The 225,148-nt window shown below is 58.1% G+C and carries 219 protein-coding genes, 7 pseudogenes and 1 riboswitch (1 of these 227 cut by a window edge); of the genes and pseudogenes, 123 read left to right on the top strand and 103 right to left on the bottom strand.

Annotated elements, in window-relative coordinates; all coding sequences use genetic code 11:
- On the bottom strand, nt 1-583 hold the 5' portion of the coding sequence (locus ABLU73_RS16855) for a sulfite exporter TauE/SafE family protein (RefSeq protein ID WP_002905518.1). Its footprint begins 209 nt before the window's first position; the window shows 583 of its 792 coding nt (coding positions 1-583); it begins with the start codon at nt 581-583; its stop codon lies off the left edge, out of view.
- 109 nt (nt 584-692) lie between these two features.
- Between ABLU73_RS16855 and ABLU73_RS16850 the strand changes: the two genes are divergently transcribed.
- The 4 genes and pseudogenes from ABLU73_RS16850 to ABLU73_RS16835 form a co-directional block, all read left to right on the top strand.
- Entirely contained in the window at nt 693-1,460 is a 768-nt protein-coding gene (locus tag ABLU73_RS16850) for a helix-turn-helix transcriptional regulator (protein ID WP_002905516.1), read from the top strand.
- Nucleotides 1,461-1,653: 193 nt separating this feature from the next.
- A complete protein-coding gene (locus ABLU73_RS16845) occupies nt 1,654-1,878 on the top strand; it encodes a hypothetical protein (RefSeq protein ID WP_002905514.1) in 225 nt (74 codons plus the stop codon).
- A gap of 218 nt (nt 1,879-2,096) precedes the next feature.
- Nucleotides 2,097-2,717: a histidine phosphatase family protein gene (locus ABLU73_RS16840; RefSeq protein WP_264924098.1), complete on the top strand. Its 621-nt coding sequence runs from the start codon at nt 2,097-2,099 to the stop codon at nt 2,715-2,717.
- Nucleotides 2,714-2,994: pseudogene (locus ABLU73_RS16835) on the top strand (LysE family translocator); the annotation flags it as partial. The gene ABLU73_RS16840 and the pseudogene ABLU73_RS16835, both read left to right, overlap by 4 nt.
- Nucleotides 2,995-3,207: 213 nt before the next feature.
- On the opposite strand, the gene ABLU73_RS16830 reads toward ABLU73_RS16835, so the two are convergent.
- Nucleotides 3,208-4,254: a helix-turn-helix domain-containing protein gene (locus ABLU73_RS16830; protein WP_192962851.1), complete on the bottom strand. Its 1,047-nt coding sequence runs from the start codon at nt 4,252-4,254 to the stop codon at nt 3,208-3,210.
- 72 nt (nt 4,255-4,326) lie between these two features.
- Here ABLU73_RS16830 and ABLU73_RS16825 point away from each other — a divergent pair, with 72 nt between their 5' ends.
- The 3 genes from ABLU73_RS16825 to ABLU73_RS16815 are packed head-to-tail and all read left to right on the top strand — an operon-like array spanning nt 4,327 to nt 6,079.
- Nucleotides 4,327-5,106 carry an alpha/beta hydrolase gene (locus ABLU73_RS16825; protein ID WP_264924025.1) on the top strand — a complete coding sequence of 260 codons (780 nt, stop codon included), beginning with the start codon at nt 4,327-4,329 and terminating at the stop codon, nt 5,104-5,106.
- A gap of 25 nt (nt 5,107-5,131) precedes the next feature.
- A complete protein-coding gene (locus tag ABLU73_RS16820; RefSeq protein ID WP_002905507.1) occupies nt 5,132-5,767 on the top strand; it encodes an NAD(P)H-dependent oxidoreductase in 636 nt (211 codons plus the stop codon).
- Between the two features lie 3 nt (nt 5,768-5,770).
- A complete protein-coding gene (locus ABLU73_RS16815) occupies nt 5,771-6,079 on the top strand; it encodes a YciI family protein (protein WP_002905505.1) in 309 nt (102 codons plus the stop codon).
- A 176-nt stretch (nt 6,080-6,255) separates the two neighbouring features.
- Here the strand turns inward: ABLU73_RS16815 and ABLU73_RS16810 are convergent, their stop codons facing one another.
- A complete protein-coding gene (locus tag ABLU73_RS16810) occupies nt 6,256-6,996 on the bottom strand; it encodes a type 1 glutamine amidotransferase (RefSeq protein WP_348850310.1) in 741 nt (246 codons plus the stop codon).
- Between the two features lie 92 nt (nt 6,997-7,088).
- On the opposite strand from ABLU73_RS16810, the gene ABLU73_RS16805 reads away from it, so the two are divergent.
- Nucleotides 7,089-7,889, top strand: coding sequence for a helix-turn-helix transcriptional regulator (locus tag ABLU73_RS16805; protein WP_264924031.1), 801 nt, complete (start codon nt 7,089-7,091; stop codon nt 7,887-7,889).
- 461 nt (nt 7,890-8,350) lie between these two features.
- Here ABLU73_RS16805 and ABLU73_RS16800 read toward each other — a convergent pair whose 3' ends face one another.
- The 3 genes from ABLU73_RS16800 to ABLU73_RS16790 form a co-directional block, all read right to left on the bottom strand.
- On the bottom strand, nt 8,351-9,250 hold the full coding sequence (locus tag ABLU73_RS16800) for a hypothetical protein (RefSeq protein WP_071996706.1): 900 nt from the start codon (nt 9,248-9,250) through the stop codon (nt 8,351-8,353).
- Nucleotides 9,251-9,453: 203 nt separating this feature from the next.
- Nucleotides 9,454-9,810 (bottom strand): ASCH domain-containing protein, encoded by a 357-nt coding sequence (locus tag ABLU73_RS16795; protein WP_264924099.1) that lies wholly within the window; start codon nt 9,808-9,810, stop codon nt 9,454-9,456.
- Nucleotides 9,811-10,061: 251 nt separating this feature from the next.
- The gene (locus ABLU73_RS16790) at nt 10,062-10,997 is read right to left on the bottom strand and encodes a LysR family transcriptional regulator (RefSeq protein ID WP_064189648.1); all 936 of its coding nucleotides are present in this window, start codon (nt 10,995-10,997) and stop codon (nt 10,062-10,064) included.
- Between the two features lie 98 nt (nt 10,998-11,095).
- On the opposite strand from ABLU73_RS16790, the gene ABLU73_RS16785 reads away from it, so the two are divergent.
- Complete coding sequence (locus ABLU73_RS16785; RefSeq protein ID WP_264924100.1) at nt 11,096-11,530, top strand: DMT family transporter; 435 nt, start codon at nt 11,096-11,098, stop codon at nt 11,528-11,530.
- A gap of 9 nt (nt 11,531-11,539) precedes the next feature.
- Complete coding sequence (locus tag ABLU73_RS16780) at nt 11,540-12,031, top strand: DMT family transporter (protein ID WP_002905492.1); 492 nt, start codon at nt 11,540-11,542, stop codon at nt 12,029-12,031.
- Nucleotides 12,032-12,034: 3 nt separating this feature from the next.
- Here the strand turns inward: ABLU73_RS16780 and fabF are convergent, their stop codons facing one another.
- The 5 genes and pseudogenes from fabF to ABLU73_RS16755 all read right to left on the bottom strand — a co-directional run.
- A complete protein-coding gene (fabF, locus tag ABLU73_RS16775) occupies nt 12,035-13,309 on the bottom strand; it encodes a beta-ketoacyl-ACP synthase II (protein WP_135712059.1) in 1,275 nt (424 codons plus the stop codon).
- A 19-nt stretch (nt 13,310-13,328) separates the two neighbouring features.
- The gene (locus tag ABLU73_RS16770) at nt 13,329-14,891 is read right to left on the bottom strand and encodes a DHA2 family efflux MFS transporter permease subunit (protein ID WP_264924037.1); all 1,563 of its coding nucleotides are present in this window, start codon (nt 14,889-14,891) and stop codon (nt 13,329-13,331) included.
- Nucleotides 14,888-15,928, bottom strand: coding sequence for an HlyD family secretion protein (locus ABLU73_RS16765; protein ID WP_004205823.1), 1,041 nt, complete (start codon nt 15,926-15,928; stop codon nt 14,888-14,890). The genes ABLU73_RS16770 and ABLU73_RS16765 overlap by 4 nt, the downstream gene beginning before the upstream one ends.
- Complete coding sequence (locus ABLU73_RS16760; RefSeq protein WP_130947557.1) at nt 15,912-16,469, bottom strand: helix-turn-helix domain-containing protein; 558 nt, start codon at nt 16,467-16,469, stop codon at nt 15,912-15,914. The genes ABLU73_RS16765 and ABLU73_RS16760 overlap by 17 nt, the downstream gene beginning before the upstream one ends.
- Nucleotides 16,466-16,585: pseudogene (locus tag ABLU73_RS16755) on the bottom strand (hypothetical protein); the annotation flags it as partial. The gene ABLU73_RS16760 and the pseudogene ABLU73_RS16755, both read right to left, overlap by 4 nt.
- 190 nt (nt 16,586-16,775) lie before the next feature.
- On the opposite strand from ABLU73_RS16755, the gene asd reads away from it, so the two are divergent.
- Nucleotides 16,776-17,894, top strand: coding sequence for an aspartate-semialdehyde dehydrogenase (asd, locus tag ABLU73_RS16750; protein ID WP_264924041.1), 1,119 nt, complete (start codon nt 16,776-16,778; stop codon nt 17,892-17,894).
- A gap of 37 nt (nt 17,895-17,931) precedes the next feature.
- Here the strand turns inward: asd and ABLU73_RS16745 are convergent.
- From ABLU73_RS16745 to hpxW, 5 genes and pseudogenes are all read right to left on the bottom strand, one after another.
- Nucleotides 17,932-18,355: pseudogene (locus ABLU73_RS16745) on the bottom strand (GNAT family N-acetyltransferase).
- 86 nt (nt 18,356-18,441) lie between these two features.
- Nucleotides 18,442-18,828 (bottom strand): oxalurate catabolism protein HpxZ, encoded by a 387-nt coding sequence (hpxZ, locus tag ABLU73_RS16740; RefSeq protein ID WP_049093212.1) that lies wholly within the window; start codon nt 18,826-18,828, stop codon nt 18,442-18,444.
- Nucleotides 18,825-20,222, bottom strand: coding sequence for an AtzE family amidohydrolase (locus ABLU73_RS16735; RefSeq protein ID WP_099441759.1), 1,398 nt, complete (start codon nt 20,220-20,222; stop codon nt 18,825-18,827). Before ABLU73_RS16735 ends, hpxZ begins: the two co-directional genes overlap by 4 nt.
- The gene (gene hpxX, locus ABLU73_RS16730; protein WP_004205830.1) at nt 20,219-20,404 is read right to left on the bottom strand and encodes an oxalurate catabolism protein HpxX; all 186 of its coding nucleotides are present in this window, start codon (nt 20,402-20,404) and stop codon (nt 20,219-20,221) included. Before hpxX ends, ABLU73_RS16735 begins: the two co-directional genes overlap by 4 nt.
- A 10-nt stretch (nt 20,405-20,414) precedes the next feature.
- Nucleotides 20,415-22,001 (bottom strand): oxamate amidohydrolase, encoded by a 1,587-nt coding sequence (gene hpxW / locus ABLU73_RS16725; RefSeq protein ID WP_348850309.1) that lies wholly within the window; start codon nt 21,999-22,001, stop codon nt 20,415-20,417.
- Nucleotides 22,002-22,180: 179 nt separating this feature from the next.
- On the opposite strand from hpxW, the gene hpxU reads away from it, so the two are divergent.
- From hpxU to hpxK, 7 genes are all read left to right on the top strand, one after another.
- On the top strand, nt 22,181-23,020 hold the full coding sequence (gene hpxU, locus ABLU73_RS16720; protein WP_264924047.1) for a MurR/RpiR family transcriptional regulator HpxU: 840 nt from the start codon (nt 22,181-22,183) through the stop codon (nt 23,018-23,020).
- Nucleotides 23,021-23,234: 214 nt separating this feature from the next.
- Nucleotides 23,235-24,020, top strand: coding sequence for a transporter substrate-binding domain-containing protein (locus tag ABLU73_RS16715; RefSeq protein WP_064187216.1), 786 nt, complete (start codon nt 23,235-23,237; stop codon nt 24,018-24,020).
- Between the two features lie 9 nt (nt 24,021-24,029).
- A complete protein-coding gene (locus ABLU73_RS16710) occupies nt 24,030-24,695 on the top strand; it encodes an amino acid ABC transporter permease (protein WP_109882650.1) in 666 nt (221 codons plus the stop codon).
- Complete coding sequence (locus ABLU73_RS16705; RefSeq protein WP_002905295.1) at nt 24,695-25,351, top strand: amino acid ABC transporter permease; 657 nt, start codon at nt 24,695-24,697, stop codon at nt 25,349-25,351. Before ABLU73_RS16710 ends, ABLU73_RS16705 begins: the two co-directional genes overlap by 1 nt.
- Nucleotides 25,332-26,069, top strand: coding sequence for an amino acid ABC transporter ATP-binding protein (locus ABLU73_RS16700; protein ID WP_002905293.1), 738 nt, complete (start codon nt 25,332-25,334; stop codon nt 26,067-26,069). Before ABLU73_RS16705 ends, ABLU73_RS16700 begins: the two co-directional genes overlap by 20 nt.
- Before the next feature lie 15 nt (nt 26,070-26,084).
- Nucleotides 26,085-27,326 (top strand): alanine--glyoxylate aminotransferase family protein, encoded by a 1,242-nt coding sequence (locus tag ABLU73_RS16695; RefSeq protein ID WP_004205834.1) that lies wholly within the window; start codon nt 26,085-26,087, stop codon nt 27,324-27,326.
- Nucleotides 27,323-28,582, top strand: a complete 1,260-nt coding sequence (gene hpxK / locus ABLU73_RS16690) for an allantoate amidohydrolase (protein ID WP_004205837.1) — start codon at nt 27,323-27,325, stop codon at nt 28,580-28,582. The genes ABLU73_RS16695 and hpxK overlap by 4 nt, the downstream gene beginning before the upstream one ends.
- Nucleotides 28,583-28,614: 32 nt before the next feature.
- Here the strand turns inward: hpxK and ABLU73_RS16685 are convergent, their stop codons facing one another.
- The gene (locus tag ABLU73_RS16685) at nt 28,615-29,592 is read right to left on the bottom strand and encodes a nitronate monooxygenase (protein WP_017900276.1); all 978 of its coding nucleotides are present in this window, start codon (nt 29,590-29,592) and stop codon (nt 28,615-28,617) included.
- A gap of 174 nt (nt 29,593-29,766) precedes the next feature.
- Here ABLU73_RS16685 and ABLU73_RS16680 point away from each other — a divergent pair, with 174 nt between their 5' ends.
- Both ABLU73_RS16680 and ABLU73_RS16675 read left to right on the top strand, forming a co-directional pair.
- Entirely contained in the window at nt 29,767-30,672 is a 906-nt protein-coding gene (locus ABLU73_RS16680) for a LysR family transcriptional regulator (protein ID WP_264924101.1), read from the top strand.
- Nucleotides 30,673-30,760: 88 nt separating this feature from the next.
- Nucleotides 30,761-31,249, top strand: a complete 489-nt coding sequence (locus ABLU73_RS16675) for a hypothetical protein (RefSeq protein WP_004205841.1) — start codon at nt 30,761-30,763, stop codon at nt 31,247-31,249.
- A gap of 229 nt (nt 31,250-31,478) precedes the next feature.
- Here the strand turns inward: ABLU73_RS16675 and ABLU73_RS16670 are convergent, their stop codons facing one another.
- On the bottom strand, nt 31,479-32,579 hold the full coding sequence (locus ABLU73_RS16670; RefSeq protein ID WP_049093199.1) for an NADH:flavin oxidoreductase/NADH oxidase: 1,101 nt from the start codon (nt 32,577-32,579) through the stop codon (nt 31,479-31,481).
- A 107-nt stretch (nt 32,580-32,686) separates the two neighbouring features.
- Nucleotides 32,687-34,294, bottom strand: a complete 1,608-nt coding sequence (locus ABLU73_RS16665; protein WP_100050858.1) for an FAD-NAD(P)-binding protein — start codon at nt 34,292-34,294, stop codon at nt 32,687-32,689.
- A gap of 276 nt (nt 34,295-34,570) precedes the next feature.
- On the opposite strand from ABLU73_RS16665, the gene ABLU73_RS16660 reads away from it, so the two are divergent.
- Complete coding sequence (locus ABLU73_RS16660; RefSeq protein ID WP_348850306.1) at nt 34,571-35,803, top strand: MFS transporter; 1,233 nt, start codon at nt 34,571-34,573, stop codon at nt 35,801-35,803.
- Nucleotides 35,804-35,842: 39 nt separating this feature from the next.
- On the opposite strand, the gene ABLU73_RS16655 is transcribed toward ABLU73_RS16660, so the two are convergent.
- Nucleotides 35,843-36,757, bottom strand: coding sequence for a DMT family transporter (locus tag ABLU73_RS16655; protein WP_049093196.1), 915 nt, complete (start codon nt 36,755-36,757; stop codon nt 35,843-35,845).
- A gap of 204 nt (nt 36,758-36,961) precedes the next feature.
- Here ABLU73_RS16655 and ABLU73_RS16650 point away from each other — a divergent pair, with 204 nt between their 5' ends.
- The gene (locus ABLU73_RS16650; protein ID WP_264924058.1) at nt 36,962-38,062 is read left to right on the top strand and encodes an iron-containing redox enzyme family protein; all 1,101 of its coding nucleotides are present in this window, start codon (nt 36,962-36,964) and stop codon (nt 38,060-38,062) included.
- Here ABLU73_RS16650 and ABLU73_RS16645 read toward each other — a convergent pair.
- Complete coding sequence (locus ABLU73_RS16645) at nt 38,038-38,616, bottom strand: TetR/AcrR family transcriptional regulator (protein WP_004205853.1); 579 nt, start codon at nt 38,614-38,616, stop codon at nt 38,038-38,040. The two genes, ABLU73_RS16650 and ABLU73_RS16645, sit on opposite strands and share 25 nt — an antisense overlap.
- A gap of 153 nt (nt 38,617-38,769) precedes the next feature.
- Between ABLU73_RS16645 and ABLU73_RS16640 the strand changes: the two genes are divergently transcribed.
- Both ABLU73_RS16640 and ABLU73_RS16635 read left to right on the top strand, forming a co-directional pair.
- Nucleotides 38,770-39,372, top strand: coding sequence for an HAD-IB family hydrolase (locus tag ABLU73_RS16640; RefSeq protein WP_023318284.1), 603 nt, complete (start codon nt 38,770-38,772; stop codon nt 39,370-39,372).
- Nucleotides 39,373-39,443: 71 nt separating this feature from the next.
- Nucleotides 39,444-39,980, top strand: a complete 537-nt coding sequence (locus ABLU73_RS16635) for a GNAT family protein (RefSeq protein WP_057215306.1) — start codon at nt 39,444-39,446, stop codon at nt 39,978-39,980.
- 38 nt (nt 39,981-40,018) lie between these two features.
- On the opposite strand, the gene oxlT is transcribed toward ABLU73_RS16635, so the two are convergent.
- Nucleotides 40,019-41,275, bottom strand: a complete 1,257-nt coding sequence (gene oxlT, locus ABLU73_RS16630) for an oxalate/formate MFS antiporter (RefSeq protein WP_049115388.1) — start codon at nt 41,273-41,275, stop codon at nt 40,019-40,021.
- Between the two features lie 702 nt (nt 41,276-41,977).
- Between oxlT and ABLU73_RS16625 the strand changes: the two genes are divergently transcribed.
- Nucleotides 41,978-42,409 carry a DUF4354 family protein gene (locus tag ABLU73_RS16625; RefSeq protein ID WP_017900286.1) on the top strand — a complete coding sequence of 144 codons (432 nt, stop codon included), beginning with the start codon at nt 41,978-41,980 and terminating at the stop codon, nt 42,407-42,409.
- Nucleotides 42,410-42,922: 513 nt separating this feature from the next.
- On the opposite strand, the gene ABLU73_RS16620 is transcribed toward ABLU73_RS16625, so the two are convergent.
- Nucleotides 42,923-43,273: a hypothetical protein gene (locus tag ABLU73_RS16620; protein ID WP_064183385.1), complete on the bottom strand. Its 351-nt coding sequence runs from the start codon at nt 43,271-43,273 to the stop codon at nt 42,923-42,925.
- A gap of 541 nt (nt 43,274-43,814) precedes the next feature.
- Nucleotides 43,815-43,913: riboswitch (guanidine-I (ykkC/yxkD leader) on the top strand.
- A 56-nt stretch (nt 43,914-43,969) separates the two neighbouring features.
- On the opposite strand from ABLU73_RS16620, the gene ABLU73_RS16615 reads away from it, so the two are divergent.
- The 7 genes from ABLU73_RS16615 to atzF all read left to right on the top strand — a co-directional run bounded on the left by ABLU73_RS16615 (nt 43,970) and on the right by atzF (nt 53,585).
- Nucleotides 43,970-45,028: a putative urea ABC transporter substrate-binding protein gene (locus tag ABLU73_RS16615; protein ID WP_064177820.1), complete on the top strand. Its 1,059-nt coding sequence runs from the start codon at nt 43,970-43,972 to the stop codon at nt 45,026-45,028.
- 24 nt (nt 45,029-45,052) lie between these two features.
- Entirely contained in the window at nt 45,053-45,868 is an 816-nt protein-coding gene (locus ABLU73_RS16610) for an ABC transporter permease (RefSeq protein ID WP_043519578.1), read from the top strand.
- Nucleotides 45,865-46,641 carry an ABC transporter ATP-binding protein gene (locus ABLU73_RS16605; RefSeq protein ID WP_004205863.1) on the top strand — a complete coding sequence of 259 codons (777 nt, stop codon included), beginning with the start codon at nt 45,865-45,867 and terminating at the stop codon, nt 46,639-46,641. Before ABLU73_RS16610 ends, ABLU73_RS16605 begins: the two co-directional genes overlap by 4 nt.
- A 4-nt stretch (nt 46,642-46,645) precedes the next feature.
- Complete coding sequence (locus ABLU73_RS16600; protein ID WP_201357241.1) at nt 46,646-47,374, top strand: urea amidolyase associated protein UAAP1; 729 nt, start codon at nt 46,646-46,648, stop codon at nt 47,372-47,374.
- Between the two features lie 10 nt (nt 47,375-47,384).
- Nucleotides 47,385-48,020 carry an urea amidolyase associated protein UAAP2 gene (locus ABLU73_RS16595; protein ID WP_264924068.1) on the top strand — a complete coding sequence of 212 codons (636 nt, stop codon included), beginning with the start codon at nt 47,385-47,387 and terminating at the stop codon, nt 48,018-48,020.
- A gap of 166 nt (nt 48,021-48,186) precedes the next feature.
- Nucleotides 48,187-51,792 carry an urea carboxylase gene (uca, locus tag ABLU73_RS16590; protein ID WP_264924069.1) on the top strand — a complete coding sequence of 1,202 codons (3,606 nt, stop codon included), beginning with the start codon at nt 48,187-48,189 and terminating at the stop codon, nt 51,790-51,792.
- Entirely contained in the window at nt 51,789-53,585 is a 1,797-nt protein-coding gene (gene atzF / locus ABLU73_RS16585) for an allophanate hydrolase (RefSeq protein WP_216555476.1), read from the top strand. Before uca ends, atzF begins: the two co-directional genes overlap by 4 nt.
- A gap of 42 nt (nt 53,586-53,627) precedes the next feature.
- Here the strand turns inward: atzF and ABLU73_RS16580 are convergent, their stop codons facing one another.
- Nucleotides 53,628-54,266 carry a hypothetical protein gene (locus tag ABLU73_RS16580; RefSeq protein ID WP_012968198.1) on the bottom strand — a complete coding sequence of 213 codons (639 nt, stop codon included), beginning with the start codon at nt 54,264-54,266 and terminating at the stop codon, nt 53,628-53,630.
- Between the two features lie 534 nt (nt 54,267-54,800).
- Between ABLU73_RS16580 and ABLU73_RS16575 the strand changes: the two genes are divergently transcribed.
- Together ABLU73_RS16575 and ABLU73_RS16570 are read left to right on the top strand one after the other, a co-directional pair.
- Nucleotides 54,801-55,592 carry an HAD-IIB family hydrolase gene (locus ABLU73_RS16575; protein ID WP_043519573.1) on the top strand — a complete coding sequence of 264 codons (792 nt, stop codon included), beginning with the start codon at nt 54,801-54,803 and terminating at the stop codon, nt 55,590-55,592.
- 184 nt (nt 55,593-55,776) lie between these two features.
- Entirely contained in the window at nt 55,777-56,397 is a 621-nt protein-coding gene (locus tag ABLU73_RS16570) for a LysE family translocator (protein ID WP_023297634.1), read from the top strand.
- 177 nt (nt 56,398-56,574) lie between these two features.
- On the opposite strand, the gene ABLU73_RS16565 is transcribed toward ABLU73_RS16570, so the two are convergent.
- The 3 genes from ABLU73_RS16565 to ABLU73_RS16555 all read right to left on the bottom strand — a co-directional run bounded on the left by ABLU73_RS16565 (nt 56,575) and on the right by ABLU73_RS16555 (nt 63,391).
- Entirely contained in the window at nt 56,575-58,050 is a 1,476-nt protein-coding gene (locus ABLU73_RS16565; RefSeq protein ID WP_133175756.1) for a hypothetical protein, read from the bottom strand.
- 195 nt (nt 58,051-58,245) lie between these two features.
- Entirely contained in the window at nt 58,246-61,746 is a 3,501-nt protein-coding gene (locus ABLU73_RS16560) for a patatin-like phospholipase family protein (RefSeq protein ID WP_348850304.1), read from the bottom strand.
- A 760-nt stretch (nt 61,747-62,506) separates the two neighbouring features.
- Nucleotides 62,507-63,391: a LysR family transcriptional regulator gene (locus ABLU73_RS16555; protein WP_043519572.1), complete on the bottom strand. Its 885-nt coding sequence runs from the start codon at nt 63,389-63,391 to the stop codon at nt 62,507-62,509.
- A 160-nt stretch (nt 63,392-63,551) separates the two neighbouring features.
- Here ABLU73_RS16555 and attM point away from each other — a divergent pair, with 160 nt between their 5' ends.
- Nucleotides 63,552-64,346 (top strand): N-acyl homoserine lactonase AttM, encoded by a 795-nt coding sequence (attM, locus tag ABLU73_RS16550; protein WP_004224867.1) that lies wholly within the window; start codon nt 63,552-63,554, stop codon nt 64,344-64,346.
- Between the two features lie 104 nt (nt 64,347-64,450).
- Here the strand turns inward: attM and tolA are convergent, their stop codons facing one another.
- The 7 genes from tolA to ABLU73_RS16515 form a co-directional block, all read right to left on the bottom strand.
- A complete protein-coding gene (gene tolA / locus ABLU73_RS16545; RefSeq protein ID WP_008804864.1) occupies nt 64,451-64,879 on the bottom strand; it encodes a cell envelope integrity protein TolA in 429 nt (142 codons plus the stop codon).
- 111 nt (nt 64,880-64,990) lie between these two features.
- On the bottom strand, nt 64,991-66,133 hold the full coding sequence (locus tag ABLU73_RS16540) for a M20 family metallopeptidase (RefSeq protein ID WP_264924072.1): 1,143 nt from the start codon (nt 66,131-66,133) through the stop codon (nt 64,991-64,993).
- The gene (locus tag ABLU73_RS16535; protein ID WP_023297626.1) at nt 66,133-66,888 is read right to left on the bottom strand and encodes a glutamine amidotransferase; all 756 of its coding nucleotides are present in this window, start codon (nt 66,886-66,888) and stop codon (nt 66,133-66,135) included. The genes ABLU73_RS16540 and ABLU73_RS16535 overlap by 1 nt, the downstream gene beginning before the upstream one ends.
- A 14-nt stretch (nt 66,889-66,902) precedes the next feature.
- Nucleotides 66,903-67,982: a phosphotriesterase-related protein gene (locus ABLU73_RS16530; RefSeq protein ID WP_263077844.1), complete on the bottom strand. Its 1,080-nt coding sequence runs from the start codon at nt 67,980-67,982 to the stop codon at nt 66,903-66,905.
- Between the two features lie 3 nt (nt 67,983-67,985).
- Entirely contained in the window at nt 67,986-68,987 is a 1,002-nt protein-coding gene (locus tag ABLU73_RS16525) for an ABC transporter permease (protein WP_263077845.1), read from the bottom strand.
- A gap of 18 nt (nt 68,988-69,005) precedes the next feature.
- Complete coding sequence (locus tag ABLU73_RS16520) at nt 69,006-69,752, bottom strand: ATP-binding cassette domain-containing protein (protein ID WP_072199055.1); 747 nt, start codon at nt 69,750-69,752, stop codon at nt 69,006-69,008.
- A gap of 380 nt (nt 69,753-70,132) precedes the next feature.
- Nucleotides 70,133-71,155 (bottom strand): LacI family DNA-binding transcriptional regulator, encoded by a 1,023-nt coding sequence (locus ABLU73_RS16515; protein WP_348850301.1) that lies wholly within the window; start codon nt 71,153-71,155, stop codon nt 70,133-70,135.
- A gap of 344 nt (nt 71,156-71,499) precedes the next feature.
- Between ABLU73_RS16515 and ABLU73_RS16510 the strand changes: the two genes are divergently transcribed.
- A complete protein-coding gene (locus tag ABLU73_RS16510; protein WP_049138059.1) occupies nt 71,500-72,453 on the top strand; it encodes a substrate-binding domain-containing protein in 954 nt (317 codons plus the stop codon).
- 1 nt (nt 72,454) lies between these two features.
- Here ABLU73_RS16510 and ABLU73_RS16505 read toward each other — a convergent pair whose 3' ends face one another.
- Nucleotides 72,455-73,327, bottom strand: a complete 873-nt coding sequence (locus ABLU73_RS16505) for a PfkB family carbohydrate kinase (protein ID WP_032456053.1) — start codon at nt 73,325-73,327, stop codon at nt 72,455-72,457.
- Nucleotides 73,328-73,353: 26 nt separating this feature from the next.
- Here ABLU73_RS16505 and ABLU73_RS16500 point away from each other — a divergent pair, with 26 nt between their 5' ends.
- The 6 genes from ABLU73_RS16500 to ABLU73_RS16475 all read left to right on the top strand — a co-directional run bounded on the left by ABLU73_RS16500 (nt 73,354) and on the right by ABLU73_RS16475 (nt 80,297).
- On the top strand, nt 73,354-74,199 hold the full coding sequence (locus ABLU73_RS16500) for a BtpA/SgcQ family protein (protein WP_032740651.1): 846 nt from the start codon (nt 73,354-73,356) through the stop codon (nt 74,197-74,199).
- Nucleotides 74,199-74,843: a TenA family protein gene (locus ABLU73_RS16495; RefSeq protein ID WP_002904912.1), complete on the top strand. Its 645-nt coding sequence runs from the start codon at nt 74,199-74,201 to the stop codon at nt 74,841-74,843. Before ABLU73_RS16500 ends, ABLU73_RS16495 begins: the two co-directional genes overlap by 1 nt.
- Nucleotides 74,844-75,220: 377 nt before the next feature.
- The gene (locus ABLU73_RS16490; RefSeq protein ID WP_008804870.1) at nt 75,221-76,831 is read left to right on the top strand and encodes an ABC transporter substrate-binding protein; all 1,611 of its coding nucleotides are present in this window, start codon (nt 75,221-75,223) and stop codon (nt 76,829-76,831) included.
- Nucleotides 76,809-77,771 carry an ABC transporter permease gene (locus ABLU73_RS16485; protein ID WP_008804871.1) on the top strand — a complete coding sequence of 321 codons (963 nt, stop codon included), beginning with the start codon at nt 76,809-76,811 and terminating at the stop codon, nt 77,769-77,771. Before ABLU73_RS16490 ends, ABLU73_RS16485 begins: the two co-directional genes overlap by 23 nt.
- Complete coding sequence (locus ABLU73_RS16480) at nt 77,764-78,627, top strand: ABC transporter permease (protein WP_077268175.1); 864 nt, start codon at nt 77,764-77,766, stop codon at nt 78,625-78,627. The genes ABLU73_RS16485 and ABLU73_RS16480 overlap by 8 nt, the downstream gene beginning before the upstream one ends.
- Nucleotides 78,624-80,297 (top strand): ABC transporter ATP-binding protein, encoded by a 1,674-nt coding sequence (locus ABLU73_RS16475; protein ID WP_012968222.1) that lies wholly within the window; start codon nt 78,624-78,626, stop codon nt 80,295-80,297. The genes ABLU73_RS16480 and ABLU73_RS16475 overlap by 4 nt, the downstream gene beginning before the upstream one ends.
- Nucleotides 80,298-80,481: 184 nt before the next feature.
- Here ABLU73_RS16475 and ABLU73_RS16470 read toward each other — a convergent pair whose 3' ends face one another.
- The 5 genes and pseudogenes from ABLU73_RS16470 to ABLU73_RS16450 form a co-directional block, all read right to left on the bottom strand.
- Entirely contained in the window at nt 80,482-82,020 is a 1,539-nt protein-coding gene (locus tag ABLU73_RS16470; RefSeq protein ID WP_012968223.1) for a DHA2 family efflux MFS transporter permease subunit, read from the bottom strand.
- A gap of 10 nt (nt 82,021-82,030) precedes the next feature.
- Nucleotides 82,031-83,198 (bottom strand): annotated as a pseudogene (locus ABLU73_RS16465) (efflux RND transporter periplasmic adaptor subunit).
- Between the two features lie 15 nt (nt 83,199-83,213).
- A complete protein-coding gene (locus tag ABLU73_RS16460; RefSeq protein WP_012541719.1) occupies nt 83,214-83,669 on the bottom strand; it encodes a MarR family transcriptional regulator in 456 nt (151 codons plus the stop codon).
- 120 nt (nt 83,670-83,789) lie between these two features.
- Nucleotides 83,790-84,092: pseudogene (locus ABLU73_RS16455) on the bottom strand (ISNCY family transposase); the annotation flags it as partial.
- 691 nt (nt 84,093-84,783) lie between these two features.
- Entirely contained in the window at nt 84,784-85,569 is a 786-nt protein-coding gene (locus tag ABLU73_RS16450; RefSeq protein ID WP_004205878.1) for a MipA/OmpV family protein, read from the bottom strand.
- 124 nt (nt 85,570-85,693) lie between these two features.
- Here ABLU73_RS16450 and ABLU73_RS16445 point away from each other — a divergent pair, with 124 nt between their 5' ends.
- From ABLU73_RS16445 to ABLU73_RS16425, 5 genes are all read left to right on the top strand, one after another.
- Complete coding sequence (locus ABLU73_RS16445; protein ID WP_048294862.1) at nt 85,694-86,389, top strand: response regulator; 696 nt, start codon at nt 85,694-85,696, stop codon at nt 86,387-86,389.
- Nucleotides 86,386-87,582, top strand: coding sequence for an ATP-binding protein (locus ABLU73_RS16440; protein WP_264924073.1), 1,197 nt, complete (start codon nt 86,386-86,388; stop codon nt 87,580-87,582). The genes ABLU73_RS16445 and ABLU73_RS16440 overlap by 4 nt, the downstream gene beginning before the upstream one ends.
- 78 nt (nt 87,583-87,660) lie before the next feature.
- On the top strand, nt 87,661-88,809 hold the full coding sequence (locus tag ABLU73_RS16435) for an efflux RND transporter periplasmic adaptor subunit (RefSeq protein WP_043519563.1): 1,149 nt from the start codon (nt 87,661-87,663) through the stop codon (nt 88,807-88,809).
- A complete protein-coding gene (locus ABLU73_RS16430; RefSeq protein ID WP_180405887.1) occupies nt 88,806-91,880 on the top strand; it encodes an efflux RND transporter permease subunit in 3,075 nt (1,024 codons plus the stop codon). The genes ABLU73_RS16435 and ABLU73_RS16430 overlap by 4 nt, the downstream gene beginning before the upstream one ends.
- A 177-nt stretch (nt 91,881-92,057) precedes the next feature.
- The gene (locus ABLU73_RS16425; RefSeq protein WP_153668858.1) at nt 92,058-93,527 is read left to right on the top strand and encodes an alpha/beta hydrolase; all 1,470 of its coding nucleotides are present in this window, start codon (nt 92,058-92,060) and stop codon (nt 93,525-93,527) included.
- A gap of 52 nt (nt 93,528-93,579) precedes the next feature.
- On the opposite strand, the gene ABLU73_RS16420 is transcribed toward ABLU73_RS16425, so the two are convergent.
- Both ABLU73_RS16420 and ABLU73_RS16415 read right to left on the bottom strand, forming a co-directional pair.
- Nucleotides 93,580-94,455 (bottom strand): NAD(P)-dependent oxidoreductase, encoded by an 876-nt coding sequence (locus tag ABLU73_RS16420; RefSeq protein ID WP_153668860.1) that lies wholly within the window; start codon nt 94,453-94,455, stop codon nt 93,580-93,582.
- A gap of 130 nt (nt 94,456-94,585) precedes the next feature.
- Nucleotides 94,586-95,470 carry a LysR family transcriptional regulator gene (locus ABLU73_RS16415; RefSeq protein WP_032456043.1) on the bottom strand — a complete coding sequence of 295 codons (885 nt, stop codon included), beginning with the start codon at nt 95,468-95,470 and terminating at the stop codon, nt 94,586-94,588.
- 110 nt (nt 95,471-95,580) lie between these two features.
- Between ABLU73_RS16415 and ABLU73_RS16410 the strand changes: the two genes are divergently transcribed.
- Complete coding sequence (locus tag ABLU73_RS16410; RefSeq protein WP_099441820.1) at nt 95,581-96,333, top strand: sulfite exporter TauE/SafE family protein; 753 nt, start codon at nt 95,581-95,583, stop codon at nt 96,331-96,333.
- On the opposite strand, the gene ABLU73_RS16405 is transcribed toward ABLU73_RS16410, so the two are convergent.
- On the bottom strand, nt 96,330-97,028 hold the full coding sequence (locus tag ABLU73_RS16405) for a UTRA domain-containing protein (RefSeq protein WP_004205898.1): 699 nt from the start codon (nt 97,026-97,028) through the stop codon (nt 96,330-96,332). The two genes, ABLU73_RS16410 and ABLU73_RS16405, sit on opposite strands and share 4 nt — an antisense overlap.
- A 267-nt stretch (nt 97,029-97,295) precedes the next feature.
- On the opposite strand from ABLU73_RS16405, the gene ABLU73_RS16400 reads away from it, so the two are divergent.
- From ABLU73_RS16400 to ABLU73_RS16370, 7 genes are all read left to right on the top strand, one after another.
- Nucleotides 97,296-98,834, top strand: coding sequence for a PTS transporter subunit EIIC (locus tag ABLU73_RS16400; RefSeq protein ID WP_348850296.1), 1,539 nt, complete (start codon nt 97,296-97,298; stop codon nt 98,832-98,834).
- An 11-nt stretch (nt 98,835-98,845) separates the two neighbouring features.
- The gene (locus ABLU73_RS16395; RefSeq protein ID WP_264924076.1) at nt 98,846-100,174 is read left to right on the top strand and encodes a 6-phospho-alpha-glucosidase; all 1,329 of its coding nucleotides are present in this window, start codon (nt 98,846-98,848) and stop codon (nt 100,172-100,174) included.
- Nucleotides 100,175-100,934: 760 nt separating this feature from the next.
- Nucleotides 100,935-102,380: a sugar porter family MFS transporter gene (locus ABLU73_RS16390; RefSeq protein ID WP_017900389.1), complete on the top strand. Its 1,446-nt coding sequence runs from the start codon at nt 100,935-100,937 to the stop codon at nt 102,378-102,380.
- Nucleotides 102,370-102,813, top strand: a complete 444-nt coding sequence (locus ABLU73_RS16385; RefSeq protein WP_004205906.1) for a PTS sugar transporter subunit IIA — start codon at nt 102,370-102,372, stop codon at nt 102,811-102,813. Before ABLU73_RS16390 ends, ABLU73_RS16385 begins: the two co-directional genes overlap by 11 nt.
- 431 nt (nt 102,814-103,244) lie before the next feature.
- Nucleotides 103,245-103,496: a hypothetical protein gene (locus ABLU73_RS16380; protein ID WP_004205908.1), complete on the top strand. Its 252-nt coding sequence runs from the start codon at nt 103,245-103,247 to the stop codon at nt 103,494-103,496.
- A 12-nt stretch (nt 103,497-103,508) separates the two neighbouring features.
- On the top strand, nt 103,509-103,649 hold the full coding sequence (locus ABLU73_RS16375; protein WP_004205909.1) for a hypothetical protein: 141 nt from the start codon (nt 103,509-103,511) through the stop codon (nt 103,647-103,649).
- 187 nt (nt 103,650-103,836) lie between these two features.
- Nucleotides 103,837-104,775: an alpha/beta hydrolase-fold protein gene (locus tag ABLU73_RS16370; protein WP_032426155.1), complete on the top strand. Its 939-nt coding sequence runs from the start codon at nt 103,837-103,839 to the stop codon at nt 104,773-104,775.
- Between the two features lie 33 nt (nt 104,776-104,808).
- Here the strand turns inward: ABLU73_RS16370 and ABLU73_RS16365 are convergent, their stop codons facing one another.
- A complete protein-coding gene (locus ABLU73_RS16365) occupies nt 104,809-106,464 on the bottom strand; it encodes an EAL domain-containing protein (RefSeq protein ID WP_264924078.1) in 1,656 nt (551 codons plus the stop codon).
- Nucleotides 106,465-106,760: 296 nt separating this feature from the next.
- Here ABLU73_RS16365 and ABLU73_RS16360 point away from each other — a divergent pair, with 296 nt between their 5' ends.
- The 8 genes from ABLU73_RS16360 (at nt 106,761) to ABLU73_RS16325 (ending at nt 112,201) form a co-directional block, all read left to right on the top strand.
- On the top strand, nt 106,761-107,009 hold the full coding sequence (locus ABLU73_RS16360) for a hypothetical protein (protein WP_004205912.1): 249 nt from the start codon (nt 106,761-106,763) through the stop codon (nt 107,007-107,009).
- A 290-nt stretch (nt 107,010-107,299) separates the two neighbouring features.
- Nucleotides 107,300-107,518, top strand: coding sequence for a ParD-like family protein (locus ABLU73_RS16355; RefSeq protein WP_002904808.1), 219 nt, complete (start codon nt 107,300-107,302; stop codon nt 107,516-107,518).
- The gene (map, locus tag ABLU73_RS16350) at nt 107,499-108,281 is read left to right on the top strand and encodes a type I methionyl aminopeptidase (protein WP_023289670.1); all 783 of its coding nucleotides are present in this window, start codon (nt 107,499-107,501) and stop codon (nt 108,279-108,281) included. The genes ABLU73_RS16355 and map overlap by 20 nt, the downstream gene beginning before the upstream one ends.
- A gap of 268 nt (nt 108,282-108,549) precedes the next feature.
- Complete coding sequence (locus ABLU73_RS16345) at nt 108,550-109,665, top strand: serine hydrolase domain-containing protein (RefSeq protein ID WP_163619165.1); 1,116 nt, start codon at nt 108,550-108,552, stop codon at nt 109,663-109,665.
- Entirely contained in the window at nt 109,652-109,996 is a 345-nt protein-coding gene (locus tag ABLU73_RS16340) for a hypothetical protein (protein ID WP_004205915.1), read from the top strand. Before ABLU73_RS16345 ends, ABLU73_RS16340 begins: the two co-directional genes overlap by 14 nt.
- 28 nt (nt 109,997-110,024) lie before the next feature.
- Entirely contained in the window at nt 110,025-110,558 is a 534-nt protein-coding gene (locus ABLU73_RS16335; protein ID WP_053810394.1) for a hypothetical protein, read from the top strand.
- Between the two features lie 2 nt (nt 110,559-110,560).
- Nucleotides 110,561-110,767 carry a helix-turn-helix transcriptional regulator gene (locus ABLU73_RS16330; RefSeq protein ID WP_004205917.1) on the top strand — a complete coding sequence of 69 codons (207 nt, stop codon included), beginning with the start codon at nt 110,561-110,563 and terminating at the stop codon, nt 110,765-110,767.
- A 141-nt stretch (nt 110,768-110,908) separates the two neighbouring features.
- On the top strand, nt 110,909-112,201 hold the full coding sequence (locus ABLU73_RS16325) for a glycoside hydrolase family 10 protein (protein ID WP_023318214.1): 1,293 nt from the start codon (nt 110,909-110,911) through the stop codon (nt 112,199-112,201).
- Nucleotides 112,202-112,217: 16 nt separating this feature from the next.
- Here the strand turns inward: ABLU73_RS16325 and ABLU73_RS16320 are convergent, their stop codons facing one another.
- The 5 genes from ABLU73_RS16320 to ABLU73_RS16300 all read right to left on the bottom strand — a co-directional run bounded on the left by ABLU73_RS16320 (nt 112,218) and on the right by ABLU73_RS16300 (nt 116,269).
- Nucleotides 112,218-113,540, bottom strand: coding sequence for a type II toxin-antitoxin system HipA family toxin (locus tag ABLU73_RS16320; protein ID WP_064187239.1), 1,323 nt, complete (start codon nt 113,538-113,540; stop codon nt 112,218-112,220).
- On the bottom strand, nt 113,540-113,806 hold the full coding sequence (hipB, locus tag ABLU73_RS16315) for a type II toxin-antitoxin system antitoxin HipB (RefSeq protein ID WP_004205921.1): 267 nt from the start codon (nt 113,804-113,806) through the stop codon (nt 113,540-113,542). The genes ABLU73_RS16320 and hipB overlap by 1 nt, the downstream gene beginning before the upstream one ends.
- Before the next feature lie 282 nt (nt 113,807-114,088).
- Nucleotides 114,089-114,415 carry a hydroxyisourate hydrolase gene (gene uraH, locus ABLU73_RS16310; protein WP_053810395.1) on the bottom strand — a complete coding sequence of 109 codons (327 nt, stop codon included), beginning with the start codon at nt 114,413-114,415 and terminating at the stop codon, nt 114,089-114,091.
- A complete protein-coding gene (gene uraD / locus ABLU73_RS16305) occupies nt 114,412-114,912 on the bottom strand; it encodes a 2-oxo-4-hydroxy-4-carboxy-5-ureidoimidazoline decarboxylase (protein WP_017900378.1) in 501 nt (166 codons plus the stop codon). Before uraD ends, uraH begins: the two co-directional genes overlap by 4 nt.
- Nucleotides 114,890-116,269, bottom strand: coding sequence for a nucleobase:cation symporter-2 family protein (locus tag ABLU73_RS16300; RefSeq protein ID WP_017900377.1), 1,380 nt, complete (start codon nt 116,267-116,269; stop codon nt 114,890-114,892). Before ABLU73_RS16300 ends, uraD begins: the two co-directional genes overlap by 23 nt.
- A gap of 345 nt (nt 116,270-116,614) precedes the next feature.
- On the opposite strand from ABLU73_RS16300, the gene hpxO reads away from it, so the two are divergent.
- Nucleotides 116,615-117,769, top strand: a complete 1,155-nt coding sequence (hpxO, locus tag ABLU73_RS16295; protein ID WP_043519552.1) for an FAD-dependent urate hydroxylase HpxO — start codon at nt 116,615-116,617, stop codon at nt 117,767-117,769.
- Here hpxO and hpxR read toward each other — a convergent pair.
- Nucleotides 117,750-118,673 carry a LysR family hpxDE operon transcriptional regulator HpxR gene (gene hpxR, locus ABLU73_RS16290; RefSeq protein WP_004205929.1) on the bottom strand — a complete coding sequence of 308 codons (924 nt, stop codon included), beginning with the start codon at nt 118,671-118,673 and terminating at the stop codon, nt 117,750-117,752. The genes hpxO and hpxR overlap by 20 nt on opposite strands.
- A 125-nt stretch (nt 118,674-118,798) precedes the next feature.
- Here hpxR and hpxD point away from each other — a divergent pair, with 125 nt between their 5' ends.
- Complete coding sequence (gene hpxD, locus ABLU73_RS16285; protein WP_004205930.1) at nt 118,799-119,836, top strand: molybdenum cofactor-independent xanthine hydroxylase subunit HpxD; 1,038 nt, start codon at nt 118,799-118,801, stop codon at nt 119,834-119,836.
- 11 nt (nt 119,837-119,847) lie between these two features.
- A complete protein-coding gene (hpxE, locus tag ABLU73_RS16280; protein ID WP_043519551.1) occupies nt 119,848-120,822 on the top strand; it encodes a molybdenum cofactor-independent xanthine hydroxylase subunit HpxE in 975 nt (324 codons plus the stop codon).
- On the opposite strand, the gene ABLU73_RS16275 is transcribed toward hpxE, so the two are convergent.
- Nucleotides 120,799-122,037: an MFS transporter gene (locus tag ABLU73_RS16275; RefSeq protein ID WP_032426164.1), complete on the bottom strand. Its 1,239-nt coding sequence runs from the start codon at nt 122,035-122,037 to the stop codon at nt 120,799-120,801. The two genes, hpxE and ABLU73_RS16275, sit on opposite strands and share 24 nt — an antisense overlap.
- A gap of 105 nt (nt 122,038-122,142) precedes the next feature.
- On the opposite strand from ABLU73_RS16275, the gene ABLU73_RS16270 reads away from it, so the two are divergent.
- Entirely contained in the window at nt 122,143-123,087 is a 945-nt protein-coding gene (locus ABLU73_RS16270; protein WP_004205934.1) for an AraC family transcriptional regulator, read from the top strand.
- A 9-nt stretch (nt 123,088-123,096) separates the two neighbouring features.
- On the opposite strand, the gene ABLU73_RS16265 is transcribed toward ABLU73_RS16270, so the two are convergent.
- From ABLU73_RS16265 to ABLU73_RS16255, 3 genes are all read right to left on the bottom strand, one after another.
- The gene (locus ABLU73_RS16265) at nt 123,097-123,852 is read right to left on the bottom strand and encodes a VOC family protein (protein WP_032456028.1); all 756 of its coding nucleotides are present in this window, start codon (nt 123,850-123,852) and stop codon (nt 123,097-123,099) included.
- A gap of 178 nt (nt 123,853-124,030) precedes the next feature.
- Entirely contained in the window at nt 124,031-124,342 is a 312-nt protein-coding gene (locus ABLU73_RS16260; protein WP_004205936.1) for a cupin domain-containing protein, read from the bottom strand.
- Nucleotides 124,343-124,363: 21 nt separating this feature from the next.
- Nucleotides 124,364-124,627 carry a VF530 family protein gene (locus tag ABLU73_RS16255; RefSeq protein WP_040250364.1) on the bottom strand — a complete coding sequence of 88 codons (264 nt, stop codon included), beginning with the start codon at nt 124,625-124,627 and terminating at the stop codon, nt 124,364-124,366.
- Nucleotides 124,628-124,908: 281 nt separating this feature from the next.
- Here ABLU73_RS16255 and ABLU73_RS16250 point away from each other — a divergent pair, with 281 nt between their 5' ends.
- Genes ABLU73_RS16250 through ABLU73_RS16235 form a run of 4 tightly spaced genes read left to right on the top strand, consistent with a single transcriptional unit; the run spans nt 124,909 to nt 128,211 of the window.
- Nucleotides 124,909-125,937 (top strand): isopenicillin N synthase family oxygenase, encoded by a 1,029-nt coding sequence (locus ABLU73_RS16250; protein WP_043519549.1) that lies wholly within the window; start codon nt 124,909-124,911, stop codon nt 125,935-125,937.
- A gap of 23 nt (nt 125,938-125,960) precedes the next feature.
- Nucleotides 125,961-126,767 carry a MetQ/NlpA family ABC transporter substrate-binding protein gene (locus ABLU73_RS16245; RefSeq protein ID WP_004205939.1) on the top strand — a complete coding sequence of 269 codons (807 nt, stop codon included), beginning with the start codon at nt 125,961-125,963 and terminating at the stop codon, nt 126,765-126,767.
- Nucleotides 126,764-127,555 carry a methionine ABC transporter ATP-binding protein gene (locus tag ABLU73_RS16240; RefSeq protein WP_074194076.1) on the top strand — a complete coding sequence of 264 codons (792 nt, stop codon included), beginning with the start codon at nt 126,764-126,766 and terminating at the stop codon, nt 127,553-127,555. The genes ABLU73_RS16245 and ABLU73_RS16240 overlap by 4 nt, the downstream gene beginning before the upstream one ends.
- Nucleotides 127,552-128,211 (top strand): methionine ABC transporter permease, encoded by a 660-nt coding sequence (locus ABLU73_RS16235; RefSeq protein ID WP_004217626.1) that lies wholly within the window; start codon nt 127,552-127,554, stop codon nt 128,209-128,211. Before ABLU73_RS16240 ends, ABLU73_RS16235 begins: the two co-directional genes overlap by 4 nt.
- Nucleotides 128,212-128,221: 10 nt before the next feature.
- Here ABLU73_RS16235 and ABLU73_RS16230 read toward each other — a convergent pair whose 3' ends face one another.
- On the bottom strand, nt 128,222-129,280 hold the full coding sequence (locus ABLU73_RS16230; protein ID WP_043519548.1) for a nitronate monooxygenase: 1,059 nt from the start codon (nt 129,278-129,280) through the stop codon (nt 128,222-128,224).
- Between the two features lie 89 nt (nt 129,281-129,369).
- Here ABLU73_RS16230 and ABLU73_RS16225 point away from each other — a divergent pair, with 89 nt between their 5' ends.
- The 7 genes from ABLU73_RS16225 (at nt 129,370) to ABLU73_RS16195 (ending at nt 134,520) form a co-directional block, all read left to right on the top strand.
- Nucleotides 129,370-130,215 carry a LysR substrate-binding domain-containing protein gene (locus tag ABLU73_RS16225; RefSeq protein ID WP_017900370.1) on the top strand — a complete coding sequence of 282 codons (846 nt, stop codon included), beginning with the start codon at nt 129,370-129,372 and terminating at the stop codon, nt 130,213-130,215.
- A 202-nt stretch (nt 130,216-130,417) separates the two neighbouring features.
- Nucleotides 130,418-130,840, top strand: coding sequence for a VOC family protein (locus tag ABLU73_RS16220; RefSeq protein ID WP_065877665.1), 423 nt, complete (start codon nt 130,418-130,420; stop codon nt 130,838-130,840).
- Nucleotides 130,841-130,995: 155 nt separating this feature from the next.
- Nucleotides 130,996-132,183, top strand: coding sequence for an MFS transporter (locus ABLU73_RS16215; RefSeq protein ID WP_004205944.1), 1,188 nt, complete (start codon nt 130,996-130,998; stop codon nt 132,181-132,183).
- A 229-nt stretch (nt 132,184-132,412) separates the two neighbouring features.
- A complete protein-coding gene (locus tag ABLU73_RS16210) occupies nt 132,413-132,703 on the top strand; it encodes a hypothetical protein (protein WP_004205945.1) in 291 nt (96 codons plus the stop codon).
- A gap of 202 nt (nt 132,704-132,905) precedes the next feature.
- Nucleotides 132,906-133,667 carry a trans-aconitate 2-methyltransferase gene (tam, locus tag ABLU73_RS16205; RefSeq protein WP_348850294.1) on the top strand — a complete coding sequence of 254 codons (762 nt, stop codon included), beginning with the start codon at nt 132,906-132,908 and terminating at the stop codon, nt 133,665-133,667.
- A gap of 161 nt (nt 133,668-133,828) precedes the next feature.
- Entirely contained in the window at nt 133,829-134,149 is a 321-nt protein-coding gene (locus tag ABLU73_RS16200) for a carboxymuconolactone decarboxylase family protein (RefSeq protein WP_004205948.1), read from the top strand.
- Nucleotides 134,140-134,520 carry a tautomerase family protein gene (locus tag ABLU73_RS16195; RefSeq protein WP_004205951.1) on the top strand — a complete coding sequence of 127 codons (381 nt, stop codon included), beginning with the start codon at nt 134,140-134,142 and terminating at the stop codon, nt 134,518-134,520. Before ABLU73_RS16200 ends, ABLU73_RS16195 begins: the two co-directional genes overlap by 10 nt.
- Before the next feature lie 209 nt (nt 134,521-134,729).
- On the opposite strand, the gene ABLU73_RS16190 is transcribed toward ABLU73_RS16195, so the two are convergent.
- From ABLU73_RS16190 to sad, 7 genes are all read right to left on the bottom strand, one after another.
- Nucleotides 134,730-135,176: a GNAT family N-acetyltransferase gene (locus tag ABLU73_RS16190; protein WP_049115609.1), complete on the bottom strand. Its 447-nt coding sequence runs from the start codon at nt 135,174-135,176 to the stop codon at nt 134,730-134,732.
- A gap of 253 nt (nt 135,177-135,429) precedes the next feature.
- Nucleotides 135,430-136,881 (bottom strand): tagaturonate reductase, encoded by a 1,452-nt coding sequence (locus ABLU73_RS16185; protein WP_264924081.1) that lies wholly within the window; start codon nt 136,879-136,881, stop codon nt 135,430-135,432.
- 113 nt (nt 136,882-136,994) lie between these two features.
- On the bottom strand, nt 136,995-137,525 hold the full coding sequence (locus ABLU73_RS16180; RefSeq protein WP_049003686.1) for a GNAT family N-acetyltransferase: 531 nt from the start codon (nt 137,523-137,525) through the stop codon (nt 136,995-136,997).
- A 77-nt stretch (nt 137,526-137,602) separates the two neighbouring features.
- The gene (locus tag ABLU73_RS16175) at nt 137,603-139,027 is read right to left on the bottom strand and encodes a GGDEF domain-containing protein (RefSeq protein WP_064187247.1); all 1,425 of its coding nucleotides are present in this window, start codon (nt 139,025-139,027) and stop codon (nt 137,603-137,605) included.
- A gap of 114 nt (nt 139,028-139,141) precedes the next feature.
- A complete protein-coding gene (locus tag ABLU73_RS16170; RefSeq protein ID WP_004205959.1) occupies nt 139,142-139,510 on the bottom strand; it encodes a DUF4186 domain-containing protein in 369 nt (122 codons plus the stop codon).
- The gene (gene glsB, locus ABLU73_RS16165) at nt 139,510-140,436 is read right to left on the bottom strand and encodes a glutaminase B (protein WP_004205960.1); all 927 of its coding nucleotides are present in this window, start codon (nt 140,434-140,436) and stop codon (nt 139,510-139,512) included. The genes ABLU73_RS16170 and glsB overlap by 1 nt, the downstream gene beginning before the upstream one ends.
- An 80-nt stretch (nt 140,437-140,516) precedes the next feature.
- Entirely contained in the window at nt 140,517-141,902 is a 1,386-nt protein-coding gene (gene sad / locus ABLU73_RS16160) for a succinate-semialdehyde dehydrogenase (RefSeq protein WP_004205961.1), read from the bottom strand.
- A 106-nt stretch (nt 141,903-142,008) separates the two neighbouring features.
- On the opposite strand from sad, the gene ABLU73_RS16155 reads away from it, so the two are divergent.
- Nucleotides 142,009-142,887: a LysR family transcriptional regulator gene (locus ABLU73_RS16155; RefSeq protein WP_032456014.1), complete on the top strand. Its 879-nt coding sequence runs from the start codon at nt 142,009-142,011 to the stop codon at nt 142,885-142,887.
- On the opposite strand, the gene ABLU73_RS16150 is transcribed toward ABLU73_RS16155, so the two are convergent.
- The gene (locus ABLU73_RS16150; protein WP_017900361.1) at nt 142,841-143,323 is read right to left on the bottom strand and encodes a GNAT family N-acetyltransferase; all 483 of its coding nucleotides are present in this window, start codon (nt 143,321-143,323) and stop codon (nt 142,841-142,843) included. The two genes, ABLU73_RS16155 and ABLU73_RS16150, sit on opposite strands and share 47 nt — an antisense overlap.
- A 145-nt stretch (nt 143,324-143,468) precedes the next feature.
- On the opposite strand from ABLU73_RS16150, the gene ABLU73_RS16145 reads away from it, so the two are divergent.
- The gene (locus ABLU73_RS16145; protein WP_348850290.1) at nt 143,469-144,413 is read left to right on the top strand and encodes an L-lactate dehydrogenase; all 945 of its coding nucleotides are present in this window, start codon (nt 143,469-143,471) and stop codon (nt 144,411-144,413) included.
- Nucleotides 144,414-144,434: 21 nt separating this feature from the next.
- On the opposite strand, the gene ABLU73_RS16140 is transcribed toward ABLU73_RS16145, so the two are convergent.
- From ABLU73_RS16140 to ABLU73_RS16130, 3 genes are read right to left on the bottom strand one after another with little or no spacing between them, the layout of a single operon-like run.
- Nucleotides 144,435-145,196 (bottom strand): DeoR/GlpR family DNA-binding transcription regulator, encoded by a 762-nt coding sequence (locus ABLU73_RS16140; RefSeq protein ID WP_264924082.1) that lies wholly within the window; start codon nt 145,194-145,196, stop codon nt 144,435-144,437.
- 1 nt (nt 145,197) lies between these two features.
- On the bottom strand, nt 145,198-146,184 hold the full coding sequence (locus ABLU73_RS16135; protein ID WP_264924083.1) for a D-threonate 4-phosphate dehydrogenase: 987 nt from the start codon (nt 146,182-146,184) through the stop codon (nt 145,198-145,200).
- Nucleotides 146,177-147,412: a four-carbon acid sugar kinase family protein gene (locus ABLU73_RS16130; protein WP_114506228.1), complete on the bottom strand. Its 1,236-nt coding sequence runs from the start codon at nt 147,410-147,412 to the stop codon at nt 146,177-146,179. The genes ABLU73_RS16135 and ABLU73_RS16130 overlap by 8 nt, the downstream gene beginning before the upstream one ends.
- Before the next feature lie 174 nt (nt 147,413-147,586).
- Here ABLU73_RS16130 and ABLU73_RS16125 point away from each other — a divergent pair, with 174 nt between their 5' ends.
- The 6 genes from ABLU73_RS16125 to ABLU73_RS16100 all read left to right on the top strand — a co-directional run bounded on the left by ABLU73_RS16125 (nt 147,587) and on the right by ABLU73_RS16100 (nt 153,434).
- A complete protein-coding gene (locus ABLU73_RS16125) occupies nt 147,587-148,726 on the top strand; it encodes an iron-containing alcohol dehydrogenase (protein ID WP_211774142.1) in 1,140 nt (379 codons plus the stop codon).
- Nucleotides 148,727-148,749: 23 nt separating this feature from the next.
- A complete protein-coding gene (locus ABLU73_RS16120) occupies nt 148,750-149,634 on the top strand; it encodes a dihydrodipicolinate synthase family protein (protein WP_064150080.1) in 885 nt (294 codons plus the stop codon).
- Nucleotides 149,635-149,710: 76 nt separating this feature from the next.
- Nucleotides 149,711-151,120: a sodium:solute symporter family protein gene (locus tag ABLU73_RS16115; RefSeq protein ID WP_048324146.1), complete on the top strand. Its 1,410-nt coding sequence runs from the start codon at nt 149,711-149,713 to the stop codon at nt 151,118-151,120.
- Between the two features lie 3 nt (nt 151,121-151,123).
- Nucleotides 151,124-152,290, top strand: a complete 1,167-nt coding sequence (locus tag ABLU73_RS16110) for an exo-alpha-sialidase (RefSeq protein ID WP_057215137.1) — start codon at nt 151,124-151,126, stop codon at nt 152,288-152,290.
- Nucleotides 152,287-152,760, top strand: coding sequence for a YhcH/YjgK/YiaL family protein (locus ABLU73_RS16105; RefSeq protein WP_048324142.1), 474 nt, complete (start codon nt 152,287-152,289; stop codon nt 152,758-152,760). Before ABLU73_RS16110 ends, ABLU73_RS16105 begins: the two co-directional genes overlap by 4 nt.
- Complete coding sequence (locus tag ABLU73_RS16100; RefSeq protein ID WP_085846158.1) at nt 152,757-153,434, top strand: SDR family oxidoreductase; 678 nt, start codon at nt 152,757-152,759, stop codon at nt 153,432-153,434. The genes ABLU73_RS16105 and ABLU73_RS16100 overlap by 4 nt, the downstream gene beginning before the upstream one ends.
- 50 nt (nt 153,435-153,484) lie before the next feature.
- Here ABLU73_RS16100 and ABLU73_RS16095 read toward each other — a convergent pair whose 3' ends face one another.
- Nucleotides 153,485-154,276, bottom strand: a complete 792-nt coding sequence (locus ABLU73_RS16095; RefSeq protein ID WP_048324138.1) for a PhzF family phenazine biosynthesis protein — start codon at nt 154,274-154,276, stop codon at nt 153,485-153,487.
- Nucleotides 154,277-154,477: 201 nt separating this feature from the next.
- On the opposite strand from ABLU73_RS16095, the gene ABLU73_RS16090 reads away from it, so the two are divergent.
- Entirely contained in the window at nt 154,478-155,677 is a 1,200-nt protein-coding gene (locus ABLU73_RS16090; protein WP_004205967.1) for a sugar transporter, read from the top strand.
- A gap of 67 nt (nt 155,678-155,744) precedes the next feature.
- Here ABLU73_RS16090 and ABLU73_RS16085 read toward each other — a convergent pair whose 3' ends face one another.
- A complete protein-coding gene (locus ABLU73_RS16085; RefSeq protein ID WP_004205969.1) occupies nt 155,745-156,413 on the bottom strand; it encodes a MarC family NAAT transporter in 669 nt (222 codons plus the stop codon).
- Nucleotides 156,414-156,674: 261 nt separating this feature from the next.
- Here ABLU73_RS16085 and marR point away from each other — a divergent pair, with 261 nt between their 5' ends.
- From marR to marB, 3 genes are read left to right on the top strand one after another with little or no spacing between them, the layout of a single operon-like run.
- Nucleotides 156,675-157,109 (top strand): multiple antibiotic resistance transcriptional regulator MarR, encoded by a 435-nt coding sequence (gene marR / locus ABLU73_RS16080; RefSeq protein WP_017900358.1) that lies wholly within the window; start codon nt 156,675-156,677, stop codon nt 157,107-157,109.
- 20 nt (nt 157,110-157,129) lie between these two features.
- Nucleotides 157,130-157,504, top strand: coding sequence for an MDR efflux pump AcrAB transcriptional activator MarA (marA, locus tag ABLU73_RS16075; protein WP_002904397.1), 375 nt, complete (start codon nt 157,130-157,132; stop codon nt 157,502-157,504).
- Between the two features lie 40 nt (nt 157,505-157,544).
- Nucleotides 157,545-157,763, top strand: a complete 219-nt coding sequence (marB, locus tag ABLU73_RS16070) for a multiple antibiotic resistance protein MarB (RefSeq protein WP_043519537.1) — start codon at nt 157,545-157,547, stop codon at nt 157,761-157,763.
- Between the two features lie 48 nt (nt 157,764-157,811).
- Here the strand turns inward: marB and eamA are convergent, their stop codons facing one another.
- A complete protein-coding gene (eamA, locus tag ABLU73_RS16065; RefSeq protein ID WP_023318194.1) occupies nt 157,812-158,711 on the bottom strand; it encodes an O-acetylserine/cysteine exporter in 900 nt (299 codons plus the stop codon).
- Nucleotides 158,712-158,905: 194 nt separating this feature from the next.
- On the opposite strand from eamA, the gene ydeE reads away from it, so the two are divergent.
- Both ydeE and ABLU73_RS16055 read left to right on the top strand, forming a co-directional pair.
- A complete protein-coding gene (gene ydeE, locus ABLU73_RS16060; RefSeq protein ID WP_182971200.1) occupies nt 158,906-160,102 on the top strand; it encodes an efflux MFS transporter YdeE in 1,197 nt (398 codons plus the stop codon).
- 129 nt (nt 160,103-160,231) lie between these two features.
- Nucleotides 160,232-160,714 (top strand): helix-turn-helix domain-containing protein, encoded by a 483-nt coding sequence (locus tag ABLU73_RS16055; RefSeq protein WP_004205976.1) that lies wholly within the window; start codon nt 160,232-160,234, stop codon nt 160,712-160,714.
- A 35-nt stretch (nt 160,715-160,749) separates the two neighbouring features.
- Here the strand turns inward: ABLU73_RS16055 and urtE are convergent, their stop codons facing one another.
- The 7 genes from urtE to ABLU73_RS16020 form a co-directional block, all read right to left on the bottom strand.
- Nucleotides 160,750-161,448 carry an urea ABC transporter ATP-binding subunit UrtE gene (gene urtE, locus ABLU73_RS16050; RefSeq protein WP_004205977.1) on the bottom strand — a complete coding sequence of 233 codons (699 nt, stop codon included), beginning with the start codon at nt 161,446-161,448 and terminating at the stop codon, nt 160,750-160,752.
- Between the two features lie 9 nt (nt 161,449-161,457).
- Complete coding sequence (gene urtD, locus ABLU73_RS16045) at nt 161,458-162,255, bottom strand: urea ABC transporter ATP-binding protein UrtD (protein ID WP_004205978.1); 798 nt, start codon at nt 162,253-162,255, stop codon at nt 161,458-161,460.
- Nucleotides 162,255-163,328, bottom strand: a complete 1,074-nt coding sequence (urtC, locus tag ABLU73_RS16040; protein ID WP_048294833.1) for an urea ABC transporter permease subunit UrtC — start codon at nt 163,326-163,328, stop codon at nt 162,255-162,257. Before urtC ends, urtD begins: the two co-directional genes overlap by 1 nt.
- Entirely contained in the window at nt 163,328-164,902 is a 1,575-nt protein-coding gene (urtB, locus tag ABLU73_RS16035) for an urea ABC transporter permease subunit UrtB (RefSeq protein ID WP_154041004.1), read from the bottom strand. The genes urtC and urtB overlap by 1 nt, the downstream gene beginning before the upstream one ends.
- A 61-nt stretch (nt 164,903-164,963) precedes the next feature.
- Complete coding sequence (gene urtA / locus ABLU73_RS16030) at nt 164,964-166,235, bottom strand: urea ABC transporter substrate-binding protein (RefSeq protein WP_004205981.1); 1,272 nt, start codon at nt 166,233-166,235, stop codon at nt 164,964-164,966.
- A gap of 170 nt (nt 166,236-166,405) precedes the next feature.
- Nucleotides 166,406-167,509, bottom strand: a complete 1,104-nt coding sequence (locus ABLU73_RS16025) for a cobalamin-independent methionine synthase II family protein (protein WP_053810405.1) — start codon at nt 167,507-167,509, stop codon at nt 166,406-166,408.
- 148 nt (nt 167,510-167,657) lie between these two features.
- The gene (locus tag ABLU73_RS16020; protein WP_017900351.1) at nt 167,658-168,056 is read right to left on the bottom strand and encodes a rhodanese-like domain-containing protein; all 399 of its coding nucleotides are present in this window, start codon (nt 168,054-168,056) and stop codon (nt 167,658-167,660) included.
- 67 nt (nt 168,057-168,123) lie between these two features.
- Between ABLU73_RS16020 and ftrA the strand changes: the two genes are divergently transcribed.
- Nucleotides 168,124-169,221, top strand: a complete 1,098-nt coding sequence (gene ftrA / locus ABLU73_RS16015) for a transcriptional regulator FtrA (protein WP_117246945.1) — start codon at nt 168,124-168,126, stop codon at nt 169,219-169,221.
- Nucleotides 169,190-169,405 (top strand): DUF4177 domain-containing protein, encoded by a 216-nt coding sequence (locus ABLU73_RS16010; RefSeq protein WP_004205985.1) that lies wholly within the window; start codon nt 169,190-169,192, stop codon nt 169,403-169,405. Before ftrA ends, ABLU73_RS16010 begins: the two co-directional genes overlap by 32 nt.
- A 54-nt stretch (nt 169,406-169,459) precedes the next feature.
- On the opposite strand, the gene ABLU73_RS16005 is transcribed toward ABLU73_RS16010, so the two are convergent.
- Together ABLU73_RS16005 and ABLU73_RS16000 are read right to left on the bottom strand one after the other, a co-directional pair.
- Nucleotides 169,460-169,900, bottom strand: coding sequence for a GNAT family N-acetyltransferase (locus ABLU73_RS16005; protein WP_004205986.1), 441 nt, complete (start codon nt 169,898-169,900; stop codon nt 169,460-169,462).
- Nucleotides 169,901-170,164: 264 nt separating this feature from the next.
- The gene (locus ABLU73_RS16000; RefSeq protein ID WP_264924085.1) at nt 170,165-171,229 is read right to left on the bottom strand and encodes a LacI family DNA-binding transcriptional regulator; all 1,065 of its coding nucleotides are present in this window, start codon (nt 171,227-171,229) and stop codon (nt 170,165-170,167) included.
- Between the two features lie 196 nt (nt 171,230-171,425).
- Between ABLU73_RS16000 and ABLU73_RS15995 the strand changes: the two genes are divergently transcribed.
- Both ABLU73_RS15995 and ABLU73_RS15990 read left to right on the top strand, forming a co-directional pair.
- A complete protein-coding gene (locus tag ABLU73_RS15995) occupies nt 171,426-174,533 on the top strand; it encodes a beta-galactosidase (protein WP_062913928.1) in 3,108 nt (1,035 codons plus the stop codon).
- Nucleotides 174,534-174,587: 54 nt separating this feature from the next.
- A complete protein-coding gene (locus ABLU73_RS15990) occupies nt 174,588-175,853 on the top strand; it encodes an MFS transporter (RefSeq protein ID WP_218811082.1) in 1,266 nt (421 codons plus the stop codon).
- A gap of 30 nt (nt 175,854-175,883) precedes the next feature.
- Here the strand turns inward: ABLU73_RS15990 and ABLU73_RS15985 are convergent, their stop codons facing one another.
- The 3 genes from ABLU73_RS15985 to ABLU73_RS15975 form a co-directional block, all read right to left on the bottom strand.
- Nucleotides 175,884-176,972 (bottom strand): AAA family ATPase, encoded by a 1,089-nt coding sequence (locus ABLU73_RS15985; protein ID WP_264924086.1) that lies wholly within the window; start codon nt 176,970-176,972, stop codon nt 175,884-175,886.
- A gap of 86 nt (nt 176,973-177,058) precedes the next feature.
- Nucleotides 177,059-177,319: a hypothetical protein gene (locus tag ABLU73_RS15980; protein ID WP_004205993.1), complete on the bottom strand. Its 261-nt coding sequence runs from the start codon at nt 177,317-177,319 to the stop codon at nt 177,059-177,061.
- Entirely contained in the window at nt 177,303-177,434 is a 132-nt protein-coding gene (locus ABLU73_RS15975) for a hypothetical protein (RefSeq protein ID WP_023318188.1), read from the bottom strand. Before ABLU73_RS15975 ends, ABLU73_RS15980 begins: the two co-directional genes overlap by 17 nt.
- 181 nt (nt 177,435-177,615) lie before the next feature.
- Here ABLU73_RS15975 and blaOKP point away from each other — a divergent pair, with 181 nt between their 5' ends.
- Nucleotides 177,616-178,476, top strand: a complete 861-nt coding sequence (gene blaOKP / locus ABLU73_RS15970) for an OKP family broad-spectrum class A beta-lactamase (RefSeq protein WP_264924087.1) — start codon at nt 177,616-177,618, stop codon at nt 178,474-178,476.
- A gap of 20 nt (nt 178,477-178,496) precedes the next feature.
- Here the strand turns inward: blaOKP and ABLU73_RS15965 are convergent, their stop codons facing one another.
- On the bottom strand, nt 178,497-179,258 hold the full coding sequence (locus tag ABLU73_RS15965) for a DeoR/GlpR family DNA-binding transcription regulator (protein ID WP_348850284.1): 762 nt from the start codon (nt 179,256-179,258) through the stop codon (nt 178,497-178,499).
- Between the two features lie 260 nt (nt 179,259-179,518).
- Between ABLU73_RS15965 and ltnD the strand changes: the two genes are divergently transcribed.
- Genes ltnD through ABLU73_RS15940 form a run of 5 tightly spaced genes read left to right on the top strand, consistent with a single transcriptional unit; the run spans nt 179,519 to nt 184,519 of the window.
- Entirely contained in the window at nt 179,519-180,421 is a 903-nt protein-coding gene (ltnD, locus tag ABLU73_RS15960; RefSeq protein WP_130942339.1) for an L-threonate dehydrogenase, read from the top strand.
- A gap of 11 nt (nt 180,422-180,432) precedes the next feature.
- A complete protein-coding gene (gene otnK / locus ABLU73_RS15955) occupies nt 180,433-181,698 on the top strand; it encodes a 3-oxo-tetronate kinase (RefSeq protein ID WP_048324111.1) in 1,266 nt (421 codons plus the stop codon).
- On the top strand, nt 181,691-182,311 hold the full coding sequence (locus tag ABLU73_RS15950; RefSeq protein ID WP_064190289.1) for an aldolase: 621 nt from the start codon (nt 181,691-181,693) through the stop codon (nt 182,309-182,311). The genes otnK and ABLU73_RS15950 overlap by 8 nt, the downstream gene beginning before the upstream one ends.
- 4 nt (nt 182,312-182,315) lie before the next feature.
- Nucleotides 182,316-183,098, top strand: coding sequence for an HPr family phosphocarrier protein (locus ABLU73_RS15945; protein WP_264924088.1), 783 nt, complete (start codon nt 182,316-182,318; stop codon nt 183,096-183,098).
- Nucleotides 183,099-183,154: 56 nt separating this feature from the next.
- A complete protein-coding gene (locus ABLU73_RS15940) occupies nt 183,155-184,519 on the top strand; it encodes a GntP family transporter (protein ID WP_348850281.1) in 1,365 nt (454 codons plus the stop codon).
- Between the two features lie 26 nt (nt 184,520-184,545).
- Here ABLU73_RS15940 and ABLU73_RS15935 read toward each other — a convergent pair whose 3' ends face one another.
- Nucleotides 184,546-185,454, bottom strand: a complete 909-nt coding sequence (locus tag ABLU73_RS15935) for a helix-turn-helix domain-containing protein (RefSeq protein WP_048294827.1) — start codon at nt 185,452-185,454, stop codon at nt 184,546-184,548.
- Between the two features lie 311 nt (nt 185,455-185,765).
- Here ABLU73_RS15935 and kbvR point away from each other — a divergent pair, with 311 nt between their 5' ends.
- Nucleotides 185,766-186,377, top strand: coding sequence for a LuxR family transcriptional regulator KbvR (gene kbvR, locus ABLU73_RS15930; protein WP_004206009.1), 612 nt, complete (start codon nt 185,766-185,768; stop codon nt 186,375-186,377).
- Nucleotides 186,378-186,406: 29 nt separating this feature from the next.
- On the opposite strand, the gene ABLU73_RS15925 is transcribed toward kbvR, so the two are convergent.
- Entirely contained in the window at nt 186,407-186,526 is a 120-nt protein-coding gene (locus ABLU73_RS15925; protein WP_138100189.1) for a small membrane protein, read from the bottom strand.
- Nucleotides 186,527-186,924: 398 nt separating this feature from the next.
- Between ABLU73_RS15925 and ABLU73_RS15920 the strand changes: the two genes are divergently transcribed.
- Nucleotides 186,925-188,142 (top strand): diguanylate phosphodiesterase, encoded by a 1,218-nt coding sequence (locus ABLU73_RS15920; protein WP_060655777.1) that lies wholly within the window; start codon nt 186,925-186,927, stop codon nt 188,140-188,142.
- Nucleotides 188,143-188,162: 20 nt separating this feature from the next.
- Here the strand turns inward: ABLU73_RS15920 and ABLU73_RS15915 are convergent, their stop codons facing one another.
- From ABLU73_RS15915 to ABLU73_RS15905, 3 genes and pseudogenes are all read right to left on the bottom strand, one after another.
- Nucleotides 188,163-188,675: a 2-oxo-tetronate isomerase gene (locus ABLU73_RS15915; protein ID WP_094334163.1), complete on the bottom strand. Its 513-nt coding sequence runs from the start codon at nt 188,673-188,675 to the stop codon at nt 188,163-188,165.
- 169 nt (nt 188,676-188,844) lie between these two features.
- On the bottom strand, nt 188,845-189,318 hold the full coding sequence (locus ABLU73_RS15910; protein WP_017900339.1) for an Hsp20 family protein: 474 nt from the start codon (nt 189,316-189,318) through the stop codon (nt 188,845-188,847).
- A 450-nt stretch (nt 189,319-189,768) separates the two neighbouring features.
- Nucleotides 189,769-189,861: pseudogene (locus ABLU73_RS15905) on the bottom strand (hypothetical protein); the annotation flags it as partial.
- Nucleotides 189,862-190,254: 393 nt separating this feature from the next.
- On the opposite strand from ABLU73_RS15905, the gene ABLU73_RS15900 reads away from it, so the two are divergent.
- Nucleotides 190,255-190,926, top strand: coding sequence for an SOS response-associated peptidase (locus tag ABLU73_RS15900; protein ID WP_264924089.1), 672 nt, complete (start codon nt 190,255-190,257; stop codon nt 190,924-190,926).
- A 78-nt stretch (nt 190,927-191,004) separates the two neighbouring features.
- Here the strand turns inward: ABLU73_RS15900 and ABLU73_RS15895 are convergent, their stop codons facing one another.
- From ABLU73_RS15895 to dcp, 4 genes are all read right to left on the bottom strand, one after another.
- Nucleotides 191,005-191,541, bottom strand: a complete 537-nt coding sequence (locus ABLU73_RS15895; protein WP_004206018.1) for a GNAT family N-acetyltransferase — start codon at nt 191,539-191,541, stop codon at nt 191,005-191,007.
- Nucleotides 191,542-191,651: 110 nt separating this feature from the next.
- Entirely contained in the window at nt 191,652-192,341 is a 690-nt protein-coding gene (locus tag ABLU73_RS15890; RefSeq protein ID WP_114465343.1) for a VIT family protein, read from the bottom strand.
- Between the two features lie 51 nt (nt 192,342-192,392).
- Nucleotides 192,393-192,974: a cytochrome b/b6 domain-containing protein gene (locus tag ABLU73_RS15885; RefSeq protein ID WP_114465341.1), complete on the bottom strand. Its 582-nt coding sequence runs from the start codon at nt 192,972-192,974 to the stop codon at nt 192,393-192,395.
- A gap of 303 nt (nt 192,975-193,277) precedes the next feature.
- The gene (dcp, locus tag ABLU73_RS15880) at nt 193,278-195,323 is read right to left on the bottom strand and encodes a peptidyl-dipeptidase Dcp (RefSeq protein WP_348850278.1); all 2,046 of its coding nucleotides are present in this window, start codon (nt 195,321-195,323) and stop codon (nt 193,278-193,280) included.
- Nucleotides 195,324-195,453: 130 nt separating this feature from the next.
- Between dcp and ydfG the strand changes: the two genes are divergently transcribed.
- Entirely contained in the window at nt 195,454-196,203 is a 750-nt protein-coding gene (gene ydfG, locus ABLU73_RS15875) for a bifunctional NADP-dependent 3-hydroxy acid dehydrogenase/3-hydroxypropionate dehydrogenase YdfG (RefSeq protein WP_004206024.1), read from the top strand.
- 91 nt (nt 196,204-196,294) lie between these two features.
- Nucleotides 196,295-196,981, top strand: a complete 687-nt coding sequence (locus tag ABLU73_RS15870; protein ID WP_004206025.1) for a GntR family transcriptional regulator — start codon at nt 196,295-196,297, stop codon at nt 196,979-196,981.
- 51 nt (nt 196,982-197,032) lie between these two features.
- On the opposite strand, the gene ABLU73_RS15865 is transcribed toward ABLU73_RS15870, so the two are convergent.
- From ABLU73_RS15865 to ABLU73_RS15850, 4 genes are all read right to left on the bottom strand, one after another.
- On the bottom strand, nt 197,033-197,464 hold the full coding sequence (locus tag ABLU73_RS15865; protein ID WP_004206026.1) for a universal stress protein: 432 nt from the start codon (nt 197,462-197,464) through the stop codon (nt 197,033-197,035).
- 267 nt (nt 197,465-197,731) lie between these two features.
- Entirely contained in the window at nt 197,732-199,195 is a 1,464-nt protein-coding gene (locus ABLU73_RS15860; protein ID WP_169319381.1) for a fructuronate reductase, read from the bottom strand.
- Nucleotides 199,196-199,465: 270 nt separating this feature from the next.
- Nucleotides 199,466-200,749, bottom strand: a complete 1,284-nt coding sequence (locus tag ABLU73_RS15855; RefSeq protein ID WP_017900333.1) for an MFS transporter — start codon at nt 200,747-200,749, stop codon at nt 199,466-199,468.
- 114 nt (nt 200,750-200,863) lie between these two features.
- Nucleotides 200,864-201,226, bottom strand: a complete 363-nt coding sequence (locus ABLU73_RS15850; protein WP_072140454.1) for a YnfA family protein — start codon at nt 201,224-201,226, stop codon at nt 200,864-200,866.
- 108 nt (nt 201,227-201,334) lie between these two features.
- On the opposite strand from ABLU73_RS15850, the gene ABLU73_RS15845 reads away from it, so the two are divergent.
- Nucleotides 201,335-201,676 (top strand): DUF1283 family protein, encoded by a 342-nt coding sequence (locus ABLU73_RS15845; protein ID WP_004206035.1) that lies wholly within the window; start codon nt 201,335-201,337, stop codon nt 201,674-201,676.
- A 66-nt stretch (nt 201,677-201,742) separates the two neighbouring features.
- Nucleotides 201,743-202,303 carry a spermidine N1-acetyltransferase gene (gene speG, locus ABLU73_RS15840; RefSeq protein ID WP_004206037.1) on the top strand — a complete coding sequence of 187 codons (561 nt, stop codon included), beginning with the start codon at nt 201,743-201,745 and terminating at the stop codon, nt 202,301-202,303.
- Here speG and ABLU73_RS15835 read toward each other — a convergent pair.
- Nucleotides 202,297-203,007 carry a YnfC family lipoprotein gene (locus tag ABLU73_RS15835; RefSeq protein WP_017900332.1) on the bottom strand — a complete coding sequence of 237 codons (711 nt, stop codon included), beginning with the start codon at nt 203,005-203,007 and terminating at the stop codon, nt 202,297-202,299. The genes speG and ABLU73_RS15835 overlap by 7 nt on opposite strands.
- A 101-nt stretch (nt 203,008-203,108) precedes the next feature.
- On the opposite strand from ABLU73_RS15835, the gene ABLU73_RS15830 reads away from it, so the two are divergent.
- From ABLU73_RS15830 to clcB, 6 genes and pseudogenes are all read left to right on the top strand, one after another.
- On the top strand, nt 203,109-203,378 hold the full coding sequence (locus ABLU73_RS15830) for a DUF1161 domain-containing protein (protein WP_023318174.1): 270 nt from the start codon (nt 203,109-203,111) through the stop codon (nt 203,376-203,378).
- Nucleotides 203,379-203,528: 150 nt separating this feature from the next.
- A pseudogene (ynfE, locus tag ABLU73_RS15825) lies at nt 203,529-205,964 on the top strand (selenate/tellurate reductase subunit YnfE).
- Between the two features lie 10 nt (nt 205,965-205,974).
- Entirely contained in the window at nt 205,975-206,592 is a 618-nt protein-coding gene (locus ABLU73_RS15820; RefSeq protein WP_017900329.1) for a DMSO/selenate family reductase complex B subunit, read from the top strand.
- A gap of 1 nt (nt 206,593) precedes the next feature.
- Complete coding sequence (locus ABLU73_RS15815; protein ID WP_064177869.1) at nt 206,594-207,451, top strand: DmsC/YnfH family molybdoenzyme membrane anchor subunit; 858 nt, start codon at nt 206,594-206,596, stop codon at nt 207,449-207,451.
- Between the two features lie 41 nt (nt 207,452-207,492).
- Nucleotides 207,493-208,101: a Tat proofreading chaperone DmsD gene (gene dmsD, locus ABLU73_RS15810; RefSeq protein ID WP_064189717.1), complete on the top strand. Its 609-nt coding sequence runs from the start codon at nt 207,493-207,495 to the stop codon at nt 208,099-208,101.
- A 133-nt stretch (nt 208,102-208,234) separates the two neighbouring features.
- Nucleotides 208,235-209,530, top strand: coding sequence for a voltage-gated ClC-type chloride channel ClcB (gene clcB / locus ABLU73_RS15805; protein ID WP_264924091.1), 1,296 nt, complete (start codon nt 208,235-208,237; stop codon nt 209,528-209,530).
- On the opposite strand, the gene bioD is transcribed toward clcB, so the two are convergent.
- The 3 genes from bioD to ABLU73_RS15790 form a co-directional block, all read right to left on the bottom strand.
- The gene (gene bioD, locus ABLU73_RS15800; protein WP_004206045.1) at nt 209,483-210,178 is read right to left on the bottom strand and encodes a dethiobiotin synthase; all 696 of its coding nucleotides are present in this window, start codon (nt 210,176-210,178) and stop codon (nt 209,483-209,485) included. The two genes, clcB and bioD, sit on opposite strands and share 48 nt — an antisense overlap.
- A gap of 127 nt (nt 210,179-210,305) precedes the next feature.
- The gene (gene mlc, locus ABLU73_RS15795) at nt 210,306-211,526 is read right to left on the bottom strand and encodes a sugar metabolism global transcriptional regulator Mlc (RefSeq protein ID WP_043519663.1); all 1,221 of its coding nucleotides are present in this window, start codon (nt 211,524-211,526) and stop codon (nt 210,306-210,308) included.
- A gap of 124 nt (nt 211,527-211,650) precedes the next feature.
- The gene (locus ABLU73_RS15790; RefSeq protein ID WP_004206047.1) at nt 211,651-212,553 is read right to left on the bottom strand and encodes a LysR family transcriptional regulator; all 903 of its coding nucleotides are present in this window, start codon (nt 212,551-212,553) and stop codon (nt 211,651-211,653) included.
- Nucleotides 212,554-212,683: 130 nt separating this feature from the next.
- Here ABLU73_RS15790 and ABLU73_RS15785 point away from each other — a divergent pair, with 130 nt between their 5' ends.
- The gene (locus ABLU73_RS15785) at nt 212,684-213,934 is read left to right on the top strand and encodes an MFS transporter (RefSeq protein WP_004206049.1); all 1,251 of its coding nucleotides are present in this window, start codon (nt 212,684-212,686) and stop codon (nt 213,932-213,934) included.
- Between the two features lie 30 nt (nt 213,935-213,964).
- Here ABLU73_RS15785 and ABLU73_RS15780 read toward each other — a convergent pair whose 3' ends face one another.
- Nucleotides 213,965-214,057: a KPN_01571 family protein gene (locus tag ABLU73_RS15780; RefSeq protein WP_212578774.1), complete on the bottom strand. Its 93-nt coding sequence runs from the start codon at nt 214,055-214,057 to the stop codon at nt 213,965-213,967.
- 227 nt (nt 214,058-214,284) lie between these two features.
- Here ABLU73_RS15780 and ABLU73_RS15775 point away from each other — a divergent pair, with 227 nt between their 5' ends.
- From ABLU73_RS15775 to ABLU73_RS15765, 3 genes are all read left to right on the top strand, one after another.
- A complete protein-coding gene (locus tag ABLU73_RS15775; protein WP_065877696.1) occupies nt 214,285-215,772 on the top strand; it encodes a carboxypeptidase M32 in 1,488 nt (495 codons plus the stop codon).
- A gap of 164 nt (nt 215,773-215,936) precedes the next feature.
- Nucleotides 215,937-216,356: an acid resistance repetitive basic protein Asr gene (asr, locus tag ABLU73_RS15770; protein ID WP_053810423.1), complete on the top strand. Its 420-nt coding sequence runs from the start codon at nt 215,937-215,939 to the stop codon at nt 216,354-216,356.
- A 940-nt stretch (nt 216,357-217,296) separates the two neighbouring features.
- Nucleotides 217,297-218,109, top strand: coding sequence for a serine protease (locus tag ABLU73_RS15765; protein WP_004206054.1), 813 nt, complete (start codon nt 217,297-217,299; stop codon nt 218,107-218,109).
- On the opposite strand, the gene ABLU73_RS15760 is transcribed toward ABLU73_RS15765, so the two are convergent.
- A complete protein-coding gene (locus ABLU73_RS15760; RefSeq protein WP_348850275.1) occupies nt 218,110-220,212 on the bottom strand; it encodes a bifunctional diguanylate cyclase/phosphodiesterase in 2,103 nt (700 codons plus the stop codon).
- Here ABLU73_RS15760 and ABLU73_RS15755 point away from each other — a divergent pair.
- Nucleotides 220,184-220,297, top strand: a complete 114-nt coding sequence (locus ABLU73_RS15755) for an ArsR family transcriptional regulator (RefSeq protein WP_224052065.1) — start codon at nt 220,184-220,186, stop codon at nt 220,295-220,297. The genes ABLU73_RS15760 and ABLU73_RS15755 overlap by 29 nt on opposite strands.
- Before the next feature lie 74 nt (nt 220,298-220,371).
- Here the strand turns inward: ABLU73_RS15755 and kpnF are convergent, their stop codons facing one another.
- Both kpnF and kpnE read right to left on the bottom strand, forming a co-directional pair.
- Nucleotides 220,372-220,701, bottom strand: a complete 330-nt coding sequence (gene kpnF, locus ABLU73_RS15750) for a multidrug efflux SMR transporter subunit KpnF (protein ID WP_004206057.1) — start codon at nt 220,699-220,701, stop codon at nt 220,372-220,374.
- Complete coding sequence (gene kpnE / locus ABLU73_RS15745) at nt 220,688-221,050, bottom strand: multidrug efflux SMR transporter subunit KpnE (protein ID WP_004206058.1); 363 nt, start codon at nt 221,048-221,050, stop codon at nt 220,688-220,690. Before kpnE ends, kpnF begins: the two co-directional genes overlap by 14 nt.
- A 442-nt stretch (nt 221,051-221,492) precedes the next feature.
- Here kpnE and ABLU73_RS15740 point away from each other — a divergent pair, with 442 nt between their 5' ends.
- The 3 genes from ABLU73_RS15740 to ABLU73_RS15730 form a co-directional block, all read left to right on the top strand.
- Nucleotides 221,493-222,527 (top strand): AI-2E family transporter, encoded by a 1,035-nt coding sequence (locus tag ABLU73_RS15740; RefSeq protein ID WP_049092628.1) that lies wholly within the window; start codon nt 221,493-221,495, stop codon nt 222,525-222,527.
- Between the two features lie 221 nt (nt 222,528-222,748).
- Entirely contained in the window at nt 222,749-224,404 is a 1,656-nt protein-coding gene (gene mdcA / locus ABLU73_RS15735) for a malonate decarboxylase subunit alpha (protein WP_017900319.1), read from the top strand.
- A partial coding sequence (locus ABLU73_RS15730; protein WP_348850273.1) for a triphosphoribosyl-dephospho-CoA synthase occupies nt 224,404-225,148 on the top strand: 745 nt, incomplete at its 3' end. The genes mdcA and ABLU73_RS15730, both read left to right, overlap by 1 nt.

Genomic DNA, 225,148 nt, shown 5'->3' with positions numbered 1-225,148 from the left:
CAGCGCCGCATAGCGCCACGGGCAAAGAAAGCGGGTTGGATGCGCTAACGCACTCCTGCATCGCATACCCGTGTCGCCGTAGCAGGGGCACCGTCATGACGCTGCCGCCCACGCCCAGCAATGCGGCAATCGTACCGATAACCACACCGCCGCCGGTGACCATTGGCAGTGACAGCCGACGCCGAGCGCTGCCCGTGAAAAATCCCTTGCGCAACAAACAATCGCTGATGGTTGCCAGCATATAGAGAATAAACAGCGCGCGAACGATATTCTCGCTAAATAACCCCGCCAGACAGGAGCCTACTACTGCCCCAATGGCAATAAACCATATCAACGGAAACAGCGTCTGTGCGGCAAGCTTGCCCGCCCGCCAGTTACGATAGCTGATCCAGCCGGCGTTAAATATCATCACCGCCGTTGAGGTAGCCACCGCGACGTGCATAGCGTTTTCCGTGAGTTCCGGCTGGCGGAGCATCAGTTGATAGACAAAGGGCACCACCACAAAGCCGCCCCCGAAGCCGAACAGCACCGTGGTAATACCGGTAGTAAAGCCTGCCATTGCAATAATAACGATATCATTCAACAGAATATCCCCGCCCTGAAAATGAGCGAGCAGCTTATACCGGTCGCGTACAACTTCCCATTTGCACAGCGCTCAATTACCTTTGTAAATCGGTCAAAGGGAGACAGATGTGCGCAACGTAAAAATTGACGAGGTCGATCGGCTCGATCGCGAAGTGGTGGCGTTAGGTAATGACTATGCGCAAGGGTTTATCCTGCCCCCGCACCAGCATCGCCGCGCACAGCTGCTGTATGGCGCGACCGGACTGATGTATGTCACTACGCAGGACGGAGAATGGGTGGTTCCTCCGCAACACGCTGTCTGGATCCCCCCTGAAACCGTGCACGCCGTCAGATTTGCGGGGGTGACCACGCGCAGCTTGTATATTGAGCCAGATTGTGTGGCCGCTTGCATTAAACACCGGCGTTGCGAAGTGATCAGCGTCTCGCCGCTGTTGCGCCAGCTACTGCTGGAGGCTGTAGATTTACCACCGTTGTACGACAGCCCACGCGATCGCATGCTGATACAGTTGATGTTGCTGGAACTGGCCGCCATGCCGGTCCGCGAATTTGATATTCCGTTGCCGCAGCATCCGGCGCTGCTGGCGCTTTGTCAGGCTTTTTTGCTTAACCCCACTATCCATGATCCTGCGGCGCGCTGGGCCGGGGCGCTGTTTATGAGTCCTAGTACCTTTCGTCGCCATTTCCTGAAGCAGCTGGGCCTGTCATTTTCCGCCTGGCGACAGCGAGCCTGCGTGGTGAGCGCCCTGGCATGGTTGATAGCAGGCAAACCGGTGAACGAAGTGGCCTTATCCCTTGGATACGACAATGCGTCCTCTTTCGCCACCATGTTCCGCCGCGTGACCGGGCAACCGCCGTCGTTTTATCACCCAGCCTGATGCTCAGGGGAAGTGGGCTCCCGGCAGCATGTGTCGGCAATGAATGTCACTTTCATGGCGTTACTATGCGTTAACGTAGCCATAAGACAGACACCTGGCTTGCGTCTTCAGGTACCCCTACATTTAGTGGTGGCTACCTCCAGGCGGTTTATCTATTCTGCCTGTAACCGTGAGAAGACCGGAGTCTCTCTTTGTGAACCATTTAATCTTTGAAAAAGTCATCATCATCTTCATTCTCGTCCTGTGGGTATTCGATACATTCAGAACCAGGAAAAGAAAACGTTTTGATCCTGCCATTGAAGCGGCTGATGCCAGAGAACGTTATCAATGGCGTTATTTCAGATGGGGTTTTCGGATCATACAAGTGGTAGCGGGAGTGTATATCTTCGTACAGCTGATTCAGGTATTAATAAGATAGAGGCCCGGGCAGAGTTGCTTTTGCGTCGACAAAGGGAAGTGTTAGCTGTGTGCAAGAAGCAGACGTTAACGTCGTTAAATGCGTCACTTCTGAAGCTGAACATAACCATTCTCAGCTACACTTGTTCCTGTTTTTTCGTCGCGAGCCGAGCACTTTCCTGCATATTACAGGGGGGGTAAGTGGAGAGCATTTCAAACAACAGCATATGTGGCCCTTCAATGATGCAAGTAATACTGGTTCGACACGCGGAAACAGAGTGGAATGTAAAAGGTATTATTCAGGGACACAGTGATAGCGCCTTGACGCTCCGTGGGGAGCGTCAAGCAGCAGCATTGCTGGCAGCGTTTGTAGCGAGTGATTACCGGGTAGAATGTGTTTACGCTTCTCCGCTTGGCCGGGCCTGGCAAATGGGACAGCGCCTGGCGGAGAGTTTTCATTGTTCACTGATAGCTGAACCAGCTCTGAAAGAACAGGCTTTTGGTCAGTTTGAAGGTATGACAACCATAGAGCTCCTGCAGAATAATCCAGACGCCGCAGAAGCGTTATTCAACCTTGATGCAGAGTATTGTCCGCCAGAGGGTGAGTCTCTCTCACATGCTTCGCAGCGAATTATGCATTTTTTAACCAATCTGGAAAAAAAACGTCATCATCGAACAATATGTATTGTGTCTCACGGACAGGTCATTCAGGGTGTGCTTGCGATGCTAAAAAGTGGTGCTGTGGATGATTTTCACCGGTATGCACAACCCAACGCGAGTTACTCCGTGTTCGAACTGATTAATGGAAGATGTACCGCCCTAAAATGGGGGATCGCGACGCATTTACGTCACCTGGATTAAACAGTCTGACTTACCCCAGATTCCTGCTGTTCATGTTTGCTGTTCTTCCTCAGTTTGTCGTTCCCGTCGCGGGTCCTGTCTGGTTGCAATTGCTTGTTCTGGGGAGTATTCAAAAGCGGGCTGGAATGGTTTCCCTGGGTTCAGTCGCGATGGCATCAGGGACGTTTGGAAACGGTCCTTAACACCCGGGCGTTATCAAATGGCAGGAGCGGTGTACAGGCGTTGTCATCCGCATGATGTTTAGCGGGCCGGCATATTATCGACATCAGCCCGTTAAGGTATACACAACCTGTAAACCCGCTGTCCGCTTTTCGCTCCGACTGGCTCTTAACCTCAGTTGGTTCATCCGCTCTGTGCCAGGAGCGGACAGCCATGGAGTATAGGTATGTTGCTCTGAATACCGGTCAGGAATTAATCCCGTTCAGATCGGCAACTGCGCGGAACACCATCCTCAGGTGAAAGTTCAACGCGTCCATTAGCAACTCGAATCTCAAGGGCGCTTTATTAAAAGACGCTTTCTGAAACTTCCAGGGGACATCCCCATTATGGTGCTAAAGGCACGCCTGAACGCTGTTTCATCGCCGTATCCGCATGCACTTGCGATCTGAGAAATAGTTTTTCCTGGGCTTTCCAGCAGCACGGATGCCGTTTCAATACGAACTCGGGTAATGAAGTCTTTTGGGCTTTCCTGGACGAGTAGTTTCATTTTACGGTTTAGCGTCCGGGTGGTCATATTCAGAGCTGCAGCAAGTTGCTCAACCGTCATTGCAGGATTTTGATAACGAAGCAGGCTCTCTGCTTTAGTCAGCAAAGGATGCCTTGAATTGAGAAAACCTGCGGGCGCATAAATTTGCTGTGACAGAGGCTGGCTGTCAGCAACGGCCATGTCAGCTGTTAACTTTGCCAGCTCATTACCTGCGTATTTGCGAACTAGGTATATGACCAGATCAACCCATGAAAGTGGTCCACCCGCAGTGACAACATTGTCCTGCTCGGCCAGGGTTTTTCCCCATACAGGTTTTGCCAGTGGATAGCGTTCAGCGAAAGTGGGATATAACCACCACGTTGTGGTGCAGACCCGTCCGTTGAGTAAACCCGCTTCTCCCAGTACAAAACTGCCTGCACAGGCTGAGGCAATACAGCTTCCCTCTAAATACTTCACTTTCAGCCACTCGGCTGCATTTGATACAGCGGCTCTGTCAACGGGAAATCTATGCTCATCCAGCTGCATACCGCTGGCAATAATCACCCCAAAGGTATCAGGTCCACTAAATGCGCCATCACTTTCAATACTGCGTCCCTGAACATCCCTGACCGGCTGACCATCAGCGGTAATCGTCCTGACGTCGAATAAAGGAACATCTCTGGATAACTCAGGATTTACCGTAGGGTTCATCCTGACCACCTGATTCGCCAGCCAGAACATATCAGCCAGCCCCGCAAGCGCCGAACGCATGCTGCCCGGAAGAGCAAGTAACGCAACGCGCATGTTTAACCCCGTCATGAAGAATGTCTGATTTCGCATGTTACCTGTCATTAATGACACTTCATACCCTTTGTCATGGTGATTACACTGCCTGAAATTCAACACCGCAGGAAGAATACAAACATGTGGATGAGAAATGTTATGTCACGCGCGCTGATAAAAGGAGCATTTGCCTTGTGTCTTCTATTCATGAATAGCCCGTTGCTTATGGCACAGGAAGAGGGGATAAAAAATATCGTGCTGGTTCACGGTGCCTTTGCTGATGGCTCGTGCTGGTCAGCCGTCATCTTCCTGCTGCAGGAGAGGGGATACCACGTTTCGGCTGTTCAGAATCCTCTGACGTCATTACGAGACGATGTAACTGCAACTGAGCGTGTGCTTGAGCGCCAGAAGGGTAACGTTCTGCTCGTGGGGCATTCATGGGCAGGAGCCGTGATCACTCAGGCTGGCAATGCGAGCAACGTCAGGGGACTGGTCTATTTATCCGCTCTTGTTCCTGACAGCAATCAATCCGTATCTGACGCACTGGCGCGATTTCATGCACCCATGACAGGGATGGAAGCCGATAAGAACGGCCTTATCTGGCTTGATGAGCCAGAGTTTTTTCACCAGGTTATGGCCAATGAGCTAAGCATCAAAAAGAGCCGGCAGCTCGCTGCTGTGCAGCAGCCTGTCGCCGCTACCGCCTTTCAGGAAAAAGTGAAGGAAGCCGCCTGGCGAAAGAAACCGTCCTGGTATCTCATCACAGAAAACGACAACGCGCTGAATCCGTCAGTACAGGCCCGTTTTGCCCATGAGGCTGGGGCGCACATCACGCGAATTCACTCAGACCACCTGTCCATGATTTCTCATCCCGAAGAGGTTGCCGCATTGATTGTTAACGCGGCGCAGAGCATCCACTGATCCGTACATGCCAGGAAAATTTGCAATGAAAATTCTCCATCTTGATTCCAGCATCAACCATGAGTTTTCAGTAACCCGCCAGTTGTCGGCTGAAATAGTAAGGCAACTGGTGGCAACCGGTCAGGAGCATCAGCTGACTTATCGGGATCTTGTTAAAGACGAAATCAGTCATCTGACCGGGGAGATCGCTTCAGGTTTCAGGTCTGTATCGGAACGGCCGATTGCTACACCCCTTCTGGCATCTGAGCAGCAAATATCAGACGCTCTGGTCTCGGAGTTTCTTGAAAGCGAGATGATTGTTGTCGGCGCGCCAATGTACAACTTTTCTGTATCCAGCCAGCTGAAGGCCTGGATGGACAGAATTGCTCAGCCAGGGAAAACCTTCAGCTATACCCCAGCTGGGCCCGTTGGACTTGCGGGGGGCAAAAAAGTCATCATCGCCTCAGCGCGGGGCGGTTTTTATGCCGGTACGGGACTGGAAGATATGGATTTTCAGGAACAGTTCCTGCGCAAGTTTCTGGGCTTCCTGGGCATCTCGTGTGTTGAATTTGTCCGTGCTGAAGGTGTGTCGAAAGGTGAGGACGTAAAACTCAGAGAAATTTCCCGTGCTTTGTCTTTAATTCCACAGGCCATTAATGCGATTTTTGCCGCTAAGGAATGAACCATGCTCTACGCCGTTACACTGACTTACCTGACACAACCCGATGCAATTTCTGCTCATCTTGACGCACATAAGCAATGGCTGGTCAGGGGTTTTAAAGAAGGCAAAATCCTTTTTGCTGGCCCCCTCAGCAATCATGCCGGCGGCTACATACTTTTTAAAGGAGACAATGCAAGTGAAATTCAACACTGTCTTCAGGATGACCCCTTCATCATGCATAACATTGCCGATGCAGAAATAATGGTTATTGAGCCAGCGCTATGTGCGCAGGGATTCCCTGAGAAATGGGCAGAGAAAGCCCGTTTCATTTGACTATTAATCGCTGTAAAGTGCCCTGCATCCTGTGAAATGACTCCGTAACAGTTATTTAGAGGGCACTTTCTCTTATCATTTTTATGTCCGCTCCTCGTTCATAGCGGACCTTCAACTCAGGAAGCTTGTCCGCTCTGTGACAGGAGCGGACATTAAAATCAAAACCGACGGCAAGCTCACCGAGCATGACATTCTGCTTGCGCTGCTTTGTAACGTGCCTCCAGCTTATCCAAAAAGCCAAAAAGTACTTGGTTCATTTCGCTATAATCGTGCGACCGGAGCGCTTCAGGCGTGTCAACGAAACGATATTCTGCTGCACGGCTCAGGTCTTTCTCAGAATGAGCGATCAGCCGCTCTACAACGTCCAATGTGAGCTCCATGTGGCACTGGAAACCAAAGACGCGGTCAGAATAGGCAACGATCTGCCGCGGACAGCCTTCGCTGTAAGCAATAATTTTGGCCTCTGGCGTCAAACCCGGCATATCGTTATGCCAATGACCCACTGCCAGTGTTTTCCCAAAGTGAGAGAACATCTCATCCTTCCTGCCGTCTTCGGTCAATGTGTTCGGGAATTTACCAATCTCTTTTTCCGGGCTATGAGAGAAGGGTGCGCCCAGCGCTTCACCGATTAGCTGTGAACCCAGGCAAATACCGATCACCGCCTTACCGGTTTTAACCGCGGAAGCAATCAGCGTCTGTTCCGCTTTAGCATTAAAGTGCGGGCACGCTTCAAGCGTTGTGTCCGGATCTTGTGGACCGCCCATAACGATAAGAAAATCGATGCCTTCGGCGTCAGCAGGTAGCCGATCGCCTGCATAGACGCGTGAGTAAGTTACATCATGACCCTGGTTTATTGCCCAGGTTGCATATGCGCCCGGGGCTTCAAAACTTTCATGTACGATAAAGTGTACGCGCATGAGGTTAAGCTCCTGTAATATCTTTGATGATCAGAATGATAAGTCACGCACCCATTGCCTAAGGCTATACTCCGGGTGGTTCCAGTTTCGATATGATAATGGCAGGGGCTAAATCTGAAATGCCAGGTAGTATAGATAAAGCGCCAAGACATGATGAGGCCACAGGCTGGTCCAGTACTGCGATAAGCTATCAACGCGGTGAGGCAGATCCTCCCCATCATCATGTTGAGGGGCAGCTACTCTTCGCCACCAGAGGAGTTATGCTGGTGCAAACAGAGAGCGACCGGTGGGTGATCCCTCCTCAGCGGGCATTATGGTTACCGCCTCTGCATATCCATAGTTACCATCTGCTTTCACAAACCGATCTCAGGGCGATCTATTTCAGCAGTAGCCTTATCGCAGAATGTACGAGCTTTACGAAGAGTCAGCAGGTGCATGTGATCACGGCTACGCCGTTAGTCAAAGAGCTTATCGCTGGGCTGTTCAGTGAGGACTACGCCAGACCGATTCAACGGAAGATAGCTTTGTTGCTTCTGGAAATTCTCAGCGAGGCTCCACCTTTAACGATGGCGCTACCCATGCCGAATGATGAGCGATTATACAGCGCGGCCAGATCGCTACTGGTCACTCAGCGCTGGGAAGCATCGCTAAGCGAGCTGGCTTTTATGTCGGCCATGTCCGAACGGACCTTTTCCCGCTTGTTTATGAAGGATACAGGCTTTAGTTTTAGAACATGGAAGCAGCGAGCCAGAATTTGCGCTTCGTTGGATCTTCTCGCGAACGGCGTTCCAATCAAACAGGTCGCTTACCAGCTTGGTTTCTCATGCCCGGCGACCTTTACCGCTGCTTTTCGCTGCATTTTGGGGGCAACGCCGCGCGATTATGTGCCTTAAACCGGGAAACCCTCAAAGCGGTCTTTGAGACTGTCATGGGCATATTACCAGACGCAGAAACCCTGCGAGGGTAGGCGTATCCCGCCTTTGCTGTTGAGAAAGGTAGTTTAATTTGCACCCGACACACTCTCATTGATTAAAGCACGGAGTGGAGATTACTGCGGTCCACAGTTCTGACAAACCGTGAAAGAGAAGGCCTGCGTCAAGAAAAAAGGTGTCGCGATACGTTATGAAATTACCTTATGACAGACCTTGCGGTGATTTACGGCACCGGGTGGATTCCGGACGCTGTGAACCGACTCATTGCTACGAAGCCTGATTCTGCTGTACCTCAGGCCATATGATAGCCTGCACAACAATCACATACCGCCCATTAGTGCGTCCAGGGGAGTACACCCGGGCCCTTGACGTCCCCTGTGTGCCAAAAGCGGAAGTAGGCTGAAGATAAATTAGCATTGCTGTTAGTCGTGGGTTCTGCAGATGGGTAGAAATTGATAACTTAGGATGCAAGTTCGTCCCGCTCTTTCTGCAGTTTTCATCGAGGGGATATTCTCCGGAATAATTGTGCCCATATACAAAGATAGTTCAGAATCGGAATGAGTTAATAATCGGTACAGCAGGCGTTGCGCTCGGGCTGACAATGATCGACCACGAAAAGCAGGAAGTATTACTTTGTCAGTAATACGATATCCTCGCAGAAAAGCGATGTTTCCTTTCTGGCATATTAGCAACCCGGCGCGAACGTCGTTTTCATAGATAATATATACTTCTCTCTCAGAAATATGGTCACACAACTCTTCGTCATCAACTGCTACCAAATTGTTTGCAGAAAGTTCGCGAACTGTCTGCCATGTATGCTTATAGGCATCGCCCAGAGCCTGACAACACCAGTCAAAATCTTCGTATGTCGCCACTTGCAAAGTAAGAGATTTATCATTGAATTCAGGGGGTTCAGAAAAAGAGGTGGCGTATATATACTGGTCGGGAATACCCTGCGGGAAGGACTGGCCGGGTACAAGAATGCGAACATACTGAGCTCTGAGTTGTGACCATTCCTTACTAATGAGTTCTAATGCAGTATGATTTAGGTCAGAATCCATACCTACAATATCAATAAAAGGTTTGTTAATATTTCCGCCCTGATAACGGGGGCCAGTAAGAAATTGCTTTCCATCAATTTTGAGTTTTCGTTGTAAAAAATATTCCTGACATAATCCAGTTTCTCTCCAGGGAAATCGCGCCGAGAAACTTCTGTCTGTACACCTCGATTCCTGCTCTGACAACCATTGTTTTAGCCATGAACGTAGGGTAAATTCAGGCACAGGTAGCCTGGCATATTGAGATAGCATGTAAGATAGCATAAAAAATATTTCGCCCTTGGATGTAAAAATGTTCTTTATAAACAAATCAGAATAGCTCTACTCTCATTTTATTACCAATTATAGCTGGCACGTCCGCTCCTTGCTCAATGCGGACCTTTAGCTCGATAGCTTGTCCGCTCCGCGCCAGAAGCGAACAGTGTTATCAGTGGCGATTGATAAAACGTCAGCCCGTAGACCTTGTCTCACAGCACCTCAACCACTTCAAATTCTTCTGCGATCAACTCCATATCCTCAGAAAAATGACCTTCGGAGCTGAAAAATCTCTGATGCTCTTTCTTCCAGTATTCAAGGTTTAAATCGCCTTCACCTTCTTTGCGGGCGAATGCTTCAGTCACATCACAAAAACGAACCAGCTGCATCGAAATCAGTCTGATCACGCAAACTGGAACATTCTGGCCATCAAGAATAATGTTATAACTCCCTATCCTCGGGGCAGCTTTTTCCTGCTGGTAAGAGGCAAAAGATCCGCAAGAGGCCGTTTTTATCCCTTTTTTGATCAGGTCAGCAAGCTCGTTAGCCAGCTCCGGACTGTCACCCATTTGCCAGGCATCTGCGCCGGGATACTTCTTTTTTATTTCCTCAACCTCAACCATGAAAATCCCTTCGTTATCGTCAATGAAAAGAAATGGCATACCTTTTTAACATGAGCGGTCCCAACATTATCAGCGATATCTTTCTTTAGATAGTGTGGTCCGTTTTTCGCTCAAAACGGACCTTAAGGGCATTGAACGCGTTTGCTCTGCGCCAGAAACGGCAGTTAACTTCAAGACGAACCATAAAGTCGCCTGTCTTATTCAGACTGCCAGTAAAGCGGTGAACCGAACGCGTCGATGTAGTAATCGATAATCGCCCGCACGTTCAGCGGAGGGTGGCGGGCATTCGGATAGATTGCCGCGATATGCTGTGGCTCCGTTTTTATGGACCTATCCAGCTCCGGCAGCAGTTCGATAAGTTCGCCGCTCTTTAGCCGGTCTCCAATCAGCCAGTCAGGAAACAGCACAATCCCCATCCCTCCGAGTGCGGCAATCAGCAGGGTTTCAGCATTATTCGATGACATCAGGGGTGAGACAGGGTAGTGCACCCATTCCTCTCCGTGCCGGCGCAGCAGCCATTGGTTTGGTCCTGACGAACCGCGGTAGACCAGGCATTTATGCCGGGCGAGCTCTTCGGGCGATCCCAGCATGCCGTGCCGGCGGATATAATCCGGTGACGCGGCAAGATGATAGCACTGCTGGCCAAACACGCGCGCATGAAATGCGGAATCCATCAGCACGCCAATCCGGAAAATCACGTCAGCCGGCTCACGGTGCGGATCGATGTAATCATCAGTCAGCGTAAGCTCAATGCTGAGCTTCGGATATTGCTGCGCCAGGCCCGGTAACGCGGGTGCGACATGGCGCTGTCCAAAGAATACGGGTGCGTTTATGCGGACCATTCCGGAAGGCTCAAGCGTTCTCTCGTTGAGTTCCCGCCGTGCCTCCTCCATGCTGCCAGTCATCGCTCGCGCATAGCGGATAAAAAGATGGCCGCTTTCCGTCGGGATTATCGCCCGGGTATTGCGGTAAAAAAGCTGCTGGCCGAGCACATCCTCCATCTGATGGATGACCCGCGATACCTGAGAGGCCGATATCCCTTCCCGCCGGGCCACCACAGAGAAATTCTGCGTCTCATAGACGTCTATAAAAATCAGCAGGGCGCGAATACTGATGTTCCCAAGCTCATTCATTAATGCATATCCTGCACAGGTGTTTATCTCATTATGGCATTTTTCTCATCCATATTAAGCCGTAATCTCCTCCGCCTGGACTACTGGAGATGATTGTTATGCAGCTAATATTGATTTTTATCGTCATTGCCGGAGGCATGGGACTGTCCATAGAGGCAGGATTGCTCGGACCATTGGGTGGGGAGGTCGGTGACCTCTGGGCGACCTTCAGCATATTCGGCGTGGGCGCGGCGCTGACCTTTCTGCTGATGCTTTTTTTCAGCCCGCGCAACAGCCCGTCGTTCTTTGCGCAACCAGCGTGGCAGCTGCTTGGCGGCATGCTTGGGCCGATTTACGTCATCATCCTGACCGTGGTAACGCCGGCAATCGGCATCGCCATGACGATGATCGGCATCCTGGCAGGCCAGGTGTTCAAGAGCCTGATTATTGATCACTTCGGTCTGCTCGGTACGTCACGCAGGAAAATTGACAGTAAACGTATCATTGCGCTGATTTTCATTATTGCAGCGCTGGTTATGGTTGCACAGGGGTAAAGTAACATTATGACTATTATCATGATTCTGCTCGCCGTCGCCGGTGGCGCCATGCTGAGTATCCAGGCGGCTATCAATGGCCAGCTGGGCAGCAAGGTCGGCGTATTCAAAAGCGCGTTCCTGACATTTTCTGTCGGCGCCCTGGTGACGGGGCTGCTGATCTTTTTCTTCGAACCCAAACACACCCTGACGCTGATGGACGTGCCTAAATGGCAACTGCTGGGCGCAATGTTTGGTGTGCCTTATATCGTTATTATGGTACTGGCCGTCCAGCGTATTGGCGCGGCAGTGGCTACGGTCGCTGTCATTTTTGGTCAGTTGACCATGAGCATGCTGATCGATAACTTCGGCTGGCTTGGCAATGCGTCGATTCCATTCTCGCTGAGCCGAATCGGCGCCATTGTCTGCCTGGGTATCGCGCTGTTCTTCATTTACTCCAGCAGCAGGGCAAAAGCTGCCACGGCGAAAATCCCCCGCCAGCCATCGCCGGGGGGGAGCTGACGATTATTCCCAGCGTTTCAGCAGCAGGCTGGCGTTAACGCCGCCAAAGCCAAAACCGTTCGACAGCGCATAGCGCATCTTCTGCGGGCGGGCCTGCAGCGCCACCAGATTCATGCCTGCCGCCTCTTCATCGAGGTGATGCAGGTTCAGCGTCGGCGGCACCACCTGGTCACGCAGCGCCTGAATGGTGAAGATGGCCTCAATCCCGCCGGCCGCGCCTAACAGATGGCCGGTGGCGGATTTCGTCGAGGTAATGGCGACCGGATGCGCGCCAAACAGCGTTTTAATCGCCGCCAGCTCACCTTTATCACCGACCTGCGTCGAGGTAGCGTGGGCGTTGATATGATCAACCTCTTCGATGGTTACCCCGGCCTGGCGAAGGGCAGTTTCCATGGCCCGACGCGCGCCGTTCCCGTCTTCCGGGCCTGCGGTCAGGTGATAAGCATCTGCGCTGGTGCCGTAGCCGACCAGCTCGGCCAGCGGCGTGGCGCCGCGCGCCAGCGCGTGCTCCAGTGACTCGATCACGATAAGCCCCGCGCCTTCTCCCATCACAAATCCATCGCGGTCGCGGTCAAAGGGGCGGGAAGCGGCTTCCGGCTGGTCGTTGGAGGCGCTGGAGAGCGCCCTTGCCGCGGCAAACCCGGCCAGGCTAACGCGATGAATTGCCGCTTCCGCGCCGCCGCAGAGGGCAATATCCGCCTCGCCGCTGCGGATCATCCGCGCCGCATCGCCAATGGCCTGGGCACCCGCTGCGCAGGCGGTGACCGGCGCGCCGATGGGGCCCCGGAAGCCGTGAGCGATAGACACATGCCCGGCGGCCAGGTTGGCCAGAAAAGAGGGGATAGTGAACGGCGAGAGGCGACGCGGCCCGCGTTCATCGGTGGTATGTACCGCATTGGCGATCTCGCTGAAGCCGCCGATCCCGGTGGCGATCACCGTGGCGGTACGTTCCTGTTCGGCCGCAGATGCTGGCGACCAGCCGGCCTGGGTCAGCGCTTCACGGGCGGCGACCAGCGCAAACTCGATAAAGCGATCCATCTTTTTGCGCTCTTTCGCCGGGATGGTCGCCAGCGGGTCGAAGCCGTGCAGCGGATCGCTTTCAATGGACGGCACCTGGCCGGCCACTTTGCAGGGAATATCCGCGACCAGCTGCTCGCTGAGTCTGGTGATCCCTGACTTTCCTGCCAGCAGCGACTGCCAGACGTGCTGTACGCCGCAGCCCAGCGGGCTGACAATCCCCATCCCGGTGACGACAATGCGTTTAACGGAAACGCCCATAGTTTACTCTCCTGTAGTATCAGTGTGCCGGCGGCTTTTTCATCAAGGGAACCAGCAGCGCGGCAAGCAAAAAACCCATCATGATGAGGTAGAAAGCATCGGAAAAGGCCTGGGTTCGCGCCTCCCGCAGCGCCAGCGCGGAAAGATTTTTCAGCGCCGCCGTCTGCGCGGCATCCGGCGAGATCCCCTGGACGGTGAAGTTTGCCGCGCTGCGCTGAACAAAATCGCTCATCGCCAGGTTGGCGTTATTCAGATGGTCCGCCAGGCGGTTGTAGTGCAAATTGGTTCTGTCGTTAAGCACCGTGCCGCACAGGGCGATGCCGATAGCGCCTCCGAGGTTGCGCATGAGATTAAACAGCCCGGAGGCCAGCTTCAGGCGCGCGGGCGGCAGGCTGCCCAGCGTCAGGGTCACCGTTGGCGCGACGGCAAACTGCTGCGCCAGTCCACGAAAGGCCTGCGGGAGCAGCAACTGGTCCGCTCCCCAGTCATGGGTTATCGGGAGGAAGCTGTACATCGACACCGCAAAGCCGATCAGCCCGGCCATCAGCAGCCAGCGCAGGTCAACGCGGTTGGCCAGCCACGAATAAAACGGAATAGACATGACCTGGAACAAGCCGGTGGAAAATACCGCCAGGCCGATCTCCAGCGCGCTGAAACCCCGCACGCTACCCAGATACAGCGGAGTTAAATAGATGGTGGCGAAGATGCCGACGCCGGCCATAAACGAGAAATAGCAGCCGAGGCTGAAAGTTCGGTCCTGCAGGGCCCGCAGATCCATCACCGGCTGCGGATGGCGGAGGGTGCGGATAACAAAAGCCACGCCGCAGAACAGGGCGACCCAGGCGGTGGTCGTCAGGGTCGCGTCATCAAACCAGCCCCAGCGCGGACCTTCTTCGAGGGTATATTCCAGGCAGCCGAGGGACACGGCCAGCAGCAGAATACTGAGATAGTCGGCGCCGCGCAGCAGAGTGGGGTCGGCGCTGTCTACTTTCACCAGCAGCGGCACTGCCACCGCGATGTAAATCCCCGGAACAACGTTGATAAAGAACAGCCAGTGCCAGTTGTAGTTTTCGGTGATCCAGCCGCCCACCGTCGGGCCCAGCGTCGGGGCGAGGGAGGCCAGGCCGCCGATTGTCGCCGCGGCAATGACCCGCTGTTTGCCCTGAAAAAAGGCGAAAGCGGTGGTGAACACCAGGGGGATCATCGACCCGCCCGCCAGCCCCTGCAGGGCGCGGAAGGCGATCATACTCTGGATGTTCCATGCCCAGCCGCACAGCAGGCTCATCAGCGTGAAGCCCGCCGCGGAGGCGGCGAACAGCCAGCGGGTCGACATGACCCGAGACAGCCAGCCGGAAAGCGGGATAATAATGATCTCGGCGATCAGATAGCTGGTTTGTACCCAGACGGTCTCATCGTCGCCCGCCGACAGGCCACCGCCGATATCCCGCAGCGAGGCGGAGACGATCTGGATGTCGATAAGGGCGATAAACATCCCCACACACATGCTGGCGAAGGCAAAGATTTTCTTCGCCGTCGGCATCGACAGACCCTGCGGGGCGGACAGCGCCTGAGCGGTGCTCATCGAGGGCTCTTTTCATTCACGGTAACGATCACCGACAGTCCCGGGCGCAGGACGTCAAGCTTTGCCCCGTCACCTTCCAGCGCAATGCGAACCGGCACCCGCTGCACGATTTTAGTGAAATTCCCGGTCGCGTTCTCCGCCGGCAGAATGCTGAAGCGTGAGCCGGTCGCCGGCGCCAGGCTGGCGACATGGCCCTTAAAGGTATGGTTCGGCAGCACATCGGCGACGATGGTCACCGCCTGGCCGGCGCGCATATGCGCCAGCTGGTTTTCCTTGAAGTTGGCGTCAATCCACAGGCCGTGCGCGGGCACCAGGGAGAGCAGCTGCGTGCCGCTGCTGACGAAGGAGCCGGACCACGCGCGGCGGTTGCCAATCACCCCATCGAACGGCGCGCGAATGTCGGTATAGCTGAGGTTCAGCCTGGCCATCTCGAGGTTAGCCTGGGCCTGCGCCAGGGCAGCCAGGGTTTGCTGCTGGCGAGCATCCAGCACCGTCAGCTGACGTTCGGCCACGGTTTTATCCGCTTTGGCTTTCTCCTGCTCGGCATGCGCCCGGCGATAATCGGCGGAGGCGTTATCGCGGATCTGTGCGGAAATCGCGCTCGACGCGGCCAGGGCGTTATAGCGTCGGTTGTCGTTAGCCAGTTTTTCGGTTGCCGCCGTGGCGGCCAGTAACGAGGCCGTAGAGCCGGCAATGGTCGCCTGCTGTAGCTGGCGGGTAGCCTGAATATCGGCCAGCGCGGCCTGCTGCGCCGCCACTTCTCCGGCGGCTTTCGCGAGGGCGGCGCGGTAATCGCGGTCGTCAATGCGGATCAACAGGTCACCTTTTTTCACCGCCATATTGTCCTGCACCGCCAGCTGCTGGATATAGCCGGAGACTTTGCTGGAGATGGCGCTAATGTCGCCGCCAACATAGGCGTCATCGGTGGTCTGCAGAAAACGTCCGGTTTGCCACCAGTACGCGCCGTAGCTCGCTGCCGCCAGAACGGCGGAAAGGGCCGCCAGGACGAGGACGCTTTTCTTACTGGCCAGCTTCATGGTTGGCATCTCTGTAGGGTTCAGGCTGGAATTTTTGCCCGCTATCGCCTTCGCGTTTGCGCAGCAGATATTCATGACGATATTGCATCAGCGGCGAGGCTGCGGGGCCCGGCACCATGGCGTATTTACCGGGGGTAATCTCTTCCCCGGTCGCTTTATCCACCATGACTGGCTCCACGCGGCGCTGGGTGGCGGTTTCCACCAGCTGCATCTGACGGCCTTCGGGAGCGAAATGGCGGTTACCCCATTCCGCCAGCGCCAGCAATACCATGCGAAAATCGCGGCCGCGTTGCGTAAGGTGGTATTCGTAGCGCGGCGGGGTGCTGCTGTAGCAAACCTTCTCCAGCAGCCCGTCGTCGACCAGCGCCTTCAGGCGGCGCGACAGAATATTGGGCGCGACGTTACTGCTCTTCTGGAACTCGTCAAAGCGGGTAAAGCCCGCGAACGCGTCGCGCAGGATCATGATGCTCCAGCTGTCGCCGATGCGTCCCAGGCTGCGGGCGATGGGGCAGGGAGCGTGGCAAAGCGGTTCATTTTTCATGGGCTGTCCAGTAACAAGGTGGCTTTTGCCAGCAAATTGACATAGTCACTATCAAAATGCAAGTGACTATTTGTGGCAGCCAGGGGAGAAGCCGCTGCCGTTCCGCTACGTCGTTTCTCCCTTTGAACAGTCTCCGCCGCCTATATCTGCTTGACCGTAATAAGAGATAACTATCGCTGATGGCAGATGAAACATTTTAATAATGATAAAAATCGATGTGCTGGGTAATGACCTTTATTGGGGGATACGATATAAGGTATGGCGACACTCAAATTAACATTCTCATAACTTTTTAAGGTTAAATAAATGAAGCAGGTGGGTATTGTTGGCTGGCGGGGCATGGTTGGCTCAGTATTGTTGCAGCGCATGATCGAAGAAAATGATTTCGACGATATTTCAGCGCATTTTTTTAGTACCTCCAGTGCGGGTGCCGCTGGTCCGGTTATTAAAGGTAAAAGCGACAAACTGAAAGATGCGAATTCCCTTAGCGCCCTCGCCGAAATGGATATTATTATAACCTGTCAGGGCGGGGATTATACCAAAGCCATCTATCCTGCGTTAATTAACTCTGGCTGGCAAGGGTACTGGATTGACGCCGCTTCGGCGCTGCGGATGGATGACAACGCCTGCATTATTCTCGACCCGGTCAACCGCGATAATATCGATCGCGCGGTGAAAGCGGGAATGAAACTGTTTGTCGGCGGCAACTGCTCCATCACGCTGAGCCTGATGGGGCTGGCCGGGCTGATCAAGGCTGACCTGATTGAATGGATGAGCGTGATGACCTATCAGTCTGCCTCCGGGGCGGGCGCCAAACAGGTGCGGGAATTCATCGCGCAAAGCGCGTATATCAGTCAGCATTTATCTGCGGATGAACTGACGGCATCAGGTTCCGTGCTGCCTTTAGTCAATAAAGTGAGTGAGTTGATTAATAGCGCCGGCATGCCTGTGGAGAATTTTGGCGTCCCGCTGATGGGCAGCATCATTCCCTGGATCGACAGCGATCTTGGCGATGGAAACAGCCGCGAAGAATGGAAGGGCGAGGCGGAAACCAATAAAATTCTTGGCCTTGCACCCGGCACCATCCCGGTCAATGGCTTATGCATTCGGGTCGGCGTAATCCGCTGCCACAGCGCTGCCATTACCCTTAAACTGAAACGTGAGGTCAGCGAAGCGGAATTTGCTGAGTTAGTCACCCATTCCCATCCGTGGGTAAACTATATCCCCAATAATAAGCAAGAGAGTGTCAGTAAATTGACCCCGGCTGCTATTAGTGGTTCGTTGCAGGTAGGAATTGGCCGCTACAAGAAAATGTCGCTAAATAATGAACCCGTCTACTCGGTGTTAACGGTTGGCGATCAGCTATTGTGGGGCGCGGCGGAACCCCTGCGCCGCATGTTAAATATCCTGCAGGGCAAAATATAGTTAAGATTATTCGGGGAAAGCACTCGTTCGCTGGCGGCTAAGACAAACGTTTAACGAAGCGTTTGCGGACTTCCTTATAGCCGTTATTTTCATAAAATTGATGCGCTCTGATTCTTTTTTCACTGCTTGAAAGCTCAATATGAGCGCATTGTTTATCGCGGGCGAGGCGCTCTGCGGCATGGAGAAGCTGCTGGCCCTATCCCTGAACCCCGTGACGATTCCTCTATCACCAGCGCGGAAATTAATGCCCACAATCGGTTTTCATGTACCGGTAAGATAAAATTGATAACGACCACGCCACACACGGCGTTTTCTGCTTCAGCCACCAGCGTATGCATCATACTTTGGGGTTCAGTGATGCGTTGTTCTAAGATCGCCGTCTCCGTCTGATAGCCCAGCTGCAGAAATAGCGTTTTCAGCGCGGGGATATCTTTTGATTCAGCATCCCTGATTAACACCATGACCATCGTCTCCTCACGTATTGATACCGGGCGGGTGCGGGCCGGTGGATAGCCTCATTCCCCCGGCCCGCGTCAGTGTACGCCACTCAGTCCATCAGACTGACCTGAGCGGCGACAATCCGCCAGCCGTAGGGAAAGCGCACCCACGTTTGCTGCTGACGCCCAAGGCGCGCGCTGCCTTCGCGGGTAAACTCGGTGCTGCATACCGCCATGTCCGCGCCAAAGGTGGTGATGGTGGTATGGCGCAGGTCGCGGGCCAGACCGGCGGCGGGGCGGGTGGCGCGAAAGGCGCGGATCGCCTCAATGCCATACAGATTTTCGCCGGCCCCCAGCCGCACGGTGCGCGGGTCATGCCAGAACAACGCGTCCAGCGCCTCGATGTTATTGCTGACCAGCGCCTCTTCATACTGATAAAACGCCGCCGTCACCTCGGCGAGGATCGCCGGGCGGTCTACATTGTCCAGATTGATCATGCTGCACTCTCCGCCACTCGGGCATCGGTAACGCCCATCGCTTCCAGCGCCCGCGCGGCGCGAAGACAGGCTTGTTCGTTAAACGGCGCGGCTATCAGCTGCAGGCCAATCGGCTTGCCGCTGGCGGTACGCAGGGGCACGGTCACCACCGGCAGCCCGAGGAAGGAGATCGGCTGGGTCAGCATACCCATGCTGGCGCGCACCGGCAGCGGCTGGCCGTTAATCACCATCTCCTCGGCGCCAATCGGCGTAGCGCTGCATGGGGTGGCCGGGGCGATCAGCACGTCGGCCTGACTGAACAGGGATTTCATCGCCTGACGGGCATGACGGCGGAAGCGCTGGGCCTGCAGATACCACGCCGAGGGGATCATCGCCCCGGCCAGCAGCCGCTCGCGGGAGTGGGGTTCAAAGCGCTCGGGCGACTGGCGAAGATCCGGCAGATATTGATTGCCGCCTTCGCTGGCGCTGATGATAAAAGCCGCCGAGCGTGCCAGGGCGGCATCCGCGAACTGCAGCTCGCTGTCGGCGCCCAGCGCGTGGGCGACCCGATCCACGGCCGCCCGGGCGTCATCATCGCACCAGGTGGTGAAATAGCCCCCCAGCCGCGCGCAGCGCAGCCCCTCCAGTCCGCGCTCCAGCAGGTTGCCGGTGCGCTCGCTGGCTTTATCGGCCTGAAAGTCATCGGCCGGGTCGCGCCCCTGCAGGGCGTCATACACCGCGGCGAGGTCGGCCACCCGGCGGGCAAAGGGACCAATATGATCCAGACTGGCGACAAACGGATGGCTGCCGGAGCGGGAGAGGCGGCCGAAAGTGGGTTTCAGGCCAAAGATCCCGCACAGCGACGCGGGGACGCGGATCGAGCCGTTGGTGTCGCTGCCGAGGCTGAAATGGACCAGTCCGGCGGCCACCGCTGCGGCCGAACCGCCGGAGGAACCGCCGGCGATCCGCGTCAGATCGTGCGGGTTACGCGTCGCGCCATAGTGGCTGTTTTCGGTGGTGAAGCCGTAGGCGTAGGCATCCATATTGAGCATCCCGCTGAGCAGGGCGCCGGCGCTGTGCAGCTGGCGCACCGCCCAGCTGTCGCTGGCGGCCGGCGGCCGGTCGCTCAGCAGCTCCGCCCCGGCGAGGGTGGTGTGCCCGGCGACATCAAACAGATTTTTCACCGCATAGGGAATGCCAGCCAGCGGCGGCAAGGGGCGCTTTTCCCGGCGCAGGGCGTCGATGCTGTCGGCCTCCGCCAGCATGCGCTGGGCGGTGACCTCGGTCCAGGCGTTGATCTGCGGATTCACGCGGGCGATATCGTCCAGCGTCTGGCAGGCGATCTCCCGGGCGCTCAGTTCGCCATCGTGCAGCGCACGCTGGATCTCGGCGATGGTGAAATGGTGAAGTGTCATGCTTTATACACCCCCGCAATGTCGTCGCGCGGCCCGAGCGGATAGTCCATCAGCGGCTGCGCCATGGCGGCGATGCGGGCAAACTGGCGCTCCAGCTCCTCGCGGCGCGGCGCATCCAGCTCCATATCAAAAAGGTGAGTCATCTGCGTCAGATACTCGCTCCAGTCAGGCTGTGTGGTCATGGTCTGCTCCTTAGTATCCGGCGGCGGCGCCGTTGCTGCGTGGATCGGTAGCCCCTTCAAGCAGGCCGTTGGGATGGCGGACAATGGCCCCGGCGTGGCCCATCGCTTCGCTGAAATCGGCCAGCACTTCCACCTCGTGCCCCAGATCGCGCAGACGTGCGATGCAGGCGGGGGCAAAGCGTCCCTCCAGCTTCAGTGAATCCGAGGACTGGCCCCAGGTGCGGCCCAGCAGCCAGCGCGGACGGGAGATGCTCTCCTGCAGCGGCGCCCCCTGCAGGATATAGCGGGTAAACAGCGCGGCCTGGGTCTGCGGCTGACCGTCGCCGCCCATCGAGCCATAGACCATCACCCGGCCATCGTTCAGGCGCGCGGCGGCAGGGTTGAGGGTGTGGAATGGCTGTTTGCCAGGGGCCAGCGCCAGGAGATGCTGCGGATCGAGGCTGAAGGCCGCCCCGCGGTTTTGCCAGACGATCCCGGTGTCCGGGATCACCACGCCGCTGCCGAACTCGTGATAGATACTCTGAATAAACGACACTGCCAGTCCGCTGTTATCCACGACGCCCATCCAGACGGTATCGCCCGGGCCTTTACCGCCGCCCCAGGGGGAAGCGCTGGCGTCGTCGATGCTTTCGGCCAGCGGCTGCAGGGCTTCCGGGGTGAGCAACTGCTGTACATCCACATCCAGATGGCGCGGATCGGTGATATGCGCATCGCGCAGGGCAAACGCCCGCTTGGTGGCTTCGACGATACGGTGCACCGTTTGCGCCTCGTCGGCGTCGGCCATCTTCAGACGGTCGGTAATGCCAAGGATCGCCAGCGATACCAGCCCCTGCGTGGGTGGGGCAAGATTCCACAGCGTTCCCTGCTGGTGCTGGAGCGTCAGCGGCGCCGGACGCCGGGCGCGGTGGGCCTGCAGGTCGCCGAGGGTGACAGGCATCCCCAGCGCGGCCATCCCCTGGGCGAGACGTTCAGCCAGCGGACCGCGATAGAAAATGTCGAGACCGTCGCTGGCCAGCATGCGCAGGGTACCGGCGAGGGCGGGCTGGCGGAAGCGGCTGCCGGGCCGCGGGGCCTCGCCCGCGACCAGCCAGGTTTCGCTGAAGCCCGGCTGATGGCGCAGCTCTTCCAGTTTGCTGGCGGTGGCGTGGGCCTGCGAGGCGGTGACCGGAATGCCGTCTTCGGCATAACCGATCGCATCGGCCAGCAGGCGCGCCACCGGCAGCGCGCGGCCGGTTAAGTCCCGAGAAATACGCAGCGCCTCGTCCCAGCCGCTAACGGTGCCGGCGACGGTCAGCGCGGCCTGCGGCCCCCGGTGGGGGATATGCCGCTGACCGGCATAGGCCGCGAGGGTCGCCAGCGACCCGGCGGCCCCGCTGGCGTCAATGGCGATGGGGTCTCCCTCAGGCGGCACGATCAGCCAGAAACCATCCCCACCCAGGCCATTCATATGGGGATAGACGACGGCGATGGCCGCCGCGGCAGCCACCATCGCTTCAATGGCGCTGCCGCCCTCGCGCAGGATGGCCAGCGCGCTCTGGCTGGCGAGGTGGTGGGGAGCGACCGCCATGCCGTGGGTCGAAACGTTGCTACTGTGCATAAATTATCCTTTCTGAACGAATCACCCGCAGAACACTGCAAAAGCTGTTCCAGCTCTGAACGTTTCGTTTCATTGATAAAAACAATGACCGGAATTTTCCCGCTGGCACGCTATGTGTAAGGCATAGCAGATACAGTATGATGAGGGATGGACGATGAAACGAAAGTTACAGGGGCGCTATGCAACAACTCGATGAACGACTGAAAGGGCAATACGCCTCGCTGTCGCCGCAGGAACAGCGGGTGGCGGATTTCATCTTTGACCACTTTGATGACCTGATAAGCTACAACAGCGCCGAGCTGGCGCAGCTGAGCGGCGTATCGAAAGCCACCGTCAGCCGGCTGTTCAAGCGCCTGGGCTATGACAAATATAAGGACATGCGCGATGAACTGCGCACCCTGCGCCAGAGCGGGATGCCGTTGACTGATCAGCGCGACGCGGTGCAGGGTAACACGCTGCTGGCGCGTCATTATAAGCAGGAGATGGCGAACCTCACCCAATGGGTCAACGCCCTTGACGCGCGCCAGTTCGCCGAGGCGCTGACGGCGATGGTGGCCGCGCGCCGCATTGTGGTGATTGGCATGCGCAATGCCTATCCGGCGGCGCTGCACCTGCGCCAGCAGCTGCTGCAGGCTCGCGGTCAGGTGCTGGTGCTGCCCCAGCCGGGGCAGAGCCTCAGCGAAGAGCTGGTCGACCTGACCGCCGATGACCTGGTGGTGATGATGGCGTTTCGCCGGCGGCCGCGGATCGTCCGCCCGCTGCTGCTGCAGCTGCAGCGCGACGGGGTGCCGGTTCTGTTAATGTGCGAGCCGCAGGCCCACAGCCTGTTCCCGCTCTCCCGCTGGCAGCTCTGCGCGCCGCTGGACAGCGTCTCGGCTTACGACAGCTATGCCTCGGTCAACAGTCTGATCAATCTGCTGGCCAATGCCTTTCTGCATGAAACGCTCGACAGCGGTCGTCCGCGGATCCACGATATCGCTACGCTTTATCAGCAGCTGGACGAGCTGGAACAACGCTGATGGGGCGCCAGCGTGGTGCTGTGCATCAATATGGTGCATTTGGTTCCGCGTTCTGGCGCCGTCGATTTTTACTCTTCTGCTCCTTACTGCCTGTCCGTTCTCACTTTTTGCCTTAATTCCTCGCCAACCCGCGCATCGACCGTATCTGGCACATTAGTTGCAAAAACAGATTCAAAGAATCTTTTGTTTCATGCTAACGTAACGGGTAAACATCATGAAGAAACTGTTGATCGCACTGGCCGGGGCCGCTTGTCTCCTTTCGTCTGTTTCTGCTGCGCAGGCTGACCAGCTCCAGGATATTGAAAAACGCGGCGTCATCCGCATTGCCGTGCCCCAGGATTTTCCGCCGTTCGGCTCGGTGGGGACCGACCTGCAGCCGCAGGGGTATGACATCGATATGGCGCGCTATCTGGCGAAGTCGATGAAGCTCAAGCTGCAGCTGGTCCCGGTGACCAGCGCCAACCGCGTGCCGTATCTGCAGACCGATAAGGTGGACCTGGTGATCTCCAGCCTCGGCAAGAACGCCGAGCGCGAGAAAGTGATCGACTTCAGCCGCGCCTACGCCCCGTTCTTCCTCGGGGTGTTTGGCCCGAAAGGGGCGGAACTGAAGGACGCGGCCGCGCTGAGCGGTAAAAGCATCGGCGTGACCCGTGGGGCGGTGGAAGATATGGTGCTGACCAGCGTGGCGCCGCAGGCGGCGCAGATTAAGCGCTACGAGGACAATAACACCACGCTGTCGGCCTATCTGTCGGGCCAGGTGCAGTATGTCGCCACCGGTAACCTGGTGGTGGCGGCCATCTCCCGGCAGAACGCTGACAAAGCGCCGGTGCCGAGCTTTATGCTGAAGGACTCGCCGTGCTTTATCGGGCTGAAAAAGAACGAACCGGCGCTGAAGGAGAAAGTGGATACCCTGATCGAGCAGGGCATTAAGGACGGCACCCTCAACAGTTTGTCTGAGAAGTGGCTGAAAGCGCCGCTGCCTGCCAGCCTCGGCGCGTAAGGTCTGTGGATGACGGAGCAACTTCATTTTTCTGAGCTCTGGCCGCACTGGCCGGAGCTGCTGGCCGGTCTATGGGTGACGGTGCAGCTGACGGTGCTGGCGACGATCGGCGGACTGGCGATTGGGATCCTCGGGGCGGCGATCCGCAGCGGCCGCCCGGGCGTCCTCAGCCGGATCTGGGGCGGATATGTGGAAATCATCCGTAACACGCCGTTCGTGGTGCAGCTCTTTTTTATCGTTTTTGGTTTACCGAACCTGGGACTGAAGATGACCGCCGGCGAAGCGGCGCTGCTGGCGATGATGGTTAACCTTGGGGCTTACAGCACCGAGATCGTGCGCGCCGGCATCCAGGTGACGCCGAAAGGCCAGTGGGAGGCCGGACGCGTGCTCGGGCTCAGCCGGACGCAAACTTTCGTTCGGGTGGTGCTGCCCCCGGCGCTGCAGCGGATTTATCCGGCGCTGGTTAGCCAGTGCATCATCGTGATGCTCGGCTCGTCGGTGGTGTCGCAGGTCTCCTATGAGGAGCTGACCTTCGCCGCCAACCTGATCCAGTCGCGGACGTTTTTGAGCTTTGAGGTCTATCTGGTGACCACCGGGATCTACTTAGCGTTATCGATAGCGATGCGCCAGCTGCTGATGGCGGCGGGGCGTAAATGGCTGGGGGTGCAGGCATGATGACCACCTTTACCGACTGGGACATTATCCGCAACCTGCTGCTGGCCGGTCGCTGGACGGTGCTGCTGTCGCTGGTCGCGTTCACCGGCGGGGCGCTGGTGACCTTACCGCTGCTGCTGCTGCGCCTGACCGGCGGACGGCAGGTGAAACGGCTGATCCGCGGCTACGTCGAACTGTTTCAGGGGACGCCGCTGCTGATGCAGCTGTTTCTGGCATTTTTCGGCGTGGCGCTGTTCGGCATCGACGTCTCGGCATGGACCGCGGCGTCGGTGGCTCTGACGCTTTATACCAGCGCCTTTCTGCTGGATATCTGGTTCGGCAGCATTCGCGCGCTGCCGAAAGGCCAGTGGGAAGCCTCGCGCTGTCTCGGGCTGAGCTTCGGCCAGACCCTGTACCGGGTGGTGGCGCCGCAGGCGCTGCGCATCGCCATCGCGCCGACGGTGGGGTTCGCCGTGCAGGTGATCAAAGGCACGGCGCTGGCATCGATTATTGGCTTTGTGGAGCTGACCAAGGCAGGAACCATGCTGACCAACGTCACTTACCAGCCGTTTAAAGTGTTTGCCCTGGTGGCGCTGGGCTATTTCATTCTGTGCTATCCGCTGTCCCGCTACAGCCGTTATCTGGAGAACAAATTCAATGCCTCTCATCACCATTAATCAGATGCAGAAGTACTACGGCGACAACCATGTGCTGAAGGGCGTCGATCTGGATATCGACATGGGGGAAGTAATCTCGATCATCGGCCGCAGCGGCTCGGGCAAAAGCACCCTGCTGCGCTGCATCAATGGACTGGAGGGGTACCAGGAGGGGAGCATCAAGCTCGGGGGCATGACCATCACCGACCGCGATTCCCAGGCCCGGGAGATCAGCCGCTCCATCGGCATGGTGTTTCAGAACTTTAATCTCTTTCCGCACATGACGGCGCTGGAGAACGTCATGCTGGCCCCGCGGCGGGTGCTGAAGAAGTCTCAGGCCGAATGTCGCGAGCTGGCGCAGCGGATGCTGGAGAAGGTCGGTCTTGGCGATCGTCTGGATTACTATCCGGCCAACCTCTCCGGCGGCCAGCAGCAGCGCGTGGCCATCGCCCGGGCGCTGGCCATGTCGCCAAAAGTTTTACTCTGTGACGAAATCACTTCGGCGCTTGACCCGGAACTGGTGGGCGAAGTGCTGAAGGTACTGGAGCAGCTGGCGGCGGAAGGCATGACGCTGATCCTCGTCACCCATGAAATGAATTTTGCCCGCGAAGTGGGCGACCGCGTGGTGTTTATGCATCAGGGGCGCGTCTGGGAGCAGGGCGACAGCAAAACGCTGTTCGCCAGTCCGCAGACAACCGAACTGAAACAGTTTATCTCCTCGGTGCGCGGTCTTAACTAACGTAAGGAATGGCAGATGGATATCACTCAGTTTTCGCAAATTAACCCGCCGCAGCGCCTGCTGATGGGCCCGGGGCCGATCAACGCCGACCCGCGCGTGCTGCGCGCCATGGCGAGCCAGCTGGTGGGTCAGTACGATCCGGCGATGACCCACTACATGAATGAAGTAATGGCGCTGTACCGCGGCGTATTTCGCACCGAAAACCGCTGGACGATGCTGGTGGACGGCACCTCCCGCGCCGGTATCGAAGCGATTCTGGTGTCGGCGATCCGGCCGGGTGACAAGGTGCTGGTGCCGGTGTTCGGCCGGTTTGGTCATCTGCTGTGCGAGATTGCGCGCCGCTGCCGGGCAGAAGTACACACCATCGAGGTGCCGTGGGGGGAAGTCTTTACCCCGGACCAGGTTGAAGACGCGATCAAGCGCGTGCGACCGCGCCTGCTGCTCACCGTGCAGGGCGATACCTCGACCACCATGCTGCAGCCGCTGGCGGAGCTGGGAGAGATTTGTCGTCGCCACGATGTGCTGTTCTATACCGACGCCACCGCGTCGCTCGGCGGCAACCCGCTGGAAACCGACGCCTGGCAGCTGGACGCGGTGTCCGCCGGGATGCAGAAGTGCCTGGGCGGCCCCTCCGGCACCTCACCCATCACCCTCAGCCCACGGATGGAAGAGGTCATCCGCCGCCGCCGCTGCATTGAGCAGGGGATCCGCACCGATGCCCACCACGATGGCGTCGACGAGATGATCTACTCCAACTATTTCGATCTCGGCATGGTGATGGATTACTGGGGGCCGGAGCGCCTGAACCACCATACCGAAGCGACCTCAGCGCTGTTCGCCGCCCGGGAGTGCGCGCGCCTGATCCTTCAGGAGGGACTCGACAACGGCATCGCCCGCCACAAGCTGCACGGCGATGCGCTGCTGAAAGGGATCCAGGCGATGGGGCTCGAGACCTTTGGCGACCTGCGGCACAAAATGAATAACGTGCTGGGGGTGGTGATCCCCAACGGGATCAACGGCGATCAGGTGCGTAAGCTGATGCTGGAAGATTTCGGCATTGAGATTGGCACCTCGTTCGGCCCGCTGCACGGTAAAGTCTGGCGCATTGGCACCATGGGCTATAACGCGCGTAAAGACTGTGTGATGCAGACCCTCAGCGCGCTGGAGGCGGTCCTGAACTACCTCAAGTTCACCACCACCCAGGGCGCGGCGATGCAGGCGGCCTGGGATCACTACCGCACCGAGGCCACCCTATGAGTGATACCGTCCGCCAGCAGGCGGAGAGAGAGGCGGCCGCCAGCCGGGTGATGGCGCGCGCCGACCAGCTGGCCGCCCTCAGCGAAACCGCCGACGCCCTGACCCGGGTCTATCTGTCGCCGGAGCATCTGCAGGCCAACCAGCTGGTGGGCCAGTGGATGCAGGCCGCCGGCATGATGGTGTGGCAGGACAGCGTCGGTAATATCTGCGGTCGCTATGAAGGCGTGCAGGAGGGCGCGCCGGCGGTGCTGCTGGGCTCTCATCTCGACACCGTGCGCAACGCCGGGCGCTACGACGGCATGCTCGGCGTACTGGCGGCGATTGAGGTGGTTCAGCGTCTGCACCAGCAGGGGCGACGGCTGGCGAAGGCTATCGAGATCGTCGGCTTTGGCGATGAAGAGGGTACCCGCTTCGGCATCACCCTGCTGGGCAGCCGCGGCGTTACCGGCACCTGGCCCGAAAGCTGGCTGTCACAGTGCGATGCCGACGGGGTGAGCGTCGCCCAGGCGCTGGTGAATGCCGGACTCGATCCGGCGCGGATCGCCCATGCCGCCCGCAACCCGCAGGATATCGCCGCCTATCTCGAACTGCATATCGAGCAGGGGCCGTGCCTGGAGCAGGCGGGTCTGGCGCTCGGCGTGGTGGAGGCGATTAACGGCGCCCGCCGCCTGACCTGCCGCTTTACCGGCGAAGCCGGCCATGCCGGCACGGTGCCGATGCTCCATCGTAAGGACGCGCTCGCCGCGGCGGCGGAATGGATGGTGCAGGTGGAAAGCCTGACCCGGCAGCGCGGCGGCAACCTGGTGGCGACGGTCGGCACCCTGCGCTGTGCGCCGGGCGCGGTGAACGTGATTCCGGGCGAGGTGCAGCTGACGCTGGATATTCGCGGCCCGCAGGATGCACCGCTTGCGGCGCTGCTGGAAGAGCTGCTGGCGCAGGCGCAGGCCATTGCCGGGCGCCGCCAGCTGAGCTTCACCGCCGAGGAGTATTACCGTATCGCCGCCACCGCCTGCGACAGTCAACTGCAGGCGGTTCTGAGCGAGGCGGTGACGGCGGTGCAGGGGCGTTCACTGACGCTGCCGAGCGGCGCAGGGCATGACGCCATCGCCATCGCCGAGCGCTGGCCATCGGCCATGCTGTTTGTGCGCTGCCTGGGGGGCGTCAGCCATCACCCGGCGGAGTCGGTCACCGCCGCCGACGTCGGGCTGGCTATCGACGCGTTCTCCCGGGCGGTAGAGAAGGTAGCTGACGCCTGATCGCGCCGGTTACCGTGCCCCGGCTGGCGGTTTCACACCGCCAGCTGGTTGACTACCTCGGCGACGGAGGCGATGGCATGGATGTTGCCGATCCCCGCCCCCAGCGAGATATACCCCTCATCGGTATTCCCCTCCAGCATGCCCAGCCGCATTCCGCGCAGACCGCCCATCGCCTGGGCCAGCTCGGCCTTTGAGGCTCCGGCCCGGTCCATGGCCACCAGCTTGTCGCTCAGTTTGCCAGGCAGGGCGCGGTAGTAGTCCGGCAGCGTGCGAAACAGCCGCAGATCCAGGCCGTTGGCGGCGAGAATTTTCGCTTTCACCGAGTCGGGAACGCGACTTTCGACGGTGCTGATGAATACCGAACCGGCGAAGACGCCTTCCGCGCCGAGGGCGTGAGCAGCGCGCGCTCCCCGGGCGTCGGTGATGCCCCCCGCGGCCATCACCGGAACCCGCTGAACAGCGTCAACGATCAGCGGGACGATAGTGAAGGTCCCCATTGCGGTAGCCGGCAGCGTGCCGCCTTCGTCAAAGCCGGTGGCGACGATGATGTCCGCTCCGGCCTGCTCCGCGCGACGGCTGTTCTCCGGCGTCGGGTTAATATCGCGGTAGATAATGGTGATCCCGGCGGTTTTCAGCTCATCGAACAGCGCCGGTTTTAACGAACCGTCTCCGTAGCCGGTGTAGACCACCACCTTAACGCCTTCCTCTTTGATCACCGGCAGGATCGCCGGCGTCCAGATGTCGTTTTCCGCCGTCGGGATCAGGTTGACGCCAAAGGGTTTCTCGGTCAGCTGTTTGGTTTTGCGGATCTCTTCGCGCATTTTCTCTGCCGTCGCCTCCGGCGTGGAGACGGCGGTTGCCGCCGTCAGGCCGGCGTTCGGGCCCAGCACCCCGAGACCACCGGCGTTGCCGACGGCCGCCACCAGACGAGCATCGGTCAGCCAGGAGAGCGGGCCCTGGACTACCGGTTTTTCAATACCCAAAATGCGGGCCACACGGTTAGTTTGCATGATATTTTTCCTTGTTCGTTAATGAGTTATCAATTTCTTCGCCCCAGCGATGCGGCAATGAGGGCAGTGTAGGCGCCTTTATTGTTTTAAAAAATGAGCAAAAACTTTCATCACTGTTATTAAATTGGTAATAATTGAGACAGGCGAAGAGACGGGGAACGAGCCGTTATGCAGATGAATCTGTTTGAAAATATTAAAATCTTTATTGAAATCGTCGACGCCGGCAGCTTTGCCCAGGCGGCGGAAAATTTGCAGATCCACCGGCCGGCGGTGACCAAAGCGCTGCAGCAGCTGGAGCGGGAGAGCGGTGTCAGGTTGCTGCAGCGCACCACCCGCCGCCTGTATCTCACGCCGGAAGGAGAAGAGTTTTATCGTCGCAGTAAACCGCTGCTCTCCCAGGCCGACGATCTGCTGGAGTCGTTCGCGCCGGACCGGCCGATCCGCGGCCAGCTACGCGTCGATATGCCAATCGCTTTTGCGCGGCTGCTGGTGATCCCGCATCTGGCGGGTTTTTATCAGGCCCATCCGGAGGTGGAAATTGTCCTCAGTAGCTCCGATGTGCGCCGGGATATGCTGCGCGATGGCCTGGATTGTCTGCTGCGGGTGGGGGATCTGGAGGATGGCGACTATGTGGCGCGCTCGCTGGGGGAGGTGGCGTTAACCACCTGCGCGAGTCCCGCGTATCTGGCTCGCTATGGAGCGCCCGCCACGCTGGAGGAACTGCAGTCGCACCTGGCGGTGAACTGGGTAAACAGCAGCAGCCGACAGATTATGCCCTGGCGATTCCAGACCCCGCAGGGCATCAGGCAGATCGCCATCCCCGGTAAACTGGTGCTGGACAACTCAGAAGTTTTTACCTCCGCCGGGCTGGCAGGGCTGGGCATGCTGCAGGGAATGCGATTCTTTCTACAACCCTATATCGACAGTGGGGAGCTGGTAGAAATTCTGCCGGACTTCCCGGCGCCGCGTCGGCCACTGTCGCTGCTCTATCCGCACCGGCATCTCTCGCATAAGGTGCGGGTGTTTGCCGAGTGGCTGCAGGGGCTGGTGGCGACGCTGGATCGACCGGTGTCGCCTTGACTCTGGTGGCTGAGCGTTTATATATAAAATGTGAATGCTATTAAGGCAATAAATCACAAGGCTGGATAATGACTCAACCTGTAAGGGAATGCTGATGAAACTCTGGAATAAAACACTGCTTGCTTCCGCCCTTTGCCTGACCCTGTTTGGCTGCGACGATGCGTCGAAAGTGGATAACAAACTGGATAAGGCCAAAGATAATGCGGAGCAGATGAAGGATGCCGCGGCGGACAAAGCCCAGGCGATTAAGCAGGATGCGGATAAGCAAATTGATACGCTGAAAAGCCAGGCCGACGCCGAGGCCGATCGTCTGAAGGATCAGGCCAGCGCCATCAAGGCGGAGGCGGACAAGAAAGCGGATGCCATCGCCCAGCAGGCGAAAGCCCAGGCCGATGCGGTGAAGCAGAACGCAAAGCAGGAAAGTGACCGCATAGTCAAAGAGGCGGGTCAGATTAAAGACAACGCCATCGGTGACGCCAATCAGCTTTCGGCGGAAGCGGCGAGCAAAACCAAAGCCATTCAGGACAGTATCGCGAAGGATAAACAGAACACCACGCCACCGCCCGCCCAGCAGTAACTCGCGGTGTTTGCCGGGCCGTCGCCCGGAAATATAGGGAGCGGAGCCTGATAGATTGCCCGGCGGCGCTGCGCTTGCGCGGGCCTACGCAGGGGGCGGGTTGGCTGCGCAATGACCGGGCATCACCCTTTTGTAGGCCGGGCAAGGCGACGCCGCCCGGCATATGGACCGCAATAACATCCTGCTGAGGGGTATCTTACGATACCCCTTTTTTATGCCCGCCGCGGGTTCAACGGTTTGGCAGCAGGGTGCCTTTCAGGCCGTGTGGCTCGGAGCGCAGATATTGCGAAGGAACGCGAACCTGGGCGCCCAAGCTGGCGGCAGCGTGCCATGGCCAGTGCGGATCGTAGAGCACCGCGCGGGCGAGGGCGATCAGGTCGGCATCGCCATCCTCCAGCGCCGCTTCCGCCTGCTGCGGGTCGGTGATCAGCCCTACGCCAATCACCGGGATGGCTACCTGCTCGCGAATGTCGCGGGCGAAAGGCAACTGGTAGCCGGGCCCGACGGTGATGGCCTGCTGCGGCGACAAACCGCCGCTGGAGACATGGATATAGTCGCTGCCCAGCGCTTCCAGCTGCTGGCTGAACTGAATGGACTGCTCGCCGTCCCAGCCGCCTTCAACCCAGTCGGTAGCCGACAACCTGACGCCCACCGCCATGGCGTTGCCCACCGCCTCGCGGATTGCCTTAAACACTTCCAGCGGATAGCGCATTCGGTTTTCCAGCGAACCGCCATACTCGTCACGGCGCTGATTGCTGAGCGGTGAAAGAAACTGGTGCAGCAGATAGCCGTGAGCGGCGTGCAGCTCAATCAGCTCAAAGCCCAGGCGTTGGGCGCGCAACGCGCTGGCGACAAAGGCCGCTTTGATGCGTGCCAGATCGGCATGGCTCAGCTCCGCCGGGGCGCGGTCGCCGTCGTGAAACGCCACCGCGGAGGGGGCGACGGTCTGCCAGCCGCCCTGGTTGAGCGCCAGCTGATGACCACCCTGCCAGGGGGCCGCGCAGGAGGCCTTGCGCCCGGCATGCCCCAGCTGGATCCCCAGAGGGATCGGTGACCAGGCCCGGATATCCTCCACCACGGCACGCAGGGCGTTTTCGGTTTCATCATCCCACAGCCCCAGATCCCCAGGCGAGATACGTCCCGCCGGCTCTACTGCCGTGGCTTCCAGAATTAACAGGCCGGCGCCGGAGAACGCCAGCTGCCCGAGGTGGATCCGGTGCCAGGAGGTTGCCTTCCCCTCGTCGGCAGAATACTGACACATGGGGGCGATAACGATACGGTTATCCAGCGTCAACTGACCAATACGCGTCGCGCTAAAAAGATGACTCATGAGTACCTCGTAAATGTTAGACGTGGTCTTGCACGGGGGCGAACAGCCACTGTTTATAGCACGCCTGCTGGCCCCCCTTTATTCGGATATTGCGTTTAAACGTCCTGCTATTCGATAAACCAGAGACGACGCCGCCGGCCAGTTGCCTGCTGGGAGACCGCGCGGGCCATTGCGCTGCCAATCTCGGCGCTGGCCGTCAGCCCCTGGACAAAGGGGCGATCGTGCATCAGCCAGGGAAGAGCGCCGAAGGCGACCCGGCCGCGCACGGCCTCCGGCGCCTGCAGCGTGTAGTCATCGCCAACGTCAGGAATAGCGTCGCCGCAGGCCAGCAGCTGCTGGCGCAGTGAAGGAAAGGGCAGATCCCGGGTTTTCAATGCTTTCTGTCCGCGGGCATCGATAAAGACATCGAATTCACAGCGCTGCTGATGATGGACAATCAGCGTCCGGTCAGACTCGCGCTGCAGCTCGTAATCCTCGCCGAGCGCCACAATACGCAGAATACCGGCCCGGTGCAGAGCCAGCAGCCGGCGAATGGACTCCGGCGGGATCGCGGCGTAGTTATCAATAAACACGCGGGCGAGCCCCTGACGGAAGCGACGGCTGTCCTCGTCGTTGAGCTGTGGCACCACGGTTTCAATCGCCTCGTGCAGGCGGAGAATGGCATAGCGCCAGGGCACCGTGTGGCGCTCACGCTTATTGCGCTCCACCTCCTGCAGATTGTGCTGCGCCCACTGGAAGGGGTCATGGGTGAGACGATCAGCAAACCAGGCGTCGGCGATGCTGTCAGGCGTCAGCTGGCGCAGCCCCGTCGCCTCGCACCATGCCGGGGCGGCATATTCCAGCTCATGGACGATCAGCTGGAACACCCGATCCAGCAGGCCGTCGCAGCCCTCAGCGACGGCCGCCTCAAGGGCGGCGGGGGTGGCTATCTCCAGCGGCTCCCACGGGATCGGGCAGTAAAAATCGGCCTCCGGCAGCACGCCGTTACGTGACATCAGCGTGATCTCCAGCGCGTCGCTGCCGGGATGCAGGGAAAAATGGGTGGTTTTGTCGTGCTCAGTATGGAAAACGCCGTGGCGGGCCACCACCGCCACGGCGGCATCAATCGCGCTTAAGGAGGTCCCGAGGATCCCGACCCGACAGGGGGCGATGCGGGCCTCCATCAGGCCGGTCCACGGACTGGGGAAGTACTGCCGGCTGGCGCGTTCTTCTTCAGGCCACAAATGGCCGGTGGCAATCACCACCAGATCGACCATTACCGGCTGTGCCGCGCCGTCGGTGTGGATGGCGATCCCGACGGGCTGCACCGCAATATCTGTGACCTCACAGGACTCGCAGACGCTCACCACGAAGCCGGCGTCTCTGGCCCGTTGCACAAGATATAGAAAGCGGTCGCGGTAGTACTCGCCGAGGATCACCCGCGGCAGAAACTGGCGCTCATGCAGAGCCTGCCGTTCAAGACCGCGCGCCGCCAGCCAGTCGTCGCTCTGCTGCTGCAGCCATTGCAGATAGGTCAGGTCAATAGGGGGGATCTCAATGCTGGCAATATTGGCCAGCATCTGCGCCGCGGTATTATCGTCGCTATAGGGCATACCCACCCCGGCCTGCGCCTCTTTTTCAAACAGCGCGATCGATAGCGGCTCACCACGCTTCACCAGTTCATACAAGGTGTAAATCCCCGTCGGCCCGGCGCCGACGATGGCGATTCTCTTCATGATTCTCTCCCTTCCTGTGGGTGGATGCGGCATCTGGGGCAGTGCACTGAAGCCAGCCTGTCCTTAATTCTGGTCGAAAATTAGCGAACCGGTGGGCCGTCGCACGCAATTTGAAACAAATTAGCGTGCTAATAAACTTGCCGACGGCTGGAAAAGGGGTGTAATTAACAAAAGAGCAACTTTCTATACAAACAATTTACACAAGCGGTGGCACCAGCCTGCTCTGCCGGACGCCGCGCAAGCTCCCGGCAACGCCGTCGGGATAGGGATGACAAGATGCACGGCTGGACTTCACGACAGCGCAACGCGGCGATCGCCAGTTTTTTAAGCTGGACGCTCGATGCTTTCGACTTTTTCCTGTTGGTTTTTTTACTGAGCGATATCGCCCACTCGTTTCACGTCGACCTTGAAGAGGTCACCCTGGCGATTCTGCTGACCCTTGCCGTGCGGCCTGTCGGCGCGCTGATCTTCGGCAGGGCGGCGGAAAAGTTTGGCCGCAAACCGATCCTGATGCTCAACATCGTTTTCTTCTCCGCCTTTGAGCTGCTCTCCGCCGCGGCGCCGTCGTTGATGCTGTTTTTTCTGCTGCGGGTACTGTACGGCGTGGCGATGGGCGGGATCTGGGGCGTGGCTTCGTCGCTGGCGATGGAGACGATCCCTGACCGCTCGCGCGGCCTGATGTCCGGTCTGTTCCAGGCGGGGTATCCCTTCGGCTATCTGCTGGCGGCCGTGGCCTACGGGCTGTTGTTTACACAGCTCGGCTGGCGCGGGATGTTTGTCATTGGCGCCGCCCCACTGCTGCTGTTGCCGTTTATCTATTTCTGCGTCGAGGAGTCCCCGGTCTGGCTGGCGGCACGGCAGAGTAAAGCGAGCACGGCTCTGCTGCCGGTGTTGCGTAGCCACTGGAAGCTGTGCCTGTACCTGGTGGTGCTGATGGCGGCCTTTAACTTCTTCTCCCACGGGACGCAGGATCTCTACCCGGTCTTTTTGAAAGTCCAGCATGGCTTCGAGCCTAAAACGGTCAGCATTATCGCGGTGTGCTACAACATCGCCTCGATCATCGGCGGGGTTTTCTTCGGCTCGCTGTCGGAGAAGATTGGCCGGCGCAAAGCGATTATGAGCGCCGCCCTGCTGGCGCTGCCGGTGATCCCGCTGTGGGCTTTCGCCAGCGGCTCGCTGGCGCTGGGGGCCGGGGCGTTTCTGATGCAGTTTATGGTGCAGGGCGCCTGGGGGGTGATCCCTACCTGGCTCAACGAACTGGTTCCGGCCAACACCCGGGCAGTGCTGCCCGGCTTCGTCTATCAGCTGGGTAACCTGCTGGCCTCGGTGAATGCCACCCTGCAGGCCTCCATTGCCCAGCACCACGGGCATAACTACGGCCTGGCGATGGCCCTGGTGGCCGGGACGGTGGCGATCGTCATTACCATTCTGACCTTCTTTGGCCGTGAGGGCCGGATGACGCAACCCGCCGGGACGGCGCCTCACCAGCCGCTCTCCACCAGCCGTTAAGTGCTGACGCCGGGCGTTGTCAGACGCCCGGCAGACAAGCTAACCGCGCAGGCGAACCGTCGCCGCCTGGCGTTTCTCCAGCGAGCAGATGCCAATCCCCAGCATAATGAACAGCGCGCTGAACAGGTGCCAGGCATGCGGCTGGGTATGCAGTAAGAGGATGCTCAACACCCCGCCGGAGAGCGGGATGATATGGGTGTAAATCTCCCCCCGCGTGGCGCCAATCGTAGCGATACCTTTATTCCAGAAGAGATACGCCAGCCACGACGGGAAAATCACCAGATAAGCCAGACCGCTGAGGAAAAACGGCTCGCGCCAGGCGGTCCAGTCTTGCGCCGGGTGGCGCATCAGCCAGAAGGCGACGATCGGCAGCAGGAGCAGGGCGCCGAGCAGCGAGCTGACGGCGACAAAGCCATTCGCCGGGATGCGGCGGTCCTTCAGACGTAACAGCGAACAATAGAGCGCCCAGCTCAGCGCCGAACCCATCGCCCACAAATCGCCGACGGAAAAGGTATGCAGCGAGGCGGCATGCAGCGGATCCCCCTGAAATAAGAGGATCATCACCCCAAGAGTGCTGAAGACCACTCCCAGCCAGTTGCGGGCCGATACCGGGTCGCGAAAAATCAGCCGGTTAATCAGCAGCACCATGCTCGGCGTGGCGGACATATAGATGGCGGCGTTGAGGGCGGAGGTAGTTTGCAGACCGATATAGAGCGTGAGCGGGAAACTGACCTGACCGCACAGGGTGAGCACCAGCACCGCCGGGGCGTTTTCCCGCAGCAGGTGACGACTGTCGGCAATCTGCCGGCGGTAGAGCAGGCCCAGCAGCAGCGCCGTCAGCGCCCACCGCGCTTCGGTCATCAGGATCGGATCCACGCCCTGAACCAGCACGTGACCGACAACGTAATTCCCGCCCCAGAACAGGGCGGCCAGCGTCAGTAACAGATAGGGCATAGTGATTCCTTGTGTCGTTTGTCACTGTACTGGATGGTAACGTTATTATTTTTATAATATCAATAATATTTTAGTGGTTTTTGTTTGTTTCGTTTAAATTCTCTAAAAAAAACAGCACGTTATCAATATCAATGAAATTTACGTTGCCGCATTGTGAGCGGTACTATACCGTATAGTCGCCATGCATTTCACAGGGATAAATTCATGCGTAATACCGACAATGGGGTCATTGGTCGTGACCAAACCGCGGTGATGGCCAGGCTGGCGCTGGATGAGTTAATTGACCAGCTTCTGCACAGTAACGCGCTGTCGCTGAAGCTGACGGCCAATCCGCAGGTCGCCGACAGAGCCTGGCATCTGGCTGAGAATACCTGCATCCGCGCCTTCTCTGCTGACGACCCGCAGGCCAAAAAGCGCGCGCACCATGCGCTGTTCATCCTCTATCAGTCCTGGCTTGCCGACCCGCTCTCGCCGGCGGCTGCCAATCAGTTTCATCCGCTGCTCTCCGGGATCCGAAATTACATTGAGTCTGAGTGGCTGCGGGCGGAAAGCAAACGTTTCCACCGCCAGCGACCGGTGCTCAATGCCGGCAATATCGTCGACGAACTGCGCGCTCTATGCCTGCAGCACCCGGCGTCTCATCATCCGCTGTTCGATTTCCTTGCCAGTGAGGCCTCCGCCGCGCAGATCGACTATTTCTTCAAAAGCGACAGCGCGCTGAATCTGCTTTTCTTCGATCTGGTGGCGATGGGGCTGGTGGGCTCGTTGCCGGAAACCCGCGCCGAGATTGCGCAGAATCTGTGGGATGAGATAGGTCAGGGCAGCACTGAGATCACCCACGTTAATCTGTATAAGGATTTACTGAAGCGGCGGAATATCGCCTTACCGGACAACCATTTTGCCCATCTGTACGAGTGGCAGGGGCTGGCCGGGTATAACGCCTTTATGGTCGGCGGCGTAAATCGTCAGCATTACTACAAATCACTGGGGGTGATGGCGATGACCGAACTGCTCGACCCGCCGCAGTATGAAAAACTGGTGGCGGGCTGTCGGCGGATTGGGCTTTCCGATCGCGACGTGCATTACTATGCCGAACATATCACGGTCGATATCGGCCATGCGGACGGTTGGCTGAATAATGTCATTGTGCCGATTGGCAAAAAACATCCGGCGGCGATGGAGGAGGTCTACTTTGGCGCCGCGCTGCGCCTGCAAACCTGCAACGATTACTATGATGGTCTGCTGACGGCGCTGCAGTCGCTGGACGGCAGCGCATCATCTCACAGCGTACCGCCTTCTGAGTAAATAAGCGCTTTGGCCGCGCTCCAGGCGGTCGTCCCCGGCGGGATCTCCCGGCATTCGGCGGACTCGGCCTGCTGGGCGGCGATGGCGCCATCGATGAGCATCACCATCATCATAGCGACCCGTTCGGCAGGCTCTGGTTTTAATACCAGAGTCAGGATATCGCGGAAAAACTGCCACAGGCGCGACTTGAAGCGGGAGCACTGCTCCCGGATCGCCGGCGATGACGCGCCATATTCGAACAGCGCGCGGGTGAACATGCAGCCGTGGAACGTTTCGCAGGTCAACCAGCACTGATAGTAGTCGAACACGGCGAACAGCTTCTCCCGCGCGGTGGCTTTATCCGCGGTGATCTGCGTCAGATCCTGCATAAACTCGCTCTCTTTTTGCCGGAGGATAGCCAGAATGAGCGCCTCTTTATCGGCATAGTAGCGGTAGAAGGTCATTTTGGAGATGCCGGCATGCTCAGCAATCCGCTCGATGCTGGGGGACTGATATCCTTCGCGATTAAACAGCGCGCTGGCGTGGCGGAGAATGTCCGCTTGTTTTGGCTTCATGCGTTTTCCTGTCGACTGGTTCGCTGTCACGACGGCCGGAGACACGGCCGTCCTGCGACAGCGGTGCATTATGCCGGATATTGCCGCCAGGCGGGAAAAAAGTAAATCAGCCGCACCTTTGCGGCGCCGGTGTGTCTGTATAAGGTTACAAGGATGAAGAAGAACATTGCCTTTTTTGACTTCGATGGCACGATCACCCACGAAGATACGTTTACCCCTTTTATTTATCAGTCCCTCGATGCGAAAGCCATTCGTCAGGGCAAATTGCGGCTGTTGCCGTATATTCTCGCCTGGAAAATGGGCTGGCTTTCCGCCTCTGCCATCCGGCAAAAAGTATTTCATTATGCTTTTGCCGGGAAATCGCAACCTGAGATCCTGCAGCGCGGGAACGATCATAGCCAGGTATTTATTCCCCATACACTGCGGGAGAACGCGATGCAGCGCATAGCCTGGCATCAGGCGCGAGGGGACACCGTGGTGGTGGTTTCAGCCTCGCTGGATGTCTATCTTCGACCGTGGTGCCAGCAGCATAATCTTGAGCTGCTGTGCAGCGAAGTGGAATTTCAAAACGGGGCAGCGACCGGAAAGTATCAGGGGGGAGACTGCAGCGGCCTGGCCAAAAAGGCGCGTATCCTGGCGAACTACTCCCTGGCCGATTACGAGGAGATCTTCGCCTACGGCGATACGCCGGAAGATTTCGCCATGCTGGCGCTGGCCACCACTCAAATCTATCGCTGGGATGAGGCTCCGCCATGAGCCTGGCAGCGCCAGGCTGCGCAGGTTAAGATGACGCGCTATTGCCCGGCTCACCAGGAAGAAGAGAAGAGATGTTGCTACCCCTGACCACGCCCCGGCTGCTGCTGCGCCGGTTCAGAACGGAAGATCTGCCGTCTTTCAGCCATTATCGCAACCTGCCGGAAGTGGCCCGCTTTCAGAGCTGGAGCCATTACGGGATGGCAGAGGCGACAGCCTTCTATGAACAACAGCGTTCGCTGGCCTTTGCTGAGGATGAAAGCTGGTTCCAGCTTGCCGTAGCGATCCAGGCCAACGGTGCGCTGGCGGGAGATGTGGGGATCCATTTTTTCGATCGGGGCAGACAGGCCGAGCTGGGGATGACCTTTTCCCCGGCATATCAGCATCAGGGGTATGCCCGGGAAGCCATGAGGGCGGTGATAGCCTTACTCTTTGAGCAGTTAGCCCATCACCGGCTAATAGCGGTGGTAGACACTCGCAATACCGGGGCGATCAAACTTCTGGAAGGGCTGGGCTTTCGTCGCGAGGCGCATTACCGGCAGAATATCTTTTTTAAAGGCGAGTGGGGCGATGAGTATCTGTACGCGCTGCTGCGCAGCGAATATCAGTGAAGTGACGGCATGGCCGTCACTTCTGTCCGGCCGGGCGATCAGCTATGTTGGCGGATAAAGCGCGCGCGCCACGGTTTTAGCACCCACAGCGCGAGGGCGGCGGTGATAAAATCCAGACCAATGGCGCAGCTGAAAACCACATGCCAGCCGTGGGTGTACTGATAGAGCAGCGCCGCCAGCGGGCCGCCGAAGATGGACCCGATGCCCTGCGAAATATACAGCCAGCCATAGTTGCTGGCGGCATGTTCGCTGCCGAACGTATCGGTGAGCGTCGACGGGAAGAGCGAGAAGATTTCCCCCCAGCCAAAGAACACCACTCCGGAGAGCAGGACAAACAGCAGCGGATCTTCCCGGCACGCCAGCCAGAGCGTCATCGCCACTCCCTCCAGCGCAAAGGCGATAAACATGGTTTGCTCGCGGCCGAAGCGGTCGGAAATAAAACCAAACAGCGGCCGGGTTAAGCCGTTGGTGAAGCGGTCTATCGTTAACGCCAGCGGCAGCGCCGCCATGCCAAACACCACCGCCTGGCTAATGCCGAAGTCCTCGGCGAACACCGCCATCTGCGAGGTGACCATCAGCCCGGAAGTCGACATCATCGCCATCATGGCAAACATCAGCCAGAACAGCGGCTGGCGCAGCATTTCCCGGGAGGTAAACGATCTGCTGCTCTGCGCCACCGTCTGGCTGACGGGCAGGGAGACAGCAGGCGGCGGCAGCTTCAGCCCCTGACTGGCGAGGAAGCCGACGAGGGCGAACAGGATCCCGAAAGTTGTCAGCGTGTGTTCAAGGCCGTTAGTGGTCAGCGACAGGGAGATGGGGAAAGTGGTTATGATCGCCCCCATCCCGTAGCCCGCCGCCACCGCGCCGGCGGCAAAACCCCGCTGCCTTGGGAACCATTTAACCATCAGGCCGACAACGCCGATATAGACGATCCCGGTCCCGAGGCCGCCCATGCAGCCATAAACCAGCCACAGCGTCGCCAGGCCCTTCACCTGCGCAGAAAGCACCCAGCTCATTCCGGCCATCACCGTGCCGATAGCGATCAGCCGCCGTGGGCCAAATTTTTCCACTAACCGCCCCTGAAAGGGCGAAAAGAAGGTCTGGAGGATGATCAACAGCGAGAAGGTGACCTGCAGCTCGGGCAGACCGACGCCCAGCCTGGCGGCCAGGGGTTTCGTCAGCAGCGTCCAGACATATTGCGGGCTGGAGATGGCGGCCATACAGATCAAGCCCAGCACCAGCTGGCGCCATTTGTCATATTTCGGGGTAACCAACGGTTCGCTGAGTGTCGTCATGTTGTTCTCCGTTTTCAGTTAACAGACTTCCGTGAAACGCATTCACCCTGGATGCCTCACGGAAAGGGGAAGGTGGCGACCGCAGAGTGACGACGTGTTGTGGCCATACGGCATACGATCTTGTCCACATAGCGGTATACAAGCGCACAGCATTAAACGTGCCAGTTAAAATAGTGCTTTATATACATGCAGTTAACATGGCGATGCGGGATTTGATGGGCTTCAGTATGGTGAACAGCCGGCACTGAGTCGGTGCAAATGGGTCATCGCTGTGCGCTTCACTTGCTGACTGGCACCAGGTCGATGGTAGGTCTGATGGAAAAATAGACATGGCATTCAAGAGGGGGACAGGAACTCTCCTGCTTATCCTGTTCAGGATCGCTGATGATATTCACGCCATGGATACAGGGGGCACTAACCTGGCCGGTGCGAACGGCTTTAAATAGCATCCTGGTAAAGTTAAAGATAAACCGTGCATAAACATGACGCAGAAAAAAGTGAACAACAAGTTACTGGTAACAATTTTTTAAATTCAAATTAGAATTGTTTTAATGGTTATTTTATCAATGTGCTGATTTATAGGTTTAAATATATTTGCAGGCTGAATTTTGATCATTGAGTGAACATGGATAATATCATTGATAATACCAATATCATGATCTATGGTAGCGCATGCTTAATAGTGAACTTAATGAGGTTGAAATGCATAACTATATTACGAAAGGTATTGCGCTGGCTGTAGCTATCGCTGCCTCAGGAATGGTGCAGGCTGATGAGAAAAAGAATCATGATCCTTATTTTTCGGGGATCAAGATTTTTGCGCAAAAGGAGTCCACCGGAAGTGAATGGGATAGCGTTACCGGCGAGGCGAAGTATCTGATATTCTATAAAGTTACGCTTGATAATTACTCTAATAAAAGCATTGAACCAGGCAAAGATAACAAAATGTGCTTCTTTTTGTATGATAAAAATGGCAAATCATTTATGAGCACCGGAATTCAAATGGAGATGCTCAAAAAATACAAACCCATTGAAAGCCGAACCGGAAGCGTGTTATTCAGCAGCGCCGATCCTGAAATACTGAATATACCTTTTGTTCGTCTTGCTTTCGGTAAAGAGTGCTTAACAAAATAACCACCATCCAGAGTGTGGATGATCTGCCTTATATGATGTTAGCGTAACACCGGGCGTCAGTCAGGTGTTACGAGACCTTATTATTTACCTGAACATTCCAACTGAATGATGAGGATGCGTGCGAGGCAGAGACCAGTGGTGACAAGCACCGCGCTCACCTGAAGAGGGTCACTCGTATTTCGGTTTTACGCGGAGGAGGTGCGTCTGCCGGGAGGGGGATGCACTGGCCAGTTATTGGACAACCTTACGCGTCTTTTTTGCTCCGCTATCCGTGACGCTCCTGATGATTTTTCTCAGTTGGCATATGCCAAAACTCATAGCAAATTTATTAGGGTGCTTCGGTTTGCTTACTGCACCTGAAAAAAGGGATCGCTCGACAAAACTGCTATCCTGATACAAAACAGTATCAGCGTGTAACTCGCCAGATATCATCAGCACTGTTATTAGCAAAAGGAGAGATCTTTTCATCATTCGTTCTCTGATAGCTTAATTCTGTTGCTATTTATCTGCGCATTATGTGCACCGTTCAGCAATGGCAGTAACCGACCGATGTATATCCGGCGCATGCGGCGCATAATAAAATTCTACCGAAGTCTGCCTGCTGTTGAATTTGCTGATTTCAACCCACGCGACAGCCGTGGTTTCAGTATTTATCAGATTGTACTTATAAACATTTTCAGGGAGAGTGTCATCATATTCCAGTGATAGTTTCTCTTTAGTGGCTGCATAATGAAGGCAATCAACCACCTGGCTTTTTCCCTGATTAACATAGTAAGTTTTTTCTTCCGGATGTATGCCTACATCCCCGAGATCCACACAACCATTTAACAGAATAAGGGGTGGTAACATCAGCAATATTTTCATGGATCCTCTCTGTGTTAAATAACATTGGCGTGATTTTAACTTGTATTTAACAGGCTAATCATGCTGGATTAACGAATGGTGATTTCATTCCGCCCCTCTCCTTAACGTGGCGCAATATTATCATCGTGCGTTAAAACGCACAACCAGGAAATTTAGCGTTAGTAGGTATTCAACATTTAAATGCTTTACCGTCAGGCGGGTCGTACAGGCGGAAAAATAAGGATAACGCCCCCTGGCGACGGGGCAGCGGAGAAGTCCCTGCTACTTCCCAAATATCGAAGCGGCGTAATGGCAAACATTTACCCGCGCAATGATCATGAGTTACAGGACTCATCCCCCATGACCAACGGCCGGTTGTTTGCCAGGACGCGGTTGGCTTTCCCTCTGCACCAAAGCCATGCAATGCCCCACTTTTACTCCCCATTTTTGGGAGGCGATGCCCCGGTTGGCGGTAAATCGCTGATGGAACGGCTATCTGGCTCCTGGCATGGTGCTTGCAAGAACATCGGCAGAAAGCAGCGCAACAGACAATTCAGATCACACAATAGCTGGCTAGGGTTCCGGTTCACCGCGGTGAACGTCTGGTCCGAGAGCTGGCGACCTCGGCGAGGTTACACGGCGGGATAAAAGCCCGGGAGACAGCAGCACCGTTGGGTGTCGCGCTGCTCCGTTTCTCGTGCTAACCAGAGGTCCACCATGAAAACATCGCCGCTCCTCCGCTCACTCGTCCTGTCGCTGACGCTGCTGACCAGCGTCCCGTCCTTTGCCGCCGTCAAAAAAGAGTTCAACGTCTGCTGGACCATCTACGCCGGCTGGATGCCCTGGGGCGCCATCAGCAATGAAAAGATCATTGATAAATGGGCCAGCAAATACGGCATCAAAATCAATATCGTTCAGCTCAACGATTACATCGAATCCATCAACCAGTACACCGCCGGGCAGTTTGACGGCTGCACGATGACCAACATGGACGCGTTGACGATCCCGGCGGCGGGCGGTGTCGACAGTACGGCGCTGATCACCGGCAGCTACTCCGACGGTAACGACGGGGTGGTCCTCAAAGGGGTGGATAAAAAGCTCAGCGACCTGAAAGGAATGTCGGTGTATCTCCCGGAGCTGTCGGTATCCCACTATCTGCTGGTGCGCGGCCTGGAAAAAGCCGGGCTGCAGGAAAAAGACGTCAAGGTGGTGAATACCTCCGATGCCGATATCGTCTCGGCCTTCGGCACCAGCGGCGTGCGGGCGGCGGTGGCCTGGAATCCACAGCTGTCGGTTATCAAAAAGACCCCGCAAACCAGCGAAGTGTTTAGCTCCTCGCAGGTGCCCGGCGAGCTTATCGACATGATGGTGGTGAATACCCAGACCCTGAAAGATAACCCCGCGCTGGGCAAAGCCCTGACCGGCGCCTGGTTTGAAATGATGGCCAAAATGAAGGCCGGGGATAGCCAGGCGTTGAGCGCTATGGCCGCCGACGCCGGTACCGATCTTGCCGGCTACCAGGCGCAGCTGAAAACCACCCATCTGTTCTGGACGCCTGCCGACACCCTGGCGTTTATCTCCTCGCAGGATCTGGCGAAAACCATGCAGCGAGTGGCGCAGTTCTCGTTCGATAAAGGCCTGCTGGGTGAAGGGGCGCAGAGCGCGGACTTTATCGGCATGACCTTTCCGGGAAATGTCACCCTCGGCGATGCCGCCAACCGCAAACTGCGCTTTGACGACAGCTACCTGAAGCTGGCCGCCGCGGGCCAGCTCTAATGATTGCCGCCGGGAGACCACGCCATGCGCCACATTAACCGTTATCCCCAAAAGGGGATGCGCCTGACGCTGATGCTGCTGCCTTTTGTCGTGCTGATCGCCGCCTGGTTTATGGGATCGGCGGTGCGGCTGGAAGCCAATCCGCAGGACAAGTTGCTGCCAGGCCTGTCGCAGATGGTGGCAGCCATTGACCGGATGGCGTTCACCCCGGACAAACGCAGCGGCGAGTATCTGCTGTGGGCCGATACGCTGATCAGCCTGAGCCGTCTGCTGACGGGCCTGGCCGTCTCGTCGCTGATCGGCCTCGTCATCGGCATCGCCGCCGGCGTCTTCCCGATGTACCGCGCGGCGCTGTCGCCGCTGCTGACGGTGGTGTCAATGATCCCGCCGCTGGCGATCCTGCCGGTGCTGTTTATCGTCTTTGGCCTGGATGAGCTATCGAAAGTGATGCTGATCGTCATCGGTATTACGCCGATGCTGGCGCGCGACCTGGAGCAGCGGGCGCAGGAGATCCCGGCGGAGCTGTTTATTAAGGCGCAGACCCTCGGCGCCAATAGCTGGACCCTGGTGCTGCGGGTGGTGCTTCCCCAGCTGCTGTCGCGGCTGATCACCTCCCTGCGCCTGCTGCTGGGCTCGGCATGGCTGTTCCTCATCTCCGCCGAGGCCATCTCCGCCACCGCCGGGCTGGGGTACCGCATTTTCCTGGTGCGGCGCTATATGGCGATGGACGTGATTATTCCCTATGTCATCTGGATCACTTTGCTGGCATGGCTGATGGATCTGGCGCTGCGCCAGCTGCACAAGGCCTGTTTCCCGTGGGCGGAAGGAGGTCGGGGATGAGTTTTATCGACATCAAAAACATCTGGCAGGAGTACGGCGACCACGTGGTGCTGGAGCGCATCAATCTGCAGGTCAAAGAGGGCGAGTTTTGCTCGATGGTCGGCGCGTCCGGCTGTGGTAAATCGACCTTTCTGCGCCTGCTGCTCGGTCAGGAAAAACCGACCCGTGGTGCCATCCTGCTCGACGGCCAGCCGCTGGCGGCGGAGCCGGACCGCAGTCGTGGTGTGGTCTTCCAGCGCTATTCGGTTTTTCCGCATCTCAACGTGCTGGATAACGTCGCCATCGGTCTGGAGCTGCCGGCGTCCCCGCTGCTGGGGCGCCTGTTTGGCGGCAGAAAGCGCGAGGCCCGGCAACAGGCCCAGCGGATGCTGGAGAAAGTGGGCCTGGGACACGCCCTGGATAAATACCCGGCGCAGCTCTCGGGCGGGATGCAACAGCGGCTGGCCATTGCCCAGGCGTTCGTGATGCAGCCGCGGGTGCTGCTGCTGGACGAGCCCTTCGGCGCGCTGGATCCCGGCATTCGCAAGGATATGCATGCGCTGCTGCTCCAGCTGTGGAGCGAAACGCGCATGACGGTGTTTATGGTCACCCACGACCTGGCGGAAGGCTTCAACCTCGGCACGAGGCTGCTGGTGTTCGACAAAGTGCGCATCGACCCGCAGGCGCCCAACGCCTGGGGAGCGCGTATTACCTACGACATCCCGCTCAATGAAGCGCGGATGGCGCAGCTGGCCGCCGGTAGCGACACCAACGTTTACGCATTAAGGAGATAAATTGATGACTGAACTGCTTCACTCCACCCCCAGCCTGCGCGAAGAGCAGCTTCCCGGCGGGGCGCACACCTCGCTGATTTTGCGCAAAGGGCAGATCCTGCGCCTGACCGATATCGACGGCGGGGCGAACGTCAGCATGATGATGCTCAACCCCCATGAGAAAAGTGAGCGCCTGAACCTGCCGGATACCCTCAAGGGGCAGCATACCGCGCGTCTGACCGCCGGGCACTGTTTCTACTCCGATATGGGCCGGGTGCTCGCCGGGATCGTCGCCGACAGCTGCGGCTGGCACGATCCGTTCGGCGGGCTCCTTAACGCCGAAGAGACGCACGACAAATATGGCGCCGGACGCTACCAGGAATTACGCAATGGCTTCTACCGCAACGGCGTCGATAACCTGCTGGTGGAGATGGGTAAATGGGATCTCGGTCTGGAAGATCTGCTGATGGTGGTCAACTTCTTCAGCAAAGTCACCGTCGATGACCAGGGGCGCTTTCACTTTGTCTCCGGCAACAGCCGCGCCGGGGATTACGTGGAACTGTATGCCCCGATGGACGTCCTGCTGGTGCTCACCGCGCTGCCGCATCCCCAGGATCCGGCCACCGAGTATGCCCCCCGTCCGGTGCAGCTGAGCTGGTATCAGGCCGACGATGAAGACGCAGCCACCCAGGCGCTCCTGACCCGCGATGAGAACCAGCGCGCGTTCCGCAATACCCAACTTTTTGCCCTGTAAGGAGGCGTTTATGACCCTTATCACCAGTAACCGACGCCCGGAAGAGGCCGTCTATCGCCATGTGATCCCCGCTGGGGAGCCGTGGCTGTTTGAGGTAAAAAAAGGGCAAACCCTGCGCCTGCTCGATCTCGAAGGCAACCAGGCGATTGATACCCTGTTTTACAACGCCGACAACCCGCGCGAGCGCTACGATGCGCAGCGCACGCTGCGCCGCCAGGGTAACGCCTACCTGACCGCCGGCAGCGTGCTCTATTCCAATCTTGGTCATCCGCTGATGACCATCGTGGCCGATACCTGCGGGCGGCACGATACCCTCGGCGGCGCCTGCGCCCAGGAGAGCAACACCGTGCGCTACGCTCTCGACAAGCGCTATATGCACAGCTGCCGGGACAATTTTCTCTGCGCCTGTCTGCACGATGGCCGTCTGCATAAACGCGATATCGGCGCCAACATTAACTTCTTTATGAACGTGCCGGTGACGCCGGAGGGGGGGCTGACCTTCGAGGATGGCATCTCGGCGGCGGGAAAATACGTGGAACTGCGCGCGGAGTGTAACGTCATGGTGCTGATCTCCAACTGCCCGCAGCTCAACAATCCCTGCAACGGCTGGAACCCGACCCCCGCCGAGGTGCTGGTATGGAACTGACCCGCTGGCAGCGCTGGCGTTTGCTGGCCTTTCGGCTGTTCGCCGTTCGCGCCGACCGCCTGAACCACACGCCGACGCGCCACCTTTAAGCGCCGGCTCTCCCGGGGACGACCTCAGGGGAAGACGAATTATTGCGGGACGACCCGCTTCGCTGTGAGTTCCGCTTATGTTTGATACCTTACTGATTGCTAACCGCGGGGCGATTGCCTGCCGCATTCTGCGCACCCTGCGCGCCATGCAGGTGAAGGGCGTCGCCGTTTACGCCGAAGCCGACCTGAGCAGTCTGCACGTCCGCGAAGCGGATGAGGCGCTCAGCCTTGGCGAGGGGCCGGCAGCGCAAACCTATCTGATGGTAGAGAAGATCATTGCCGCCGCGCTGCAGAGCGGCGCCCGCGCTATCCATCCCGGTTACGGCTTTCTGTCGGAAAACGCCGCCTTCGCCGAAGCCTGTGAGACGGCGGGACTGGCGTTTGTTGGCCCGACTCCGCAACAGCTGCGAACCTTCGGCCTGAAGCATACCGCCCGCGCCCTGGCGAAGGCGGAGGGCGTTCCGCTGCTGGAAGGCAGCGAACTGCTGGCCGACAGTGAGGAAGCCTGCCGGGCGGCTGAGGCGGTGGGCTACCCGGTGATGCTCAAGAGCACGGCGGGCGGCGGAGGGATTGGCATGCGCGTCTGCCGCGACGCCCGCGAACTGAGCGAGGCGTTTGCCACGGTACAGCGGTTGGGGCAATACAACTTCAGCGACGCCGGGGTGTTTCTCGAAAAATATATCGAACGCGCCCGCCATCTGGAGGTGCAAATCTTCGGCGACGGGAAGGGGGAAGTTATCGCCCTCGGCGTGCGCGACTGCTCGCTGCAGCGACGTAACCAGAAAGTGATTGAAGAGACCCCGGCGCCAAATCTGCCGGACGGGATGGCGCAGGCGCTGTGTAGCGCGGCCATTGCCCTTGGAAAAGCAGTGAACTACCGCAGCGCCGGGACGGTGGAGTTTGTCTACGACAGCGCGGCGCAGCGTTTCTATTTCCTCGAGGTCAATACCCGACTGCAGGTGGAGCACGGCGTGACGGAGCAGGTGTGGGGCGTGGACCTGGTGCACTGGATGATCGCCCTGGCGGCAGGGGATTTACCGCCGCTGAGCGAGCTGGCCGCCGGGCTACAGCCCCGGGGCCATGCTATTCAGGCGCGAATTTACGCCGAAGATCCTGGCCGCCAGTTTCAGCCTTCTCCCGGACTGTTAACCGACGTCTGGTTTCCACCGGCGGACGGCGCCACCCTGCGCATCGATCGCTGGGTGGAGGCCGGGTGTGAGGTGCCGCCGTTTTTCGACCCGCTGTTGGCGAAAGCTATCGTCTGGCGCCCCAGCCGCGATGAGGCGATCGCCGGCCTGGCGCAGGCTCTGGCAGAGACCCGCCTGTACGGCGTCGAAACCAACCGCCAGTACCTGCAGCAGATCCTCAGCTTTGCGCCGTTTACTGCCGGAGAACCCTGGACTCGCTGTCTGGAGCAGTTGCGCTACCGGGCCGATACCGTGGAGGTTCTGAGCGCCGGCACCCAGACCAGCGTCCAGGACTACCCGGGACGTCTGGGGTACTGGGCGGTGGGTGTACCGCCCTCGGGACCGATGGATGACCGGGCGCTGCGCCTGGGCAACCGTCTGCTGGGCAATGCCGAGGGCGACGCTGCGCTGGAGATCACCCTTAGCGGACCCACCCTGAAATTTAATACCGCCGTACAGGCGGTGGTCTGCGGCGCGCCGCTGGCCGTAACGCTCGACGGCGTCGACCAGGAGATGGACTGCGTATTCACTATTCCGGCGGGTGCGACCCTCAGGCTGGGGGCGATAAGCGGGCCAGGGGTCAGAAGCTATCTCTGCCTGCGCGGCGGCATTCAGGTGCCGGATTATTTGGGCAGTAAAAGCACCTTTACCCTCGGTCAGTTTGGCGGCCACGGCGGACGGGCGCTGCGCGCCGGCGACGTGCTGCATCTTGCACCTCCGGCTGAGACCACGGAAAGCGCGGCGCTTACTGCAGGGTTGCGCACTGAGCTTGCGGCAGTGCGAACGCTGCGGGTGATCTATGGTCCCCACGGCGCGCCGGAGTTCTTTGCCCCGGCGTATATGGCGACCTTTTTTGCCACCGACTGGGAGGTGCATTTTAACTCCAGCCGCACCGGCGTGCGCCTGATCGGACCCAAGCCGGTCTGGGCCCGCGACAGCGGCGGCGAAGCCGGGCTGCATCCGTCGAATATTCATGACAACCCCTATGCCGTGGGGGCGGTGGATTTTACCGGCGATATGCCGGTGATCCTCGGGCCGGACGGCCCAAGCCTCGGGGGCTTCGTCTGCCCGGTGACGGTGATCGAAGCCGATCTCTGGCAACTGGGCCAGCTTAAGGCGGGGGATAAAGTGCGCTTTGTGGCGGTGGACGTCCCCACCGCCCGGCGGCTGGCGGCAGGCCGTCGCGCGGAGCTGGCGACCCTGCAGGCGCAGGACGTTGCCTGGCAGCCTGTGCCGCTTACCTCGCCGGTGGTGATGACCTGCGGCGAAGCTGACAAACGCCTGGTGGCGCGCCTCTCCGGCGATACCCATCTGCTGCTGGAGGCAGGTGAGGCGGAGCTGGATCTGGTGCTGCGCTTTCGCATCCATGCCCTGATGCAGGCCCTTGAGGAGCAAGCCCGGGAAGGGATCATTGATATCACGCCGGGGATCCGCTCCCTGCAGCTGCATTACCAGCCGGAAACGCTGGCGCTGGAGACCCTGCTGGCGTGGGTCCGCGAGGAGTGGGCCACGGTCTGCATGAGCGACGATCTGCAGGTGCCTACACGGGTGGTGCATCTCCCGCTCTCCTGGGACGATCCCGCCTGCCGCAAGGCGATCGACAAATATATGACCACCGTCCGCCCGGACGCCCCCTGGTGCCCAAGCAACCTCGAGTTTATTCGCCGGATAAACGATCTCCCGGATGAGCAGGCGGTGTGGCAAACGGTGTTTGACGCCAGCTATCTGGTGATGGGGCTCGGCGATGTCTATCTCGGCGCACCGGTGGCTACCCCCCTTGATCCGCGCCATCGGCTGGTCACCACCAAATACAACCCGGCGCGAACCTGGACGGCGGAAAACTCGGTGGGCATCGGCGGAGCGTATCTGTGCGTTTACGGCATGGAAGGCCCGGGTGGCTATCAGTTTGTCGGCCGCACCCTGCAGATGTGGAGTCGCTATCACGAGGTGGCCGATTTTGCTGGCAAGCCCTGGCTGCTGCGCTTTTTCGACCAGTTGCGTTTCTATCCGGTCTCGGCGGAGGAACTGCTGGAGATTCGCCGCGATTTCCCGCTCGGACGCTACCCGCTGCGCATCGAGCACAGCACGCTGCGGCTGGCGGAGTACCAGCAGTTTCTCGCTCGCGAGGCGCAGAGCATTAGCGCATTTCGCGACCATCAGCAGCGGGCGTTTAACGACGAGCGCGAGCGCTGGATCGCCAGCGGCCAGGCTCATTTCGACAGTCAGGAGAGCGCGACAGAAGAGGCGGGCGATGCGCCGCTGCAGCCGGGGGAACAGGGGGTGGAAAGCCCGGTATCCGGCAATCTGTGGCAGGTGCAGACCGCGGTGGGCCGCCAGGTACGTGCCGGCGATGTGCTGGTGGTGCTTGAGTCGATGAAAATGGAGATCCCGCTGCTGGCGCCATGCGATGGCAGGGTTCAGCAAGTCAATGTGCAGCCAGGCAGCGCGGTGCGTGCCGGGCAGCGGGTGGCAGTGATTATTGAGGAGAAGGCATGATGCAGCAGACGTTTGATTTACGCCTGGCGACCCTGGCGGCGAACTATCGTAACGGCAACACCACCCCGCGCGCCCTGCTGGCGGCGATCCGCCAGCGGGCGGAAGCGCTGAATCCCGAGTTTAATCTGTTTATTCATCTCCTGAGCGAAGCGGAGCAGGCGCCGTTTCTGGCGGCGCTGGAAGGCCATTCGCCAGAGACGCTCCCGCTGTACGGGGTGCCGTTCGCGATCAAAGATAATATTGACCTTGCGGAGATCGTCACCACCGCTGCCTGTCCGGCGTTTGCTTACCGGCCGACGCAAAGCGCGACCATTGTCGCTCAGCTGATTGCCCTGGGGGCGGTGCCGGTGGGCAAAACCAATCTCGACCAGTTTGCCACCGGCCTGAACGGGACCCGTTCGCCGTATGGCCGCTGCCGCAACGCGTACCATCCCGCTTATCCCTCCGGCGGCTCCAGCGCCGGCTCCGCGCTGGCGGTAGCGCTGGGCGTGGCAAGCTTCGCGCTGGGGACCGACACCGCCGGCAGCGGTCGCGTCCCGGCCGGGCTGAATAACCTGGTGGGGCTGAAAGCGACGAAAGGGGTGATCTCTACCGCTGGAGTGGTACCTGCCTGCCGGACGCTGGACTGCGTGACCTTTTTCAGCGCCACCGCCGACGAGGCCAGCCAGCTGCTGGCGCTGGTTGCCCGATCCGATCAGCAGGATAGCTACAGCCGCCGCAATCCCCAGTGGAACAGCCGTCAGGCCTTCGGCAGGCCGTCCGCCGGGTTTCGCTTTGGCGTCCCGCGGGAGCTTAACTTCCTCGGCTGCCGCGTCAGCGAAGCGCTGTTCGCCCAGGCCGTGCAGCGGCTGACGGCGCTCGGCGGCGTGCCGGTAGCGATCGATTTCGCGCCATTTCTGGCCGCCGCCCGCCTGCTATATGACGGACCATGGGTTGCTGAACGCTATGCGGTGGCTGGCCCGCTGATTGAGCAGCAGCCGGATGCCGTGCTGCCGGTCATTCGCGATGTGCTGGCGAAAGCGCCTGATATCGACGCGACGGCGACTTTTAAGGCGATGTATCAGCTGCAGGGGTATAAAGCGCAGTGCGATGCCATTCTCGAGACGCTGGACTGCGTGCTGACGCCAACCGTTCCGCGCCCGGTAACGCTCGACGAGCTGGCGGTGGAGCCCATCACCCGCAATGCCGACCTGGGCTACTACACCAACTTTATGAACCTGCTGGACTATGCGGCGGTGAGCGTGCCGTGCGGGTTTATGCCTGACGGATTGCCCTCCGGCGTCACGCTGTTTGGCCGGGCCTTTACCGATCAGTATTTGCTGAGCCTGGCCGACGCCTTCCAGCGCGCGGAGCGGCTACCGCTGGCTGGCGGCGCGCGGCTGGAAAGCCCGCCGCCTGCGCATCCCGCGGGTCATGATCGGATGGCTCTCGCGGTATGCGGCGCACATCTGTCCGGCCAGCCGCTGAACGGTCAATTGCTGGCGCGGGGCGGCAGGCTGCTGCAGGCGACCCACAGCGCGCCGCGCTATCGGTTGTATGTCCTTCCGGATGGCAAGCGCCCGGCGATGGTGCGTGACGAGCCAGAGGGGGACGCGATAGCCGTGGAAGTCTGGGAGATCCCCAGCGCCGAGGTGGGGTCGCTGCTGGCCGCCATCCCCGCGCCGCTGGGGCTGGGACAGATTGAGCTGGCCGACGGCCGCTGGGTGACAGGCTTTATTTGCGAAGCCGGAGGGCTGGGCGCGGCCACAGAGATCACCGCCTGGGGCGGCTGGCGTCAGTGGCTGGCCAGGTAAACCGGAAACCCTCTGCGGTAGCGCCGCAGAGGGAACCCTCGCTTATAACGGGCTGTTCTCATCGAGCAGGGTGACGCTCCAGACGCGGGCGTGCGTGTCATCGATGCGATAGTAGCTTTTCACGCTTGCCGTACCGCCGATGGCGTAGCCCACCAGAGCGACAATGTTGAGCTGATGCCCTTGCTTATCGGTAAACGCATAATACTCATCCAGCACATAACCGCTGGCGCTGGCCGCTGATTCCAGACGATCGTCCCTGGCTTTCAGGTCCGGGGTATAGTCGGCGATGGTTTTCCCCACATAGTTTTTGGCGACGTCCTGCTTTTCGTCATCGCTGACGATAAACGCCGCACTGGCAGGAAAGTGCTGAACCACCTCAGCCAGGGTTGGTTTCGGCGCAGCAGAGGGGAATAACGTATGATCGATGGTGTAGGCCTGTAGCCAGCAGGAGAATAACGCCGCTTCCGCCGCACGGCCATCCGGGTCGGAAAGCCCGGGCAGCGCATCGACGGTCTCTCCCGCTTTACGCAGCGCAATGAAATCGGCACAGGAAGAGACCCGTGCCTGATTCTGATCGCTCAACACCAGCGTCAGGGGAGACTGGTTAATCTCAAGCTCGCCCGCCGCCAGCACCGGCGTGCTCAACAATAACGTCACCGCCATACCGATAAAATATTTCATCACATAGCCTCCATGAATATCGTCGTATCCTGATCCGAGGTGACAGGGAAAGCAAGCGATGGATGACGTTTCTTCCGCACGTCCGGGCGATGGCTCCCGGACGCCTGGCGACGGCCGGGGAGGGTTACTGATGGTGTGGGGCTGAGTGGCAAACATGCCGCCAGTCAGCAGGATCGCGCCTTCTCCACGCGCGGCCATCCGCGGAGAGACCGCTTTGATGGCGGCATACCCGGGTATTTATCGACACGGTATGCCAACAGCTGGCGTCATCCCCGCTGTGGCAGGACGAGTTGAAGCGATAAGCAGGGGTTGCCGATGGCGCAGAACGTTGATAGCGCAGGGAAGCGCAAGCCTCGATAGGTTTCTGCTGAATGTAGGGACCAATGAATTAATCTTCGGCCAGATAATGCCCCTGCGGACTTTCTTCGTGCAGTAAGAAGGATCAAATCTCTCGAGTTAATAGAGAATATCAAATGCCAATTCGATATTAACGTTTATCAATAAAGCCATTAATATCACCAGTATGGGGGATTTATGAATTTAATTGATAACGTTAAGAATGAAGAGCTACAGAATATTCGTTTTGTTTTAACTGATATGGATGAAACGCTGACTTATAAGGGCAGACTGCAGGCCCGAACCTATCAGAGTCTGGAAATGCTACAACATGCGGGCATCAAGGTGATTCCGGTAACGGCGGCCTCTGCCGGCTGGGCCGATCAGATGGCGAGAATGTGGCCAGTTGATGGGGTCATCGCTGAAAATGGAGGATTATTTCTTACCAGAAATAACATCGAACATGGTATTAACAGGTACTTCTGGCATGAAGACAAATATCTTCTCAATCGAGAAAAAATCAGCCATATTCTTCTCAAGATTCGCCAGAAATACCCCTGGGTTGAAGTGTCTGACGATCAGGATTTTCGCCTGACGAGTATCGCTTTCAAACTTCCCAAAAATCATGAGCAGACCAGACAGCTCATTGACGAATTAGCGGAAAATAAATGCAGCTATACCATTAATAATCTATGGGTACTGGGGTGGTTAGGGGGGTATGACAAACTCGTCATGAGCAGAAAGGTGTTAAAGCATTTTTACGTACTGGAAGAATCAGATGAACAGGCATCGGTTTTCTACAGTGGTGATTCGCTCAATGATGCCCCCATGTTCAGCTACTACAGCAAAACGTTGGGAATGAACACGATCAATGATATAGCGCAAGTTATACCATCATTGCCGCGCTGGATAAGTCAATTTCCAGGTGGTGAAGGGTTTGTTGATGGCGCTAACAGAATTTTAAATGCTAAAAGGGCAAGTATCCGTTAAGTTGCCTTCTCCGCTCTGGCAGATGGCAACCGGGCAACAGGTCCGGTTGTTGTATGCGTTGGATAGAGAGCCTCATAGGGGACTTCCCGTTATCCAGGCGGACGCCATCCATGTTGAATGGCTCATCATTCTTGTTGCAAAAATGTGAACACTTCAGTAACCTTGTCTCTTTCGGAGACAGGAAATGCTCGTCACTGATTCACTTCTTGCTTACACCCTCGCTGCTACACTGCTTACCCTGACGCCAGGTCTTGATACTGCTCTTATTCTCCGCACGGCGACTGCTGAAGGGGGACGCAAAGCCTTGCATGCCGCGTTAGGCATCGATCTCGGGTGCTTTATCTGGGGCGCGCTGGTGGCCTTTGGTTTAGGTGCGCTACTGGCGGTTTCTGAGTTGGCTTATACCTTATTGAAATGGTGCGGAGCAGGATACCTTTGCTGGCTGGGCATCCAGTTGCTCCTGCGCCCACGCCAGCAATTTAACACCCATTTGGCCGAATCAGATTCCACGAGTAACTGGTTCCTGCGTGGGATGTTGGGGAATGTGCTTAACCCCAAAATGGGCGTCTTCTACGTTTCGTTTTTGCCCCAGTTTATCCCCGCCGGGCATTCACCCATCAGCTGGACCTTTCTCCTGGTCACAATCCATGTATTGATAGGGACGCTGTGGTCGTTAACGCTGATTACCGCCACTCGCTATGCTGCCGATATCCTGAAAAAACCAGCCGTGGTGAAATGGATGGATCGAACGACCGGCTGCCTGTTTCTGGTATTTGCCGCGAAGCTGGCCATGAGCCGCCGGTAGTCACGCAGGGGCGTATGCCCCTGTTTTTGTATTCTGCTCAGCGATAAATGGCTGGTGGAGAGGGAAGCGTAGCCAGAGAGTTTGTTAGGGTGTTACATGAAAAATGCCACTAAATTTTCAGGTGACATTTTTCAATATATTTATCATATTGTTACCTGAAAATGCAGTCCTGAATTATCATTCTGGCCAGCCTTGATTAGGTTTGAACAAACCACTCGCAGAATCGAACCTGGAAACACCTAAGTAACCATCTTCTTTAGCCTTATCAAGAGCTAAACTTAAAGACTTACATCTCTCCAGATTATTCTCAATCCCAACCAGACATAAAGCTTTTAGCTGTTCATCGGATGATAGTTTAGAAGTAAGTATTCCACTAATTTCTTTTCGAGTACCTCGTCCCTGATGATGAATATCGGCGATTGCAGTACATATAAGATCAGATGCACCATTAAGTTTATACCAAATATTATATCTCTCTCTTATTTTTCTCATTGTAATTTGTGCGGCAACATTAACTTGCAAATGATTAAAAGTAATATTAGTGTTAGCCAATTGAATTAATTTGGCTGCATTCGATAGCTCTTTGTCGTCAATGTCCGTCACATTCGGGTTAAGATAAGACATGAAATCTTTTAATATTAACTCCTCCGAATTTCCGGTTCTTGGATATTTTCTTTCGAGACTAACAGAGTGTAAACCTAAATCACGATGCAGCACACCATCAACCAGCACTAACTCAGGGAAATTTGTTTTAAACATCTCATGTTCCCGAGCAGCTCGTCGAATTAATAAAATGAGGTTATCATCCGGTGTATGCGCTGCAAACTGGAAAAAACCGAAGGTAAATGAAGCTCGGTCATATGTATTTAATGTATTGAAGTAACCCTCACTTTCACTTTGTGAGATCACAGCTATAACACCAGCCATAGTACCATATTCTTTAATATAGTCCTTGACCAAATAACGCGGTCCATTTTTTTTATTATGTGGCTGATATAGACCTTTAAATGATTTATATCGTACGCTGCGGGCAATATAAAATTCCTGACTGCCTTCAAAAGTTGCATAGTAATCATTTTGTTTATCAGAAACCTTTTCTTTTCTAATTATTGGTTCAGTTCCTTTAGATACGCTAACAAAATTTTGTAGGCTCACGCCTTCATTATTTGTGTCGGATTCTGAGTCTGGCAATATTGCTGATGGAGGAATAATGCCATAATATAATTTAAGGTTGCCACCATATGCTTTTTTGAAGCGATTCATAAAATCCTCAGCGGATTGGCAAATGACCATGTCTTGAATGTTTGAGTAATGGTAGATTAGACCGTTTGAAAATATTCCAACATGTTTTTTAGGAACGTTCCTCATTTTATGTGATTCTAGATCAACATTAAAACTATCAGTTATGAAGGCGATCTTTAATCCGGTTGGGGCATGTTCCCATTCACCAACAGCAGGGCACGCAGCAAAGAGTTCATGAACGCGGAGGCATGCTCCAGGATATTGTCCATTCATAAATAATTTGCAATCATAACCAGTATCAATTTGTAGCACATGGCATACAAAATGTGCACAATGGTTTTCTTCATTATCAGTGAAGTTATTTTTGCAAAAAAATGAAATGGACTTGTTAAGTGTGTCACTCATTTTCATAATTACTCTATGTCCTCTCTGTTTTTTAGGGGTTCATTTAATACCAGCACTAAGCTTATTTCGAATTTTGATTATTACGAAAAATATACAAATACTAAATTTGTTATTTTATTGAGTAAATCTCTCCCGAGGTTTAAAAAATTAATTTTTTACACCATAGAATTATCGCCTTTGTATATTGTCACCTTCAAAAAATTAGAGGCCATTATCAGTGAGATGTTCAACTTTAAAAGCTGATGGTGGCAGCCATACTTCAATAACTCCCTGAACAGCATCCAGTTTGTTAGGCAGTGCATGGATTTGCCATCTCGGTTCAGTACCTGGTGGCTGGAGAGCGAGGGCACAGGATCTTGCGGTTGCATTATGATAGATGACCGTCGGTACCGGGTAGGGTTGAGGCGGACGGCGGCCGTCTCTTCGGGCTGTATCAACAACGTCTTCTATAGGTGGAACGGAGGCTCCCATTTCGCGCCAGGGTTTACGGTACATTCTGGCAGCATCACGCCATTCTGGTCCATATATTTGTAAGTATATTGTTATACCTTTGCATTTGAAATCAGAGGTGTTGTGAGTGATATTATGAGTCTTCACAGAGTAAATATCCCCCACTTTACCTGAGGCTGAAATAGCTGTACTGGAACTAATGTCAGATAACGGAATAATAGGCATGCAATTAGGGATATTTAGTTCGGAAGACAATGAATAGTCTCGAGTCCAGTACATATGTTGGCAAGTTGCACGTGGATTTTGTTGTAGGCAAGGTGAGAAGTTGCTCTCATTGAGTAGTTCCTTACATGAAGGATGAGATGAATTACTTGTCTTACATGCTTCTCTGGTATTTTTAAGTATAAAGTTTAAAAAGTTAGACTTTTTGAATTCAGAAAAATTTTTTGAGCTACATGCGGAATCCCCAACACGTAGCAATGCTGTAGCCATTTGTCCAATTTTGTTTCCAGACAAATCAGGTGTATTACTTTCAGATACAGGTAGGCTACCAAATATATCTGATAACTCTTTGAGATCGGCCGATTTGACAAAGGAATCCTGTGACTGATTGTTCATTGCGCTGCTTATCGCCTGCCAACCCGCCAAACCTATAGATGCAAAAGCGCCAAGACTAATTGATGCTGATACAGCACCAGTTGCTACTATTCGTGAAGATAATCGTTTTGTAGAGTATTGTAGAGATTGCTTGCCATTAGGGGTTTTTATGATTATCGCACCATCATCATCTATAAAATAGGTATCAGCAAAAACCGCTGCGTTAGTCAATTGAGTGAGTGTGATATTATTGCCTATTGTTTGCCCTAGCTGAAAGTAACTTTCCCATTGAGCCTCGCTAAAAAATTGATCGGTTGTAGGTTCTTGAGGAAATAAGGGGTTTTCGGCTTTAAAATTAACCAGGTCAATGGGTGCTTGCTGGCACATATTGGGTTTTACGATGAACATATAACCAGCTGTGTTACTATGCATATAATTTATACGGGCAATGGCAAGACAAGCTTCACTTTCAGATGAAGCTAATTCGTTAAGCGATCCAAAAACACCAGGCAGGTTAGGATGCGGTTGTTTTGGACGTAGAAAGGTTATTTGGACTTGTAAATCAATTCGTGCTTTGCGAACTAGATTCTCCAGATCGCCAAATGAATAGCGTGGATCTGCACCGCAATCTGCAACTATGATTATTTCGCATTCTTCACGAAGCAATGCGTATGCACCTGTGTTTTCAAAATGCCCCCCGTCACTTAGAAACCAATCCCGTCGACTATTAATATCAAATCGACCACATAATTCATTCAAAAGTTGCTTATATTTCCCAGGATTATTTTTCTTTGAATCACTGTTGCTTGTTATGTTTGAGCTATCCCACCAATAACCTAAACGTATACCTGACATCATTAACAAGGCAGATATGCCAGGACGAGTTGAAGCCCCCAGCCCAGGTGCAACTGCTGCACCTGATATAGCCATCCATGAGCCAAGACTCAACGCTGTGTTTGATGCGCATTGGTACCATTTATTCTTAGAAATTGATACTTGCGCTTTAGGACCAACAGTCATTAGTATTCCTTTACGGTCCTGATTGAATAAGCCACCTTTAGCATCACGAGTTTGATTGACACAAACATTAATGAGATGCACCGGGCCACCACTATGGTGAGGCTGATATTGCTGCATTGGTATATCATCCTGAGGTTGCACATCAGTAACATTCGTAAATAATCCATTATTTTCCACTGGCGATAAACAGTTAGCCCGCGTGTTTGCTGTTGATTTGAATCTTTGTGGATTACCCGCACCTAGATAACTACGAATAAGCCGAGCCCGATAAAATGTATAAAGAGATGAACGATTCAGAAACTCCTGGTTTCGAGAAGATATGACAACTATCAAAAGGGTAGGAAAGAACAGATAACTTAATACCTGCCATGCTGCGGAAAACGTCAGATTTTTTAGGGACATATCGAAAAGAGCATTCGAGGTCAAACGGTGGACTAAACTCATCCAAAATATTACAATCAGAGCCAAGCCAAGGATGCCGATGAAATTTATCACCTCTAATACTACGCGACGTGTAACAGTAATCAGACTTTTAGGTAAATCAGAAATCTTAGGCAGCGCAATCCTGAATGCTACAGCGATAAGCCCAAGTACAGCACCCAGAGTTCCTTGTATATTACTATTGCTGTTACCCAATGACCATGCTAAGTAATCAGTTCCTCCAATTACCGTGATAACAAGTGCTATTCGAAGTACTAGCGATAATCCGGTCGTCAATTTATTACGAGCCCAGTCAAGATTTTTATCTTTCCTGCAGGCATTGAGAATTACAGCAACAAACACGCCAAAAAAATATACCATACAAATGGTGAGCAGTACATAACCCAGTTCCGCAGGTATCTTTAGCCACCCTGCAAGATTGTTAATGATAGTGTTATCTAAACTGTGTGTAAATTGACAAAGGATAATAAAAGCACCAGAAAATGCCAACAATAGTGTTAGATAGCTTTGCATACCAATAGAAAACGATTCTTTATTTTGTGTTGGTAAGGCCCAGTAGGCACATGACAATACGAGACTGAAAAACAGCAATGGTATCAACAGCAGCCATATTGTTGGCCATTGAGAAACAAAACCAAGGATTGTAATTAAAGGGGATGCAATTCGCAATGAATCTCGTTGAGCGTATATATTATCTGCCAATCCCCAAGCTAATAAATCTATGCTGACAATGATACTCCCCAACAGAATGGAAAGACATGCAAGTTCAAGATGGATTGCTAAGATATTTCGACCAAAATTAGCCGTGGCGAATATAACATCCTGCATTCCTCCTGGTATTAAGTATCGGCCATTAGCCCGGAGCCAGACAGCAAACCATCTTGTATCAGCTTCACTAAGTGCTTCTTCAACAGCAAAAGGGTCTTTAGTTCCATGGAATAATTTACCAATAGTCGAGCCAATATATCCACCACCAGATACTGTCGATAATATATCAAATCTGTGAAATATTTTATTTTTTGATAGAGCCTTTAATAAGCCAAAGCTGAAAGTAGCACTTCGTATACCGCCACCGGAAAGTGCGATACCCCAGGGCCGGGTAGAAAAGGTTTTTTTTACATCATCTGGAAAATTTTCTCGCCGTTTAGCACAATGTGTTGCTATGGTTAGCGAGCTATCATTTTCATCGCTCATTTTATTAACCTTCTTTAAAGAGGAACGTTGATGAGAAGGAAAGTGTTTTTTAACACCTAAAACGAATAAGTATTTTATTATGGCATGTAAGAGAAGTTATCACTGTTATAGTGTTAAAACTCAACCATGTAACATACTTGATTATTAGTAATTGCCTGCTATTTTCTCTGGTTGATAAGTAGGGCATTTTTTGTTTTTACGAAAATAACCCTATCGTAATGGTTATTTAACTAAACGTTTTTCTGCGCTGCTGGAAAATAAACCTTGTTATCTATGAGCGTTATGATAATGCATGGTTTTACAGGCCGACTTCTAAATAGAAGAACGCCAGTTTTTGGTGACAAATAACATTACAAGAACTACTTTTATGTTTAGCATAAACATATAACTTGTCAACGTGCTTGTCATTTTTAAATTGTAAAGCGTATTTGTGCTGTGGTGACCCAGTATAGAACTGCTATTTCAAAAGATACTAATCCGGTCATTTCATTAGATTTAATTGGTTTATGCGAGCATTGGCAGTTCGCGCGGCACGATATCATTGAGCCAGTGAAACACGTAACTTAACGCATCGCTTTCTACCATCAACATAGATAAGTGCAGTACGGATAACCTGAGCTTTTCACAATTCCCAACAGAAATGATTTTGTTTTGAAGATATGAGGTATAGGTTTTGCCATTCTCTTAAAGCAAACCTATCAAGGCTACGATGATACTGGACGGTTAAACGAGATTGCGTTTGAACAATCCTTCCCGCTCATCACTTCGACTCAAGCAACAAATCTCTGAGATAGCCCTCCAGCAGGGAGGCACAAATTCGCGTTTCATACGACATCATCCCAGCCGGTGGATGGAGCAACCAGGCACTAAATGGCGGGATCGGATAGTGGCTTAAGAGGGGGATGAGCGCGCCGTGTTCCATTTCTTTTCTGCAAACCGGACTTTGCAAAACACCAATGGCATGTCCAGCTAATAACCAGGAGAGGACACTCCGCCAGTGCGTGGACTGAAATTGAATATTGACGGGAACATTAATGAGTTGATCTTCGGAAGCGATCAATTGAATGCGATTACTGGCGAATACACCGGAAACAGCAGCAAATGGATAATCTGTCAGCGCTTCCGGCGTGTCAGGATGACCCATTTTCGCCAGCAGAGCCGGAGAGGCCACTAGCACTCTGCGCACGGCGCCAAGCGGACGTGCGACAAAAAAGCCTTCGGAGACATCACCTAACCTCAGTGATAAATCGACCCCCTCGGTGACGGGATCGATGATGCGGTCGTTAAAAATGACATCGACCTGCAGCTCCGGATGCTCGTTCTGAAGCTGCAACAATGCAGGCATCAGCAGGCTTTCTCCGGCGGAATAGGGCGCGGCAATACGGATTTTGCCTTGCAGCCCCTGATTTTCCTCATTCACAGAAAGAGCATGCTCTGCCGCCTGAACGGCCGTTTTGCTTCGCTCATAAAACACGTTACCGCTGTGCGTTAGAGACATGTTACGCGTGTTGCGCCTAAGCAAACGTGTCCCAAGATGTGCTTCCAGTTTTTCTATTCTTTCACTCACGGCGGGCTGGCCAATGCCGAGATCGCGGGCTGCAGCCGACATGCTGCCCCGTTCAACCACCCTGATAAATATGCGCATTGCTGAGAAGAGATCCATTCACCAATTATATTGGCTTTACCGATAAATGTAAGTGGGGACAGGCATCTACTGCTTTCCTGCGAAATGATGAAAAATCCAGACTCAAGGCCTGAGTCAGGCTAAATTTCAATCTATTTAATTGATTTATTAGTGGAAAATAATGATGCCAGAGATAAAGCTTTTCATGTTCCAGTCAGGAACACAGCATTGTCGATATCAGCATATCCGGATGAATCAGGGCGTGGGAGAGCATTATGAGATCCCTGTTCCCTGGTTTCTGCTGACCCATCCGGATGGGTTTACGCTGATTGACGGCGGTCTGGCTGTCGAAGGATTGAAAGATCCCAGCGGTTATTGGGGAAGTACTGTAGAGCAGTTTAAACCGGTGATGTCAGAAGAACAGGGTTGCGTGGAACAACTTAAGAGGATTGGCATTGCTCCTGAGGATATCCGCTATGTGGTCCTGTCCCATTTGCACTCTGATCATACGGGAGCAATTGGTCGCTTCCCCCATGCTACGCATGTTGTCCAGAGGCAAGAGTATGAATATGCCTTTGCCCCTGACTGGTTTACTTCGGGAGCCTATTGCCGACGCGATTTCGATCGTCCCCAACTTAACTGGCTATTTCTGAACGGGTTGTCCGATGATCACTATGACCTTTACGGTGATGGCACGTTACAATGTATTTTCACCCCAGGGCATTCACCGGGCCATCAATCTTTTCTTATCCGCTTACCGGGTGGTACAAATTTTACGCTAGCGATTGATGCGGCTTATACCTTAGATCATTACCATGAGAAGGCGCTCCCGGGGCTAATGACGTCTGCTACTGATGTCGCTCAGTCAGTGCGAAAGCTGCGTCAGCTTACCGAGCGATATCATGCGGTATTCATACCCGGCCACGATCCTGAAGAATGGAAAAAAAACAGGCTTGCGCCAGCCTGTTACTATTGAATCATTCCTCGCTGATCGCCAAAAAGCGTCTGTTAAGCAGGGCTGTCAGCTTATCTTGTTCGAAATGGCCCTGGTGATGGCCGGGGCCATTTCTGCGGGCAAGCTCAGGGCTTCACGTCCAGCACGACATGACTGAAGGTTTGATAGGTTTTTTCGTCCGGCGCGGGCGGGATGTTGGCTTTTTTCAGCGCGGACATCACCTGCGCGCAGAATGGCCGATCGCCGCTCTCGACCGTCGGATCCTGCACTGTCCCGTCACGCTGTAGCGTAAAGCGCACCGAGCATTTTTGCCCTTGCCAGGAGGCCGGCTGGTCTATGTTAGCGAATATAGCCGCCTGGATCCGCGCCAGATAGCGTGAGGCATTGGCCTGGGGTGAAGTATCGGAACCCGTTTGATAATCGCGAAGTATCTTATCCACTTCAGCCGATATTTTAGCGTCTTCGGCGCTGTCCGGCGCAGAAGCACCACCCGAGCAGGCGGAAAGAAGTAAAGAGAGGGTGCAAACGAGCACAGCGTTGGTTTTCACGGACATGCTAAGCCTCCTTGCTGGTGGGGATACCGTCGTGTACGAGGCGGTTATCCTCTGTTATTCCGCGAAATTATTCAAACGCTGAATGCATGGCACGCGCTTTCAGTGACAGTGTCACTCATTTTTTACTTTCGTCGCGGGCGGTGATGCCATCCAGTCGCGAATAATGTCACCGTATAGCTGTTCTGCCTCCGCCAGTCGGCTGAGCAGGCAGTACTCGTCGGTTTGATGCGCCATCGACGGCTCGCCGGGGCCGAGAATAATACAGGGCGGATCGCCCAATGCAGGCAGCAGCAGCGAGGCGTCGGTAAAGTAGGGCACCACGCGCGGCGCAATCGGCTCAGCGTGCAGCGGCTGACAGCGTTGGTAAACCTGCTTAATCCACGCGTGATCCTCCCGGCTGAGGACGGCGGGCAGGTCGACCAGCGTGGAGACGGTGACGCTTTCGCCAAGCAGCGTCGTCAAGCGCTCCCGGATAGCGGCGTGCTGTAAATTGGGCGCGCTGCGGATATCGACATCAAAACGCGTGCGGTCCGGTACGGAATTAATATTGAGTCCGCCTTCTATGCGTCCGACGTTGAGGGTGGGTTGCTTCATTAGCGGATGCGGCGCGCCTGGCGAAAAATGCTGAATCTTACCCAACGCATCCGCCGCAAGATAGATAGCATTGATCCCCAGCTCCGGCATCGCGCCGTGGGCGGTTTTCCCCCGCGTTTCGCAGCGCAGCCAGAGCGCGCCTTTATGGCCGATAACCGGATAGTTGGCGGTGGGTTCACCGACGATCAGCGCGCCCACCTCCGGCAACGTTGCGGAGGCGATCAGCGCCCGCGCGCCGTCGCAGCCGGTCTCTTCTCCGCCGGTTATCAGCAATACCGCGCCGCGTCCGGCGAGGATCGCTTCCCGCTGATGAACGCAGGCGACGGCAAACGCCGCTATCGCCGCTTTCATATCGCTGGATCCGCGGCCATAAAGACGCCCGTCTTCCATCTGCGAGCCAAAAGGATCGTACTGCCAGCGGGCATTTCCCAGCGGGACGGTATCCAGATGTCCGGTAAAGGCCAGCGGTTTACCGCTCTTCGCCCCGGGAAGGCTGGCGATAAGATTGCAGCGTCCCTCGCCGAACGACGACAGCGAAACCTCAAAACCGCTATCGTCAAGCCAGTCGGCGAAGAACCGCATGCAGTCAGCTTCGCTGCCCGGCGGGTTAATGGTGTTAAAGCCCAGCAGCTGCCGGGCGAGCTCAAGGGTCGTGGTCATCAGCGGCGTTCCGTCAGCCAGTCGAGGCAGTTAATCCATAGCTGGCGATAGCCGGGCCATTTGGCAAACTCTTCCGGCAGCCAGTGCGCCGACATGTCGCTGGTCCACACCAGCGAACGACCCTGCTGATATTCGCGAACAGCCAACAGCGGATGACCGGTACCGGCCACGCTCGCCAGCAGTTTGCCTTCCGGGTGCATTTCAACTTCGTTATAGCCCAGCAGCCACGGCCATTCGCCCGGAATATCGTTAAACAGGGGGTGAGACTCCGTCACTTCGGCATAGCAGCCTTCCGGGGTTTCAATGCGGTCGTCCCAGGCCAGGCAGCGTACCGGCAGCACTTTCTCCACCGCGGTATGGCGGTAGCGCGCGCCGCCGTTGATTCCCTGGAAGCTGTAATAGCCGCCGATCATCATCAGCGCCCCCCCGCCGGCCACGTAATCATGCAGGAGCGTTAAACGGTTGGCGGTGCGGCGGCTCTTCAGCCAGGTGTCCGGATGCAGCAGCAGCGTATTGGCGCCAATGTCCGAGAGAATAATCGCATCCCACTCCTGCAGCGCTTCCAGCGTCAGCGGAAAGTCGGTCGCCGCCGCGTGGGCGGGCATATAGGTAATGGCATAGGGACTGTCGGCGAGCGCGGCCAGAAAGTCCGTTGCGCCGGTGTGCCAGGTGGCGGTGGCAAACTGGTCGAAGCCTTTAACGTGCGTTGACGTGCTGGTCCAGGACTCACCGACCAGTAAGATTTTTTTCTGCATGATGACGTTTCCTTTTATCCGCCAAAGACCCGCTGGGGGTTTCCAATCATTAAGGTTTCAAGTTGTTCGCCGCTGACGCCGTGGCGCCGCAGACGCGGAACAAAATGCTTGAGTATGTAGCCATAACCGTGGCCGCCGTAGCGGGTGAGCATGGTTTTCAGGAAGACGTCCTGCGACAGCAGAATTTGCTGGATGTAGCCGTCGTCAATCAGCTCGCGGATCGCGCGGGCGTTCTCCTCGTCGGAGGGCGACTGCGCCGACTCGTCGGCGTAGTAATAGCTCATGCCGATCATGTCGTATTCGAGAAACGCCCCGCGCTGTGCCAGTTCGCGCTGGTAGCGCTTATCGGCAAAGCTGGGATTCATATGGCACAGCACGGTATGGCGTAAATCGGCGCCTTCCTGCTCGAGAATATCCAGCACCCGATGGCCCAGCCGCTCCCAGCCGGGCAGATGGACCTCGATCGGCACGCCGGTCGCGGCGCTGGCCCGACCCGCAGCGCGCAGGGATTTCTCCTCATCCGGCGTAAAGCGGCTGGAGATACCGATTTCGCCGATGAGCCCGGCGAGCACCTCCGGTTTCTCCTCCGCGCCGCCAAGATCGTAAATCAGCCGTTCGGTCAGCTGTTCGACGCTGCTGATTTTTACCCACTCAGGGTGCGAAGCTTCCAGATAGAGCCCGGTACCCATAATGATGTTCAGACCGGTCAGACGCGCGATGCGCGCCAGCGCTTTCGGATCGCGGCCAATGCCGATATTGGTCGGGTCGACCACGGTTTCGCCGCCAAGGGCGCGATATTTAGTGAGTTCCTCAATCGCAACGTCGACATCAAACAGCTGACAGTTATCGCGGCTCATCAACGGATTCAGCGACAGTTCGCCAAGGTTTTCCATTTTCACCGGCATTTCGGCAAGATGGCGATCGCTACAGCAGCAGGGCGGCACCCATTTGCCGGAGGCATCCAGCAGAATATGCTCATGCATCAGGGTGACGCCCATTTCGTTAATCGGCAGCGGGCCAAGCACTGTCATCACGTAACCGCTGCTGACGCCAACCGGCAGCGGTGAGGGATGACGAAAAATTGATCCGTTCATCAGCTATCCTTTTGTCGCGGAGCGCGTGGGGTTGAGAATGCGGGTGTTCAGCCAGATAGCCAGCAGGATAATGGTGCCGGTAGCTATCTGGGTGTAAAACGGCGAAATATGCGACAGGATCAGCCCGTTCTGAATGACCGCAATCGACAGCGCGCCCAGCAGCGTGCCGATAATGGTACCGAAGCCGCCAAACAGGCTGGTACTGCCGAGCACCACGGCGGCAATAACCTGCAGTTCAAAGCCTTCACCCTGGTTGGAGGAGCCGCTGCCGAGGCGAGCGGTAATGATCATTCCCGCCAGCGCGGCGGCCATGCCGCTGAGGATATAGACCTTCATCGTGACGGCTTTGGTGTTAATCCCGCTGCGTCGCGCGCCTTCAGCGTTGGCGCCGATAGCGGTCACGTAGCGACCAAAACGCATGTGATTAAGAACGATATGCCCGATCAGCAGAATCAGAATGCCGAGCAGCGCGGGCATGGGGATACCGACTACCCACGCGCGTCCGATAAAGGTAAACAGGCTGTCAGCCGGAACCGGAATCGAATAACCCTGAGTGATCAGCAGCGCGATGCCGCGAACCACAGCCAGAGTGGCGAGGGTGACGATAAACGCCGGAATCCCTTCATAGGCAATAAAGAAGCCGTTGATGGCGCCAACGACGCCGCCGAGCAGCAGGCCGCCGAGCAGTACCACCGGCCACGGCAGCCCCCAGCTATTCAGGGCGATAGCGGAGAGCGCGCCGACCAGCGCCAGGGTAGAGCCCACCGACAGGTCTATGCCGCCGGTGGTAATCACCATGGTCATTGCCGTCGCGACGATCAGCAGCGGGGCGCTCTGACGGATAATGTTCAGCCAGTTGGTGCCGGTGAGAAAGTTGCTGGTGATCAGCGAAAACACCACGCAGCAGAAGACGAAAAAGAGGGCGATACTGACCACGCCCGAGTGGTTATGCAGCAGGCGGCGCGGCAGCGAATGCTGGATCATGCGGGAGCTGCTTAAGTTCATGATACTCATCCTGTTACCTCAATGTGCAGCCGCAGAGCGGGCGGTGAACTTTTCGCCCACAATCAGGTTAACGATATCGTTCAGGCTGGTGTCGGACACCCGTCTGTCGGCGACATTAGTGCCTTCATACATCACCATGATCCGGTCGCAGACCAGGAACAGGTCCTGCAGGCGGTGGGTAATCAGGATCACGCTCACCCCGCGAGCGGAAACGCGGCGAATGAGTTCCAGAACCGCTTCGACCTCCGCGACGGCCAGCGCGGCGGTGGGCTCATCCATAATCAGCACTTTCGGGTCAAAGGCCGCCGCGCGGGCGATGGCTATAGCCTGGCGCTGGCCGCCGGAGAGATTTCGCACCAGCAGCCGGGTATCCGGAATAGATATCCCCAGCCCTTTAAGCATCTCTCTGGCATCGGCGTGCATTTTGGCTTCGTCGAGAAAGGGGATACCGAGGACCGATTTCATCGGCTCACGGCCCATAAACAGATTGCCCGCGACGTCGACCGTGTCGCAGAGCGACAGATCCTGGTAGACCATCTCGATATGGCAGCGGCGCGAATCGGCCGGGTTCGTAAACTGCTGCTGTTCACCGTCGATACGAATCGTGCCGCTGGAGGGGATCACTGCGCCAGAGAGCACTTTGGTGAGGGTGGATTTCCCCGCGCCGTTATCACCCACCAGGCCCAGCACTTCACCCGGGGCCAGCTCAAGGTTGACTCCGCGCAATGAACGTATCGACCCGTAGGTCTTGGTGATATTGATCATCTCCACCCTTGGCGGGGTAGTTTGTGGCTGCTGCATCTGATAACTCCCATCGCTATTGCCGGGAAAATGTTCGCCATCCTGCGGGAGAGACTCTATCCGACACGGTTTACAATCTAGTAAACCGGTTTACCTGCGGACCAGAGCACTCGCCAGTGCAGTCAGGACAAACGCTATGTAAGATATTTGTTCGCCAGTAAGAACATTGCAGCATCCGTGCCAGGGCAGGAACCACACAGCAGCCCTGTAACTTAACCTTATGTATTCAATACACTTAATTGAATACAATCCGGTAAACCGGTTTACTGATTATAGTGAATAAATTGTTAATTGATCGTTTTTTGCGCCAAAAGCGGGCGCTTTTGCGCCATTTTGGGACGGGCTTAACAGATCTTGATCGAGTCGCGGCCAATCCATTCAACCGGCAGGCGGGTTTCCGCCGGGATATCTGGATCGTCGTTTAGCAGGCGCATCATGATTTTCACCGCGGTGCGGCCCAGTTCGCGGGCGGGCTGGCGGATAGTGGAGATCCGCGGCTGGGTAAAATCGGCGTAATTGGCGTCATCAAAGCCGACAAGCGATAACGCTTCAGGAGCCTGGAGCCCGCTGGCGCGCAGACCGTCAAGCAGACCGAGCACCAGATAGTCGCTGGCCGCGAAGACGGCGGTAGGGCGAACCGGCTGGCTGAAGAGGTGCCGCAGCGCCTGCTGGCCAAACTCGCGCTGGTAGTCGCCGTACATCACCCATTCGGGCGGCCAGCTCAGGCCGGCTTGCTCCATCGCGGTGCAAAAGCCTTGATAGCGCTCGCGGACGCTCATCAGTTTGTCCGGGCCGCCGACGAAAGCGATATGACGATGTCCGGCGGCAATCAGTTTTTCGGTGGCGATCCGCCCGCCCTGGACGTTATCAGCAAATACTTTTGGAACCTGACTCCCGGGAATATCTTCATCCAGCAGGACAATGCGTTCGTGACGCTGGATCTCCTTGCGCAGCAGGCCGTTATCAGGGCGGTTGGTGGTGAACAGCAGGCCGTCTACCTGGCAGGTATCCAGCCAGCGAATGAACTGGCACTCTTTTTCCGGGTTGTTGCGGGTGATACACAGCACCAGGCTGTAGCCGCTGGCCGAAGCGGCCTCTTCGGCAGCGTCGGCCAGCTCGGCAAAGAAGGGGTTGGTAATGTCGGGGAGCACCAGGCCAAGCGTCTCGCTGCCGCCTTTGCTCAGACGGCGTGCCAGGCTATTGCCGCGATAGTCCAGTTCGCGAATGGCGTTTTCGATGCGGTCGATGGTGTCCTGCGGCAGCACAATACTGTTGTTCATATAGCGCGACAGGGTCGCTTTCGACAGCCCCGCCAGCTTTGCCACATCAGATAACAATACGCGTTTTATACTCATTTCCTGCGCCATGTCTGCCAGAATCGGCTATCTGTAACATAGTTAAGCGCGGTGGATACAGCAATTTCTCTGCGAACAATCACCAAAAATAAATGCTTGACAAATTTTAATCTGCGGAGAATTGTATAGGCAGTTTACCGCATCATCCGGGAATTCATTCCCAACCCCGTTTAAGTCATTCCAGTCGCGCACCGACACGGACCGGTTGCCGGGATGACATTAAGCAGGTATCCGCCGAACGGTCGATGATTGTTCTGGCCATATAGACGATATTTGCCCGCCAAAAAATAATCCTTCTGCGTTCGCATGCGGCGCGGAACTCTGCTGGCTATCAACTATTCCCGACGAGGATACTGATGATGTTATTTCACACCGGAAAACTGCGTTTCCTTGCTGTCGCCACGACCATGCTGGCATCAATGAGTTTTATTTCTGCCGCCAGCGCTGCCGGTCCGACTTATGCGCTGGTACAAATCAACCAACAGGCGCTGTTCTTTAATCTGATGAATAAAGGCGCACAGGATGCGGCCAAAGCCAGTGGCAAGGATTTAGTTATTTTTAACTCTAACGATAATCCCGTGGCGCAAAACGACGCGATAGAAAACTATATTCAGCAAGGCGTTAAAGGCATTCTGGTTGCTGCTATCGACGTTAACGGGATCATGCCAGCGGTTAAAGAAGCCGCCGCCGCAAACATTCCGGTGATTGCGATTGATGCCGTATTACCGGCCGGGCCACAGGCAGCTCAGGTCGGCGTTGATAATATTGAAGGCGGCCGAATTATTGGTCAATACTTCGTAGACTACGTGCAGAAAGAGATGGGCGGCCAGGCGCGACTGGGTATTGTCGGTGCGCTGAATTCGGCCATTCAGAACCAGCGGCAGAAAGGGTTCGAAGATACGCTGAAAAGCAATCCGAAGATTACTATCGCTAACGTGGTCGACGGGCAGAATGTGCAGGATAAAGCGATGACCGCGGCGGAAAACCTGATCACCGGTAATCCGGATCTGACAGCGATTTATGCCACCGGCGAACCCGCGCTGCTCGGCGCTATCGCCGCCGTGGAAAACCAGGGGCGGCAGAAGGATATTAAAGTCTTTGGCTGGGATCTGACGGCGAAGGCGATTTCCGGTATTGACGGCGGCTACGTCACCGCCGTACTGCAGCAGGACCCGGAAAAGATGGGCGCAGAAGCCCTGAATGCGCTGAACAGCATCACGTCGGGTAAAACCGTGCCGAAAACCATTCTGGTTCCGGCGACGGTGGTAACCAAAGCGAACGTCGATTCATACCGTCCACTGTTTAAGTAGGTCAGCGCGCGCCGCCCGTGGTTAACAGGGCGGCGAGCTCATGGCTGCCGGGAAACGCGCTGAGCGTTCCCCGGCGGCTAACGGTAATGGCGGCAGCGCGACTGGCGTGCGCCAGCGCCAGCGCATCCGGCGCGACGCCGCGCAGCAGGGCGGAAGCCAACATGACGGCGAGGAACGTGTCGCCCGCGCCGGTAGTATCAAGCGCCTCGGCGGGCACGGCGGGACAAAACTGACGCTGGCCCTCCTGGACCAGCCAGGCGCCTGCGGCACCCTGAGTAATCACTAAGGTTTTCACCCCGTATGGCTGGAGCAGCTCGGCCTCGGATTCATTGACCACAGCGATGTCGATGAGTGGCCACAGATGGCAAAAGTCAGGATTGACAGGTGAGGGGTTGAATACCGTCGTCATGCCGCGGCTTCTGGCGTACTGGAACAGCGCCCGCGTTTTATCGAGGGAGAAATTGCCCTGCTGTAGCAGAATATCGCCAGCGACGGCATCCGCCATATGCGGAATAATTTCATCCAGGCTGAATGTATCGGCCGCCGCCGTAGTGGTAATGATGGCGTTGTCGCCATCAGCGCTATTTAAAATAATCGAGGTATCGCTATGTTGATTGAAATGGCCGTCGGGTAGTAGCGTCAGTGGTTCATTTTTTATCTGCTGGCGGATCCACGCGCCGTTGCTGTCATTTCCCGTGGCGGCAATTAAACGCGTCTCTATTCCGCAGCGGGATAATATAATCGCCTGGTTCGCGCCTTTACCGCCGATATCCTGCGACACTTTAACGCCGTGAATGGAGGCTCCTTTTTTCGGTATATCCGGAATGGACCAGGTTTCATCTACGGTAATATTACCAGTAACGTAAACACGCATAGTGTTCCCTTAACAGGATGGATAAGATGGTTGCTATCTCAGCAGAAAAAACGAATGCAATACAAGCTATTTTTTCACGAAGCAAGGCTGTTATTGGTGTTATTCATTGCGACCCATTTCCTGGCTCGCCAAAATATCGAGGAAAATCAGTCTCGGATATTGTTGAACGTGCGCTTCGTGATGCTGAAAATTATATTTCAGGCGGTGTTCATGGTCTGATTATTGAAAACCATGGCGATATTCCTTTCTCTAAACCTGAGGATATCGGCCATGAAACCTCAGCGCTGATGGCGGTCATTACCGAGAAAGTTCGTGAACGTTTTGCTGTGCCGCTGGGCATTAACGTTCTGGCTAACGCGGCGATCCCGGCAATGGCGATCGCCCTGGCGGGAGGCGCCGATTTCGTCCGCGTCAACCAGTGGGCCAACGCCTATATCGCCAACGAAGGATTTATAGAAGGGGCGGCCGCTAAGGCGCTGCGCTACCGCAGTATGCTGCGCGCTGAACATATTCGCGTTTTTGCCGATAGCCACGTTAAGCACGGTAGCCATGCCATTGTCGCCGATCGTTCGATTCAGGAACTGACGCGCGATGTCGATTTCTTCGAGGCTGACGCGGTGATCGCCACCGGCCAGCGTACGGGCGATAGCGCCACGATGGCGGAAATTGACGAGATCCGCGCGGCGACGGAACTACCGCTCCTGGTGGGCTCCGGGGTGACACCGGCTAACGTGATGCAGATCCTCGGGCGGACTCAGGGGGTCATTGTGGCCAGTACAATGAAGGTCGATGGCGTCTGGTGGAACGATGTTGAGCTGGCCCGGGTGAAACATTTTATGTCGGTCGCGCAGGCCGCGCTGGAGGAAGCTTAATGGAAGCGTTTAGCGAACGCCTGCTGCGCGAACATCAACCGGCGTGGCAGGCGATGCAGCAGCACCCGTTTGTGACTGATATCGAACAGGATCGTCTGCCGACAGTCGTCTTCAACCGCTATCTGGTGTTTGAGGGCAACTTTGTCGCGACGGCGATCGCGATTTTTGCCCTCGGGGTCAGCAAAGCGCCGGGTATTCAACAGCAGCGCTGGCTGATTGGCGTGCTGAATGCCCTGGTTGATATACAGATCGCGTGGTTTGAACAGGTGTTGTCAGCGCGGCAGATCGATCCCGCTGAGTACCCGGATGATTTGCCCGGGGTACGGCGCTTTCGCGACGGTATGCTGCGGACCGCCCACGAGGGCAGCTATGAGCAGATTGTGACCCTGATGTTCGGTGCGGAATGGATGTACTATTTCTGGTGCCGACGGGCGAGCGAACATTATCAGAGCGATGCTGATTTACGACGCTGGGTGGAAATGCACGCGGAGGACGAATTTTATCAGCAGGCTCTCTGGCTAAAAAACGAACTCGACCGCTGCGCCATGGCGCTGAGTGAAGACGAAAAGCAGGCGTTATCGGCGCTTTACGGCGAGGTGCTGCAGTGGGAAATTGATTTCCATCACGCGGCGTACGAGGAGTAGCCGCGAGGTGGATCACAGGGGGCGCCGGACGCGGCGTCTCCTGAATACGGGTTATATCTCGACGTTCTGCGTCTTGTTGGCGAAACTTACCATTACCGTTAATGCCGATTCTTATTTCACATTTTTATCTTAATAAAGTCGGAGGGTTAATTTAGCTGCCTTCTGACTCTTTTGAGAGAAATTATAGAGGGCGAGCATTTATGTTATTTTATTCGGGCCTGTAGCTCGGGGCTCTCTTTTTTCTTTTCTTCCCACCTGAAGAAAAAGCTATTTTCAGAAATAGATATAAATTATCCATCGTTACTCGACGGCGGCTCTCCCCCTACAATGGACTTTAATTGCCAGATATTTAAAAAAAACCAGGCCAAGGAAAAGGGATGAAACGAAGCATTTATTCACAGAACAGTTTATTGCGCATCAGTCTGCTTTCCGCGCTAACGCTTACTGCCAGCTTCACCACTCACGCACAGGATAAACCTGTCGCGGGGGGTGTGCTGACGGTCGCTCTGGGCAGCGATACCCCGATTATTGACCCCTCTATTACCGCTTATTCCGTCACCGCTCTGGTTACGCGTAACGTGGTGGATTCTTTGGTCGGCCAGGCGGAAGATAACAGCTTTACACCATGGCTGGCGGAACGCTGGGAAATTAAAAACAATAACCGCGAATACACCTTCCATCTTCGCAAGGATGTGACTTTTAGTGATGGCACGAAACTGGATGCTGCGGCGGTAAAATATAACTTTGAACGCATACTCGATCCGAAAACCACCTCCAGTTACTCCAAATCGTTGTTGGGGCCGATTGACGCGATCACTACGCCAGATGAGTACACCGTGGTGATCCGCTATAAAACGCCTTTCGCACCGCTGCTGCAGGGGCTGAGCTTGCCGTATCTCGGTATTCAGTCACCGGCTTATCTGCAGAAAACGGCGAATACCAGCAATACCGTGGTCGGTTCCGGTCCCTTTATCCTCGAATCGTTTGTCAAAGGCAGCGGGAGTAAACTCAGCAAGCGCGCCGATTACAACTGGGGTCCGGGCTATGCCACCCATAAAGGCCCGGCATGGCTGGATAAGATCGAATTTAAGTACCTGCCGGAGTCAGCGGTACGTCTTGGCGCGCTGAATAGCGGGCAGGTACAGGTGATCGATGCCATTCCGCCGGTGAATTATGCGCAGGTAAAAAATAACCCGAAGCTGGATGTGATCACCAGGGAAAACCCCGGCGTTCCGCGCGTCCTTTATTTGAATAGCGACACAGGGATCTTCAGCGACCTGAAAGTGCGGCAGGCCTTCCAGAGCGCCATCGATCGCACTACTGCCGTTAAAGCCGCGTTCTTTGGCATCCTGAAACCTGCCGACAATATTCTTGGACCCGCTACGCTGGATTACGATCCGGCCATTGCCAGCCAGTGGGGGTTTGATCTGCAAAAAGCCCGCCGTCTTCTGGATGAAGCCGGCTGGCAGCAAACCGATAGCGAAGGCTACCGGGTCAAGGAGGGTAAACGCCTTACTGTGCAATTTACCTATTCTTCAAACGATGTCGAAGCCGCTGACGTGACGCTGTTCCAGGCAATTCAATACCAGGTAAAACAAGCCGGTTTTGAACTGAAACTCGATCCGGTGGATTCAGGCATTCTCAGCAGCCGCACGGCGGCTAACCAGTACGACATTATCTCGAACTATTTTGTTCGCCCGGAGCCGGACATCCTGCGTACCGTTTTCCATTCCAATTATATTCCGCCGAAGGGGAACAACTTCAGCCGCGTTAAAGCGCTGGATAGCCAACTGGAAACCGCTGTCGGTGCCAGCGAAGCCGAGCGTAAACGCATCTACTATGCCATCCAGCACCAGATTATCGATCAGGCCTGGGCGGTGCCAATTTACATCCCGGCATATCAGTTAGGGAAAGCCAAACAGGTGCAGGGCATTAGCTGGGCCACGAACGCGAAGCCGAATTTCTATGATGTCTGGATCCAACGCTAAGCTGCTGGCAGCAGGCAAGCGCCTGCTGACCATTTTCGCCGTGCTGTGGGGTGCGGCAACGCTGACCTTTGTTGCGGTAAAACTGATCCCCGGCGATCCTGTGGCAATTCTGATAGGCAGCGCCAACAGCGTTGTGGATGATAGTTTTCGCGAGACACTGACCCGCCAGTTCGGCCTGGATAAGCCACTGTGGTGGCAATATTTGCGCTACTGTGGCGAGGCGCTGACGGGCAACCTTGGCGTGAGTTATCAGTATCGCCAGCCTGTTGTGCAGGTGATTAGCGCAGCGTTGAAAGAGACGGTGCCGCTGGCCGTCAGCGCCCTGGCGCTGGCACTGGTACTGGCGGTATTTAACGCATTACTGACAGCCGGACGTCATCCGCGTCTGCGGTCTCTGCTTGCCGGGTTGGAGCTGATGCTGCTTAGCACACCGGTGTACTGGATCGGCATCGTGTTGTTGAGCATTTTCAGTTTCAAACTGCAATGGTTTCCGGTGACCGGTAACGATGGCTGGATCGCCCTTGTGCTGCCGGTGGTGACGCTCAGCCTGCCGCTGGCTGCGACACTCAGCCAGGTGCTGCGTGATGGGCTGGAGGAGGCGCTTTCGCAGCCGTTCGCCATGACCGTGCGTACGCGAGGGGTGAGTGAAACTGCGCTGCGCTTACGGCATGCGTTGCGCCATGCCTCGCTGGCGGTGTCGACGCTGACGGGGACGCTGCTGGCCAGCGTATTAGGCGGCTCAATTCTGACCGAAACAGTATTTGGTCGGGCGGGGCTGGGGCAAATCACTCTCGGTGCGATTGAGAACCGAGACATGCCCCTGGTGCTGGGGGTGGTGATGTTCTCCGCGCTGTTGTTTGTGGTGATTAACCTGCTGATTGATACCCTTTATTTACTGATCGATCCCCGTCTACGTCTGCGAGGGCATGCTGATGAGTGATCTTTTACTGCGGGTGGCCCGCCGCGACGGGGGGCGCCATCGTAACCCGTGGCTGGCGCCGGGTACCAGCATTCCGTTGTTACTGGTGCTACTGCTCGTGGTGGCGGTGTTTTTTCCATCGCTATTCACGCCGTACACCCCCGAACAGATGGATTTCAGCGCGATTTTGCAGCCGCCGGACCTCAGACACTGGTTCGGTACTGACCAGTTGGGGCGTGATGTGTTTACCCGCGTGGTGTATGGCACCTCGCTGTCGCTGAGCATTGGGGTCGGCGCGACCCTGATTGCCAGCGCGGGCGGTATTGTGCTGGGGACACTGGCAGGTCTTGCGCCCAGGGCGGTACGGCAGTTACTCGTACGGCTACTGGACATTATGCTGGCGTTCCCCGATTTGCTGTTGGCGCTGCTGGCTATCACGGTGTTGGGGCGTGGGCCAGAGAATACCCTGCTGGCGGTCGGACTGGCCGGCATTGCTGGCTATGCCAGGCTGGTGCGCGCGCAAGTGTTGCAGGTCAGGTTATCGGGGTATGTGCAGCATGCGGTGGCGTTGGGAGAGCCGCCAATGGTGATTATTTTGCGCCATATTGTGCCCAATACGCTGCGCCCGCTGCTGGTACTGGCAACGGTGGGGATAGGGTATTCCATATTATCCGCCTCGGCCCTCAGTTTCCTTGGACTTGGGGTGACTCCGCCGACGGCGGAGTGGGGCGCATTGCTCTCTGAGGGACGTAATTTTCTCGATAGCGCCCCATGGGTCAGCCTGCTGCCCGCCAGCGTTGTCGCGCTGTCGGTGATTGCCATTACGCTGCTGGGCCGACGTGTTCAAACCCTTATTGCCAAAGGCGGGATCGCATGACTTCAGAGACCTTCCAGCAACCGCTGTTACAGGTGGCGCAACTGAGCGTCAGCTTCCCCTCGCCGCAGGGGCTGATTGAGGCGGTTAACGCCTTATCGTTTGACGTGCATGCCGGTGAAGTCCTGGCTTTGGTAGGCGAGTCCGGTTCGGGTAAATCCGTCACGGCCCGGACGCTAGTCGGGCTGGCGGGGGCAGGGGCGGCTGTTCGCGCCGAGTCCCTGATATTGCATGGGCACGATGGCCTGTCGCAGAATTTACTGGCGTGCGATGCCCGCCGTTGGCAGCAACTACGCGGGCGCGAAATTGGTTTTGTTTTGCAGGATGCACTGACCTCGCTTGACCCGCTGCGCCGGATTGGTCAGGAAGTCGCGGAGCCGTTGTTGACGCACCGCCTGGAACGGGGGGCGGCAGTTCGCGAACGCGTGGCGGAGCTGTTAACGCAAACCGGCATCCCCGATCCACATAACCGGATGGCGCAGTACGCACATGAACTCTCCGGTGGCTTGCGCCAACGAGCGCTCATCGCGTCGGCGCTGGCGGCGGGGCCGCGATTACTCATTGCCGATGAACCTACTACCGCGCTGGACGCCACCGTACAAAAACAAGTTTTGAATGTATTCAGGGCCCTGGCGGATGCCGGGCATGGCGTGCTGCTGATCACCCATGATTTATCGGTGGTGGCGGATATTGCCGACCGTGTGGTGGTGATGCGGCAGGGCAAAGCAGTGGAGAGCGGCAAGGTGCGACAGGTGCTGCATGCGCCGCAACACCCTTATACCCGCCGTCTGCTGGCGGCCATTCCCTCTGCCGGTACGCGTGGGACGTGGTTAACAGGAAACGATCCGCTGGGTCAAACGGTAGTGCGGGAGAACATCAGTACTGACAGCACCACACCCGTGCTGGCTGCCGATAACGTATCACTGGCGTATGTTCTGCCGGATGGCCGTCGCTTGCAGGCCGTCAATCAGGTGACGTTAGAGGTCGCGCAGGGCGAAACGCTGGGCATTGTGGGCGAATCCGGTAGCGGGAAGACCACGCTAGGCAAACTGGCGCTGGCGCTGCAGGCACCGCAACAGGGCGAGATCCTTCTCGCTGGGCAACCATGGAGCAGGCTGACAGAACGTCAGCGGCAGCCGTTGCGGTCGCGTATCCAGACGATTGTGCAGGATCCGCTGGGTTCATTTAATCCGCAATATAACGTGGCGCAATTGCTGCAACAGCCTCTGCGCCTGCATACGACGCTCACAGCCGCGGACCGGTTGTCACGTGCGCAGGCGTTGCTGGCGCTGGTTGGTTTAAGTCCTGATCTGCTGACGCGACGTCCGGCCACGCTTTCCGGTGGGCAGCGGCAACGTATCGCCATCGCCCAGGCCCTGGCCTGCGAGCCGGATATTCTGATTTGCGACGAGCCGGTGTCGGCGCTGGATGTCACCACCCAGGCGCAAGTGTTGGATTTGCTGGTAGCGCTGCAACGCCGTTTGCATCTGTCAATGCTGTTTATCTCTCATGATCTGGGCGTGGTGCAGCATATGAGTCATCGTATTGCGGTGATGAAAGACGGCGAGGTAGTCGAAAGCGGCAGTGTGGATCAAATTTTTCGGGCGCCACGCCACCCGTGGACTCGACAATTGTTATCAGCTGTTGGGCAGACGCCGTTGCGATATAACTGAGCAGTAAACGTCAAACACCGTTATCAGAAATGGGGTCATGTTATTCAACACTCTTATCATCTCCAGAGCCCGTTCCAGGCGGTCTTACGTGATAGAGGGCAGGGAAGAGGCACTGGCCCGGCGCTCGATAGTGCCATCCGTACGCAGTGCTCGTTCAGCTAAGTTTGCCTATGTGAATTTCAGTTTAGTGACCTGCTGCGGGGGCGCCTGGCATACCCGATTTCACGAACGGCGGGCGGGTGAACCAGATGATGATAATCAGCGCCATAAAACCCCAGCCGAGCACCCAGAAATAGTCGATTGTCGACATCATGTAGGCCTGCTGGGTAACCACCTGGTCAATCATCGCAAGATGCTGCTGCGTCGGGCCACCCATCTTATTTACGTAATCCATAGCCGCTGGGTTGTACTGTGTCACGCTCTCGGTCAGATTCGCGTGGTGGAAAACTTCACGTCGCTGCCAGATCCATGTGGTTAACGATGAGGCAAAGGAGCCGCCGAGTACGCGAAAGAACGTGGCCAGTCCTGAGCCTTCCGCCACTTCGTTACCGTGCAGATTCGACAGCACAATGGTGGTCAGCGGCATGAAGAAGAAGGCCACGCCAATCCCCATAAACATCTGCACGCTGGCGATGGTGCGGAAATCCACGTCAGTATTGAACTGCGCGCGCATCAGACAGGATGCCCCCATTGTCAGGAATGACACTGAGCATAAAATTCGCAAATCCACTTTGGTGGCGTAACGTCCGATGACTGGCGTCAGCACCAGTGGTAAGAAGCCCATCGGCGCAGCGGCGAGACCGGCCCAGATAGCCGTGTAGCCCATCTGGGTCTGCAACCACTGCGGCAGAATAATGTTGATGGCAAAGAACGCGGCATAGCCCAGCATCAGCGCCAACGTGCCGATGGCGAAGTTGCGGTCTTTGAACAGCCGCAGGTTCACAATCGGGTGACGTTCGTCCAGCTCCCATATCACAAAGCAAATCAGGCTGATCGCCGAGACAATAGACATCACGATAATGGGCGTAGAAGAGAACCAGTCTTCGTCGTTGCCCTTATCCAGCACCACCTGCAGCAGGCCCACGCCAAGCACCAACAGCGCGATGCCAATATAGTCGACAGGCGATGACTGCGTTGTTTCTTCACGCATGCGCAGCTGCGACCAGACCACGATGGAGGCGAAAATCCCAATCGGCACGTTGATGTAGAAGATCCACGGCCAGGAGTAGTTATCGGTAAGCCAGCCGCCGGTGATAGGCCCCACGATAGGCGCCACCACGGTCACCATCGACAGCAGCGCCAGCGCCATGCTGCGTTTCATCGGCGGGAAGATAACCAGCAACAGCGTCTGACACATCGGGAACATCGGCCCGGCGAAAAAGCCCTGCAGCGCACGGAAGATGATGAGCTCCGTCATGCTGTGGGCGAAGCCGCACAGAAATGACGTCAGGGTAAAGAACATCACCGAGGCGATAAACAACCGCAACTGCCCGAATCGGCGGGTAAACCAGCCTGTCAACGGTAGAGCAATAGCGTTACACACCGCAAAAGAGGTGATAACCCATGTCCCCTGATCGGCGCTAACGCCCAGGTTGCCGGAGATAGTCGGCAGCGCCACGTTGGCGATGGTGGAGTCCAGCACCTGCATAAAGGTCGCCAGCGACAGGGCAAGCGTCGCCAGAAACAGGCTGGGGGGCGTAAAGGCTGCCTTCGGCTCTGACATAGCTTCTCTCTTAGCGCTGGGCTACAGCGCTGGTGTTGTCATGAAGGATTTTCGCCACCAGTTTATCGGCTGCTTCCATTGGCGTTTCATACACATCGGTACGGAATCGCGGCTGTTCGACGGTTTTTTGTGGCAGAAGGTGACCACCCTGATTGCGGATATCCACCTCAGCGTTCATCGACAGACCCACACGCAGCGGATGCTTCTGCATGTCATGTGGATCAAGCGTGATGCGTACCGGCAGGCGTTGGACGATTTTGATCCAGTTGCCGCTGGCGTTCTGGGCTGGCAACAGTGAGAATGCGCTACCGGTACCAATGCCGAGACTTTCGATGGTGCCGTGATATTTCACGTTATCGCCATAGAGATCCGCATTCAGCTCTACTTTTTGCCCAATGCGCATGTCCTGCATTTGGCTCTCTTTAAAGTTGGCATCCACCCACACTTCATTCAGCGGCACGATGGCAAGCAGCGTGGTGCCGGAGGTGACACGCATCCCGAGCTGCACAGCACGTTTAGCGACGTAACCACTGACGGGCGCAACAATGGTGCTGCGGGAGTTATCGAGATAGCGTTGGCGCAGCGTCGCAACGGCGGTTTTGACTTCAGGATGGTTATCCACCACGGTGCGCCTGATTGGTTTTGAGCGCTTGCTCGGCAGCCAGTAAATCGCTTTGCGCGCTGGTCACGGCATCACGGTAGTGCGCCAGATCTTCCACCGCAATGGCACCGGAACTGACAATTTTTTCCCGGCGCACATAGTCACTTTTCGCTGTTTGCAGGGCTACTTTTTTGGCAGCTACTTGTGCACGGTAGTTGTCGGCGGTGCTGTAGAGGCCACGCACCTGACGCACTGTGCTGGCGAGATTGGCTTCAGCCTGCTGCAGGGCGATGGCGGTATCGCTTGGGTCCAGCAGAACCAGGGGCTGGCCTTTTTCGACATAATCGCCTTCATCCACGGTCACCTGAGTCACGGTACCGGTGATTTGCGGTGTCAGGGTGACCTGATTTCCGTTGACGTAAGCATCGTCGGTGCTCTCGTAATAGCGGGCGTAAAGCAGATACCAGGCCAGACAGCCTCCTGCCGCGAGGATCAGGATCAGTAATAAAATGGCGAAGTTTCTTGTACGCTTGCCTGGGCGCTTGTCAGAGGGAGGCGCGTTATTTTCCATAGACATAACCGGTGACCTTAATTAGCGATGGGGGGCCGTGAATTCATCGGGCAGCATTTTGATAAGAATATCTGCGAGCTGCCGGGATTCTTCGGGCGTCAGACGCGCCGTTAAGTCCGCGAGGATGGTATTCAGTGCTTCATTCTGAAACGTATTGCACAGCGTCTGACCTTTTGCCGTAAGGGCCAGGATCACCTGGCGCTTGTCGTGCGGATTCGGGCGGCGCTCGATCAGGTCGTTCTTCACCATACGTGCAACCATACGGCTCATTGCCCCGGTATCCATCTGCAGGCTCTTGCAGATTTCTGCCGGGCTGGTGTTACCTTTAAATATATTAATCAATACCTTAAATTGCGGTGCGGTAATGCCGCTGTCGGCAAAGTAATGGCCGATAAGCAGGTCCTTAAACTGGTTTGCCAGATGGAACAGCAAACCCAGATGCAGGTTTTTATGGGAAGAGTCGATTGGGGTATTCATGATAGCTGCCTGGTCAGTAATTAACATGATAATTACTGCCTGGTCACCAATTGTCAAATTAGGTCAACAGAAAGCACACATATTGACAAATGGAGGAGGGCGATAAGCGAATTACGATCACTCGAACCCGTGATGCCCGCAGACATCAATTTGGATGCGCTCTGGGGTACAGGCCCGACGCAGGCGTGATTGATGTACGCGCGGCCGTAACTTGCCAGGGTTCCCTGAACCAGTCGGTGTCATCAGCTGGCGTACTGTCGGACCAAAATCAGCGTAATGTTCGCGGATAGTACGCAGTGCTCGTTCAGCGAGGCCCGGCATGAGTTGCCGGTTGCCAGGCTGGCCACGACGACGGTTAACAAGTGAAAGCGGCCCATGTTCACGATAGCGCTCCAACAACCGTCGGCAGTGTCTGTCAGATATCTCAAGCGGATAATATTGAGTACGTACCGGGCAAGACCATCAGGTCGTTGGTTATTGCTGGGTTTTCAACGACGACGGCTAGCCATACCCAGCGGGCCAGATTCACGGTAACGCGACAGAAGGCATCGGCACAGGCTGTCAGATATGCTCAGGCGCTGTGTGGCCATCAAGTGTAGTCAGACGCCGAACGATAACGTCCTAATAACTTTGAGTCGGTTAACTTTATCCAAAGCAAAAAACTCCGCCGCATGAGCCGTCATCAGAATCTATCGATGCTGAATCTACGAGTAACTTATCCAGGAGAAAACCTAACAACTTAGCCACCACAATATGAGTGCGCATAATGTATATTATGTTAAATAGAATATCAGGACGCGTAACCCAACCATAGTTTGTATATGACTCGCGCTGTTTTCACTCACGGTACTCTGATGCCGACCGTGCACCACGTGTCCAACAACTTCCCGCGGACCAGCGATGGCGTTTTTCATAAACTCCTCCGGCACGCATATGGCGCTCTCGATCGTCGTTGGGTTCATTAGGCGAACGCCCGACGGCGACACGCTGACCGCACCCGGCTTTCCGGCGCGGTTAACATCAGGTCTCGCTTCTGGTTGCCTATCTGCCAGATAATGCCGACTCACTCAATTTTAACCGTTCCCGGCAAACCGCACGCCGCACTTTCTCCGCCCTAAAATGTCCAGGTAACTGCTGCTGTCAGTGCCGCCTCGTTACGTCGTAACACGATCGGGCTTTCATTAGCATGCTCCCCAAGCCAGGTATAGTCAGCACTCAAAACCGTGCCCCAGTGGGCATCAAACTGGTGGCTCCAGACCAGACTGTTGTCTATGCCATAAAATCCCCCCGGTGCTGAATAGCGGCTATAAGCTGAGCGCTGGCTCTGCTGCAAATTCACGCCATACCAGGTATTCAGGTAACGCTTGTCGCCAAACAGGGCCGCCGTTTGAATGGCGAACGTGTCCTGGCCAGTTTGTACGGGAATCAACGTGAAGGATGCCTGGTAGCTTACCCCCTGGCTGTCCGTTAAAGGCAGCGTCGCTTTACCTTCAACACTGAGCCAGGAAAAAGCCTGCCAGCCGACGGCAAGAGCTGTATTCAGGGAAACATCAATATCTCCCATCCCTTTCAAATTATTTGCCCCTGCCCGCCAGCTGGCGTTTTTATCCTTCCTTCCCAGATCGTACCCCAGCGTATGTTCGAAGTACCAGCCGCTGGTGTTTTGCAGGTCATACCCTACCCCTTTCTGCGAATCAATAAAGAAAGCGCCGTTACGACCCTGCAATACAGGAACCACCTGCCATACCTGCTTGTCTGAACCTGAATATCGCGGAGCGTAGCGCCCTCCCAGCCCGATAGTGAAAGAGCCGGAAGAGGCGTTATCATTTGCCTGTACGCAGGATGTGATGACCGTCAAAAGCGGTACGGTCATATACAGGGCTTTTTTTATCGCTATCATACTGTTCTCCTAACAGATGCCGGCTTCTCCTGAAGCAGGAGCTGCCACAAAATGTTGGCGCAGTATGCTTTGGCAAAATCAATGAATCGTCGGGATAGTGTTAAGAAACGGTCAAGGTGAATGGATGTTGTCCAGAAGAGTGCTGATTATTGAAGATGACGCCGATGCGGCTGGCGTGCTCGAAGCCTATTTATGCCGTGAAAATTACGATGTCGTCATTACCGGAGATGGACTTTCCGGGCTGGATATGGCGCACCGGTGGAAACCCGATCTGATCCTGCTGGATGTGATGCTTCCGGGGCTTAACGGCACCGAAGTCCTGGCTGGCCTGCGTCGCAAAAATGATGTTCCGGTGATCATGGTCACCGCCATGGGCGATACTCCCGATCGTATTGGCGCTCTGCGCTATGGCGCTGATGATTATGTTGTTAAGCCTTACCATCCGGGAGAAGTTGTTGCTCGGGTACAGGCGGTACTGCGCCGTAGCAATAAAAAAGAAACAAAGGAAGAGATCCTTCGCTGGCAATCACTTGAAGTGGATGTCACGGCCATCGTGGCGAGTATTGTCGACGGGAACAACACACCGCGGACGTTAGACCTCACCCCAACCGAATTTTCACTACTGACCACGCTTATGCGCTCTCCTTCACGACCTTTTTCCCGCCAGCATTTACTGGAGCACTGTTTGCCGGAAAGTGAAGCCCTGGAGCGTGTGGTGGATACCCATATTTATAACCTGCGTAAAAAACTCGAAGCGGCGGGTATTTCCGGCGTGCTGGTTAACGTTCGCGGCGTAGGCTACCGGTTCAGACAACCATGACAAAAAATCGCTACTCCTCCCTGTGGCGCTGGATTTGCGCACGTATATTAGCGCTGGCCATCGGAAGCGTAATTGTCATTGCGACCTGTATGTGGCTACGTTATGCGGTGCAGAATTACTGGAACCTGGGCAGAATGCCGGTATCGGTCCGGCAAGAGTTTCTTGCGCTCAGCCAGAACCCGCAGGCCAACCCGGCACGCTTCCATCAAATCGTCGATACCTGGTGGGGGTTGAGTTATTCAACCCCATCCATCGCCTCGGCAGACTGGGTCACCGTGGCGTTACTGGTCCTGGTCATGATCCCTTTTATTGTGGTGATGGGGTTGAGATATGCCAGGCCACTGGCGCTGCAGTTCAGCCGGTTGCGTGATGCGGCAAAGGACGTCGCCGAAGGGCAATTTGGCCGTCAGGCAGAGCTCATCAGGAATGCGCCGGCTGAAATGGTCAGCTTTGCCAGTGACTTTAATACCATGACGGGGAAACTGGCCCGCTATGAAAAAGAGTTACGTACCTCTCATGTGGCCATGGCGCATGAGCTTCGCTCCCCACTGACTGCCGCTATCGGACGTTTGCAGGGCATGCTGGATGGCGTGTTTGATGCCAGCCCGGAACAACTGGCAATGGTAATGAAACAGCTTCAGCACCTGAATCGCCTGACCGATGAACTTCATCTGCTCTCACTGTCTGATGCCGGGAATCTGGTTCTGGAAAACGAACCCTTTCGTCTGGATGAGCTGCTTAAGGAACGGGCGACATGGATCATGCCCCAGGCTGATGCACATCGTTTTACCATCAGACTTCATCATTCTCAGGCGTGTCCCTTCAAAGGCGATACGTTCCGTATGGGCCAGGTTTTTACTATCCTTATGGAAAATGCCCTCCGTTACGGGCGTGATGGCGGCCATCTTGATGTCACGCTGCACTACGCCAATGGGCAATATTACCTCGAATTTCGCGATGACGGCCCGGGGGTATCCTCCCAGTTCCTGCCGGAAATGTTCAACCGTTTTAGCCGGGAGGAGCAGTCGCGTGCCCGCCACTCCGGCGGCAGCGGTCTCGGTTTGTCGATTGCTCGCGCGATTTGTCAGGCCCATGGTGGCAGTATCAGCGCGTCGTTACCTGAAACCGGCGGACTCGCAGTCAGCATTTTGTTACCCTGGACGTCGTCTGAGATGGAAAATAGCCGCTCTTGATAATACCTTGACAAAACGTCGAATCTTTCTCGACTAAGCGCGCATTTAATAACGCCATAACCTTTATGGAGCGGCGTTATGTCAGATGAATTTTTACTCTCCCTCCGCCACAGTCTGCACCATTTGTACGACGTGGCGCGCACCCTTTCCTGGCTGCACTTTCTTCCCCTGACCATTCTTTCGGTGGTGATTTTTCTGTTGCCCGGATGCGGGGACAACCATGGTAATAAGACTGTTCCTGTTCGAACGGTACGCTACGTTGTCGTTGGCTCAGCGCAAACCCTTCCCGCCCTGGAAAGAACCGGAGAGATCCATGCGCACGATGAAACGATTCTTAGCTTTCGCACCGGCGGCCGGATAGTGACGCGTAGCGTCGATATTGGCGACCGGGTGAATGCAGGGCAACTGCTGGCCACGCTTGAAAATACAACCAGTCAGAATCAGCTCGATGGCGCACAGGCTGACTATGAAGGAGCCAAAGCCTCTGCTCAGGTTGCTGCACTTAACGTCAGCCGAATGCAAAAGCTTATGCCAACTGGCGCGATTGCCCGCACGCAGCTCGATAACGCCCGCGCGGACTGGCTTGTCGCCCGCGCGCGTTTAAAAAACAGCGAGTCCGCGTTACGTAATGCCCGGGAAAATCTTGGCTGGACGCGTCTGATTGCGCCGCAAAGCGGCATGATCACCGAAGTAAGCGCCTCTGCGGGTCAGGTTGTCAGTGGGGGGCAGTCGGTGTTGACGCTGGCGACCGGCGAAGCCCGCGATGTGGTGTTTGATATCGCGAAACCCGATGCGATCCCGCCACAGGAACAGGCTGGCTTGCGAGTGTCCCTCCTCAGCGACCCGTCGGTGCAAGCGTCCGCCGCGCTAAGAGATATCAGCCCGCAGGCCGATCCTCAGACCCGCACATGGCGCGTCAGGGCTACTCTGCAAAACCCGCCGCTGGCAATGGCGTTGGGCGCCAGCGTCACCGTCACGTTACCCGCAACCGGCCCGCATGGATACGCCCTTCCCGCTTCAGCGCTGAGCCGCGTCGGCGACAAACCGGCAGTTTATGTAATTAATCCGCAGTCGCAGGCACAGCTTCGCGTGGTGGTGCCAGCATACTATACCGCCACCTCGGTCATTATCTCCGGCGGCCTTGAACCAGGCGACCGGGTAATTACCGCCGGCGTGAGTAAATTACGCTCCGGCGAGCCGGTGATTGCCGGGGAGTGCGAATCATGAAACCAGTATTGAATGAGAAAGTTAACCTCTCCGCCTGGGCGCTAAATAATCAACAGATGGTCAGTTTTTTCATGCTACTGATCATTGCTATGGGCGCGTTCTGTTATGAGAAGCTGCCACGTAATGAAGATCCGGCGTTTACGATTAAAACGGCTGTCGTTTCCGCGCAATGGCCCGGGGCATCCGTAACGGATACCACCCGACTGCTGACCGATACGCTGGAAAAAAAGCTGCAGGAAACCCCCTGGCTTGATTATCTCGAAAGTGAATCCCGTGCCGGGAGAACCGTTATTTATGTCAATCTTCGTGACGATACCCCGCCGGAAAAGGTGCCGGATATCTGGTATCAGGTACGCAAGAAAATGCAGGACATTGCCCCGTCGTTGCCAGAAGGCGTTCAGGGCCCCGCCGTCGACGACGAGTTTGATGACACGTTCGGTACGATTTATGGCTTTATACCTGAGGGCTATACCCTGCGGGAGGTCCGGGACCAAGTTGAGACCATTCGCCGGGAACTCATGTCGTTACCGGATATCGGAAAAACCACTCTGCTGGGTGAGCAGCAGGAACAGATAGTCCTCTCTTTTTCTCCAGCGCGTCTGGCAGGTATGGGGCTGAACATCCAGCAGGTAGCGGATGCCCTCAGAGCACAAAATGCGGTTGTCCCGGCAGGTATAATCCGCACCGGACAGGAAAATATGGCGATAAAGGTCAGCGGGGAGCTGACATCTGAAGCGAGCTTACGTGCCGTCACGCTGCATATTAACGATCGTTACCTTCCTCTGACGGATATTGCCACCGTTAGCCGGGAAAACGGCGAGCCTCCCCAACCGGTTTATCGGGTCAACGGCAAACCCGCCATCGGGCTGGCTATCTCGATGGCGCCGACGGGTAATATGCTGCGTTTCGGCGCCGCGCTGAATGCAAAAATGCATGCCATCAGCGTCACGCTGCCGCACGGTATTGAGATGGTCAAGGTTGCCGATCAATCAGCGGTGGTCAGCGACGCCGTAAGCGGGTTTATCCGGGTGCTTATCGAAGCCGTGGCGATCGTCCTGGCCGTTTCGTTTGTCTCACTGGGTTTACGAGCTGGACTGGTCGTGGCTGCGGCCATCCCCCTGGTTCTGGCCATGACCTTTACGGGAATGATGCTGGCAGGAATAGGTCTGCAGCGTATTTCTCTCGGCGCATTGATTATCGCGCTGGGCCTGCTGGTCGATGACGCCATGATCACCGTGGAAACCATGGTCTCTGGTCTGGAAGCCGGGGATTCCCGCCGGCAGGCGGCTACCCGGGCTTTTAAAACGACCGCATTTCCGATGCTGACGGGCACCCTTGTGATGATTGCCGGGTTTATTCCCGTGGGATTTGCTGCGTCCAGCGCCGGTGAATATTGCTTTTCCCTGTTTGCCGTGGTGCTCATCGCCCTGCTGTGCTCATGGGTTGTCGCGATCCTGTTTTCACCGTTAACCGGCACGTGGCTGTTATCTGACAACATCAGACAGAAGGCGAAAGGTCCTGGATGGATGGCCCGCGGATACCAGTGGCTACTGCGCAAGGCGTTGCGTCACCGCTTCGCCACCGTGTGTATTGCCCTCATTGTGCTTGGTCTGTCCGTATACGGAACAACCTTTATGCAGGGGGAGTTTTTCCCCGCCTCCGACAGGCCAGAATTGCTGGTAAGCCTGACGCTACCGGCAAATGCCTCGCAGTCGGAAGCGCAAAATAGGGTTGAAAAGCTGGAGAAGGCCCTGGCAGGCAACCGCAACGTTGAGCGCTTTTCGACATACGTTGGGTCGGGAGCGATCCGTTTTTACCTGCCTATGGATGTGCTTCTGGCAAATGAAAATATCGCCCAGATGGTGGTGGTGGCTAAAGATCTTAAAGCGCGGGATCGTCTTCATCGACAGTTAAACAGGATACTGGCTACGCGCTTTAGCGACATCATTACGCGCGTATCGCCCCTGGAACTTGGGCCCCCGGTCGGGTGGCCAGTCAAATATCGGGTGAGTGGGCCTGACTATCTGAAGGTCAGGTCGATCGCGAATCGCCTGAGTGATGTCATTGGTCGGTCTCCCTCTTCCCGCGAGGTTAATCAGACGGCAGGCGAGCCGGAGAGAGTCATGACCCTCAAGGTCAATCAGACCGCCGCCCGGGCTGCGGGTGTGTCGTCAGAAAGTCTGGCCCGGATGCTCAATACCGTCTGGTCCGGCAGTATAGTCACGTCGGTTCGCGAAAATGACCGCCTTGTCGATGTAGTGCTCCGGGCCAGGGACAATGAGCGTCTTAACCTCGCCACCTTCTCTTCGCTGACTATTCAGGGGAATGACGGTAAACAAATCCCCCTCAGCGCCTTTGCCACACCAGTCTGGGGCGTGGATGATCCGGTGATCTGGCGTCGACAGCGTTTGCCTTTCATCACCGTGCAAACTGACCTCGCACCGGGACTTCGCGCCGAAGCAGTATCCGCAGCGTTGCGACCAGCGGTAGACAGGTTGCGCGCGGAACTGCCTGAAGGCTACAGCATTGAAGAAGGAGGCGCGGTTGCTGAATCGGAAAAAGGTAATAGTTCGGTCTATGCGGTTCTGCCGGTGACAATGGTCATCATGCTCTTGCTGTTGATGCTCCAGTTGCGCAACTATTCCCGTATGGCGTTGGCTATACTGATGGCCCCGTTTGGTTTACCGGGTATCGTACTGGCTATGTTACCTGGCGGAACACCGATGGGATTTGTCGCTCTGCTTGGCGTGATTGCGCTCGCTGGCATGATCATTCGTAACGCCGTCATACTAATTAGCGAGGTTGACAGCAATCTTGCTCAGGGGATGGCAAGCGATGCCGCCATTATTGCGGCCGCAGAGCATCGTGCGCGCCCCATCTGCCTGACTGCCTGTGCCGCCATTCTGGGGATGATCCCCATCTCCCATCAGGTATTCTGGGGACCGATGGCCTATGCGATTATTGGGGGGCTACTGATTGCCACGCTGGTTACACTGACCGTTTTACCTGCATCGTTAAGCCTGTTGTTACACCTGAGAATGACGTCCTCAGGCGAGACTTGTGAAAAATGAGTGGCGTGCCGTCGTATCCTCGTCTCAGGGGGTTGCCAGGTTATTCGCTACAAGTCAAAGAACTTGCTCACCTGCTGCTGCAACGCCTGGGTAACAGGAAACCTAATAAAAAGTCAATCTCCCTGACCATGTTTATTTATACTCAGAAAACATGTCATTAAGAAAGGAAGCTACGCATTGAAATGGCTAACCTGGTTAAAACGTATCGTGTTGTCCCTGCTGCTGTTGATCGTTGGCGCTCTGGGACTACGCCTTTATGACATTCAGCGCGGGCCCGATCTGCAGCTCTGGCATACCTGGGTTCCGCATGAGATGGACGCGGATGAAATCGACAATGCTGACTGGAACGATTACATCAAAAAAGAGAATGCGCTCTTCAGTGAGGTAAAACGCCAGATTACCGATAAGCTGGACGCTGAGCAGCAAACCGAACTGAATCGTTACTACAGCCACAGCCCCATCTATCCGGACTCGTTTCCCACCAACTGGAATCGGTCATACATCATGATGCCGGATGGTAAACCGCAAGGTGCTGTGGTGTTGCTGCATGGTCTGACAGATACCCCCTACAGCCTGCGGCATATCGCCGAAAATTACCGCCACCAGGGTTATGTCGCCATCGGTATCAGATTACCGGGCCATGGGACGGTTCCCGCCGGGCTGACCGACGTGGACTGGCAGGACTGGCTGGCCGCCACGCGCCTGGCGGTGAGAGAAGCGAAACGACTGACGGGTAAAGATGCGCCCCTGCATATCGTCGGATTTTCCAACGGCGGCGCGCTGGCAATGAAGTATTCGCTGGACGCGCTGGATAATGCCGAACTGGCAAAACCCCAGCGGGTGATCCTGATTTCTCCGATGATCGGCATTACTAGCTTCGCGCGTTTTTCCGGCCTCGCGGGCTGGCCCGCGTTTCTCCCCGCCTTCTCGAAAGCCGCATGGTTAAACATCATGCCCGAATTTAATCCGTTTAAATATAACTCCTTCCCGACGAACGCCGCCCGGCAGTCCTTCCTGCTGACCAAAGCGCTGCAAAAGCAGATAGTGGCTGACGCGAGGAATCAGAAACTTAACAGCTTACCGCCGGTATTGACCTTTCAGTCCGTCATGGATTCAACGGTCAGTACGCGGGCGATCGTGACGGCGCTGTATAACCGCTTGCCGGATAATGGCAGTGAAATTGTTCTGTTCGATTTAAATCATGCGGTCAGGTTTAATTCATTATTACGCCGGACGTCTTACACCGCGCTGGCGCGGTTGCTGCCCGCAGCGCCGCGAGCTTATCAAACCACGATCATCACTAACGCCAATTCCGCCAGTACAGAGATGGAGATCCGAACAACACCTGCCGGGAAAACAGACACTACGGTGGAGAAGCTACAGGGACTGCATTATTTACCGGACGTGTATTCGCTTTCTCATGTCGCGCTTCCCTTCCCCTTGAGCGATTCGCTGTACGGACGCTATCCCCATCCGCTGAATCAATACGGGATCAGCCTCGGCACGTTTGCAGCTCGCGGCGAGCGTTCTGTGCTGGTAGTGGGCCTGGACTCGCTGATGCGCCAGTCTTCCAATCCGTTTTTTCCCTATATGATCAAGCGCATTGACGAAGGGATCGACACTCGCCCGGCTCTCTCCGGGAAATAACTCTTCTCTGGATAAGTGGCAACCACGGCCACTTTTTCCTGAGGATGCGGTACTACGCTTTCGCCGACGCCGACAGCCACTGATATATCGAGGACAAATCCTGCCCGGCATATCCTGCGTCCGCCGCCTGCTGCCACAGTTCGGCGATGTTATCCAGCCCCGGCATGGCGTGCGGCTCGGCCAGGGAAAGCGCCAGCCGGGCATCTTTCAGCGCATGCGCCAGCTGCATCTGCGGCACGAATTGCTCATTGGCGATGGCGTCCAGTTTGACTTTGACATACGGTGCGGCCAGCGGGCCGCCTTCCAGGGCGCTCCACAGCTGGTCGGGAGTAAAGCCCAGCGTCTTCGCCAGCTGAGCGCTTTCCGCGATGCCCTGCATCATCGAAATCAGCCAGGCATTGAGGACCAGCTTCATTTTCTGGCTGTTGCCCGCCTCACCAAACCACTGCGTCCCACGTGAGATAGCGGCAAATACCTGCTCCGCCGCGCCACATTTTTCACGCTCCCCGCTGGCGAGCACCAGGATCTGCGCCTTCTCCGCCGGGGCTTTGGTCCCTGAAACCGGAGCATCGACGAAGGTCATCGCCGGCTGAAGCTCCCGCAGCAAGGCGATAGCCTGCTGGGTCTCCGGCAGGCCAATGGTGCCCATCTGGCAATAGATCGCCTGCGGCTGACAGGCAGGCGCAATTTGCGCCAGTACCTCCAGGGTAGCCTGACCGTCGGCGAGCATACTGATGATCACCTCAGCATCGGCCACCGCCTGCTGCGGCGTGGCGTGCAGAGATAATCCCTGCGCCTGTAAATCCTCGCCGCGCGCTGGCGAACGGTTCCAGCCCGCGACGGTAAAGCCCTTCTTCAGTAGATTGCTGGCAAAAGCGTGTCCCATGGCGCCGAGTCCCAGCACCGCGACCTTTGGTAATGTACTCATCTTGTCTGTCCTGATTCGCGTATTAATAAATGGCGGACGTCTACTATCGCATCTCTGGCACGGAAGTCAGTAGCAATAACCGCCATAAAAAGTGACACTGTCACTACGTCATGGCCATGTTTATAGCGGCTCAGGGCTGGCGGAGCCACTCCAGCAAGCGGCGCATTGCTGGCGACAGGCGGTCGTCATCCTGATAGCACAGGCACAGCCGACGCAGCGCCCAGCGATCCTGCAATGTGATAACGGTGAACCGGTAGCGCAGCTGGTAGCGTTCGGCAATAACCCGCGGCAGGATCGCCCCGCCGGCACCGTGAGCCACCATCTCGCAAAGCCCTTCAAAATGGCTCATCCTGATGCGGACGTTCAGCGCCTGGCCGAGCCCGGCGGCCTGCTCTTCGATATGCTGCTGCAGTGCGCTGGTCTGATAGAGCGCGACCAGCGGCTCATGGATAATCGTCGCGAAAGCCACTTCGGCTGTTTCACTCAAGGCATGGGCCGGCGGCACGATCAGCACCAGGGGATCCTCCGCGACGGGCTCCAGACGCAACGGCCCGGGATCGACCGCATCGGACACCACCCCGGCCTGCGCTAAGCCCGCCAGAATGCTGCTGACAATATCCGCGCTGGTGCGCTCTTCGGTGTCGATCTGTATCCCAGGATGCGCAGCCATCCACGCGGCGAGTTTGCCCGGCAGAAAAGCCGACAGCGCCGAGGTATTGGCAAACAGGCGCAGCGTTCCCTGCTGACCGCGGGCGAAGGCGTGCATCGCCTGGCGCAGACGCCGCTGCTGCTCTAACAACGGACGAGCATGGCGTGCCAGCACCTCCCCGGCCTCGGTCGTTGTCACTCCCCGGGCATGACGGTGCAGCAGCGGCACACCGACCTCCGCCTCCATTTTGCGCAGCCTTTCGCTGGCGGAGGCCAGTGCCAGATGGGCCGCCGCCGCTCCGCCGGTAATGCTGCCGGTATCCACGATGGCGATAAACAGCCGCAGATCGGCGAGATCCAGTCGCATGACGCCCTCCTTCCCTTCGGTTTTACCGTAGCCTTTGGGCAACATACCGCATTGTCCCCCCCGCGACCAGCTGTTTCAATGCCCTTCTCTGAGCCGATAGGTGAGCCATGATGTTTGATCTCCACACTCTCTGTTTACTGCTGATTTTTATCGCCGCCGGCCTGGTCAAAGGGGTGACCGGTATGGGGCTGCCCACCGTGGCGATGGGCCTGCTTGGCCTGCTGATGCCGCCACCGGCCGCGGCGGCCTTGCTGGTGCTCCCCTCGCTGTTGACCAATCTCTGGCAGCTGCTGGCCGGCCCCGCGCTGGCGCAGATTGCGCGTCGCCTCTGGTTAATGATGACCGGGATGATTATTGGCACGCTGGCGGGATCGTCACTGCTCATCCATCTTAACCCGCGGTGGTCGGCGCTAGCGTTGGGCGCCGTGCTGATAGCTTATGCCGGATACGCGCTCCGTGGTCCGGCGGTGCAGGTTTCTGCACGCATGGAAAAGCGCCTGTCGCCGCTGATGGGCGGACTGACCGGAGTGATCACCGGGGCGACCGGGGTATTTGTTATTCCGGCGGTGCCCTGGCTGCAGGCGCTGGGCTTTCGTCGCGACGAGCTGGTCCAGGCCCTGGGATTGTCGTTCACCCTGTCCACTCTGGCGATGGCGGCCGGCCTCTCTCTGCACGCTGGCTGGCACGCAGATTCGCTGCTACTGTCGGCGCTGGCGCTGGCGCCCGCGCTGCTCGGCATGTGGCTGGGACAGCGGATCCGCTCGCGTCTCAGCCCGGAGCGCTTTCGTCAGGGCTTTCTGTTGTTCCTGCTGGCGCTGGGGCTGGAGCTTGTCCTCCGGGGGTTGCTGGCGGAATCATCCTAGCGGCGGGTAATGTGCTTCACATTGTATTTACTGGTGTTCTGGTAGATCTCTGAGAAATCAACGATCGCCCGGTTCTGGGCGTAGCTGACAGACTGCACCCGTAGCAGGAGGCTGTTAGGCGCCACCTGCAGCAGCTCCGCCTGCTCGCGGGTCGCCAGCACCGGGGTATAGCTGCGGTGGCTCTCAATAATGGTGATATGGCACTCTTTTTTGAAATAGTTGAACTTAGACTGCTCAAGGTTACCCACGCTGAGCCACGGAAAAGCGGCGTAGGGAATGTAGCTGTTCTCCACCAGGATCGGGACCTCATCAATCAGCCGCAGCCGCCTGACGTAGTAGACTTTTTCTCCCGGCTGGATCTTTAACTGCTGGGCAATGGCCGGCGGGGCGTCAAGCAAGGTGAACTCAATAACCTTATTGCGGTAGTTGGTGACCCCCACCACCTGCATCTGGTAGTTAAATCCCTCCAGCTCTCCGCCATGATAGTTACTTTTACGCACAATGCAGGTTCCGCTGCCGTGCCGCCGGGCGATCAGCTTTTCCTCCTCGAGTAGCGCCAGCGCTTTGCGCAGCGTCATCACCGAGACCTGCAGCTCCGCAGCCAGCGCTTTTTCGCTGGGCAGCATATCGCCGACGGCATAGTCGTCGCTGTTGATGCGGGCCTTCAGTTCTGTGGCAATCTTTTTATAAATCACTTTTAGATGTCTCACCGAGAGGAATGACGTCAAATGCAGCTGCATTTAATGCATTGTATTTATTCATAAAAATTAATTTTCACGCGCCATAAGCAGCGTTAACTCATCTATAAAAATGGCTATATTTATATATCTCTCCTGCAACAATATATATGACTTTCGTCACAGATGGCCTTTTTCCTGCTCGGGATCCCGGTGGTCTGCTCCTAGTCTGATAAGCCTATTGATCAGGTGATGACAGCGGGCGATGAAGACGAGAGGACAACCATGATTGGCGTGAAAAAGCTTCAGGACTTTTCCAAGGCGATGATCGGGCCGGTGCTGTATCTGCCGGCTATCGGCCTGTTGATCGCCCTGTTCAGCATGACCACCAACCGGCTGTGGGTGGATGAAAGCAGCGGGATCTATCTGTTGGGGAAATTCGTCTCCAGCATGCTCTGGGCGCTGATGAACAATCTCGGGTTTCTGTTCTGCCTCGGACTGGCCAGCGGTCTGGCGAAAACCCGCAAAGCCGAAGCCGCTTTCGTGGCGGCCATGACCTGGCTGGTCTATCTGGCGGCGAACAACAGCTGGCTGACCCTGACCCATCGTCTGGCGACCGGAGCCACCAACGCGCAACTATATGGCAGCGGACAAACCTATATCTTCGGTTTTCAGGTCATCGATATGGGCGTGTTCCTCGGTATTATCCTTGGCTGCGCCGTCGCCTTTGTTCACAATCGCGTGGTTGGCATTGAGTTTCGCGGCGCGCTGTCGATCTACGGCAACAGCAAGCTGGTGCTGATCGTGATGCTGCCGCTGGTGGGCCTGTTTGCTATCGCCACCGTCTATCTCTGGCCGGTGGTGGAGCTGGGTATCTCGGCGCTGACCGGCTTTATGAAATCCTTTGGCGCCATCGGGGTCTTCCTGTACGGCTTTCTCAACCGGTTCCTGATCCCCACCGGGCTGCATCATTTGATCTGGTCGCCGTTCGTCTTTACCTCTATCGGCGGTCAGTTGCTGATTGATGGCCAGACCGTCATTGGCGCCAAGCCTATTTTTCTCGCCGAAATCGCCCGTCATCCCGTTGACGCGCTCACTGATTCCGCCCGGTTTTTGACCTATGGGATGGTGAAGATTTTCGGCACCGCCGGTATGGCGCTCGCTTTCTATCGCACGGCGAAACCGGAGAATAAACAGCGGCTCAAAGTCACGCTGATCCCCTTAATTGTCACCTCCGTGCTGGTGGGGATCACCGAACCTTTTGAGTTTCTCTTCATCTTCACCGCCCCGCTGCTGTGGCTTATCTACTCCCTGCTGGACGGTTTTTTCCAGATGCTGGCCTGGCTGCTTCACGTGCGGGTCTGCGCCACCAACGGTCTTATCGATTTTGTCGTCTATAACCTGCCCGCCGGCGCCAGCGTGACGCGCTGGCCGGTGTTTGTCGCCCTCGGGCTGCTGGAGACCGCCACCATGTACCTGGTCGGCACCTTCTGTATTAACCGCCTGCGAATGCTTACCCCGGGGCGCGAAGCCGCTTCCGATGCGGTGCGTTCCCAACAGACGGATCCGGCAAATGGCGAGTCAGACAAAGGTGCGATGGTGATTGCGGGGTTGGGCGGCAAAGAAAATGTTTGTGCGGTGGAAAACTGTTTTACCCGCCTGCGGGTCGATGTGCGCGACCCCGCACTCATCCAGCAGACGCTGTTAAAAGAGAGCGGCGGGAGCAGCGTGCTGATTAAAGGTAATCATGTTCAGGTGATCTACGGCCTGGGGGTTAACAAAATTCGAACGGCGGTCAACGCCAGTCTGGGTGTAACTGAATAACGAGGTGGTAAATGAAAGATAACTTTGTGGTCACGATTGCCGGCGGCGGTAGTACCTATACGCCGGGGATTGTCATGATGCTGCTGGAAAATATGGCGCGCTTTCCCCTGCGGGAGATCCGTCTGTACGATAACCATTACGAGCGTCAGAAGACCATCGGCGACGCCTGCGCCATTCTGGTGGCGGAACGCTTCCCGCAGGTAAAATTCAGCTATACCACCGATCCGCAGGCGGCCTTCACCGACGTGGATTTTGTGATGGCGCATATTCGCGTTGGCCTGTATGAGATGCGGGAAAAGGATGAAAAAATCCCGCTGAAATATGGCGTGCTGGGTCAGGAAACTTGTGGACCGGGAGGGATCGCCTACGGTATGCGCTCGATTGCCGGCGTGCTGGAGCTGGTCGATTATATGCAGCAGTATGCCCCGGGGGCGTGGATGCTTAACTACTCCAACCCGGCGGCCATCGTCGCGGAAGCGACCCGTCGCCTGCGGCCCGACGCGCGCATCATCAACATCTGCGATATGCCGGTGGCCATCGAGGGGCTGTTTGCCGATATCCTCGGTCTGCCGTCGCGTAAGGCGCTGAACGTCCGCTACTATGGCCTGAATCATTTTGGCTGGTGGACCAGCATCACCGATAAAGCCGGTAACGATCTGATGCCTGCGCTCAAGCGTCACGTGGCGGAGCAGGGTTACAGTAGCCCAAAAGATGATTTTCAGCATAAAGCGCCGAGCTGGATCGAAACCTTTAAAAAAGTGAAGGATGTGTTTGCCCTCGATCCCCTGACGTTGCCTAACACTTATCTGAAATACTACCTCTATCCTGACTACGAGGTAGCCCACTCTGACCCGGACTTTACGCGGGCTAACGAAGTGATGGCCGGACGTGAAAAAGAGGTCTTCGATATGGCCCGGGAGATCACTCGTCGCGGCACCGCGGAAGGCGCGCATTTCCATGCCGGGGCCCATGCCACCTTCATCGTCGACCTCGCCTGCGCCATCGCCTTTAACACCCAGGAGCGGATGCTGTTGATCGTGGAAAACAACGGGGCGATCGCCAACTTTGACGAGACAGCGATGGTGGAAGTCCCCTGCCTGGTGGGCGTCAACGGCCCGGAACCGCTGGCGATGGGAAAAATCCCTTCGTTCCAGAAAGGACTGATGGAGCAGCAGGTGGCGGTGGAGAAGCTGGTCGTTGACGCCTGGATTGAGAAAAGCTACCAGAAACTGTGGCAGGCCATCACCCTGTCAAAAACGGTGCCCAGCGCCGCGGTGGCGAAAGCGATTCTCGATGAGCTGATCGTCGCCAACGAAGGTTACTGGCCCGCGCTGCACTGATTTTTTGCCACAACCCTGCCGTGAGTGCCCCTCTCGGCAGGGTTATCGCCGGCATCCATCCCGCGATACCTCCTTCCATAGCCTCCCTCAGCGCCAACGAGTCGATCAGCGCCAACGCGTCGATGGCCTTCGCGACGCCAGGCCAGACTGACATTACAGCATCGCCAGCCACAATTTTCCCTGAACAGAGTAATGAAATATAAATTCTATTCTTCGATATTATGGCGTAAAAATGTGATCTGCGTTGTATTCTTTGAGTTACATTAACCCACTGAAAACAACATCATTATTACTAACTCGCAAATTTAACCCGCATTTCATAGGGATATAGCGCCGTATGCCATTGTGATTCGCTTCATGCATTTACCTTCCTGCAACACCAGTTTGAAATTAAATTTTCATAATGTGATCTTGTAGCATGCTCATTCCATTTCTTTGTGCCATATTCTTAGCACGGTAAATCGCCGGAACGACAGCAACGTGCCACACCAGGGCGCTGTCCTGCGGCCAACGTCGGCGCTGCCGACGCACTGAAGACCGCTAACCCGAAAAGGAGAACGGATATCGACGACATCCATGCCAACACCAAGCCGTAAACCTCTTTGACCGCCATTGCTTAGCGTACCCTGCCTTGTGCTGAGCAATTACACAAAGAAGAAAATCATTTAATTCAGTTAGATACGACAACACAGGCGTGATAAATCCTGACTGGGGAGATGTATTTTTATCTTGTGTCGTTCAACAAAATAAAGGGACTACCATGTCATTTATAACAAACCTGAACCAGCAACAGAGAAAACGACTTCATCAGATCACCTTAGTGGCCACCTTCGGCGGCCTGCTTTTCGGTTACGACACCGGCGTTATCAACGGCGCCTTTTCCTCACTGAAGCAGTACATGGCGCTGACCCCGACCACCGAAGGGCTGGTAATGAGTGTCCTGCTGATCGGCGCCGCGCTGGGCAGCGTGTTTGGCGGTAAGTTCGCCGACTACTTCGGCCGGCGCAAATACTTGCTCTTCCTCTCCTTTGTTTTTCTTATCGGCGCCCTGCTTTCCGCCGCGGCTCCCGATATCACTACCCTGCTGATTGCCCGCGCCCTGCTGGGCTACGCCGTCGGCGGCGCCTCGGTCACCGCCCCCACCTTTATTTCTGAAGTGGCGCCCACCGAGATGCGCGGTAAGCTGACCGGCCTGAATGAAGTCGCCATCGTTATCGGCCAGCTGGCGGCGTTTGCCATTAACGCGATCATTGGCATCATCTGGGGCCATCTGCCGGACGTCTGGCGCTATATGCTGCTGGTGCAGGCGATCCCCGCTATCTGCCTGTTTGTTGGCATGTGGCGCGCGCCGGAAAGTCCGCGCTGGCTGATTAGCAAAAACCGCCACGAGGAAGCGCTGCATATTCTCAAACAGATCCGCCCGGCGGAACGCGCGCAGAAAGAATTCGACGACATCTCCACCCTGATCAAAATTGAAGCCGGCAATAAGTACAGCACCCAGAACACCTTCACCACTATCCTCAAAACGCCATGGATCCTCAAAATTTTGCTGGTGGGCATTACCTGGGCCGCGCTGCAGCAAACCACCGGGGTGAATGTGATTATGTATTACGGCACGGAAATCCTGAGTGCCGCCGGCTTCTCAGAGCGTACCTCGCTGATCTGTAACGTGCTGAACGGCGTCTTCTCCGTCGGCGGTATGCTGATTGGCGTGCTGTTTCTCGTCGATCGTTTTAAGCGTAAGACGATCATTATCTACGGCTTCGCCATTATGGCCACGCTGCACCTGATTATCGCCGCGGTCGACTACACCCTGGTGGGCGACCTCAAAGCCACCGCTATCTGGCTGCTGGGCGCGCTGTTCGTCGGCGTGATGCAGGGTTCGATGGGCTTTATCACCTGGGTGGTATTAGCCGAGCTGTTCCCGCTGAAATTCCGCGGATTGTCGATGGGGATCTCGGTATTTTTCATGTGGATCATGAACGCGGTGGTCAGCTACCTGTTCCCGCTGCTGCAGGCGAAACTGGGCCTTGGGCCGGTCTTCTTTATCTTCGCGGCCATCAACTATTTGGCGATTCTGTTCGTGGTGTTCGCCCTGCCGGAGACCTCCAATAAATCGCTGGAGCAGTTAGAAGCGGAGCTGTCAGCGAATCATGAGGATAAAAAATCTACTCGTCTCACCAGGGAGGTTGGCTATGATCGATAACATCACGCTGGATAATCTGCACATCGGCTGCAAGGCCAGTAATAAAGCGGAAGTCATCGCCATGATTGGCGCAGAGTGTAAAGCCAAAGGCTATGTCAATCAGGAGTGCGTTCATTTTCTGCTGGAGCGTGAACATCAGGTTTCCACTTTTTTGGGCAATGGCATCACCCTGCCGCATCTGCCGAAATCAGCGACGGATATCATTCTTAAAACCGGGATTGAGATCTATCAGTTTCCTGATGGCGTTATCTGGGATCGCGGCAACGTGATGTTTATTGCCATTGGCGTGATTGCGAAAGAGAAAGAGCATATTGACGTGCTCAAAGAAATAGCCTCAATATTCAGCGATGAGCTGATCGCGAATGCGTTGTCATTAATCTCCGACAAAAATGACTTCCTGAAGATCCTCCAGCATAACGCGCTACCGCGTTAAGTGCGCCACCGGCCGGGGCTCTGCCCCGGCCAACGCCCTATTTTATTGGTCTCGCAGAAAGCAAGCATTACGAAAAATCTAATTTTCTCCGTTATCACGTCACTCACAATAATAACTGGGGAAATTAACGCATATCGAATGGCTATCAACTCTATTTATTATGCGACAGCTCTTATTCAATATGGAAAAATGACTAATAAAAACAGCATGTTAAACATTAAAAGTCTTTGCATTCTTTGCTTTGCTGTTCAGGCCGTGAGTGCCGCGCGCCAGTGATTCCTGCGCTATCCCATTAGTTTTGATTTATATCAATACTGCCTCCAGCGTTAAAATGCATTTTACAGCGCGATTATTTTGGAAAGGTGTATACGACATTGGTTTTACGATTTGGATATTTATTTAGCCGGCCCGCAAGCCTGTGGGGATGGCTGATGTGTAACGCGCTTAATGGTATCGCGATCGTCCTCTGCTTTCGCGGGATAAGCATCGTGACAGGCTATCGTCAGGCGGTCTGGCAGGTCATCATCACGCTGGCTATTATTATATCGACCTGGTATAGCGCTAATTATTTCGCCGCCCTGGAAGCGCGACGCGACAGACGACGCTTTCTGCTGCTGGCCTGGGTGGTGATGACCATTCTACTGAATTTCATTCACCTCAGCGGCGCTGAATACCGTTATTAAAGGAGCATGCCCATGACGCTGGCAATGCTGTTGGTGCTTATCAATCACCATAAAGGTCTGACTATCTTATTGATTGTCATTATTGCGCTGCTGTTTATGGCGCTTACCCCGCTGGTCAAAAAACTGCTTAGCACCCTTCACGATCGGTCCTGACTTTTCTCTCACGGCCGCCGACAGGCGGCCATCTCTCCTCCAGTTAGACTGATTCCGCCACCAGCCTTAGCGGCATGCAGCCTGCTACAGCGCGCATGAAAAGAAATGAGAACCATTATCAATGAAGCTATGCTAACGTGTCAGCCCAGGCAAAACGCCAGATGACAGAAAATGGGGGACAGACGAGGTGAAGCAGGATTCAGGGATCATCACAGCGCGGCAGGCGCACGGATTGCTGACGCTGGCGATAGGCGCCGCGCTCTTCTACAGCAGCGGCAGTTTCGCCCGGCCGGATCTGCAGCCGCTGGGGCCGAATATTGCGGACAAAGGGTCAGCTTTCTATCATTTTACCCAGCGCCAGTACGACTCTGCCGATGGCGAACGCCATTACCGGGTGTGGACCGCGGTGCCGGATAAAGCGCCGCCGGCCGCCGGTTATCCGGTGCTGTATATGCTGGACGGCAACGCGGTGATGGATAAACTCAACGACGCGTTTCTGCAACAGCTCTCCGCTGGTTCCCCGCCGGTCATCGTCGCTATTGGTTACCAGACGGCGCTGCCCTTCGATACCGCAGCCCGGGCCTGGGATTACACTCCGCCGCTTAAGACGCATCAACCTCGCGCCGGAAAATCCGCGCTGCCGCCGCGAAAAACCGGGGGTAATGACCTGTTTCGCCAGCTGCTGAGCGAAACGATGGTTCCGCAAGCAGAAGCTAAGCTGAAAATCGATCCCCGCCAGCGCGCTATTTGGGGTCACTCCTATGGCGGACTGTTTGTACTCGACGCGTGGCGTAAGAGCGACCTGTTCCATATCTTTTATTCCACCAGCCCGTCGCTCGGCCAGGCACTCGAGTCTCCGCTTAAAGACAGCAACAACATCGATGCCGCGGCTTTCGTCGGGAAATCGCTGTATCTGCTGGAGGGGGATGGCAAAGCCCCTGGAGAGCCGTCCGGGCACGTGGCTTCCCTGGCGGTTTTGCGTCAGACCCAACAGCAACTGGCGGACAACGGCTTGCGGGTGGCCTTCTGGCGCTACCCTGGGCTGACCCATGGTCAGATGTTCGAGGTCTCCCTGCGCTCCGCGCTGCTGCACCTTTCCGGGCAGGCAGCGCTTGCGCATCAGTGATGACCTTGCGCCCACCAGCGGACGGCGGGCGATTCAGCGCTGATCGGGCAGGTGTTTAATATCGACCGGCTCGCCGAACAGGAACCCCTGCATTTCGTCACATCCCTCCTCTTCGAGGATCTGCAGTTGTCCTGCGGTTTCCACGCCCTCGGCGATAAGCGGCGTATTGATCGAGTTGCCCAGCGAAATAATGGCCCGCACGAATGAGCGGACCTGGGGATTGCTCTCCACATCCAGCATAAAGCTGCGGTCGAGCTTGATGACGTCGAAATGAAAATCGCGCAGCATGCTCAGGGAGGAGTAGCCGGTGCCGAAATCATCCAGTGCGATACTGATCCCCATCTTTTGCAGATGATGCAGGACGCTGAATGCCAGCTGCTTGTTCACGATAAACGCCGTCTCGGTAACCTCAAACTCCAGCAGGCTGACCGGATAGGCGGTACGCATCAGGATCTCGCGGACTTTTTCGATAAAGCTACGATGACGCAGCTGCACCGGCGAGATATTGACCGAAATTTTTCTGTTGAGACCCTTTTTCAGCGCTTCGTTACACACCTGCTCCAGCACCCAGTAGCCTAACGGCACGATGGCGCCGCTCTCTTCGGCAATGGGAATAAACACGTCCGGCGGAATAGCGCCCAGCTGAGGATGCTGCCAGCGCAACAGCGCTTCATAACCGGTGATGCGACGATCTTTAATATTGCGGATCGCCTGATAGTGAAGCGAAAACTCCCCCGCCTGAATACCGCGGCGGATGTCGGCGGCCATCATATTCCGCTGCCGCGTCTTGTCGTCCATCTCGCGTTCGTACCAGCAAATTTTGTGGTCGAGACTGCTCTTTGCCCGATACATGGCCAGATCGGAATTGCTCAGAACCGTATTAATATCCGTCCCGTCCTCCGGGTAGACGGAGATACCCATGCTGGCGGAAAGGATCACTTCCGTCGCGGCAAACGTCTGCTTACCGCTGAAGCAGTGCCAGAGACGGGCGGCAAAGGCGTCCACCTCGCTTTCATCGGCAAAAGGTTTGACGGCCACAAACTCATCGCCACCGAAGCGGGCGACCATCTCCTCCTTCTGCAGCGTTTTGAGTACGGCGCCTGCCACGCGCTGCAGCAGTTGATCGCCAATAAGATGGCCCTGCAGATCGTTAATCTCTTTAAACTTATCTAAATCGATGGTGAAAACGGCAAAGCGGCGGGCGTCATTCCCGGTGATTAGCTTTTCCACCCGCTCAAAGAACTCCACCCGATTGGGTAAACCGGTCAGCGCATCGTAACGCGCCATCCACGCGATGCGGTCATTGATCGCCTTCTGTTCGCTGATGTCGCGGGTAATTTTGGCAAAGCCCAGCAGGTTATTTTGCTCATCGCGGATGGCATTGATCATGACATGCGCCCAGAACCGGGAGCCATCTTTACGATACCGCCAGCCTTCGCCTTCGAACTGCCCGCTACGCAGGGCAATTTGCAGATTATTCGCCGGCACCCTGGAGAGTTGTTCGGCTTCGCTATAGAAGAGACCGAAGTAGCGACCGATGATCTCATCGCTCAGGTACCCTTTTGCCCGGCGGGCGCCCTCATTCCAGCTAATGACCGTCCCGTCGGCGCTCAGCATATAGATGGCATAATCTTTAACACTTTCAATAAAGTGGCGATAGGCAATGTCCGTCAGGTGATCGTTACTCATGGTACAGCGCTCTCTGTGGCTCGGTCGTGGCAAAACGCATTAGATATAACAGAATCACGCCCATAATGAATACAAGGTTAAGGTGTTTTATGGTCGCCTTTCCGGCCCGGACAACCGCCGATCGCGCGGCGGACACTCCTGTTAAGCGTAGTGGACCAGGCCACCTTCGGGGGGATAACCTCGGCGATTTTCGCACTTAGGTCGCCCACTAATAGTTACTTTTATTGATTAAAAAGTTTGATTGAAAGAATAAATAAAAGGAGTAATGTTAATAATACTTTCTATGGAGGTTAAATATGTTGCGTGATTATTTAAAAGTGGAAAAAGAAGATCGGTTGGTTGAACAACAGAGTCGTCATGACAATAGTCAGCATTATTCTTCGGTAACTGAATGGGTTATTTTAAGTAAAGATGGCCAGCGTAAAGGCCGGGTATCCCTGTTTGACCGCTTCACCACCCGCCGCTCCTGGAGCGACAGCTTCCGCATTACGCAGTTCGATAATGCGGGTAAAGTGGTGGTGGATAAACTCACTGACGCGCTGTAAATTCCCCGGATTCCCGGCCTGACGGGAGAATATTCATACGCAAAATTAACACCTGCATAAAATATATTGATGCGTCGTCATCATGTTATTTTCATTCCGCATACCGATAACCTAATGGGTAATTTTCGCCATGGTGAGCCGCGCGAATTTTTAACCTGTAAAAATACGGTAAATAAGCCCGCTGGTCGGGCTTTTTTGCATGACGCTCGTCACCCACGCCACAAAATGCCAAGGACATCCCGCGCTGGTTTGTATACGATACATCTACGAATCATATATGGTCTGTTTCTATGGGAATCGTCAAAATCTCCGATCTGCTGCACGATGACATTCGTGATGCCAGCAAAGCCATGTCCCGCTCCGTTAATGCCCAGGCGGAATACTGGATCCGCCTGGGCATGATGAGCGAACTCTACCCCGAGCTTAACCACCAGCAGATCAAACTGCTGATGCTGAAATCCGGCTCTGACCGTCTGCTGGAGGTGATCAATGCCATCAATAATCATTAAAACCGCCGATGAGCTCGCGCGCCAGCGCCATGCCGGCCAGCTGCTGGCATCGGTGTTTGCCATGCTGGATACCTTTATCGTCCCCGGCGTGACGACGATGGAAATCAACGATCGAGTGGAAGATTTTATCGTCAACCAGCTGCACGCCCGCCCGGCCAGCAAGGGGCAATACGACTTTCCCTATGTGTTGAACACCTCAATTAACGATGTGGTCTGCCATGGGATCCCGAAGGCGACCGAGCATCTGCGCTCCGGGATGATCGTTAACGTTGATATCACCCTCGAGAAAGCGGGCATGATCGCTGACTCCAGTAAGATGTACCTGATAGGCGACGTTTCCCCGCTGGCTCGCCGGCTGGTAAAGACCACCTATGAAGCGATGTGGAAAGGCATTGAGGTGGTGAAACCCGGCGCGACGCTGGGCGACATCGGCCATGCCATTCAGCGCTGGGTCGAGGACCATGGCTACAGCGTGGTCAGAGAATACTGCGGTCACGGCGTCGGTCAGGAAATGCATGAAGAGCCGCAGGTGCTGCACTACGGCAGGCCCGGTGAAGGCGCGGTGCTGCGGGAAGGCATGGTATTCACTATTGAACCGATGGTGAACCAGGGCGACAGTCGTATCAAGACCAAAAAGGATGGCTGGACGGTGGTCACCCGCGATAAAAAACTCTCCGCGCAATGGGAGCACACCGTGGCCGTCACCGCCAACGGATTTGAGGTGCTGACGCTACGCGACGACGAGCAGTCGCGGATCCGCTAAGTTTTCTTCTCCCGGTATATCGGCATAGCCGACATTTCTCGCTGGCGAGTACCGCCCTTCGTCAGCGCACTTTATCCCCTGGCCTCTATTGCCCCCCGCGTTCTCCACACCGCGCCGGGTGTGTCTGCTTTACTCCTCATAAAGTTAATCATAAAACGATAAAAATTTATTGTAAAACGATAAACACCAGGCTAACCTGCGCTCACTTTAACACCAGGGAGAAACGGTATTCCCTCACCTGGATGTCGTACCGCGTTAAGGAGAAAACATGCGCTGGAACAGCTATCGCCGGGACAGACAGATCATTGCCGCTGTGCTGGTTTTTACCGTCATTGTGGCGGCGGGGATCGCCCTGCAGCCCGGCTTTCATCCCCCCAGCTCCCGGACGACGGGGGATAAACAGCTGGTCTCGATATTAACGCCCCTGCTCAATGGCGCCCGCGGACAGGTCGCCGCAGCGCTGATTACGCCTCAGGGGGTGCGTTACGGCCTGTGGGGGAGCGAGTATACGACGCAGTATGAGATCGCCAGCCTGAGCAAAACCATGACCGCCAGCCTGCTGCTGGAGGCTATTCGCCGCGGCGAAGTCACCGCGCAGACGCCGGTGTCGGCGCTGGTCCCGGAGATTGTCAGCCCGGTGCGGGACGTTACCCTGGAGCAACTGGTTTCTCACCGTTCAGGACTGCCACCGCTCACCGCGTCGGTTGGGCAGCGGCTGGCTATTCTGAGCGACATTGCCCGGCGGCAGAATCCCTGGCGCTACGATCGACCCGCGCTGATCGCGATGATGAACCAGGCCACTCTGCAGCCGACGAAATGGTTTGATTATTCCAACGCCGGGTTTGCCCTGCTCGGACTGGCGCTGGAGCGGGCGTCTCATCGCGATTTTGCCACACTGATGGCGCAACGGGTCTTTGCCCCCGCCGGAATGCAGGACGCGGAAGTGGCCCGGCAGAATACCCCAGCCTCGCCGACGTTTACCGTGGGCTGGTCAGCCTCTGGTTTCCCTCAGCAGCCATGGGTGATGGACGCCTTCGCCCCCGCCGGCGGCGTACGCGCCACGATTGTCGATATGGCGAAATATGCCCAGGCGCTGCTGGCAGGAAACCTGGCGGGCAGTGAAGGCATGCCCCCCCTGTTCGCCACCGATGATCCCGATTCCCGGGTGGGTTATGCCTGGTTCACTACCCGCGTCCGCGGACGGGAGATCGTCTGGCATGACGGGCAGAGTGGCGGCTTTGCGGCAATGATGGCCTTCGACCGACAGCGACAGACCGCGGTAGTGATCCTCTCCGATACCGCCTGGCCGGTGATCGGGCCTGCCATCAAGCTCTTACTGGCTGCCACCCCTGATGAACAGGAGGCGCGTAATGAACGGAATTGACATCCTCTGGGCGCTGTTAACGCTGTTGTCGGTGATCCTGTTTATTTCCGGCGACTGGCTGGCGCAGCGAAAAATACGCCTGCTCAATTATGTTTTGCTGGTGACCGGGGTTATTTATCTCGCCGAGGTTTTCCAGACCCTGCAGAATCTCGGCAAAATGGGCTACCTGTTTCGGATGCTGACCTGGACCATCCAGGCATCGTTCATCACCCTCAGCCTCTACCGCGTCTGGACCCGTCCGTGGTTTGCCAGCCGTCGACGCGGCGTCCGGGCGATGAGCGTTGTCTTCGCCGTGGCCCTTATGTCATGCTTGACGCGGCTGGTGCTTTAATTATTCTCATCAATCAGGAAGGTAAATTGTGAAGCAATCCAGAACCCGGCTGAGTCTGGCTATTATTAGCGGCATACTGCCCCTCTTTTTTATGCTCGCCCTGATCGTGCCGCTGTGGATTTTCTTTACCGGCGAACGATATTTTCTTTCCACCCTGCTGCACTTTGCTGAAGTGCCGTTAACCGACAACCCGGCCCGGGCGCCGGGGATGGTGAGGAGCCTGCTGCTGCTGGCCCTGCTGTATCTTCCGGCCTCCCTGTTTGCCTTTGCTATCTGGCAGGGCATGAAGGTAACCCGTAGCGTCCGCCAGCGCAGCGTGCTCAGCCTCTCCCTGGCGCACAGCGTTCGTTACATCGCTCTGGCCATGGTGGGCATGGGGATCCTGTTGCCGGTGTGCCGCTTTCTGATCCCGCTGCTCGCCTGGTGGCCGCAGCCTTATTACCAGGTGGTGTTTCTGCTCAGCGACGGGGTGCTGCTGCTGACAGGAAGCTTGCTGTTTGTGACATTTCACGCCATGCTCCACGGGATCCGTGCGGAAGAAGAGAATAAGGAGTTTATTTAACGATGGCTGTGGTGGTGAATCTGGACAAACTGCTGGTGGAAAAAAAGATGACGTCCAGGGCGCTGGCGGCCTTTGTAGGCATTACCGAACAGAACCTGTCGCTGCTCAAGTCAGGTAAAGTCAAAGGCATCCGCTTTGATACCCTGTCGCGCATCTGCGAGGCGCTCGAGTGTCAGCCTGGCGATATTCTGGCGTGGGAGCCCGACTGACCTCTCCCACCTGATGTCAACAGTCCTATCAAGGAATTGCTCTGGCCAGCGAATCGTAAGAGAATAGCCGCTACACGCGACGATCTGATTACACGGGAGTTCATCATCAGCCATTCTCGTCGATTCCCCCTAGCCAGCAAAGTGGCGCTGGCAGGCGCGGCGCTCATCGCCGCCGGCATGCTGTTCAGCTGCACCAGTAAGGCCCCCAAATCCCTCGTCACGCCGCCGAAGAGCGCGGCCGTTAAAGCCGGTCAGACGCACCGGGAGCCGGTACGCGGCGTCTGGCTGACCACCGTCTCGCGCCTTGACTGGCCGCCGGTCGGGTCAATTATCGCCAGTACGCCGGAAAGCCGCATCACCCAGCAGAAGCTGGCGCTGATCGCCAAACTCGATAATCTGCAGCGCCTGGGGATCAACACCGTCTTTTTCCAGGTGAAACCGGACGGTACGGCGCTCTGGCGGTCTGATATTCTGCCGTGGTCCGATATGCTGACCGGCAAAATCGGCGAATACCCCGGCTACGATCCGCTGCAGTTTATGCTGGATGAAGCGCACAAGCGCGGCATGAAGGTCCACGCATGGTTTAACCCTTACCGCGTCTCGGTCAACACCAAACCGTCGACGATTGCCGAGCTGAACAACACCCTCACTCAGGTGCCGGCCAGCGTGTTCGTCCTGCACCGTAACTGGATCCGCACCGCCAGCGATCGCTTTGTTCTCGACCCGGGTATTCCCGAAGCGCGTGACTGGATCACCAGCATTGTCGCTGAAGTGGTGCAGAACTACCCGATTGACGGCGTGCAGTTCGATGACTATTTCTACACCGAAACCGCTTCTTCCCCGCTTAACGACAACGAGACCTTCCGTCGTTACGGGCAGGGCTATGCCTCGAAGGGCGACTGGCGGCGGCATAACACTCAGCAGCTTATTGCCCAGGTCTCCGCGACCATTAAAAAACTCAATCCGAACGTCGAGTTTGGCGTGAGCCCGGCCGGGGTGTGGCGCAACCGCTCCCACGATCCGGCGGGGTCTGATACCCGTGGCGCGGCCGCCTATGATGAATCCTATGCCGATACCCGCAGCTGGGTGCAGCAGGGGCTGCTCGACTACATCGCCCCGCAGATTTACTGGCCGTTTGCCCGCGATGCGGCGCGCTACGATGTGCTGGCCAACTGGTGGGCCGAGGTGGTCAAGCCGACGCATACCCGGCTGTATATCGGCGTGGCCTTGTACAAGGTGGGTGAACCGTCCAAAAATGAACCTGACTGGACGGTGGATGGCGGCGTGCCGGAGCTGAAAAAACAGCTCGACCTCAATGAGTCCCTGCCGCAGATCCAGGGCACCATCCTGTTCCGCGAAAACAACCTCAATCAGCCGCAGACCCGCCAGGCGGTTAACTACCTGCGCAGCCGCTGGGGGCCGCCGCAGAGCTAACCGCCAACCGGCTTCGCTATCCCGCCAGCAGCCCTTGCTGCAGGCGGGCGTGCAGTTTAAGCATGTTCTCCGTGATGGCCCGCCAGACGTGGGCGGAAAAGTCCGACGGCAGCGTCCGGCGGGCGCTTTCGATGGCCTGCGGCACGCGGTCGGCAAACTCGCCCAGGATCGCCAGCATCTGCTCCCGGGGGAAGTTAACCGCTTTGGCGGTCGCCAGAAAATGACGCGGATAGATAGCGTTAATCTCCGTTTTCCGCCCTTTTGTGGCATTGAGCCCCATCGACAGCTTCAGGTCGCGCAGATGCAGTCCCGTCCCGCCCAGCACCGGAAATGCCGAAATAATGTCGTAGAACGGCGTGAGCCGGTAGCTGCCGCCGGGCAGCAAAAAGAGCGAGAAGTTCTTCGCATGCCCGTCCGTTGCCCCGGTCAGCCACTGGAACACCATGAACTTCATAAAGTCATAGCGATCTTTCAGGGCCTCACTGGAGCCCAGCAGAAAGGTCATGATCGCGGCGATACCCGGCCCGCCGTCAGACTCATATTTCATCGACGACGGTATGCCGAATGCCTGACACAGATCCTCCTGCGGCAGACGCAGCAGCACGCGCCCCTCCTGCGCCCAGCGCCGGTCGAAGCGGGTCACCGCCAGCGCACGGATCCGCGGCGTGTTGATAATCTCCGCCTCCGGCACCGCCAAGCCCAACGCCCTGGCCAGCGCCAGGCACAGATATTCGTTATCCACGCTTTCACGCAGATCCAGCGTCGCATTGGGCTGCTTTATCTCGCCGATGGGCAGTTTAATGATATGGGTGGTCGGGGTGGTGCCCTGCGGAATACACCAGTGCTCGCCCATTCGCAGCAGCGCGGTTTTCTCCTGAGCGCCGGCCACCGAGATCCGAAAATCGTCCTGGCCGGTCACCATCCCGAGAGGAATATCCGACTGGTAGGCGGTCAGCAAAGCGGTCAGCTGCGCCTCATCCAGCGTCTGCCAGCGCAACGCGGCAAGATGCGCCTCTTCCCCCGGCGGCAGCAGAGTCACCGCCCCTACGCTGTCCCGCCCGACCTCGGCCAGCAGATCGAACGGCTGTTTCGAACGCGCCTGATAGCGCCTGACGATCCGCTCGCGGACCTGCGGGCTGTCGGGCAGCAGGTTATCAAAATAGTGATACACCGCGTCGGCGGTAATATTGCCATACTGCAGCGGCAGCGAGAGGGAGAGCGGTCTGGCGCGCGGGCTGCGCAGCCACTCCTCATCATAGCGGAAACTGTGCGCCCCGTTGGCCTGGCGGGTTAAGGTTCCCACGCGCGCATTGTTCATCCAGGTGGTGAGCGTCGCCATTACCAGTCAAGATCCGTGGTGTTATCGGGAATCATCGCCGTCTCTGCCGGTTTGGCGTTCAGGGTCATCACCACCCCCAGCGACTGGAGGATCTTAAACAGGGTGGTTAAGGTGGTTTTGTCGGGGTGATTTTCAAAATTGGACAGCGTCGCCTGTTTAATGCCGATCCGGCTGGCCAGCGCCTCCTGAGTCCAGTGATTTTGCTGGCGCAGCAGTTTCAGGTAATTGGCCAGCTGAACCGGACTGTATATCTGCGGGGAATTCATCGCCTTGTTCCTCACCATCATTTATCCCCCTATCGGGATAAAACTGGTTTTATACCCTGCAAGGGATAATGTCAAGTTTATCCCCTGGTGGGGATAGGTCAATGATTATCCTTACGTAGGGATAAAGCAGAAGGGATGGCAGCCGGAGCAACGTGGTCTGCCCGGTGGCGGCTGCGCCTTACCGGGCCTACGGGCTGTCGCTACCAGTTTCATCATCATCCAGGCCGGGCAAGCGCAGCACCGCCCGGCAATGGCTGTCACTCGGGCAACGCGCAGCCGGGCTTAGCTGCCGCGGTAGGTCGACCACCCGCCCGGGGCGATCAGAAACGGCAGATGGAAATGGTCCTCTGCCGCCTCGCCAATGACAAAATCAATCTGCGCCCGGGTAAAAACGCTATCGCGCCCGGCACGGGCAAACCACGCCCCGGTTTCCGCGGTTAAACGGTAGCGCCCCGCCGGCAGCGGCGCGGAGCTGAAGCTGGCGATACGCCCCTGGGCGTTGGTCACCAGGTTCGCCAGGGTCTCGCCCTCCCGGCTCAGGCTGACCGCGACGCCTTCAGCCGGCGTGCCGGTGGAAATATCCAGAATATGGGTGCTCAGGGTGCTCATTCGCCAATCGCTCCTTCCAGTCTTAACATCGTAATTTCCCGCAGCTGGGCAAGCGCCTCAGCCACTTCTTCGTCAGCGGTATGCTGCAGCCGGCGCGTCAGCGCCTGCAGAATCTCTTCGCCGCTGCGCCCTTTGGCGCGGATTAAAAACACCCGGCCAAAGCGGGCTTCGTAGCGGGCATTCCCCTCCCGCAGGGCCTGCGCCAGTCTTTCATTATCGCTGTCCACCGCCGACTGCTCCTGGCGCGACATCGTCGCGTGCGCCTGGCTGCCGCTCGGTTTTTCGCCGATCCGCGGATGGGCGCTGAGCGCCGCGTTCAGATCGTTCTCTCCCCAGTCGCCCATCGCTTCCCGGGCGACCTGCAGCAGCGCTTCACGGTTGGCGAAGGGGCGCAAGTTCACCAGCTTATCGCTCCAGGCCGGGATCGCCACACAGGGAGCCAGCAGCTCCCCTGCCTCATCGCCACTCAGGCTGTTAAACTGACTCAGCGCGATCATCCTGACTCCTTATCGTTTTCGTCGCCGCCTGCTCCTGCGGCAGAACAAGGTTCAGCGCTATCGCCACCAGCCCACCGCTGGTGGCCGCGGAACCGAACAGATCGCCGACCATCGGCGGAAAATGGCTGAGAAACGCCGGCACCGACTCCACGCCAAGACCCGCACCAAACGCCAGACCCACGATCAGCACATCGCGTCGGGTGAGCGGGTTCTGGGTAATGATCCGGATCCCGGCCGCCACCACGCAGCCAAACATCACCATCGTAGCGCCCCCCAGCACCGGCGCCGGGATCTGCCGCAACAGTTCGCCCACCGGCGGGAACAGCCCGAGCAGGATCAGAATTACGCCAATGTAGCGTCCGACATAGCGGCTGGCCACCCCGGTCATCTGGATCACGCCGTTGTTCTGCGCGAAAGTCGTGTTTGGAAAGGCGCTGAGCATTGCGGCCACCATGCAGCTGACGCCATCCGCCAGGATACCGCCCTTCAGCCGGTTGCGGAAAGCGCGATCGTCAACAGACTGTTGTGAAATCAGCGAGTTGGCCGTCAGATCGCCCACCGCCTCCAGAATACACACCAGCGACACCAGCGCCACCGGCAGAAATATCGCGCTGTTAAACTGAAAGCCAAACGGGAACAGCGTTGGCAGGCGAAACAGGGTATCGCCCAGGCTGTGAAGATGGAACTGACCGCTCAGCCCTGCCGCCACACAGCCCACGGCAATGCCCACCACCACCGAGGAGAGCCGCAGCCAGCGGTTTTTGGCGCAGCTCAGCAGGACGATAACGCCAAGGGTACCCGCCCCGAGCGCGATATTGCTCATGCTGGCAAAATCCTGCGCCTTTTCCCCACCGCACCAGTTAATGACGCTGACCTTGATCAGGCTGATGCCGATCAGCGCAATCACGCTGCCGGTAATGATAGGGGTAAAGATTTTCTTCAGCGGTTCGATAAAGCGGCTGACAATCACCGGCACCAGGGCGGCGACAAAGTTAACGCCAAACAGCATCGCCATAATATCCTGTGGCCCGCCGCCCTGCGCTTTCACCCACATCCCTCCGGCTACCGCCACGCCCAGAAAGGCGAAGCTGGTGCCCTGCATGCAGATCATCCCGGCGCCAATGCCCCAGACCCGGTTGGACTGCAGAAAGGTACCGATACCCGAAGCCAGCAGCGACATACTGATGAGATACGGCAGCCAGTCGCCAAGTCCGAGGGTGGCGCCGATGATCAGCGGCGGCGTGATGATCCCCACCAGACCCGCCAGCACATGCTGGAGGGCGCTAAAAAAGGCCGGAAGCGGTGGGATCCGCTGTTCAAGGCCGTAAAGCAGGCCGCTGTGATGTTCGTCAGACATGGTGTTATCCCGTAGCAAAGAGAAGTGCATGGGCTACTGCACAAAGCAGGCCAGAGACGACAAAAGCGCACGAATAAATTTATTAACACTTCAAAATCATCAACTTAAATTATTCGAATGATGCATCATTTCCCTCCGCTGCTGAACCAGGCTTATGAAACGATAGATTCTTAATGCAACATACAGAAACTTTTGATTCATAAAAAGGCAACCAATGCATCACATTGCACCGAGGTGGTGCGCCATGACCTGCCGCTGTGCCTCTGGCGGGCGGTTTTCCTCCCTCCGGCGAACTGGTACGCAAATTGCTGTAGTCAGTGCCTACATCTGGAGAAGGAGAAAAAAATGAAAGCAATCGTGATTGGCGCGGGCATCGGCGGCTTAAGTGCGGCAGTGGCGCTCAAACAGTCGGGGATCGACTGCGACGTCTATGAGGCGGTGAAAGAGATCAAACCGGTCGGCGCGGCGATTTCCGTATGGCCCAACGGCGTGAAATGCATGGCCCACCTCGGCATGGGCGATATCATGGAAACCTTCGGCGGACCGCTGCGCCGCATGGCGTATCGCGATTTCCGCAGCGGCGAGAACATGACCCAGTTCAGCCTCGCGCCGCTGATCGAACGCACCGGCAGCCGCCCCTGCCCGGTATCCCGCGCAGAGCTGCAGCGGGAAATGCTGGATTTCTGGGGACGGGAGCGCGTGCAGTTCGGCAAACGCGTCACCCGCTGTGAAGAAAACGCCGACGGCGTGACGGTGTGGTTTACCGACGGCAGCAGCGCCAGCGGCGATCTGCTGATTGCCGCCGACGGCAGCCATTCCGCGCTGCGTCCGTGGGTGCTCGGCTTTACCCCGCAGCGCCGCTACGCCGGCTACGTCAACTGGAACGGTCTGGTGGAAATAGATGAAGCGCTGGCACCCGGCGATCAGTGGACCACCTTTGTCGGCGAAGGCAAGCGCGTCTCTCTGATGCCGGTCTCCGCTGGCCGGTTCTACTTTTTCTTTGATGTGCCGCTGCCGGCGGGTCTGGCCGAGGATCGTGACACCCTGCGCGCTGACCTCAGCCGCTACTTTGCCGGCTGGGCGCCGCCGGTGCAGAAGCTGATCGCCGCCCTTGACCCGCAGACCACCAACCGTATTGAAATCCACGATATCGAACCGTTCAGCCGCCTGGTGCGCGGTCGCGTCGCGCTGCTGGGCGACGCCGGACACAGCACCACCCCGGATATTGGCCAGGGGGGATGTGCGGCGATGGAAGATGCGGTGGTGCTGGGCGCCGTTTTCCGCCAGACCCGCGATATTGACGCCGCCCTGCGCGAGTATGAAACCCAGCGCTGCGATCGGGTTCGCGATCTGGTGTTGAAGGCGCGCAAGCGCTGCGATATCACCCACGGTAAGGATATGCAGCTCACCGAAGCCTGGTACCAGGAGCTGCGGGAAGAGACCGGCGAACGGATTATCAACGGCATGTGCGACACCATCCTCAGCGGGCCGCTGGGCTGACGGTCGCCATGGATTCAATCACCGCGCTCAGCGTCTGAATGGCCATCTGCGCGGGACGCGATAGCTGACGCGAGGGCGCGGTGCACAGCGCCAGGGTCAGCGGCCGCAGCAGCGTACTGCGCAGCGGGATAAAGGCCAGCTGTCCGCGCTGAACCTCGTCCAGCACGTCGAGCAGGCTGAGGAGCGTCACGCCGCTGCCGCGCAGCACCAGCGACTTAATGAGTCGAATATCATTGCAGCTGATGGTATTCTCCGGCGCAAAGTCATGGTGGCGATAGAGGAGCGCAACACGCTCATGAACAATCAGCGGCGCGCCGGGCACGATGTGCCGCTCCAGGCTGAGCTCGCCCAGAGACAGGGCCTTCGCCCCCGCCAGAGGATGGTCCGGGCGCATCACAATCCCCACCTCCAGTTCGGCAAAGGCCAGCACGCTGAGTCCGGCCTGCCCCTGCGGATCGAGGATCAGACCGACGTCCAGATCCGCCTGACGCACTTTCTGGCTGACGGTGTGGCTGTCGGCTACCTGCAGATCCAGCTCCAGCCACGGCCAGCGGGCGATGATCTCCGCCAGCGCGGCGGCGAAGCCGCCTTCCGCCAGCGCCTGCACCATGCCGACGCTGACGCTCCCGCGCTTCATCCCCTGCAGCTCATCAAATTTTTGCCGGGTCTGACGAAACTCCTTCTGCCAGCGCAACAGATTGTCATACAGCAGTTCACCCGCAGTGGTCATCCGCAGTCCCTCCGGCAGCCGCTCGAACAGCGGCGTCCCGAAGGCCTCCTCGGCCTGCAGGATCTGGCGGTTAATCGCCGAGGCCGAGATATGCAGCTGCTCGGCGGCCCGGCGCAGGCTGCCGCAGCGAGCCACGGCGATGAAATAGTGGGCGAAACGGGAAAATGGACTCATGGTGCCCCTGTACTCTTTTTTGCAACAGCAGAGTGAATTAATGGTGATGGATGTGAACACCCTAATATGACAACAATAATCTCACAACAATAAAACAATCACCGATGTGAGCAGGAAGAGAAATCATGAAGACAACCACCCCCACGCCCCCCGCCCATTGCACCTTCGATCCGGAAGACTGGCTGCGGCTGGCCCGTTGCTGGCACCCGGTGGCCCGCGCCTGCGATATTGACGGCGCTCCGGTGAAAGCCACCCTGCTGGACGAACAGCTGGTTATCTATCGTATAAAAGGCCAGGTGGTGGTCGCCCGCGACGTCTGCCCGCACCGCGGCGTCCCGCTGACCCTGGGGTTTCATGAAGAAGAAGGCATCGTCTGCCCCTATCATGGCCTGCGCTTTGGCGAGGATGGCCGCTGCAACCGCATCCCCTCCAGTCCGGGGCAACCCATTCCGGCCAAACTGCATCTCACCAGCTTCGCCGTGGAGGAGCGTTACGGGCTGATCTGGACCTGCCTGGCCTGCGATCCGGACAATCCGCCGCCGTTACCGACCATGCCGCACTGGGACGACGCCGGCTTTCAGCAAATCAACTGTCCGGCCTTTGAAGTGAAGGGCTTTGCCGGCCGCCAGGTCGAAGGCTTTCTCGATGTCGCCCACTTCGCGTGGATCCACACCGAGACCTTCGCCGATCCGGACAACCAACAGGTGCCGGACTACACCCCGCAGGAGACGCCGTTCGGCTTTGTTGCCGACTACTGGAGCTCGGTAGGCAATTACCCGGCCAGCTCCGATTTCCGCGCGCCGGAAGGGTTCCAGTGGCTGCGTCACTTTGAAATGCATCTGCCGTTCACCGCCACGCTGACCATCCATTTCCCTGCCGATGCGAAGCTGGTGATCATGAACGCCGCCTCGCCGGTGTCGTCGCGCGTAACGCGAATGTTTGCCCCTATCGCCCGCAATTTTGACCTGCATGTGCCGGTGGAAGACGTTCATGCGTTCAACCTGCGGGTGTTTGAGGAGGACCGCCTGATGGTTGAGACCCAGCGCCCGGAGCGGCTGCCGCTGGATCTGACCCTGGAGGCGCATATTCCGGCAGACCGCAGCTCTATCGCCTACCGGCGCGGGCTGAAGAAGATGGGCTTTGGCGATTTCTTTCTGGTATGAGTGGAGGTCTTATGCGCGACATACTCCCGGTGGTGGTCGATGGCCTGTGGCGCCAGGGCGCGAAAAATCTGGCCGTTCGTCTGGTGAGCGCCGATGGGCAACCGCTGCCGGCGTGGGCGCCCGGCGCCCATATCGACCTCCATCTCCCCTGCGGGCTGATCCGTCAGTATTCGCTGACCGGCAGCCCGGCCAGACGGGATCACTATCTGCTCTGCGTCGCCCGCGAGGCGCAGTCGCGAGGCGGCTCCCGTTATATTCATGACACCCTGCGTCCGGGGCAGCCCTTGCTGATCTCTGCTCCGCGCAACCACTTTCCCCTGCACGGGGGTGGCCACGTGGTGCTCCTCGCCGCCGGGATCGGCATTACGCCGCTGCTGGCGATGGCCCATGCGCGGGCGGCGTCCGGCGCCAGCTTTACGCTGCACTATTACGTCAGCCGCGCGCAGGAGGCCGCCTTCGCCACCGAGATCGCCAGCCAGCTCACCGGCGGAACCTGCCTGATCCACAGCTCTGCCGAAGGGCAGAGTCCGCGCCTGCGGCTGGCGCAGGATCTGGGCGCGCCGGACGCCGACACCCGAGTCTATTTCTGCGGACCGCCGGGGTTTATGGCCCAGGTGCGCGACACCGCGCTGGCGGCCGGCTGGGCGGAAACGCAACTGCACAGCGAAGCGTTCCAGCCGACCGTCCCGACGGCGGCGTCGGCGGAGGACGGCACCTTCACCATCACCCTCGCCTCCACCGGTGAGCGCTGGCCGGTCCCGGGGGACAAAACCATCGCCCGGGTGCTGCAGGAGCATGGCGTTGAGGTGCCGCTCTCCTGCGAGATGGGGATCTGCGGCGCCTGCCTGACGCCGGTGCGGGAGGGAACGGTAGACCACCGGGATACCGTGCAGTCGGAGGCGGAAAAACAGGCCGCGGAGCAGCATATCGCGCTGTGCTGCTCCCGCAGTCTGTCGGCCAATTTAGTTATCGATCTCGCGGGATAAGCGGCCGGTCTCCGGCTGCTCGGCGCTGGCGACCGGTTTCACCCGCACGGCGGTGAAGACCACGACCATCGCGGTCAACAGTAGCAAACCGCTGCCGGTGAAGACGCCGCTGGCGCCATGCAGATCGAACACCGCCCCGCCGCCGGCGGCGCCGGCGCTGATGGCCAGCTGAATAGAGGCCACCAGCAGACCGCCTGCGCTTTCCGCCTCATCCGGCACGGTGGTGGCCAGCCAGGTGGACCAGGCCACCGGCACCAGACCGAAGGCAAATCCCCACAGGGCGACCAGCAACCCGTCAAGCACGGACAGATGGCCAAACGTCACCATCAGCAGCGCCAGGACGCTCATCATCAGCGGCACCAGCGCCAGGGTCAGACGCAGGCTGCGGCTCAGCAGATAGCTCGCCACCGAGGTGCCGACAAAGTTAGCGACACCGAAGCCGAGCAAAATCAGCGAAACGCCTTCAACGCTGGCCTGCGCGACGGTCTCAAGGAACGGTCGCAGGTAGGTGAAGAAGGCAAAATGGCCGCTGAAAATCAGGATCGACGCCAGCATGCCCCCCAGCATACCGGGACGGCGCAGCACCCTGAACAGCGTGGAGAAGGTGCCAACGCTTTCCGGCCGCATGGAGGGCAGCACCCACAGCTGCCAGAGCAGCGCCAGCAGGCTGGGTATCGCGCAGAGAATAAACACGTTGCGCCAGCCGATCAGCTCTCCGAGGTAGCTGCCGAGCGGCGCGGCCACCACCGTGGCGACAGACACCGCGGAAAAGATGATCGCCAGCGCTTTCGGCACATGGGCCGCCGGCACCAGACGCATCGCCGTGGCGGTGGACATCGCCCAGAAACCACCGATGGCGATCCCCAACAGCAGACGACCAAGCAGGAGAAACGCCAGCGAACCGGCAAAAGCGACCATCAGGCTGGAGACAATCTGCAGCACGGAAAAGAACATCAGCACCCAGCGGCGGTCGATATTGCGGGTGGCGGTGGCGATCAGCAGGCCGGTGACTAACGCCACTAACGCCGTGGCGGTCACCGCCTGCCCGGCCATCCCTTCGCTGACGCCGAGGCTGCTGGCCATCGGCGTTAACAGGCTGGCGGGCAGAAACTCAGCCACGATCAGGCCGAACACCCCGAGGGCCAGGGCATAGACGGCGCGCCAGGCAGGCCTGACGGGTGACAGGCTCGCGTCAGCAGCTATGCAGGAAGTCATATACATCTCTCCAGGTTTATTAACATCCTGGTCATCTTAGGGGCTTACCACTGGACGATATATGATGCATACTCTTCAGTTATTGATTATTCGTCCGGAATTACCATGAGCCAGCCCACTATCGATCTAACCAGCGAACTGCTGCGCGGTATGCGCCTCTCCGGCGTGAATTACCGGCGCATCGAGACCTCCCGCCCGTTTGGCGTCGGTTTTAGCGCCGTGGCGGGCAAAGCCCAGTTCCATTTCATCAGCCGCGGGCCGGTGCTGCTGCGCATGGCCAGCGGGGAACAGTTCACCCTGGAGAGCGGCGACGCGCTGTTTATTCCCAACGGCGACGGGCACGCGCTGCTCTCCGATCCGCAGGCCGCGGTGGTGAATGTGGCGCAGCTGAACAGCGAAACGGTGTGCAGCACGGTAAGTTGTATCAACGCTGGCGGCCAGCCTGACTGCCCGGAGCGCGCCGTGATTTTCAGCGGTTGTATGGACTTTGAACTCGGCGGCATGCAGCCGCTGGTGAAGGCCATGCCCGAAGTGATGCGGGTGAGCTGCCTGCTCAACACCTGGCCGGAGATCCAGCCGCTGCTGGCGGCGATGGAGCGGGAATCGCTCACCCGCCAGGCGGGCTATGCCGGGATCCTCGCCCGACTGGCGGACGTAGTGGCCGCGCTGATAGTCCGCGGCTGGGTGGCCTGCGGGTGCGGTAACGCCACCGGCTGGGTGCAGGTCCTGCGCGATCCCCGGCTGGCGAAAGCGATCTACGCCATGCATCAGCGTCCGGGCGTTAACTGGAAAGTGGAAGATCTGGCGCGGGAGGCGGGGCTGTCGCGCTCTCTCTTCGCCGAGCGTTTTCTTGCCGCCACCGGCACCACCCCCGCCCGCTATCTCACCGAGCTGCGTATGCGGCTGGCGGTGCAGTACATCACCCACGAAGGCCAGGCGCTGGAAAAAGTCGCCTTCAGCCTCGGGTATCAGTCGCTGGCGGCCTTTAGCCGGGCTTTCAAACGCATCACCGGCCAGCCGCCGGGGGCACTGCGCGCTACGGTACGCTAGCGTCAGCCTTTATATAAAGCGATACACGCCGTTGCCGACGCGAAAGCGTTGCCCCTTAAGCGCCGGGTTGGCGACGCGAAACACCAGCTCGGCCAGCTGGTTGGCGGGTCCCTGGCGAAAAATAAACCACTGGCCGCCCGCGTCCAGCCCCTGCTCCCCCTGTGACGGGAAGCCCAGTAGTGCCTGCCAGCGGTCGCGCACCGCCTGCGGATTGTCCACCTCGAACACCGCCTGCTCGAGCACAATGTCGCCCAGCGGATGAGGCACGTCCAGCCCCTGAGCGCGCAGCCGCGCCAGCCGGGTCTCGTCGTCTTCTCCCCACTGCAGCACAAAGGGAAAGACCAGCCCGTCGGTGTCGCCATCGATGGTGAAGATCCGCCAGCGGATGACATTGCCCTGCGGATCGTGGCGCTGGCCATCGACAATCGGTGACACCGCCAGCCCCTTGCGACGCAAGTGGTCATGGGTGGCGTCGATGTCGTCGCTGCGCAGCGCGACGCGTAACAGCGCTTCGTTCTCCGGCAGCAACCGCGCGGCATCCCGCGAGAGCAGAAATCTGTCCGTCGCGGCGCGCAGTTCGTCCGGGTCGGAAATGGCGAGGAATTCGATATAGGTCAGACCAAAATAGCTCAGCGCATTGCGGGTTCCCCAGCCCGGATGGCGCCCGCCGACCGCCGCCCGCAGCTGCTGCCCGGCAAAGATTTCAATCGCCGCTTCCGGCTGATTCACAAACTGTACTGCGTGATCCCACTGCAAGGTGGCCATGATCTCTCCCGGGGTTGTGCCTGTTAAGACGTCTGCGGCAAAAGATAGTGCTGGGGTGAAGGCAATGGCAAACAAGAATTATGTATATTGAAAGCTGGATAAGTGATTTATATCAACGCGGTATGTTGAGTCTGACAGGCGATGAAACGGCGGGCTAACGAATTGCCCGCCGGCGGGATCAGACCGACCCTTCTTTCTCAATCACCAGAATACGCGCCGCCCCCTGGGGATGGGCGACATGCTCGCATCCCACCTCGGCGTAAAAGATATCTCCGGCGTTCAGCATGATCACCTGCTCCTCGCCGTCGACCTTCACATGCATCGCCACCTGACCATCCATCACGGCAAACACCTCCTGACCGTCGTTGATGTGCCAGATATAGGGTTGGTCGGTCCAGTGCAGGCGCACGGTGGTGCCGGAAAAATTGGCAATGTCCAGCGCGCCCCACGCGCGGTCGGCGGTGAAATCTTTACTGCTCCAGCTCTGCATGATGTTGTCCTGTGGTAAGGGTTATTTTTTCTGCCAGTTTGCCCAGGGATCCGGTTTCTCTGCCGGCGCATCGTCGTCGAGCGAAGCCAGATACATCGCCTCCACCTCTTTACGCGCCCACGGCGTCCGGCGGAGAAATTTCAGGCTGGACTTGATGCTGGGATCGCTTTTAAAGCAGTTAATGTTGACCTGGCGGGCCATTTCCACCCAGCCGTAGCGCGCCACCAGGGCATTGAGCAGCGCTTCCAGCGTCACGCCGTGCAGGGGATCTTTTGAGCTGTGCATGAGGATACATCCGTTCCGCATTAAAAAAGTGCGCCCACCTTACTGACTCTCGGTGACGGGCGCAACGGCTTCAGTTCGCCCTTACGCCTTTATCTATTTAACGCAAAAGCACAGAACCCCGCGCGGACATAAATTAGAAAATAACGTTATTGGTTGCTTATCTGGCCCTGAGGCAAGCTGTGCTCAGCCCCGGACAGAGGAAATCACCATGCGCTGCTGTTGTGCCAGAACCCTGAACCTGAATCGACCCATAACTTATTATCCCGTTTTCGGAGAACACAATGAACGCGACCACCCTGCCGATTCTCGATCTGGCCCGCTACGCGGACCCCGCGGATAAAGCGGCCTTCCTGGCCGACCTGCGTCACGCCGCCCGCGACATCGGCTTCTTTTATCTGATCAACCACGGTGTCGACGACGCGCTTCAATATGAAGTTCAGCGCCAGTCCCAGCGCTTTTTTGCGCTCGATGATGCGCAAAAACAGCAGGTGGCGATGATCCACTCCCCCCATTTTCGCGGCTATAACCGCGCGGCCTCTGAGCTGACGCGCGGCCAGCCTGACTGGCGAGAGCAGTTTGATATCGGCGCCGAACGTCCGGCGCTGACCCTCAGCGACGACGCGCCGCGCTGGCAGCGCCTGCAGGGTCCGAATCTGTGGCCTGCCGCGCTGCCATCGCTAAAACCGGTATTACTTCACTGGCAACAGCAGATGACTCAGGTGGGGATCCGCCTGCTGCGCGCCTTTGCCGAAGCGCTGCAGCTCCCGGAGAATGCCTTTGACCGGCTTTACGGCGACCAACCCAACGAGCATATCAAGCTGATCCGTTATCCCGGCCAGCAGGAGACCCAGAGCAGCCAGGGCGTTGGCGCCCATAAAGATTCCGGTTTTCTCAGCTTCCTGCTGCAGGACGAGCAGAAAGGGCTGCAGGTTGAGGTGGCGCCCGGGCAGTGGATCGACGCCGTACCGCTGGCCGGCAGCTTTGTGGTCAATATTGGCGAACTGCTGGAGCTGGCCACCAACGGCTATCTGCGCGCTACCGTTCACCGGGTGGTGTCACCGCCGGCTCAGCAGCAGCGCCTCTCCATCGCTTTCTTCCTTGGCGCCCAGCTTGACGCGGTGGTGCCGGTTTATACCCTGCCGCCCGAGCTGGCGCGTGAAGCGCGCGGTCCGGACAGCGACCCGCACAATCCGCTGCTGCGCGATGTCGGCTGGAATTATCTCAAGGGCCGTCTGCGTTCCCATCCGGACGTGGCGGAACGCTACTATCAGGACGTTTTTCGCGAACGCGCCGAGCAATTGATCGTTTAACCATAACTAAAAAGGAACACACCATGAAATATGCTGCTTTTAAACTGGCAGGGGTCGCACTGTCTCTTTCTCTGGCATGGACGTCTGCCCAGGCCGCCGCGCTGCGCGTCGCCGCGGACCCGGTTCCCCACGCGGAGATCCTCAACTACATCAAAAAAATCGATCCCAGTCTCGATCTTAAGGTGGTGGAGCTGACCAGCGGGGTCAACGCCAATGAACTGCTGGCCAGTGGCGATGTGGATGCCAACTACTTCCAGCATGTCCCCTACCTGAAGGATCAGGAGAAAGCGCTGGGTAAAACCTTTGCCGTCGCGGCCACGGTGCATATTGAGCCGCTGGGGATCTACTCGCATAAGCATAAAGATTTCTCGTCGCTGCCGGAAAACGCCACGGTGGCGGTACCGAATAACACCACCAACCTGAGCCGGGCGCTGTTCCTGCTGCAGGCGCAGAAGCTTATTAAGCTGGACCCCAAATTTACCGACCCGGCCACCACCCTGGCGACGCCGAAGGATATTGTCGAGAACCCGAAACACCTGAAGATCCTGGAGATTGAATCGCCGCAGATCCCGCGCTCCCTCGACGATGTCGACCTGGCGGTGATTAACGGTAACTACGCGCTGGAAGCCGGTCTGGTGCCAGCGAAAGATGCCCTGGGGCTGGAAAGCGCCGAGCATAACCCCTACGCCAATATCCTGGTGACCACCCCGGCCCTGGCGAATGACCCGCGTATTAAGGCGCTGGCGAAAGACCTGACGTCGCCGCAGGTGGCGGAGTTTATCCGTAAAAACTACAACGGCTCGGTGATCCCGGTGGCCCCTCAGTCATGATCACCATCGAAGGGCTGAGCAAAACCTACGCCGGAACCGGCCGACCGGCGCTGAACGATATCGCGTTACAGATCCCGAAAGGGGCGATATACGGCATTCTCGGGCGCAGCGGCGCCGGCAAAAGTACGCTCATCCGCTGTCTCAATTTGCTGGAGCGGCCCACCTCGGGCCGCATTCTGGTGAACGGACAAGATATTAATCAGCTGAACAAGGCGGCGCTGCGGGATTATCGCCTGCGCACCGGGATGATTTTCCAGCACTTCAATCTGCTGCATGCCCGTACCGTCGCCGATAACATCGCGGTGCCGCTGGAGATTGCCGGGGTGCCGCGGGCCGCTCGCGAAGCGCGGGTGCGCGAACTGCTGGAGCTGGTGGATCTCAGCGAAAAGGCCGCCGCTTTCCCGTCGCAGCTTTCCGGCGGGCAAAAACAGCGCGTCGGCATCGCCCGGGCGCTGGCCGCCCGACCGGAGGTGCTGCTGTGCGACGAGGCGACCAGCGCTCTGGATCCCGAGACCACCGCCTCGGTGCTGGCTCTGCTGGCGGATATTAACCAGCGGCTCAATCTGACCATTGTGCTGATAACGCACCAGCTGGAGGTGGTGAAAACCATTTGTGACCACGCGGCACTGCTGGAACAGGGCGAGATTGTCGAGAGCGGCAAACTCGCCGACCTGCTGGTGACCCCATGGTCGCGGCTGCGCCAGTCGTTGCTGCACGACCCGCAGGCTGAACAGGATTTTCTTACCCGTCACGGCGTTCAGGGGAGGCCATTATGCGGAGTAGCATGAGCTGGGAAGATTTGTGGCCGTTATTACTCGACGGCACGCTGGATACGCTCTATATGGTGGGCCTGGCGGCCCTGTTTACCGTGCTGATCGGGCTGCCCACCGGTGTGTTGTTATTTATTTCCCGCGCCAACGGGCTGGCGCCGATGCCGAAACTGAACGCGCTGTTAGGCGCGGTGATCAACATCGGCAGGTCGCTACCGTTTATCGTGCTGCTGATCGCCCTGATCCCTTTTACCCGGCTGATCGTCGGCACCACGCTGGGCAGCACCGCCGCCATCGTGCCGGTGACCATCGGCGCCTTTCCGTTCTTTGCCCGCCTGACGGAAAACGCGCTCGACGAGGTGGATTACGGAAGAATCGAAGCCATTCTGTCGATGGGCGGCAACGTCTGGCACGTGATTTTTAAATCCCTGCTGCCAGAAGCCCTGCCGACGCTGCTGGCCGGGATCACGCTGACCATCGTGATGCTGATTGGCTTTTCGTCGATGGCCGGGGTGATCGGCGGCGGCGGACTCGGCGACCTCGCCATCCGCTACGGCTATCAGCGATTCAATAATGAGGTGATGTTTGGCACAGTGCTGATCCTGGTGGCGATGGTTCAGGGCGTGCAGATGGCCGGCGATCGGCTGGTGCGCAGCCTGGCCCACCGCCGTTAGCCGTCAGTCATTAGTTCCAGCCGCTCTCTGCCGCCAACTGGCGGACCAGACGGGCGGCGTCACACTCGCGGATCAACCCCACCCCCTGCCCGGCCCAGTGGGCGCCATACTCATGGACGCCCTGGGCTTTCGCGGCGGCGGCCAGCGCTTTGCCGATATCATACGCCAGCGGATAATCCGGCACGGCGCTCGTCGGACAGGCTTCCCCCAGCGCGCAGAAGGCATTCGCCAGACAGCGTGCCGGACGCCCGGATATTGCGGAGGTCAGCACCGTACGCCCGTCAAGGCTGTTGTGGATCGCCGCGCGATAGCCGGCGTCGGCGGCCGATTCCGGACACAGTAAAAACGCCGTACCGAGCTGTACGCCCTGCGCCCCCAACTGCATCACGCTAGCGATCCCCGCTCCGTCCATGATGCCCCCGGCGGCCACTACCGGGATGGTTAGTCGACGCCGCAGAAGTTGCACCAGGGTGAAGGTGCTCAGCTGCGCGTCAGGCTCCTGCGGAGCAAAGATCCCCCGGTGCCCGCCCGCCTCATAGCCCTGAGCGACCACCACGTCGATCCCCTGCTGTTCAATCAGCTGCGCCTCCTGGAGCGAGGTTGCCGTCGCCAGGGTGACAATCCCCTGCTGTCGCAGACGCTGGATCGTCTCACCTTCAGGAAGGCCGAAATGAAAGCTCACCACCGCCGGCGAGTGGTCGAGAAGCAGCTCCAGCATGGCGGTGTGGCCGATAAACGTCTGGTATATCTCCCTAAGCGATGCCGGAGGCGTACTGCCAAAGCGGGTAAAATGGGGGCGCAGCGTCTCTGCCCAGTCCGCTTCACGTGGGGCGTCGCGCCGCGGCGGCGCATGGCAAAATAAATTGACATTGAACGGCCGGTCCGTCAGCTGGCGGGTGGCGACGATCATCGCTTCCGCCTGGGCAACGGTTGCAGCGCCCAGCCCCAGCGAACCCAGCGCCCCGGCATTACTCACCGCAGCAGCCAGCGCGGGGGTGGAGACGCCCGCCATCGGGGCCTGGATCAGGGGGTAGTCAATATCAAGAAGCGAAAGCAGTGAATTTTGCATGGGTTCCTCGTAGATGAGTGATGCCGGAGGCTTACCATCTCTTTTAAAGATGATAAGATCAACATCATTATCATATTGAGAATAAAAATATGAACCACAGCACACTGCAGATTTTTATCCAGGTGGCCGACACGCAAAGCGTCACCCTGGCAGCAAAACGGCTTGGCCGCGCCCAGTCTAATATCACCACCCGTATTCAGCAGCTGGAAGAGGAGCTTGCCGTGGAACTTTTCGTCCGCGGCAACAAAAAAATGGTGCTATCGCCGGCAGGCGTTCAGTTTCTCAGCTATGCCCGGCGGATCCTGAGCCTGGCGGAGGAGGCAAAGCAGGCTCTGCATCCGACCACACCCGGCGGCAGCCTGCGGTTGGGCGCGATGGAGGCGACCGCCGCCAGCCGTCTGCCGCCGCTGCTTACCCGCTTCCAACAGCAATGCCCGCAGGTGGATGTCACCCTCAGCACCCGGCCGACCCGCCAGTTAGCCGAGGGGGTATTCACCGCCGCCCTCGATGCCGCGCTGGTCTGCCTGCCGCCAGGGCCGGATGGCCAACCGACATGCCCGCCCGGGCTGGAATCTGTCCCGGTGTTTCAGGAAACCCTGATGCTGGTCCGGCCGCAGGGCGCGGGCCCGCTGCGGTTCGCGGCATTTACCAGCGGCTGCAGCTATCGGGCGTTGGGAGAGCGCTGGCTGGCGGAGCAACAGGCGGCCGTCGAGGTGCATGAGGTTAGCTCCTATCACAGCATGCTGGCCTGCGTGGCCTCCGGGCGCTACGTCTGCCTGCTGCCGCAGAGCGTGCTGTCGCTGATGACGCTTCCCGAAAACTGTCTTAGCGAACCGCTGTGCGAGGCGACCACCCAGCTTATCTGGCGTCAGGGGTTCAGCACCTCCGCCCTCAGCGAGTGGCGCATCCTGTTACAAAGCGCTGCGAACGGCTAAGCTAGAAGAGGATTCAGTGACACACGCGCAGGGGGCGACCCAGAGCTCTTGCCGACAAACGCAGAGGCGTTTTGCCGCTACAGTATCAACCCGAGCGACAACAGCGACAGAATCGCTTTTCGCCACAGGTCGCGGCTGTGACGCCGTTTTTTTGCCGGGTGGCGGCTGCGCCTGACCCGGCCTACGCCTTATGGGAGTCATTATGTCGTTCTGCCACATGCGCATCGCCAGACCGGTCAGCGAACTGGAGACCAGCGCCAGCATGTATTGCGCCGGGCTGGGGCTGCAGGAACTTGGAAGCTTTACCGATCATGAAGGATTCAGCGGGATAATGATCGGTTTGGCGGATGCCGGCTGGCATCTGGAATTCACCCATTGCCGCCACCATCCCGTCACTCCCTCGCCAGGAGATGAAGATCTGCTGGTGCTGTACTATCCGCAGCGTCAGGCCTGGGAGGCACAATGCAGCGCCATGGACGCCGCCGGGTTTCTGCGCGTCACGGCGTTCAACCCCTACTGGGAGGTCAACGGCGTCACTTTCGTCGACCGCGACGGCTATCGCACCGTGCTGCAAAACCGCGCCTGGGGCGTGGTGGGCGATGATTCGCATGTGGCGGCGAGCTGACGATGATCGGGGCTGGCGTCAACCGCTGCAAAAGCAATTATTTACCTTCGGACAGACAACGTTCCCGTCGGTTACCGATAAAACGCCTTCCCGACTCGCCAGCCTTCTCGCGGCGCGCTATGCTAAACATCCCTATGTATTAACCCTTTATCCCTATGAGCACTTCCGTCAGCACCACGCAGCTTAATTTGCGCATCATTTCGATCGTTGTTTTTACCTGTATCTGCTATCTCTCCATTGGTCTGCCACTGGCCGTTCTACCGGGTTATATTCACTATCAGCTGGGCTACAGCACCTTTGTCGCCGGTATTGTGATCAGTCTGCAGTACATCTCCACGCTAATAAGCCGGCCGCACGCCGGGCGCTATACCGATATCTGGGGGCCGAAAAGAGTGGTTAGCCTCGGGATCGTCTGCTGTCTGCTTAGCGGCGCCTTCACGCTGCTGGCGGTAATGTTGCAGACGATGCCCATGCTGGCGATTGCCGCGCTGTTGGCGGGCCGGGTATTTCTTGGCGTCGGCGAGAGCTTTACCGCCACCGGAGCCACCCTCTGGGGGATCAAAACCGTCGGCGCGATCCATACATCACGGGTGATCTCGTGGAACGGCGTGGCGACCTATGTGGCGATGGCGGTGGGCGCGCCGCTGGGGGTCACTCTTAACCACTATTTCGGCATCAGCGGCTTTGCCACGGTGGTGGTGATGGTCGCCGCCATCGGCCTGCTGTTCGCCCGCACGCGGCAAGACGTCAGCGTGACCGCCGGTGTCAGAGCGCCCTTTCACGCGGTGGTGCGCAAAATCTGGCCTTATGGCCTGGGGCTGGCCTTTGGCACCGTCGGTTTCGGCGTTATCGCCACCTTTATCACCCTTTACTTTGCCGCGCACAGCTGGCAGGGCGCCGCGTTTACCCTCTCGCTGTTCAGCGTCGGTTTTATCTGTGTTCGCCTGGTGCTGGGGAATACCATCACCCGCTATGGCGGAGTCCCGGTCTCCCTGGCCTGCTTCGTCATCGAATGTCTCGGTCTGCTGCTTATCTGGCTGGCGCCGTCAGCCTGGGTGGCGGGCATCGGCGCCTTCCTCACCGGCTCGGGTTTTTCGCTGGTCTTCCCGGCGTTGGGGGTTGAGGCGGTAAAACAGGTGGAAGAGCAAAACCAGGGGACCGCCCTCGGCACCTACTCGGCGTTCCTTGACCTCGCGCTGGGGCTGACCGGGCCGCTGGCCGGCTGGGTCGCCGGCTACTACGATCTCGCCACCCTGTATCTGCTGGCGGCGATCGTCGTCGTGTTCGCTTTCCTGCTGATTTTACGCGTACATCTGCAACAGCGGGCAGCGGTCAGGACGTAGCCAGGCCCGGCTCGCGGATCGCCGCGGGCTGCCGACACCGGCAAAAAACGAATCGGCAATTGACGACGATTCGGCTTCCGTGCCAACATCCCCCTCAGCGTCTGGCGACAGATGCAAGGACGGTGGCGGAAAACAACAGAGATCGCGCAACGATCCAGCCCGCCGCCGTAGTCCAATCCGAATCACTGACCCACACGGTGAATTCCTGATTCTGGCGGGAAACACAGACATGCACCAAAGTTTTAATCAGCGCGTTCATTTCTATTACTGCGTCCTGGTCGCGCTGAAGATGCACGGAAAGTCGAAAAAGTCGGGCGGTATCCGAGGAAAGAACAACTTTCTGCTGAAATGGCTGCGCCGGGCGCAGGATAACAACATTTTCCATCCCGATATCACCAGTGAAATCGAATGGCTGCGCGGGAAGATTATTCAGGCCGGCTATGATACCGATCTCGAGCCGATGCTGGATTTTGTTTACGCCACCGCCAGCCGCGCCGAAGCGCTGAAGAACGCCGAATAAGCCACTGCGCCCGCTGCGGGCGCAGATGCTGACCAATCCGCTTCCCCTCACAATGTGCCCATACCGCACGCGATAGCCTGCTGATGCCATTTTATCTGTGACAGTGTCACGCTGCCAGGTGCTGCAGGGGATCATTTCCCCTGACAGGCGGCCCTGGGCGTTCTATGCTTTGCCCTGTCTCCCTCACACAGGACAACGCCCGATGGCTGACTGGAATCCTTCGCTGTATCTGCAGTTTGACGCTGAGCGCACACGCCCGGCGGCTGACCTGCTTTCCCGTATCGCTCACCTGCAGGTAGAGAGCGTCGTTGACCTCGGCTGCGGGCCGGGCAACAGTACCCGCCTGCTGCGTGCCGCCTGGCCGCTGGCGGCGATCGTCGGTATCGATAACTCCCCGGCCATGCTGGACCAGGCAGCGCGGGCCTTACCCGACTGTGAGTTCATCGAGGTCGATATCGCCAGCTGGCGGCCTGCGCAACCGCCAGACGTGATCTATGCCAACGCCTCGCTGCAGTGGCTGGCGGATCATGAGACGCTGTTTCCGCATCTGGTGAATCAGCTGGCGGATAAGGGTACGCTGGCGGTGCAGATGCCGGATAACTGGCAGGAGCCCTCCCATACTCTGATGCGTCAGGTCGCCGGCGAGCTGGGAATGCCGGACCGCGGCCGCCAGCCCTTGCTTCCGCCGGACGCCTGGTACGATCTGCTCACCCGTCAGGGCTGTGAAGTTGATATCTGGCGCACCACCTATTTTCATCCGCTCGCTTCTCATCAGGCGATAGTCGACTGGCTGCAGGGCACCGGATTGCGACCTTATCTGACGGACCTCGATGAGCAGGCCAAAAGCGCCTTTCTGACCCGCTATTTGGCATCGTTGGCCGACCACTATCCGTTACAGTGTAACGGAATGGTGCTTCTACGCTTCCCACGTCTGTTTATCGTGGCGCGAAAAATAGCCGCCTGAGGGTTGCCTTGAGCGTGGAGTAAAACATAACCAATACATAAGCAAGTCGAGCCAGCAAACATTCCTGTTTTTCAGGATCAATTATCCTGAACATTGCGATATTCAACACATTCCTCAGCGTGCGACAGTGACGACCACTTCAACCTGTAACGGGAGTCACCATGGATACCACCCCTGTCGATCGCCACACGCTGGCTGCCATTGCGCCAAAACTGGCAGAACTGACCGAAACGGTGCTGTTTGGCGATATCTGGGCGCGCAGCGAGCTGTCGCCCCGGGAACGCAGCTTAATCACCCTCTCCGCCCTGACGGCGCTGGGCAAAACCGAGCAACTGCCCTGGCATATCGCCTACGGCTATCGAAATGGCCTGAGCCAGGAGGAAATTGTCGAATTATTTACCCACCTGGCGTTCTACGCCGGCTGGCCGGCGGCGGCCAGCGCCCTGACCTGCCTGAACGCGCAGGAGGCGCCATGCCTCTGACCCGTATTTCGCTTGGTACGGCATGGCGTCCCGCGGAGTTTGCTCAGCTGTCGGCGCTATTCCATGAGTGTCTGGTGGCGGAGTTTGCCGTGCCGCCGGCGGACAAATTTCAGTTTATCGAGCAGACCGCCGACGGGCAGCGCATTTACGACCCGCATTATCTTAGCGGCGGTCGCAGCGACCGCTTCGTGCTGTTTCATATTTTCGCCGGAAAACCGCGCCGCCGGGCGCAGAAACAGGGTCTCTATCGTCGGCTCTGCGCGCGGTTAGCCGATGAGATGGCGGTCAGCCCGCAGGACGTGATGGTGGTGATCCAGTTTAACCAGCTGGAGGACTGGAGTTTTAGCGCCGGCAAAATGGCGGGTGAATAAGTCAGGCGGCGCCTGCAGGGGCGCCGCGATTCAGGCTATTTAGTTGCTACCAGGCGAGATGATGCACCAGTGACAGATCCCAGGCCGTCGCCAATAGCGAAAGAAACATTATCAGATTGACCACTGTTTCGAGACGTTTTTCCATCGTTGCTTCTCCTGAGCCTGTTTCCCCTGTTATAGCGGGAAAAGCTTAACAGCATCTTATCGCTTCAGGAGTCAAGGGTGATCCTGTAGCGTACATAATCGTCAGCTGGGGTGAATTCATCATACAGGTGGCGGGCGGGATTATCACGGCGAGTATGCCAGTACAGACGTGACCAGCCTTGATCAGCCCCTTCAGTTTGCAGCGACTTAATCAGCGTTCTGGCAATGCCTTGTCCGCGGAAAGCTGGATCGACGAACAGATCCTCCAGATAGCAGATTGGCGTGGTGACCCAGGTGCCTTCGTGCAGAATGCAGATAGCGAATCCCACCACCGTATCATCCACCACCGCGACCCTGCCCAGCACGGGTGAGTTCACGTCCAGCATCCGCTGCCAGGTGCATTCGGTCACCTCTTCCGGCTGCGGACTGCCGTAGAAGTGGGTATAGCCTTCCCAGAGCTGAAGCCATTCGGCTTTGTCATGCGGCCGTACTTCCCGGATATCGATGACCATGCGAGTTTCCTTACAGATGAATGAATTAGCCTGCGAACATTGGCAGGAACCAGGTATTAAGGCCATTATTTTCCTGCGCAGATATTTGTTCAAGCGGCTTAACCATAATTCCCGCCTGCGCAGGGCGATTTGGCACTAAAAAGCCTTTTGCAGCGGGGCTGCTGACCGGCTCTATCGGGACAATAAAAAAGTATGTTGTAACTAATTTGAGTGCCAATAAACCCGGCCGCAGCCGGGTGAAGAGACTTCGCTATCAGCAGAGCGGCCTGACGGCGTCGCGCATCCCGCGGGTCAGAATAGCGTCAAGGTCAGCGGCGACCTGATCCACCAGTCCGGGGATCTGGCTTAGATCCTGCTCCCAGTGGGACTCCACGCTGAGCACAGCGGAAACCAGCTCGCGGGTGCTTATCTGACCGTCGCGATGGCGGGCCCAGAGCGTCTGGTAGCGCGTCAGCCAGTCAGCATCATCCTGTACCGGATAGCTTGTCCCCTCCCGCTCTCCTCGGTAGAAGGCGATCAGCGCCGCCAGCGCGAAGGTCAGGCGCGGCGGCAGCGCGCCATGCGCCTTCTGCCCTGCCAGCAGCTGCGGCAGAATACGGGTGCGGTACTTGGTCATGCCGTTGAGGGCGATCGAGAGCAGCTGATGTTTGATATAGGGATTGCGGAAGCGCCCGGTCACGGCGCTGGCGAATGACACCAGCTCATCGCGCGGCAGGTCCAGCACCGGAATAATCTCGTCATAAATCGCTTTTTCGACAAACGCGCAAATCTCCGCGTCGTTCATCGCTTCGCCGACGGTGTCGATTCCAGCCTGGAAGGCCACCGGCACCAGGGCGGTGTGCGCCCCGTTAAGGATCGCCACTTTGCGCTCTTTATAGGGCTTGATATCGTCGACGATACGCACATTCAGCGGCAGCTTATCGAGACGCAGCTCGCTGGCCAGCGAAGCGGGCCCCTGGATAACAAACAGATAGAAGTGCTCGGCGGTATCGAGGAAAGCGTCTTGATAGCCGGTTTGCGCCTCCAGAGCCGCCACTTCATCGCGCGGATAGCCGGTCACAATGCGATCCACCAGGGTGGAACAGAAGGTGTTCGCCGAGGTGAGCCAGTTGATAAAGTCCTGCGGCAGCTGCCACTCGGCGGCATAGCGCAGGACCAGGGCCTGCAGCGCCTCACCGTTATAATCGATCAGTTCGCAGGGGATAATCACCCATCCCTTATCGGCTGCGCCGGCGAAATGCTGGTAACGCTCAAACAGCAGGCGGGTTAGTTTCGCCGGATAGCTGACCGGCGGCGCGTCGTCAAACCGATCCCCGGCATGGTAGCTGATGCCTGCCTCGGTGGTATTGGAGAAGACAAACCGTATCTCCGGGTTATGCGCCAGTCGTAAAAAAGCGTCGTAGTCAGCGTAAGCGCTGATTTCGCGGTTGACCGATCGGATCAACCGCGCGTCGCTAACCGCTTCGCCCTGCTCGTTGAGACCACGGATAATGGTGGTATAGAGGCCGTCCTGGGTGTTCAGCGACGGTGGAAAATCCGTCTCAATGGGGCGAACGACCACGATGCCCGCATTCAGGTCGGTATGCTCGTTAAGCAGGTCGATCTGCCAGTCAACGAATGCGCGCAGGAAGTTGCCTTCACCAAACTGGACGATACGGTCAGGGTACTGCGCGCCGGGGAAATCACGACGGTTTAATGTTTTCACAATGGGTTCCCTCTAATAGTAGTCATACAACCTGAGTAATTGGTCCAATAAGTTATCAGGTTTTACGACCACTTAAACCCTGTTTTGATCAAAGCATTCTGCAATAGCGGCCGTCAGGGCAGAAACTTATAGAACAGCGAGGTGGCAGTCATCTTGCCGTCTGGCATCAGCGCATAGCGCGGAATTTCCCCCACTTTTTCCCAGCCACAGCGCACATAGAACTGCTCCGCCCCGCTGCCGGTCGCCGTGTCCAGCACCAGCACTGTCTTCCCTTCCCGGCGAGCGGTTTGCTCCAGCTCCGCCATCAGCGCGTTGGCAATACCCTGGCGGCGGGCATTTTGGTGAACCAAAAGTTTGGCGACATCCGCACGATGCGGCTGATTTTCCGGCTGGCTGATAATCAGCTGCACGGTGCCGACGGGGCGCGCGTCAGCGTCAAGGGCGGCCAGCACGATGCGCTCCCCGGCCGCCACACTGTCAGCGGTACGTTGCCAGAAGGTCGTCGCGGTTTGCAGACTGAAAGGCAGCATAAAGCTCACCGAGGCGCCGCCGTTAACGCAGCTGGCCAGGATATCGCTTAATGCCGGAAGATGATGAAGAATATCGTCACGCGACAGCGTGCGCAGTGAAAAGGATGTGGTCATAAGAGCTCCCTGTTATCGACCACATCACTATGTTTTTAACCAAAAATTAACACAAGAGAGATCCTGATAGGATTTTCTTATGGCGCACTTTCGGTGAGCGCCGGCATACAGATGCGGTTACGGCCGGTCTGTTTGGCTTTGACCATTTCATCATCCGCCGCCAGCAGCAGCTGGTTAAACAGTTCGGTAATGCGGGCTTGGCCCACCTCGCGGGTCTCCAGTCCCATACTGATGGTCAGATGGATCGGGTTCTGACCGAGGCCGAAGGGTTGCGACTCCACACCGTGGCGGATCTTCTCCGCCAGCACATAGCCCTGCTGAGCGCTGTCGACGACGGCGGCCACCGCAAACTCCTCGCCGCCGATACGGGCAACCATCCCCTGCTCGCCCACCAGGTGTCGAACCTGCTGGGCAAACTGGGTCAGCACGCAATCGCCGCCTTCATGGCCCAGAGCATCATTCACTCGCTTGAAGCCATCGATATCCAGCACCATCACCGTCAGCAGCTTATCCGCCGGCAGCGCCTGGCGCTTCAGCGCCTCGCTCAGCCCGGAACGGGAATAGACGCGGGTCTGGAAATCAAAATCAGCGCGCAGGGCCAGCTGCTTCACCAGCATGTTAATCGCCTCGACGCTGGAGGCGACGATCACCGGGCTTATCAGCATAGCCGCGATCCCCAGGCGGGTGGAAAACAGCTGCCACGGCTGCATTCGCGTATCCGGCGAAAAGTGAATTAACGAGTTGGCCACCAGCAGTATCTCGCCGATGCCGGTGAGAAAGGTCAACAGGCAGGTCAGCGGCAGCGGATAGCGCACGGCGCACCAGATCAGGGCCGGTAACGGGAAGGTAATGCTGCCGGCGCCGCCCACCGCCACGCCGAGGGCAATCGACAGCACCAGCGCCAGCGCTGGCAGCAGCTGGTGAAAGCGAAAACCGCTTAACGCGGATGGCAGCGTCAGGGTCAGAATAAACGGCAGGATAAGCACCGCCGTCGAGAACTGCTCGCTAAACCAGTCCGCCAGCTGGGGAATAAAGGTGGCGCGCTCGACGTCCACCGACCCCAGCGCGCCGACCGCTGCGCACAGCAACGCGGCTAACAGACAGAAACAGAATAAATTAAGCGCGTTAATCGGGCCTGGCATGGAATCGGCGCGTCGTTTATCCCACAGCACCAGCTGTGCCAGGGTCACAATAAAGACAATATTGGAGAAGTTAATCAGCAATGAGGCAAAGCCCATTCCCCAGCGCGAGGTTAATCCGTCATAGACCAGCATTGCCGCAAAGCAGACGGCATAAAAATAGCTGCGATTAAGCCATACGTAGCGCGCAAAAATCCCGGCCATCACGGCGTTGAGCGGCCAGAAGAAAGAGAGCTCCTGCACCAGACGCAGCATGGCGCCCAGAAAATGCAGCAGTAGCGTTAACGTAAATAAGACCAGTGCATCGCGCACGGGTTGTTCTTCACGAAACAGTGTAAATGACCGAATCGACAGTGAAGACATTCAGTAATTATCCGTCTAATTGTTTCAGGCAATTATTATGTTAATAGTTAGTTAGCGGATTATCATAACATGAGAATATTTATCAGGCATACTCCGGCGCCGATCAAATGCAAATTAGCGCACAGACGGCGCGTTCATCTGCAGCACCAGCCAGCGGTGGATCACCTGCACAATATAGCGCTGTTCCTGCTCGCTCAGCGCGCGGCCGTGGGGAATGGCGTGCCATTTTTCCAGGCAGCCGCGACAGCAGGTGGCGGTCGCGTGCTGGGCAATAAACACCGGGTGACCGCGCATCGGCGTCTGCTTGCCATCATTGGCCGGCGCGGCGGATGCCAGCCGCTGGCGAATGAAATCGGCGGCGTGCTGGTCGATGACCTCCGGTCCCTTATCGAGACAATATTGCCGCTCTTTCATCCCCAGCCGGAAGCGCGAACGAAACGTCGAGCGCGCCAGACGAGCAAACAACCGATCCTGATCGACCATCAGAACACCGACCTCCCCAGCCGCTGAGTCAGTTTCTCCAGCAGCGCCACCCCGGCCAGCGAGTTACCCGCCTCGTCAAGCTCCGGGCTCCACACCGCGATCGCCATCTCCTGCGGCACGATCGCCACAATTCCGCCGCCGACGCCCGATTTCGCCGGCAGCCCCACGCGCCAGGCGAACTCGCCGGCGTTCTGGTACATGCCGCTGGTCATCATCAGGGCATTCACCTGACGGGACTGGATAGGCGCGATAACCGGCTTTTCCAGGTGCGGGGCGATGCCGCGGTCGGCGAGGAAGAGAAAGGTTCGCGCCAGCTCGACGCAGCTCATCTCCAGCGAACAGTAATGAAAATAGTTCTGCAGCACGGTGGTGACGTCGTTATGGAAGTTGCCGAAGGATTTCATCAGCCAGGCGATGGCGGCGTTGCGCGCCGAATGCTCAAACTCAGAGCGGGCCACCAGCGGATCGTAGGCGATATCGGCCACGCCGCTGAGGCGGCGGACTATCTCCAGCATCCGCTGGCGCGGCGCGCTGAGCCGGCTCTGCAGCATGTCGCAAACCACCAGCGCCCCGGCGTTGATAAATGGGTTGCGCGGTTTACCCTGCTCGATCTCCAGCTGCAGCAGCGAGTTAAACGGCTGGCCAGAGGGATCTTTCCCCACCCGCTGCCAGATCTCTTCTTCCTGATAGTGGTTCATGGCCACCACCAAACTCAATACTTTGGAGATCGACTGGATGGAGAATCGTTCATGCGCATCGCCGGCGGCAAAATGTTGCCCGTCCACTGTACTGATAGCGATGCCAAGCTTGTCGCCGCTGACGCTGGCCAGCGCCGGAATATAATCCGCCACTTTACCGCGGCCAATCAGCGGCCTGATTTCTGCCAGAATGGCTTCCAGCATTGCGTTATTGATCACCGTCGCCACACGCGGCTCCTTGCCCACCGTCGAATTTTGGTGGGCGAGTATAGCAGACGAGAACGACGGTCGTCAGGGGCAAACGCAGATTAGCGACGGTCTTTCCAGACGGTCTGCGCATTGCAGAACTCGTGCAGACCAAAATGCGACAGTTCACGACCAAAACCGCTCTTCTTCACGCCGCCGAAAGCCACCCGGGCGTCGCTGGCGCAGTAGCCGTTAAGGAAGACGCCGCCACACTCCAGCTCGCGGGCAAAGCGCTGAGCCTGCGCCTCGTCGGTGGTGTAGACCGTTGCTGACAGGCCAAATTCGCTGTCGTTGGCGAGGGCCAGCGCGTGGTCCGCATCTCGGGCGGTGGTCAGGGTCGCCACCGGACCAAACAGTTCCTGGCGGAAGCCGGTCATTCCGGCGGTGACGTTGCCCAGGACCGTGGGCGCGTAGTAATTGCCCGCCCCTTCGATTTTCTCCGCCCCCAGCAGCAGGGTCGCGCCTTCATCGAGGGTCGCCGTGACCTGCTGGTGCAGTTCATCGCGCAGATCGAATCGCGCCATCGGCCCGACGTAATTCTGCTCGTCGCGCGGATCGCCCATCTTCAGCGCCGCGACAGCGTCGACAAATTTGCGGGTGAAGGCTTCGGCAATGCCGGCTTCGAGGATAAAGCGTTTCGACGCGGCGCACACCTGGCCGCTGTTCTGATAGCGGCCGGTGACGGCTGCCTTTACCGCTTCATCCAGATCGGCGTCGTTCAGGACGATAAAGGGATCGGATCCCCCCAGCTCGAGCACGCATTTTTTCAGCGCTGCGCCCGCCTGAGCGCCAATCGCTTTTCCGGCGCGGACGCTGCCGGTGACGGTCACCGCCGCGATGCGGTCGTCATTGATAATCTGCGAAACGCCGTCATTGGTGGCGTTGACCCAGCCAAAAACCCCCTCCGGCAGGCCGGCGGCGGCAAAAATTTCGCCCAGCAGACGGGCGCTGCCCATTACGTTAGGGGCATGCTTCAGCAGGTAGCTGTTGCCGGCCAGCAGGATCGGCACCGCGCCGCGCAGCACCTGCCAGACCGGGAAATTCCACGGCATCACCGCCAGAATGGCCCCCAGCGGACGATATTCGATCACCGCCTGGTTATTTTCCACCAGGGTGGCTTCGGTCGCCAGCATCGCCGGGCCATGTTCGGCATACCAGTCGCAGAGGTTGGCGGATTTCGCCACCTCGCCGCGAGCCTGAGCAATCGGTTTGCCCATCTCGAGCGTGATCGTCTGGGCCACCTCTTCACCGCGGGCGCGCAGCTCGGCCCCGATGCGGCGCAGCGCGTCGGCGCGTGCGGCGAGCGGCGTCTGACGCCACTGGCGATAACCCGCCGCGGCGAGAGCGATAGCCGCGTCGACCTCGCGTTCGCTGGCCCACGGCAGCGAGGAGACCACCTCACCGGTAGTCGGGTTGACGGAGACGGCGTGCGTTGCAGATAAATTCATCGTTATTCTCTCTCTCGTTGCTTGCGAAGTGAGCGTATTCTGGCTTACCTTTCCATTCATTGAAAATGAATAATATTAAGCAACGCATTCACAAAAGAAGAATGGTATGGACCTGACTCAACTTGAGATGTTTAACGCTGTCGCCAGCACCGGCAGCATCACCCAGGCGGCGCAAAAAGTGCATCGTGTGCCGTCCAACCTCACCACCCGCATCCGCCAGCTGGAGGCTGATCTTGGCGTTGAGCTGTTTATTCGCGAGAACCAGCGGCTGCGCCTCTCCCCCGCAGGCCACAGCTTTTTACGCTACAGCCAGCAGATCCTCGCCCTGGTTGACGAGGCGCGAATGGTGGTGGCGGGCGACGAACCCCAGGGGCTGTTCTCTCTCGGTTCGCTGGAGAGCACCGCGGCGGTGCGGATCCCCACCACCCTGGCCCACTTTAATCAGCGTTACCCGAAAATTCATCTCGCCCTCTCCACCGGCCCCTCCGGGACGATGATCGACGGCGTGCTGGAGGGAGCCCTGAGCGCCGCGTTCGTTGATGGACCGCTGGTGCATCCGGGCCTGGAGGGGCTGCCGGTGTTCCCTGAAGAGATGATGATCGTCGCCCCCTACGGCCACGCGCCCATCGCCCGCGCCAGCGAAGTGAACGGGGCAAATGTCTACGCTTTTCGCGCCAACTGTTCCTACCGCCGGCATTTTGAGAGCTGGTTCCATGCCGACAGAGCGACCCCGGGGAGGATCCACGAGATGGAGTCTTACCACGGGATGCTGGCCTGCGTGATCGCCGGCGCGGGCCTGGCGTTGATCCCGCGCAGTATGCTGGAAAGTATGCCCGGCCATCAGCAGGTATCCGCCTGGCCGCTGGCGGAAGAGTGGCGCTGGCTCACCACCTGGCTGGTGTGGCGCAGGGGCGCCAAAACCCGCCAGCTGGAGGCGTTTATAGCGCTGCTGAACGAAGATCGGCGAACAGCGGTTTCTCCATAAACACGCTGAGCGGATCGGGCTGGTAAGGGGCAAACGCGCAGCGGGTCTGATAGCCGTTGCGCGTATAGAGGGTGATGGCCGCATGCTGATGGATGCCGGTCTCCAGGCGCAGAGTATGGCAGTCGCGCTGCCGCGCTTTCTCCTCCAGGGCCGCCAGCAGCTTTTCTCCCAGCTGCTGTCCGCGGTGCTGAGGATCGATATAGACCCGCTTCATCTCGCCAAAACCTTCAGCGCTGAGGACGATAGCCCCGCAGCCAACGGCTTCGCCCTGCGGACTGCGAATCGCCAGGGCGATCACTGTCTCTGGCGGAAGCTGGCCGAGGTCCAGCAGATGGTTGCTCTCTGCCGGGTAGAGTGTCTCCTGCCAGGCGTCGAGGGCGGCAATCAGGGCGGTAAATTCGGCGTCGGTGGGGGCGATGTCGGTAACGGTATACATAGGTGAGCTCCTTTTTTTACGCCACTGTAGCGCGCCTCAGGACGGTTTCCGCCATAGCATTAACTTATATTGCCGCTAACCACTTGCGCTAACTCACTGAAACACAGTAATTTTATCCCTTGCCGTTCGTTTTTGAGAGCTGAATATGCACACCAAAGCCCGTAAAGTGATGATTATTGGCGCCGGCAACGTCGGCGCGTCGGCGGCCTACGCGCTGCTCAATCAGAGCATCTGCGAGGAGCTGATCCTCGTCGACATTAACCAACAGCGCGCCGAGGCCCACGCTCAGGACCTCAGCGATGCCGCGGCCTATCTGCCAGGGATGATGACCATCTCTACCCGCGAGGCTAGCGACTGCGCTGATGTCGACATCGCGGTGATCACCGTCTCCGGCGGCGCGCTGCGTCCAGGCCAGAGCCGACTGGATGAACTGACCACCACCGCGAAGATAGTGAAGCGCATCGTGCCAACGATGATGGCCAATGGGTTTAACGGCATCTTTCTGGTGGCCACGAACCCCTGCGACATCATCACCTGGCAGGTATGGCAGCTCTCCGGCCTGCCGCGCAGCCAGGTGCTGGGCACCGGCGTCTGGCTGGATACCACCCGCCTGCGCCGTCTGCTGGCGCAGGAGCTGAACATTGGCGCCCAGAGCATCGACGCTTTTATCCTCGGCGAGCACGACGACACTCAGTTTCCGGTTTGGTCGCACTCCTCGGTATATGGCTCGCCGATAGCCGACCTCTACCAGCAGCGCACCGGCCGGCCGCTCGACCGCGAGGCGATGGCCGACAAAGTGCGTAAGCTGGGGTTTGAGATCTACGCCGGTAAAGGCTGTACGGAATATGGTGTGGCAGGCACCATCGCCGAGATCTGCCGTAATATTTTTACCGGCAGCCACCGCGCGCTGGCGGTCTCCTGCATTCTTGACGGTGAGTACGGGGTCTGCGGCGCGGCGGCTGGGGTGCCGGCGGTGCTGGCCCAGGGGGGCGTGGAGCAGATTATCGAACTGCGGCTCGCCGACGAAGAGCAGGCGAAGTTCAGCCAGTCGATTGCGGTAATCAAAGCCAATATCGCGCGTCTGCCCTGATGGCAGACGGCGACGTCTGGTTCAGTCGGCAATGATCAGCTGTGGGGAAAGGGTCACCAGCGCCTCGCGGGTCGCTTCCGGCAGGTGGCTGTCGGTAACGATATCGGTCAACGACTCCAGCGGGGCAATGTTGAACAGTGACCAGGCACCGTATTTGGAGCTGTCCGCCAGCAGGATGCGCCGGCGGGCATTGGCCATCAGATCGCGCTTCAGGGCGGCCTTCTCTTCCGTCGGGGCGGTGATCCCTTTCTCAAGGTCCCAGCCGTTGCAGCTGACGAAGGCGAGATCGGGCCAGATGGCCTGCAGCAGGCGGCGGCCGTGATCGCCAATGCACGACTGGCTGCTGTCATCGATGCGGCCGCCGATAATCGTCACTTCAATCTGCTTAAACTCCGACAAAAACAGGGCGATATGTAAATCGCTGGTGATCACCCGCAGCGGCAGATGGGTGATCTGCCGCGCCAGTTCAATCATGGTGGTGCCGGCATCAAGCACAATGGCGTCGCCGGCTTTCACCAGCGCTGCCGCCGCGCTGGCGATCGCCTGCTTTTCCAGCGGGCTGCGCTGGGCTTTCTCCTGCGTCGTCGGCTGGGCAGGAATAAACCGGTTTAACGTCACCCCGCCATGCGTGCGGCTGATCACCCCTTCCTGATCGAGTTTGATCAGGTCACGGCGAATGGTGGCCGGCGAGGCATTGGTCGCCGCCACCAGCTGGTCGACTGTCACCAGATTATGGCTTTTCAGGAAGTCCATAATCTGCTCTAACCGGTTATATCCCTTCATGTTATTCCTGCGCGATGTGCATGGCGAGCTCAATGGAGGTTGCCATGCTCTCAGACTTCGCTTTACCTGTCCAGGCAATATCAAACGCGGTGCCATGATCCGCAGAGGTGCGGATAAACGGCAGCCCGGCGGTGATATTCACCCCATCATAGAATCCCAGCAGCTTCAGCGGGATGTGCCCCTGGTCGTGATACATCGCCACCACCATGTCGTACATCCCCTCATGACACTGCATAAACACCGTATCCGGCGGACAGGGGCCGGTCACCTCCACGCCCTCCGCCCGCATGGCGGCCACCGCGGGGGCGACGATGCGGATCTCTTCATCGCCAAACAGGCCGTTCTCCCCGGCGTGCGGGTTGACGCCGGCGACCGCAATACGCGGACGCGGATAGCCGACGCGGCGCAAAAACCGATCCGCCACGCCAATCACCGTCTCAATCCGCGGCTGATTGAGGGTATCGAGGAACTGGCGCAAGGAAATATGGGTCGTGATATGGATAACTTTAAGTTTCTCGGTATACAGCACCATGGCGTAATCTGTAGTCTGCGTCAGGTGGGCCAGCAGTTCGGTATGGCCGGGATAAGCGTACCCGGCGAGATGCAGCGCCTCTTTATTCAGCGGTGCGGTAGCGATGGCCGCGACCGCGCCCTCCAGTGCGAGGGCGGTCGCCCGTCTGATGCAACGAAATGCCAGATCGCCCGCCTGAGCCTGGACTTCGCCAGGACGCAGCCCCTGCGGATCGCTGAGCGGTTCATCGATAACGTTAATCGTCGCCGGGGTAAATACTGCTTCGGCGGGATGGTCGATGATGCGCAGCTCCACCCGCGGCGTGATATTCAGCGCCAAGATCCGCCGCAGCGTCTGCGCGCAGCCTACCACCACCACCGGCGCGCCGCTCAGCGCCCCCTCGGCGAGGGATTTAATAATAATCTCCGGACCAATACCTGCCGGGTCGCCCATTGTGACTGCAATCATTTTAGACACTCAGTTTCTCCTCAATAAAATTCACAACATGTAACAGCGTGGTGTCGGTGCCGAATCCTCCGGCTTTGGTCATCACCGGCCGCGACCAGCGGCCACCGAGAAAATGTCCGTAAGGAACGCAGGCCGCCACCCGGCCACGGATCTGGAAACCGCTGGCACCCAGCGCGTGCGCGACGGCGATGGCTACATCACCACCGGAAAGATACAGCGCGCCCGGAGGGCACTGCGCCACCGCCTGCGCCGTGACGTCGGCAAGCCAGGCGCAGATGCGCTCCCCGTAGGCCGCGCGGCTGAGGCCATGTTCGCGACACTGGGCTTCAATCCCGTGCCGGGCGGCGTGATTCGGGCGGGTGGTCACCACGCAGTGCTGCCCCTCACGCAGCACCTCGGCGATCCGCGAGGCTTCCTCCTTCGGCGATCCGCTAAAGGCCTGTTCGACATCAATTTCAATCTTCCTCACTCGGGAATGAGCCTGCAGCGCAGCGACCTGGCGCTGCGCCATCTCGCTCATCGAACCAACCACCGCCAGCAGAGGCCCCTGCTCGCTGCGGCGAAGGCGGCGGGCCAGCGCCTCGCAAAGTCCCGCCGAGCCAACCAGCAGCGTCTCTCGCGCATGGGGCGCGACGGCGTCGATCACTTGATCCAGTTGGCTGTCTTCCCAGGCGTCGACAATCAATACTCGCTTCTCCTCGCCCGCCATCGCTAATGCCGCCGGGAGCTGGGTAGCGTTCAAGGTCAGACAGGGAAGACGGCTCTGCATGGCGATAATTTCGCTAATCTCCGCCCGGCTCACCGGCGTTTTCGGGTCGCTGGCAAATTCGGTCTGATCGAGGGCCACCCCATACACATAGCAGCGTCCGTCACGGGTATGCCGCCCGGCCGCCGGATACGCCGGCGCCACCACCGCCACCCGGCAGTTCTGCACCGCCATCATGGCCTCCAGCTCGGCTCCGGGGTTCCCGCGCAGCGTGGAGTCGATCTTCTTTACCTGCCAGTGTGGGACGAATGTCGCTGCGTCGCGCAGCAGACCGGTGACCTTGTCCGCCGCTGCGGCGGCGCTCATCGCCCGGCTGTCGCTGTTGAGAATTAATGCCCGCACGGAGGACGTCTGCCCGGCGGTGAATGCCACTTCCACCGCCATTCCCGCCTCTGCGAGGCTGACCCCGGCGTCATTGGCCCCGGTAAAGTCATCCGCCAACACCAGCACGTTGTTATTGCCGTCGTTCATTGTCCTGCCTTGTGGTCGATGAAATTATGAATTGATTATATTCAATCATAATTGATTAAATGTGAGCAAGCTCAAGTTATTAACCCGCCGTATAAATTATAACTTTTCCCCACCAGACGAGTTCCATAACTCACGAATGATTGAAAATAATCAATTGCTACCAAGGAGAAACGCGTGGCGACGATACACAGCACGATTATCAGCGGGGCGGGTGCCTCATCGGCTCTGCTCCCGTTATTGGCCGGTAAAACCTCTATCCTGCTGGTGACCGACAAGAACGTCGGGGCGCTGGAAGCAACCCAGGCGATCCATCGTCTGCTGGCGGCTGAGGGGCGTGTAGTTGAGGTCATTGACACGGTACCGGCCGAGCCCAGCCATCACGATGTGGCGCAGATCGTCAGCCAGCTCGACGCCAGCCAGCCACAGTTAGTTGTTGGCATCGGCGGGGGAAGCGTGCTGGATGTAGCAAAATTGCTGTCCGTACTTCTGCACCCTGAGGCGCCCGCTCTGACGGCCCTGCTGGCAGGCGAGCAGCCGCAACGACGGATCGGCTCATTGTTAATCCCGGCCACCGCCGGGACCGGCTCCGAAGCGACGCCGAACGCCATTCTGGCAATCCCCGAGCAGCAGACCAAAGTGGGGATCATCTCCCCGGTGCTCCTGCCGGACTATGTCGCCTTGCTGCCGGAGCTGACCACCAGCATGCCGGCCAGCATCGCGGCGTCGACCGGCATTGATGCCCTGTGCCATCTGCTGGAGTGCTTTACCTCCACCGTCGCCAACCCGGTAAGCGATAACGCCGCGTTAATCGGTTTGCACAAGCTGGTGCGCCATATCGAACGCTCGGTGAATCAGCCGCAGGATCTGACGGCGAAGCTGGAGATGCTCTGGGCCTCGTGGTACGGCGGCGCGGCGATTAACCATGCGGGCACCCACCTGGTACATGCGCTCTCCTATCCGCTCGGCGGCACCTGGCATCTGCCGCACGGAGTGGCCAACGCCATTCTTCTGGCGCCCTGTATGCGGGTGATCCGCCCCCACGCGGTGGTGAAATTTGCTCAGGTCTGGGATCTGATCCCCGACGCGGATCGCACGCTCAGCGAGGAAGAGAAATCCCATGCGCTGGTCGCGTGGCTGGCGGCGCTGGTCAAACGCTTACCGCTGCCCGATAACCTCGCCGCTCTCGGCGTGCCGCAGGAGAGCATTCCCGCCCTCAGCGCGGCGGCGCAAAACGTTAAACGCCTGATGAACAATGCCCCCTGCAGCGTCAGCCGCGAAGAGATCGCGGCCATCTACCAGACGCTGTTTCCATAACATGCCTAACAGGAGAAAGTAAAATGAGGAAAGCTATCAGCGGCGTACTGACCGCCATCGTCACCCCCTTTACCGTCGAGGGCGCGCTTAACCTGCCAGCGCTACGCCAGCAGGTGCAGCGCCAGATCGCCGCGGGCAACGGTATTTTCTGCGGCGGCACCAACGGCGAGTTTTTTGTCCTCAATGAGGAAGAGAAGATCGCCGTCGCCAGAACCTGTGTGGAAGAAGCGGCCGGTCGCGTCCCGGTGGTGGCCCATATCGGGGAGGTTTCCACCCGCGAGACTCTCCGGCTGGGCCAGCAGATCGCCCGCCTCGGGGTTGATGCGGTATCGGCCATTACCCCGTGGTTCGTGCCCTTGAAGCAGGAAGAACTGATTAACCACTATACGGCGATCGCCGACGCGCTGAGTGTCCCGCTTTTTCTTTACAACATTCCCGCCCGCACCGGGAACACCATTGCCCCGGAGACCGCGCGTCAGCTGGCCAGGCACGAGAATATTGTCGGCATTAAGGATAGCGCCGGCAGCTACGACAGCCTGAAAGGTTTTCTCGACGCGGTGCGCGATATCGACGGTTTCGACGTTCTGAACGGACCGGACTCGCTTATCCATCAGGGATTTGTCGACGGCTGTTCGGCGTGCATCTCGGGGCTTGCCAACGTCGCGCCCGCGGAAATTAACGCCATCTGGTCGCGCTTTCACGCCGGGGATATCGTCGGATCGCGCCAGGCCCAGGAGCAGGTAACGGGCCTGCGCACCGATCTGTATAAAGTGGCGTTCTCGCCTGCGGCGGTGAAGAAAGCTCTGCAGCTAATGGGTCATGAGGTGGGCGACAGCCGCTACGCGGTGCAGTTCAGTGACCAGCAGCTGCAGGAAATTCGCGGCATCATTGCCCGTTATTTAGCGTAATACCCGCTGCGTTTCGTAAATAAAACAGACCGGGTACCGTCGTACCCAGGATTCGTACGCCCAGAGAGAGGCTAAGATGAATCATTTTACCGCTGAAGATACCTTTATTATTGTCGGCATTGTCATTGCCTATATTCTGTTTACCACCTGGCTGACATTCCGTATTCGTAGTAAAAATTCCGGGGATTTTATGGAAGGCTCGCGCGCCATGCCGGCCTTAATTGTCGGTATATTACTGATGTCGGAATATATTGGTGCCAAATCAACCATCGGTACCGCTCAGGCCGCCTTTGAGAGCGGCATTGCCGCTTCATGGTCCGTGCTGGGGGCAGCCATCGGTTTCCCGCTGTTCGGTTTGATTCTGGTAAAACGCATCTATAACACCGGGAAAATCACCATCTCCGGCGCTATCGCTGAGAAATATGGCACCAGTACCAAAAATATCATCTCCCTGATCATGATTTATGCGCTGTTGCTGGTTAACGTGGGCAACTACGTCAGCGGCGCCGCGGCTATCTCCACCGTCTTAAAAGTCAACTTACCCGTGGCCGCCTTTATTACCGCCATCGTCAGTACCTTCTATTTCGCTTTCGGCGGCATGAAAGGCGTCGCCTGGGTCACCATGTTACACAGCGCGTTAAAATACGCCGGACTGCTGATCATTCTGGGTTTTGCTCTGTCCAAAACCGGCGGCTTCACGCCGATGATTGAGAATATGCCGGATTACTACTGGACGTGGGATGGCAACATTGGCGCTGGCACCATCTTCGCCTGGCTTATCGGCACCATCGGCTCCATCTTCTGCACCCAGTTTGTTATCCAGGCGATCAGCTCCACCAAAGATGTCCGGTCAGCAAAGCGTTCCACCTGGATCGCCTTCTTTTTCTGCCTGCCCATCGCCCTTGCCATCGCTATCATCGGCGTGGCGGCGAAATATCTGCATCCGGAAATCAACAGCCTGTACGCCCTGCCGGTATTTCTGCAGGACATGAACCCGTGGCTGGCGGGACTCGTGACAACGTCACTTGTGGCCTCGATATTCGTCAGCGTTAGTACCGTTGCCCTAGCCATTGCCTCGCTGGTGGTGAAAGATTTCTACGTGCCATGGCGTAACCCGACCCCGGACCAGGAGTTCAGAGCCACGCGCTGGGCATCGTTAATTATCGGCTTCCTGCCGCTGGTCTTTGTGCTGCTGGTGCCGGAAGTGCTGAAACTCTCCTTCTTCACCCGCGCCATACGCCTGTCCATTACCGTGGTGGCGGTTATCGCCTTCTACGCACCGTTTTTCCGGAGCACCCGCGGCGCCAATGCCGGTCTGATCGGCGCCTGCGTGGTGACCTCCGTTTGGTATTTACTTGGCGATCCGTTCGGCATCAATAACATGTATGTCGCCCTGGCGACCCCGGCGATCATTATGGTCCTCGATCGCTTGATCCCGAATAAATCACAATCATCTCCTGCCCCTGTTGAGCAACGTGGAGTCTAAAACATGACCACAATACCTTCTTTCGACGGCGTCATTCGCCAGCACCCACAAGATGAACATATCGCATGGGCGATGCTCCCCTGCGCCTGCCCGCAAAATCATGCCGCCAACCTGCTTCAGCTGAAAGATGGCAGCCTGATGTGCGTCTGGTTCGGCGGCTCGCAGGAAGGGAAAGCCGACATTTCGATCTGGGGATCGCGGTTAGCCACCGACAGCGATCGCTGGAGCGAAGCGGTTAAGCTCTCTGACGATCCTGACCGCTCGGAACAAAATCCGGTGCTGTTTCAGGCGCCTGACCAGGTAGTGTGGCTGTTATGGACGGCGCAATACGCCGGCAACCAGGATACCGCCATTGTCCGCTACCGCCAGTCACATGACGGCGGGCAAAGCTGGGGTCCCATCGACACCCTGTTGGATCAGCCCGGTACCTTTATTCGCCAGCCGATTAGCGTCATGCCTGACGGCAGCTGGCTGTTGCCAGTGTTTTACTGCCGCACCGAACCAGGCGAGAAATGGGTGGGTAACAATGACGTCAGCGCGGTGAAAATCTCCTCAGACGGCGGCATAAGCTGGCGTGACGTGGCAGTCCCGGAGAGCCTTGGCTGCGTCCATATGAGCATCACCCCGCATCCCGACGGCGGACTGGCGGCCTTCTTTCGCAGTCGCTGGGCGGATCATATCTGGTTCAGCCACTCCAGCGACCAGGGTGAAAGCTGGTCTGCGCCGGCGCCCACGACGCTGCCGAACAATAACTCGTCCATTCAGGCGACAACTCTCGACAATGGCGAACTGGTGCTGGTGTTCAATAATATGAGCGCCGCCGGAGCCACTGAACGCCGTGCCTCGCTGTACGATGAAATTGCGGATGACGATGGCCGTAAGGAGCCGGAAACAACCGGGAAAAGCGCCTTCTGGGGCGCGCCACGCGCGCCGATGACGGTGGCGATTTCACCCGATGGCGGCAAAAGCTGGCCGTGGTTGCGCAATCTTGACGAGGGTGACGGCTACTGCATGACCAATAATTCGGAGCAGAAGCTGAACCGGGAGTTCTCCTACCCCAGCATCAAACAGGGAGCAGACGGTAATTTGCATATCGCCTACACCTGGTACCGCCAGGCGATCAAGTATGTTCGCGTTTCGCCACAGTGGGTGAAAGGAGAAAGCGCATGATTATCGGTAATCTGCAGGCGCTGCAGCAGGCTGGCCTGCCGCCGGCGTTAAACCAGCTTTTGAGCAGCGAGGTCTGCTCGCTGGCCGCCCTGAGCGCCAGAGAGGATGGCCGGTTCCAGCCCGACGGCGCGCCGTGGTTCTGCACCCTCAGCGTGGTGCAAACCCAGCCCGCGGCCGAGCGGCATACGGAATATCATCGCCAGTGGGCGGATATTCAGGTCATCCTGGCCGGCGAGGAGCGGATCCAGGCGGGCATGGCTCCCGCGATGCGCCCGGAAGATAATGAGATTAAGCCCGACCTCTATATCTGTCAGCCGGCCCCGGAGAGTGTCTCTATTCTGCTGCGTCCCGGCGACTTCGCGGTCTTTTACCCCGGCGAACCGCACCAGGCGCTGTGTGCGGTTTCGACGCCAGCGCCGGTCAGAAAGGCGGTATTCAAGATCCCGGCGGCGATGCTGGAGGCGCGATGAAGCAGGCAATTGTAACCGGGGCCAGTTCCGGGATCGGCGCCGCGGTGGTGAGGCAGTTGCTGGAGGACGGCTGGCAGGTGGTCGGCATGAGCCGTTCGCTGCCGCCCTTCTCACAGCCGAACTTTCGCCATCTGACGGTCGACGTCAGCCAACGCAGCGCGCTGCTGGCGGCGCTGGAGCAGATTGAGCCTCCTCAGGCCATCATCCACGCCGCGGGCTCGATGACCGCCGCAACCCTGGGCAATCTGGATCCACTGCACGGCGAGTCGCTGTGGCGTTTACATGTCGACGCGGCCCAGACGCTGGTCAATCACTTCGCCCCGGCCATGAGGCCGGGTGGGCGGATTGTTCTGCTGGGAAGCCGTACATCACGTGGCGCAGCGGGTCGTTCACAGTATACGGCCACCAAAGCCGCGCTGGTCGCCCTTGCCAGAAGCTGGGCGGCAGAGCTGGCGCCCGCTGGGGTGACGGTCAACGTGGTGGCGCCCGGGGCAACCGATACGCCGATGCTCCGTCAGCCCGGCAGGGAAAGCTCCCCGCCGCAGCTGCCGCCGCTGGGGCGGCTCATTACCCCGCAAGAGGTGGTCTCGCTGATAAGCTGGTTATTGAGTGGGGGCGCATCGGCGATGACCGGACAGGAGCTGGTGATGTGCGGTGGCGCCTCCCTCGCCTGATGACGCACGCCGCGCCGTCCCCGGACAGCGGAACGACGCGGCGGTGATGATTAACGCAAATAGACAGTCCCGCGCAGATAGGTGGTGGCCTGGCCGCCGATCAGCACCCTGTCGCCCTGCCACTGGCAGCGCAGGTCGCCGCCGCGGGCGGAGCCCTGGCGCGCCATCATGGTGGTTTTCCCCAGTTTTTCGCCCCACCAGGGGATCAGCATGCTATGGGCGGAGCCGGTCACCGGATCCTCCGGCACCCCTTCACCCGGGCAGAAGAAGCGGCTGACAAAGTCATACTCCTCATCCGGCGCGCTGACGCAGATCATTTTGCCAAGCGTCTGCAGGCGCGCCATGTCCGGCCGCACCGCTTCAACCTGCTGACGATCCGCCAGCAGCACCAGATAATCGCGCCCTTCACGTACCTCGACGGCCGCCTCGAGGCCTAGTCCGGCCAGCAGGTCCGCCGGCGGGTTGGCCACCGGGCTGGTCGTCCACGCCGGGAAGTCGAGCGTCAGCCAGTCTCCGCTGCGGGTGACTCGCAGGTCGCCAACGAAGCGGGTGCTGAAGGTGATGGTCGCCGAGGGATGGTCGAGATATTCAAAAATAACGTGCGCCGCGGCCAGGGTGGCATGACCGCAGAGGTTGATCTCGTGCAGCGTGGTAAACCAGCGCAGCTCATAGCCTTCGTCGGTGCGGACGAAGAACGCCGTTTCGGACTGATTATGCTGTTGGGCCATTTTCAGCAGCACATCGTCGGCTAACCACTCGCTGAGGGGGCAGACGGCCGCGGCATTGCCACCGAAGTTTTTATCGCTGAAAGCATCGACCAGATAAAATTGAATTTCCTGCATACACTGTCCTTACTTTTTTTACTTTCCTTCAACATGACATAAAAGCGCCCCTCTGACACTATCCATAGCAAAATTAATTGCTTAACCGCGCCTGGCTGCTTGCAGTGAAATGAGAGGCAGATCACATAATGATTGTCTTTTCGCCAGCAAACGTTTTATGATCGGCGTCACATCTTCCCCTGAATCACCAGTCCAGAGCTTATGACTACGAATACGGTCTCACGCAAGGTAGCGTGGCTACGTGTCGTGACGTTGGCCATCGCCGCGTTTATTTTTAACACCACAGAATTCGCCCCGGTCGGTCTGCTGTCGGATATTGCCGACAGCTTCGGCATGGAAACTGCCCAGGTGGGCATGATGCTGACCATCTACGCATGGGTGGTGGCGTTAATGTCGCTGCCGTTTATGCTGCTGACCAGCAAAGTGGAGCGCCGGCGGTTGCTCATCGGCCTGTTTATTCTGTTTATCGCCAGCCATGTGCTGTCGTTCTTTGCATGGAATTTTGACGTGCTGGTCATCAGCCGCATCGGCATCGCCTTCGCCCATGCGGTGTTCTGGTCGATAACGTCGGCGCTAGCCATCCGCATGGCCCCCCCGGGCAAACGGGCGCAGGCGCTCAGTCTGATCGCCACCGGTACCGCGCTGGCGATGGTGTTTGGGATTCCGATCGGCCGCATCATCGGCCAGTATTTTGGCTGGCGAATGACCTTCCTGGCGATCGGCCTGGGCGCGTTAGCCACCCTGGTCTGCCTGGTGAAACTGCTGCCGACTCTGCCGAGCGAACACTCAGGCTCGCTGAAGAGCCTGCCGGTGCTGTTCCGTCGCCCGGCGCTGGTCAGCGTATACATTCTGACTGTGGTGGTGGTGACCGCACATTATACCGCCTACAGCTATATCGAACCCTTCGTCCAGACGGTGGCGGGTCTGAGCGGCAATTTTGCCACCGTGCTGCTGCTGATCCTCGGCGGGGCCGGGATTATCGGCAGCATTCTGTTCGGCAAGCTCGGTAACCAGCACGCTTCGGGGCTGATAAGCCTCGCCATCGGCCTGCTGCTGGCCTGTCTGCTGCTGCTTCTGCCGGCCTCGCATAACCCGCACCACCTGATGCTGCTCAGCATCTTCTGGGGGGTGGCGATTATGATTATCGGTCTCGGCATGCAGGTGAAAGTGCTGGCCTCCGCCCCGGACGCCACCGACGTCGCCATGTCGCTGTTCTCGGGCATCTTTAATATCGGCATTGGCGCCGGCGCGCTGGTGGGCAGCCAGGTGAGTCTGCATCTCTCTATGGCCTCCATCGGCTATATCGGCGCTATCCCGGCGCTGGCAGGCCTGATCTGGGCCCTGCTGATCTTCCGCCGCTGGCCGGTATCGCTGGAAGAACACCAGCCGCACCACTCTTAATTTAGCCGCAAAAAAAGCCCGCCGGTATCGCTCCGGCGGGCTGTTGTCTCTCTGCGCATCACCGCGGTCAGGGATGCCAGGTCGAAATGATCTCCAGCACGCCATTAATAATAAATTGCACGCCCATGCAGACCAGCAGGAAGCCCATCAGTCGTGAGATGGCCTCAATGCCGCCTTTGCCTACCAGACGCATAATCGCCCCCGAACTGCGCAGGCAACCCCAGAGAATGATCGCCAACAGGGCAAAGATAATCGGCGGCGCCGCCAGCACCACCCACTCCGGGAAGTCCACCCCGTGTTTAACGGTCGAGGCGGAACTAATGATCATCGCGATGGTGCCCGGACCGGCGGTGCTTGGCATCGCCAGCGGCACAAAGGCGATATTGGCGGTCGGCTCATCCTGTAGTTCTTCCGATTTGATCTTCGCTTCCATCGAATCGTGGGCTTTTTGCTGGGGGAACAGCATACGGAAACCGATAAAGGCTACAATCAACCCCCCGGCGATTCGCAGCCCAGGTATTGATATGCCGAATGTATTCATCACCACCTGGCCGGCATACCATGACACCATCAGGATGGCGAAGACATACACCGAGGCCATCAACGCCTGCTTGTTACGCTCGGCGTTGTTCATATTGCCCGCCAGGCCGAGGAACAGCGCCACGGTAGTCAGCGGATTCGCCAGCGGTAAAAGCACCGCCAGGCCGAGCCCTATCGCTTTAAACAAATCGAACATAGTTAAATAAAGTCCCGTAAATATTCATTTTTTAAAGATGGTTTCAGTCCGTGAGTATACCGGCTTCAACAATTCCAACGCCAGCCAGCTGATAAATCACTTTCGCCAAAAATTAACAAGCGTTAGAAAATTCACAAACAGTGACACGCGTCGAATTTTTTTATTTTAGCAAATCGTGGCATCGGCTAATTCATAATGTTGACTTATGATTGCCTGGGCAATAGTATCACTCGCAACTAAATCATTGCCTGGGCAACCATCATGAAAAATACCAGCGACCTGTTCAACGAGATGATTCCGCTGGGCCGCTTGATCCAGATGGTTAACCAGAAAAAAGATCGCCTGCTCAACGACTACCTCTCACCCATGGATATTACCGCGACCCAGTTTCGGGTGCTCTGTTCCATTCGTTGCGAGGTATGTATTACCCCCGTTGAGCTGAAAACCGTGCTTTCCGTCGACCCGGGCGCGATGACGCGTATGCTCGACCGCCTGGCGTGTAAAGGCTGGATTGAACGGTTACCCAACCCCGCTGACAAGCGCGGTGTGCTGGTGCAGTTGACGCCAGACGGCGCAGCCCTTTGCGAGCAGTGTCATCAGGTTGTGGGTCAGAAGTTACACCAGGAGTTAACAAAAAATCTGTCGGCGGACGAAGTCGCCATGCTTGAGCAACTCCTCAAGAAGGTCCTGCCGTAAAAATAAGAAGAGGTAAGATGATGTCCAGACGTAATAATGACGCCATCACTATCCATAGTATTTTGTCGTGGATCGAGGATAACCTGGAATCGCCCCTGTCGCTGGAAAAAGTGTCTGAGCGCTCAGGTTACTCCAAGTGGCACCTGCAACGTATGTTTAAGAAAGAGACTGGCCATTCCCTCGGCCAGTACATCCGCAGCCGTAAGCTGACGGAGATTGCGCAAAAGCTCAAGCAGAGCAATGAGCCAATCCTGTACCTGGCGGAACGCTACGGTTTCGAATCGCAGCAGACCTTGACGCGAACATTTAAAAACTATTTTGATGTTCCGCCCCACAAATATCGCATAACGAATGTACCTGGCGAATCCCGCTATCTGCATCCGCTAAATAACTGATGTTAATCGCCTGTAATATCAAAGACGTATTGAGGAAATCATGAAACTATTCGCTGCCGCAGCTATCGTCCTTCTGTCGCTGGCATCCAGCTTCAGCTTTGCGGAGCAAACCACCACGCCGGTGCGGCAAAACCAGCGTGACACAATGATTCTCCCTTCGGACCATAACGACTCGCCGTTTGATTTCAATCATATGGCGGCCGGCAATGATAAATCTGACGAACTAGGCGTGCCGTACTACCAGCAGCACGACCTGTGATGCCATTACACGCATACTTGTGTATAGCCCCGTCTCCGGGGCTTTTTTTTACCCGCGCGCCATGCCCGGCCGCACCAGACGCAGACCGAAAACGTTGATATAGAGCCCGGCCATGATCAGCGCCGCCCCGGCGAGCTGCAGTCCGCTCAGCGTCTCCCCCAGCAGCAGCGCGGCGCTGGCCATCCCCACTACCGGCACCAGCAGCGACAGCGGCGCCACCCGCCAGGTTTCATAGCGCCCCAGCAGCGAGCCCCAGATACCATAGCCGACGATGGTGGCGATAAACGCCAGGTAAAGCAGCGAGAGAACCGTCAGCATATCGATCTGGCGTAGACTCGCCAGCATGAGCTGCGGGCCATCGATCAGCCACGAGGCAAACATAAACGGCAGCACCGGGATCAATGCGCTCCACACCACCAGCGACATGATCGGCGGGCGGGTCGCCTGGGACATGATTTTTTTGTTGAAAATATTGCCGCAGGCCCAGCTGAGCGCCGCCGCCAGGGTCAGCATAAAGCCCACCAGTGGGACATGCTCCCCGCCGAGGCTCCCCTCCACCAGCACCAGCACGCCGAAGATCGCCAGCGCGATCCCCGCCAGCTGCTTGCCCTGTAAGCGTTCGCCAAAGACGAAGGCGCCAAGAATGATGGTAAAAAAGGCTTGCGCCTGCAGCACCAGCGACGCCAGCCCCGCCGGCATGCCCAGGCCGATAGCGCAGAACAAAAAGGCAAACTGGCCAAAGCTAATGGTCAGGCCATAGCCCAGCAGCAGACGCAGCGGAATGGCCGGCCGGGCGACAAACAGCAGCGCCGGGAAGGCGACCAGCATAAAGCGCAGGCCCGCCAGCATCAGCGGCGGCATATTGTGCAATCCCAGCTTAATCACCACGAAGTTAAGCCCCCACACCACCACTACCAGCAGCGCCAGCAGTCCATCTTTCCTCGTCATCCCCTGCCTCTGTCGTTATTAGAATTTTTGTGAACAAAATCAAAGTAGCGAAAAAGCGGTCGCCAGGATAGATCATTATTTTTGGCAGGTGCGGAAGTGCCTATCGCCACCGGGGCGACCTGTACAAGGCGTGATGGCCGTGTTATTTGTGATCGAAGACATAAAATTATAACAACATGACAGGCAAGGAAATCATGATCACCACACTCCGGCGCTCCACCATCGCGCTGCTGGCATCGTCGCTACTGTTGACTATCGGCCGCGGGGCCACACTGCCGTTTATGACCATCTACCTCACCCGACGCTATCAGCTGGAGGTGGATGTGATTGGCTACGCCCTGTCGCTGGCCCTCGTGGTCGGCGTGCTGTTTAGCATGGGCTTTGGCATCCTCGCGGACAAGTTCGACAAAAAGCGCTATATGGTGTGGTCAGTGCTGGTGTTTATCCTTGGTTTCAGCGCGATACCGCTGGTCAATAACGCTATCCTGGTGGTGATCTTCTTTGCGCTGATCAACTGCGCCTACTCAGTCTTTTCCACCGTGCTGAAAGCCTGGTTCGCTGACCGGCTGACGGCGGAGAAAAAAGCGCGCATTTTCTCGCTGAACTACACCATCCTCAACATCGGCTGGACCGTCGGACCGCCCATCGGCACGCTGCTGGTGATGCACAGCATTAATCTGCCATTCTGGCTGGCGGCAGCCTGCGCCGCCTTCCCGTTAGTGTTTATTGAGCTGTTTCTGCAGCGAGATGGCGCCGCCGCCGCCCAGCCAGGGGCTGCCGTCTGGACGCCTTCGGTGCTGCTGCGCGACCGCGCGCTGCTGTGGTTTACCTGTTCAGGGCTGCTGGCCTCCTTCGTTGGCGGCGCTTTCGCCTCCTGTATCTCGCAGTACGTACTGGTGGTCGCCAGCAGCGACTTCGCCGAAAAAGTGGTGGCCGTGGTGCTGCCGGTTAACGCCGCGGTGGTCGTCGCTCTGCAGTACGCGGTTGGCCGGCGACTGAGCGCCAGAAATATCCGCCCGCTGATGACCTTCGGCACCGTCTGCTTTGTGATCGGCCTCGTGGGCTTTATGTTCTCCGGCGCCAGCCTGTGGGCATGGGGGATCTCGGCGGCGATCTTCACCCTTGGCGAGGTGATTTATGCCCCCGGCGAGTATATGCTGATTGACCATATCGCCCCGCCGGGGATGAAGGCCAGCTACTTCTCCGCTCAATCGCTGGGATGGCTGGGCGCGGCATTCAACCCGATGCTGACGGGGTTGATCCTCACCCATCTGCCGCACTGGTCGCTTTTTGTCATTCTTATCGGGGCCATTGTCGCCGCCTGGCTGATGATTTTCCGCGGGATCAATGCCCGCCCCTGGCAACCGGATTCTCCGCTGGCCAACGCCTGACGCCAGCTGGCATGCGGCTGTCAGGTTGCTGTCGGGCCGTTGTCGGGTCGCTGTCGTGGTGGCTGGCGGCCCGCTTTTCCATACTCCATCACAGGTTTACATCCGCAGAACGTTATGGAGCATACAAATATGAACAGCAACAATCAGGTCAAACAATTACGGCTGCAGCGCGCCTGGTCCCAGGAACAGCTGGCCGAAATGGCGGGTCTCAGCGTCCGCACGATCCAGCGCATTGAGAATGGCGAACGCCCGGGACTGGAGACCCTCAGCGCCCTCGCCGCGGTCTTTGAGGTGACGGTGGCCGAGATCGGCGGCGAAGCCTCGCGGGAGGGCGCGCCGGGCCCGGAAGCCTCGCTGGATCTGCGTATAGAGGAAGCGAAAGCGCGGGTGCAGCAGGAGAGCCGCTTTTTTCGTTCGCTGTCGGTCGCGCTGGTGGTCTGCGTGCTGCTGGCGCTGCTCAACCGGTACACTAACCCGCAGTACACCTGGTCCGGCTGGGTCGCCCTGATCTGGGGCGCTCTGCTGGCGGTGAGAGGATTACGCCTGTTCGTGTTCGGCGAATGGATCAAAAACTGGCGCCAGGCGCGCCTGCAGCGGCTGCTGCGTAAATAGCAAGGAAACCGGCGGCTCGAACGCCGCCGGTCCGTTCAGATAGTCACCAGGGCGCGTACGCCGTCGGTTTCCATATCTCCGCCCTTGCCCTGCTGGACGATGGCGCCGCGCGACATCACCAGGTAGTGGTCCGCCAGCCCGGCGGCAAAGTCATAGAATTGTTCCACCAGCAGGATGGCCATATCCCCGCGGCTCGCCAGCTGACGGATCACCTCGCCAATCTCTTTGATGACCGAGGGCTGGATCCCCTCGGTGGGCTCATCGAGGATCAGCAGCTGCGGACGGCTGGCCAGCGCCCGGCCGATCGCCAGCTGCTGCTGCTGGCCGCCGGATAAGTCACCGCCCCGCCGCTGCTTCATGGTCTTGAGCACCGGGAAAAGCTGGTAAATCTCCTCCGGCACCTGCTGCGCCTCGCGGGCGGGAAAGCGCGATAGCCCCATCAGCAGGTTTTCCTCCACCGTCAGGCGCGGAAAAATCTCGCGTCCCTGAGGGACGTAGGCCACCCCGGCCTGCACCCGCTGGTGCGGTTTACGGTGGGTGATGTTCTGATCCTGCCAGCGCACTTCGCCGCTGCGCGCCGGGATCAGCCCCATCAGACATTTCAGCAGGGTGGTCTTGCCGACGCCGTTGCGCCCCAGCAGGCAGGTGACTTCGCCCTGGCGGGCGGAAAAATCCACCCCACGCAAAATATGGCTGCCGCCGTAGTATTGATGTAGCTGACTCACCTGTAACATTGGCGCTCCTTAACGTCCCAGATAAACTTCAATGACCTGTTCATTGGCCTGCACCTCCCGCAGCGATCCCTCCGCCAGCACCTGGCCCTGATGCAGGACCGTCACCCGGTCGGCGATGGTCTCGACAAACCCCATGTCGTGCTCCACCACCATCAGGGAGTGCTGTCCGGCCAGCGTACGAAACAGCTCCGCCGTATATTCGGTTTCCGCATCGGTCATGCCGGCCGCTGGCTCATCAAGCAGCAGCAGATGCGGCTCCTGCACCAACAGCATGCCGATCTCAAGGAACTGTTTCTGGCCATGGGACAGCAGACCGGCCTGGCGGTAGCGTTCGCCGTCAAGACGCAGCAGGCGGAGCACCTCATTCAGCCGATCGTCCTGTTCGCTGCTCAGCCGGGCGCGCAGGCTGGCCCACACCGATTTATCTCCTTTCATCGCCAGGGCGAGATTTTCCGCCACCGTCAGCGCTTCGAAGACCGTCGGCTTCTGAAACTTGCGCCCGATGCCCTGGCGGGCGATGGCCACCGGTTCGAGGGTGGTCAGATCCACCGACTGGTCATAGATCGCTTTGCCGCTCTGCGGCCGGGTTTTGCCGGTGATCACGTCCATCAGGGTGGTCTTGCCCGCGCCGTTGGGGCCGATCACACAGCGCAGCTCGCCGACGCCAATCGCCAGCGACAGGTCCGTCAGCGCCCGGAAACCGTCAAAGCTGACGTTAATGTTCTCCAGCTGCAGTACCGGGTCGGTTTGCGCACGAAAGCGATCGCCGGGCAGCTGGCGGGTAAACAGTCCTTCATCCGGTTGCATTAGCGGTCTCCTCGACGCAGCAGGCCCATCACCCCGCGGGGTAAAAACAGGGTTACGATGATAAAGATGAGGCCGAGAAACAGCTGCCAGTACTCCGGCATCGCCACGGTGAAAATGCTCTTCGCGCCGTTGACCAGCCCGGCGCCAAGCACCGGGCCGATCAGGGTGCCGCGCCCGCCGAGCGCCACCCAGATGGCAGCCTCAATGGAGTTGGTCGGCGACATCTCGCTGGGGTTGATGATCCCCACCTGCGGGACATATAACGCCCCCGCCAGGCCGCAGAGCACCGCCGACAGCGTCCACACCAGCAGCTTGAAGCCGCGCGGGTCGTACCCGCAGAACATCAGGCGGTTCTCAGCATCCCGCACCGCGGTGAGGATCCGGCCAAACTTACTCTGCGCCAGCGCCGAGCCCAGCCACAGGGTCAGCAACAGCAGCAAAACCGTGGCCATAAACAGAGAGGCGCGGGTGCCGGTGGCGGTGACCGGAAAACCCAGCAACGTGGTAAAACCGGTGAAACCGTTATTGCCGCCAAACCCGGTCTCGTTGCGAAAGAACAGCAGCATACCGGCATAGGTCAGGGCCTGGGTCATGATCGAGAAATAGACCCCTTTGATCTTCGAGCGAAAGGCAAACCAGCCGAAAACCAGGGCCAGCAGACCGGGAACCAGCACCACCAGCGCCATCGCCCAGGCGAAATGCTGCGTGCCCCACCAGAACCAGGGCAGTTCGCTCCAGGAGAGAAAAGACATAAACGCCGGCAGACCGTCGCCCGCCGCCTGGCGCATCAGGTACATGCCCATAGCGTACCCGCCGAGGGCAAAGAAAATCCCGTGCCCCAGCGACAGCATACCCGCGTAGCCCCAGACCAGATCCAGCGCCACCGCCACAATGGCGTAGCAGAGGATTTTACCGCTCAGGGTCAGCAGCCAGCTCGGTACCGCGAGCGGATGGGAGGCCGGCAGCAGCGCCAGAAATGGCATGCTCAGCAGCCCCAGCACCAGCAGGATCCCCAGCCAGCGCAGAGGCCGCGGCGCGCGCTGCGCCAGCGTTAAGGTAACAGGTTGGCTCATCAGTCAATCACCCTCCCTTTCAGCGCGAACAGACCCTGCGGGCGTTTCTGAATAAACAGAATAATCATCACCAGGATCAGGATCTTGCCCAACACCGCGCCCATTTGTGGTTCGAGAATTTTGTTGAAAATGCCCAGCCCAAAGGCCGCCGCCACGCTGCCGGCCAGCTGGCCGACGCCGCCCAGGACCACCACCAGAAACGAGTCGATGATGTATCCCTGACCCAGTTCAGGCCCGACGTTGCCGAGCTGCGACAGCGCCACGCCGCCCAGCCCGGCAATACCGGAGCCGAGGCCAAAGGCCAGCATATCCACCCGCCCGGTAGGCACGCCGCAGCAGGCGGCCATCGCCCGGTTCTGCGTCACGGCGCGGACGTTCATCCCCAGACGGGTGCGGTTCAGGATGAGCCAGGTAAAGCACAGCACCAGCAGGACGAACGCCAGCACCGCCAGCCGGTTCCACGGCAGGATCAGGTTCGGCAGGACCTGCACGCCGCCGGAGAGCCAGGCGGGGTTCGCCACCTCGACGTTCTGTGCGCCAAACAGCATCCGCACCAGCTGGATAAGCATCAGGCTGATCCCCCAGGTGGCGAGCAGCGTCTCCAGCGGCCGACCATACAGATGACGAATAATGGTGCGCTCCAGCGCCATGCCGATCCCGGCGGTCACCAGAAACGCCACCGGCAGCGCGACCAGCGGATAAAAGGCCAGCCACTGCGGCGCGAGCTGCGCCAGCGCCTGCTGAACCAGCCAGCAGCTGTAGGCGCCAATCATCAGCATCTCGCCGTGGGCCATGTTAATCACCCCCAGCAGGCCGTAGGTGATCGCCAGCCCCAGCGCGGCCAGCAGCAGCACCGAGCCCAACGATAGCCCCATAAAGGCCTGGCCCAGCAGATCGCCGAGCAGCAGACGATGTTTGATCTTTTGCAGGCTGTCGCTGGCCGCCTCGCGCACCGCCGCATCCGGCTCATGCTGGGCATCGGTAAAGGGGATCAGGAGCGCCTGGGTTTCCGGGTCCGCGGAATGGCCGAGCAGCGTCACGGCGGCCAGCCGCGCGCTGGCCTCAGGCTGAGTGAGCTGCAGCCGGGCCAGCGCCACCTCCAGCAGGCCCCGCACATTATCATCGCTTTCCGCCTTCAGCCGCTGCTGCAGCAGCGCGGCCATGGCCGGGGTCGCTTCCCGCTGTAGCGTTCGTGCGGCGGAATCTCTCTCCGTGACGTTGTCACTTAAAATAAGGTGGCTGGCCAGCGCGCCGGCAGCCAGATTGCGCAGGCGGTTGGTCAGACGCACCGGTCGGGTTTCGCCCTGGGGCGCGGCGACGGCACCCAATGGCTGTAATCCGCCCTGTCGGGTGCGGAAAGCATGTTTTCCGTCGTCCATCACCAGGCTCTCGGTGGTCAACGCCCGCAGCAGCGGCAGACGATCCGCCTGCGGCGCTGCCGCCCACTGGGTCAACAGCTGCGCCTGCTGGCTGCGGCTGGCGGCAACGAAGTCGTCCGCCTCCGCGGCCTGTGCCCGCCATGGCAGCAGGATCAGCAGTAGCGTCAACACACTCATGAGACGCAATGCGTTCATGTCGTTCTCCTCTGGTCAGCGGCCGACGGACGCGACGTTCCCGCTCCGTCGGCCCTGGCGCTTACTGGCTGACGGTTTTCACCGGATGGTCAGGTTTCTTATCATTACCGGGGATCCACGGGCTCCACGGCTGCGCGCGGACGGGCTCATCGGTCTGCCAGACCACGTTGAACTGGCCGTTGCCTTCAATTTCACCAATCATCACCGGCTTATGCAGATGGTGGTTGGTGGCATCCATCGTCAGGGTGAAACCGGACGGCGCTTTGAAGGTTTGTCCGGCCATAGCGTCGCGCACTTTGTCCACGTCGGTGGTGCCGGCTTTGGTCACCGCCTGCGCCCACATATGCAGACCCACCCAGGTCGCTTCCATCGGATCGTTGGTCACCACCGTATCGGCATTCGGCAGCTTGTGCGCTTTGGCGTAAGCGCGATAATCGGCGACAAAGGCTTTGTTGGTCGGGTTATCGACCGACTCAAAGTAGTTCCATGCCGCGAGGTTGCCGACCAGCGGTTTGGTATCGATGCCGCGCAGCTCCTCTTCCCCCACCGAGAAGGCCACCACCGGCACATCGGTCGCTTTCAGCCCCTGGTTAGCCAGCTCTTTGTAGAACGGCACGTTGGAATCGCCGTTGATGGTAGAGACCACCGCCGTTTTGCCGCCGGCGGAGAATTTTTTGATATTGGCGACGATGGTCTGGTAATCGCTATAGCCGAACGGGGTGTACACTTCTTCGATATCTTTGTCCTGGATCCCTTTGGCATGCAGGAAGGCGCGAAGGATCTTGTTGGTGGTGCGCGGATAAACGTAGTCGGTTCCCAGCAGGAAGAAGCGTTTGGCGCCGCCGCCGTCCTCGCTCAGCAGGTATTCCACCGCCGGGATGGCCTGCTGGTTAGGCGCCGCGCCGGTATAGAAGACGTTGGGGGACATCTCTTCCCCTTCGTACTGTACCGGGTAGAACAGCAGGCCGTTCAGCTCCTCAAACACCGGCAGGACCGATTTACGCGAGACCGAGGTCCAGCAGCCAAACACCACCGCCACCTTGTCCTGGGCCAGCAGCTGGCGTGCCTTCTCGGCGAACAGCGGCCAGTTGGAGGCCGGGTCGACCACCACCGGCTCCAGCTTCTTGCCCAACACCCCGCCTTTGGCGTTGATGTCGTCGATGGCCATCAGGGCGACGTCCTTCAGCGGCGTTTCGGAAATCGCCATCGTCCCGGAGAGCGAATGCATGATCCCGACTTTAATAGTGTCGGCGGCATAGGCCTGGAAGGAGAGACCCATAGCCATAACAGAGGCGGAGAGTGCAAAAGCTTTTAATAACGTTCTTCGTTGCATGATTCACTCCTGAGTAGCGCAAAAATAAAGAATTAACAGCTAACCAGAGGTGATAAGGCAAAAACGGTGCCAGGTTGTGAGAACAGTGGGATGCGGCGCAGGCGGACGGCGGAGGCGAAGGAGATGGCAGCGTTGCCTCATCACGGTGCAACGCTGCGCTAAGAAAGCAATTACCAGACGTCGGCGGCGATGGCGGTCACCAGACGGACTTTTTGCCACTGCTGGTCTTCGCTGAGGGCGTTACCCTCTTCCGTGGAGGCGAAACCGCACTGCGGACTCAGGCAGATCTGCTCGAGCGGAACATATTGCGCCGCCTCAGCGAGGCGCGCTTTTACCCCCTGCGGGTTCTCCAGCTCGCCGTTTTTGGTGGTGATAAGCCCGAGGACCACCTGCTGATGGCCGGGACGAATAAAGCGCAGCGGAGCGAAATCTCCGGAGCGGTCGTTGTCATACTCGAGGAAGAAGGCATCGACATTGACGCCGCCAAACAGCACCTCAGCCACCGGCTCGTAACCGCCCTCCGAGATCCAGGTTGAGCGGAAGTTGCCCCGGCAGACGTGCAGGCCCACCGTCAGATCGGCCGGCTTGCCCTCCAGCGCCTGGTTCAGCACCCGGGCATAAATGCGCGCCAGCGCATCCGGATCGTCGCCGCGCTCGCGCACCTGCTGACGCTGGGCATCGGAACAGAGATAGGCCCAGACGGTATCGTCCAGCTGCAGATAGCGGCAGCCGGCGTCATAAAACGCACGGATCGCGTCGCGCCAGGTGGTGGCCAGGTCGTCGAAGTAGTCGCTGAGATCCGGGTAAACGGTGGCATCAATATCTTTCCGACCGCCGCGGAAGTGGAGCACGCTCGGGCTGGGAATGGTCATCTTAGGCTGCGCGTCGCCGCTGATGCTTTTCAAATAGCGGAAATCCTCCAGCATTGGGTGGTCGCCAAACGCCAGCTTGCCGGTAACGCGCACGCCGTGCGCTTTGGTCTGCACGCCGTTGAACTGGATCCCCTGCTCGGCATCGTAACGCTCAACGCCTTGCAGGCCGTCGAAGAAATCAAAATGCCACCATGCGCGACGAAACTCGCCGTCGGTGACCACGTGCAGGCCGCAGTCGCACTGCTGCTGAACCAGATGACGGATCGCGTTATTCTCAATCTCGCGTAGCTGAGCGGCGTCGATAATCCCCTCAGCCAGCTGCTGACGCGCCTGTTTGATGCTGTCCGGGCGCAAAAAACTGCCGACGATGTCTGCGCGGAACGGGGCCTGTTGACGTTGCATGCTGTCTCCTTAGCGGTGGGCGCGTTAGTTGCCCACCGTGATAGTTCATTATTTGAATTTTTAGACTTCTGGATGGCTATATGTCCAGATACTGGCATGCAGGCCGGCGGGCCGCAAACGAGAATATTTCATGGGACATGAAAAATATTCATTTACCGGCGACAAACGCATAGCCCTCATCTTCCCAGCCGGTGATCCCGCCGAGCATCATTTTCACCGGCCGCCCCAGTTCGGCCAGCTTTAGCGCGGCAACGTCGGCACCGTTGCAGTGCGGCCCGGCGCAATAGACCACAAACAGGGTCTCCGCCGGCCAGGCCGCCATTCTCTCGGCGCTGATCTGGCTGTGCGGGAGATGCAGCGCGCCGGGCAGGTGGCGCCTGGCGAAGGCCTCCTCGCTGCCGACCACGTGCAGCAGGACAAAGTCGACCTCGCCGGCACGCTGGGCGCTGTGCACATCGGCGCAGTCGGTCTCGAGATGCAGCTTATGGCGGAACCAGCGGATAGCCTCGGCGGAGGTGGCGGGGGTAAATTGGGTTACTACACTCATGGTGTCTTCTCCTTGTCTGTGATAACACTACTTTACTGACGCCCATCACCCTTATCTGCCGGCAACCATGACAGAAAACGCTAACATCCTGACAACCCCTTCGGTGACACTGTCACCTCACCGCGTGGTGGCCCTCGCCTACGATGGCCTGTGCACGTTTGAGTTTGGCGTGGCCGTGGAGATCTTCGGCCTGCCGCGCCCGGAAATGGGCGAGCGCTGGTACCAGTTCGCCGTCGCCGCCGTCGATGAAGGGCCTCTGAGAGCCACCGGCGGAGTCCGGTTGATGACCGACGGCGGCCCTGAGCTTCTCGCCCAGGCGCAGACCATCGTGGTCCCCGGCTGGCGCGGCATCGACGCCCCGGTCCCCGAGGCGCTGTGCGCCGCCCTGGCCGCCGCTCACGCCCGCGGGTGCCGGATTATTTCCATCTGTTCCGGGGTGTTCGTTCTCGCCGCCGCCGGGTTGCTCAATGGCCGCCAGGCGACAACCCACTGGCGCTACACCGCCGCGCTGCAGTCCCGTTTTCCGCAGATCCAGGTGGTGGAGGATGTCCTGTACGTGGGTGATGATTTGCTGATGACCTCCGCCGGCAGCGCGGCGGGGATCGACCTCTGTCTGCATCTGGTGCGCGAGGATTTCGGCAGCGAGGCAGCGAATGTGGTCGCCCGCCGCCTGGTGGTCTCTCCCCATCGCGACGGCGGTCAGGCGCAGCAAGTCCTGCGTCCGGTGGCCCGCAGCCGGGAGAGTCTGCGCCTTGGCCAGCTGTTTGATTATCTGCACCAGCATCTCGCCGCCAGCCACACCGTCGCCTCCCTCGCACAGCGCGCCGGCATGGGGACGCGCACCTTTTTGCGCCGCTTTGAAGAGGCCACTGGTAAAACCCCCGCCCGCTGGCTGCTGGAGGAGCGTCTGCTGCGCGCCCGTCAGCACCTGACGGAGAGCACGATGGGCATCGACCAGATCGCTGAGCGCTGCGGCTTTGTCAGCGCTGGCACCCTGCGCCACCATTTTCGCCAGCGCTTCGCGCTAAGCCCACTGCAGTACCGTAAACAGTTTGCAACTTCTCCGATTGCAAAATCGTCCCAGCCACGGACAATAGACGGCCACAGTAAACCGGTCGCCAGGATGGTCGATGATGAAGAAAGAGTGTCGGGTAGTGATCTATAAAGAGGGCCTGCTGGGCAGCCTGTTTTTTGGCGAAGCCAAAGCCGACCCTGACAAAATGAGCCAGTTTCTCAGTAGCTATACCCGCGAAGGCTGGGAGGTAAAAACCATGTCGGTGGAGCGACGCCGTACCGCCTTGTTCTGGTCGCGGGAAGCGTATCTGTTTGTGCTTGAACGGCCCCTCTGACGGTGCCTGCGCCTGGTTTAACCGCTTAAGCCAGGCGTTGCCCGGTATCCGCGCTCAGGGCTGGCGGATATAGCCCTGCTCCTGCATGTTGCGCATGGCCTCCTCGCTGGCGCAGACCATCCCGGTGGTCAGCATGGCAAAACCAAAGCGCTGATAGAATGGGATTTTATCGGCCACCGCATAGATAAAGATTTTGCCGAAGGGCAGCAGCTGCTCCCGGATGGCCAGCATTAGCTGTTGTCCGTAACCCTGCCCCTGGCGGTCGGGGACGATCGCCACATCCGACAAATAGCTGCTCCAGGTGCAGTCGCTGATGGCCCGCGCCACGGCAATCAGCTGACCGTGCTCATAGCCAAACCAGCAGAAGGTGCTATGGAGAAACGCCTGCTCCAGCTGCTGAACATCACGTTCATTCAGCCCGGCCTCGGCGACGATGGTCCTCACCCGCCGCCAGTCTACCCGCCCAATCGCCTCTTTCCCCTCAATCACCATCATGACCTTGACTCCCGTTGTGTTCGGCATCTATCCCGAAAGACAGATGTAGCATGCCGCCGCATGGGGATGCCAGGCGAAAAAACGAACGGAACAAAACGGGAAACGGAGGAAGGCAAAAAAAAACCGCCATGTGACTGGCGGTAAATCAATGCTTGCATGGATAGATTGTATTTTGCATTTTTCGCAGGCAGAGGATCCTGACCTCTCTACGTTTGATCCCGAGGTTAGCATGGTCAACCTCAATAAATCCTCAACGGCCTGCGGCTAGAGCTTCTCCACCAACGCTTTCAGCTGCGCCAGGGTCTGCTGCCGGTCCTCCGCGGCGGCGAGCGGCCACGCCGACTGGCGCACGATGAGCCGGGTCGGCAGCAGCTCGCGGATCCGCAGCTGCGGGGCCGCCATCAGAGCAATCAGCCGCTCCACGGCCCGCTTGCCCAGCAGATCGAAGTCCTGCGCCACCGTGGTGAGCGGCGGCTGAAAGTAGAGACTGTCGGCGGTGTCGTCATAGCCGGTCACCGATACCGCCTGGCTGCCGCTGCGATTGAGCTGGGCCAGCGCGCTGAGTACCCCGAGCGCCATCTGATCGTTCGCCACCACAATGGCGCTGATCCGCGGCTGCAGGTGCAGCAGTTCAAAGGTTTTCTGCCAGCCGCTGGCGGCGCTCCAGTCACCGAACACCGTGGTTGAACGGGCGATATTCAGACTGTGCAGCGCCTCGCGCCAGCTGGCGAGACGCAGACGAGCGGAAACCGAACTTTCCGGCCCTGCCAGCAGGCCAAATTCGCGATGCCCCAGCTCCCACAGATGGCGCACGCACGCCCCACAGCCGTCGCGATGATCGAAGCGCACGCAGCAGACATCGGCCTCCGGGGAGACGTCCAGAAACAGGCAGGCCATATCCGGGTTCTCTTTAACCAGTCGCTCGGCGGTAGCGCTTTCCAGCGGCAGACTAACGATCACTCCGCGAATATGCTGGGCGCGCAGTTCGTCCAGCCGGGCCTGCAGCGCGGCGAAGTCGGCCTGCGCCGGCATCGCTATTGCCACCTCCAGCTGGTGCAGGCTGGCATGGCTCTTTACCGCGGCGGCGATCTGCGAGGGAGCATGCAAGGTCAGCGAGGCAGTGATAAGCCCAATGGAGGGCGCTGCTTTGCCGGCGAGCAGCTGCGCCGAGCGGTTAGGTACGTAGTGCAGCGCCTGCATCGCGCGGATTACCTGCTCGCGGGTGCGGGCTGACACCACTTCAGGACGGTTCAGGACCCGGGAGACGGTCTGTTGGGAAACCCCGGTCGCGCGAGCGACATCCTCCAGGGTAGCGGTACGACGCGGCATTTTTTCTCCTCAGCAATAACAATGTCGTGCGCTAACATTTTATGTTTAACGCGCGACAAAAAACAGCGCTTTACCCTCGCTTTCGTGATCGTCTGTTAATTTCATTTCCGCCGTCGTTGCTGGACAAAACAAATTATCCGATAACGTTCTTTATCCTGTTTAGCGATCGACATTTTCTGACTTACCGGGGATTACTATGCCAATAAGCGATACCAGTCGCCGCCACGCGCCTGACTTCCACGCCGTCCTCGCCCGCGAAGACTGGCAGAACCAGACCATTACCCATCTCAACCGCCTGCCAGCGCATCCCGCGTTCGCCAGCTGGCGCGATGAGCTTGCCGCCCGCGATAATCGCCCTTCGCCTCGACGTCGTCAGCTGGACGGCGAATGGCAATTTGCTTACGCCCGCAGCCCGTTTGCCGTCGATGCACAGTGGCTGACGCAAGACCTGCCAGGCAGCCGCGGGACGCCCGTGCCCTCCAACTGGCAGATGGAGGGCTATGACGCGCCGATCTACACCAACGTCCGCTACCCCATCGACACCATCCCGCCGCGGGTGCCGGAGGATAACCCAACCGGCTGTTACTCCCTGCACGTTGCGATCGATGACGCCTGGCGCACGGACGGACAGACGCAGATTATTTTCGACGGCGTCAACTCAGCGTTTCATCTGTGGTGCAACGGCGCCTGGGTCGGTTACTCCCAGGACAGCCGCCTGCCGGCGGCGTTCGATCTCAGCCCCTTCCTGCGCCCGGGCGACAACCGCCTGTGCGTGATGGTCATGCGCTGGAGCGCCGGCAGCTGGCTGGAAGACCAGGATATGTGGCGAATGAGCGGTATTTTTCGCTCGGTGTGGCTGCTGAATAAGCCGCACCAGCGGCTATGCGACGTGCAGCTGACGCCGACCCTTGACGCCCTCTGCCGCGACGGCGCTCTGCAGGTTCAGGCGACCGTCGAAGCGACAGAGGCGGCGCTTGCCGGGCTCTGCGTCGGGGTTAGCCTGTGGCGCGGCGAGCAGCCTGTCGCCGCCCATCGTCAGCCGTTAGGCACCCCGGCGGTGGATGAGCGCGGCCACTATGCCGAACGGGTCGATTTCTCCCTGGCGGTAGCGGCGCCGGCGCACTGGAGCGCGGAAACCCCGAACTGTTATCGCGCCGTGGTCACCCTGTGGCGTGGCGACGAACTGCTGGAGGCCGAGGCGTGGGATATCGGTTTTCGCCGCATCGAGATCGCCGACGGTCTGCTGCGCCTTAACGGCAAACCGCTGCTGATCCGCGGCGTTAACCGCCATGAACACCACCATTTGCGCGGTCAGGTGGTCAGCGAGGCGGATATGGTGCAGGACATTCTGTTGATGAAGCAGAACAACTTTAACGCCGTCCGCTGCTCACACTACCCCAACGCGCCGCGCTGGTATGAGCTGTGCAACCGCTACGGTCTGTACGTGGTCGATGAAGCCAATATTGAAACCCACGGCATGGTGCCGATGAACCGGCTGTCCGACGATCCGGCGTGGCTGCCAGCCTTCAGCGCCCGCGTCACCCGGATGGTACAGAGCAACCGCAACCATCCATGCATTATCATCTGGTCGCTGGGTAACGAATCCGGCGGCGGCGGCAACCATGAAGCGCTGTACCACTGGCTGAAGCGCAACGACCCGAGCCGTCCGGTGCAGTACGAGGGCGGCGGCGCGGATACCACCGCTACCGATATTATCTGTCCGATGTACGCCCGCGTCGAACGCGACCAGCCGATCCCGGCGGTACCGAAGTGGGGGATCAAAAAATGGATCAGCCTGCCCGGCGAGCAGCGGCCGCTGATCCTCTGCGAGTACGCCCATGCGATGGGCAACAGTCTCGGCAACTTCGCCGATTACTGGCAGGCCTTCCGCGAGTATCCGCGGCTGCAGGGCGGGTTTATCTGGGACTGGGCCGACCAGGCGATCTGCAAAACCTTTGACGACGGCAGCGTCGGCTGGGCCTACGGCGGCGACTTTGGCGATAAGCCGAACGATCGCCAGTTCTGTATGAACGGCCTGGTGTTCCCCGATCGCACGCCGCATCCGTCGCTGATCGAGGCGAAGCACGCCCAGCAGTATTTCCAGTTCGCCCTGCTGTCGACCTCGCCGCTGCGCGTGCGCATCGCCAGCGAATACCTGTTCCGCCAGAGCGATAACGAAGCGCTGCGCTGGCAGGTGCAGGCGGCCGGTGAAACCCTGTATCACGGCAACCTGACGCTGGCGCTTCCCCCGGAGGGCAGTGACGAGATAACGCTGCTTGATGACCTGATTATACCGCCAGGCGCCCGCGCGGTGTGGCTGACGCTGGAGGTGGTCCAGCCCCGGGCGACCGACTGGTCCCCGGCGGACCATCGCGTCGCCTGGCAGCAGTTTCCCCTGCCCGCCCCGCTGGCGCTGCCGGCGCCCACGGTGCCTGCCGGCGCCCCGGATCTGGTCGTCAGCGAGGAGGCCTGGCAGATCCGCGCCGGCACGCAGTGCTGGACCGTCGATCGGCGGACCGGTTTGCTGAGTGGCTGGTCGCTTGCCGGTCAGGAGCAGCTACTGACCCCCCTGCAGGATCAGTTTATCCGCGCGCCGCTCGACAATGACATCGGGGTCAGCGAAGTGGAGCGCATCGATCCCAACGCCTGGGTGGAGCGCTGGAAAAGCGCCGGCCTGTTCGACCTTGAGGCGCGCTGCGTGCAGTGCGATGCCCAGCGCCTGGCGAATGAGACCCTTGTCGACAGCCGCTGGCACTACCTGCGCGGCGACGAGGTGGTGATTGTCAGCCACTGGCGCATGCGCTTTACTGCGGACGGAACGGTACGGCTGACGGTGGACGGCGAGCGCGCGGAAACGCTGCCGCCGCTGCCGCGGGTCGGACTGCATTTCCAGGTGGCGGATCAGCAGGCGCCGGTGAGCTGGCTGGGGCTGGGACCGCATGAGAACTACCCCGACCGGCGGAGCAGCGCCTGCTTCGCCCGCTGGGAGCAGCCGCTGGCGGCGATGAGCACGCCCTACATCTTCCCGACGGAAAACGGCCTGCGCTGTGATACCCAGGCGCTGGACTGGGGACGCTGGCACGTCAGCGGCCATTTCCACTTCTCCGTTCAGCCATGGAGCACCCGTCAGCTAATGGAGACCGACCACTGGCACAAGATCCAGGCCGAAGACGGGGTGTGGATCACCCTCGACGGCCTGCATATGGGAGTGGGGGGCGATGACTCCTGGACCCCAAGCGTGCTGCCGCAGTGGCTCCTGACCCAAACGCGCTGGCAGTACGAGGTCTCATTGCGTTGCCTTTAATCCGTGGGGGCGGCAGCCCCCACCCTACAAACAGAATAACAAGGGATCATGGTGATGAAATTCTCTGAACTGGCGCCGCGAGAACGGCATAATTTTTTCTATTTCCTGCTGTTCTTTTTCTTTTACTATTTCATTATGTCGGCCTATTTTCCTTTTTTTCCGGTGTGGCTGGCGGACGTTAACCATTTAACCAAAACGGAAACCGGGATCGTCTTCTCCTCCATCTCGCTGTTCGCGATTATTTTTCAGCCGGTATTTGGTCTGATGTCGGATAAGCTTGGCCTGCGCAAACATCTGCTGTGGACCATCACGGTACTGTTAATTCTGTTCGCGCCGTTCTTTATTTTCGTTTTCTCCCCGCTGTTGCAGATGAATATTATCGCCGGTTCGCTGGTGGGCGGGATCTACCTGGGGATTGTTTTCTCCAGCGGCTCCGGGGCCGTGGAAGCCTATATCGAGCGCGTCAGCCGGGCAAACCGCTTTGAATATGGCAAAGTGCGGGTCGCTGGCTGCGTCGGCTGGGCGCTGTGCGCCTCGATAACCGGCGTGCTGTTCGGCATCGACCCCAATATTACCTTCTGGATCGCCTCCGGCTTTGCGCTGGTGCTAGGTCTTCTGCTCTGGCTGTCGCGCCCGGAAAGCAGCAACAGCGCCCAGGTTATTGAGGCGCTGGGAGCCAATCGCCAGGCCTTTTCGCTGCGCACCGCGGCCGAGTTGTTACGTATGCCGCGTTTCTGGGGCTTTATCGTCTATGTGGTGGGAGTCGCCAGCGTCTACGACGTGTTTGATCAGCAGTTCGCCAACTTTTTCAAAAGCTTTTTCGCCAGTCCGCAGCGCGGTACCGAAGTGTTTGGCTTCGTCACCACCGGCGGCGAGCTGCTCAACGCGCTAATTATGTTCTGCGCCCCGGCCATCGTTAACCGCATCGGCGCCAAAAACGCCCTGCTGACCGCCGGGATGATCATGTCAGTGCGCATTCTCGGATCGTCGTTCGCCTCATCGGCGGTAGAGGTGGTGATCCTCAAGATGCTGCATATGTTTGAGATCCCCTTCCTGCTGGTCGGGACCTTTAAATATATCTCCTCCGCCTTTAACCCGCGGCTCTCGGCCACCCTGTTCCTGATCGGTTTTAACCTGTCGAAACAGCTGTCCGGGGTGGTCCTTTCCGCCTGGGTGGGCCGGATGTATGACACCGTCGGCTTCCATCAGGCCTATCTGATCCTCGGCTGCATCACCCTGAGCTTCACCCTGCTCTCGTTCATCACCTTACGCGGCGGCAAAAGCCTGCTGCCAGCAGCGGAGACGCAGACCCCCGCCTGATCCCGGCGCTCCCGTCAGGGATGACGGGGTTTACGCCACAATGCGCGTTTCTCCGCCGCTATTCTCCAGCGCATAGCGCTGACAGGGCGCCCCAGCGGCGATAAGCTCCGCCAGTTCAGCCGAGTGGCTGGTCAGCCAGATCTGGCTGTAGCGGGAGGCCTCGATTATCAGCCGGGCCAGCGCCGGGAGCATGTAGCGATGCAGGCTGTTCTCCGGCTCATTGATCGCCAGAAACGCCGGCGGGCGCGGGCTGAGCAGCGCGACGGCGAGACAGAGAAAGCGCAGCGTGCCATCGGACATCTCCGCCGCCAGCAGCGGCCGGCGGATCCCCTCCCGGCGCATTTTCAGGGCGAAACGCGAGTGCTCGTTTTCACAGTAAAACTGGCAGCCGGGAAAGGCGTCGGCGAGGATCTCGTGCAACATCTCCTCCGCGCCAATCTCGACAATGGTCTGAAAGGCGGCGGCCAGATTATGGCCATCGCTGTCGAGCACCGGCGAACGATACCCCACGGCCGGCTGGCGCAGCGGCGAGTGGCGGCCAATGGCGAACTCATGGTAAAACCGCCAGCGGCGCAGGGTCTCCCGCACCCGCGACACTTCGGGAAAACGGTGCGGCTCGCCAAGCTGACCGAACACCGACTCGTTTTCATAAATACTCTCGGTGAAGGTGCTTTTCTCCCCGGTGACATCGACGAGGAACGCCGCCTGATTCTTGCGCTGCAGTACGCGGGAGGAAGGCCGACGGGAGTAGCCTGCCAGCCAGATGTGCTCTTCTTTGACGATGGGATCGAGCATGAACTGCGTCGGATAGGGCAATTTTTCCGGGAAACCTACCTGCAGTTCATAATCAAAGCTCTCCGTCCGACAGGCGATTTGCAGCCGGCGGGGATGGCGATCGAGGGGGGAACGATCTCCGGACCACATCATATTTTCCAGGCCGCCCTCTGCGCTGATAAACCCCGACAGCCTGCCGTCGGCAGCCGCGGTCAACAGATGGATGGCGTTGTAAATATTGGATTTGCCGCAGCCGTTAGGACCGAAGACAATGTTCAATGGCCCCAGCTCCAGTTCGATATCCCTGACTGAGCGAAAGTTTTGTATATGGATGTACTGAATCATGATGCGTCCTGGCCCGGAGAGAGAAGGCTGCCACAGTAGCAAAGCCGCGGCATGGATACTATCGCATCCCCTCACTCCGCCCGGGTTCAACAGAACATTTTTTTCATTCCGCGGGTCAGCGCCACCCGCGTCAGCTTGTCGCTATCCTGATGGGCGTCACTAAAGACGCCAAAGAAATAGCGTTCATCGTCAATGGTTTGACTTACGATACGATAGCTGAGCGGTTGCCCGGACGGCGCACCGTATTGCGCAGGCGTCACCGAGACCTCGGTCGCATCGTCGGCGACGCTGACCAGCAGTCCATCCGCCTTACCGCCCACCAGCATGACCTTAATTATCGGGTGCACCAGTTCCTCCCGGGATGGCATAGATCATTGGCAAACCGCGCAGCGCGGCGGGCGTATCGTCAGCAATCAGCGGCGCCAGCCAGCGTGCGGTCTTAAGTACTTTCTTATAGTTCATTGCGGCCTTGAGTCAAAAAATAGCGTGCTTAGGCTGAGCTAAATATTGATTATTCGAAATAAAAGATGACAAATGATGAAGGAAAAAAGAGGAATTGTGAATCAGCAAAATACCGGGTTATTCTTATTCGTCACACCTTTTCTCGCCTTTATCGGCTCTTACACAAGGAAGTATTACGGTTATGCGTTATGTTCGCCTGTGCCTTATCTCCCTGATTGCCGCCCTGCCACTGGCGGTATTCGCCAGCCCTCAGCCGCTTGAGCAGATTAAAATCAGCGAAAGTCAGCTGGCGGGCCGGGTGGGCTATGTTGAAATGGATCTGGCCAGCGGCCGCATGCTGGCCGCCTGGCGCGCCAGTGAGCGCTTTCCGCTGATGAGCACCTTTAAAGTGCTGCTCTGCGGCGCTGTGCTGGCCCGGGTGGATGCCGGCGACGAACAGCTGGATCGGCGGATCCACTACCGCCAGCAGGATCTGGTGGACTACTCCCCCGTCAGCGAAAAACACCTTGCCGACGGGATGACCGTTGGCGAACTCTGCGCCGCCGCCATCACCATGAGCGACAACAGCGCCGGCAATCTGCTGTTGAAGAGCGTCGGCGGCCCCGCGGGATTGACCGCTTTTCTGCGCCACATCGGTGACAACGTCACCCGCCTTGACCGCTGGGAAACGGAACTCAATGAGGCGCTTCCCGGCGACGTGCGCGACACCACCACCCCGGCCAGCATGGCCACCACCCTGCGCAAGTTGCTAACCACCCCCTCTCTGAGCGCCCGTTCGCAGCAGCAGCTGCTGCAGTGGATGGTGGACGACCGGGTGGCCGGCCCGTTGATCCGCGCCGTGCTGCCGGCGGGCTGGTTTATCGCCGATAAAACCGGGGCCGGTGAGCGGGGCTCACGCGGCATTGTCGCCCTGCTCGGCCCGGACGGCAAAGCGGAGCGTATCGTGGTGATCTATCTGCGGGATACCGCGGCGACCATGGCCGAACGTAACCAGCAGATCGCCGGGATAGGCGCGGCGCTGATCGAGCACTGGCAGCGCTAGCCCGGCGAAGGCCGCGCGCCTTACCCGGCGCGCAGCACCTCGCAGGCGTGCCGGGTGATATGGGCGGCGGCGGCATCGGAGAGATGCCGGTCGGTAATGATGGTGGTCAAGCGAGTCAAGGGCAACGCCATAAACGTGGCCACCTGATTGTATTTCGAACTGTCGCACAGCAGGATGCTTCTGGCGCTAACCTGGCTGACGGTCTCCTTGACGGTGACTTTGTTCTCATCAGGGGTGAAAATTCCGCGGCTGTCCCAGCCGCTGGCGGAGATAAAGGCCGTATCGATAGCCAGGTGGCGCAAGGTGCGCGCCGCCGACTCGCCGACGCAGGAGCGGTTCTCCCGGCACAGGGTGCCGCCGGTGTGGATCACCCCGCACTGGCTGGCATCTATCAGCAGCTGGGTTATCTCAAAATCATTGGTGACCACCTGCAGGTCGTCCCGGTCGAGGATGGCCCGCGCCAGCGCCAGAGTGGTGGTGCCGGCATCAAGATAGATGCAGCTGTTTTTGGCAATGAGACTGGCCGCCAGCGCGCCGATGGCCTGCTTCTCTTCACTCTGCAGGGTGCTTTTCACCAGATGACTGGGCTCTGCGGCCAGCCGGCTGACGGCGCGCACGCCGCCCGAGACGCTGACCAGCAGCCCCTGTTCTTCCAGCTTACTGACGTCCCGACGGATAGTCATATGGGACACGCCGAGGATCTCCGTCAGCTCATTAATGCTTACCGCCCCACGCTGCTCCACCAGGGCTAAAATACGCTGATGACGTTCAATTGGAATCACCGCTCTCCCCTTACCATTTTTTCACACCAGACCACACCACTCACGCCGGGAGCCTGACGATACCCTGTACTGTTATCGCGCTTGACCGCTGTTTTTACGCTATTTTAGGGCAAGAATCGCCGTCGCGCAGCCACTTTCCGCCTGTGAATTTTTTATATTCATGTGGGTTATTCGTGCTAACTCTCACATAAATTCACATGATAACGCTTTACTCTATCATTAAATAACATTAATTAACGAATATTCACAAGGAGACCGTCATGACTGCACACACTAACGTCTGCGTGATTGGACTGGGTTCGATGGGCATGGGCGCCGCCCGCGCCTGCCTGCAGGCGGGCCTGAACACCTGGGGGGTGGACATCAACCCCGACAACTGCCGCGCGCTGCTGGAGGCGGGCGCCCAGGGCGCAGGCTCCAGCGCGGTGCCTTTCGCCGCTGAGCTGGATGCGGTCGTACTGCTGGTGGTCAATGCCGCCCAGGTGCGGGGGATCCTGTTCGGCGAGAGCGGCCTCGCCGCCCATCTGAAGCCGGGCACCGCGGTGATGGTGTCGTCAACCATCGCCGCCGCCGATGCCCAGGCGATAGCCGTAGCGCTGGCAGAATACCAGCTCTTGATGCTCGACGCGCCGGTATCGGGCGGCGCAGTGAAAGCGGCCGCCGGCGACATGACGGTAATGGCCTCCGGGAGCGATGCCGCCTTTGCCCGCCTCGCGCCAGTGCTGGATGCGGTGGCCGGCAAAGTCTACCGCATTGGGAGCGACATTGGCCTCGGCTCAACGGTGAAAATCATCCATCAGCTGCTGGCCGGGGTGCATATAGCCGTCGCCGCCGAAGCGATGGCCCTCGCCGCCCGCGCCGGCATCCCGCTGGAGACGATGTACGACGTGGTGACCCACGCGGCGGGTAATTCGTGGATGTTTGAGAATCGTATGCAGCACGTCCTGGATGGCGATTACTCGCCAAAATCCGCCGTCGATATTTTTGTCAAAGATCTCGGTCTGGTGAATGACACCGCCCGGGCGCTGACCTTCCCGCTGCCGCTCGCGACCACCGCGCTGAATATGTTCACCTCCGCCAGCAACGCCGGATTCGGCCGGGAAGATGACAGCGCGGTGATCAAGATTTTCAACGGCATTACCCTGCCGGGCCATAAACAGTGAGGAGAGACAAGATGCAGCTTGGTGTCATTGCCGATGACTTTACCGGCGCCACGGATATTGCCAGCTTCCTCGTGCGCAACGGCATGCCGACCGTGCAGCTAAACGGCGTACCGCCCCACGAACTGCCGTTGACCAGTGAAGCGGTGGTGATCAGTCTGAAAACGCGATCCTGCCCGGTGGAAACCGCCGTCAGCCAGTCCCTGGCGGCCCTGCGCTGGCTGCAAGCCCGGGGCTGTCAGCAATTTTATTTTAAGTATTGTTCCACTTTCGACAGCACCGCGCAGGGTAACATTGGCCCGGTACTGGATGCGCTGCTGGCAGAGCTGGGCGAGACGCGGACGGTGATATCACCGGCGCTGCCGGTGAACGGCCGCACGGTCTATCAGGGGTATCTGTTTGTCGGCCAGCAGTTGCTCAATGAGTCCGGGATGCGCCACCATCCGGTGACGCCAATGGAGGATGCCCACCTCGGCCGCTTAATCGAACGCCAGGGCGGCGGTAAAGCGGCGCTGATAGCCTGGCCGATTGTCGATCAGGGGCCGGAAGCGGTCGCTGCCGCGCTGGCGGCCATCAGCGATCCGGCGGTGCGCTATGTGGTGCTCGATGCCCTTAGTGAACAGCATTTGCTGACCCAGGGGGCGGCGCTGCGGGAGATGAAGCTGGTCTCCGGCGGCTCTGGTCTCGCCATCGGCCTCGCCCGCGACTGGGCGCAGCGCCACGGAACCCAGGGTGAAGGATCCCTGGCGGGCATGCCGCTGCCCGGCCCGGCGGTGGTGCTCTCGGGCTCCTGTTCGCTGATGACCAACAGCCAGGTGGCGGCCTATCGTGAACAGGCTCCCGCCCGCGCCGTTGACTTAAACGCCTGCTTTACCGATCTCGAAGGCTATGTCGGGACGCTGGCAGCCTGGGTGGACGCAAACCGCGATGCGCCGCTGGCGCCGATGGTCTATGCCACCACCGAGCCGCAAACGCTGCAGCGGATCCAGGCGCAGTATGGCGACAAGGCCAGCAGCGAAAGGGTGGAACAGTTGTTCGCCGCCCTCGCCGCCGCGCTGAAAGCGAAAGGATTCACCCGCTTTATTGTGGCTGGAGGGGAAACGTCGAGCATCGTGGCGCAGACGCTGGGGGTAGAGGCGTTCCATATCGGGCCGACGATCTCCCCTGGGGTTCCCTGGGTGCGTGACACCCGCCAGCCGCTCTCCCTGGCGCTGAAGTCAGGGAATTTCGGCGATATCTCGTTCTTTGCCCGTGCCCAGCAGGAGTTTTGTCATGACTGAGCAACAGCTGCGAGATGAGATGGTGCAAATTGGCGCCTCGTTGTTTAACCGCGGTTATGCCACCGGCTCCGCCGGCAATCTGTCGCTGCTGCTGCCGGACGGCAACCTGCTGGCGACGCCGACCGGCTCCTGCCTGGGCGAGCTGCAGGCGCAGCGGTTGTCGGTGGTCACCCTGCAAGGCGAATGGCTCGCCGGCGACAAACCGTCGAAAGAGGTCGCTTTTCACCGGGCGGTCTATTTGCATAACCCGGCCTGCAAGGCGATCGTCCACTTGCATAGCCACTATTTGACCGCGCTCTCCTGCCTGCAGGGGCTCGATCCGCACAATTGTATTCGCCCCTTTACTCCCTACGTGGTGATGCGGGTCGGCGACGTCCCGGTGGTTCCCTACTACCGACCGGGTGACGACCGCATTGCCGAGGCGCTGGCCGGGCTGGCGCCGCGCTATAACGCCTTTTTACTGGCCAACCATGGTCCGGTGGTCACCGGCTCATCGCTGCGCGAAGCCACCAACAATACCGAAGAGCTGGAAGAGACCGCGCGGCTGATGTTTACCCTCGGCAATCGCGATATCCGTTACCTGACCGCTGACGAAGTGGATGAACTGAGATAAAACCATGCAAAAATTCGCTGCAAATTTATCCATGCTGTTTACCGAGCTGCCGTTCCTGGACCGCTTTGCCGCCGCCGCCGGCGCCGGTTTCGAAGCCGTGGAGTTTCTGTTCCCCTATGAGTATGCCGCCGGGGAAATTAAACAGCGCCTGCAGGAAAACCAGCTGCAGCTGGTGCTGTTTAATACCCCGCCCGGCGACGTTAATGCCGGGGAGTGGGGTCTCGCCGCCCTGCCGGGCAGGAGCGCCGAGGCCCGGCGTGATATTGAGCTGGCGCTGGAGTATGCCCGCCAGCTGGATTGTCCGCAGGTGCATATCATGGCCGGCGTGGTGCCGCCGGGGATGGATCGCGCGGCCTGCGAGGCCGAGCTTTTCGATAACCTGCGCTACGCCGCCGAGTGCTTTGCCCGCCACGACAAGCGAGTGCTCATTGAAGCCCTGAATCCGCAGACCAAACCGGGCTATCTCTACCACAGCCAATATCAGACGCTGGAGATAGCGAAGCGGGTCGACCGGCCAAACATCGCGGTGCAGTTAGATCTGTTTCATGCGCAGAAAGTGGACGGTAATTTAAGCCATCTTATTACAGAGTATGCCGGTCAGTACCGCCATATTCAGATAGCCTCCCTGCCCGACCGCCATGAACCGGACGAGGGCGAGATTAATTATTCATGGATCTATGCGTTACTGGATAAAGCGGGCTATGACGGTTGGATCGGCTGCGAATATATCCCCAGGGCGGATACCCTTTCCGGACTGGAATGGTTTTCGCCCTACCGGAAAAAATAAAGCGCGGTTCTAAAAATATAACTCTCTGTATACCTGTTAATACCCGAGGCAAAACTATGTCGACATCGGCGCTGTTACTTATTGCGTTAGCCAGCGTAGTGCTGTTGCTCCTGCTGGTGATCAAAGCTAAAGCGCATCCTTTTGTGGCGCTCCTGATCGTCAGCCTGCTGGTGGCGTTCGCCACCGGCATTCCGGCGGATAAAATCATTACCACCATTGAAAAAGGGATGGGCGGCCTGCTCGGCCATATCGCCAGCATTATTATTTTGGGATCAATGCTGGGGGTGCTCATTGAAATATCCGGCGGCGCCGAATCGCTGGCGAAAACGCTGACCGGCGTGCTGGGTTCTAAACGGACGATTGCCGCCTTAACCATCGTCGCTTTTATTCTCGGCACCCCAGTCTTCTTTGAAGTCGGCTTTATTATCATCATTCCGTTAATTTACGACTTCAGTAAAGTCGCTCATATGTCGCCGTTGAAGTTTGGCCTGCCAATGGCCGGAGTGATGTTAACCGTCCACGTGGCATTGCCAACCCACCCTGGCGCGGCGGCCGCGGCAGGTATTCTGCATAGCGATGTCGGCTGGCTGATGCTGGCGGGGATTGGGGTATCGGTCGTGGTGGGTATCGTGGGTTATTTTGTCGCCCGGTCGATCAATCAGCGCCATTATCATCTGTCGATTAACGTGCTGGAACAGCAGCAAACAGCCGAGGTGCCCGACCTCTCCGTCAACGCGCAGCAGACCCGACTGGCGCCGCCGAATGCGCTGGTTATCGGCGGGCTGATCGTGGTGCCCATCGTGCTGATTGTTTCCGGAACGCTCTGTCAGGCCTTGCTGCTGCCGGAAAACGCGATTCGCCAGCTGATGACCGTCATTGGCACCCCGCCCGTCGCCCTGCTGATCTCCCTGGGGCTGGCCAGCTGGACGCTGGGCATCCGGCGGGGTATGAACCTGAAAAAGCTGGGAGAAGTGACCGGCAGCGCGATCCCCTCCTCGGCGGACGTTATCCTTGTCGCCGGCGCCGGCGGCGCCTTTGGCGGGGTGCTGGTCGCCTCCGGCATCGGCAATGCCTTAGCCGAGGCGCTGGAGACGATTCATCTGCCGCTGATGCCCGCCGCTTTCCTGCTGTCGCTGGTGCTTCGGGCCTCGCAGGGCTCGGCCACCGTGGCGATCCTCACCACCTCCGGCCTGCTGTCACAGGCGGTTGCCGGGCTGGAGCCGCTCCAGCTGGTGCTGGTGACGCTGGCGACCTGCTTCGGCTCACTCGGATTGTCACACGTCAACGATGCCGGATTTTGGGTGGTCACGCGCTATCTGGGGCTCTCGGTGCCGGACGGACTCAAAACATGGACCGTACTGACAACCATCATGGGGGTGACGGGCTTCCTCATTACCTGGCTGCTGTGGTTTTTACTGTGAAGTTTATTTGGGTGGCTCCGGCCACCTTATTGGGTCCCCCTCGCGGGGACTGACTCATTATCGCTGCCCGGCTGCTGAGCCGCCGCTTTCAGCGTCACCGGTATAAAATAGCGTACGTGATAGCACCTCTCTTCTGTATCTCCGCCTTCCGTATGGCGTGCCATGAAACATTCTATGTCATACCCGTCGCGACGGCTTACCCCCAGCGTTGGCAGCAGATCCAGATAGAGATCGCTGGACAAACGGGCATAGCGTGACCAGCTGCCGTAGAAATCAACTCCGACATAGAGTCCCGACCGGGCGGTCAACGTGGACGATGGCTTTCGCGTCTCATGACAACCAACAAAGGCGTTAATCTCGACGTTAAGCTCATTTTGACGCGCCGCGGCGTAATCAGAGAGTATGGAAAGCGAGCCTTCTCCGGCGGTAAAAAAACGGTCAACCTTTTGTCTGATAGCCGTCTTGGCGGTGCGTTGCAGCACCATATCCGACAGGCGCAGTTCATACTTCATCGGGTAGCCATAATAGACCCGCTCCGGCAGGGAACAGATCCGCGCCAATGGCAGACGTTCATCATCAGGGGAGAATTTTTTTAACAGTTTTGCCGTATCCCAGTGCGCTGCGCATCGGTATTCCCGTGGCGAAAGCGAGAACCGTTTCTTAAACTCGCGGGAAAAGGTCTGCGGCGAATCGTAACTTAACTGCCAGGCTATAGCGGCGATCGGTTGCCGCGTTAAGCGCAGACTGACCGCTGCGATGGTCAAGCGCCGCAGGCGAATATACTGCCCGATGGGTAACCGGCCGTATTGATAAAACACCTCGTACACAAACCGACGCGAATAGCCCATATACTGTGCCAGGTCATCGATCGCCGGGTTACAGTAGATATTATCCTCCAGCCACGCCAACATTTTTAAATAGAGTTTCTGCTTCATAAGCACTACATACTTCCTGTAATCTTGTCCTCCGCTAATTCTAACAACAGATACTGGCTATCACTAAGCTTTTTATGCATCGCAAAAATAAAAAATCATCAAAACGCTTAAAACGCTGATCGATATATCCTTAACATTTTGTTTATTAGGAACTTTCGCATACCAATACACCGATATCTCACTTTTTCAGGCAGATATTGCATTAATGAAAAACATCCCTTAGATTACCCCGGCTAAAAAACGTCTGCACCTCACCATTATATTCTTTAATTTATTCTGACACCTTTTTTAATACCCAACAGGGAAGTTATATGACGAATTTTTTGATCAATATAAAAAATCACTATTTGCGGGTTGCTATTGCGGAACTGGTGGATGAAGCGATGAAGACCTACGGGGGATCAGAGTATCAGTTTTCTCAACAATGGAACGCGGATGGGATGGCGCAAGCTAATGTGATCTTCACGGAAATGGTGGCGGGAGAATGGTACCTGTGTCATGACCTGTTTCAGCATGCCCCAGAGCAATACACGCTTTTTATTTTTCAGGATAATGAACAAGCTACCGCCGAAGAGGGTTTACCCAACTGTCTGCGGCAGGCGGTGTTTATGCCTCCCCACGCTCCCGTTCAGCTTCTTAAAGATGAGATAGCCAGCGCGATTCAGCGCTCCCTGCCACCTCATCATGACCCATCCTTCAATCGCCTGCGGCGTTGCATCAATTGCGCCTGCAAGACGGTCAGCGATGCGCAAACCAAAGTCATTTACGCATTCAGTATTGGATTAAGTCCGCATGAAGTCGCCGCGGCGCTTAAAATTAGCCATAAAACAATTCATTCGCATAAAAAGAATATTATGTGCAAGTTCAATTTAAACAGCCGCCAGCAATTTAACAACCTCGTAAAACTACTCGCAAGACGTTAATACAATCGCCATTGTATTACCTCTGCAGATTATCTTCTGGAACGGAAGACGTAGCGTCTTTTGCGTCTTTCCCGAATGTAAGAAACACCACTCCACAAAGAAATAACGGGACAGAGAATCAGGCATAAAATAATAAACAAGTCACTCATAGCAGACCTAAAAAAAGAAATTTAACCTGGACTGATATTATGCATTCTATTTTATCGAGGCAAGACCAGCATCGCTTTTTGAGAGCGTGAAATAGAATGGTAAGATAATTCCTGGTGACGAGTATTAACCGGCTAGTTAATACGCTGAGCCAATATTTCAAAAAGGGCGATCGGTCTGTTTGCCCTTTTTTGCATTGAGCATGCGAAAAAGATAGCTAAACTTTAGATTCCCTGTAGAGTGAAGGTAGTCACCAAGTGAAACTCACGTTCTGCGTGCGGACATCACGGTTAGTTAAAGGGCACCAAACACAGACTCCCTATTTGGGGGGCAGGCCATACTTTTCTCAACATGCGCTGTACAGGCCATCGCAGCTTTGCTGCAGCGACCGGAATGACTAATGCTAACCACCCTGATTTATCGCAGCCAGGTTGATCCTGACCGCCCGCTCACCGATCTCGACGCTTTAATTCATCGCGCCTGCGGGAAAAATACGCCCCTTGGCATCACCGGCATTCTGTTGTTTAACGGCCTGCAGTTCTTCCAGGTGCTGGAAGGGAGCGAAGAGAGTCTGGAGTCGTTATTCCACGAAATACAGAGCGATCCGCGCCATCGCGATGTGGTTGAGCTGATGCGCGACTATTCGGCCTACCGTCGCTTTCGCGGCACCGGGATGCGCATGTTGGATCTCCGTCTTTACGATAACGATGGCGCGTTGGAGGAGATCCTGCGCATTAGCTCGTTCGGGGTCACCGAGCCAATCAACGACCGGATGTTCCGACTGATTAACGCCTTTATCGCTAACGGTGGGCGCTATTGTCTCCCCGAGCCGTTGCAGCCTTCTCGCTGGACGATGAAGGCCGCCGCGGGCACAGCCACGCCGCGTCATCTGCCCGATCAACCCTGCCAGTTTGCCTTGCAGGCTATCGTCGAACCAGCGAAAAAGCGAATCTCCTCCTTTGAAGCGCTGATCCGCAGCCCTACCGGCGGATCCCCTGTGGAGATGTTTGCCGCCATCCCGGCGGAGGATCGTTACCGTTTCGACCTCGAGAGCAAAGCATATGCCTTCTCTCTCGCAGGTCAGCTACCGCTTGGCAAACACCAACTGGCCATTAACCTGCTGCCCGGTTCGCTGTATAACCATCCTGACGCCGTCGGCTGGCTGATGAACAGCCTGCTGGCGGCCGGCCTCAGGCCGGACCAGGTGCTGATAGAGGTCACCGAAACGGAGGTGATCACCTGCTTCGACCAGTTCCGCAAGGTGCTCAAAGCGCTGCGCGTCGCGGGCATGAAGCTGGCCATCGATGACTTTGGCGCGGGTTACTCCGGCCTGTCGTTACTGACCCGCTTTCAGCCTGACAAAATTAAAGTGGACGCAGAGCTGGTGCGCAACATTCATATCAGCGGCACCAAGCAGGCGATTGTCGCCTCGGTCGTCCGCTGCTGCGAGGATTTAGGCATCACGGTCGTGGCGGAAGGCGTTGAAACCCTGGAGGAGTGGTGTTGGCTACAGTCGGTTGGCATTCGCCTGTTTCAGGGCTTCCTGTTTTCCCGGCCTTGTCTGAATGGCATCGGGGAGATTTTCTGGCCGGTAGAGCGCCAGGCTGCGGATCTGTAAGGGCGCAGCGTCCGGTAGCGTCACTGCCAGTGGGCGAGTTTTTCGCCCAGCGCCGCCATGGCGAAGCGCACCGCTTGTGCCACCACTGCCTCGCAGTCACCGGTAAAGCGCATCCGTTGGGTTTCGATCTGGCCGCGAAAGCTCCATGCAAACCATACCGTCCCGGCGGGAGTTCCATCCTCCCCTCCTTCCGGCCCCGCATAGCCGCTGATGGCGATGGCGATATCGGCTCCGGCTAACGACAAAATACCGGTCGACATTTCCTGAACGCACGCTTCGCTGACAGCGCTATGTACCGCCAGGGTTTCCGCGCGGACCTGGAGCACGTTGCGCTTGGCTTCATCGCTGAAGGTAACCACGCCGGTATCATAAAAGGCCGCGGTATCAGCCTGAGCACAGAGCGCCGCCGCCAGATTGCCACCGGTGCAGGATTCCGCCGTGGTCAGTCGCCAGCCTCTCGCAATAAGCGCCCGGGCCACCCGAGCGGTCAATTCATGGGTATTTTGTGCGTCTTTATCGATTTGGTCCATCATTCTGACACCTCGCCGACTTTTAGAAGGAACACAGCCTCACAGGCCCTGTTTACAGGATAGCATATCGATTTCTCTGATCGCCGGGAGACCGTTTACGCCTCCTTTAGCGGATAATATAAAGGCCCGCAGCGCGGGCCTTGAAATGAACAACTTTAGGACAGAGGCGCAATCAAACTTTATGCTCGATCACCCTGCCTTGATTCTCAATCGCAATTTTGCGCGGTTTTTCGCTCTCGGGTATTTCCTGATGGATAGCAATTTTTAAGATCCCGCTATCCAGCTGCGCCTGATTAATCTGGGCGTGTTCAGGAAGCGAGAAACTGAGCTGGAAATCAGCCCGACGAATGCCTTTATAAATCCAGCCCTGGCTGCCGCCGGAATGATTTTCGGTTTGCGCGCGTTTGCCGGTAATATGTAAATTACCGCCTACGGTCTCAATTTCCAGTTCATCATCTTTCCAGCCTGGTACGCTAACGCTGAGCAGAAAATTACTGTCATCCACTTTCTGTAAATCGTAGGCAGGTAAGGTACCCACCGGCGTATCGCCAGTTAACTGGCTGAAAAGACGGTCAATACGATTAAAGCGATCGGCAAAAAGGGAATCAGCAAATACCGGGAGTGCTGACAAGGTTTTGAGTGCCATCATTAACCTCCTGAATATCCATTCAAAAGCTCAACATAAAGGCAAGCATTGCTTGTCCGCTATATAAAATAATAGCTAAAGCGCGTTTTTCAAGACCTGAAATAAAAATTTTCTTCGTCAGTCACCGTGAGAAATAACCAGGTCAGGTGGCAAAGTAACCCCCGCCCGACGGCGGGGGTGTGGTGCTTCTGAGTCCCATAACTGATGCTGTTTAACATTCAATAAACAGAAGCGACATGTATATATAACTTGTACAATGGGATGTCAACGCCCGAAACACGACGCATCCCCCTGCCAGTGGCTTCCTGCAACAGCGCAGGGAGAAACACGGCTCCCCGCATTATCCCTCCGTCAAGAGCGGTGCCTCGATATGACATCCGCCTCGCTGGCGCCAGACGTAAAGACGCTGGTGAAAAGATAATCCGTCAGGGAAGGAACCTTTCTCGTCCCCCCGTGCCTAATAATCTGCATACGCACTTTCTGAGGCATCATAATGACCAGCATTTTTATCTCTACCACCCTGTTCGCCCTCTTCGCGTCGATGTTGATCGGTCTGGGGATGGTATGGAGAGGCATTTCCAACAACCCGGATAACTAATCTTTTTCTACGCCGTTGCCTTTCGTCTGTTGCAGCGGCGGGTAAACACCCCACCTTCAACTCCATCTACACGCCTTGTTCAGGCGACATATACTCAGTACTTGCGCCTGCGTACATTTTTCGCAATAGCAATTCACATGGTGAATACGTAACTTCAATTAATATATTTCAGGCCAGAATTATGGCCTGCAATATCGGCAACTTAAACAGTATGTGCCCAGGCGTCAGCCATACGCCTGGGAGAAGGGATCACAATCGCATGATTTCAAAATCATTTCTCACAACGCCCCCTCCCTGATGAACTATGCTTTCCTTTAGACATTATGCTGGAGGTGGCGATGTGCGGACGTTTTGCGCAAGCACAGACGCGGGAAGAATATCTGGCTTATCTTGCCGAAGAGGCTGAATACAATATCCCCTGGGACCCGGCGCCGATTGGGCGGTATAACGTGGCACCCGGGACAAAAGTGTTACTCCTGAGTGAAAGGAATGCGCAACTCAACCTCGATCCCGTTTACTGGGGTTATGCTCCAGGATGGTGGGATAAACACCCGCTGATCAACGCCCGCGTTGAGACCGCAGCCACCAGCAGGATGTTCAAACCGCTGTGGCAGCACGGGCGGGCGATCTGCTTCGCCGACGGCTGGTTTGAGTGGAAAAAGGCCGGAGAGAAAAAGCAGCCCTACTTCATCCAGCGCAAGGATGGCCAGCCGATATTGATGGCCGCTATTGGCAGCACGCCCTTCGAAAGCGGGGATAGCGCCGAAGGATTTTTGCTGGTGACCGCTGCCGCCGATCGCGGTCTTGTCGATATTCATGACCGCCGGCCGCTGGTCCTGGCGCCGGAAGCCGCCCGGGAATGGATGAGGCAAGAAGTCACCGGCGCGGAAGCGGCGGAGATTGCCAGGGACGGAGCCGTCACCGCCGACGATTTCATCTGGCATGCGGTATCGCGGGCGGTCGGCAATGTCAACAATCAAGGGCCAGAGTTAATTGAGCCAATAGAATGAACGCATGATTCTGTGAGCAATCCCCACCTGATGCGCCGGCTGCGGTGCGATCCAGCCTTGCGAATAAGCGCCCGCGGGTTACCCCGACTGGCTTAACCACTCGCTTAAGGTCAACGAATAGAGCAGACTCGGCGGCGCATCTTTTACATCAGCAATATCGTTAATGTACCTCATCCCGGCTTTCTCGAGAACTTTCTGCGAAGCCAGATGGTTAGCCCGGACAACCGCTGACATCTCCGCAAGTTTAAGCGCCTCAAAGCCATATCTTATCGCGCCAATCGCAAACTCGGTGGCCAGTCCTTTTCCCCATGCCTCAGTGGAAAACCGATATCCGAGATTGTTAATGGTGACATCGTTATAACTGCGTAGACTTACGCCGCCAAAGCCAATGATTTTTTCCGGGGTATCACGCGCCGATATGGCCCAGTTGCCAAATCCGCGATCGTGCCAGTGGGCAAGCCAGCGCTGGAGAACCGTACTGGCATAGTCAATATCCGGATAGGGCCCTGCGGGGTTAAAGGTATTTGTCGCCGGATCGCCATAAATTCGGTATAGATCGACAACATCTTCAGCCATGACAGGGCGAAGACGCAGGCGATGAGTCTCAATATGCAAACGTATCTCCTTGACGAATGAGGTGGGCAGTGCTCCTCCCTGCCGATCAAAACCCTACGATGAGCTCAACCAGTGATGAGGAGCGGTCGAGGAACAGACCCTCGACAATTCTACAATAGTATCTGCCCGGCGATACGCCCAATCCCCATCGAAAAAAGCATGGCCAGCGAGCTCCAGAACGTAATTCTGATGATCGCCCTGACAGGCGGTGCGTTACTCACAACGGAAGAGAGATAGCCCAGCGCAGCCAGTGAAAAAAGTGTAGAAAAGAAGATAGAGATGGATATCAATTTTGCTGGCGATAACAAGGCAACGAACAAAGGCAACCCCGCCCCGACGGAAAAACTCACTGCCGAAAAGAGAGCCGCCTGCAAAGGTCGCGCAGAAAGGACATCCGTTAACCCCAGTTCTTCGCGGGCATGAGCCTCCAGGGCGTCTTTAGCCATAAGCTGCTCTGCTACCTGCCGGGCAAGCGCTGGCTCCACACCACGTTGGATATAAAGTGATGTCAACTCCCGCACCTCTCCCTGATAATCGGCGTCAAGCTCGCTTTTTTCCTGGGCAAGCGCCGCGGCTTCGGTATCCGCCTGGGATGATACCGAAACATATTCTCCTGCGGCCATAGACATGGCGCCAGCAACCAGCCCGGCGACCCCCGCCAGTAGTACACCCGAAGAGCCGCTGTTTGCAGAGGCGACGCCGAGCACCAGGCTTGCGGTTGAGACAATCCCGTCATTTGCTCCCAGAACCGCAGCCCTTAGCCAGCCGACGGTTTCGATGCTGTGTCGTTCAAGATGCATGTCGTTTCCCTTTAAATACGCATCCTCATCGGAATTAGAAAGTGCAGAACATTAATCAATAATCGCTTGTTTCCTTTGACGACGAAAGGAGAGAAAGATATGCAGCACTCCCATCGCACCATGTGCCCAGAAATAGGTTTCAATGAACACCGTCAGAAACTTATGCCAATGAAGGACTGTTTCCGCCAGCGACGGTGACGCCCATGACGCGGTGTCCAGTACAAACCAGAGTCCACCACAGAGTGCGACCGCTAACAGTGCCAGTACGCCAAGCCCCTGAATAATTGCCGCTATGCCCCCGGCATGGGCTTCAGGAAGACGAAATGTCATCAGCTGTTTACTGTCTTCAACCACACCACGAAAATCAAATGTCGACCAGGCAAAATAGTATCGAAACCCGCGCGTATTAAGCATCCAAACCAGCATCACCGCACCAAGCGCAATCAGCGCTAATCCCGAGACAATATGAAACCATGTGACGACCCCGGTAATATTCAGGTCGTGAAGCGCCTCACTTTCAGTGAAATTAGAGCTAATAATCTGCAGCAGAATCAGGGTGGCGACAATAATATGCAGCATGCGGAAAAAAGGGGTGTCTTTATGCGGTAGTGCATTACGTAACTGTTCGTTCATGATTTGGCCATTTTATGAGAGGATTGGCGAGGTCAGTATCCTGCCTGTTTGTTAATTAAACCTTAACACCCGTGTTTGCAGGGAAATAAGTGGCGCCTGATGTCCTCTTTTTCTGTGTTTGGAAAACGGACAAAGTCGCTGTCACCTGTGCCGCCCCGTTACTGCGACGGAAATATCGCCGGTATCGTTTTTTCTCAGAATTTGAGGGGGGACTGGGGAGAACAGTGTGGAGACATTTGAGGAACAAAAAGGGGTCAATAAACCGGGCATCGCGCCCGGTTATCGTGTCAGCCCGAAATGACCCTACGCACTCAGCCCACGGTTTTCCAGCATCGGCTCAATCTGTGGATCGTGTCCGCGCCACTGGCGATAAAGTTCAGCTAAATCAGTGCTATTGCCGCGCGACAGAATCGCTTCCCGGAAGCGCTGACCGTTCTCACGGGTCAAACCGCCCTGCTCCACGAACCACTGATAGCCGTCATCGGCCAGCATCTGGGTCCACAGATAGGCGTAATAGCCTGCCGCATAGCCCCCGCCGAAGATATGGGAGAAGTAGCTGCTGCGATAGCGCGGGGGAACGGCCGCCAGATCCAGTTGCTCATCCCGAAGTATTTTCTGTTCAAACGCATCCACCTCTTCCGGTAACGCAGTGGTCGACAGCGTGTGCCAGCGCATATCGAGCAGCGCGGCGGCTAGCAGCTCGCTCATGTCATATCCTTTATTGAAAGTTGCCGCACGCAACATATTGTCGCGCAGCGCCTCCGGCATCGGCTCTCCGGAGCGATAATGCTTCGCATAGTGGGCAAATACCTGCGGATGGCTGGCCCAGTGTTCGAAGATTTGCGACGGGAACTCGACAAAATCCCGCGGGGTATTGGTGCCGGAGAGGCTGGCATAACGCTGATTGGCGAACAGCCCGTGCAGGGCGTGGCCAAACTCATGGAACAGGGTGATCACCTCATCCCATGACAACAGCGCGCTCTGCTCGCACTGCGGCCGGGTGTAGTTGCAGACGTTATAGATAACCGGGCGCTGCTCCCGCAGGGTCGACTGTTCGACAAACACGTCCATCCAGGCGCCGCCGCTCTTTGAATCGCGCGCGAAATAATCACCATAAAACAGCGCTATCCCTTCGCCATTGTGGTCGAAGATCTCCCAGACCCGCACATCCGGGTGGTACACCGGGATGTCAAAGCGCTCCACGAAGCGGAGCCCAAAGAGCTGCGATGCCGTCCAGAAGACGCCGTCCTGCAGCACGCGCTCGAGGGCAAAATAGGGTTTAAGCTGCGCGTCATCAATGGCATAGGCAGCCCGCCGCACCTGCTCGCTGTAGTAGAGCCAGTCCCATGCCTGCGCGCGAAACGCCCCGCCTTCGTTGTCGATCACCTGCTGGATGTCCGCCAGCTCACGTTCCGCCCTCGCCCGCGCCGCCGGCGCGATCTGACGCATAAAGCCCAATGCCTCCGCCGGGGAAGCCGCCATTTGATCGGTCAGCGCCCAGCTGGCGTAATCTGCCGCCCCCAGCAGTTCCGCCTGCTGCGCGCGGATCGCCACCAGCCGCAGCACCAGACAACGGGTATCATGCTCATCGCCCTGCTGATTGCGCGTCCAGCCGGCGGCGAAAAGATTTTCCCGCGTTTGCCGGTCGCGCAGCGCAAGCAGCTGCGGCTGCTGGGTGGTGTTGGTCAGCGTCAGCAGCCAGCGATCGCTGAGCCCTTTTTCGCGCGCCGCCTCGGCAGCCGCCGCTATCTCCTCATCGTTCAGGCCATCCAGTTGATGCCGGTCATCGACCACCAGGCCGCCGCTTTTCGCCGCCCCCAGCAGCCGCTGCTGGAACTGACTTTGCAAAGTGGCCGCTTCAGTGTTCAGCGCGCGCAGCACCGCCTTCTGCGCCGGGTCCAGCGTTGCCCCGGCGTGAACAAAACGTTGCCATGTCAGGGTCAGGAGACGCAGGGATTCGCCGTCAAGCGCGAGCTTCTCGCGCTGTTCGTAGACGCTGTTCACCCGCTGGAATAAGGCCTCGTTGAGCCAGATGTCATTCCCCAGCCCGGCGAGCTCGGCGGAAAATTGTTCATCCAGTGATTGAAGATAAGGGTTGGTATGGGCGCCGGCCATGGCGAAAAAGACCCGCGTCACCCGCGCCAGCAGCTGTCCGCTCTGCTCCAGCGCCTCGAGCGTGTTGGCGAAACTGGCCGGCTGCGGATTGTCGATAATGGCGCGGATCTCCTCGCGCTGCTGCCGAACGCCCTCATCAAACGCCGGCCGATAGTGACTGTCTTCGATCAGGTCAAACCGCGGCGCCTGGTAAGGCAACAGACTGACGCTAAAAAAGGGGTTTTGTTCGGACATCTTTCTCTCCTGCACAGGCTAATCCTGTAAGATTAGGCTTCTCCTTAAGGGGTCGCAATGATTTCCGTTACCGGTCGCCGCCTGTGCGTGCTATGGTATGAAAACACAAAAAGCGTTGAGGAACAGTAAGATGATTATCATGGTCACCGGCGCCACTGCCGGTTTTGGTGAAAGTATTACTCGCCGTTTTGTCGCTAACGGTCATAAAGTGATTGCCACCGGACGTCGCGAAGAGCGCCTGAAGACGCTGAAAGACGAGCTGGGCGATAATCTTTATATCGCGCAACTGGACGTCCGCAACCGCGCCGCTATTGAGACGCTGATTGCCGACCTGCCCGCCGAGTGGCAGGCTATCGATGTGCTGGTGAACAACGCGGGTCTGGCGCTCGGCCTGGAGCCGGCGCACCGCGCCAGCGTGGAAGACTGGGAAGATATGATCGACACCAATAATAAAGGGCTGGTGTACATGACCCGCGCCGTCCTGCCGGGCATGGTGGCGCGCAATCGCGGCCATATCATCAACATCGGCTCCACGGCGGGCAGCTGGCCTTATGCTGGCGGTAACGTCTATGGGGCGACCAAAGCCTTTGTGCGCCAGTTCAGCCTCAATCTTCGCACTGACCTGCACGGCACCGCGGTGCGCGTCACCGACATCGAGCCGGGCCTGGTGGGCGGCACCGAGTTCTCTAACGTCCGCTTTAAAGGCGATGACGCCAAAGCCGGTAAAACCTACGAGAACACCGAAGCCCTGACGCCGGAAGATGTGACCGAGGCGGTCTGGTGGGTGGCCACCCTACCGAAACACGTCAACATCAACACCCTGGAGATGATGCCGGTGAGCCAGAGCTTTGCCGGGCTCAGCGTTCACCGCCAGGGCTAACCGTCAGCCACCCGGCCTGATGGCCGGGTATGGGCGGAACCGCAAAAAACGCGTAAAATAGTGCGCATAACCCCATAAAAAGTAACCATCAATGGCCGCAGAATCGCAACTGAATCCGACGCAACCCGTTAATCAGCAAATTTATCGCATCCTCCGCCGGGATATCGTTCACTGCCTCATCCCGCCTGGCACGCCGCTGTCGGAGAAAGAAGTCTCCGTGCGTTTTGCGGTATCTCGTCAGCCGGTGCGCGAGGCCTTTATTAAGCTGGCGGAGAATGGACTTATCCAGATCCGTCCCCAGCGCGGCAGCTACGTCAACAAAATCTCCCTGTCTCAGGTGCGCAATGGTTGCTTTGTCCGCCAGGCGATTGAGTGCGCGGTGGTCCGCCGTGCCGCTGGCATGATTAACGATGAGCAAGTCTATCAACTGGAGCAGAATCTCCATCAGCAGCGTATTGCCGTCGACCGCCAGCAGTTAAACGATTTTTTCCTGCTTGATGATGAATTTCACCAGAAGCTTTCGGTTATCGCCGATTGTCAGCTGGCCTGGGATACGGTGGAAAACATCAAAGCCGCCATTGACCGCGTGCGCTACATGAGCCTTGACCATGTCTCCTCCCCGGAGATGCTTCTGCGCCAGCATCACGAAATTTTTACCGCGCTGGAAAAACGCGACGCTGAGGCAGTCGAGAAAGCCATGAGTATTCATTTGCATGAAATCAGCGAATCTGTGCTGCTGATCCGCCAGGAGAATCGCGACTGGTTTAGCGAAGAGTAAGGACCAGACGGCTGCGAAATAAGGCTGACGCAGCCGTCGTGACGGAGGGGATTATCTGACCACCAGCACCGGCGTTTTGGCGTAGCGCAAAATGGACTCGGCGTTGGAGCCCAGCAGATGGGTGGAGATCCCCGGTTTGCGGGAGCCAATCACTATCACATCGAACGCTTCGTTGTTACTGATAGCCAGAATTTCATCGCGCACGTTACCAAACACGACCCGGGTATGGATCCGTGACATTGGCAGGTCGAACAGTCGCGCCACCTCGCGCATCTTTTTCTCTGACTCTTCCTGCATATAGGCTTCGAATTTACGAATATCCGCCGTAAATCCGCGTAATAACGAACGGCTGCTGTTCGGCAGGACGTTGAGCAAGGTGATCTCGCCATTTTCCGCCGATGCGAGAAATTCCGCGTGACGCACTGCCTTATCGCTTAAATCCATTTCAAAAACATCAACAGGCAATAAAATCTTTTTATACATGGCCCGCACTCCTTTTCCAGAGAAAATGATTTTTCAATAACTTAACTATGCCATTTTTGCGGTGAATGACCAGCCATTATTCGGAAAAATAACAGCTAATTATCTTTAGTAAATCAGGGAAATATAGAGTTATGTAAGGACATTGCGTTCGATCATATTTTTAGCCTGCTAAAAGCGATCAACAGCAAAAAAGATTTATCAGCGGAACCGTGCAGAAACAGCAGAAGAGCCGGTGTCGACCCCATGACCGACACCGGGAACAAATGATTATTGCGCCTCAGCCCATGCGGCAACGGTGGCTTTCGCCCCCTGACGCTGTAGCGCTACATAGGCGCGGGTCACCGCCGAGACGAACCGCGCTTCCTGCGGCAGCTCCCGGCCAAAGATGGCCTCAATGCCCAACAGCGCTTTGACGCGCGCTTCGCCATCGGCGCTGGCGGCTACCGCCTGCTGGATCACCGGCAGCAGCGGATCGCAAATTTCGATTGCCTGGCCGGCGTCGTCAACACCGCCGACATAGCGCATCCACCCCGCCACGCCCAGCGCCAGCAGCGTGAAGTCATGCTGGTGCGCCAGATGCCAGCGTACCGAGTCCAGCATGCGCTGCGGCAGCTTCTGGCTACCGTCCATTGCAATCTGCCAGGTACGGTGTTTGAGCGCCGGATTGCAGTAGCGGTCAATCAGCAGACTGGCATAGTGTGACAGATCCACCCCCTGCACTTTTAAGGTCGGGGCCTGCTCGTCCAGCATCAGCGCCAGCGCCGCGCGGCGGTAGTTGTCATCCTGCATACAGTCGTTGATATGCTGATAACCGGCCAGATAGCCGAGATAGGCGAGGAACGAATGGCTGCCGTTGAGCATCCTCAGCTTCATCTCTTCGAAAGGCACCACATCGGCGACCAGCTCCGCCCCCGCTTTCTCCCACTGTGGACGTCCGGCGACAAAATTATCCTCAATCACCCACTGGCGGAACGGCTCACAGGCCACCCCAGCCGGGTCGCGCACGCCGGTCAGCTGTTCAATTTTATCGAGGGTTTCCGCGGTCACCGCCGGGACAATGCGGTCCACCATGGTCGACGGAAAGGTGACGTTCTGTTCTATCCATGCCGCGAGGTCCGCATCCAGCGCCCGGGCGTAGGCGCAAACGACGTTGCGCATCACATGACCGTTTTCCGGCATGTTATCGCAGGACATCACGGTAAAGGCAGGCAGCCCTGCCGCCCGGCGGCGCGCTAAGGCCTCCACCACCACGCCCGCTGCCGATTTCGGCTGGCGCGGTTTAGCGAGATCGGCGGCGATCAGCGGGTGATCGAGCTGCAGCTCGCCGCTGGCAGGCGAATGGCAATAGCCTTTCTCGGTAATGGTGAGGGAGACAATGGCCACCTGTGGCTCACACATCGCCGAAAGCACGGCCTCGAGACCATCGACCTGGGCATGCAGCGCCTGCTTCACCACCCCGACCACGCGCGCGGTCCACGCGTCGGCGGACATTTCGGCCACGGTATACAGCAGATCCTGCTGCCGGAGATCGGCGATTTGCTGCTCGCCGCCAATCAGGTTGACTTCAGTGTAGCCCCAGTCACTGCCGTACTCGCTGGCCAGTATATCGGCGTATACCGCCTGATGGGCGCGGTGAAACGCGCCAAAACCCAGATGGACGATACGGGGGACCAGCGCGTGGCGATCGTAGCCGGGCAGGATGGCGTTAGCGGTTAAGAGGGTGTTTTCCATGGTAACTCTCGTTGTTATGTGGCTCATCAACCATTCTCTGGGAGAACTCTCGAGGAGAATGCCTTTGTGCCTCAACCATCTCACGCAATTGGTATAACATCTTTGATTTCTGTCAACTACCATACAAGAAGCTTTTTGCCGGGTTGTGCTCGCTGGCGATCGGTCACAAAATCTCTGAGATGACAGAAGAAAATCCGCCACGAAGCGGTAAGAGAAGACGGATCATGGCGCAGGCCACGCCTCCCTGCGGGCCTGTTGCATAACGACCGGTTAATCGATGCGGGTTTTGACGATAAAGAAGTAGCACAGCGCCCCGGCGAAGGTCACGCCGGCGGCGATCACCAGCGCCAGATTGAAAGAGTGGGTGGTATCCACAACCCAGCCGGTGACGATCGGCGCGAAGGAGGCAAACACAAAGCTGCCAAAGTTCTGGATCGCCGCCACCGACGCCACTTTATGTTCCGCCACCAGCACCTGTACCAATCCCCAGGCCGAGGTGCCAGCGAAATGGACGCAGAACAGCGCCATGGAGATAAACGCCACCGCCTGGGTCGGCGAGTTTGATTGCACCACCAACAGCGTGCCGAGCGCGGAAAGCACCAGTCCGGCGACAATCGCCGTTTTGCGGGTTTTCGCCAGATCGTAGCCTCTGCGCGCCAGCGCATCGACCACCAGCCCATTGACCCACATGCCCACCGCCGCAGCGAGAAACGGGATCGCCGCCACCCAGCCGGTTTTAGCAAGGCTCAATCCCTGCTGCGCCTGCAGATAACCCGGCAGCCACGCGATATACAGCCAGCCGGTATAGTTCACCCCGGAGAAGCCGAGGATCATCCCCCAGGTGGTACGTCGTTTAAACAGCGCCAGCCATTCGCTCAGTTTCAGCGCCGGTCGGGCCGCCTCCTCGCTGGCCAGATAGCGTTGCTCCTCCTCCTGCAGGGTGAATTGCCGCCGGTTACGGTATCCCACATACCAGCACAGGCCGACCAGGATACCGGCTAAACCAATCACCACAAACATTGTCCGCCAGCCCCAGGCCAGCTGCATGATGACCAGCGCCGGCGGGGCGATGGCCTGACCCAGCACCGTCGAGGAGTTAAATATCCCCACCGCCGTGCCGCGCTCTCGTTGCGCATACCAGTCGTTGATCGATTTCACGCCGGCGGGCATAAACGGCGCTTCGCCGATCCCGAGGCCAATGCGCAGCAGAATAAAATGCGAGAACGAATTGACTATCCCGGTCAGGGCCTGCATCGCAGACCAGAATATTAGCCCGGCGCCCAGCACAACCCGCGGTCCGAGGCGATCCAGCAAAATGCCCGAGGGCAGTTGCGCGAAGCCGTAGGAGAGCGAAAAAGCGGAGAGCAGCACCCCGAACTCGGTGGCGCTCAGACCCAAATCGGCGCGTATCGCCTCCCCGGCGACGCTCAGGGAAGAGCGGTCCAGAAAGTTAACGATACCGGCGATAAACAGCAGCGTCAGGGTGATCTTCTGCACCCGACGGATGCGCAGCGGCGTTGCACCCGCCTGTGGGGCAAATGTCTCAATAGCCATCGTTGTTCCTTACAGAGTCATAACCCAATATGATGTCTGATAAGTAAGGCAACAGGTCGACTACCATACAAGAATTAGGGTTTAAAAAAGTGGCAGGGATCACATTAGACGGGCTTATGCCCGTCCCCAGCCCGCCACGATGATCAGCATCCCGCACAGCGCGATGGCCGCCCCCGCCCAGTCATAATGGGTTAATTTGACTCCGTCAACGACCCGCAGCCAGAGCAATGCGGTACAAACATACACGCCACCGTAGGCGGCATATACCCGCCCGCTGGCGGTTGGATGGAGCGTCAGGAGCCAGACGAACAGCCCCAGCGCCAGGCCGGCGGGGATCAGCAGCAGCGGCGTGGCCCCGCGTTTTAACCATAGCCACGGCAGATAGCAGCCGACGATTTCACACAGAGCGGTGGCAAAGAACAGCAGCGTGGTTTTGAGCATTAAAAGATTCGTAAAAGAGACAAAGCGTTGAACTATTCTACGCGATAATAGCCCTTTCCCTATGCTGTTTTGTCGGCTATGCCCGGCAAAACAGCTGTAGTAAACTTAACCTGAGGGTTAATCCATCACCTAAAGGAAATCGTGATGAACATGACACTGAACAAACGCTGGTGCCTGACCGCCATTCTGGCGTTAAGCGCCGTGGTCTATACCTCCAGCTCATTCGCAGCCACCGACCGGCTGGTGATTGAGTCAGGCGACAGCGCGCAAAGCCGTCAGCAGGCGTCGATGGAAAAAGAGCAATGGAACGACACCCGCAGCCTGCGCCAGAAGGTGAACAAACGGGCGGAAAAAGAGTGGGACAAAACCGATGTCGCCTTTGACGCGCAGGATAACTGCCAGAAGAGCGCCAACGTCAATGCCTACTGGGAACCAAACACCCTGCGCTGCCTTGACCGCCGTACCGGCCGGGCGATCAATCCCTGAGCACGCTGGCGCCTGCGGGCGCCGCCTTTCCGTCCCCTCTTTTCCGCTTTGACCACAGGAATTCCCATGACCGACGCGCTACACGTCAGACTCCGCCCCCTTGAGCGCGAAGATTTGCGCTTTGTTCACCAGCTCGACAACAACGCCAGCGTGATGCGCTACTGGTTTGAAGAGCCCTATGAAGCCTTCGTTGAGCTTTCCGATCTGTACGACAAGCATATTCACGACCAAAGCGAGCGTCGCTTTGTGATCGAATGCAATGGCGATAAAGCCGGACTGGTGGAGCTGGTTGAAATCAACCATGTGCACCGCCGGGCCGAGTTCCAGATCATCATCTCGCCCGACTTCCAGGGAAAAGGCCTCGCCACCCGCGCCGCGCGGCTGGCGATGGACTATGGCTTTACCGTGCTCAATCTGTATAAGCTGTATCTGATTGTCGATAAAGAGAATGAAAAAGCGATCCATATTTACCGCAAGCTCGGCTTTATGGTCGAGGGTGAACTGATCCATGAGTTTTTCATTAACGGCGAGTATCGCAACACCATCCGCATGTGTCTGTTCCAGCATCAGTATCTGGCGGAACACAAAACGCCGGGGCCGTCCCTGCTGAAGCCGACGGCTCAGTAATAATCAATGCGGTTTTTAATCGTGTAGTGGCGGGTCAGCGGCGGCTGGACGCTTTCATCGATCACCTGCAGCTCACAGCTCAGCGGATTGTCATGGCGATCGTAGTCGCAGGTCTGGCGCACTGTGCCCAGCGTGCGGTCGTTGAAGGTGCTGATGGCGGTATAGTCCATTTTCTTGCGCGGATCCTTCGACGGCGTGGAGGCAACGGTAAATCGCTCCTCTTTGGCGGTGGTGGTTTTCCCCAGCGGATAGCCATCGCTGTCGTAGCGGTAGGTGGCGGTGGTCTCTTTGCCGCGGGCGCTAATAATAAAGCCGTTATCATCCGTTTCCCAGCTCACGCCGGTGGCGGGCATCTCCGCCAGCTGACATTTCCCCTGCAGACGCAGCCGCTTCTCATGGGTGCGGCCATCGACGTAATAGTTGGCGTCCAGCAGCAGCGTAGCGCCGGTGTTATTCTCCACATCCTCCAGCGTCAACAGATCGAAACATCCCTCTTTTGACAGCTGCGCGCTCACCTTTTTGACCACCACATCGTGTTCGTCCAGTAGGGTCTGGCTAAAATCTTTCACCGGTCCGCGCAGCGGATCGAACTCAAACTCATTGGAAAAACTCGCCATCTCCGGGGTGAAGGCTTCCGGGACGCTTTCGCGGTCGCACGCCGTCAGCAACAGCGCGGTCGGGATCAGCCAATACAGTCTTTTCACAGGTGATTCCTTTTGTGTACATCCAATCATATTAGCAAATACAATTGTTTACACCAGTTCTGCTATGCTTAAATCTGGATAACATCGATAAGGAGCGTAAGATGAAACTATCCCTCTGGACAGGCGCCGCGCTGCTGCTGTGCTCCACGACCGTACTGGCGGCCCCCGACTCCTGTGAACGGGTCAAAAATGATATTCAACAGAAGATCATGAACAATGGCGTACCGGAAACGGCCTTCAGTCTGGCCATTGTGCCCAACGATCAGGCGGACCAGCCCGGCGCTCAGGTGGTCGGTCATTGCGCCAATGACACCTTCAAAATCACCTACACCCGTAACAGCGACAGTCCCGCCGAAAACGACGCACAGTAAGGCCGCTTTGCTTTCAAACGAAAGATCTTATCCCTGCATTGACCAGGGATAAGATCTGCCGGCTACCCATAACGTATTATCGCTCACCCCGGCGTCTGTTAATGACGCGGCGGCCCTTCTCCGCCCAGCATAACCATCATGGAGTGAGCAATGTCGAATCAGGAATCTTCCGGTGGCGTCACCCGACGCGCGTTACTTAAATCCACAGCCCTCGGTTCTCTGGCGCTGGCCGCCGGCGGGCTTCCCCTGCCCTTTACGCTGCGCAGCGCCGCGGCGGCGGTACCGCAGGCTGGCGGCGGCGACACCCGCATTGTCTGGGGCGCCTGTTCGGTCAACTGCGGCAGCCGCTGCGCCCTGCGGTTGCACGTGCGTGATGATGAAGTGGTGTATGTCGAAACGGATAACACCGGCGACGACCGCTATGGCGATCACCAGGTCCGCGCCTGCCTGCGCGGGCGTTCGATTCGCCGGCGCATCAACCACCCGGATCGCCTTAACTATCCGATGAAGCGCGTGGGAAAACGCGGAGAAGGTAAATTTGAGCGTATCAGCTGGCAGGAAGCGCTGGATACCCTTGCTGACCGCCTGAAGCGCGTCGTCGCGGAATATGGCAACGAAGCCGTGTACATTAACTACTCATCAGGAATTGTCGGCGGGAACATCACTCGCTCCTCGCCTTCCGCTTCGCCGGTGGCGCGGCTGATGAACTGCTAAGGCGGCTCGCTTAACCAGTACGGTACCTACAGCACCGCGCAGATCGCCTGCGCCATGCCCTACACCTACGGCAGTAACGACGGCAACAGCACCTCAGATATTGAAAACAGCAAGCTGGTGGTGATGTTCGGCAACAACCCGGCGGAAACCCGCATGAGCGGCGGCGGCATTACCTGGTATCTGGAACAGGCCCGCGAGCGCTCCAACGCGCGGATGATCGTTATCGATCCGCGCTACACCGATACCGCCGCCGGTCGCGAAGATGAGTGGATCCCCATTCGCCCCGGCACGGACGCCGCGCTGGTCGCCGGTATCGCCTGGGTGTTGATTAACGAGAATCTGGTGGATCAGCCGTTCCTTGATAAATACTGCGTCGGCTACGATGAGAAGACGCTGCCGGCCGGGGCGCCTGAGAATGGCCACTATAAAGCCTATATCCTCGGCGAGGGCGACGACGGCGTCGCCAAAACGCCGCAGTGGGCCTCGCGTATCACCGGCATCCCAGCCGATCGCATCATTAAGCTGGCGCGCGACATCGGCATGAGCAAACCGGCCTACATCTGCCAGGGCTGGGGGCCGCAGCGCCAGGCCAACGGCGAGCTCTCGGCCCGGGCGATCGCCATGCTGCCGATCTTAACCGGCAACGTCGGCATTAACGGCGGCAACAGCGGCGCCCGCGAATCGACCTACACCATCACCATCGAGCGTCTGCCGGTGCTGGAAAATCCGGTGAAAACCGCCATCTCCTGCTTCACCTGGACCGACGCCATCGCCCGTGGTCCGGAAATGACCGCCACCCGCGACGGCGTGCGCGGCAAAGAGAAGCTGGATGTGCCGATCAAATTCCTGTGGAACTACGCGGGCAACACCCTCATCAACCAGCACTCCGACATCAATAAGACCCACGATATTCTGCAGGACGAGAGCAAGTGCGAAACCATCGTGGTCATCGACAACTTTATGACCTCGTCGGCGAAATACGCCGACCTGCTGCTGCCCGACCTGATGACCGTTGAGCAAGAGGATATCATTCCCAACGATTACGCCGGCAATATGGGCTATCTGATTTTCATCCAGCCCGCCACCTCGGCGAAGTTTGAACGCAAACCGATTTACTGGATCTTAAGCGAAGTGGCGAAACGGCTCGGCGACGATGTCTACCAGCGTTTTACCGAGGGGCGCACGCAGGCGCAGTGGCTGCAGCATCTGTACGCCAAAATGGTGGCGAAAGATCCGGCGCTGCCGGCCTACGAGGAGCTGAAGCGAATGGGCATCTACAAACGCAAGGATCCGAACGGCCACTTCGTCGCCTATCGCGACTTCCGCCGCGATCCCGAAGCGCATCCGCTCAACACCCCGTCCGGCAAAATTGAGATCTACTCCAGCCGGCTCGCCGAGATTGCCGCCCGCTGGCAGCTGGAGAAAGACGACGTCATCAGCCCGCTGCCGGTCTACGCCTCCACATTTGAAGGCTGGGACGATCCGCTGCGCAGTCAGTATCCGCTGCAGCTGTTTGGATTCCACTATAAGGCGCGTACCCATTCCAGCTACGGCAACGTGGATGTGCTGCAGGCCGCCTGCCGTCAGGAAGTGTGGATCAACCCGCTTGACGCAGAAAAACGCGGGATTAATAACGGCGATCTGGTGCGGGTGTTCAACCAGCGCGGCGAAGTCCGGCTGCCGGCGAAAGTGACGCCGCGCATCATGCCGGGCGTGTCGGCGATGGGCCAGGGCGCGTGGCACGACGCCAATATGGCCGGCGACCGGGTTGACCATGGCGCCTGTATGAATACCCTGACCACCCAACGCCCGTCGCCGCTGGCGAAAGGGAATCCGCAGCATACCAACCTGGTCGATATCGAGAAGGTTTAAGGAGTAAACCATGAGCACGCAATATGGATTCTTTATCGACTCCGCTCGCTGTACCGGGTGCAAAACCTGCGAGCTGGCCTGTAAGGACTATAAAAACCTGACCCCGGAAGTCAGTTTCCGTCGCATCTACGAGTACGCCGGCGGCGACTGGCAGGAGGACAACGGCGTCTGGCAGCAGAACGTTTTTGCCTATTACCTCTCCATCGCCTGTAACCACTGCGCCGATCCGGCCTGCACCAAAGTCTGCCCGAGCGGGGCGATGCACAAGCGCGAAGACGGTTTTGTGGTGGTGGATGAAGAGGTGTGCATCGGCTGCCGCTACTGTCATATGGCCTGCCCGTACGGCGCGCCGCAGTACAACGCCGACAAAGGCCATATGACCAAGTGCGACGGCTGTCATGAGCGCGTCGCCGAGGGGAAGAAGCCGGTCTGCGTCGAGTCCTGCCCGTTGCGGGCGCTCGATTTCGGGCCGATTGCTGAACTGCGTGCTAAGCACGGCCAACTGGCGGCGGTAGCCCCGCTGCCCTCGGCGCACTTCACTCAGCCGAGCATCGCGATCAACCCTAACCGCAACGCCCGGCCGTGTGGCGATACCACCGGTTATCTGGCAAACCCGAAGGAGGTGTGAGATGGGAAGCGGATGGCATGAATGGCCGCTGGTGCTGTTTACGGTACTGGGGCAATGCGTGGTGGGCGCGACACTCTTCAGCGGTCTGGTCTGGCTCGAGCTGGCGGACCAGCGCGAAGCGCGGCAGCGTCTGGTGCGCAGCATGTTTTTTATCTGGCTACTGATGGGGATCGGCTTTCTCGCTTCAGTTATGCATCTCGGTTCGCCACTGCGCGCGTTTAACTCGCTGAACCGCGTCGGCGCCTCGGCGCTGAGCAACGAAATCGCCAGCGGCGCCTTGTTTTTCGCTGTGGGCGGATTCTGGTGGCTGCTGGCAGTGCTGGAAAAAATGCCGGCGGCGCTGGGCAAAATCTGGCTGGTGATCACCCTGCTGTTGGGGCTGCTGTTTATCCTCGCGATGACCCGGGTTTATCAAATCGATACTGTACCGACATGGTACACTGGCTACACCACCAGCGCCTTCTTCCTGACGGTACTCCTTAGCGGGCCGCTGTTCGCCGCCCTGCTGTTGCAAATGGCGAAAGTCGACGTTAACGGCTGGTTTATTGCTGGGTTGAGCGTGGCCGCGCTGGTCATCATCGCCGCGGTGATCGTCATGCAAAGCGCCGGGCTCAGTACTATTCACAGCTCCGTTCAGCAGGCGGCCAGCCTGTTGCCGAATTACGGCAGACTGCAGGCCTTACGCCTGATCCTGCTGGCGCTGGGACTCGGCTGCTGGCTGTGCCCGCTGATCCGTCGCCAGCCGCCGCGCGCGGCGGGGCTACTGGCTGGTCTGCTGCTGGTCTTGATTGCTGAATGTATTGGCCGCGGCCTGTTTTATGGGCTACATATGACCGTCGGTATGGCGGTTGCCGGTTAATGAGACGGCGCGCCGGCGCGCGCCGCAGAAAGGAATAAGTGATGATGCCGTTCCCACACCGCGACGCCGTCGCGTTAAGCGCCCGTACCCTGGGCGCGTTGTTCTCTTATGCGCCGAATAACGCGCAAATCGCGCCGCTGGTCGCCGCCTTCCAGGACGGCAGCTGGCAGCAACAGTGGCCCTACCCGGTTGCCGCCCCGCTGGCATCGGGGTTTGCCGCGTCGGCTGAAGAGTCGTTGCCGGAAGCCTGGCAGCGCCTGTTTATCGGACCATGGGCCCTGCCGGCGCCGCCATGGGGATCCGTCTGGCTGGATAAAGAATCGGTGCTGTTCGGCGAATCCACGCTGGCCCTGCGCGAATGGATGCGCGCGAACGGCATCGCACTGGACGCCAATCGCAACGAGCCGGAAGACCATTTCGGCACCCTGCTGCTGCTGGCGGCGTGGCTGTGCGAAACGGAGCAGGAGGCGTTGTTTGGCCAGCTGCTGGCCTGGCATCTGCTGCCGTGGTCCGGACGCTTCCTGAGCGTCTTTGTCGAACGCGCTGCCCACCCCTTCTACCAGGCGCTGGGTCAGCTGGCGCAGGCGACCCTGGCGCAGTGGCAGGAGAATCTGCCGATCGCCGTGGCGGAAAAGCCGCTCTATCGCTAATCCCTTTACCGCGCCGGTAGTCGGCGCGGTTTCCTTATTTGCACGCCTGACCGTGACCCGCACTTATCGCTTTTGCATATAAGGTTATTCCCTATCACAATAAGGCCATGTTTTCCGAATCTCGCCATGACCGATGCACCGTCTTCATCCCTATCCTGACGTGCAGGTGATGTTTCGTCGCCTGCTGATCGCCACGCTGATTGGCCTGCTCGCCGCCCTGGCGGTGGCCCTGTTTCGCCATGCCATGGTGGTGCTGGAAACGCTGTTTCTCGGTAACGACAGCGGGAGCCTGGTCAACGCCGCGCAGTCGCTGCCGGCGTGGCGGCGGCTGATTACCCCGGCGCTGGGGGGACTGGCGGCAGGGACACTTCTCTGGCTCTGGCAGCGGCGCAGCATTGCCCGCCCGCGCGCCGCCACCGATTATATGGAAGCCCTGGAAACCGGGGACGGTTGCTTCGATACGCCGGCAAGCCTGGTGAAGTCGCTGGCCTCGCTGCTGGTGGTGGTCACCGGTAGCGCGATTGGCCGGGAAGGCGCCATGATCCTGCTGGCCGCGCTGGCGGCCTCGCTGTTCGCCCGCCGCTTCACGCCGCAGGCAGAATGGAAGCTGTGGGTCGCCTGCGGCGCCGCCGCCGGGATGGCCAGCGCCTATCATGCCCCGCTGGCCGGCAGCCTGTTTATCGCTGAAATTCTCTTTGGCACGCTGATGCTGGCCTCGCTTGGGCCGGTTGTCATCTCGGCGGTGATCGCCCTACTGCTCACCCAGTTTCTCAACGGCGGCGCCGCGCCGCTGTACCATGTCGTTCTGCAGAAGGACCTCAGCGCGCTGCACTATGGCCTGATGCTCGCCACCGGACTGCTGGCCGGGTTGTGCGGGCCGCTGTTTATCTGGCTGATGGACTACAGCCACCGCGGGTTCGTCAGGCTGAAGCTGGCGCCGCCGTGGCAGCTGGCGCTGGGCGGGCTGTTAGTCGGCGGCTTATCGCTCATCACTCCGGCGGTGTGGGGCAACGGCTACAGCGTGGTGCAAAGCTATCTCCTGCTGCCGCCGCCCGGCGCGCTGCTGGTGGCGGTATTCCTGTGCAAACTGCTGGCGGTGCTGGCCAGCAGTGGCTCCGGCGCGCCGGGCGGGGTGTTTACCCCCACGCTGTTTGTTGGTCTGGCGATGGGCATGCTGTTTGCCCGCTTCAGCGGGCTGTGGCTACCGGGGGATCAGGAGATGGCTTTGATGATGGGACTGACCGGCATGGCGGCGTTTCTTGCCGCCACCACCCATGCGCCCATTATGTCGACCCTGATGATTTGTGAGATGACCGGGCAGTATACGCTGCTTCCCGGCCTGTTGATCACCTGCGTGGTGGCGTCGGTGCTGTCGCGGACGTTACGCCGGGATTCGATCTATCGCCATCACGTTGCCGAGCATGTCTAAGTCGACGTAGCGGCTTAGCTCACGCTGCTCGGCGCGCGGCAGATACGGCAGCTCGCCAATGAGCGGCGCCGGCAGCTTTTTGCTGAGCACATCGATGATTTCGGCGTAGTGCGCCAGACCGGGGTTAATGCGGTTGGCCACCCAGCCGATCAGCGGTAGCCCGTCATTGGCGATCGCCTGGGCCGTCAGCAGCGCATGGTTGATGCACCCTTCCTGGATCCCCACCACCATCAGCACCGGGAGCTGCTCCTGTACCACCCATTCGGAGAGCGGTCGCAGGTCGTTCATCAGGCTGCGCCAGCCGCCGGTGCCTTCAACCACCACATGTTCAACCTGCCCGGTCAGCCGCTGCAAACCATCCGACAGCAGACCGTAGTTGATCGGGCAGCTGTGCGCCACGCTGCTTTCGTCTTCGCTTAAGGCGATGGGATTGACAGCCTCATAGGGTAACGCCAGCGTGGAGACGCTCTGCAGCACCAGCGCGTCTTTGTTACGCAAACCGTCCGGCGTCTCTTTGCTGCCCTTCGCCACAGGCTTGTACCCGGCCACGCTTTTGCCTCTGGCAGCAAGTGCCTGCAACAGCGCACGGGAAACCACTGTCTTCCCGACAGAGGTGTCTGTACCTGTAATAAAGAAACGCTTAAACATCACTAACCCCACAGTTTTGTCGATGAAATATACGGGAGAGAAATAATCAACAGTGGGCAAAGTCTACGTGAAGCCGCTGGGGGTCAGCTTGAGATAGCGCAATTTTTGGTGTGACTATGAAAAAATGTTAACCCTGTAACAGTCGTATGAGTAAGGATCCGTTATAGAGCGCATCCTTGACCAACGCCGCGCCAGCCATCGTTCCGCGGTTGGAGAACTGGGTGCATTCAACCGCGATATGCTGGCTGTAGGCCGGGAGTGATTGTTGCCGAATGCAGCTGGAAATTGCCGGAAAAAGAATGTCTGCCGCCAGGTTAAACGGCGAGCCAATCAGGATTTTCTGCGGGTTAAACAGATTGACCATGATCGCCAGAATGCGGCCGACGTGATTACCGACGCCGCTGATAATGTCCCGGGCCAGCAGATCGCCCTGCAGCGCCGCCTGACATAGCCACTCCACGCTCAGCGGACGCTGATGCAGTAGCGAGCTCATCGACTGCGCCATCCGCATCTGCGCCAGCTCCAGCACGCTCTCCACGCTGGCGATCGTTTCCAAACAGCCATGGTTGCCGCAGTAGCAGCGTTTGCCGTAGGGGTCGACCTGGGTATGACCGATCTCCACGAGACTGCTGCTGCCGGCGTGCAGCAGACGTCCATCGGTGATAACCCCGGCGCCGACGTTGTGATCGATCACTACCTGAATGACGTCCCGGGCGCCGCGCGAGGCGCCAAACAGCGATTCCGCCATGGTCCAGGCGCTGATGTCATGCTGAATATAGACCGGCACCCCGGTATGGTTGGCCAGCGTTTCGCCCAACGGGACGTCTTTGACTTCTTCATAAAACGGCATGCGATGAATAATGCCGTTTTCAGTATCAATGATACCCGGCATCGTGATGGCGATGGAGGTGAGACGTTCCAGTTTCTTCTGGTGGCGAATAAAGAAGCGATCGATATGGTCGATAATCCGCGTCAGAAACGGCGTGCTGTCGGCAAGCGCCAGCTCCAGCTGCTCCTCCACCACCAGCTGGCTGCTTAAATCACGCAGCGAAAGGTGGATCTCGCCGCGGCTGATGCGCACCGCCAGATAGTGCCATGCCTCGGTTTCCACCATCAGCCCCACCGCCGGCCGCCCGCGGCTGCCGGGCTCCTGAATTTCGGTCTCCTGCACCAGGTGCGCTTCCAGCATTTCGCGGACAATTTTGGTGATGCTGGCGGGCGCCAGTTGCGCAAATCGGGAGAGGTCGATACGCGATACCGGGCCGAGCTGATCAATCAGGCGATAGACGGCGCCCGCATTGGTCTGCTTGATTTGATCGATATGGCCTGGTTGACTATCCGCTACCACCATTGACTCCCTTTATTTTCGCGCTTCGAAATAAACTTTCGGCTATGGTGAAGCACTTCGATGGTGAACGTCAAATTTTTGCTTAGCCTTGTGATTTACCGCACATTTCCAGCCCATTTTTGCTTCAATTGCGCTCGCTTTTCCAGGCCAGCAGCGTGTCACGAAAGCGTTTTGCCAGCGCTCCCTGCTCATGGTGTTTCGACCACACCAGCCACATCTCTGACACCGCATCCTGTTCGTCGATCGGCAGCCAGCGCATTTCGCTGAGCTGCACGCGCTGAAAGGAGGCCGGCAGGATCGACACCCCCAGCCCGGCGGCCACCAGGCCAATAATGGTCATCGCCTCCCCCACCTCCTGGGCAATCACCGGCGTATGGCCGTAGCGGCGCAGCAGGCCAAGGATATCGTCATACAGGCCGGTACCGACATGCGGGTCGAAAAAGACGAACGGCTCCCGCGCCAGCGCCGCCAGGCTGACCGAGGGCAGGCGGGCCAGCGGATGGTCCGCCGGGACCATCGCCAGCAGCGGCTCACGCAGGACCCGCTGCCACGCCAGGGTGTCCGGCAGTTGGGTATTACGCAACAGGCCAAGGTCGAGGGCCCCCTCGCTCAACGGGACAATCTGTTCGCGGGTATTGGTCTCGCGGGTGAGAATATGCACATCCGGGTAGCGCTGACGAAACAGCGACAGCGTATCGGATACCGCCTTGATGAAAGGGGCCGAGGAGGTAAAGCCGATACGCAGTTCGCCCGTTTCCCCATGGTGCAGGCGGGCGGCGCGGGCGGCGGCGTCCTCCACCTGGGCGAGAATTTGTCGGCTGTCGGCGAGAAACTGTTTGCCCGCCGCCGTCAGGCTGACGCTGCGGTTGGTGCGGGCGAACAGGCGGGCGCCGGTCTGCTGCTCGAGGATCTGAATTTGCTGGCTTAACGGCGGTTGAGAGATGTTCAGTCGCGCCGCGGCGCGGCCAAAATGCAGCTCCTCGGCGACGGCGACAAAGTAGCGCAGATGACGCAACTCGATATTCATATTTAAAACGTCTTATTTGAGATTATTAATATATTAGACAGAATATTTACATTTTCATACCCTAAAAATGTGAGCTGAATGGTCACAACACTCTGTTGGTAAGCAGCAACTTCTATCCAAGGAATTCTCTGTGAGTCGTACAACAACCGTTGACACCGTGCCGGCGGACGAGGTCAGCGTCGCTGGTGCATCCCGCCCGGATCAATTTATTAAGCGCGGCACCCCGCAGTTTATGCGCGTCACTCTCGCGCTGTTCTCCGCCGGTCTGGCCACCTTTGCCCTGCTCTATTGCGTGCAGCCGATCCTGCCGGTGCTGTCGAACGAGTTCGGCGTATCGCCGGCCAGCAGCAGTATCTCTCTCTCCATTTCCACGGCGATGCTGGCGGTGGGCCTGCTGTTTACCGGCCCGCTATCGGACGCCATTGGCCGCAAGCCGGTGATGGTCACCGCCTTGCTGCTGGCCGCCTGCTGCTCGCTGTTGTCGACCATGATGACCAGCTGGCACGGCATCCTGATTATGCGCGCCCTGATCGGCCTGTCGTTGAGCGGCGTGGCGGCGGTCGGCATGACCTACCTGAGCGAGGAGATCCACCCCAGCTTCGTGGCCTTCTCCATGGGACTCTATATCAGCGGCAACTCCATCGGCGGCATGAGCGGCCGCTTGCTCACCGGGGTCTTTACCGATTTCTTCGGCTGGCGCGTGGCGCTGGCGGTGATCAGCGGCTTCGCTCTGGCAGCGGCGATTATGTTCTGGCGTATCCTGCCCGAGTCGCGCCATTTCCGCCCGACCTCGCTGCGGCCAAAAACGCTGCTGATTAATTTCCGCCTGCACTGGCGCGATCGCGGCCTGCCGCTGCTGTTCGTCGAAGGTTTCCTGCTGATGGGGGCCTTTGTCACTCTGTTTAACTACATTGGCTACCGTCTGATGATGTCGCCGTGGTCGTTAAGCCAGGCGGTGGTGGGTCTGCTGTCGGTGGCGTATCTCACCGGCACCTGGAGCTCGCCGAAAGCGGGCGCCATGACCGTACGCTATGGCCGCGGTCCGGTGATGCTCGGCTTTACCGGCGTGATGCTTTGCGGCCTGCTGATGACGCTCTTTTCTTCCCTGTGGCTGATTTTCATCGGCATGCTGCTGTTCTCCGCCGGCTTCTTCGCCGCGCATTCCGTCGCCAGCAGCTGGATTGGCCCACGCGCGCGCCGCGCCCGCGGTCAGGCGTCATCGCTATATCTGTTCAGCTATTATCTTGGCTCAAGCCTGGCAGGGACGTTAGGCGGGGTGTTCTGGCACCGCTACGGCTGGAACGGCGTCGGCGGATTTATCGCGCTGCTGCTCCTTGCCGCGCTGTTGACCGGCACTTGCCTGTATCGCCGACTAAAATAATCGCCCGTGACGTGGCCTGCGGGCCACGTTTCACCACATGCCCATGATAGATGACAAGCCCATCAGCTCTCTGACGGCATCAACGGACAGTAAGGCAATAAACAGCCAGTTGAACGGATTCATAAACCACCCCCGAACCTCCAGACCTGTGTAATCGATCACAGTTTAGTCACGATACGTTACCGATTTCTGCAATACCGCTCACAGAGCCACGCTTTTTTTCCTGCTATCTCCCGGCTGATGCTATACCACGCCTCCTGCGCGCAACGCTCGACCCGCCAGGCGTATCAGGATAGTGTAGAGGCATACCGATAATCTGTTCATTCACCTGTCACGGACCGAACGCTACTATGACTGAAAATACGCCTTATCAGCAGCTTACCCGCACGTTTCAGCGCCTGTCGCGCTTTTCGCATCTCTCCGCCATCGCCGGCTGGGATATGTTCGCCATGATGCCTCCGGGCGGTAGCGCCGCCCGCGGCGAAGCGCTGGCGGAACTCGGCGTGCTACAGCATCAGATCCTGACCGATAAAAAAGTGGGCCAATGGCTGCAGGCGGCCCGCCAGCAGGATCTCAACGACCTCGAACAGGCCAACCTGCGGGAAATGCAGCGTCAGTACGATCAGGCGGCGCTGCTGCCGGAAAGCCTGGTGGAGGCCAAATCACTGGCCGGTAGCCGTTGCGAACATGCCTGGCGCAGCCAGCGGCCGGCTAACGACTGGGCTGGCTTTGCCGAAAATCTGCGTGAGGTGGTCAGACTGAGCCGCGAGGAAGCGCAGATCCGCGCCGACGCCCGGGGAGGCTCACGCTATGACGCGCTGCTTGATATTTTCGAACCGGATATGACCAGCGCCCGGCTGGACAGCCTGTTTGCCGACCTCAAGTCATGGCTGCCGTCCCTGCTGCGGCAAGCGGTCGACAAGCAGGCGACGCGAACTTTGATCGCCCCTCAGGGGCCGTTCCCGATCCCTGAGCAACGCGAGCTGGGCCTGCAGGCGATGCGCATCCTCGGCTTTGACTTTGACGGCGGGCGTCTGGACATCAGCGCCCACCCGTTCTGTGGCGGCGTCCCTCAGGATGTGCGCATCACCACCCGCTACAACGAAAACGACCTGCTCAGCGCCCTGTTCGGCGTGATCCACGAGACCGGCCACGCCCGCTATGAGCAGAATCTGCCTCGCCCGTGGGTCGACCAGCCGGTAGGACTGGCCCGCTCTACCGCTATCCATGAATCGCAAAGCCTGTTCTTTGAAATGCAGCTGGGACGCAGCGAGCGCTTCCTCCACCGCCTGTTGCCGGCGGTGCGCGAACGCTTTGGCGATCGGCCGGCCTTTAGCGAGGAGAATTTTGTCGCCTGGAACCAGCGGGTGAAACCAGGCTTTATTCGCGTTGATGCCGATGAGGTCAGCTACCCGGCGCATGTGATCCTGCGCTATGAAATTGAACGCGCGCTGATCGATGGCGAGATCGAGGTGGAAGATATTCCGTCGCTGTGGGATGAGAAAATGCAGCACTGGCTGGGACTGTCGACCACCGGCAACTACCGGGACGGCTGTATGCAGGATATTCACTGGACCGACGGCGGCTTCGGCTACTTCCCTTCCTATACGCTGGGGGCGATGTACGCCGCGCAGCTGATGGCCGCCGCCCGCCGCGCGCTGCCGACGTTAGACCGCGATATCGCGGAAGGGGATTTCAGCGCCCTGTTTGACTGGCTGCGGCAGAATATCTGGCAGCATGGCAGCCGCTTCACCACCTCGCAGCTGATCCAGCAGGCCACCGGAGAGGATCTTAACAGCCGCTACTTCCGCGACCACCTTACCGCCCGCTATCTGTAATCGTCCGCGCCGGGCTGCCCGGCGCGTCCTTCGCTCCTCGCCTTGTACATTCGGTTACACGCCGATACCAAACACTCACGGAAAGCCCGAAAAGACAAGCATATAGTAATTTCACCGGCCCCGCAGTGGGGTTGAAATTAAGAAAACTTTTCGAGGATATCAGAATGAAAAAAGTATTAGCTCTGGTCGTTGCCGCTGCTATGGGTCTCTCTTCCGCCGCTTTCGCTGCTGACGCAGTAAGCACCACTCAGGCGCCTGCTGCTACCCACAGCGCTGCTGCCAAGACCACCCATCATAAAAAACACCATAAAGCCGCAGCAAAACCAGCTGCAGAGCAGAAAGCTCAGGCAGCCAAAAAACACAAGAAAGCTGAAGCGAAACCAGCCGCTGCCCAGAAAGCCCAGGCCGCTAAAAAACACAAAAAAGCAGAAGCTAAACCAGCCGCTCCGCAGAAAGCCCAGGCCGCTAAAAAGCACCACAAAGCTGCCGCTAAACCGGTAGCCCAGAAAGCCCAGGCAGCGAAAAAACACCACAAAACCACCAAACACCAGGCCGCTAAACCTGCTGCACAGCCGGCAGCATAATTCCTCCCGGTGAACCAACCTTCTTAAATAATCGGCGCTGTTTCAGCGCCGTTTTTTCTGGAGAGCACTATGCTGCGGCGCTATCGTTTTGAGCTCATCCTGATCCTGTTAATCATTTGCGCAGTGGTTGCGACCCGCTTTTTCCTCTATTAATTGTTTCGCCCCCTCTCCCGTTTTGCCGCCTGGCGCAGACTTCCCGGAAGGTGAATGTCGCGTAAATATTATTGCCTGCCTCTTACCACTCTCTGTACCCTGCCGCTGCCAGCGGCGCAAATAATGCCCGGCGCCCGAAGACGCCAGACACGTTAGCAAGAAACCATCGCGCGCCTGGCTCCCACGCGGCGGCCAGACTCATCACAAAGCACGTACCGCTTCCATCACCAGATAGCCGGTTGCGCCCCAGATGGCCACGGAGACCAGGGAAACATAGACCAGTGCGCGAATACCTTTTTTAGACATATACCCTCCGAACGCCGGGGAAATAGAATTCAGGCTATCATCGCCGGTATTACCTCTCTATTTACTCAACGGCGGGGTGACGGTAACAATGTTTTCGGTGAGAAAATGTTTCGCATTGAAAATTATTACGTGAGGCGTAAAGAAGTGCGAATTCTGGTGAAGTTCTGGCGGGTAAACGTATTATTTTTGCGCATTCCGCTGACAAACCAGGAATAACCTTAAAGAAGTGTTGCTGCATTATTCGCCAATTTCAGTACGTTCTGATACACGAATGTTCTTGCGCCAGACCGCGCTTTCTGCGGAAATAGCAGCAGAAGGTTACTGGTATTAACCGATTGAAATCAGACGGTTTTACCCGCGCCAGGGCCCACCGCGCGCAGATGAGACATGCCGTTTGGCCTGATAAGAATTATTGTTTACTTTCATAAACTTAAATCTCCTGCTACTGTCAATAGACATCATAGCCTCCCCAGAGAGTGATATGCGTAGAAACGTTCTGTTATTACTGTGTTCATTTTATCTGTTACCTCTGGGCGCACATGCCGATGATAACGGACTGAGCGCCAAAGATATTAAGACGTTGTTTTTCGGTCACGATGACCGTAAAGCGGTGAGCCGTCCGGAGGAGAGCCCGTGGGACGCGATTGGCCAGCTGGAGACCGCCAGCGGCAATCTGTGCACGGCGACGCTCATCTCCCCCAACCTGGCGCTGACCGCGGGCCACTGCCTGTTAACGCCCCCGCGCGGCAAGCCGGATAAAGCGGTCGCTCTGCGCTTTATTTCCCGCAAGGGGAACTGGGTGTATGAGATCCACGGCATTGACGGACGAGTGGATCCCGGGTTAGGCAAGCGCCTGAAAGCCGACGGCGACGGCTGGATCGTTCCCTCCGCCGCGGCGCCCTCGGATTTTGGCCTGATCGTGCTGCGCTATGCTCCCTCAGGCATCACGCCGATCCCGCTCTTCCCCGGCAGTAAGGCCGATTTAACCGCGGCGCTGAAGGCGGCGGACCGGAAAGTGACCCAGTCAGGTTATCCTGAAGATCATCTGGATAATCTTTATAGCCACCAGGACTGCATCGTCACCGGCTGGGCGCAAAACAGCGTTCTGTCGCACCAGTGTGACACCCTGCCCGGCGACAGCGGCTCGCCGCTGCTGCTGAAAACCGCAGACGGCTGGCAAGTGATCGCCGTGCAAAGTTCGGCTCCCGGCCCGCAGGATCGCTGGCGAGCGGACAACCGCGCCATCGCGGTGACCGGCTTTCGCGATAAGCTGGAGGCGCTGGCCGGAGAGTAATTACCCCTGCTGCTGGCGCCGCTGCAACAGGTCGGCGATCGGCATCGGTTTACTGAAGTAAAAGCCCTGTAGCCGGTCGCAACCGGCCCGCCGCAGCAGCGCCAGCTGTTGCGGATCTTCAACCCCCTCAGCCACGACCGTCATCCCCAGCGCGCGGGCGATGCGCACCGTGCCGCGCACCATCTCCGCCGCCTGCGCATCACAGTCCACCCGCCCGGCGAGGGATTTGTCAATCTTCAGGCTGTCAAAACGAAAGCGGCGTAAATAGCCGATGCTCGAATAACCGGTGCCAAAATCGTCCAGCGCCACGGCGATGCCCTGGGCCTTCAGATTCTCCACCACCGCCTGCGAACGTTCCGGATTTTCCAGCACATAACTCTCCGTCACCTCCACTTGCAGGCGTGACGGCGGAAAGCGGCAGGCAGCGACCGTCTCCATCACCCGGCTTTCAAAAGCCGGATCGCGAAATTGCGCCGGGGAGATATTCACCGACAGCAGCAGATCGCTCACCGGCTGCAGATCGCTGCAGGCACGTTGCAGAACGAACTGGCCGAGGGTGTCAATCAGGCCGCTGCTCTCGGCAATGGCGATAAATGCATCCGGCGCCAGCGCACCCTGCGGGCGACGCGGCCAGCGCAGCAGCGCTTCAACGCCGGTCATCGTCAGGGTATCGGCATCGACTACCGGCTGATACCAGACCTCAAATTCATCCTGCTCCAGCCCCTGACGGATGCCATTCTCGATCATCAGCTGATGACGTCGCACGGCATCCAGCGCATCGTCATACCAGGCCGTCTGCCCCTTGCCGCTCTTCTTGGCGTGGTACATGGCGATATCCGCCCGGCGAAACAGTTCGGTACTGGAGCATTCCGCCGGGGTTCCGCTGGCGATGCCGATGCTGGCGCCGATATAAATTTTGCGTTTGCTCAGTGCCACCGGCGCTTTCAGCAGCTCCAGCGCCGCCCAGGCGAACGCCGCCGCCCGGTCGATCGCTTGTTCGCCGCTCACCGCCATGGCGAATTCATCCCCGCCCATTCTTGCCAGCATGGCCTCCGCCGGCACCCGTTTTTGCAGCGCGCTGGCGATATGGCGGATCAGGGCGTCGCCCACATCGTGGCCATAGTTATCATTCACATCTTTAAATCCGTCCAGATCGATAAACACCACGCACTGCATGTCGTGCTTACTCGTGTCGCACACCTGGCTTAACCGCAGCAGCAGCGCTCGTCGGTTGGGCAGCCGGCTGAGCCAGTCAATCAGGGCGATCTCCCGCGCCTGACGTTCGCCGCGGGCCAGCTTATACATGCCGAGGCTGCTGAACAGAATAAACAGCAGGATCAGGCTGGCGGCCACCCCGGCGATCAGCCGCATACTGCCTGATGAGGCCAGGGCCGCTTCGGCGCCGGGCAGACGCGGCTGCCACGCCAGATAGCCCAGCACCTCGCCTCCCTGCGTGCGCAGCGGAATACGGTGTTCCCCGGGGCTGTCGCTGAGATGGAGATGACTTATCTGGAAGGTGTCGCCTAAACGCTGCAGCAGCTGAGGACTGATGTGCCGGGTAATGACCAGATAGCGCCGGGTATCGTCAGCCACCTGCAGCCGGCCGGTCGTCGGCCGGATCAGGCCGATGCCGACGAAAGCGATCCCTGCCTCGGTGCGCGTGATGCCAGCGAAGGCGTTTTTGCCCTCGCGCAGAGCCTTTGCATGATAACGGATCAGGCTGGTCAGCCCGGCGCCGAGAAATGAAAGGTCTGTCCGGGGCATCACCTGACTCTGAAAGGCGCCCCACAGAATGTGATAATGTTCATCAAGGACAAAGGTGCCGTCGTACAGGTTATTGATTTTGAAGCCCCATCCCCAGGTGTCGTACAGCCATTTTTGATCCAGTCTGGGGGCGTAAGTCTGGGTCACCGCATCGTCCCAGATGGCATTGTCCAGCACCAGGGACAGCACCCGGTTGACCGATGTCTGCACCGCCCCTTCCACCGACAGGACCGAACGCTGCTGGTCAATTTCATTGGATTTGCTGGCAATGAGGTGTTGCGACAGGTAAAGCAGGGAGATCACCGACGCGGTGAGGCCGAGCCCGGCGAGAAAAATCATTATTGACAACGTCCTGGCGGAAGGAATTTTCCGCCAGCCGAAAGCTGTGAACATGCGCAGTCCTCATCGTCACCGGGCACAATAACTGCGGGGCCGGTCTTGAGGTAAGCATACTACAGCGGACCCGTTTTGCCGCCTGGCTTTGCAGGCGGCGCGACGTCAGGCGAGTTTAATTAACACCATGCCGGCAACCAACAGGATGACTCCCGCCCAGCCTTTGTTATTCAGGCGCTGGCCAAACAGCACCCAGCCAGCGGCAATGGTCGCCGCGATACCGAAGCCGCCCCACAGCGCATAGGCAACCGACAGATCGATGCCTTTTACCGCCTGCGAGAGGGCGCTGAATGCGCCCAGCACCGCCGCCAGCGACAGGATGCCATAGACCTTGCGGCGGAAACCGTCGGAAAACTTCAAAAAGACGTTGGCAATAATCTCCAGAACAATGGCGATAGCCAACCAGGCGGCGTGGATCCACTCAAACTGCTGCATGAGCCACCTCCTGCTTCGACGACGCTTTTTTCTGGGTGCCGGACTTAATCAGGACGATCCCCACCACCAGTGTGGTCAGACCGGCTATTTTCAGCAGCGACAAGCTTTCATCAAATAACAGAACGCTGAACAGGGTGATCAGCAAAATGCCAATCCCTTCCCATAACGCGTAAGCCACGCCGAGGGCAATTTTTTTAACTGCAAAGGCGAGAAAAATATATGACAGAGCTATCATGGCTAGCATTAAAATATAGCCGGTATGCCCACCGCTGATGCTTGCCCATTTCATCGACAACGTGCCGGTAATTTCAGCAACAATAGCTAAAGCTAATAAAATCCAATAAAACATGATCCCTTCTCCTGCTTGAGAATATAATCCATTACCGTTTACGCGACGCGTAAACCGGAAAATTTCTGACGTAGATTTCGCTGTGCGCTTGGCGCCAGCTCAGGCAGAAAGAAGGTGACTATAGCGCCGAATGCCAGTGCTGTTCGCCGGCAAAACGGGAAAAAGTGAGGGATACTGCGGGGTGATTTAAAATATACATCCTGAACTGATTGTCCATAAAATTACAATTATCCGCGGTGTTGCTTCTCGTCCGGTGCGGATGGAAATTGTCCTCAGTAGTTAAACACAGGTAGATTTGTAGCATAGTGCTACATTTAATTCAAAGACTTTGCAATTCTTTACGCCGCGGTTTTGCAGCAATGCGTTTTTTCTGAAAAAAAACGTCATTATGCTAATGTAACGCAACCTGTTAACAGGCAAGGAAGATTGAGGACGGGATCCTATGGCTAAACCTATTATTACACTTAACGGACTAAAGATGGTCATCATGCTGGGCATGCTGGTGATCATCCTGACCGGCATTCGCTTTGCGGCAGACATTATTGTCCCGTTTATTCTCGCGATTTTTCTGGCGGTGATCCTTAATCCGCTGGTGCAGCTGCTGGTCCGCTGCCGGGTGCCGCGCGTGCTGGCGATCTCACTGCTGATAGGCCTTATCGTGATGTTAGCCGTTGTGCTGCTGGCCTCGCTGGGGACCTCGCTTAACGAGCTGGCGCGCACCCTGCCGCAGTACCGCAACTATCTCTACGAACCGATGCAAACCATCGCCCCCTGGCTGCAGCGCCTGGGTTTTACCGTCTCGGTGGTGGAGCTTAACAAATACATCGACCCCAACGCCGTGATGACCCTGGTCACCAGTCTGCTCACTCAGCTGTCGAACGCCATGTCCTCGATTTTTCTGCTGCTGCTGACGGTGGTGTTTATGCTGCTGGAGGTGCCGCAGCTCCCCGCTAAACTCCAGCAGCTGATGTCCCGCCCGGTAGAAGGCATGGGGGCTATCCAGCGCGCTATCGACAGCGTATCGCATTATCTGGTGCTGAAGACCGCGATTAGCCTGGTCACCGGGCTGGTGGTCTGGGGGATGCTGGTTCTGCTGGACGTGCGCTTCGCCTTTATGTGGGGGCTACTGGCCTTCGCGCTGAACTATATTCCCAATATCGGTTCCGTACTGGCGGCCATCCCGCCGATCCTGCAGGTGCTGGTGTTCGGCGGCCTGTACGAGGCGCTGGTGGTGCTGGCCGGCTATCTGATCGTTAACCTGGTGTTCGGCAATATTCTCGAACCGCGGATCATGGGGCGCGGCCTGGGGCTCTCCACCCTGGTGGTGTTCCTGTCATTGATCTTCTGGGGCTGGCTGCTGGGTCCGGTCGGTATGCTCCTGTCGGTGCCGTTGACGATTATCGTCAAAATTGCCCTTGAGCAGACCAGCGGCGGGCAGAGCATCGCCTTCTTACTAAGTGATGTGAGCAAACAGTAACCCTTCCCCGGGCCGGTGGCTGACCGGCCCTCCTCTCCTTGTCAGCTGCCGTAGACCGCTACGCCTTTTGTATTATTGATCCTCATCACAAAGGGCCACTCACCATTGTTACTCTCAGGCTAACGATTGGCCGCCGTGCTTAATTGATGCTCCGCGCCCCGCGTCGCACACTACCCTCCACCAGGACAAACAAAACGATTTGTCGAATCAGGAGGTTAATAATGAATGCCGAACAAACGACGGGGCGGGTCTGGAACCGTCGCCGGACGGAAAAGCAACGGCGGCTGGCTGAGGCCAACATCCCGGGCAAAGTCATCCCCACTGACCAGCTGGTCAGCGTACTGGAAAACCTGCTCGCCCCCGGCGACCGGGTGGTGCTGGAAGGCAACAACCAGAAGCAGGCCGATTTTCTCTCCCGCATGCTGGCGGAAGTCAATCCGCAGAAAATCCACGATCTGCATATGATCATGCCCAGCGTCGGGCGCAGCGAGCACCTTGACCTGTTTGAAAAAGGCATCGCCCGTAAGCTCGATTTCTCCTTCTCCGGTACCCAAAGCCTGCGCATTTCGCAGCTGTTGGAAGATGGGCTGCTGGAAATCGGCGCCATTCATACCTATATCGAACTCTACTCCCGCCTGTACGTCGATCTGTCGCCTAACGTCGCGCTGATCGCCGGCTACAAAGCCGACCGCAAAGGTAACCTCTATACCGGGCCGAGTACCGAAGATACCCCGGCGCTGGTGGAGGCCGCCGCCTTCCACGACGGCATTGTTATCGCTCAGGTCAACGAACTGGTGGACGACGAGTGCGATCTGCCCCGCGTCGATATTCCCGGCTCGTGGATTGATTACGTGGTGGTCGCCGACAAGCCGTTCTTTATTGAACCACTGTTCACCCGCGACCCGCGCCTGATTAAGCAAGAACACATTCTGATGGCGATGATGGCGATCAAGGGCATCTACGCAGAGCATCAGGTGCAGTCCCTCAACCACGGGATCGGCTTCAACACCGCCGCCATCGAACTGCTGCTACCGACCTACGGCGAACAGCTCGGCCTGAAAGGCAAAATCTGTAAACACTGGACCCTGAACCCGCATCCGACCCTGATCCCGGCGATCGAGAGCGGCTGGGTGGAGAGCGTGCACTGCTTCGGCGGCGAGCTGGGGATGGAAGAGTACATCCGCGCCCGCCCGGATATCTTCTTTACCGGCCCGGACGGCTCCATGCGTTCCAACCGCGCCTTCTGCCAGCTGGCGGGTCAGTACGCGGTGGATATGTTTATCGGTTCGACCCTGCAGTTGGATGGACTGGCTAACTCCTCGACCGTCACACGCGGCCGCCTTTCCGGCTTCGGCGGCGCGCCGAACATGGGCCACGATCCGCACGGCCGCCGCCACGCTACCCCTGCCTGGCTCAATATGATCACCGAGCCGGACCCAATGCAGCGCGGTAAAAAACTGGTGGTGCAGATGGTCGAAACCTTCCAGGCCGGCGTGAAACCGACCTTCGTTGAGACCCTCGACGCGGTCGACGTGGCCAAAACCTCCGGCATGCCGCTGGCGCCGGTGATGATTTACGGCGATGACGTCACCCACGTGCTGACCGAAGAGGGTATCGCCTATCTGTATCGTGCGGAAAGCCTGGAAGAGCGCCGGGCGATGGTCGCCGCAGTGGCCGGGATCACCGATATTGGCCTCGGGGTGGACGCCAAACGCGTGGCTGCCCTGCGTCAGAGCGGCAAAGTGGTCTACCCGGAAGATCTGGGTATTCGCCGCAGCGAGGCAACCCGTTCACTGCTGGCCGCCGGCAGCGTCGCCGACCTGGTGGAATGGTCCGACGGATTGTACAACCCACCGGCAAAATTCCGGAGCTGGTAATGAAAATTCTCTCTCCCCTGCACGCCGAAAGTCGCGTCAGCTGGCTGGCGGACACCGCCAGCGCCTGCCTGATTGACGAAGCCCGTCTGAGCCCGAAACCGGGTCTGGTCGACAGCCGCGGCAGCGGCGCGCATCAGGACCTCACGCTGGCGCTGATGGAACGCTCCGCCCGCAGCCTGCAGCCGACCTTCCATGCGCTGGCCCAGCAAAGCTGGCGCCGCCCGGCGGATATCGCGCTGCGCGAAACCGTCGGCCGCCTCGGTCGCGAAGGCGAAGCGCAGATGATGCAGGCCACCGGCGGGGTCAATACCCACCGCGGCGCCATCTGGGCGCTGGGGCTGCTGGTCAGCGCGGTGGCGATGTTGGGTGGAGAGGGGCAATCACAGACGATCGCCGACACCGCCGCCGCCCTCGCCCGCCTGCCCGACAGCCTGGCGCCGAAAAGCTTCAGTAAAGGGCTGCGCGCCAGCCGCCGCTGGCAGGTGCCTGGCGCGCGCGAAGAGGCGCAGCGCGGTTTCCCGCATATCACCGCCCTGGCGCTGCCGCAGTTACAGCAAAGCCGCGCCCGGGGCGCCAGCGAGCCGCAGGCGCGACTTGACGCGCTGATGGCCATCATGACCTCGCTGAGCGATACCTGCGTGCTGTCGCGCGCCGGCATGAGCGGCCTGCAGACCATGCAGCAGGGCGCCCGCGAGGTGCTGGCGGCCGGCGGTTGCGCCAGCGTCGCCGGACGCGGCGCCCCGG

The sequence above is a fragment of the Klebsiella sp. GG_Kp175 genome (assembly GCF_040062325.1).
Classification (GTDB): Bacteria; Pseudomonadota; Gammaproteobacteria; order Enterobacterales; family Enterobacteriaceae; genus Klebsiella; species Klebsiella quasipneumoniae.
Note: the sequence above shows the minus strand (reverse complement) of the source record. Positions and strands in the feature narration are given on the sequence as shown.

Bases quoted from the DNA above. Each gene is read 5' to 3' on its own strand.
- ABLU73_RS16330 (WP_004205917.1), top strand. From the start codon at position 110,561: ATGGCTGTGGTGGTGAATCTGGACAAACTGCTGGTGGAAAAAAAGATG.
- ABLU73_RS16215 (WP_004205944.1), top strand. From the start codon at position 130,996: ATGAGCACTTCCGTCAGCACCACGCAGCTTAATTTGCGCATCATTTCG.
- marB (WP_043519537.1), top strand. From the start codon at position 157,545: ATGAAACTATTCGCTGCCGCAGCTATCGTCCTTCTGTCGCTGGCATCC.
- ABLU73_RS16250 (WP_043519549.1), top strand. From the start codon at position 124,909: ATGAACGCGACCACCCTGCCGATTCTCGATCTGGCCCGCTACGCGGAC.
- ABLU73_RS16100 (WP_085846158.1), top strand. From the start codon at position 152,757: ATGAAGCAGGCAATTGTAACCGGGGCCAGTTCCGGGATCGGCGCCGCG.
- speG (WP_004206037.1), top strand. From the start codon at position 201,743: ATGACCGACGCGCTACACGTCAGACTCCGCCCCCTTGAGCGCGAAGAT.
- ABLU73_RS16510 (WP_049138059.1), top strand. From the start codon at position 71,500: ATGATGTTATTTCACACCGGAAAACTGCGTTTCCTTGCTGTCGCCACG.
- ABLU73_RS16360 (WP_004205912.1), top strand. From the start codon at position 106,761: ATGTTGCGTGATTATTTAAAAGTGGAAAAAGAAGATCGGTTGGTTGAA.
- hpxR (WP_004205929.1), bottom strand. From the start codon at position 118,673: ATGAGTCCATTTTCCCGTTTCGCCCACTATTTCATCGCCGTGGCTCGC.
- ABLU73_RS15950 (WP_064190289.1), top strand. From the start codon at position 181,691: ATGACTGAGCAACAGCTGCGAGATGAGATGGTGCAAATTGGCGCCTCG.
- ABLU73_RS15815 (WP_064177869.1), top strand. From the start codon at position 206,594: ATGGGAAGCGGATGGCATGAATGGCCGCTGGTGCTGTTTACGGTACTG.
- ABLU73_RS16540 (WP_264924072.1), bottom strand. From the start codon at position 66,133: ATGACCACGACCCTTGAGCTCGCCCGGCAGCTGCTGGGCTTTAACACC.
- ABLU73_RS16170 (WP_004205959.1), bottom strand. From the start codon at position 139,510: ATGGTCGATCAGGATCGGTTGTTTGCTCGTCTGGCGCGCTCGACGTTT.
- ABLU73_RS16555 (WP_043519572.1), bottom strand. From the start codon at position 63,391: ATGCGCATATTTATCAGGGTGGTTGAACGGGGCAGCATGTCGGCTGCA.
- ABLU73_RS16505 (WP_032456053.1), bottom strand. From the start codon at position 73,327: ATGCGTGTTTACGTTACTGGTAATATTACCGTAGATGAAACCTGGTCC.
- asd (WP_264924041.1), top strand. From the start codon at position 16,776: ATGAAGCAGGTGGGTATTGTTGGCTGGCGGGGCATGGTTGGCTCAGTA.
- dcp (WP_348850278.1), bottom strand. From the start codon at position 195,323: ATGTCCGAACAAAACCCCTTTTTTAGCGTCAGTCTGTTGCCTTACCAG.
- urtD (WP_004205978.1), bottom strand. From the start codon at position 162,255: ATGCAACCGGATGAAGGACTGTTTACCCGCCAGCTGCCCGGCGATCGC.
- ABLU73_RS16355 (WP_002904808.1), top strand. From the start codon at position 107,300: ATGGGAATCGTCAAAATCTCCGATCTGCTGCACGATGACATTCGTGAT.
- oxlT (WP_049115388.1), bottom strand. From the start codon at position 41,275: ATGACGACACTCAGCGAACCGTTGGTTACCCCGAAATATGACAAATGG.
- ABLU73_RS16660 (WP_348850306.1), top strand. From the start codon at position 34,571: ATGCACGGCTGGACTTCACGACAGCGCAACGCGGCGATCGCCAGTTTT.
- ABLU73_RS15990 (WP_218811082.1), top strand. From the start codon at position 174,588: ATGAAATTCTCTGAACTGGCGCCGCGAGAACGGCATAATTTTTTCTAT.
- ABLU73_RS16395 (WP_264924076.1), top strand. From the start codon at position 98,846: ATGAAAGATAACTTTGTGGTCACGATTGCCGGCGGCGGTAGTACCTAT.
- ABLU73_RS15830 (WP_023318174.1), top strand. From the start codon at position 203,109: ATGAAACTATCCCTCTGGACAGGCGCCGCGCTGCTGCTGTGCTCCACG.
- marA (WP_002904397.1), top strand. From the start codon at position 157,130: ATGTCCAGACGTAATAATGACGCCATCACTATCCATAGTATTTTGTCG.
- ABLU73_RS16840 (WP_264924098.1), top strand. From the start codon at position 2,097: ATGATGCAAGTAATACTGGTTCGACACGCGGAAACAGAGTGGAATGTA.
- ABLU73_RS16695 (WP_004205834.1), top strand. From the start codon at position 26,085: ATGGATATCACTCAGTTTTCGCAAATTAACCCGCCGCAGCGCCTGCTG.
- ABLU73_RS16195 (WP_004205951.1), top strand. From the start codon at position 134,140: ATGCCTCTGACCCGTATTTCGCTTGGTACGGCATGGCGTCCCGCGGAG.
- eamA (WP_023318194.1), bottom strand. From the start codon at position 158,711: ATGACGAGGAAAGATGGACTGCTGGCGCTGCTGGTAGTGGTGGTGTGG.
- urtA (WP_004205981.1), bottom strand. From the start codon at position 166,235: ATGCAACGAAGAACGTTATTAAAAGCTTTTGCACTCTCCGCCTCTGTT.
- ABLU73_RS16805 (WP_264924031.1), top strand. From the start codon at position 7,089: ATGATAATGGCAGGGGCTAAATCTGAAATGCCAGGTAGTATAGATAAA.
- dmsD (WP_064189717.1), top strand. From the start codon at position 207,493: ATGATGCCGTTCCCACACCGCGACGCCGTCGCGTTAAGCGCCCGTACC.
- hpxW (WP_348850309.1), bottom strand. From the start codon at position 22,001: ATGCACAGTAGCAACGTTTCGACCCACGGCATGGCGGTCGCTCCCCAC.
- ABLU73_RS16825 (WP_264924025.1), top strand. From the start codon at position 4,327: ATGTGGATGAGAAATGTTATGTCACGCGCGCTGATAAAAGGAGCATTT.
- ABLU73_RS15925 (WP_138100189.1), bottom strand. From the start codon at position 186,526: ATGAGTGACTTGTTTATTATTTTATGCCTGATTCTCTGTCCCGTTATT.
- ABLU73_RS15995 (WP_062913928.1), top strand. From the start codon at position 171,426: ATGCCAATAAGCGATACCAGTCGCCGCCACGCGCCTGACTTCCACGCC.
- ltnD (WP_130942339.1), top strand. From the start codon at position 179,519: ATGACTGCACACACTAACGTCTGCGTGATTGGACTGGGTTCGATGGGC.
- ABLU73_RS16815 (WP_002905505.1), top strand. From the start codon at position 5,771: ATGCTCTACGCCGTTACACTGACTTACCTGACACAACCCGATGCAATT.
- ABLU73_RS15780 (WP_212578774.1), bottom strand. From the start codon at position 214,057: ATGAATCCGTTCAACTGGCTGTTTATTGCCTTACTGTCCGTTGATGCC.
- ABLU73_RS16480 (WP_077268175.1), top strand. From the start codon at position 77,764: ATGAGTGATCTTTTACTGCGGGTGGCCCGCCGCGACGGGGGGCGCCAT.
- ABLU73_RS16770 (WP_264924037.1), bottom strand. From the start codon at position 14,891: ATGAGCACCGCTCAGGCGCTGTCCGCCCCGCAGGGTCTGTCGATGCCG.
- ABLU73_RS16640 (WP_023318284.1), top strand. From the start codon at position 38,770: ATGAAGAAGAACATTGCCTTTTTTGACTTCGATGGCACGATCACCCAC.
- ABLU73_RS16380 (WP_004205908.1), top strand. From the start codon at position 103,245: ATGTGTAACGCGCTTAATGGTATCGCGATCGTCCTCTGCTTTCGCGGG.
- ABLU73_RS15915 (WP_094334163.1), bottom strand. From the start codon at position 188,675: ATGATGGACCAAATCGATAAAGACGCACAAAATACCCATGAATTGACC.
- bioD (WP_004206045.1), bottom strand. From the start codon at position 210,178: ATGTTTAAGCGTTTCTTTATTACAGGTACAGACACCTCTGTCGGGAAG.
- ABLU73_RS16785 (WP_264924100.1), top strand. From the start codon at position 11,096: ATGCAGCTAATATTGATTTTTATCGTCATTGCCGGAGGCATGGGACTG.
- ABLU73_RS16155 (WP_032456014.1), top strand. From the start codon at position 142,009: ATGGACCTGACTCAACTTGAGATGTTTAACGCTGTCGCCAGCACCGGC.
- sad (WP_004205961.1), bottom strand. From the start codon at position 141,902: ATGAATTTATCTGCAACGCACGCCGTCTCCGTCAACCCGACTACCGGT.
- ABLU73_RS16675 (WP_004205841.1), top strand. From the start codon at position 30,761: ATGCTGATGAAACTCTGGAATAAAACACTGCTTGCTTCCGCCCTTTGC.
- hpxE (WP_043519551.1), top strand. From the start codon at position 119,848: ATGCGCGACATACTCCCGGTGGTGGTCGATGGCCTGTGGCGCCAGGGC.
- ABLU73_RS15890 (WP_114465343.1), bottom strand. From the start codon at position 192,341: ATGCATCTTGAACGACACAGCATCGAAACCGTCGGCTGGCTAAGGGCT.
- ABLU73_RS15920 (WP_060655777.1), top strand. From the start codon at position 186,925: ATGCTAACCACCCTGATTTATCGCAGCCAGGTTGATCCTGACCGCCCG.
- ABLU73_RS16780 (WP_002905492.1), top strand. From the start codon at position 11,540: ATGACTATTATCATGATTCTGCTCGCCGTCGCCGGTGGCGCCATGCTG.
- ABLU73_RS16180 (WP_049003686.1), bottom strand. From the start codon at position 137,525: ATGACCACATCCTTTTCACTGCGCACGCTGTCGCGTGACGATATTCTT.
- ABLU73_RS16795 (WP_264924099.1), bottom strand. From the start codon at position 9,810: ATGGGTGACAGTCCGGAGCTGGCTAACGAGCTTGCTGACCTGATCAAA.
- hpxK (WP_004205837.1), top strand. From the start codon at position 27,323: ATGAGTGATACCGTCCGCCAGCAGGCGGAGAGAGAGGCGGCCGCCAGC.
- ABLU73_RS16025 (WP_053810405.1), bottom strand. From the start codon at position 167,509: ATGCAACGTCAACAGGCCCCGTTCCGCGCAGACATCGTCGGCAGTTTT.
- kpnE (WP_004206058.1), bottom strand. From the start codon at position 221,050: ATGTTTTATTGGATTTTATTAGCTTTAGCTATTGTTGCTGAAATTACC.
- ABLU73_RS16530 (WP_263077844.1), bottom strand. From the start codon at position 67,982: ATGAACGGATCAATTTTTCGTCATCCCTCACCGCTGCCGGTTGGCGTC.
- ABLU73_RS16605 (WP_004205863.1), top strand. From the start codon at position 45,865: ATGAGTTTTATCGACATCAAAAACATCTGGCAGGAGTACGGCGACCAC.
- ABLU73_RS15855 (WP_017900333.1), bottom strand. From the start codon at position 200,749: ATGGCTATTGAGACATTTGCCCCACAGGCGGGTGCAACGCCGCTGCGC.
- ABLU73_RS15940 (WP_348850281.1), top strand. From the start codon at position 183,155: ATGTCGACATCGGCGCTGTTACTTATTGCGTTAGCCAGCGTAGTGCTG.
- ABLU73_RS16115 (WP_048324146.1), top strand. From the start codon at position 149,711: ATGAATCATTTTACCGCTGAAGATACCTTTATTATTGTCGGCATTGTC.
- ABLU73_RS16130 (WP_114506228.1), bottom strand. From the start codon at position 147,412: ATGAACGACGGCAATAACAACGTGCTGGTGTTGGCGGATGACTTTACC.
- ABLU73_RS16340 (WP_004205915.1), top strand. From the start codon at position 109,652: ATGAACGGAATTGACATCCTCTGGGCGCTGTTAACGCTGTTGTCGGTG.
- ABLU73_RS16445 (WP_048294862.1), top strand. From the start codon at position 85,694: ATGTTGTCCAGAAGAGTGCTGATTATTGAAGATGACGCCGATGCGGCT.
- ABLU73_RS16680 (WP_264924101.1), top strand. From the start codon at position 29,767: ATGAATCTGTTTGAAAATATTAAAATCTTTATTGAAATCGTCGACGCC.
- otnK (WP_048324111.1), top strand. From the start codon at position 180,433: ATGCAGCTTGGTGTCATTGCCGATGACTTTACCGGCGCCACGGATATT.
- ABLU73_RS16220 (WP_065877665.1), top strand. From the start codon at position 130,418: ATGTCGTTCTGCCACATGCGCATCGCCAGACCGGTCAGCGAACTGGAG.
- ABLU73_RS16500 (WP_032740651.1), top strand. From the start codon at position 73,354: ATGGTTGCTATCTCAGCAGAAAAAACGAATGCAATACAAGCTATTTTT.
- ABLU73_RS16515 (WP_348850301.1), bottom strand. From the start codon at position 71,155: ATGGCGCAGGAAATGAGTATAAAACGCGTATTGTTATCTGATGTGGCA.
- ABLU73_RS16570 (WP_023297634.1), top strand. From the start codon at position 55,777: ATGCTCGTCACTGATTCACTTCTTGCTTACACCCTCGCTGCTACACTG.
- ABLU73_RS16595 (WP_264924068.1), top strand. From the start codon at position 47,385: ATGACCCTTATCACCAGTAACCGACGCCCGGAAGAGGCCGTCTATCGC.
- ABLU73_RS16400 (WP_348850296.1), top strand. From the start codon at position 97,296: ATGATTGGCGTGAAAAAGCTTCAGGACTTTTCCAAGGCGATGATCGGG.
- hpxO (WP_043519552.1), top strand. From the start codon at position 116,615: ATGAAAGCAATCGTGATTGGCGCGGGCATCGGCGGCTTAAGTGCGGCA.
- urtE (WP_004205977.1), bottom strand. From the start codon at position 161,448: ATGTTACAGGTGAGTCAGCTACATCAATACTACGGCGGCAGCCATATT.
- ABLU73_RS16055 (WP_004205976.1), top strand. From the start codon at position 160,232: ATGAACAGCAACAATCAGGTCAAACAATTACGGCTGCAGCGCGCCTGG.
- ABLU73_RS16790 (WP_064189648.1), bottom strand. From the start codon at position 10,997: ATGAATGAGCTTGGGAACATCAGTATTCGCGCCCTGCTGATTTTTATA.
- hpxX (WP_004205830.1), bottom strand. From the start codon at position 20,404: ATGACCACACAGCCTGACTGGAGCGAGTATCTGACGCAGATGACTCAC.
- uraD (WP_017900378.1), bottom strand. From the start codon at position 114,912: ATGATCGCGCTGAGTCAGTTTAACAGCCTGAGTGGCGATGAGGCAGGG.
- ABLU73_RS16005 (WP_004205986.1), bottom strand. From the start codon at position 169,900: ATGATGGTGATTGAGGGGAAAGAGGCGATTGGGCGGGTAGACTGGCGG.
- ABLU73_RS16670 (WP_049093199.1), bottom strand. From the start codon at position 32,579: ATGAGTCATCTTTTTAGCGCGACGCGTATTGGTCAGTTGACGCTGGAT.
- ABLU73_RS16485 (WP_008804871.1), top strand. From the start codon at position 76,809: ATGATGTCTGGATCCAACGCTAAGCTGCTGGCAGCAGGCAAGCGCCTG.
- ABLU73_RS16435 (WP_043519563.1), top strand. From the start codon at position 87,661: ATGTCAGATGAATTTTTACTCTCCCTCCGCCACAGTCTGCACCATTTG.
- ABLU73_RS16760 (WP_130947557.1), bottom strand. From the start codon at position 16,469: ATGAAAAATGAACCGCTTTGCCACGCTCCCTGCCCCATCGCCCGCAGC.
- ABLU73_RS16120 (WP_064150080.1), top strand. From the start codon at position 148,750: ATGAGGAAAGCTATCAGCGGCGTACTGACCGCCATCGTCACCCCCTTT.
- ABLU73_RS16390 (WP_017900389.1), top strand. From the start codon at position 100,935: ATGTCATTTATAACAAACCTGAACCAGCAACAGAGAAAACGACTTCAT.
- ABLU73_RS15910 (WP_017900339.1), bottom strand. From the start codon at position 189,318: ATGGCACTCAAAACCTTGTCAGCACTCCCGGTATTTGCTGATTCCCTT.
- ABLU73_RS16090 (WP_004205967.1), top strand. From the start codon at position 154,478: ATGACTACGAATACGGTCTCACGCAAGGTAGCGTGGCTACGTGTCGTG.
- ABLU73_RS16210 (WP_004205945.1), top strand. From the start codon at position 132,413: ATGCACCAAAGTTTTAATCAGCGCGTTCATTTCTATTACTGCGTCCTG.
- map (WP_023289670.1), top strand. From the start codon at position 107,499: ATGCCATCAATAATCATTAAAACCGCCGATGAGCTCGCGCGCCAGCGC.
- ABLU73_RS16245 (WP_004205939.1), top strand. From the start codon at position 125,961: ATGAAATATGCTGCTTTTAAACTGGCAGGGGTCGCACTGTCTCTTTCT.
- ABLU73_RS16275 (WP_032426164.1), bottom strand. From the start codon at position 122,037: ATGACTTCCTGCATAGCTGCTGACGCGAGCCTGTCACCCGTCAGGCCT.
- ABLU73_RS16700 (WP_002905293.1), top strand. From the start codon at position 25,332: ATGCCTCTCATCACCATTAATCAGATGCAGAAGTACTACGGCGACAAC.
- ABLU73_RS16600 (WP_201357241.1), top strand. From the start codon at position 46,646: ATGACTGAACTGCTTCACTCCACCCCCAGCCTGCGCGAAGAGCAGCTT.
- ABLU73_RS15975 (WP_023318188.1), bottom strand. From the start codon at position 177,434: ATGAACTATAAGAAAGTACTTAAGACCGCACGCTGGCTGGCGCCGCTG.
- ABLU73_RS16565 (WP_133175756.1), bottom strand. From the start codon at position 58,050: ATGAAAATGAGTGACACACTTAACAAGTCCATTTCATTTTTTTGCAAA.
- ABLU73_RS15870 (WP_004206025.1), top strand. From the start codon at position 196,295: ATGGCCGCAGAATCGCAACTGAATCCGACGCAACCCGTTAATCAGCAA.
- hpxU (WP_264924047.1), top strand. From the start codon at position 22,181: ATGCAACAACTCGATGAACGACTGAAAGGGCAATACGCCTCGCTGTCG.
- ABLU73_RS16095 (WP_048324138.1), bottom strand. From the start codon at position 154,276: ATGCAGGAAATTCAATTTTATCTGGTCGATGCTTTCAGCGATAAAAAC.
- ABLU73_RS16710 (WP_109882650.1), top strand. From the start codon at position 24,030: ATGACGGAGCAACTTCATTTTTCTGAGCTCTGGCCGCACTGGCCGGAG.
- ABLU73_RS16010 (WP_004205985.1), top strand. From the start codon at position 169,190: ATGAAGAAAGAGTGTCGGGTAGTGATCTATAAAGAGGGCCTGCTGGGC.
- kpnF (WP_004206057.1), bottom strand. From the start codon at position 220,701: ATGCAGCAGTTTGAGTGGATCCACGCCGCCTGGTTGGCTATCGCCATT.
- ABLU73_RS15775 (WP_065877696.1), top strand. From the start codon at position 214,285: ATGACTGAAAATACGCCTTATCAGCAGCTTACCCGCACGTTTCAGCGC.
- ABLU73_RS16685 (WP_017900276.1), bottom strand. From the start codon at position 29,592: ATGCAAACTAACCGTGTGGCCCGCATTTTGGGTATTGAAAAACCGGTA.
- ABLU73_RS16020 (WP_017900351.1), bottom strand. From the start codon at position 168,056: ATGAGTGTAGTAACCCAATTTACCCCCGCCACCTCCGCCGAGGCTATC.
- fabF (WP_135712059.1), bottom strand. From the start codon at position 13,309: ATGGGCGTTTCCGTTAAACGCATTGTCGTCACCGGGATGGGGATTGTC.
- ydfG (WP_004206024.1), top strand. From the start codon at position 195,454: ATGATTATCATGGTCACCGGCGCCACTGCCGGTTTTGGTGAAAGTATT.
- asr (WP_053810423.1), top strand. From the start codon at position 215,937: ATGAAAAAAGTATTAGCTCTGGTCGTTGCCGCTGCTATGGGTCTCTCT.
- ABLU73_RS16705 (WP_002905295.1), top strand. From the start codon at position 24,695: ATGACCACCTTTACCGACTGGGACATTATCCGCAACCTGCTGCTGGCC.
- marR (WP_017900358.1), top strand. From the start codon at position 156,675: ATGAAAAATACCAGCGACCTGTTCAACGAGATGATTCCGCTGGGCCGC.
- ABLU73_RS15945 (WP_264924088.1), top strand. From the start codon at position 182,316: ATGCAAAAATTCGCTGCAAATTTATCCATGCTGTTTACCGAGCTGCCG.
- ABLU73_RS16110 (WP_057215137.1), top strand. From the start codon at position 151,124: ATGACCACAATACCTTCTTTCGACGGCGTCATTCGCCAGCACCCACAA.
- ABLU73_RS15790 (WP_004206047.1), bottom strand. From the start codon at position 212,553: ATGAATATCGAGTTGCGTCATCTGCGCTACTTTGTCGCCGTCGCCGAG.
- ABLU73_RS16240 (WP_074194076.1), top strand. From the start codon at position 126,764: ATGATCACCATCGAAGGGCTGAGCAAAACCTACGCCGGAACCGGCCGA.
- ABLU73_RS16830 (WP_192962851.1), bottom strand. From the start codon at position 4,254: ATGACAGGTAACATGCGAAATCAGACATTCTTCATGACGGGGTTAAAC.
- ABLU73_RS16560 (WP_348850304.1), bottom strand. From the start codon at position 61,746: ATGAGCGATGAAAATGATAGCTCGCTAACCATAGCAACACATTGTGCT.
- ABLU73_RS16085 (WP_004205969.1), bottom strand. From the start codon at position 156,413: ATGTTCGATTTGTTTAAAGCGATAGGGCTCGGCCTGGCGGTGCTTTTA.
- ftrA (WP_117246945.1), top strand. From the start codon at position 168,124: ATGACAGAAAACGCTAACATCCTGACAACCCCTTCGGTGACACTGTCA.
- ABLU73_RS16655 (WP_049093196.1), bottom strand. From the start codon at position 36,757: ATGCCCTATCTGTTACTGACGCTGGCCGCCCTGTTCTGGGGCGGGAAT.
- ABLU73_RS16625 (WP_017900286.1), top strand. From the start codon at position 41,978: ATGCATAACTATATTACGAAAGGTATTGCGCTGGCTGTAGCTATCGCT.
- ABLU73_RS15765 (WP_004206054.1), top strand. From the start codon at position 217,297: ATGCGTAGAAACGTTCTGTTATTACTGTGTTCATTTTATCTGTTACCT.
- ABLU73_RS15845 (WP_004206035.1), top strand. From the start codon at position 201,335: ATGAACATGACACTGAACAAACGCTGGTGCCTGACCGCCATTCTGGCG.
- ABLU73_RS16225 (WP_017900370.1), top strand. From the start codon at position 129,370: ATGAACCACAGCACACTGCAGATTTTTATCCAGGTGGCCGACACGCAA.
- ABLU73_RS16470 (WP_012968223.1), bottom strand. From the start codon at position 82,020: ATGTCAGAGCCGAAGGCAGCCTTTACGCCCCCCAGCCTGTTTCTGGCG.
- ABLU73_RS16235 (WP_004217626.1), top strand. From the start codon at position 127,552: ATGAGCTGGGAAGATTTGTGGCCGTTATTACTCGACGGCACGCTGGAT.
- ABLU73_RS15900 (WP_264924089.1), top strand. From the start codon at position 190,255: ATGTGCGGACGTTTTGCGCAAGCACAGACGCGGGAAGAATATCTGGCT.
- ABLU73_RS16765 (WP_004205823.1), bottom strand. From the start codon at position 15,928: ATGAAGCTGGCCAGTAAGAAAAGCGTCCTCGTCCTGGCGGCCCTTTCC.
- ABLU73_RS16000 (WP_264924085.1), bottom strand. From the start codon at position 171,229: ATGCCGCGTCGTACCGCTACCCTGGAGGATGTCGCTCGCGCGACCGGG.
- ABLU73_RS16715 (WP_064187216.1), top strand. From the start codon at position 23,235: ATGAAGAAACTGTTGATCGCACTGGCCGGGGCCGCTTGTCTCCTTTCG.
- ABLU73_RS16800 (WP_071996706.1), bottom strand. From the start codon at position 9,250: ATGCTATCTTACATGCTATCTCAATATGCCAGGCTACCTGTGCCTGAA.
- tolA (WP_008804864.1), bottom strand. From the start codon at position 64,879: ATGTCCGTGAAAACCAACGCTGTGCTCGTTTGCACCCTCTCTTTACTT.
- ABLU73_RS15760 (WP_348850275.1), bottom strand. From the start codon at position 220,212: ATGATTTTTCTCGCCGGGCTCGGCCTCACCGCGTCGGTGATCTCCCTG.
- ABLU73_RS15865 (WP_004206026.1), bottom strand. From the start codon at position 197,464: ATGTATAAAAAGATTTTATTGCCTGTTGATGTTTTTGAAATGGATTTA.
- ABLU73_RS15860 (WP_169319381.1), bottom strand. From the start codon at position 199,195: ATGGAAAACACCCTCTTAACCGCTAACGCCATCCTGCCCGGCTACGAT.
- uca (WP_264924069.1), top strand. From the start codon at position 48,187: ATGTTTGATACCTTACTGATTGCTAACCGCGGGGCGATTGCCTGCCGC.
- clcB (WP_264924091.1), top strand. From the start codon at position 208,235: ATGCACCGTCTTCATCCCTATCCTGACGTGCAGGTGATGTTTCGTCGC.
- ABLU73_RS16145 (WP_348850290.1), top strand. From the start codon at position 143,469: ATGCACACCAAAGCCCGTAAAGTGATGATTATTGGCGCCGGCAACGTC.
- ABLU73_RS15885 (WP_114465341.1), bottom strand. From the start codon at position 192,974: ATGAACGAACAGTTACGTAATGCACTACCGCATAAAGACACCCCTTTT.
- ABLU73_RS16200 (WP_004205948.1), top strand. From the start codon at position 133,829: ATGGATACCACCCCTGTCGATCGCCACACGCTGGCTGCCATTGCGCCA.
- mdcA (WP_017900319.1), top strand. From the start codon at position 222,749: ATGAATGCCGAACAAACGACGGGGCGGGTCTGGAACCGTCGCCGGACG.
- ABLU73_RS16620 (WP_064183385.1), bottom strand. From the start codon at position 43,273: ATGAAAATATTGCTGATGTTACCACCCCTTATTCTGTTAAATGGTTGT.
- tam (WP_348850294.1), top strand. From the start codon at position 132,906: ATGGCTGACTGGAATCCTTCGCTGTATCTGCAGTTTGACGCTGAGCGC.
- ABLU73_RS16645 (WP_004205853.1), bottom strand. From the start codon at position 38,616: ATGAAGCCAAAACAAGCGGACATTCTCCGCCACGCCAGCGCGCTGTTT.
- ABLU73_RS16735 (WP_099441759.1), bottom strand. From the start codon at position 20,222: ATGACACTTCACCATTTCACCATCGCCGAGATCCAGCGTGCGCTGCAC.
- ABLU73_RS16460 (WP_012541719.1), bottom strand. From the start codon at position 83,669: ATGAATACCCCAATCGACTCTTCCCATAAAAACCTGCATCTGGGTTTG.
- atzF (WP_216555476.1), top strand. From the start codon at position 51,789: ATGATGCAGCAGACGTTTGATTTACGCCTGGCGACCCTGGCGGCGAAC.
- ABLU73_RS15935 (WP_048294827.1), bottom strand. From the start codon at position 185,454: ATGAAGCAGAAACTCTATTTAAAAATGTTGGCGTGGCTGGAGGATAAT.
- ABLU73_RS16365 (WP_264924078.1), bottom strand. From the start codon at position 106,464: ATGAGTAACGATCACCTGACGGACATTGCCTATCGCCACTTTATTGAA.
- ydeE (WP_182971200.1), top strand. From the start codon at position 158,906: ATGATCACCACACTCCGGCGCTCCACCATCGCGCTGCTGGCATCGTCG.
- ABLU73_RS16665 (WP_100050858.1), bottom strand. From the start codon at position 34,294: ATGAAGAGAATCGCCATCGTCGGCGCCGGGCCGACGGGGATTTACACC.
- ABLU73_RS16440 (WP_264924073.1), top strand. From the start codon at position 86,386: ATGACAAAAAATCGCTACTCCTCCCTGTGGCGCTGGATTTGCGCACGT.
- ABLU73_RS16575 (WP_043519573.1), top strand. From the start codon at position 54,801: ATGAATTTAATTGATAACGTTAAGAATGAAGAGCTACAGAATATTCGT.
- ABLU73_RS16150 (WP_017900361.1), bottom strand. From the start codon at position 143,323: ATGTATACCGTTACCGACATCGCCCCCACCGACGCCGAATTTACCGCC.
- ABLU73_RS16580 (WP_012968198.1), bottom strand. From the start codon at position 54,266: ATGAAATATTTTATCGGTATGGCGGTGACGTTATTGTTGAGCACGCCG.
- ABLU73_RS16650 (WP_264924058.1), top strand. From the start codon at position 36,962: ATGCGTAATACCGACAATGGGGTCATTGGTCGTGACCAAACCGCGGTG.
- ABLU73_RS16520 (WP_072199055.1), bottom strand. From the start codon at position 69,752: ATGATCAATATCACCAAGACCTACGGGTCGATACGTTCATTGCGCGGA.
- attM (WP_004224867.1), top strand. From the start codon at position 63,552: ATGATGCCAGAGATAAAGCTTTTCATGTTCCAGTCAGGAACACAGCAT.
- ABLU73_RS16300 (WP_017900377.1), bottom strand. From the start codon at position 116,269: ATGTCTGACGAACATCACAGCGGCCTGCTTTACGGCCTTGAACAGCGG.
- ABLU73_RS16385 (WP_004205906.1), top strand. From the start codon at position 102,370: ATGATCGATAACATCACGCTGGATAATCTGCACATCGGCTGCAAGGCC.
- ABLU73_RS16320 (WP_064187239.1), bottom strand. From the start codon at position 113,540: ATGGCGACGCTCACCACCTGGATGAACAATGCGCGCGTGGGAACCTTA.
- ABLU73_RS16610 (WP_043519578.1), top strand. From the start codon at position 45,053: ATGCGCCACATTAACCGTTATCCCCAAAAGGGGATGCGCCTGACGCTG.
- uraH (WP_053810395.1), bottom strand. From the start codon at position 114,415: ATGAGCACCCTGAGCACCCATATTCTGGATATTTCCACCGGCACGCCG.
- urtC (WP_048294833.1), bottom strand. From the start codon at position 163,328: ATGAGCCAACCTGTTACCTTAACGCTGGCGCAGCGCGCGCCGCGGCCT.
- ABLU73_RS16230 (WP_043519548.1), bottom strand. From the start codon at position 129,280: ATGCAAAATTCACTGCTTTCGCTTCTTGATATTGACTACCCCCTGATC.
- hpxZ (WP_049093212.1), bottom strand. From the start codon at position 18,828: ATGATCAATCTGGACAATGTAGACCGCCCGGCGATCCTCGCCGAGGTG.
- ABLU73_RS16450 (WP_004205878.1), bottom strand. From the start codon at position 85,569: ATGATAGCGATAAAAAAAGCCCTGTATATGACCGTACCGCTTTTGACG.
- ABLU73_RS16190 (WP_049115609.1), bottom strand. From the start codon at position 135,176: ATGGTCATCGATATCCGGGAAGTACGGCCGCATGACAAAGCCGAATGG.
- ABLU73_RS16430 (WP_180405887.1), top strand. From the start codon at position 88,806: ATGAAACCAGTATTGAATGAGAAAGTTAACCTCTCCGCCTGGGCGCTA.
- ABLU73_RS16810 (WP_348850310.1), bottom strand. From the start codon at position 6,996: ATGCGCGTACACTTTATCGTACATGAAAGTTTTGAAGCCCCGGGCGCA.
- ABLU73_RS15740 (WP_049092628.1), top strand. From the start codon at position 221,493: ATGGCTAAACCTATTATTACACTTAACGGACTAAAGATGGTCATCATG.
- urtB (WP_154041004.1), bottom strand. From the start codon at position 164,902: ATGAACGCATTGCGTCTCATGAGTGTGTTGACGCTACTGCTGATCCTG.
- ABLU73_RS16635 (WP_057215306.1), top strand. From the start codon at position 39,444: ATGTTGCTACCCCTGACCACGCCCCGGCTGCTGCTGCGCCGGTTCAGA.
- ABLU73_RS16375 (WP_004205909.1), top strand. From the start codon at position 103,509: ATGACGCTGGCAATGCTGTTGGTGCTTATCAATCACCATAAAGGTCTG.
- blaOKP (WP_264924087.1), top strand. From the start codon at position 177,616: ATGCGTTATGTTCGCCTGTGCCTTATCTCCCTGATTGCCGCCCTGCCA.
- ABLU73_RS16820 (WP_002905507.1), top strand. From the start codon at position 5,132: ATGAAAATTCTCCATCTTGATTCCAGCATCAACCATGAGTTTTCAGTA.
- ABLU73_RS16105 (WP_048324142.1), top strand. From the start codon at position 152,287: ATGATTATCGGTAATCTGCAGGCGCTGCAGCAGGCTGGCCTGCCGCCG.
- ABLU73_RS16140 (WP_264924082.1), bottom strand. From the start codon at position 145,196: ATGAAGGGATATAACCGGTTAGAGCAGATTATGGACTTCCTGAAAAGC.
- ABLU73_RS16260 (WP_004205936.1), bottom strand. From the start codon at position 124,342: ATGCAGAGCTGGAGCAGTAAAGATTTCACCGCCGACCGCGCGTGGGGC.
- hpxD (WP_004205930.1), top strand. From the start codon at position 118,799: ATGAAGACAACCACCCCCACGCCCCCCGCCCATTGCACCTTCGATCCG.
- ABLU73_RS16495 (WP_002904912.1), top strand. From the start codon at position 74,199: ATGGAAGCGTTTAGCGAACGCCTGCTGCGCGAACATCAACCGGCGTGG.
- ABLU73_RS15985 (WP_264924086.1), bottom strand. From the start codon at position 176,972: ATGATTCAGTACATCCATATACAAAACTTTCGCTCAGTCAGGGATATC.
- ABLU73_RS16410 (WP_099441820.1), top strand. From the start codon at position 95,581: ATGTTTGATCTCCACACTCTCTGTTTACTGCTGATTTTTATCGCCGCC.
- ABLU73_RS16415 (WP_032456043.1), bottom strand. From the start codon at position 95,470: ATGCGACTGGATCTCGCCGATCTGCGGCTGTTTATCGCCATCGTGGAT.
- ABLU73_RS16345 (WP_163619165.1), top strand. From the start codon at position 108,550: ATGCGCTGGAACAGCTATCGCCGGGACAGACAGATCATTGCCGCTGTG.
- ABLU73_RS16525 (WP_263077845.1), bottom strand. From the start codon at position 68,987: ATGAACTTAAGCAGCTCCCGCATGATCCAGCATTCGCTGCCGCGCCGC.
- ABLU73_RS16265 (WP_032456028.1), bottom strand. From the start codon at position 123,852: ATGGCCACCTTGCAGTGGGATCACGCAGTACAGTTTGTGAATCAGCCG.
- kbvR (WP_004206009.1), top strand. From the start codon at position 185,766: ATGACGAATTTTTTGATCAATATAAAAAATCACTATTTGCGGGTTGCT.
- ABLU73_RS16270 (WP_004205934.1), top strand. From the start codon at position 122,143: ATGAGCCAGCCCACTATCGATCTAACCAGCGAACTGCTGCGCGGTATG.
- ABLU73_RS16535 (WP_023297626.1), bottom strand. From the start codon at position 66,888: ATGCAGAAAAAAATCTTACTGGTCGGTGAGTCCTGGACCAGCACGTCA.
- ABLU73_RS16420 (WP_153668860.1), bottom strand. From the start codon at position 94,455: ATGAGTACATTACCAAAGGTCGCGGTGCTGGGACTCGGCGCCATGGGA.
- ABLU73_RS16255 (WP_040250364.1), bottom strand. From the start codon at position 124,627: ATGCACAGCTCAAAAGATCCCCTGCACGGCGTGACGCTGGAAGCGCTG.
- ABLU73_RS16175 (WP_064187247.1), bottom strand. From the start codon at position 139,027: ATGTCTTCACTGTCGATTCGGTCATTTACACTGTTTCGTGAAGAACAA.
- ABLU73_RS16475 (WP_012968222.1), top strand. From the start codon at position 78,624: ATGACTTCAGAGACCTTCCAGCAACCGCTGTTACAGGTGGCGCAACTG.
- ABLU73_RS15820 (WP_017900329.1), top strand. From the start codon at position 205,975: ATGAGCACGCAATATGGATTCTTTATCGACTCCGCTCGCTGTACCGGG.
- ABLU73_RS16615 (WP_064177820.1), top strand. From the start codon at position 43,970: ATGAAAACATCGCCGCTCCTCCGCTCACTCGTCCTGTCGCTGACGCTG.
- hipB (WP_004205921.1), bottom strand. From the start codon at position 113,806: ATGAATTCCCCGCAGATATACAGTCCGGTTCAGCTGGCCAATTACCTG.
- ABLU73_RS16490 (WP_008804870.1), top strand. From the start codon at position 75,221: ATGAAACGAAGCATTTATTCACAGAACAGTTTATTGCGCATCAGTCTG.